Here is a 224,299-nt window from a genome sequence, read left to right as displayed (position 1 = left end):
GGCGCGCCTGATCGGTCGCGACGAAGGCACCGACCTGGCGGTCATCAAGGTCGACGGCGACGCCTTCCCGTTCGTCAGCTTCGAGGAATCGGCAGCGCCGCGGGTCGGCGACTGGGTCATCGCCGTGGGCAATCCCTTCGGCCTGGGCGGCACGGCCACGGCGGGCATCGTCTCGGCCATGTCGCGCGACATCGATCCGGCCGGCTACAACGAATACCTGCAGATCGACGCGGCCATCAACCGGGGCAACTCGGGCGGGCCGACCTTTGACATCTATGGCCGGGTGATCGGCGTCAACACGGCGATCTTCTCGCCGACGGGCGGCTCGGTCGGCATTGGCTTCGCCATTCCCGCCGCGACCGCCAAGAGCGTGACCGACAAGCTGATGCGCGGCGAGACGGTCGAGCGCGGCTATCTGGGCGTGCAGATCGTCACCCTGTCCAGCGAGGCGGCGGCGGCCCTGGGCCTGCCCGAGAACACCAAGGGCGCCTATGTCGGCGACGTCACGGCCGGCGGCCCCGCCGACAAGGCCGGGGTCAAGGTCGAGGACATCGTGGTCAGCGTCAACGGCGACGCCATCGACAGCTCGACCGAACTGACGCGCCGCGTGGCCCGCGCCAAGGTCGGCGACGCCCTTCGGCTGGAAGTCCTGCGCGACGGTCGTCGTCAGACCCTGGACGTCCGCGCCGGTCGTCGTCCGTCGGAAGCCGAACTGCGCGCCGGTCTGGGCGAGGACGAAGGCGCCCAGGCGACGCCCTCGGCGCCCGCCGGCCAGGCCGTCGAAGGCATGACCGTGACCGGCATAACCCCGGCCCTGCGTCAGCGCTACTCCATCCCGGACGGCGTCAACGGCGTGGTGGTGACGGCGGTCGAGCCGCGCTCCAAGGCTGGGCAGATGCAGATGCCGGCGGGCATGGTGATCATGCGGGCCAACAACCGCACGGTCGCCTCGGCGGCGGATCTGAAGGCGGCGGTCGACGCGGCCCGGTCGGCGGGACGGCCCGGGGTGTTGCTGCTGGTGCGCACGTCCAGCGGCAACCAGTCGGTCGTGCTGGAGCTGTCCAAGTCTGAATAAGGCGTAACTCACAGGATCGGCGGCGATGCGCTAACATCGCCGCCGAATCTTTTTCTGGAGGGGCCCATGCGTATTCTGGTGGTCGAGGACGACGCCGAGGCGGCGACGGCGATGGTGCGAGGTCTGTCCGAGGCCGGGCACGAGGTGACGCACGCCGTGGACGGCGCCTTCGGCCTGCTGGAATCGCAAAAGGGCGGCTACGACGTCTATGTCGTGGACCGCATGATGCCGCGTCTGGACGGCGTCGGCATGGTCGAGACGGTGCGCAAGGGCGGCGATCAGACGCCGGTCCTGTTCCTGTCGGCCCTGGGCGAGGTCGAGGACCGGGTAACGGGCCTGAAGGCCGGCGCCGACGACTATCTGGTCAAGCCCTACGCCTTCGCCGAGCTGATCGCGCGGGTCGAGGCCCTGGCCCGCCGTCGCGAGACGGGCGGGGTGCAGACCGTGCTCAAGGTCGGCGAACTGGAGATGAACCTGATCGGCCGCACCGTGCATCGCGGCACGACCGAGATCGACCTGCAGCCGCGCGAGTTCCAGCTGCTGGAGTTCCTGATGCGCCACGCAGGTCAGTCGGTGACGCGCACCATGCTGCTGGAGAAGGTCTGGGAATACCATTTCGACCCCCAGACCAATGTCATCGACGTCCACATCAGCCGCCTGCGCTCCAAGATCGACAAGGGCTTCGACAAGGCCATGCTGCAGACCGTGCGCGGCGCGGGGTACCGGCTGGAGGCTTAAGGCCCCCGCATGAAGCTGCCCTCGCTCTTCCGGCGGACGCCGTTTCGGCTGACGCTGCTGTTTCTGGCGCTGTTCGTGGCCACGGCCAGCGCGGTGCTGGCCTATGTCTATGTCGCTTCGGCATCGGAGGCGCGGGCGCGGGCCGAGGCGGGGGTCCGCAGCGAGGTCGAGGCCCTGACGGCGGTCTATCGCACGCGCGGCGTCGACGCCCTGAACCAGGCGCTGGTGGACCGGACGCTGCGGGGCGGATCCTATCTCTATCTGCTGATGGACAAGGACCGGAAGACGATCACCGGCAACATCTCGACCTCGCCGCTGGAGCCGGGCGCGGCGGTGCAAGGCGGGCGCTGGGACGATTTCCGCCTGACCGACACCGACGAGGAGGGCCGCGTCCGCAAGCGTCAGGCCATTGGCGTGGAGATGCCGCTGTCGGGCGGCGAGCAGTTGTTCGTCGGCGAGGACATTGGCGATATCGAAGCCTATCTGTCGCGGCTGACCCAGGCCCTGTGGGGGGCCATGATCATGGTCCTGATCCTCGGCATTGGCGGCGGTCTGGTGATCAGCCGCCGCGTCGAGAAGTCGATGAGCGGGCTGAACCGGGTGGTCATGGCGGTGCAGGAGGGCGACCTGAAGGTGCGCGCCCCCGTCACCCATTCCGGCGACGAACTGGACGAACTGGGCCAGGGGCTGAACACCATGCTGGACCGGCTTGAGGCCTCGATGGCCTCGATCCGCCACGCGGGGGACGCCATCGCCCACGACCTGCGCTCGCCGCTGACGCGGATGCGGGCCAAGCTGGAGGTGGCGCTGATGGACGCCGACGCCGGCAAGGTGTCGGGCGTGGATGCTCTGGGCGTGGCGCTGGACGAGGCGGACCTGCTGTTGAAGACCTTCAACACGGTTCTGGCCATCGCCCGTCTGCAGGCGGGCGGGGCGCCCGATCCCAAGGTGTTCGACGCCGCTGAACTGGCCACCGACATGGCCGAGCTCTACGAGCCGTCGGGCGAGGACAAGGGGCTGGAGTTCTCGGCCGAGATCGAGAAGGGACTGATGATCGAGGGCAACCAGCCCTTCCTGGCCCAGGCCCTGGCCAACATCATCGACAACGCCATCAAGTACACCCCCGAAGGCGGGGCGGTGAAGTTCCGGGCGAGGCGGCGGTCGTCGGGCGAGATCGAGTTCTCGGTCACCGACACCGGGCCGGGGGTGCCGGACGAGGATCGCGAGCGCGTGCTGCAACGCTTCGTCCGGCTGGACAACAGCCGCACCGAGCCGGGATCGGGTCTGGGCCTGTCGCTGGTGACGGCGGTGGCCGAGGCCCACGGCGGACGGGTGCAACTGGACGAGGGACCGGGGGCCTATGGTGGGCAGGGGCCGGGCCTGCGCGTGGCCCTGGTCCTGCCGCCAGCGAGCGGGACAGCGGACGGATGAGCGAGCATCTGGGGGGGCTGCTGACACCGTGCGGGCCGGTGCGCCATGCCGACGCGGCGGCGCGCATCCACGAGCAACTGACCGTGGCGGCGGACGAAGGCGGCTGGCGCGCGAGCCTGGACGAGGCCTGGGCGGCGCTGGAGCCGGTGTTTGCGGCCTCGCCCTATCTGGCCGGGCTGGCGCGGCGCTGGCCCGAGCGGTTGCGGCAGATTCTGGAGACGGCGCCCGAGACGCGGTTGGCCGAGATTCTGGCGACGACCGACGCCATCGACGGTCTGGCGGACGAGGCCAGGGCGCCGCTGCGCTGGCTGAAGGCGGAACTGCATCTGCTGACGGCCTTGTCGGACCTCGGCGGGGTCTGGAATCTGGAGGCGGTGACGAGCGCCCTGTCGCGGTTCGCCGACGCCGCGGCCCAGGCGGCGCTGCGCTGCGTGGCGCATGACCAGAGGCGGCGCGGCAAGCTGACTTCGGCGGCGGACGACCCGCGCGGGCCGGTTCCCGGCCTGTTCGTCCTGGCCATGGGCAAGGGCGGTGCGTTCGAGCTCAACTATTCCTCGGACATTGACCTGTCGCTCTTTTTTGAGCCGGAGGCGCTGGAGAGCGCCCTCGGCGAGGGCGTGGAGGCGCAGAGCTTTGTGAACCGGCTGGCTCAGGGTCTGGCCAGTCTGCTGAGCGAGCGGACGGCGGACGGCTATGTCTTCCGCGTGGACCTGCGGCTGCGACCCGACCCGTCCTCGACCCCGCCGGTGGTCGCGGCGCCCATGGCCCTGGCCTACTACGAATCCGTCGGCCAAAATTGGGAGCGGGCTGCCTTCATCAAGGCGCGGGTCTGCGCCGGGGACGCCGCCGAGGGCGCGGACTTCCTCAGGGCCTTGGTCCCCTACATCTGGCGACGCAGTCTGGACTACCAGGCCGTGCTCGACATCCAGTCGATCAAGAAACAAATCCACGTCCACAAGACCGGCGAGGGGCTGGAGGCGGCGGGCGCCAATTTGAAGCTGGGCCGCGGCGGCATCCGCGAGATCGAATTCTACGTCCAGACCCAGCAGCTGATCCTCGGCGGGCGCGACAAGGGCCTGAGGTCATCGCGCACGCTGGAGGCGTTGGACGCCCTGACCGAGCGCGGTCATGTGACGCGCGAGGCGCGCGATGAACTGACGGCGGCCTATTATGAGCTGCGGGCGCTGGAGCACCGGGTGCAGATGCTGGCCGACGAGCAGAGCCACGTCCTGCCGGCCGATCCAGAGCGCCGCGCCGACGTGGCGGCGCTGGCGGGGCATGGCGATCTGGCGGCGTTCGACGCCGGGGTCGAGGCCGTGCTGGTCGGGGTCAACCAACGCTATGGCGAGCTGTTCGAGGACGGCGAGGAGCTGTCTTCTCCTTACGGGAGTCTGGTCTTCACCGGGGTCGAGAACGATCCGGGGACGCTGGAGACGCTGAAGCGGATGGGCTTTTCCGAGCCGGCGACCGTGTCCGACACCATCCGCAGCTGGCACCATGGGCGCATTCCGGCGACGCGGACGGCGCGGGGGCGGGAGCTGTTCACGCGGCTGGCTCCGCAACTGCTGACGGCGGTGGCGAAGACGGGGGCGCCGGACGCGGCCTTCCGCAGGTTCGCGGTCTTCTTCTCGGGCCTGAGCGCCGGGGTTCAGGTCCAGGCCCTGTTCCTGAACCAGCCGAAGCTGTTCGATCTGGTGGTCGGGGTCATGGCCTTTGCGCCGCGTCTGGCGCGGGCGCTGGGACGCCAGCCGCAGGCCCTGGACGGAGTGCTGGACGCGCGCTTCATGACGGCGCTGGGCACCGACACCGGCCTGGCCGATCAGGTGGTGCGCGAGGCCCATGAGGCCGGCGACTTTGAAAGCGCCATGAATGCGGTGCGCCGTCTGCACCGCGAGCAGACCTTCCGCATCGGCATGCATGTCGTCACTGGCCGGACCACGGCCGAGCAGGCCGGGCTGACCAATACCTCCCTGGCAGATGCCTGCATGAAGGGCCTGGCGCCGGCGGCCCTGACCGAGGCCGAGCGGATGGGCGGGGCGTTCGAGGGCGCGGTCGCCGTGGTGGCCCTGGGCAAGGCTGGATCGCGCGAGATGACGGCGGGGTCCGATCTGGACCTGATGACGGTCTATGCCGCGCCGCCCGAGGCGCTGTCGGCGGGCAAGGGGTGGAGCGCGGATCTCTTCTATGGGCGGTTCACCCAGAGGTTCATCGCCGCCCTGTCGGCCCACACCGCCGAGGGCGGGCTGTATGAGGTGGACATGCGGCTGCGGCCGACCGGGTCCAAGGGGCCCGTGTCGGTGCGGCTGGAGGCGCTGGAGGCCTATTACGCCGAGGAGGCCGAGACCTGGGAGTTCATGGCCCTGACGCGCGCGCGTCTGGTCTGGGCCAGCGACGCGGCATTCGGCGCGCGGGTCGAGGCGGCCCTGGAGGCGGCGCTGCGGCGGCCGCGACCGGGGATCGACGTGGCGCGTGACGTGCGGGCGATGCGAGACCTGATGGACCGCGAGCGGCGGCCCAAGGGCTTCTGGGACCTGAAGCTGTCGGCGGGGGCGCAGGTCGACGCCGAGTTCGTGGCCCAGTACCGCCAGCTGTGCGCGGCGGCGGCGGGCGAGCCGTTGACCGTCTCGACGCTGGAGGCGCTGAAAGGGGATCCCGTCCTGGCCGAGAGCTGGCGGACGCATCAGCAGCTGGGCCAACTGATGGCCTGCGCTTTCGAGGACAAGGGCGACCCCGACGCCGAACCGGCGGGCTTCCAGCAGCGGCTGGCGGAAACGGCGGGGGCGCCGGACTTCGAGGCGCTGAAGACGCAGTTGATCGATCTGCGGCTGAGAGCACGAGGGGCGTTCGAGGCGGCGCTGCCCGCCGTGACGGACGTCAGGCGCGACGGAAACTGATCCGGGCGGCGTTCTATTTCTCGACAGGGAGTTTTCGGGCCTCGGCCCGTGGAGACCATCGAGATGAACAAGACCCTTGGCGGCGTGGCCGCCATCGCCCTTCTGACGGCTTTCAGCGGCGTGGCCGTGGCGCAGACCGCCGCGCCGCAGCGCCCGGCGCGCGCGGCCATGATGCAGCCGGTCTCTCAGGCCGATTTCGTCCAGCGCCGGGTGGAGCGCCTGCGCGCGGCTGACGCTAATCACGACGGCACGGTCACGGCCGAGGAAATGCGCGCCGCCGGTCAGGCCAAGCGCGCCGAGCGCCGCGCCGCCATGTTCGAGCGTCTGGACGCCAACAAGGACGGTGCGATCAGTCGGGCCGAGTTTGATGCGCCACGCGCGGACGGCCAGCGGGCGGGACGTGGCGAGCGTGGCCATCGTGGACCGCGCGCCGAACACGCCGGTCGCGGCCATGGCGGCGGGATGCATCGCGGGGCGCAGCATATGGGGCGCAACGGCGAAGGTCGCTTCCCCGTCGTCATCGCCGAGGCCGAGCGCAAGGCGACTGAAACCTTCACGCGGCTGGATGCTGACCACAACGGAAGCCTGACCGGCGAGGAGCGTCGCGCTGGCATGCAGGCGCGTCGCGCCGAGATGCGTGAGAAGCGCCAGGAACGCCGTCAGGCGGCGCCGGCGGCGTCGCCTTCGACGCCCGCTTCGGAGTAGGGTGATGTCGGGGAAGGCGGTCCGACCGTCGGCCCGTTTCGTGAACGGCGAAAGAGGCTGGATTGGCGAAGACCGCCGACCCCGACGAGGAACTGGTGCGGCGCGTGGGTCAGGGCGACCCCGCGGCGATCCAGGCCATGGTCGCTCGCAAGCTGCCGCGCATGCTGACGCTGGCGCAGCGGATGCTGGGCGACGCGGCGGAGGCTGAGGACGTGGCGCAGGAGGCGATGCTGAGAGCCTGGCGACAGGCGCCCCGCTGGACGCCGGGTCAGGCGAAGTTCGACTCCTGGCTGCACCGGGTGGGGCTGAACCTCTGTTATGATCGGCTGCGGCGTCGGCGCGAGATCGCGACGGACGCGCCGCCGGATCGGCCCGACGACGGGCCGGCGCCCGATCGCGGCCTGCTGGCCATGGAGACGGGGGCGCGGGTTGAGGCGGCCCTGGCGAAACTGCCCGAGCGGCAGCGCGAGGCCATTGTCCTGTGTCACTACCAGGAACTGGGAAACATCGAGGCGGCGGGGCTGATGAACGTCAGCGTCGAGGCCCTGGAGAGCTTGCTGTCGCGCGGACGGCGGGCGTTGCGGACGGCGCTGGCCGATATGGCGCCGAATGCAGTGAGAGCGGCGAATGGGTAAGGCGGGGGCTGGAACCATGACGATGACGTACGAGCGTTTTGAATATCTGGCCGACGCCTATGGCGGCGACCTGCGGCGCTGGCCCGAAGGCGAGCGTGAGGCAGCGCGCGCCCTGCTGGCGAGCGATCCGCGCGCGGCGGTCCTGCTGCGCGAGGCGGACGGACTGGACGCGCTTCTGGACGCCGCGCCGCGTCCGGTCGCATCGCACGCCTTGCGCGAGGCGGCTATCGCCAGTGCGGCGGGGGCGGGCCTGAAGGCGCGCCGTCGCGGTCCTGGGCCTCTGGCCTGGCTGTCGGGCGCCGGATGGGCGGCGGCGGCCTGCGCCGGGGTGGTGTTCGGGGTCAACCTGACCAGCCACCTGACCGCCGACGTCCAGGCGGACGCGGTGCTCTATCAAGCCAGTCTGACCAGTGCGGACGACACGGAGGTTCTGGGCGGATGACGTCGCGCAGTTTGAAGATCGCCCTGGCCGTTTCGGTCGCCCTGAACGTCTTCGCCGTCGCGGCGGTCGGCGCCGTCTGGGTGTCGCGCGACAAGATCGAGCATCGGATCGCCGAGGCGCACAAGCCGGGGCCCCGGGAGCCGGTCTGGGATGTCATCGAACGGATGGACCCGGCCGTGCGCGATCAGGTCAAGGCGCAACTGCGCGCGGCGGCCATGCAGGCGCGGCCTGACTTCGAGGAGGCGCGGGCGGCGCGGCGCGAGGCCATTGCCCTGACCGGCGGCGAGACCTTTGATCCGGTGGCGGTGGCCGCCCTGCTGGAACGCTCGCGGGCGTCCGAGGCGCGCGGCCGCTCGCGGCTGGAGACGGGGGCGGTCGAGACCCTGAGCCACCTCAGCCCGGCCGACCGCAAGGCCCTGGCCCCCATCCTGTCGCGCCACAAGGCGAAACGGGAGGCGCGCAAGCCCGAGAAGGCCGAGAAGCCGGTCACGCCCGTGGCGGCGGCGCCTGCTACGGCGCCGGTCCGGCCGTAATCTTGTCCCTCATCCCGGACGGCCGTCAGGCCGATCCGGAACCGCGGCATCGGCAGTAGGGCTGACCGCCTAAACCGACTGTCTCAGCTGACCTGACGAACGTCAGCTGAGAATGGGAAGCGGACAAGCGATCAAGCTGTGAGGTCAGGGGCTGTCGTCAGTTTTCGACGGCGAGATCGGGGATGTATTGGGCGGCAATCTGGTCGACGAACTTCTGGGGCGAAGCGCCCATAAGGTTCGTCAGAACGATCACCGTCAGGTCGTCCTCGGGGTAGATGAAGATGGCCGCGCGGTCGCCGCCCGTGGGCGTGATCGCGGGATGTTGCGCGCGGCGGATGGACGGCCAGCCCAGTCCATAGCCGTTGATGGTCCGGTTGAACCCGCGATAGCTTCCGTCGGGCAGTTGCTGCGGCGTCCAGAGCTGTTCGAGCCCCTTTTCGCTGACCAGTTTCCGATCCTGCAGCGCGATGACCCATGCGGCCAGATCTCGAGCCGTGGTCTGAACGCCGCCGGTGGGATGCATGTAGGCCGGCCACGTCTCATGGCGCGCCATCGGGGTCTCGCTGCGCTCGACGCCGACAGCCCTCATGCCCTCCATCTTCAGCGTCAGATAGGTATAGAGCGAGGCCAGCTCGGGCACGGTGTCGGCAGTATTTCCAAAGCGGGCCTGCTCCATGCCCGCCGCGTTGAACTGTCTCTCGCGAACGAAATCGACGAAGGGCTTGCCCGAAATCTTCTCGATGATCTTGCCCATCAGGGCATAGCCGGTCTGATTGTAGGCGTACTGCGTCCCGGGCGTATATCGCAGGGGCAGTTCCTGCACCTTCGCCCAGGCGGCGTCGGGCGAGGCGCCGTCGATCAGTCGGGTGTTGTCGTCGATGATCTCGGGCAGGCCGGACGTGTGCGTGAGGACCTGGCGGACCGTGATCGCTTCCCACGACGCCGGAAGCCCTTCGAGATACTGCGTCACCGATGCGTCGAGATCGAGTTTTCCGGCCTCGACAAGCTGCATCGCCGCGACGCCGGTGAACGCCTTGCTGATCGAGTTGACGCCGAAGACCGTGCGTTCCGTTACCGGCTTCGCGGTCTCGAGGTCGGACTGGCCGTAGGCGCCGGTGAATATGATTTCGTCGTTTCTCACGATCGCCAGTTGAAGCCCCGGAATACGGCGAGAAGCCATCTCGTCTTGAACCAGGCGTTCAATCGCGGCGGTCTTGTTGTCCGCTTCTGCGGTCTGCGGCGCCTGGGCGTTAGCGTTGTCGGCAAGACCGCCCATGATCGCAATCAGGCCGATTGCGGCAGAAATTTTGTTCAGCATTTTTTGGCTATCCAGAGCTTGGGCGCAACGACGCGTTGACTGAGAGAGGGGCTGGTCTTGGTCGTCGATTGGCCCGTTCGCCGCACGCTCGTCCATCGCGGCTCGGTCAATGGTGCGCCTCGATCGGTGAATGGCCGGGCGTCCCGGTGAACGGTCGCCTCAGGGGCCGCCATGGTCGAAATACGACCTTGGAGTGAAGTTGCAGGACGGACGCCCGGCGCGGGTGATCCGCGCTTGTCACTGACGATGTTCGGGCAAGCGCCGTTGCCTAGATCCTAGATCTTCGGCTCGCGGGAAGAGCGGCTCAGGCCGCTTGAGACTGAACCCGCTGGACGGGGGCGCCGAGCGGGGCCATGGCGCCTTCGGGAGCGCGGATGGGCAGGTCGAACCAGACGGTGGTGCCGTGGCCGGGTTCGCTTTCGATAGTCATCTGGCCGCGATGCAGTTCGATCAGGGACTTGGTCAGGGCGAGGCCCAGGCCAGTGCCTTGCGTGGTCTTGGAGTGCTGGCCCTCGACCTGTTCGAAGGGCTGGGCCAGACGTTCCAGGTCGACGGCGGCGATGCCGATGCCGGTGTCGGTCACCGAGACGCGCACGTGATCGGCGTCGTGGAGCGCGACAGTGACGGTGACGGCGCCGCCCTCGGGCGTGAACTTCACCGCATTGGAGATCAGGTTCAGCATCACCTGTTTCAGGCCGCGATGATCGGCCTCGACCTCAAGCGTTTCGGGCGCGACCAGGCCGAGTGTCAGGCCGGCCTCCATCGCCTTGCCGCGCATCAGGCGGATGGCGTCGTTGCACAGGGCGTTCAGCGACACGGCCTCGTAGTGCAGGGTCAGCTTGCCGGCCTCGATCTTGGCCATGTCGAGAATGTCGTTGATGAGGCTGAGCAGGTGCTGGCCGGACTGGTGGATGTCGGCGGCATAGCCCTTGTAGCGGCGGTCGCCGAGCGGGCCGAACATCTCGCCGGCCATGATTTCCGAGAAGCCGTTGATGGCGTTCAGCGGGGTGCGCAGCTCGTGGCTCATGTTGGCCAGGAACTCGGACTTGGTCTGGTTGGCGGCCTCGGCGCGGGTCATGGCGACCTCGTACTTGCGGGCCAGCAGGGACAGCTTGGCCTCGCGGTCCTCCAGTTCGACCACCATGGCGCGCAGTTCGTCGGCGGCGCGGCGGCGCTCGGCCTCCTGACGGCGGATGACGGTGATGTCGGCGCAGATGACCACGGTGCCGCCGTCGCCGGTGAAGCGTTCGGCCATCTGCAGCCAGCGGCCGTCCCTCAGTTCGACCTCGCGCACCCCGGCGCGGCCGCTGGCCGAGGGGTGCTCGGCCTTGATGGCCTGGGCGGCGATCTGGTTGAGGGCGTCCTTCTGGGCGCCGCGCACGACGACGCCGGCCGGGAAGGCGAAGGCGTCCTGGAAGGCCTGGTTCCACAGAATCAGGCGGCCCTGACGGTCGAACAGGACGAAGGCGTCGGACACGCTTTCGATGCCGTCGCGCAGACGGTTCTCGGCGGCCTGGGCCTGGGCCTTGGAGCGGCGGGCCTCGGTGATGTCCAGCGCCACGCCCAGCAGGCTGGTGAAGCCCGCGTCGCGACGCGGCTGGCGCGACTGACCGCGGGCGTCGATCCAGCGGACGCCGCCGGACTTGAGCGGAATGGGGAAGGTGACGTCAAAGACGCCGGCGGCGGCGGCGCGGTCCAGGGCGTCGACCAGGGTCTCGCGATAGCGGGGGTGGACCTTCTCGATCAGGGCCTGGGTGGTCAGGACGGCGCCGGGCTCGACCTCGAGCAGGGCGGCCATGTAGTCGGACAGGACGACCTCGCCGCGGGCCAGATCCCATTCCCATACGCCACAGCGGGCGGCCTCGACGGCGACGCGGAAGCGGCGCTCGGTGTCGGCCCACTGACGGCCCGCACGGGACTGACGCCAGTTCTGGATCGCCAGCACCATCAGCATCAGCACGACCAGGATCAGCGGCGCGGCCAGCATCCAGGCGTCGTCCAGCCAGGCGGACAGGCCGCCGGTCGCGGGCATTGAGGCCACGACCGCCTGACCGGAAGCGCCCGCGAGGGCCGAGCCGATCAGGCGCAACTTGCCGTCGGCGTCCTTGACCGGACGAGTTGCGTCGGCGGGAACCTGACCGGCGAGGACAACGCTGAGGCTGGCGTCGCTCAGTTCGGCCTTGAGCGAGGGCAGGGGCGTGCGGGCGACGACGGCGCGTCCGTCCTTGAGCGGACGTCGGATCAGCAGGGCGTCGCCGTGCAGGGCGTAGGCGGCGGAGCGGGCCGCGGCGGGGTCGGTCTTGCCGCCCACGGCCGCGAGAACCTGTCCGTCGGCGTTGGTGACGACGAAGCCCGCCTCGGGGGCGACGACGCGGGCGCGGTCCAGGGCCTCGACGGCCTGGGCGGGATGCTCGGCCAGGTCGCGGGCGATCAGGTCGAGGGCGCGGTCGGTCAGGGTCAGGCGGGCGGCGATCTGGTCGGCGGCGCGTTGGGCGTCCAGCGCCAGGGCCTCGATCTTGAGCGCTTCGGCCTCGCGCCGCGGGCGGCCGTCGTCGCGGATGACCAGTAGGGCGTAGGCGGTGATGACCAGAGCGACGGCGAGCAGCAGGGCGCGCACCCACGGCAGGTGGCCGCGCGTGGTCTGGTCCGTGGCCCGACGGCCCGGCTGATAGCTGCGGCGCTCCTTGCCCTGCAAGCCGACCTCTCATCCTGAACAGCAGGCGGGAATCTAGGCTGCGTCGCGGATTCCTGTCGAGGCCCGCAGGGACGGGGTTTTCACCTTAGAGGCGAACCGGTGCAGGAAAGACTCAGGCGGCGTCCTCGGCGGCCGGCGCCGAGGCGCGCGGGGCGTCGCCGGGTGCGGCGAGGACATCGGTGATCTGGCGCAGGACGTCGCGGGCGCGACGGGCCATACGGAGGCTTTCCGGCGGGGCGTCGTCGGGGGCTTCGGAGACGGTCTCGATCAGTTCGCGGGCCAGTTCCATCAGGTCGGGCGCGGCGGCGATCAGGCGGGACTGGAACTCGATACGCTCGGGATCGCGGTCGTATTCGGCGCCGGGCACGCGCCAGCCGCCCCAGTCGGCCTTGTCGGTGACGACCACCGGATAGGAGCCGGGGAAGGGGTGGTGAGCGCAGTCGGCCGGTTCCTGCCACTTGTTGCGGGCGCGCAGAATGCGCCAGTCGCCCAGGGCGGTGGCGGCGACATTGTCCTCGGCCGGAAGTTGCAGCTCGGCGGCCTGGAACTCGCGCCCCAGGCCGACCTCGTAGGTGATGCGCACCGGTTCGTCGAAGCCCTTGGCCCAGACGGGCAGTACCTTTTCGACCTGGGCCCAGGCGCCGACGCTTTCGACCCAGACCTTCTGACCCTTCTGGAACTGCGCGCGCGCCATGGACGTCTCCCCGGATGTAGAGAGCCAGAATGGCGCAGCAGCGGTTATCGCCGGGTTCCGCGACGTGGTTAGCGCGCGGTAAGGACTGGGTCAGGAGGGGCGGGAAATCTCTTCCAGCGCCTCGCCGGCATACTTCTCCTTCACCCGTGTGGACAGGTCGCCGAGCGAAACGATCCCTACCAGACGGCCGTCCTTGTCCACGACCGGCAGGCGGCGCACCTGGCGCGAGCTCATCAGGTCCAGGGCGACCTTCAGCTCGTCGTCGGCGCGGACGACCAGGGCGTCGCGGCTGAGGAACTCGACCACGCGCGCGGTGGGCGCGGCGCCTGCCGCCACGGCGCGCACGGCGATGTCGCGGTCGGTGAGGGCGCCCACCAGATTCTCGCCGTCGGCCACGGGGATGAAGCCGAAATCGCCGGCCGCCATGCGGGCGGCCACTTCCTGAAGGGTGTCGTTGGGACGGGCCACCTGCACGTCCTTGCTCATCACGTCGCGGATCTTCATGGGTCTCTCCAAGAGGCTCTGGCTTGGGCTTGGGAACCCACGACGACCGGGGCGGTTCCGGCGCGAGCGGAACGAGGCTCGCAATCGCGACGCTTCGTCCCCACAATGGAGGCTTAATCCGAAGGGTGAGCGATGGCCGAGGCGGCGACGGGACTGGATCTGGGCCATGTGGCGGCTCTGCTGGCGGCGGGGGTCGTGGCGGTGCCGGTCTTCCGCAAGATCGGGCTGGGCTCGGTCCTGGGCTATCTGGCGGCAGGGGCGGCCATCGGGCCGTTCGGCCTGGCCCTGTTCCGCGAGCCGGAGACCATCCTGCACGTCGCCGAGTTCGGCGTGGTCATCTTCCTGTTCATCATCGGTCTGGAGATGCGGCCCAAGCGTCTTTGGGGGATGAGGAACGAGATCTTCGGTCTGGGCGCGGCCCAGGTCGGGCTGGCGGGGCTGGCCCTGACGCTTGTGGCCATGGCGGCGGGGGTGTCGGCGCCGGTGGCCTTTGTCGGCGCCATGGGCTTCGTCATGTCCTCGACCGCCGTTATCGTGCAGATGCTGGAGGAGCGGGGCGACCTGCCGACGCCGCAGGGGCAGAGGGCGGTCAGCATCCTGCTGTTCGAGGATTTGGCCATTGTGCCTCTGCTGGCCATCGTCGCCATTCTGGCCGCGTCGGTCGGGACGGCGAGCGAGAGCGCCACGCCCCTGTGGCAGACCATCGGCCTGGCGGTCGCGGCGGTGGCCGGGGTGCTGGTCGCCGGGCGTTACGCCATCAATCCGGCCTTCCGCTTCCTGGCGCGCAATGGCGGGCGCGAGGTGATGACGGCGGCGGCTCTGCTGGTGGTGGCGGGCACGGCCTGGATCATGAACGAGGTGGGCCTGTCGATGGCCATGGGGGCCTTCCTGGCCGGGGTGCTGCTGTCGGACTCGACCTTCCGGCACCAGCTGGAGGCCGACGTGGAGCCGTTCCGCGCCATCCTGCTGGGGCTCTTCTTCCTGTCGGTCGGCATGGCGCTGGACATCGGGGTGGTGACTTCCGACTGGCGCATCGTGGTCGCCGGCTTGCTGGCCTTCATGGTGGTCAAGGCCCTGGTCATCTATGTGGTCGCCCGGCTGTTCAAGGCGCGCCACCACGAGGCGATCGAGCGGGCGGCTCTGTTCGCGCAGGGCGGCGAGTTCGCCTTTGTCCTCTATGGCGCGGCGGCTGCGGGCGGGGTCATCGATGGTCAGGCTAGCGCGGCCCTGACGGCCATCGTCATCCTGTCCATGGCCCTGACGCCGCTGACCACCCTGGCGATGAAGCGCTGGCTGCCCAAGGAGGCGGGTCTGTCGCCTGAAGAGGCCGAGGGCGTGGACACGGCCGAGGGCCTGCGCGGTCAGGTGCTGATCATCGGCTTCGGTCGCTTCGCCCAGGTCGTGTCGCAGCCGCTTCTGGCGCGCGACGTGGACGTGTCCATCATCGAGAACGACGTGGAGATGATCCAGGCGGCGGGGAACTTCGGCTTCAAGGTCTATTACGGCGACGGCACCCGGCTGGACACGCTGCGGGCCTCGGGCGCGGGCAAGGCCGAGGCGGTGCTGGTCTGCGTCGACAAGCCCGAGGCCGCCGACCGCATCGTGCAACTGGTCAAGTCCGAGTTTCCGGGCGTGAAGCTGTTCGTGCGCGCCTTTGACCGGGGCCATTCGCTGCGCCTGATCGAGGCGGGCGTCGACTATCATATCCGCGAAACCTTTGAATCGGCGCTGAAGTTCGGCGAGGCGGTGCTAGTCGATCTGGGCGTGTCCGAGGACGAGGCGGCCGAGACCATCGCCGACGTGCGCCGCCGCGACGCGGCGCGGCTGGACCTGCAGGTGACGGGCGGACTGACCGCCGGGCGGTCGATGATGCGCGGCAACGCCGTGACGCCGGAGCCCGAACCCTACATCAAGCCCAGCCGTCCCGGGCGGCTGCTGAACGAGGATGAGGCCGGTCCCCCGGCGCCCTTGAACGAAGAACAGGCCGACTGAGCATGGCGAGCGTCGATCTTGCCAAGCGGGCCTATGACCACGGCTGGCGGCTGGACCCCATCGTCCGCAGCCTGCTGGACACCGACTTCTACAAGCTGCTGATGCTGCAGCTGATCTGGCGCAAGCATCGCGACGTGCCGGTGACGTTCAGCGTCATCAACCGCACGACGTCGGTGCGGCTGGCCGAGGAGGTGGACGAGGCGGAGCTGCGGGCGCAGCTGGATCATGCGCGGACGCTGCGGTTCTCGAACCGCGAGCTGATCTGGCTGGGCGGCAACACCTTCTATGGGGTGAAGTCGATCTTCAGCCCCGACTTCCTGGCCTGGCTGGCTGATTACCGCCTGCCCGAATACGACCTGTCGCGCGGGGCGGACGGGCAGTTCCGGCTGGAGTTCTCGGGCGGGTGGGCTGACGTCACCCTGTGGGAGATTCCGGCCCTGTCGATCCTGAACGAGCTGCGCAGTCGCAAGGCTCTGCGCCGTCTGGGCCGGTTCGAGCTGGATGTCCTCTATGCGCGGGCCAAGACGAAGCTATGGGGTAAGGTCGAGCGGTTGCGGAAGCTGGAGCCGCTGTCGATCTCGGACTTCGGCACGCGGCGGCGCCACGGTTTCCTGTGGCAGGGCTGGTGCGTCGAGGCGCTGAAGGAGGGGCTGGGGAGCGCCTTCATCGGCACGTCCAACGTCCTGCTGGCCATGAACAACGACCTGGAGGCGGTGGGCACCAACGGCCACGAACTGCCCATGGTTCTGGCGGCCCTGGCCGGGGACGACGACGCGGCCTTGCGGCGTGCGCCCTATCAGGTGCTGGAGGAGTGGCGGGCGACCTATGACGGCAATCTGCTGGTGGCCCTGCCGGACGCCTTTGGCACAAGGGCGTTTCTGGCCGATGCGCCGGATTGGCTGGCCGATTGGAAAGGGTTCCGGCCCGACTCGGCGCCGCCGATCGAGGGCGGCGAGGAGATCCTGGCCTGGTGGTCGGCTCAGGGGCGCGACCCGCGTGAGCGGCTGCTGGTCTTCGCCGACGGCATGGACGTGGATACGATCGAGGCGACTCACGCCCACTTCAAGGGGCAGGTGCGGACCAGCTTCGGCTGGGGCACCAATCTGACCAACGACTTCCGCGACTGCGCCCCGGCGCCCATGCCGGAGCTTACGCCCATCTCCCTGGTCTGCAAGGTGACGCGGGCGGGCGGGCGTTCGGCGGTCAAGCTGTCGGACAATGTCGAGAAGGCCACCGGCGACCGGGTCGAGATCGACCGCTATCTGCGGGTCTTTGGCGAGGCGGGACGGGGGCGTCAGGCGGTCACCGTCTGAGGGGGAACCGCCAGGTTTTCTGAGGCATTTGGCTGGAGGCGGCGGTCGGCGTCGTCTCACCCAGCGGGATGCGCGTCATGACCACCTATAACGTCGGCTATATCGTGGGGTCTCTGGCCAAGGGCTCGATCAACCGCAAGCTGGCCAAGGCCCTGATCCGGCTGGCGCCGGAGAAGCTGAAGCTGCACGAGATCTCTTACGCGGACCTGCCGCTCTATTCCTATGACCACGACGGCGACTATCCGGCCGCAGCGACGACGTTCAAGGCGGCGATCAAGGACTCGGACGCCATCCTGATCGTGACGCCGGAATACAACCGCTCCATCCCCGGCGGGCTGAAGAACGCCATCGACTGGGCCAGCCGGCCCTATGGCGCCAACAGCTTTGCGCGCAAGGCCACGGCGGTGATCGGAACCTCGCCGGGGGCCATCGGCACCGCCGTGGGGCAGCAACATCTGCGCAGCATCCTCAGCTTCCTGCAGGCGCCGCAGATGAATGCGCCCGAGGCCTATATCCAGTTCACGCCGGGTCTGATCGACGACGACGGCCATGTCTCGGTCCAGTCCACCGAGGACTTCCTGCGGGCCTATATGGAAGAGTTCCACCAGTTCATGGCGCGGGTGCTGACGGTCTTGCCGCGCGACGCCTGATCCATCAGGGAGGCGGGATCGTATTCGGACAGCCTCACATCAGGACCGTCGCTTGCCCGCCTCATCACCCGTCATCCTGTGGTTCCGCCGCGACCTGCGGCTGGCCGACAATCCGGCCCTGCACCACGCTCTGGCGACGGGGCGGCGCGTGCTGCCGGTCTATGTGCTGGATGCGCGGCTGGAAGGACGCCCCATCGGCGCGGCCTCGCGCTGGTGGCTGGACAAGAGCTTGCGGGAGCTGGACGCGGACCTGAGGGCGAGGGGCGGGCGGCTGATCCTGCGGCGCGGCGATGCGGAGGCCGAGCTGCGCCGCCTGATCGAGGAGACGGGCGCCGATCAGGTCTGCATGAACCGGCTGTTCGAGCCGGAGGCCTTCGCCCGCGACGCCGACATCGCCCATGGGTTGAAGGCGGAAGGCGTCGAGTGCCGGGGCTTCAACGCTGCGCTGATGTGCCGACCGGGGGCGGTGCTGAACGGATCGGGCCAGCCCTACAAGGTGTTTACGCCCTTCCTGAAGGCGCTGCTGAGCGTCGCTGAGGCTCCGGCTGGGTTGGACGCGCCCGAGGCGATGACGGTCCCGGATGACGTGGCGAGCGAGGCGGTTGACGACTGGGGTCTGCATCCGACGCGGCCCGACTGGTCGAGCGGCTTTGTCGGGACGCCGGGCGAGGCGGGGGCGAAGGCGGCGCTGGCGGCCTTTGTCGCGGGCGGTTTGAAGACCTACGCCACGGATCGCGACCGGCCGGATCGGGACGGGACCAGCGGGCTGGCGGCCCATCTGCATTGGGGCGAGATCGGTCCGTGGCGAGCCGTCCAGACGGCGCGGGCGGCGGCGGCCGAGGGTCGGGTTCCGGCGGGTGAGGCGGAGAAGTTTGTCGCCGAGATCGGCTGGCGCGAGTTCTCGGCCCACCTGCTGCACCACTTCCCCTGGCTGCCCGAGCGGGCGTTCAGACCCGAGTATGACGCCATGCCGTGGCGCGACGATCCGGCGGGGCTGGCGGCGTGGAAGGCGGGGCGGACGGGCTATCCTCTGGTCGACGCCGGGATGCGCCAGCTGTGGGCGACGGGGACCATGCACAACCGGGTGCGGATGGTGGTCGCTTCCTTCCTGATCAAGCACCTGCTGATCGACTGGCGCGAAGGCGAGGCCTGGTTCTGGGACTGCCTGACCGACGCCGATCTGGCCAGCAATGTGCAGAACTGGCAGTGGGTGGCGGGATCAGGCGCCGACGCCGCCCCCTATTTCCGTATCTTCAATCCGGTGGTTCAGGGCGAGAAGTTCGATCCTGAGGGGCGCTATGTGCGGCGTTGGGTTCCCGAGGTGTCACGCCTGCCGGATCGCTGGCTGCACGCGCCGTGGACGGCACCGCCGATGGTGCTGAGCGAGGCGGGGGTGCGGCTGGGGGCGACCTATCCTCGGCCCATCGTCGATCACGTCGAGGGGCGCGAGGGGGCCTTGGCGGCGCTGAAGACGGTCAGCGCCAGTCGGGACGAAAGCGATTAATCTAGCGACCAGACGCGCGAGCGTTTGACCTCCTGGTCCTCCAGCTCGCGAGTGGTGGGGACGGTGTATTCGGCCAGCAGGGTCAGGCCGGATTTCGGGAAGTAGGTGCGGCCCGGGTCGCCGACGATGACGCGCGTTCCGTTGGCTTGCGCCTGTTTCAGCCAGGCCAGAACCGCCTCGGCCATCGGCTTTTCATAGAAGACGTCGCCGGCGCAGATCAGGTCGACGGGCGGCGGCGGGGCGTCCAGCAGGTTGGCGTCGGTGAAGGCGATCTCGACGCCGTTGGATGTCGCGTTGGCGGCCACGGCGGCGGCGCAGAAGGGGTCGATGTCGGCGGCGAGAACCGAGGCCGCGCCCGCCTTCATCGCCGCGACGGCGACCAGACCTGAACCGGTGGCGAGGTCGATGACGCGCTTGCCCGCGACCTGATCCGGGTGGTCCAGCAGCCAGCGGGCGAGCGCCTGACCGCCCGCCCAGGCGAAGGCCCAGAAGGGCGGGGGCAGGCCCATGGCGCCCAGTTCTTCCTCGGTCAGTCTCCACAGGGGCGTGATCTCATCCGCCAGCCACAGCGAAATCTCCGGCGCGTGCGGCACGGATTGCAGCCGGGTGTTGGCAGCGATGAAGTCGGGCGCGTTGGCGGGGGTGAGGCGCATGGGCGGTGTCTAGGGCGCAGGCAATTGTTTGTCATCCCGGGAAGCCCTGAGGGCTATCTGGGGCCGCAGGAAGCGCAGGCGGCGGCGTTTTGGGCGGTCCCGGCTCTGCGCCTCGCGGGGCGAGGCTGGGCTGGGATGGCAAAAAATCATGCTGGCCTGACAAAAAGTCAGGTTGACATGACATGTCGTTGACGTAAGGTAGTCCTTACATTCAGTCAGGAGCGCCTTCCATGTTGACGATGACCAAACAGACCACCCCCGCCGGTCGCCGCTATGTGATCCGCACCATGGCCTTCATGGCCGGCTATGTCGCCGTCATGCTGGCGACCATCGGCGGGGCCTTTGATACGATTCAGGGCAAGCCCGCGGCCTGGGTTCTGGCCCTGGCGGTCGCCGCACCTATCGCCGGCCAGATCTGGGCGACGTTGAGCTTCATGCGTGACAGCGACGAGTTCGTTCGCGCGGTGACGGCCAAGCAGTTCATCGTTTCTGCGGGCGTGGCCATGGCGGCCTTCAGCGCCTGGGGCTTCGGCGAGAGCTTCGCCGGGGCGCCGCACGCTGAGGGCTGGATGATCTATCCGCTGTTCTGGGCCGTGTTCGGCTGCGTCTCGCCCTTCATCCGGTCGTCGAACTGATGAAGAACAAGCTGAAACTGCTGCGCGTCGAGCGCAACTGGACCCAGGAGCAGCTGGGTCAGGCGCTGGGGGTCTCGCGTCAGGCCGTCAACGCCCTGGAAACCGAGAAGCACGACCCCTCGCTGGACCTCGCCTTCCGCATTGCGGCCCTGTTCGCGCGCCCGGTGGAAGAGGTGTTCGAGAACCCGCACGCCTGACGTCTTTGTCAGTCTAACCTTACTTTTCCTGTCTCGCTTTTCCGCCGTCATTTCCGGGCCGCCTCGGAAAGCGATCTCGCGCGCCCGAACGCCGGGCGACGACGGCGGGTCCATCTCAAAACCGAAAGGAAACGCCATGTCCAAGATCTTCGCTCCCGCCAAGACCCTTCGCGCCTTCGCCCTGGCCGCCGCCGTCGGATGGGCCGCCGGCAACATCTTCTCGCCGGCGCAGGCTGCAGCGGTTCACGTCGAACCGGCCCGCGCCGAGGCGCCGGCCTTCGCTTCGGACCGTCTGTCGGTCGAAGTGTTGGGCCAGGGGCCTGACGTCATCCTGATCCCGGGCTTCGCCTCGTCTCGGGACGTGTGGCGACCGCTGGCCGAGCGTCTGTCGGCCACACACCGGGTGCATCTGGTGCAACTGTCGGGCTTCGCCGGCGAGGCCTGGAGCCACGGCGACGGCGCCTTCGTCCAGCCGGCGGTCGATGAGCTGGCCCGCTACGCCAGGACGCTGAACAGGCCTGCGATCATCGGTCATTCCATGGGCGCCCTGACCGGGCTGCTGGTGGCGCAGCAGCATCCCGAGGTCGTCGGCAAGCTGATGAGCGTCGACAGCTTGCCCTTCTTCAGCGCCCTCTACGGCCCGACCGCCACGGCCGAGAGCGCCAGGCCCTTCGCCGAGCAAGCCGTCGCGGGCATTCTGAACGCCGACGTCGCCGGTTTCCGCGTCCAGCAGGAGCGCACCGCCGGGACCATGATGCGCAACGAGGCCGGGCGCGCCGCCATGGTCGAGTGGTCGATGACCTCCGACCGCCACGCCATGGCCTCCGCCATCCGCGACGTGATGACGACCGACGCCCGCCCGGGCCTGGCGGCCATGACCGTTCCGGTCTGGGCCCTCTATGCCGCCGACGCGAACGGCGGCGTGTCGAGCACCATTGCCGACGCCATGTGGAGCCACGAATACGCCGCCTTGCCGAGCGCCAGACTGGTCCGTGTGGATGACAGCCGCCACTTCATCATGACGGATCAGCCGGAGCGGTTGGGCGCGCTGGTGGATGAGTTCCTGGCGGACTGAGGTGCAGTGATCCTCCCCTGCTTAGCGGGGAGGATCAGGGGTGGGCTCTGGCTCTTACTTCGGGCGCAGGTCGTTGGTGACGTCGCCGGTCTTCAGCGGCTTGCCGCCGAACTCGGCGGCGTAGGCCGGGGCGAGCAGGTTCTGGAAGGCCGAGGCGGGCAGGGTGAGGTAGTAGGCGCCTTCGACGTAGGGGCCGACCGCATAGGCGTCGAGCAGGAAGGTCAGGCCGCCGGCCTTGCCTGCCGCATCGCCCGGGGCGAGAATCACGGCCACGTCCTTCAGCCTGGGGCAGGACCAGGTGTCGCCGCCGACCTTGACCGGGGTCGCGCCGGGGCGGGCCTTCTTGGCGGTGTTGACGGCGTCGCACAGGGCGCGTTCCAGCGACGACAGGTCGGCGCCCTTGGCGAAGAGGTCGGCGGAGGTGATGCGGCGCTTCTCGGTCTTGTCCCACAGCAGGGCCGTGGCGACGGTGTTCGGGTGGGCGCCGCCCGAGTAGTCGAAGTCGGTGCGCATGGCGCTGAACAGGCGGCCGGTCTGGACCGGATCGCCATAGACGATGGTCTTCTCATAGGGGCCCATGGCGCTTTCGCCGCCGGCCTCGGTGCGGTCGGCCTGGGCGCCCTCGGCGTATTTGGCCAGGTCGGCGACTTCCTGACGATAGAGAGCGGCGTAGAGCTCGGGCTGGGTCTTGATGGCCTCGGGCAGGGTCAGGCTGGTCTTGGCGTAGGGCGTAGCGCTCTCGTATTTCAGCGGGCCGTCGGCGGCGGCCGCGGCGGCGGCCTTGGGCGCCTCGGCCTCCTTCTTCTCGGCGCGCTGGCAGGCGGCGAGCGAGGCCGCGACGGCGACGGTGACGAGAAGAATGCGAGCGGAACGCGAGGGGATCATGCCGGACTCCTAGGGCGAGATCAGAAAGCTAGGCCGTTGAACGCAATCGCGGCCAGAAGGATCAATCCGGCCTCACGATTTGATTTGAATAGGCGCAGGCAGAGGACGCCGTCCTCGGGTTTCAGCGCCTTGACCTGCCAGGCCAGATGCAGGGCGTAGGCGGCCAGACCCCCGTAAAAGATCGGGCCGAGACCGGCGGCGAAACCGGCGCCGCCGGCCAGCAGGACGGCCAGGGCGTAGAAGACGGCCACACCCGGCTTGACCTGAGCGCCCAGCCGCCGGGCCGAGGACTTGATGCCGGCCATGGCGTCGTCCTCGATGTCTTGCAGCGCGTAGATGGTGTCGTAGCCGAGGGTCCAGAACAGGCCGCCCGCATAGAGCAGCAGGGCCGACAGGGCGACGTGGCCCATCTGGTTCAGACCCTCGGCCATCCAGTAGGCGTCGCCACTGGCGCGGACCTGCAGCACATAGAGCCAGCCGAGCGAGAACAGGCCGCCGGTCGCCGCAGCGAAGCCCAGCAGGGCGCCCCAGTTGAAGGTCAGGCCCAGCCAAGCCTGGGGCCACCAGGTGATGCGCTTCATGAAGGGATAGGCCGCGACCAGACCCAGCGACAGGGCGCCGAGCAGGACCGAGGTCAGGTTCATGGTCAGCAGGATGCACAGGCTGACCAGGCAGAGGCCCGCAACGAAGGCCCAGGCCTGTTTGACGCTGATCTGACCCGCCGGGATGGGGCGCAGGGCGGTGCGGGCCACCTGGGCGTCGAAGTCGCGGTCGACGATGTCGTTCACCGCGCAGCCGGCGCCCCGCATCAGGCAGGCCCCGATGGCGAAGCCGACGATCAGCCACAGCTCATAGCCGCCGAAGGGCCGGTCGTACTGGTTCAGCGCCAGCATGATGCCCTGCCAGCCGGGCAGCAGCAGCAGCCAGGTGCCGATGGGGCGGTCGAACCGGCCCAGCTTCAGCCACGGCTTCAGCCCCTCGGGGGCGTAGCGGTCCACCCAGTTCTGGCGGGCGGCGTCGGGAAGCGGGGCTGTGCTCATGAAAGGGGTCTTAGACCCTGAGGCGGTCGCGGGTGAAGGGGGCGCGTCCGATCGGCGTCATGCGAGGGGCATTGCGGAGCGCCGCCGTCGCGCGTTTAGTGGCGCTTCAAACTGGAGGGAGCCGCCGATGACTGACGCGCCGATCAAGGGCCCTGCGTCCTATTTCCCCTCCATCGAGAAGAAGTACGGACGGCCCATCGCCGAGTGGAAGGCCGAGGTCCGCGCCCGCTATCCGGCCAAGCACATGGAGCTGGTGACCCTGCTCAAGGACGAGCACGACATGGGCCACGGCCACGCCAACGCCATCGTGGCGCACACCCTGGCGGAAGACGGGCTGAAGTAGGCGCTCAGGCGCGCTGATCCGGCCCCAGGGCCTCGATGATCAGACAGGTTGAGATCGTGCCCTTGCGGCATTGCGACAGCAGGGCCGACAGCTCGCGACGCAGGGCCTCCAGATCGGCGATCTTGCGTTCGACCTCGGCCAGATGGGCCCCGGCCAGGGCATCCACCTCGGCGCAGGACTGATCGCGGCGATCCGACAGGGCCAGCAGGTCGCGCACCTGCTCGATGGAGAAGCCCAGGTCGCGGGCGCGGCGGATGAAGGAGAGGCGGTTCAGCTCCGCCTCGCCATAGGCGCGGTAATTGCCCTCGGTGCGGGCGGGTGCGGCCAGCAGGCCGATGCGCTCGTAATAGCGGATGGTCTCGACCTTGGTGTCGGTCCGCCGTCCCAGTTCGCCGATGCTCAGCGTCACGCCCGCCTCCGGTGTTGTCAGTGTCCGCCGCCGAAGCGGATGCGCACTCCGCCGTTGACCGTGAAGCCGTCGGTCGGACCCCAGGCCTCGGTCGTCCAGCGGCCGTCGTTGGCGCGCTGCGGCAGCAGCAGGGGATGATGCTTGGTCACACGCTCATCCAACAGGTTCTCGGCGTTGAGGAACAGGCTGTAGCGGCCGAGGATGATCTCACCCAGCAGGCCGACCTCCAGGTAGGAGGGGCTCTCGCTGCGCCAGGGATTGTCCTCCAGCGCCTGCTTGCCGGTGTAGTAGATTTCCAGCCCCAGACGGCCCTTGTCGTGCTCCTCCCACATGGCGACGAAGCCGGCGGTGTGGCGCGGGGTGACGGGCGTGTCGCGGCGCGACAGGCCGTCATTCTCGGGCTCCGTGGCATCGACGAAGACATAGCTGCCGGTCAGGGTGAAGGGCGCGTGGCGATAGCGCAGCAGCGCCTCCAGCCCGCGCGTGCGGGTCACGCCGTCGACATTGATCAGGCGGATGCGGTCGGGCCCGTCGTCCACCGCGCGCACGGCGTCGTCCAGGTCGGAGCCGAACAGGGTCAGGTTGGCCTCGATCGGTCCCTGGCGATAGCCGACGTCCAGCGAGGCGGTGCGGGCGACCTCCTCCTTCAGGCCATCCAGCGGTTCCAGGCGCGACAGGCCTGTCGCCTCGGTCACGTCAACGAAGGGCGTCGGGGCGAAGAAGCCCTGACCGGCCGAGGCGCGCACGGTCCAGCGGCCGGGACGATAGAGGACGGACAGACGCGGGCTGAACTGGCCGCCGTATTCGCTGTGGTGGTCGAAGCGGGCGCTGCCCGCCAGGGTCAAGTCTGGGCTGAGCTCATGCTCGACCTGAGCGAAGACGCCAGGGACCGTGTGTGTGTAGTCGAAGTCGGAGAAGGTCTTGCTGTCGTAGCCATCGACCTGGACCGCCGCCCCGACCAGCCAAGTCGTGGTTCCGACCTCGGACCCATAGGCCGCTTCCAGGAAGCCGGTGTCGTGCCGGTCCTTCTCGAAGACGTCGCCGAACTGATGATCGTGCGCCTGGGTCATGGCCGAGGCGCGCAGGTGAAGCGTGCCGGGGCCGGCTGGCAGGCTGGCGACCAAGCCCGCGTCGAAGCGGTCGGTGTCCTGTGCCTGGACGAAGGGGCGGCCGTCGGGCGCGGTGCGGCCCGGCTCGGTCCCGCCGCTGCGGGTCTCGGTCATGGCGCCGAGGGTGACGAAGGCTTCACCGCCGTTCTCGCCCTGCCAGAACAGGCGCGGGCGCAGGGACCAACGCTCATAGGCGGCGATGTCGCTCCAGCCGTCGCCGTCCAGGTCCTGACGGCTCTGACGGTGATAGCCGCCGACCAACGACTGACCCCAGGCGCCCTTGAAGGGCGCCGAGGCATAGGCCGTCAGGTCCTGCCCGTCGCGGCTGGTGATGTTGGCCAGGATTTCCGTCTCGGCCTCGTCGCCCGGACGGCGCGAAACCAGGTTGATGACCCCGCCGAGCGCCGAGGGGCCATAAAGGGCCGAGGCCGCGCCCTTGATCACCTCGACCTGGCCGAGGTCGGTCGGCGGAATCTGAAGGACGCCGAGCGAGGACGCCTGACCGCCGTAGAGAGGCAGTCCGTCGGCCAGAAGCTGGGTGTAGCGCCCGCTCATCCCCTGCATGCGGATGTTGGCGGCGCCCAGGGCCGGCGAGGTCGTCTGCACCCGCACCCCGCCGGTCTCATTGACCAGCATGGCGATGTTGCCGGGCGTCATCAGCAGCTTTTCCTCGATCTCCTCTCGCCCGATGACCTCGACGCGGATCGGCTCGTCCTGAATGCGGCGGCCCGAGCGGGTGGCCTGGACGATCACGTCCTCGACCTCGGTCGCCTCGTCATGATGGTGGTCGTCGTGGGTCTCCTGCGCCGAGGCTGGAGCAGCGGCGGCTGACAGCAGAGCGGCGACCGCCGCAAGGATCAGATGGCGGCCACGAAGTGAAACGATGGAAGAGGACACGCTGGCTCCGAAGCGATCAGGAAGCAGGAAGGGAATTAGGATCAGGCGACTGGCTTGTGCCGGGATTCGACCTTCAACGGACGGGACGACGGCGTCGCACGTGCGCTCTTCAGTTCGGCGCGGGCGTGGCGGATCACCTGCCAGCCGCCTTGCAGGGCCAGTCCCGCCATGACGGCGGCGACCAGCAGATCCGGCCAGCGCGTGCCGGTGCCGAACACGCCCCACGCCGCGAGCGCCCCTCAGGAGGCCGGTCGGTTTCGCACAGGGTGTCGCCGCAGCAGTTCGCCATGAGGGCGTCATGCACCCTGTAGTGGCTACAGGGTCAAGCCGGGCAGCACAGCTTTCGGGCGCATGAACGCCCTTTCGGTGTTAGGACATTCGTCAGCGAAGGTTGTCGGCGACCTGGAGGCGCATTTCATGACCTCGATCCGATCCGCGGCGCGTCCGCCCGTCATCCTCTATCTGACCTGGGTCATCCTGATCGGGGCGGCGGTGGGCGGGTTCCTGACCGGGGCGTTCAGCATCACCTTTGTCGCGGCGGGGACGCTGTTGCTGTCGCTGGTGCCGATCTGGGTGGGTGAGAAGGTGGGGGTGACCCTGCCGACGGCCTTTGTCAGCGCCATCGCCGCCTTCCTGTGCGCCACTCTTCTGCTGGGCGAGGTCGGGGACTTCTATGAGCGGTACTGGTGGTGGGACGTGGTGCTGCACGGCGGCTCGGCGGTGGCCTTCGGTCTGGTCGGGTCGCTGCTGATGCTGATGCTGGTCAAGGGGAACCGGCTGACGGCGGCGCCCTTCACCGTGGCCTTCTTCGCCTTCTGCTTCGCGGTCATGATCGGCGCGGTGTGGGAGATCTGGGAGTTCACCCTCGATCAGCTGTTCGGCCTGAACACCCAGAAATCCGGTCTGGTCGACACCATGTGGGACCTGATCGTCGACACCGGCGGCGCCATCATCGGCGCGGGCGCGGGCTGGGCCTATCTGAAGGGGCGACAGAACGGGCCTCTGACCAAGGCCATCCGCGCCTTTGTCGACAAGAACCGCCGCCTGTTCGGCGACGACTGACCCTTCAGGCCGGGCCGGGGTGTCGCCCGGCGCGCTGCGGCAGGACGAGGATCAGGACGATGATCACCGCCGCCAGCACGGCGGAGGCCAGCGGGCGGCTGAAGGCGAGGCCGCCGTGGTCCAGCGGCTTGTCCAGAAAATCACCGACGGTGGCGCCTAACGGCCGGGTCAGGATGAAGGCGGCCCAGAACAGCAGGACCCGGTTCATCTTCGTCCAGAAGTACAAACCCGCGACCACGGCCAGCAAGGCGCCGAAGACCAGGGCCGCGCCGACATAGCCCAGACCGCCGGTGTCGGCGGTCCAGTCGCCGAGCGCCGTGCCCAGCGTCTGGGAGAAGGTGATGGTCAACCAGTAGAAGGCTTCGGCGCCCGGTGTGCTGATCGCATCGGACGAGATGGAGCCGGTGGTCCAGCGCCAGACCGCCAGCGAGGCGAGCACGCAGGCCAGCAGCAGCAGTGAGCCGCCGGTATAGCCTATGCCCAGCGAGCGGGTGGCGAAGTCGGCCAGGGCCGTGCCCGCCGTGGTCGAGGCCACGATGGTCGCCCAGTAGAGGAAGGGATGAAAGCGCCTGGCCGCGATCTGACGCCAGACCAGCAGGACCAGCACGGTCATGAAGATGCCGGTCCCCTTCAGATAGCCCAGGTTCATCGTCATGGTGACGGTGTCGCCGGCGGTCTCGCCCAGAGTGGTGGCCAGGATCTTGATGGTCCAGAAGCCGAGGGTGACGGCGGGGACCTTGCTCAGGGTATCGCGCTCTTGCTCGGTCATGACCGGCCCTTTCACGCGAGGAGGGGGCTACTTGGCCAGTCGCCCCTTGGCCTTGTCGGCGGGGAAGACGATGTCACGGTCGGGCTTGCCGGCCTCCAGGCCCGGGCAGTTCAACTGGTGCAGGACGTGGCGAATGATGTTCAGCCGCGCCTTCTTCTTGTTGTCGGTGGCCACGACGGTCCAGGGCGCATAGTCGAAATGGGTGCGTTCCAGCATCTGGTCGCGGGCGGTGGAATAGTCGCTCCAGCGTTTCTGGGCCTCGGCGTCCAGCGGTGAGACCTTGAAGCGCTTCAGCGGGTGGGTGGTGCGTTCCTCCAGCCGCCGGTCCTGCTCCTCGCGACTGATGTCCAGCCACAGCTTGATCAGGGTGGTGCCCGACTGGGTCAGCATCCGCTCGAAATGCGGGGCGTCGTGCAGGAAGCGTTCGTGCTGGGCCGGGGTGCAGAAGCCCATGACGGCCTCGACGCCCGCGCGATTGTACCAGGAGCGGTTGAAGAAGACGGTTTCACCGGCGGCGGGCAGGTGGCTGGCGTAGCGCTGGAAATACCACTGGGTCAGTTCGCGGTCGTTCGGCTTGGGCAGGGCAACGACGCGGGTCTGGCGAGGAGCCATGAACTCGGTCATGCGCTTGATCGCCCCGTCCTTGCCGGCGGCGTCGCGCCCCTCGAAGACGATCACCACCTTCAGCCCCTGTTCGATGGCCCAGGCCTGCGTCTCGACCAGTTGGATTTGAAGGGCGGTCAGGGTGTCTTCGTAGTCGTTCTTGGCCATCGGAGGGGTCCTTTGCCGTCATGAACGCGAGAAGCTTGCGGCCATTTCCCTCAGTGCGCCAGTCGGAAGCGTGAATTGGAACTGTGTTCGACGTTTACCAAGCGCTTGCGTGCAGCCGTTCGCTTTACAGTTGACGGACTGTGGATAGTCGGGTGACAAAGTCGGGCAGTCCGGATTTCACGTGGGGTCCAAACCCGCGTCTCGCTCCTTCGCCTGAACGAGCTTGTCCAGATGGACTGACGGATTCTCCTGCGTGGAGATCCGCCTGGCAAAGCGCGTTTACGGAGACGCTAAGATGGCGACCGGCACGGTTAAGTGGTTCAACCCCACCAAGGGCTATGGCTTCATTCAGCCCGACGGCGGCGGCTCGGACGTTTTCGTCCACGTCACGGCCGTTCAGAAGGCTGGCCTGCAGGGCCTCGATGAAAACGCCAAGGTCGAGTACTCGCTGGAAGATCAGCGCGGCAAGACCTCGGCTGTGGACCTCAAGGTTCTCTAAGGCCGACGAACCCGTTTCGGGTTGAAAGGCGCGGACCCCTCGGGTTCCGCGCCTTTCTTTTTGCCTGGAAGAGAAGGGCGCTATGGGCGGGTCGCGGGCCCCCGCGACTTGAGCGCATTTGGGCGCCTAACGGGCGGCCGCCCTGCTTGAGCGCCGCCTTCCTCGCTGTGCGGGGCGCTAGAACCCCAAGTCCGCTTTCAAGGCCTCGGGCGTCAGGCCGTCCGCACGCAGTTCGGCCAGGGTGACCGACTGGTCGCGCTTGGCGTAGCGGCGGCCATCGGGGCCGGTCAGCAGGCGGTGGTGACGGTAGGTCGGCGCGGGCCAGCCCATCAGGGTCTGGATCAGCCGCTGAATGTGGGTGGCCTCGAACAGGTCCAGGCCGCGGATGACGTGGGTGACGCCTTGCACGGCGTCGTCGTGGGTGACGGCCAGGTGATAGGCGGTCCCGGCGTCCTTGCGGGCCAGCACCACGTCGCCCGCGGTCTCTGGCCGGGCGCGGACCAGTCCGGTTTCGCCGTTGGGGCCTTCACCTTCCTCGACAAACGAAAGCGCGCTCCAGGCGTCTTCGCCCAAGGCTTCGCGCGCGCGGTCCAGCGACAGCCGCCAGGCATAGGGACGGCCCTCTGCCAGCAGGCGGGCTTCGTCCTCCGGCGTGTGCGGGCCGGGGCGGACAGCCTCGGCTGGCCCGTGCGGGGCGTCGCCGATGGCGTCGAGGATCTCCTTGCGGGTGCGGAAGCAGCGGTAGAGCAGGCCGCGCGCCTTCAGCGCCTCGATGACGGCGTCGTAGTCGGCCAGATGATCGGACTGGCGCCGCACTGGCGTCTCCCAGTCCAGCCCCAGCCAGGCCAGGTCCTCATAGATGGCCGCCTCGAACTCCGGCTTGCAGCGGGTCGGGTCGATGTCCTCGATGCGCAGGACGAAGCGTCCGCCCGCCTCGCGCGCGGCGGTCCAGGCGGTCAGGGCTGAGAAGGCGTGCCCCTTGTGCAGGCGGCCGGTGGGCGAGGGGGCGAAGCGGGTGGCGAACATCCGTACAGCCTAGCGGTTTCCGGCCGTGGTCAGAATGGGGGATGGGCGGCCTCTTTCCCGATGGCCGTGCCCCGGCCTAGCATGAGGCATGGCCAGTGCTCCCTCCGCATCCTCCATCGCCGCCGCCCGTGAGGCCCTGGCCGCCGCCGATCCGGCGCTGGCGCGGGCGCACGCCTCGACCCCCGTGTTCGAATGGCGGCTGCGGCCCGGCGGATACGAGGGCCTGTTCCGCATGATCGTCGAGCAGCAGGTCTCGGTCGCCGCCGCCGCCTCGATCTGGAAGCGGACGGTGGAGGGGCTGGGCGGAACGGTGACGCCGGACGCCGTGCTGGCGCTGGACGCCGAGACCCTGCGCAGCTTCGGCCTGTCGGGGCAGAAGGCGAAGTATGGTCATGAGATCGCCCGCGCCCAGACCGAGGGCCGCATCGACTTCGACCACCTGGAGCGGCTGGACGACGCTGAGGCCATCGCGGCCCTGGTGGCCATCAAGGGCGTTGGCAAGTGGACGGCCGAGACCTTCCTGATGTTCTGCGAGGGGCGGCTGGACGTCTTTCCCGGCGGCGATGTGGCGCTGCAGGAGGCGATGCGCTGGGCCGACGCCGCGGAGGACCGTCCCAATGAGAAGCAGGCCTATGTCCGCGCCGAAATCTGGCGGCCGCATCGCGGGGTGGCGGCGCATCTGCTCTGGGGATGGTATGGAGGGGTCAAGCGTGGCGATATCGCGCTGGAGGACCTGAAGACTTGAATCCGCTGACCAACGCCGATCTGACCCGGCCCGAGACCGTCCTGCCGCTGCTGGACTTTGCGGGGGTGGCTGTCTTTGCCGCGACGGGGGCCCTGGCCGCCGCGCGCGAGAAGCATGATCTGGTGACCTTCGCCTTCTTTGGCGCCATCACCGGGGTCGGGGGCGGGACGCTGCGCGATCTGCTGATTGGGGCGCCGGTCTTCTGGGTGCAGGACTGGCGCTACATTGCAGTCTGTCTGCTGACGGCGGCGGCCTTCTGGGTGCTGGGCGCGCGGACCTGGCGTTTCCGGGCCCTGCTGTGGCTGGATGCGGTCGGCCTGGCGGCCTACGGCGTCATGGGAGCGGCCAAGGCGGGCTCCTATGGCGTGGCGCCGCTGATCTGCATCGTCATGGGGGTGCTGACCGCCTGCTTCGGCGGGGTGGTGCGCGACGTCCTGGCGGGGCAGCCGTCGATCCTGCTGCGGCGCGAGCTGAACATCACGGCAGCCTTGCTGTCGGGCGGTCTGTTCGTGGTGCTGAAGGCCCTGTCCGCGCCGACCTGGCCGGCGGTGGCCGTGGCGGTGGCGGCGGGCTTCGCCCTGCGCGCCGGGGCCCTGCTGTGGGGATGGAGCCTGCCGGCCTTCCCCAGCGCACCGACCCGAAACTGAGGACTGACCCATGACCGACGTTCCCGCCGCCTATCGTGAGGCGCCGCGCTGGCCTTTTGGCGATAGCCCTGAGTTGGCCGACGAACTGCTGGCCCTGGTGCTGGCGGGCGGCAAGCGGGCGACCTGTTCGGCTCTGGCGGCGTGCGAGGCCGACATCATGCCGACGGTGGGCGAGATCAGCGTCATCCTGGACGGCGCCGGGACCCCGCGCTGCGCCATCCGTACGACGGAGGTCGAGATCATGCCTTTCGAGCAGGTCAGCGAAGACTTCGCCCGCGCCGAGGGGGAGGGCGACCTGACCTATGAATGGTGGCGCGACGCGCACGAGGCCTATTACCGCCGCGAAGGCACATGGGCGCCGGGCATGAAGGTGGTCTGCGAGCGGTTTGAACTGGTCGAGGTCTTCTGAGGCGGCGTCACGAAAACGCTGCATACCGGTCATGGCGATGAGGGAGAATCGGGCGTAGGCTGAAGTTGTCAGACTAGGCCAAGATTAGGGAAGGAGACGTGTCCTCACTCCTGTCGCCTCGGTATCCCCCCGTATGAGCGGGAGGGCCTGATGCAGGTCCTGACCCGCCCCCCGTCCGGCTTTCCGGCCCTGGTGCTGAACGCCGATTTCCGTCCTCTGTCCTATTACCCCCTGTCGATTTGGCCCTGGGAAGAAGTGGTCAAGGCCGTCTGGCAGGAGCGCGTCGACGTGGTCGCCACCTATGACAAGGTGGTGCGCAGCCCGTCGATAGAGATGCAACTGCCCAGCGTCATCTCGCTGAAGTCCTATGTCGATCAGGACCGCAAGCCGGCCTTCACCCGTTTCAACGTCTTCCTGCGCGACGGCTTCGCCTGCCAGTATTGCGGCGAGAGCGGCCTGGCCCAGGACCTGACCTTCGACCACGTCGTCCCCCGCTCGCGCGGCGGGCGCACCACCTGGCAGAACATCGTCGCCGCCTGCGGCCCCTGCAACCTGAGGAAGGGCGGGCGTACGCCCCAGCAGGCCGGAATGCCCCTGCTGCGCCGCACCGCCCATCAGCCCAACTCGTGGGAACTGCAGGAAGCAGGCCGCCGCTTCCCGCCCCACTATCTGCACCAGAGCTGGCTGGACTACCTCTACTGGGACATCGAGCTGGAACCCTGAGCCCGGTCTGGCGGGGCGCTTACGCGACGAAGGCGGCGTACCGACAAGATTTGGCCAAATTTGTTGCCGGTGTATTTACTGTAAACTAACGTAAAATCATACACTTAGTTACGTTCTTAGCGTGGCCATATCCGGTCGTGCGGGCTAGTTGCCCGATCTTCGACCCATCGGGGGGCGATGCTGCGTAGTTTGACGTCCGGGCTTTAATGAAGCGCCGGGGCTGATCTGCGTCGTCATCTTCGCCGTCTCCCGAGTCTTCGGTCGAACCGGAGGCTCGAGACGTGTTGAATCTGCTGAAATCCTTCAAGCGCCTGGCGCTGCGCGCGGTCCGCATGGCTGCGCCCCTGGCGATCGTCGGCGTGGCCGGCGCCGCCGCCGCGTCGGACCTGCAGGTCTCTTCCTACACCTGGTCGCCCAATCCGGTGGCCAACGGCGCGCGCGCGACCTTCACCGTGCGGGCCACCAACAACGGGCCGGATCCGGTCAACGACGCCGTCGTGACCATCGCCGTGCCGTCGCACTTCTCGGTCGCGGCGGGGACCTTCCCCGCCGACTGTAGCCTGAGCGGCGCGGTCGGCGCCCAGACCCTGACCTGCGCCATGCCGCCGATGGCGGGTGGGGACGCGTCCATTGTCTTTTCGGCCGATGCCATCTCCGCCGGGTCGCGGACGACGACGGCCAGCATCTCGAGCCCGACCAACGTCGACGCCAACCCCGCGAACAACAGCCTGCCGGTGTCTCCGGCCGTTCGCGAGGGCGCGGACATGTCGGTGGTCAAGGATGACGGCGAGCCGGACGACTCCATCCCCGCCGGCGGCATCCTGACCTATACCCTGCAGGCGAAGAACGCCGGACCGGATGCGACGGCGGCGATCCGCGTGACGGACAACCTGCCGGCCGCCAGCAATTTCGAGTTCATCTCGGCGGCGGGCAGCGATTGGACCTGCAACCGCAGCGGCGTGACCGTCGCATGCAATTATAATGGAGCGGCGCTGATCGGCGATCTGCCGCCGATCACCATCAAGGGGAAGGTGCTGGCCACTGGCGGCACCATCACCAACAACGCCTTCGTCGGACTGACCAGCCCGCTGGTGCTGGATCCGAACACAGCCAACGACGTCGCGACCCCGGTGGTCACCATGATCGAGCCGGGCGCCGACCTGTCGGCGCAAAAAGCCATGCCGGCGACCATCATCCTGGGCGACAGCGCCGATATCACGCTGACGATCCGCAACGCCGGGCCGTTGACGGTCGACGGGGCGGTCATCGTCGATGAGATCGCGCCCGAGTTCGAAATCCTGACGCCCTTGCCAGGCGGCTGCGCCGCGGTGGGGCAGACCGTGACCTGCACGGCCGGCAGCCTGTCGACCGGGCAGACCAAGCCCTTCGTCATTTCCGTGCGCTCGCTCGCCGTCACCAGCGGCAGCGTGGTCAATTCCGCGACCGTGACTTCGCCGGCGGGGATCACCGACCCGATTGCGGACAACAACACCGCCAACGCCAGCTACAGCATCGTCGAGCCCAACGCCGACCTGCGCGTGAGCAAGAGCAAGGGCCCCAATCCGGTCGAGGCCGGCGAGGTGATGACCAGCACGATCACGGTCCGCAACCTGGGACCGTCGGTGCTGACCTATGACGCGGCCAATCCGCTGCGCATCGTCGATACGGTCACCGATGACGAGAGCTTCGTCTCGGCTGACGCGCCCTGGACCTGTACTTGGAACAAGCCTGAGATCGCTTGCGAACTGGCCGGACCGGGCAGCCTGGCCGTCGGCGCTGACGCGGTGCTGACGCTGAAGACCCTGGCGGGCATGGGCGCGGACCTGAACCTGAGCAACACGGCCTGCACGGCCGCCGGCGCCCTGCCGGGCGACCTCGACGCGGTCAACAACTGCGCCTCGGCGACCTCGCGCTCGACCCCGAACGAGGCCGACCTGGCCATCGTCAAGGAGGTCAGCCTGGACCCGGCGGACCCGGACAGCTGGACCCAGGCTGGCCTGTCGGTGCCCCACGACACCCAGCAGTTCTACATCCGCTTCACGGTCAGCAACCTGAGCGGCCAGATCGCCCGTACCGTGGTGGTCACCGACGACCTGCCCAACTTCATCAACGACAACGGCTTCGTCACCGGCTTCAACCTGGAAAGCGCGAGCAAAGGCACGCCCTCGTACAGCGCGAGCAACGGCAAGATCAGCTGGACGCTGAGCGACCTCAACGTCGGCGACAGCGAGACGGCCGTCGTGCGCATTTCGCGTCCGGTCGAGAGCGGTCTGTTCGACAACGTCGCCGAGGTGAGCTCGCCGGACACGACCGAGAATCCGGCGGCCTTGGCGAACAATACATCGACGGCCAGCTACGACATCGCGCCGATCACCGACATCACCCTGAACGCCAAGACGATTTCGCCGGATCCGGCCAAGGTCGGCGTGCTGGCCACCTACAGCATCAGCGTGCGCGGCCTGGGGCCGAACCCGGCCGCGGGCGTCGTGGTCGAGGATACGATCGATCCGACGCGCTTCGAACTGGTCGGTCAGCCTTCGACGACCAAGAGCGGCGTGACCTGCGTCAAGAATGACGTGACCGGCAAGATCAGCTGCCCCATGGGCACGATCAACCGCGGCCAGACCTATCAGATCAGCCAGCAGGTTCGCGCCCGCTTCCCGTTCGGCGGGGCGATCTCGGGCTTCCCGATCAACCACGTCAACACCGCCACGGTGACCACCACGACCGATGAGACGGATGCGACCAACAACAGCGTCGATCTGACTCACGCCGTACTCGCCCCGACCATGGACCTGGCGATCACCAAGGAAGAGCCGAGCGCCGAGTTCGACCCGATGCCGTTCGGGTCCGAGCTAGTCTATGACCTGCGCGCCTCCAACTTCGGCCCGTCGCGCGCGGGCAATGTGGTGGTCACGGACATCCCGAACCCGCCAGCCGGCTATACGATGGCCATGTCGCGGTTCGAGGTGAACCCTGTCGGGGCCGATGGCGGCCTGACGCTCTACACGCCGCCTGCGCCGACCTGCGTCACGGTGGCCGGGGGCAAGATCGAATGTCGCCTGCACGCCAGCGACACGACCCGGAACTATCTGGACGAATCCAGCCAGGTCATCTTCCGCCTGCACATGGCCGTTACGGGCGCCGCGCCCACCGGTCCCATGACCTTCTCCAACGGCGCCGAGATCGTGTCGCTGGAACAGGACAACACTACCGTCAGCCAGGCGGACGCCCAGCTGGACAACAACACCGCTGTCCAGACCACGACGGTCCTGCCGTCGACGGACCTGGAAGTGGTCAGCAAGACCCGCGTCACGCCGTCGCCGGTGCAGATCAACCAGCCGGTCGAATACCGCATCGTGGTGCGCAACAACGGCGTGTCGCCGACGACTCAGGTGCGGGTGTCGGATCAACTGCCCGCAGGCTGGGCCCGGGTCTACGTGGCCGGTACGTATCAGGAGAGCGTCACCGTCGCCGGCGCGGCCTCGGTTTCGAACATGACCTGTTCGGGCGCGAACAAGATCACCTGCGTGCTGGACGGCGACTTCCCGGCCGGCGCGGGCAACACCGTGACCCTGACGATGTTCGCCAAGGCGGCGCATCCGTTTGCGGGCGCTCTGAACACGAACCTGACCAATACGGCCGAGATCAAGCCGGGCCTGGACGGCTCGGGCAAGGAAATCAGCCGAGACACGAACCCGGCCAACAACACCAAGACCGAAACCACCCAGGTCGCCCAGTCCTCGATCGCGGGCACGGTCTATCGCGATGACGACCGCGATGACGTGATCGACACGGGCGAAGGCATGGCCGACGTCAGGCTGACCCTGAGCGGAACGGATGCGTTCGGCAATGCCATCAGCCGCACGACGGACACGGTGGCGGGCGGGGTCTTCACCTTCGATCGCCTGCCGGCTGGCGCCTACCAGATCGTCGAGACCCAGCCTGCGGGCACGTTCGACCGCAATGAAACCGCAGGCTCGGCGGGCGGAACCGTCAACAACGCGGCCTATGGCAGCGGCGCGCCGACCAATACGATTGCCAACATCGCCCTGCCGGCGGCCACGGCCGCGACGGGCTATGTCTTCCAGGAAGTCAGCGCCGCCAAGGTGTCCGGCTACGTCTATCGCGACCTGAACAACAACGGCCTGCGCGAAGCCGGTGCAGGCGAGACGGGCTTTGCGGCCAGCGCCTTCGCCTCGACGCCGCACATTCGTCTGACGGGCACGGACTACGCCGGCGGCGCCGTCAACCTGACGGACAACGTCAACGGGTCGGGCTTCTACGAGTTCGCCTCGGTCCCGCCGTCGAACGGCACGGCCTATACGGTGACGCAACTGGTCCAGCCGATCGGCGCGTCGGACGGCAAGGACGCCAACGGCGCGGCGGTCATTCCCAACTCCAGCGGCCGCGCGGCGCCGGAAGGTTTCGACATCGGCGCGGTGGCGCCGGGGGCCGACCTGACCGAGCGCAACTTCGGCGAACTGCCGACCTCGACGCTCAGCGGCATGGTCTTCCTGGACCCGAACGCCGACGCCGTGCGCGGGGCGGGCGAAACCACGGGCCTGTCGGGCGCCGGGGTTCGCCTGACGGGTCTGAACGACCTGAACGAGACGATCGACTGCCTGATCACCACGACGGCGACCGGCCTCTACAGCTTCCCGATCGCGGGCTCGGCCACGCCGAGCTGTCAGGTGCTGCGTCCCGGCGTCTATGCGCTGGAGATCACGCCTGCGGCCGGTCTCACCCATACGGGCGCCTTCATCGGCAGCTCGGGCGGCGACTCCGGCAGCCAGAGCGGCGCCGATACGGCGGCGCCGGGCGCGGGCAACACGACCGTGACCGCCATCGCTGTCGTCGCGGGTTCGTCGTCGTCCAACTATGACTTCGGCGCCAGCGGCCAGGGCCTGAGCGGCTATGTCTATGTCGACAGCAACGACACGGGCGTTCGCGATGCGAGCGAGGCCGGCATTCCGGGCGTGAGCGTCACCCTGTCGGGCACGACGGCCAACGGCCAGGACGTCTGCACCCTGATCAACTGCACGGCTGTGACCGATGCAGCGGGCGCCTTCATGCTTCTGTCGGTCCCGGGATCGGACGCAACGGGCTACACCCTGACCCAACAGTCGCAGACCGCTGCGCCCCTGTCGAACTACAGCGACGGCAAGGATGCAGCCGGCCTGGTCGGCGGCGTCGTGCGCGGCACGGCGGCCAATGACGTCATCAGCGGCATCGTGCTGAACACCGGCGAGCTGGGCTCCAACTACGCCTTCGGCGAGTTGGCCGGTTCGCTGGCCGGTCTGGTCTATGTCGACGGCAATGACGACGGCGTGCGCCAGCCCACGGAACCGGGCCTGGACGGCATTGTGATCACCCTGTCGGGCACGACCGCCGACGGCCAGGACATCTGCGCCTGGCGCGCGGCCCTGGACCCGAGCCTGACCTGCACGGTCACGACCAAGGCGGACGGGACCTATGGCTTCGACAACCTGCCGAAGGGGACCTACGCCCTGACGGAGACCCAGCCCAGCGCCTATGCCGACGGTCGTGAAGCCGCCGGTTCGGCGGGCGGTTCGGTCAACAATGGCGTCTTCGACAGCACGGCTGCGGCCAACGCCATCACCGCCATCAATCTGGAGGCCGGCGAGAACGGGACCGACTATGTCTTCGGCGAGCGCGCCGTGGTCATCAGCGGCACGGTCTTCAAGGACCCGCAACGCGACGGCGTGAACGGGGGCGGCGAGCCGCCTCTGGCCGGCGTGACCATCGAACTGGTCCAGAACGGCGTGGTCATTGCGACCACGACGACCGGCCCGGACGGAAGCTACAGCTTCATCGACCTGCCCGCCGGCGACTATACGGTGCGCGAGGTCCAGCCTGACGGCTATGGTTCGTCGTCGCCGAACGAGGTCTCGGTCAACCTGACCCCGGGTCAGACCCAGACGGTCGACTTCGCCGACACGGTCAGCAGCATCGCCGGCCATGTCTTCGTCGACAGCAACAATGACGGCGTGCGCCAGCCGGGCGAGGCCCCCATCGCGGGCGTTCTCGTGACCCTGACGGGCACGGACGCGGCGGGCGGTGCGGTCACGCGCACGGCCACGACCAATGCCTCGGGCGAGTGGGTCATCGACGACCTGCTGGCCGGGACCTATGTGGTCGCGGAAACTCAGCCGGCCAACTATTCGGACGGCCTGGACAGCGCCGGTTCGGCGGGCGGCGACATGGCGACGCCGGGCGACCGGATCAGCAACATCGTTCTGCCGGTAGCGACCGACGCGATCGACTATGCCTTCGGCGAGCGCGGTCAGGGCGTCAGCGGAAACGTCTATGTTGACGTGGACCTGAACGGTCAGAACGACGGCGACGATCGGCCGCTGGCGAACGTGGTGGTGGAACTGCGCACCGCCTCGGGCGACCTGGTGGCCACGACGACGACGGGACCGGACGGTTCGTACAGCTTCGGCGACGTTCCGGCGGGCGACTATGTGGTCATCGAGACCCAGCCCGCGGGCTATGGCGAGGGGCCGGAGCATCCGACCAACCGCGTGCCTGTCACTGTCGTCACGGATGAGAAGACCGCGCCGATCAACTTCGGCGAGCGCACCGGCTCGCTGTCGGGCCTGGTCTACAACGACACCAACAACAACGGCGTTCGCGACGCCAACGAGCCGGTCATCGGCGGCGTCACCGTCGTCCTGACGGGAACGGACGCGCGCGGCGAGGCGGTCACCCGCACCGTCGTCACCGGACCGGACGGAAGCTACCGCTTCACCGACCTGCCGGGTGGGACCTATACGGTCACGGAAACCCAGCCGGACGGCTATGACGACGGCCTGGACACGCCCGGCACCTCGGGCGGCGTCTCGGACGGCGGCGACGCCATCACCGGCATCATTCTGGCCCCGGCCGCCGACGTGACCGGCTACCTGTTCGGCGAGCGCGGCGACGAGGCCCAGATCTCGGGCTCGGTGTGGATGGACTCTGACCACGACCGCGCACGCGGCGGCGGCGAGGCTCCGCAAGCGGGCTGGACCGTCGAGCTCTTCCTCGGCGACGTCCTGATCTCGACCACCCGCACCGGCGCCGACGGCGGCTACGCCTTCACCGGCGTGGCGCCTGGCTCGGGCTATGGCGTGCGCTTCCGTCACCCGGACAACAACGCCGTCTATGGCGGCGGGCGTCCGAACGAGACCGGCGCAAGCTTCGTCGACGGCGTGACCTCGGCCTCCAACGCGGGCGGCGCCACGCTGAAGGCGCGCGAGCTGACGGGCATCACCCTGACGCCCGGCGCCGGCGTGACCCAACAGTCACTGCCGCTGGATCCGTGGGGCGTGGTCTATGACTCGGTCCGTCGCACGGCCATTCCGGGCGCGACGGTCCAGATCACGGGCCCGGCCGGCTTCGATCCTGCCCTGCATCTGCTGGGTGGAACCGGCAACGTGCGTCAGATCACCGACGCCCTGGGCATGTACCAGTTCCAGCTGATGGCCTCGGCCCCGGCCGGCGCCTACAGCCTGTCGGTGACGCCGCCGAACGGGACCTACAACCCGAACCAGCCGTCGACGATCATTCCGCCCTGCGCGGGACCGCTGACGGTAAATGCGACGCCGGATCCCCTGCTGGTCTCGACCAGCAACGGCCCGCCGCCGCTGGGCACGGCCGAGGGCTGCCTGACCGGCGTGATGACGACCGGCTATGTCCTGAACTTCAACCTGACGCCGGGGGTCTCGGCCAACGTCGTCAACAACAACATCCCCCTGGATCCGATCCTGGAGGGCGCGATCGAGGTCACCAAGACGACCCCGATGGTCAATGTCGTGCGCGGCGGTCTGGTCCCCTATGTCATCACGGCCCGCAACACGCTGGCCGGGACGCTGACGGGCCTGACCCTGACGGACCGCGTGCCGGCCGGCTTCCGCTATCGCGAAAGCAGCGCCCGTATTGACGGCGTGGCGGTCGAGCCGATCCAGAACGGCCGTCTGCTGACCTGGAACGACCTGACCTTCGCGGCGGGCGAGACCAAGCGTCTGGAGCTGATCCTGGTGGTCGGTTCGGGCGTGGTCGAAGGCGAGCACACCAACGTCGCCTTTGCGGTGAACCCGATCGTCGATCAGGTCATCTCCAACCTGGCCGAGGCCACGGTGCGGATGATCCCCGACCCGGACTTCGATTGCACCGACATCCTGGGCAAGGTGTTCGACGACCGGAACGGCAATGGCGTTCAGGACGACGGCGAACCGGGTCTGCCGGGGGTGCGTCTGGCGACCGCGCGCGGTCTGCTGATCACCACGGACGCCGAGGGCCGGTATCACATCACCTGCCCGATGATCCCGAACGAGGACCGCGGTTCCAATTTCATCGTGAAGCTGGACGACCGGACCCTGCCGACGGGCTACCGCGTCACCTCGGGCAACCCGGAAACGGTGCGCCTGACGCGCGGCAAGTTCGCCCGCCTGAACTTCGGCGCCAGCCTGCACCGCGTGGTCCGTCTGGACCTGAACGGCGAGGCCTTTGACGGCGAGGTTCTGCGTGAGGAGTTCGAACAGCAGTTCGAGGGCCTGATCGCGACCCTGGCCGAGCGTCCCTCGGTCCTGCGTCTGGCCTATGCCTCGCAAGGCGAAAGCGCGGACCTGATCAAGGACCGCGTCGCCCAGGTCCGACGTCGCCTCCAGGACCGCTGGAACGACGAGCGCGGCCGCTACCGACTGGTCGTCGAAGAGGAGACCGTCGTCCTGTCCACCCCTCATGAGGGAGGCGTGCAATGATCCGCGCGTCGAACAAGCTGCTGACCGCCCTGCTGATGGGCGGATCAGCCATCGCCCTCGCCACCGGGGTTCAGGCCCAGGACGCCGCCGCTGACGACCGTTCGGTCTATTGCGGCCGCGACACGGAACGCCCCTGCGGTCCGGTGGCGGATGATGCGGCGGTCGAACGTCGCGGCGTCGGGAACAACCTGGAAGCCGCTGATCGCGGGGCGGCGCGTCCGTTCCGCGTCAGCGTGGACGGGGCAGGAGAGGGCGGCGATGATCTGCGCGCCGACCGCCAGCGTCGCCAGGACCTGGCCCTGGCCGGCGCCGACGTGCGGGTTCAGGTCACGGCCTATGTCGCGCGCGCCGAGGTCCGCATCTTCCGTGACGATCAGAGCATCGAGGAAGCGCCGCTGACCGTCATCCCGGCGCGTCTTGGCCAGCCCGTCCTGTGGACGACTGACCGGGATCAGCCGGGCGAGCATCGCTATCGCTATGTCCTGCGCGTCTATGACGCCGAGGGTCGCTACGACCAGACCTCGGCGACGATGCTGGCCGTGACCCATGCGGTCAACGTCACCAAGCCGGACATCCTGGCCGGGCCGTCGTTCGAGAACATGCGCGTCGTCGACGCCATCTCGGTCAAGGGCGCCGCCGTCACCCTCAGCGGCGAGGTCGAGGACCCCGCCACGCGCGTCACCGCCTTCGGGACTTTGGTTCCGGTCGACCGCACGGGCCGTTTCATGGTCCAGCAGATCGTCCCCGCCGACACCGCCGCCGTCGCCGTTCAGGTCGCCCGTCCCGGTCAGGCCCCGGTCGATCTGGTGCGCGAGATCGTCCTGCCTCGCAGCGACCGCTTCTTCGTCGGCATCGCCGACATCACGGCGGGCAGCCGCAGCTTCGACGCCGCCAAGCATGAACTGCTGGGCGACACGGGCGATCACCGCGACGATTTCGTGGACGGCCGTCTGGCCTTCTACTTCAAGGGCGTGGTGAAGAACGACTGGCGCCTGACGGCCTCGGCCGACACCGGCGAGCAGCCGTTGAAGAGCCTGTTCGACGGCTTCCTGGAAAAGGACCCACGCTCGCTGCTGCGTCGCATCGACCCGGAGATGCACTATCCGGTCTATGGCGACGACTCGGTCACGGTCGAGGACGCTCCGACCTATGGCCGCTTCTATGTGCGGGCCGAGAACGAGAACACCGACGCCATGTGGGGCGTGTTCCAGAGCCATCTGGGCGGCAATGAGCTGATCCGTCACCAGCGGACCCTCTATGGCGCCAATCTGGACTGGCGCAGCGACGCTGTGACCGCGACCGGCGAGCGCCGCACCGAGGTCAACGGTTTCGCCGCCGATCCCGGCACCATCGCCAGCCGCGAGGACTTCGCCTCGACCGGGGGTTCGGTCTACTTCTTCCGCAATCGCGACATCGCGCCGGGTTCGGAGCGGGTCTTCCTGGAAGTCCGCGACAAGGATTCCGGCCTGGTGCTGGAGCGTCAGGAACTGATCGCCGCCCGCGACTATGAGGTGAACTACCTTCAGGGCCGGGTCATCATGCGCAACCCGCCGCCGATGACGGCGGACGCCAACAGCTTCGTGTCCCAGTCGTCGCTGGCCGGGAACCCGGTCTGGGTCGTGGCCACCTATGAGTATGCGCCGGGCCTGACCCGCCCCGAGGCCTTCACCACGGGCGGTCGGGCGCAGCACTGGCTGACCGACCGTCTGCGCGTCGGCGGCAGCGCCTATCACCAGGGCGAGGAGCAGGCGTCGCAGGACCTGTTCGGCGCCGACCTGCTGTACCAGCACGCGGCCAACAGCTTCGTGAAGCTGGAGTTCGCCCAGGCCGATGGTCCCGGCGACGGCTCCTACCTGTCGTCCACGGGCGGCTATGACTTCACCAAGGTCGACACGGTCGCCGATCAGGCCAACGCCGTCAGCCTGACCTTCGCCGGTCAGTTGGACGAACTGGGTCTGGACCGCGACGGCCGCTTCGGCGGCTACTGGAAGACGCGTGAGGCCGGCTTCTCGGCCCCCGGCGAGCTGACCTTCGGCGAGACCCTGGATCAGTACGGCGGCGTCTTCGACATGGCCCTCAGCGACACGGTCCGCCTGCAAGCCAAGGGCGACGTCACCGACGGTCGCCTGACCGAGCGTCATGCGGTCGAGGTTGGTCTGCGTCGCGAGACGGCGGCGGGCTGGTTCGGCTCGGTCGGCGTTCGGTCGGACAAGCAGCAGGGCCAGCGTACGCCCTACAGCCCCCTCTATACGCCGCCGCCCAGCGAGGGCACGCGCACCGACGCAGCCGTCTCGGTCGGCTATCGCCACACGCCGAACCCTGAGACCCCCAACGTCGATCAGCGCGACGCCCCCTGGGCCGTCTGGACCTTCGCCCAGGCGACGCTGGACCACGACGGCGGCCGGGAATCGAACGACCGCTTCGGCCTCGGCGGCGAGTATCAGGTCCACGACCGGCTCAAGTTCAAGGGCGAGGTCTCGGACGGCGACATGGGCTTCGGCGCCGATGTGCGGGCCGACTTCGCCATGACGGATCGCGGCAGCCTCTATCTCGGCTACGCCCTGGCCGGCGAGAATCCCGACGCCATGACCGGCGGTCGCTTGGGCCGCCTGACCGGGGGGGCGCGTCAGCAGATGGGCGAGAAGACCAGCGTCTTCGCCGAGCAGCGCTATGACCATGGCGACGGCCCGACCGGCTGGACCCAGGCCTATGGCGTGGACTTCAGCCCCATCGAGGCCTGGACCTTCGGCGCGCGCTACGAGACCGGCTCTCTGTCCGACGCCCTGGGTCAGGCCATCGACCGCATGGCCATCGGCGCCACCGCCGACTACGGCAGCGACCGCCTGCGCTGGGCCTCGGCGCTGGAATACCGCAAGGACGAGGGCGACACGGTCGGCGAACGCACTACGGTCGCGACCCGCAACCAGGTCACCTACAAGGCCACGCCGTCGCTGCGCCTGTTCGCCAAGGCCAACATCTCGCTGTCCAACTCGGATCAGGCGATGGCGATGAACGCCGACTACTATGAGCTGGCGCTGGCGGGAGCCTATCGCCCGGTCGACAACGACCGACTGAACCTGCTGACCAAGTACACCTATCTGGCCGACCTGCCGTCGCCGGCCCAGGTGGACGCCCTGGGTCAGTCGCTGGACTACGCCCAGCGCAGCCACATCGCCGCCGTTGACGGGACCTATCAGGTCACGCCGCGTCTGGCGGTCGGGGCCAAGGTGGCCTGGCGTCTGGGCGAACTGCGCGCCTCTCGCGACGAGAGCGCGCCCTGGTTCGACAGTGAGGCGGTCTTCTGGGCCGTCCGCGCCGACTATCAGATCGTCCGCCGCTGGGATGTTCTGGTCGAGGTGCGCGAGCTGTCCATCAAGGAAGCCCACGACAGCCGTCTGGGCGCTCTGGTCGGCGTCTACCGCCACTTCGGCGACCACGTGAAGCTGGGCGTCGGCTACAACTTCACCGACTTCTCCGACGACCTCGGCGATCTCAGCTACGACGAGCGCGGCTGGTTCGTGAACCTGATCGGCAAGTTCTGATCCAGACCAGGTCCGGTTTGAGCAACCATGAACCCCGCAGCCTTGGCTGCGGGGTTTTTGTTTGGGGTCAGTGAGCGGCGGCGGGGGCGGCTTGCGAGGCCTTCCAGACTTCCAGGTATTCCAGCCGGCGCAGCAGCTTCGAGCCAGGGTCGAGCAGGACATGGGCGCCGGCGGGCACGGTGAAGGTCGCGCGGCCGTCGGTCATGGGCAGGGTTCGGGTCTGGCCGTCCACCTCGACCTCGACGGGCAGGGGGAAGGGGCGGCCGTTTCCGGTCTTCCATTCCAGGGTCACGTGGTCTTCGGCGCGGGTCATGACCAGATCGGGCAGGGCGGCCTGATAGAGGTAGGCGTCAAAGAACCAGCCCAGGTCTCGGCCCGTCACCTCATTGACGATGGCGATATACTCGGGCGTCGTGGCGTAGCGGGGCAGGAAGTTGCCGGGCCGGGGATCAGGACGGCCGTATACCAGCCGGCGCAGGCTCTCGAAGAAGGCCTCGTCACCGATGTAGAGGCGCAGGGTGTGGGCGATCAGGGCGCCCTTGTAATAGAGGTCCAGCCCCGGCCCGGTGGCGCCGTCATAAACGGTTCCGGCGTCCTGAGGCTTGCCCGACACCATGGGGAAGCGGTTGGCGAGCGTTAGCCGCATGGTCTGCAGTTCGGCCTGCATGGCGCGCTCCCCGTTCAGCCAGCGGGCGTAGAGTGGCTGCATATAGGTGCCAAAGCCCTCGTGCAGCCACATGTCGTCCCAGTCGGCGTTGGTCAGCTGATTGCCGAACCACTCGTGCGCCAGTTCGTGCTGCAACAGCCAGTCATAGCCCTTGCCGTCCAGCTTGTAGCCGTTGCCGTAGGCGTTGATCGTCTGGTGCTCCATGCCCAGATGCGGGGTCTCGACCACGCCCATCTTTTCGTCGCCGAAGGGGAAGGGGCCGATGGTGGCCTCATAGAAGTCGAGCTGTTTGGGGAACTCGGCGAACAGGGCGGCGGCCTTGGCCGGGTCGTCCGACGCCAGATGCCAGAATCGCAGGGGAATCACATTGCCGAATCGGCTGGGGTAGGCGGCGGCCATCTCCACGAAGGGGCCGACGTTCAGGCTGATGGCGTAGGTGTCGGGCTGGCGCGCGGTCCAGTTCCAGGTGGTGGTGCCGTCGCCGTTGTCGGTCTTGCCCAGGAAGCGGCCGTTGGCGGGGGCGGACAGGTTCGACGGGACGGTGATGTGCAGGTCTACGCGATCCGGCTCGCCCTGCGGATGGTCGATGCAGGGCCAGAACAGGTCGCAGCCCTCGCCCTGAACCGCGCTGGCGATCCACGGCTTGCCGTCGGGCGTGGTGGTCCAGACGAAGCCGCCATCCCATGGCGCGCGTTGGGCCTGATGCGGGCGGCCGGAATAGGCGATGCGCACAAACGCGGTCTGGCCGGCCTCCAGGGGGCGCGGCAGGGGGATGGCCAGGCGACCCGCAGGGTTGGACCAGCCGGTGACCGTCTGGCCGTCCACGGCGATGGAGGCGATAGCGAACAGCGCATCCAGTTCGACCACCACGGCCGACGCGGGGCTCGTTGCGGTGAAGTCGAGGACCGCGACGCCCTCGATCGACTGGGTCTCGGACAGCAGCTTGAACGACAGGTCCGCCTTGTCGAAGCGCAGGGCCAGCTGTTCCGGCGTGCGCGCCGTGCCGCTGGACAGGGTGAAGGGCGTCGAATCGCGGGCCGGCGCGGCCTCCTGCGCCAGAGCCGGGGCGCTGAGGAGGGCGGTGGTCAGGCAGAGGGCGGTGATCAGGCGCAAGGCGACGGCTCCGGCAGAACGAGCCTTGAGCCTAGCCGGGGTCGGAATGCGCGCAAAGAAAAAGGCCGGTGTTTCCACCGGCCTCTTCAAATCTTGTCAGACGACGCTGATTAAGCGGCGGTCTGCTCGGCCAGCTTGGCCTTGACCTGGCGCTTGATGCGCAGAGCAGCGACCGACAGCTTTTCGTCGCGAGCCTTGACGATGAAGGCGTCCAGGCCGCCCTTGTAGTCGAGCGTGCGCAGGGCAGCGTTCGAGATACGCAGCGAGAAGGTTTGGCCCAGCGATTCCGAGGCCACCTTGACCGTCTTCAGCGACGGCAGGAAGCGGCGCTTGGTCTTGATGTTCGAGTGGCTCACATTGTGGCCGACCATCGGGCCGATACCCGTGAGTTCGCAACGACGCGACATCTTAAGATCCTCAAGGTCACATCCGCGAGACGTGAGCGGACGCATGAAACAGGTGTACGCAGCGGGCAGACCCCTGCGAGAGAGGGGGCCGTATAGAGGAATGACTCGGAGGCCGTCAAGGCTGGAGTCGAGTCAGGCCGGGGATAGAACTGCATGACCGCATGGGATCGCCTTCGTTCAGCCGACGTTCAACGACCTGCTATATAGAGGATCGCATGAAGACCCATCGGAAGCTGCTTACCATGAAGACGCTGCCTGTTTCGTTTGCCCGTGCCCTGGCTGTGGCCGCCCCCGTCGTGGCGGGCGCCGTCATGCTGGCCGCGCCCGCCGCCGCGCCTCAGGCCCAGACGGCGGCCCCGGCCCAGCCGGTCCTGCCCGGCTATTGGGAATACACCACCAGCGCCCTGGGCAGCCGCGACACCGAAACCAAATGCGTCCGCCCCAGCGAGATCAACCGCTTCTTCGGCGGCCTGTCGACCAACCGCTGGAAGTGCACCTATCCGACGCGTCAGGTCGGCGACGGCCGCGCGCGCTTTGAGGGAACCTGCCAGGACAAGAAGGGCCGTCGGGTCAACGTGCGCCTGAACGGCACCTATCAGACCGAAAGCTTCCACTTTAACGGCGGCGCCCAGTTGATGCGCGGCACGCCCTACATCCCCGCCAGCATCACCGCCCGACGCATCAGCGCCCAGTGCCCGGCCAACGCCGAGTATTTCTGAGGCCGGGCCTGCGGGCGGCCCGATTTCTTCACCCTGAAACGGCAAAGCCGCCCGGTCATCGAACCGGGCGGCTTTTCTGTGGAACGGAAGCTGGCCTCTAGAGGCGTGAGTCCGCCTGCTCGCGCATACGTTGGGCCGAACGCACCATATCGTCGGCCTGGCCTGGCATACGTCGTGACAGGGCGATCAGCTCGGCGTGAGTGACGTCGTTGCCGCGAGCGCGGTTGTCGGCGATGACCTGCTCACGATAGGCCGGGTCGCGCAGGCGGAGGGCCTCGGCGCGCATTTCCTCCGCGCCTTCCTCCATGCTGTCAGCCCCGCGGCGCATCTCGACGCGCGCCTGGATCATGGCGGCGCGAGCCCCCTCCCGCGCCGAGTCGGCGGCGACCCTGGCCTGAACTGCGGCGTCGCGTGCGGCGGCAACGGCCTGTCGGGCGGCGTGTTGGGAGGTCGCCTGGCTATGGCGGGCGGCCTCGAGCGCGGCGCGACGTTCCACGTCGGCGGCTCTGCGGGCCTGATCGGCCTCGCGGCGCGCTTCGGCGGCGACACGCCGGTCTGCGTCGGCCGCGATGCGGGCCTGCTCGGCGTCACGACGCGCTTCGGCGGCGGCGGCTCGAATCTCGCGCCAGTCGTTGACGTCGCGCGATTCCAGATAGGTGTTGCGACCAGTCTGCAGGGAGGCAGGCGGGGCAGGGAGCGCAGGCGGAGCCGGAGGGGCAGCGAGAGCCAGCGGAGCCGACGGAGCCGGAGGCGCGGGCGGTGCAGGCGGAACGGGCGGCGCCGGGGGCGGGGGCAGGTCGAGCCATCCGGCTTCTTCGGCGCGCGGCATCAGTTCAAGGGCGGCCAGGGGCGTGGCGACGGCCAGCAGGACGCCTGCGGACAGAAGCAGGGCCAGCGGACGGGACGGGGTCTTTTGTCGAGTCTTCATGATGCGGCTTATCCTTTTGGCGAGAGAGGCATGGGATCCGGTCATGCCCAGGGCGGCCAGGTCTGGGGCGGCCGGGCGGACGAGGTCAGACGCGATATCGATCAGGATCCGGGCGTAGGTCCGGCGGTCCATGCGGTCGACGGCCAGGGCGTCGGCGGCTTCCTCGGTCCGGGCGGCCAGGCTGGCGTGCAGCAGCCAGACCAGGGGGTTGAACCAGAAGAGGGCCAGGGCGAGGCGCGACAGCAGGGTGAAAATCCAGTCCCCGCGCTGGATGTGGGCCAGTTCATGGGCCAGAATCGCTTCGGCTGTTTCGGCGCGGCGCAGATTGTCCTCGCCGATCAGAATCGTGCCGGGCGGCAGGCCCCAGCTGAGCGGCGCGCGGACACGAGGCGTGGCGATCAGGCGGGCGCCGTTCGAATCAAGGCGTCCAAGGGTTTCGGTCCAGACCCGGTGGGTGACGGGGCGACCGGCCTCGGTCCAGCGCCGCAGGGTCCAGACGCCCAGCGCGAAGCGGCCGGCGATCAGCATCAGGCCAGCAGCGTAGGCCAGAGCGGCCATTACGGTCCAGGGCAGGCTCGCCGGCGCTTCGCCGCTGACGGCGACCCCGGCGATGGGCTGGAGGTCCAGGCTCCAGGCGCGGGTCTCGGGCAGGGCGGGGGCGGCCGGGGCGGCCAGCCAGGCCAGTTCCAGCCTGGGGCCGAGCCACAGGTAGAGCGGCAGGATCAGCAGCAGGCCGACGGTCACGCGCAGGATCGCCGCGCGCTCTGCGGCAGGCCGTGAGGCAAAGAGAGCCGACAACCCCACGCCGGTTCCGGCGATGACGCCGGACTTGAGCAGGAGCTCGAGGATTAATGACCAGGTCACGAGGGATCCTCTTCGCTTGCGGCGTCGAGGGCCTGACGAAGCGCGGCCAGCTCCTCGGGTTTCAGCGTCTTGGTCAGGCCCAGCAGGGCCGTGGCGGCGGAGGCGGCGGACCCGGCGAAGAAGGTGTCGACCATACGCCGCAGGGCGTTGTCCGCCAGGGCGCGTCCTTGCGGCGCCGGACGCCAGGCGCCGCTGACGCCGCGCGCGACCAGGCCCTTGGCCTCAAGGCGTTTGAGCAAGGTGCGGACGGCGGAATCGCTGAGGGGATCGCGCAGGGCGTCGCGAACGGCGGCGGTGGCGCCTTCGCCCAGGCCGCACAGGGTTTCGAACACCTCTCGCTCTCTTCGGGGCAGGGTCTCGATCATGGCGCGCCTTCATGTCCGCTACATATGTAGCGCTACATTTGTAGCGAAATGTGTCTGGATTGCGGCGCTCTGCGTGAACTTTCGGACAGGCGACCGACAAAGAAAAAGGCCCGGCGTTTCCGCCGGGCCTTCGTCGTATCAGCTTGTCGCCGTGGATCAGGCGGCTTCGGCCTCGGCCTCGGCGGCGGCCAGTTCAGCGGCGGTCGGGACCGGCTTCTTGGCGCTCAGCGACTTGGCGAGAAGGGCGACGGCGGCGTCCTTGTCGATGCGGTTGGCGGCGGCGACTTCGCGGGCCATGCGGTCCAGAGCCGATTCGTAGAGCTGACGCTCCGAATAGGACTGTTCCGGCTGGGTGTCGGCGCGGTGCAGATCGCGGACCACTTCGGCGATCGAGATCAGGTCGCCCGAGTTGATCTTGGCTTCATATTCCTGAGCGCGGCGCGACCACATGGTGCGCTTGACGCGGGCGCGACCCTTGAGCGTGGTCAGGGCCTTGGTGACGGTGTCGTCGGCGGCCAGGGTGCGCAGACCAGCGGTCTTGGCCTTCTTGGTCGGGACGCGCAGGGTCATCTTTTCATGGTCGAAGGTCACGACATAGACCTCCAGCGACATGCCGGCGACTTCCTGAGTCTCGATGGCGGCCACCTTGCCGACGCCGTGCGCGGGATAGACCACCGCATCGCCAACCTTGAATTCCAGACCGGTCTTGCTCGTCATGTCATTCCTTTCCCGGAACAGGGGCCAAGCGAGGCGCTGAGCGCAGCCGATGGGCGAAAACAACCCCGCCGCCGGAAACTGGTCCCGTCGGTTGGGCGGTCAGGTCACACATCAGAAGCGAAAGCGGATCACCGAACCTCTGGCCGACCCCGTCTGTTCGGCGGGGGACTGTCGCAAACGCGGGCGGCGCGCATGACTGCGGAACCGCCCGTTTCGAATAGGGAGGAACCTATCATAAAATTAGGAAATCTCAAAACATCCACAGGACGACTGAGCGGTTCCGGCACTTTGTGACCGGATTGTGTCGAGGCCTTAGGAGCCCTTGCCCGGTTTGGTGCTGAAGTATTTCTCGAACTTACCGGTTTCGCGTTCATACTGTTCGCGGTCGACGGGGGGCGTGCCCTTGACGGTGATGTTGGGCCAGACCTTGGCGTATTCCGCGTTGACCTGCAGCCACTTGCCGTCGGGCTCGTCCTCGGTGTCCGGGACGATGGCGTCGACGGGGCATTCCGGCTCGCAGACGCCGCAGTCGATGCACTCGTCCGGGGCGATGACCAGGAAGTTCTCGCCCTCGTAGAAGCAGTCCACCGGGCAGACCTCGACACAGTCCATGAACTTACATTTCACGCAGGCGTCGGTGACGATGTAGGTCATGGCGGTCGGGCGGGCCTTTGGCGGCGATCAAGGTCGAGGGCGGGCAAATGGCCCCGTCGGAACCAACTGTCAACCGAGGCCGCTGTCGCAAGGGTGTGCGAAGCTTGACGGGACTAGGTCGCGTCTGCATCCCATACGATTACAGATCATCGCTCAGAAGGAGGTTCGCCCATGCGTTTCACCGCTCGTTCCACAGTCGTTCGTGTCGGCGCGGGGGCGATGGCCCTCAGCCTTCTGGCCGGCGGCGCCGTCGTCGCCCAGGCGGCCCTGACCCGCGTGCCCTCCGAGGTGCAGGCCGGCGACTACAAGCTGGATTCCGCTCACGGCAAGATCACCTGGTCGGTCGATCACCTGGGCTTCTCGAAATACTATGGCCAGTTCGTCAATGTGCAGGCCGAGCTGAAGCTGGACCCGGCCAATCCGTCGGCCAGCAGCCTGACGGCGACCATTCCGCTGACGGACGTGGATTCCAACTCGGACGGGCTGAACCGTCACCTGCAGACGGCGGACTTCTTCGACACCGCCAATCATCCGGTCGCCACCTTCCGCTCGACCCACATCATGCTGGACCCGTCCGAGCCCAACGAGGCCATGGTGCACGGCGAACTGACCCTGCGCGGCGTGACCAAGCCGGTGACCATGGAGGTCGAGTTCAACCAGGCCGGCCAGACCCGCAACGGCTACAAGGCCGGGTTTGACGGCGAGGCCAAGATCAAACGCTCGGACTTCGGCATCACCTTCGGCCTGCCGGCGCTGGGGGACGAGGTGGAGCTGCACATCGAAGGCGAGTTCGTGAAGCAATAAAACACGATCAGAATCCTGGCGCGTCGAGCGCCGCATAAAGGGCGCGGGCTTCCTCGGGAGGGCCGCGCCTTTCGCCCAATTGCAGCACGCGCACGGCGATCAGCCGCCCGCCCTGCGCGAACAGGATGTCGTCGCCGGGGTGGACGCTGCGGCTGGGCTTGTCGAGACGGGTCTGGACGCCATGATGCGTCAGGCGGATCGCGCCGCGCTCGACCATGTCGGCGGCCAGACTGCGGGTTTTGGCGAAGCGGGCGCGCCATAGCCACAGGTCGATGCGGCAGCTTTGCACGGCCTCATGCGCGGAGGTCACGCGGCGGCGGCCTTGCGCCTCGGACGGCGCTTGCGGCGCGGGGGCGCGGGCGGCTGGGTCAACTGGGCCAGGGCCGCGAAGGGCGAGTCCTTGGGCGGCGGCGTCGGCTTGCCCGCACGCGGGGCCTTGTCGGCGCGGGGGACGCGCAGGGCGGTCTGTATCTGTCTGGCCTGTTCGGCGGTCCAGCCCAGTTCGGCCAGGGCCTCCTCCGGCAGCGGCGCCTTGCCCGCCGCGCGCGACAGTTCGGCGAAGCGTTCCAGCGCCTCGACCGGGGCGCTCCATGCCCCGACGGCGCGACGACCGAAGGCGGCGAGCGCGCGGGCCGACGGTGCGGGCGAGGGCAGGGACAGGAGGGCCTCGCCGCCGGGGCGGAAGGGCTCGGTCACGAAGGCTTGCGCCAGCAGCCGGGCGCGGGGCTTCAATGCGCCGGGCAGCCAGACGGAATGGGCGCCGATGCGGATGGCGAAGGTCTTGACCGTGCGCCGCTCGTGCTGGCTCAGCGCCGCCAGATCGCGTTCGACCTCGGCGCGCGGGATGACGCCGCCCGACTCGATCAGGCGGAAGGCGAGGCCGCGCGGCAGGCCGGTCAGAGCGCCGCTGTCGACCGCCTGACGCAGGCGGCGCAGTTCGCGAAGGGCGCGGCCCGCTTCCGACGCCAGCCAGGCCTCGATGCGGCGCTGCGCCCGCTCGCGCGCCGGGGCCGGGCCGAGGTCGCCCAGCAGCCGAACACGCGGCGAAAAGGGATCGTCGTTGAGGATGCGGGCCGTCAAAGCGCCCTTCCACAGCACGTCGCCGCCGCCCGAGCGCGGATTGGGAATGACGCTGAAGGCCTCGTCGGCCTCCGACGCCAGCTTGCCGAGGCGCCGCGCGATCTCCGGCCCCACGGCGCGGGTCGCGGCCTGTCGCAGGGCGCGATCCGCCAGGGCCGAGCCGCCCGCGTCGGGGGTGAAGCGCACCCCCTCCAGATGCCCGACCACCTCGCCCTCGACCGTGACCTCGCCGTCGTCGGCGACGCCGGCCACGGTGTCAGAGCGCACGTTCAGCGCTCGCATCAGGGCCGTGGTGCGCCGGTCGACGAAGCGCGCCGTCAGCCGTTCGTGCAGGACGTCGGACAGGCGCTCCTCCAGCGCCTTGGTCCGGTCGCGCCAGCCCTGGGCCTGATCCATCCAGTCGGGACGGTTGGCGATATAGGCCAGGGTCCGCACGCCGGCGAGGCGGGCCGACAACTGGTCGATCTGGCCGTCGTCGCGGTCCAGATCGTTGAAGCGCGGGGCCACCCAGTCCTCGGTCAGGCGCCCGCGACGGCTGGTCAGGGCGGTGAAGATCTCCTTCGACAGGCGGGCATGTTCGTCCAGCGTGGTCTTCTGGAAGTCCGGCAGTTGGCAGGTCTCCCACAGCCGCATCAGGGCGCCGCGCGAGCGGGCCACCTTCTTGACGTCCTCATCGACCGCGAAGCGCCGCAGCAGGGTCTCGTCCAGGGCCTGGGCCGTCAGCCGCAGGCCGAAGCGTTCGGGCGTGACCGTCAGCGAGCGCAGCAGGTCGGGCAGGGTGTCGAAGTCCAGCCGCCCGTGGCGCCACTCGGCGGCCTCGACCGGATCGAAGCGGTGGCTGATGACCTGTTCGAGGATGTCCTCGTCCAGTTCCTCGGCCTCGCCGGTGACACCGAAGGTGCCGTTGCGCAGGTGGCGTCCGGCGCGCCCGGCGATCTGGCCGATCTCGGCGGCGTGCAGCCAGCGGGTGCGGCGGCCGTCGAACTTGCGCAGCCCGGCGAAGGCGACATGGTCCACGTCCATGTTCAGGCCCATGCCGATGGCGTCGGTGGCGACCAGGAAGTCCACCTCGCCCGACTGGAACAGCTCGACCTGGGCGTTGCGGGTGCGCGGCGACAGGCTGCCCATGACCACGGCGGCCCCGCCCCTCTGGCGGCGCAGCAGTTCGGCGATGGCGTAGACCTGCTCGGTCGAGAAGGCGACGACGGCGCTGCGGCGGGGCAGGCGGGTCAGCTTCTTGGACCCGGCGTAGGACAGGGTCGACAGGCGCTCGCGCGTGACGATCTCGGCCTCGGGGACCAGGGCGCGGATCAGCGGGGCCATGGTCCCGGCCCCCAGGAACATGGTCTCGAATCGGCCGCGGGCGTGCAGCAGGCGCTGGGTGAAGACGTGGCCGCGCTCGGGGTCGGCGACCAGCTGGATTTCATCGACGGCCAGGAACTCGACCTGACGTTCCAGCGGCATGGCCTCGACGGTGCAGACGAAATAGGCCGGGCGCGGCGGGACGATCTTTTCCTCGCCGGTGATCAGGGCGACCGACGACGCCCCGCGCTGTTTGACGATCCGCTCATAGATTTCGCGCGCCAGCAGGCGCAGCGGCAGGCCGATCATGCCCGAGGCGTGACCCAGCATCCGCTCGACCGCCAGATGGGTCTTGCCGGTGTTGGTGGGGCCGAGGATCGCCGTGACGCGCGATGGGGCCAGACCTGAGGAACGGTCGCTCATACTGTGACGAAGGTGGCGACTTCCGCGCTGGGGTCAAGCGCGACGATGGTTGGCCGGACAGGGCGAATTTTCGGCAAGCGGCTTGTCGACTGACGCATCGCGTCGCTATGAGGTCGGTTTGATCGCAAAAGCGGCCTATCTGCCCGTTTCATTGCGTCTTCCTCCCCGGAAAATAGCCAAGCTGGAAATAGATATGTCCAATCCGAACATTCTCGACGCCGCTCTGACCCGTCTCGACGAGGCGGCTAAACACGTTCAGATCGACGGGGATGTGCTGGAGAAGCTGAAATATCCGCGCGAGACCACCAAGGTCCGCCTGTTGATCCGCATGGATGACGGGTCGCGCAAATCCTTCCTCGCCTGGCGCTGCCGCTATGACGACACGCGCGGTCCGACCAAGGGCGGCATCCGTTTCCACCCCGACGCCACGGCGGAAGAGGTCGAGACCCTGGCCTTCTGGATGACGGTCAAATGCGCCGTGACCAACCTGCCTTACGGCGGCGGCAAGGGGGCGGTGCAGGTTGATCCCCGCACCCTGTCCAAGGCCGAGCTGGAGCGTCTGTCGCGCGCCTATGTCCAGGCCTTCGCCCGTATCATCGGCCCGGATCGCGATATCCCGGCGCCGGACGTCTACACCAACGCCATGGTCATGGGCTGGATGGCCGATGAGTACGCCTCGATCCAGGGCCAGTCGGTCCCGGCGGTCATCACCGGCAAGCCTATCGCCCTGGGCGGCTCGCTGGGCCGTGACGACGCCACGGCGCGCGGCGGCTTCTATCTGACCCGCCACCTGACCCAGCGCCTGGGCCTGCCCGAGGCGGCGCCCCGCGTGGTGGTGCAGGGCTTCGGCAACGCCGGCCAGCACATCGCCCGCCTGTTCCACGGCGCCGGGGCCAGGATCGTCGCCGTTTCGGACTCGCGCGGGGCGGTGCACGACCCGAACGGTCTGGATCTGGATGCTCTGCTGGCCGCCAAGGCCGAGGGCCGTTCGGTGCTGGAGGCCGCGCACGGCGCGACCGTCATCTCGGCCGAGGATCTGATCGGTGTGGAATGCGACATCCTCGCTCCCTCGGCCATGGAGGACATGATCCACGCGGGCAACGCCGCCTCGGTCTGCGCCAAGGTGGTTCTGGAGCTGGCCAACGGCCCGGTGACGCCCGAGGCCGACCGCATTCTGGCCGACAAGGGGGTGATCGTCCTGCCCGACATCCTGGCCAACGCAGGCGGCGTGACGGTGTCCTATTTCGAGTGGGTGCAGAACCGTCAGGGCTATTACTGGTCGCTGGACGAAGTGCACAGCCGTCTCCGGACCATCGTCGAGCGCGAGGGCGACGTGGTCTGGGGCATCGCCCAGGATAAGGGCGTGACCTTGCGCACCGCCGCCTACATCCACGCCCTGGGCCGGTTGGCCGGCGCCATCGAGGCCCACGGCACCCAGCAGTTCTTCACCAGCTGAGGCCGCTTACGGCCGGATCGGTTTGCGAGCTTGGCTATTCGTAAACGGGTTCGGCCGCAGCGCCGGAACAGGGGCGAAACGAATCAGGACCGAATCAGAGACTTGCTCCGATTCAGGCTTTGTTCCCTACAAGATATTGTAGCTTAACGCGTATTAACCGCTAGGATTTTTTTGCCGGGTGGAAAAGCCGGCCGGACCGTCTTTCCCTCGCCCCCGCGACCGGCTAGGGACGACGCATGTGGCCCCGTAGCTCAGCTGCATAGAGCAAGGCTTTCCTAAAGCCGAGGTCGGGGGTTGGAGTCCCTCCGGGGTCGCCATGTCTGTCGAGGCTGCTCAGCTTGTGATTTAATCGCAAGAAGCGAGCGGACATGAGCCCACGACGCGACGCCGCCTGCTATCGGACGCGACCGAGCTCTAGCGCCTTCACCAGGATCCTGCCGAGCGTCAGACCTTCGGAAGGCTTTTCGCTGCGGTTTGCAGCGGCGCGGCTTGGTCTGCGTCCCTCGTGTAGCGGGCTAGGGCGCGTCGATCCCCGCCAGGGTGGTGTGCACCGGCACGCCGTTCTTGATGGCCAGGGTCACCGGCGTCCGTTCGGCCACGTCGGCGAGGCGGGCGCGCTGGGCATCGTCCAGAAGGCCGACGGGGGCCAGCAGCCGCTCGATGCGCGGCGGGGTTTCACCGCCCAGGTATTCCAGTCGGACGTCCAGACCCTCCAGCGGCCAGCCCTTCTTTTCGGCGTACATGGTCAGGGTGATGGCGGTGCAGGCGCCGAGCGCCGAGATCAGCAGGTCGAACGGGGCGGGGCCGAGGTCGGCGCCGCCGAGGCGTTCGGGTTCGTCGGCGGTCAGTTCGTGCTTCAGGTCGCCGCCCGTCCGGATGGTGGTCCGGTAGCGGGCGGTTCCGATATGGGCGTGGGCGACGGCCATGCGGGTTCCAGTCAGGACATGGGAGGGGCGGAATCGATCGGATCGGGCGGCAGGGGAATGAACTCCTGATCGTCCATGTCGGGCAGCTTGACGCGACCTGCGCGCCAGTCGGCCTTGGCCTGTTCGATGCGGTCCTTCGACGAGGAGACGAAGTTCCATTCGATGAAGCGTTCGCCTACCGGTTCACCGCCCAGCACCATGATGGTCGAAGGCTCCAGCGCGCAGACGACCGAGGCGATCCCCTTCTCCAGAACCGCCATCTGGCCATGGCCGATGGGCCGTCCATCGTCGATCTCGACCAGGCCCTGGACGACATAGACGGCGCTTTCCGAATGATCGATCGGGGTCTGGAAGCGGGCGCCGGGCTCCAGCTCAAGGTGCAGGTAGTGCAGGGGCGAGAAGGTGCTGACGCCGGCCTTCATGCCCATGGTTTCGCCTGCGACCAGACGGCCTTTCACGCCGCCTTCAACCCAGGTCGGCAGGTCGCCGGGGACGACATGCTGGAAGGAGGGATCGATCTCTTCCTGGCCGTTCGGCAGGGCGACCCAGGCCTGGATGCCCTCCAGACGGGCGCCTTCGCGGCGGGCCCGTTCAAAGCGCTCGGAATGGGTCACGCCGCTGCCGGCGGTCATCCAGTTGACCTCGGCGGGGCGGATGTCCTGCTGGACGCCCAGGCTGTCGCGGTGGGTGATCTCGCCCTCGAACAGATAGGTCAGGGTCGAGATGCCGATGTGGGGGTGGGGGCGCACGTCGACGCTGCGGGGAAGGCCTGCGGGCATGTCGACCGGGCCCATATGATCGAAGAAGACGAAGGGGCCGACGGCGCGGCGTTTGGCGTAGGGCAGGACGCGCCCGACCTCGAAGCCGCCGAGATCCTTGCGGCGCTGGTCGATGATGAGTTCGATCATGGGGCTTTCCTGATCCGGTGAGCTTGAGGGCAGTCTGAACTTCAATTTTCTCTCTGGCCATCTCGCGGACAGAGGAAAGGGCGGGCGGCCCGTCTGGGAAACGGACCGCCCTTGAGCGCGGGGGTCAGGTCTTGTCGTAGGAAAACTGGATCCCGGCTGTGCCGCCGGTTTCGATGAACAGGTTCATGAAGGCGGGGACGGTTTCCGAGCGGTTCCAGTCGCGCTGCAATTCGCAGAACAGCTGGGGCACGGAGATCATCTTGCCGCCAGCCTGTTCGATGCGGCGCAGGGCCATGTCGTGGGCTGTGGTCGAGGTGCCGCCGACGGCGTCGGCCACGACATAGACCTCATAGCCTTCGCGCAGGGCGTCCAGCGCCGGGAAGGTCAGGCAGGCCTCGGTCCACAGGGCGGTCATGATCAGCTTCTTGCGGCCGGTGGCCTCGACCGCCTTGCGGAATTCCGCGTCTTCCCAGGAGTTGATCGTGGTGCGGTCATAGGTCGGATAGTCGGCCAGAACCTTGCGCAGCTGCGGGATCGGCGGCTTGTTCAGGCCGGTCTTCACATTGACCGTCGAATGGACGATGGGCAGGCCGTAGGCGACGGCGGCCTTGGCCGTGCCGACGATGTTGTTGACCAGAAGCTGGCGGTCCATCGAGGCGATCGAGTTCACCTGAACGGGCTGGTAGTCGATGATGACGAAGGCGGCGTTATCGGGGGTCAGAAGATCGTCGGCGACGGGATCGCGGATCGGTTCGCTGGTCATGGCGTCTTTCCTTTCAGGCAGGGGGCCGCGCTCGGACAAGCGTCCGTTCGGGGCGGGGGTTGCGGCCCGGTCCGAAGACCGGGCCTGACGTTGTTGTGAGTGGGCTTGTGAGGCGGATCAGGGGGCGGGGATGTCGCCGAAGCGGCCGCTGTTGAAGTCCGTGATCGCCTGACGGATCTCGTCCTCGCTGTTCATCACGAACGGGCCGTAGCCGACGATGGGCTCGTCGATCGGCTCGCCGGTCAGGACCAGCAGAACGGAATCCGCGTCGGCGCTCAGGGTGACGCTGTCGCCCTGACGGTCCAGCAGCAGGGCCTCGGCGGACCCGGCGGGCTGATCGCCGTTGACGGTGACGTGACCCGACAGCACGACCACGATGGCGGTGTGGCCTTCCGGCAGGTCCAGTGTCGTCTCGGCGTCCCGGTTCAGCCGCACGTCCCAGACATTGATGGGCGTGAAGGTGCTGGCCGGGCCTTTCGAGCCGTCCATGGCGCCGGCGATGATCCGGGCCGTGCCTGCGTTGTCGGGCAGGGAGACCGTCGGAATGTCGGCGTTCAGGATCGACTGGTAGCCAGGGCGGGTCATCTTGTCCCTGGAGGGGAGGTTGACCCACAGTTGCACCATGCGGAAGGGGCCGCCGGTCCGTGCAAAGGCGGGCGAGTGGAACTCTTCGTGCAGGATGCCGCCGCCCGCCGTCATCCACTGGACGTCGCCGGGGCCGATGACGCCGCCCTGACCGGTCGAGTCGCGGTGCTCGACCTCGCCGTCATAGACGATGGTCACGGTCTCGAAGCCGCGGTGCGGGTGCTGGCCCACGCCGCGCCGCTTTTCAGTCGGCTCGAAATTGTGCGGACCGGCGTAGTCGAGCAGCAGGAAGGGGCTGACGTGCTTGCCCACGGCGTCATAGGAAAACAGCGAGCGGACGGGAAAGCCGTCCCCGACCCAATGGCCGCGATCATTGCCGTAACGTCCCAGAACCTTCTTCATGGTGTGTCTCCTTCGGGGCGACCGGGCCTCGCCGATCGCGTTGAAGGCTTTATGACGATGGAACGCCGACTGCGGGAGATTGCGAAATCGCCTCGCTGCGTCCTATCAATAGAACGATGAGAGACCTTAACGACCTCTACTACTTCGTCCAGGTGGTGGACCACGGCGGCTTCGCCCCCGCCGCGCGGGCCCTGGGGATGCAGAAGTCCAAGCTGAGCCGACGCATCGCCTTTCTGGAAGACCAGCTGGGCACGCGCCTGATTCAGCGGTCGTCACGCAAGTTCTCGGTCACCGAGGTCGGTCACGAATATTACCGCCACTGCCTGGCCATGCTGGTCGAGGCCGAGGCGGCGCAAGCCGTGATCGACGGAGCCCGTTCCGAGCCGTGCGGCACGGTCCGCGTGGCCTGCGCGCCGGGCCTGCTGACCTATCAGATGGGCGGGCTGATCGCCCGCTTCATGGCCCGCTATCCCGAGGTCGAGGTGCATCTGGACAGCACCAGCCGCCGGGTGGACCTGATCGGCGAGGGCTTCGATCTGGCCATCCGCGTGCGCGAACCGCCGCTGGAACAGACCGATCTGGTCATGCGCAAACTGGACGAGAGCGTGCATCGTCTGGTCGCCGCGCCGGACCTGATCGCGCGGTTCGCGGCGCCGTCCGGTCCGGCGGATCTGGCCGACTGGCCCAGTCTGGACTTCGGCCCGGCGCATCGCGACCACGTCTGGGCCCTGCACCACAGGGACGGCATGACGGCCTCTGTGCGCCATGCGCCACGTCTGGTGACGGACGACCTGCATATGCTGCATGAGGGCGCGCTGCAGGGGCTGGGGGTGGCCCTGCTGCCGACCGTGGCGGTGGCGAACGATCTGGCGGCGGCGCGGCTGATTGACATCCTGCCGGACTGGCGGCCGAAGAAGTGGATCGTCCACGCGGTCTTCCCTTCGCGGCGCGGCCTGCTGCCCTCGGTGCGGCTGCTGCTCGACTTTCTTGCCGAGGGTTGCGCCGCCCAGCAGATTCACGGTGAAACCCCGGCGTCGCCGCGCGCGACTCCCTATGCCTTTGCGGAGACAAGAGACTGATGCGTCTGGTCGGAGTATCGGGCAGCCTGCGGGCCGCCTCCTACAACAGCGCCCTGCTGCGCGCGGCTCAGGCCATGACGCCCGAGGGCGTGGACCTGGTCGAGGGCTCGATCCGCGGCATCCCCCTCTATGACGGTGATGTGGAGCGGGATCAGGGCTTGCCCGAGGCGGTGGTGGCGCTGAAGGATCTGGTCGCCGACAGCGACGGCCTGCTGCTGTTCACGCCCGAGTACAACAACGGCATTCCCGGCGTATTCAAGAACGCCATCGACTGGCTGAGCCGCCCGGCCTCGGACATTGAACGGGTGTTCGGCGGACGGCCGGTGGCGGTGCTGGGCGCCTCGCCCGGCCCGTTCGGCACGGTGATGAGCCAGGCCGCCTGGCTGCCGGTCCTGCGCACCCTCGGGACCGCGCCCTGGTTCGGCGGGCGTATGCTGATCCCGCACGCGAACGCGGCCTTTGACGCGGACGGTCAACTGACCGACGAGGACGCGCGCCGCCGCCTGGCCCGGTTCATCAGCGGCTTCGCCGAGCATTGCCGAACACTGCCACGCGACGGGCGTTGAGGCTGGGCGTCGGCCGGGAGTGGTTGCGGGCGGTTCAGGCGGCTGCTAGCGGGCGCTGATCGGCGTCAGACCAAGGAGCGGCCATGAGCCAGAACGACGACCTGTTTGACGAAGACGGGGGCGGATACGACGTCGACGATTGGTCGCGGCTGAAGCCCTTCATCGGGGCGGTGGCGACGCTGGACGACGTTCAGGCGCGCCGGGCGGTCTTCGCGTTGGGCGATACCGAAGATCCGCGCGTCATCGATATGGAGTTGCCGCAGCCGGTCATCTGGTGGGAAGACGACGGCGAGCAGGCCGCCGTGATCGTCCAGGCTGAGGCCCATGTCGGCTCGGACGGCGAGGTCATGGAGGTGCTGGGCCTGATCCTGCCCGACGGCGGCGGAGCGGTGGCTCTGATGGACGATGTCGATCTGGTGGATGACACGGACCCGACATGGCGGGATCTGGTCGCCAACGCCATTGATGACGCCGCCGACGACTAGCTGTTTTCGGGCTGTCCGGCCTGTCGGGCGGCCTCAATCTCGGGACGACAAGCGCCATGGCGACCGAAACCGTTCACATTGTTCAGGCCTATGTTCAGGCCAAGAACGGCGCCGTGCGCGCCGAGCCGCAGATCGGATGCAAGGACGCCGAGGAGGCGCGGCGCAAGGCCGAGCGGTTGGCGCCTCTGCGGCACGGGGTGGTCGCCTTCACCGTCTCGGCTGATACCGATCTGGGCGACTATGACGAGGAGCCGACCGTCCTGTTCAAGGCCGGTCGGTTGCCGCCGCCGTTCGGCGAGGGCTGAGGCCAGCCCTCGCGCTCGGCGCCGATCAGGCGCGCAGGGCCTCGACGCCCGGCAGCACCTTGCCTTCCATCCATTCCAGGAAGGCGCCGCCCGCGGTGGAGACGAAGGTCATGTCGTCGGCGGTGCCCGCGTGGTTCAGGGCCGCGACGGTGTCGCCGCCGCCGGCTACGGCGACCAGCTTGCCGGCCTTGGCCAGCTCAGCAGCGTGTTTGGCGGCGGCCACGGTGGCCTTGTCGAAGGGCGGGACCTCGAACACGCCCAGCGGGCCGTTCCAGATCAGGGTCTTGGACAGGTCCATGGCGCGGGCCAGACGGGCGACGGTTTCCGGACCGGCGTCCAGGATCAGGTCGTCGGCGGCGATGCGGTCCAGGGCGCGGACGCCCGACTCGATGCCCGGCTTCACGCCCTTGGCGACCACGACGTCGACCGGCAGTAGCAGCTCGCAGCCCTTCTGGCGGGCTTCCTCGATGATCTCCAGCGCGGTGTCGGCCAGGTCCTTCTCGCACAGCGAGCCGCCGACATCGACGCCCTGGGCGTGCAGGAAGGTGTTGGCCATGCCGCCGCCGATGGCCAGGTAGTCCAGCTTGGCGACCAGGTTCTTCAGCAGGTCCAGCTTGGTCGAGACCTTGGCGCCGCCGACGATGCCGATGACAGGCTTTTGCGGGCTGCCGAGAGCGGCGTCGAGCGCCGAGAGTTCGCGGGCCATGGCGCAACCGGCATAGGCGGGCAGCAGGCGGGCCAGACCCTCGGTCGAGGCGTGGGCGCGGTGGGCGGCCGAGAAGGCGTCGTTGACGTAGAGGTCGCCCAGTTCCGCCAGCTGGGCGGCGAAGGCGGGGTCGTTCTTTTCCTCGCCCTTGTGGAAGCGGACGTTCTCCAGCAGCAGCACGCCGCCGGCGTCGAGGTCGGCCACGGCGGCCTTGGCTTCATCACCCACGCAGTCGTCGGCGAAACGGACGGGGCCATGCAGCAGCAGTTCCAGCGGCTCGACCACGGGGCGCAGGCTCATCGCGGCGACGCGCTCGCCCTTGGGCCGGTCGAAGTGGGCCAGCAGGACCACCTTGGCGCCCGCTTCGCGCAGACGGTGGATGGTCGGCAGGGCGGCCTTCAGGCGGGTGTCGTCCGTGACCTTGCCCCCCTCCATCGGCACGTTGAAGTCCACGCGGACCAGAGCGGTCTGGCCGGACAGGTCAGCGGCATCGTCGAGGGTGCGGAAGGTCATCGGGGGTCCGTATCTGGTTCGGGCCTCGGCCCATTCGTCTTGAAACAAGGGGCCCTCAGCCGATCGGCGAGAGCCCCTTGATAGGTCAGCAGTCTGTCAGGCGCGAGGCCGGATCAGAGGAATTTGGCCATCACCAGGGCGGTGTCGGCCATGCGGGTCGCGAAGCCCCACTCGTTGTCGTACCAGGTCAGGACGCGAGCCAGCTTGCCGTCGACGACCTGCGTCTGGGGCAGGGCGGCGGTCGAGGAGGCGGCGATGTGGTTCAGGTCGACCGAGACCAGCGGGTCGGTCGTGGTGAACAGGACGCCGTTCATCGGGCCGTCGGCGGCGGCTTGCAGGGCGGCGTTGATTTCCTCAGGCGTCACGTCGCGGGCGGCGACGACCTTCAGGTCCACGACCGAGACGTTCGGGGTCGGGACGCGGATCGACGAGCCGTCCAGCTTGCCCTTCAGTTCCGGCAGGACCAGACCCAGGGCCTTGGCGGCGCCGGTCGAGGTCGGGATCATGGACAGGGCGGCGGCGCGGCCGCGGTACAGGTCCTTGTGCATCGTATCCAGCGTCGGCTGGTCGCCGGTGTAGGCGTGGATGGTGGTCATATAGCCGCGCTCGATGCCGAACAGATCGTTCAGCACCTTGGCGACGGGCGCCAAGGCGTTGGTGGTGCACGAGCCGTTCGATACGACGATGTCGTCGGCGGTCAGGGTCTCATGGTTGACCTTGAAGACGATGGTCTTGTCGGCGTTGTCGGCGGGGGCCGAGACCAGGACGCGCTTGGCGCCGGCCTTCAGGTGGGCCGAGGCCTTGTCCTTGGAGGTGAAGATGCCGGTGCACTCGAAGGCGATGTCGACCTTCAGCTCGGCGTGCGGCAGGTTGGCCGGGTCGCGCTCGGCGGTGACCTTGATCTTGCCGGTGCCGACGTCGATCCAGTCCTCGCCCGAGGTCACGGTGCCGGGGAAGCGGCCGTGCACCGAGTCATAGCGCAGCAGGTGGGCGTTGGTCTCGACCGGACCCAGGTCGTTGATCGCCACGACCTCGATGTCCGTGCGGCCATGCTCGACGATCGAGCGAAGCACAAGGCGGCCGATGCGGCCGAAGCCGTTGATGGCGACGCGAACGGTCATACGGGAGGTCTCCTGAGCGAGGGCGGTTATGATTGGGAGCCTTCTCGGACTATCAGCGCCGTGATTCAACCCCGTGCCCGTAACAAGGTGTGTTCGGGTGTAACCGAACGCAAGCTAGGCGGAGCGGCGCAGCCGGCGGCTGACCCCCGTCTGGCTGTCGAGAACCTCCAGCGCGGTGACGCGGCCCGCTTCGTCGCGGACGAAGCGGATGCGGCGATAGGGCTCGTCCACGTCGAAGAAGAGATCAGGCGACAGGGGGCGCAGCCGCCAGGTCGGTCGGCGCTCGTTTTTCCAGGTCAGACCGTCCTCTGCCGCCTGCACCACGGATCCGCCATAGGCGCCGAGGTACGGCGCGGGGTCGAAGTGGACGCCAGGGGCGTCCAGTGCATCTTTCACCCAGGCGGCCTCCGTGGCGGCGGCGGGCGCGGCGTTCGACTGACCGGCGAGCGCGGCCTTCCAGGCGGTGTCCAGCGCATCCTCGGCGGGCACGGCCACGTCGGGGCGGACGCCGACCTTTTCCCAGTTGCCGCCGGTCAGGGGATTGGTCGGCGAGCCGGTGGAGATGAAGACGCGATAGCCCGACGGAGTGAAGACCGGGCCGCCCGGATTGGCCGCGCCGCCCGAGGTCTCGCCGACGATGACGGCGCGTTTCGCGGCTTGCATCGTGTAGGCGAAGGCTTCGGCCGCAGAGCCGGTGCGGCCGCTGATCAGGACATAGACCGGCACCTCCAGGCGCGGGGCGGCGTAGGGCTGGGCGGGGGCCTCGCGGCTTTCGCCCTCGCGGGAATGGAAGCGGTTGTAGACGTCGGCGTCCGGCCCGACGAAGGCGCTGACCAGATAGCCGACCATGGCGGGCGAACCGCCGCCGTTGTTGCGCAGGTCGAAGATGACCGCGTCGGTGTTGGAAATCAGTTGCAGGGCGGCGTCGACCTGTTTGCGGGCGGGATCATCGGCGCCCTCGAAGTGGGAGAACATCCTCATGTCGATCAGGCCGACGTTGCCGGGCAGGATCTGGACCGCGCGGAAGCCCTGGCCGCCACGGGCGGCGACGACGGGGAACGGCACCGGGGCGAGGCCAGATGAAGTCGCCGTCGGAGTGGTCTGGGCCATCACGGGCGATGCCGGTCGGCCGACGCTGAAGTGCTGGTCGTATGGTTCAAGCCGCGCGGTCAGCGCCGTCTCCAGATCGCGCGGATCGGTCAGGCTGTCGTAGCGACCTTGGGCGGCCTCGGCTTCCAGCGCCGCGGCGATGGTCTCGGCCTTGGCGGGGTCGAAATAGGCGTCGCGAATGGCGGCCGCGATCTGGCCCACGACGACGCGGGGCGCGGCGGGGGCCTCGGCGAGCGCGGGCGAGGCGGCGAGCAGCAGGGCGACGACGAGGGCGGGCGTTTTCATGCCCGTCACCTTATGCCGACGCCCGGCCTTGGCGAGTGAACTCGCGGTAAGGTCTCAGCAGCAGCGGAAGGCGCCGCCGGCGCCGAAGCGCCGCGCCTCGTGCAGGCGGAAGAAGGCGGTGCGGTCCAGCGGGGGTTGCTCTGGATGCGTCGCCTCGGCGTGGGCGACATAGACCTCATAGTCGGGCTGGCCGACCATGAGGCTGGCGGTGCGGCGGGCGTCCTTGCCCCACCGCACCAGGGTGTCGCGGCAGACGCAGAGCAGGTCCGCGCCGCCAGCCGGTTCAGAGGGCCTAGGCACGGGCCGCGTCCATGGCTTCGTCCTCCAGCGTCAGCTCGTGGGCGGCGGGCTGCTCGACCACGGTGGGCTGGCTGTTCTGACGGGCCTTGAGGCAGGCGCGCACGCCATAGACCACCATGGTCAGGACCACGAACAGGAAGCCCGCCGTCAGGGCCGAATTGACGTAGTCGTTGATGATGATCCGGTGCATGTCGCCCGCCGTCTTGGCCGGGGCCAGGATGTCGCCGGCGGTCAGGGCGTCCTGATACTTACGCGCGTGGGCCAGGAAGCCGATCTTGACGTCGGGGTGCAGCAGCTTCTGGAAGCCCGCCGTCAGGGTGCAGATCAGAAGCCAGACCGCCGGAACCGCCGTGGCCCAGGCGAAGCGTTCGCGCTTCATCTTGAACAGGACCACGGTGCCCAGGATCAGGGCGACGGCGGCCAGCATCTGGTTGGCGATGCCGAACAGCGGCCACAGGCTGTTGATGCCGCCCAGCGGATCGACCACGCCGGTGTAGAGGAAGTAGCCCCACAGGCTGACCGTCAGGGCCGTGGCCACGACGTTGGCGGTCCAGGACTTGGTCTCGCGCATCTTGGGCACGGCCACGCCCAGCAGGTCCTGGATCATGAAGCGGCAGACGCGGGTGCCGGCGTCGACCGTGGTCAGGATGAACAGGGCCTCGAACAGGATGGCGAAGTGGTACCAGAAGGCCATCATGGCCTTGCCGCCGATGATGCCCGACAGGATGTGGGCCATGCCGACGGCCAGGGTCGGGGCGCCGCCCGCGCGCGACAGGATGGAGTGCTCGCCCACGTCGCGAGCCAACTGCTCCAGCTCGCCGGGGGTGATGTGGAAGCCCCACTGGGCCACGGCGGCGGCGGCGGAGGCGGCGTTGTCGCCGATCACGCTGACCGGGCTGTTCATGGCGAAATAGACGGCCGGGTCCAGAACCGTGGCGGCGATCAGGGCCATGATGGCCACGAAGCTTTCGCACAGCATGGCGCCATAGCCGATCAGCGGGATCTGGTTCTCGTTCTCCAGCAGCTTGGGCGTGGTGCCCGAGGAGATCAGGGCGTGGAAGCCCGAGACCGCGCCGCAGGCGATGGTGATGAAGAGGAAGGGGAAGAGGGCACCGGAGAAGACCGGGCCGGTGCCGTCGATGAAGGGGGTGATGGCGGGCATCTGCACGTGCGGGCGCACGATCAGGATACCGACGGCCAGGGCCAGGATGGCGCCGATCTTCAGGAAGGTCGACAGGTAGTCGCGCGGGGCCAGCAGCAGCCAGACCGGAATGACCGAGGCGACGAAGCCATAGGCCATCATGGCCAGGGCCAGCGTCGTGCCCGACAGGGTGAAGGCCGGCCCCCAGAAGGGATCAGCCGCGATATGACCGCCGCCGATGATGGCCAGGATCAGCAGCACCACGCCGATCACCGAGACCTCGCCCACGCGGCCGGGCCGCAGATATCGGGTGTAGAGGCCCATGAAGACGGCGATGGGGATGGTGGCGGCCACCGTGAAGGTGCCCCACGGGCTTTCAGCCAGCGCCTTGACCACGACCAGGGCCAGAACCGCGAGGATGATGACCATGATCATCAGCACGCCGACCTGGGCGATAATGCCGGGGATGGGACCCATCTCGGTGCGGACCATGTCGCCCAGCGAACGGCCGTCGCGGCGGGTGGACATGAACAGGACCATCATGTCCTGCACCGCGCCGGCCAGAACGGCGCCGACCAGGATCCACAGGACGCCGGGCAGATAGCCCATCTGCGCCGCCAGCACCGGGCCGACCAGGGGTCCTGCGCCCGCGATGGCCGCGAAGTGGTGGCCGAACAGGACGTTGCGGGGCGTCGGCACATAGTCCAGCCCGTCGTTGTGGCGCACCGCCGGCGTGGGCCGTTTCGCGTTCAGCCCCATGACCTTTCCGGCCAGGTAGCGGGCGTAGAAGCGGTAGGCGATGGCGTAGACGCAGAGCGCCGCCACCACGATCCATACGGCGCTGATGCTCTCGCCCTGGTGCAGGGCGATGACGGCGAGGGCGATGGCCCCCAATATGGCTATGGCGCCAAAAATTAGCGCGGTCTTGAGCTTGCCCATGACGAACGGTCCTCCGGGTCGGCTTGGGTGCGACCTTTCGGCATTTCTGAACCCATTAGGGGTCCGGCGCCAACCGACTAAAGTCGAAGGTCGGCGCCTTTATTTTACAGTCAGGGCAAGCTTTGCCGCGTTTTTTCAGGGTTTGACGACGCGAACCTTGCTCGCCGCCTCGGTCGCCCGCTGGCGCGCCTGATCCGTGTCGGCGCCGCGCGCCAGGGCCACGCCCATGCGGCGACGCTCGAACGCCTCGGGCTTGCCGAACAGGCGCAGGTCGGCGGTCGGCACCGACAGGGCCTCGGCCACGCCCTCATAGACCACGCCCTCGGCCTCCAGACCGCCATAGATGACAGCGCTGGCGCCCGGCTCGCGCAGGGTGACATCCACGGGCAGGCCGAGGATGGCGCGGGCATGCAGGGCGAACTCGCTCATGGTCTGGGTGGCCAGGGTCACCAGTCCGGTGTCGTGCGGGCGCGGCGAGACCTCGGAGAACCAGACCTGATCGCCCGTCACGAACAACTCGACGCCGAAGACGCCGAGGCCGCCCAGGGCGTCGGTCACCTTGCCGGCGATGTCCTGCGCCGCCTTCAGCGCAGCCTCGCTCATGATCTGCGGCTGCCAGCTTTCGACATAGTCGCCCTTCTGCTGGCGATGGCCGATGGGGGCGCAGAAGTCCGTCCGCACGGCGCCGTCGCGCAACGACCGCACGGTTAGCAGGGTGATCTCATAGTCGAAGGCGATGCGGCCCTCGACGATGACCCGGCCGCCCGCGACCCGGCCCGAGGCCTCGGCGTAGGTCCAGGCCTCGGCGACCTGATCGGCGCGTTCGACGTAGGACTGGCCCTTGCCCGAGGAGGACATCACCGGCTTGACGAAGCAGGGGAAGCCGACGGCCTCGGCGCCCGCCGCCAGTTCCTCGGCCGAACCGGCGAAGGCGTAGTGGCTGGTCGGCAGACCCAGTTCCTCGGCGGCCAGACGGCGGATGCCCTCGCGGTTCATGGTCAGCTGGGTGGCGCGGGCCGTCGGGATGACCCGGGCCAGACCCGCCGCCTCGATGGCCGCCAGGGCGTCGGTGGCGATGGCCTCGATTTCCGGCACGATGATGTGCGGGGCCTCGGCCATGATGATCCCGTTCAGCACCTGGGGGTCGGTCATGGGGATGACGTGGCTGCGGTGCGCCACCTGCATGGCCGGGGCGTTGGCGTAGCGGTCCACCGCGATCACCTCGGCGCCCAGACGCTGCAGCTCGATGGCCACCTCCTTGCCCAGCTCGCCCGAGCCGAGCAGCATGACGCGCGTGGCGTGGTCGGTAAGCGGCGTGCCGATCTTCATGGCGTCAGGCTCCGGTAGCAGGTTCGATCAGGTCCCAGGCGTTGCCGTAGAGGTCTTCGAAGACCACCACCTTGCCATAGGCTTCGTGACGGGGTGTTTCGCGGAAGACGACGCCGGCCTTCAGCCAGGCGGCGTGGTCGCGCATCAGGTCGTCAGTATAGAGAAACAGCCAGACGCGGCCGCCCGCCTGGTCGCCGATCTGCGCGACCTGCTGGGGTGTCGCGGCGCGGGCCAGCAGCAGGGAGGTCTGACCGCCTTTGGGCGTGACCCGCACCCAGCGCTTGGCGCCGCCCATGTCGGTGTCTTCGCTGAGCTCGAAGCCCAGCTTGCCGACGAAGAAGGCGATGGCCTCGTCATAATCGCGGACCAGCAGGCTGACGGCGCCGAGATGGCTCATTGTGCAGGCGCCGCATAGAGCCGGCGGAAGGCGTCCAGCGCGGCGCCGTGATAAATGCTGGCGTGCCTCTCGGTCGGGCGCGGGGTGAAGTCCCATGTGACGCCGGGCAGGGCGTGATCGCGCAGATTGGCGATCAGGACATCCATCGGCGCCTGCATCTCCTCGCCCTCGTCGCCCAGCGTCAGGATCAGGGTGCGCAGGTTGTTGGAGTGGTCGCGCAGATGCGCCCCCGACTGCCGGGCCAGCCGCCCGCCGTCCCACCACAGGCTGGGGCTGACGGCGACATAGGCGTCGAACATCTGCGGTTCCTTCAGGAAGGTTTCGACCACGAAGAGCCCGGCCAGGGACTCGCCCATCAGGGCCGTCTCGCCGCTGGTGCGGAAGCGACCTGCGATGAAGGGCTGGACCTCTTGGCCGATGAAGCGGCGGAAGCGCTCTGACTGCCCTTGCGTCGGATAGCGGGCGATCAGTTCGGCGTTTTCGGTCGGCAGGGCCAGTTCGTTGCGGCGGTCGACCGAGGCGATGCCCACGACGATGACGTCGCGCGTCGTGCCGACGATGGTCCCCAGCTGGGCGATGCCCGAGATGTGGTGGAAGTCCTGATCCTGACCGCCGTCCAGCAGATAGAGTACCGGATAGGTCTGGCCGCTGCGCTCATAGCCGGGCGGCAGCCAGACGTTGATTTCGCGCGTCTGGCCCATGACGCTCGAGGACAGGGTGTAGGACTGGCCGATGACGATGGGCGTTTCGACGACGGGCGTTGCGTCGGCCGTCTCGGCGAGGGCGGTTGCGCCGCCCGCCATCGACAAGCCGAAGCTGAGGACGAGGGCGAGGCGGCGCATCATGCTTAGAGCCGGGCCTTGGCGGCTTCGACCACGGCCTCGGCGGTGATGCCGAACTCGCGGTAGAGGACTTCGGCCGGGGCCGAGGCGCCGAAGCCGGTCATGCCGACAAAGCCGCCGTCTTCGCCGATGAAGCGTTCCCAGCCCTGCTTGATGGCGGCTTCCACGGCGACGCGGACGGTGCCGCGGCCGATGACGGCGTCCTGATAGGCCTTGGGCTGCTGCTCGAACAGTTCGAAGCAGGGGACCGAGACGACGCGGGTCGGAACGCCTTCGGCCTCCAGCGTCTCGGCGGCCTTCAGCGCCAGGGCGACCTCGGTGCCGGTGCCGAACAGGGTGACTTTCGCTGCGCCGTTGGCGGCCTTCAGCTCATAGGCGCCCTTGCGCGACAGGTTCTCGCCGGCGTCGGTCAGACGCACAGCCGGGGTCTTCTGACGCGACAGGCACATGCCCGACGGCGTCTTCTTGTGCTGCAGGGCGACCTGCCAGCATTCCAGCGCCTCCACCGTATCGGCGGGACGGAAGACCATCAGGTTGGGGATGGCGCGCAGGGCGGCCAGATGCTCGACCGGCTGGTGGGTCGGGCCGTCTTCGCCCAGACCGATCGAGTCATGGGTCAGGACGTGAACCACGCGCACGCCCATCAGGGCGCCCAGGCGGATGGCCGGACGGCTGTAGTCCGCGAACGCCATGAAGGTGCCGGCGTAGGGGATGACGCCGCCGTGCAGGGCCAGGCCGTTCATCGCCGCGGCCATGCCGAACTCGCGGATGCCGTAGTTCAGGTAACGGCCGGCGTAGTCGGGCGCGTCGAGGATCTGGGTGTCCTTGACGAAGGTGTTGTTCGAGCCGGTCAGGTCGGCCGAGCCGCCGATCAGTTCGGGGATGGCGTTGAACACGGTCTCCAGCGCCTCGCCCGACGACTGGCGGGTGGCCATGGCGGGCTGGGTCGAGACCAGTTCCTTCAGCTTGGCTTCAAGCGTCTCGAAGGCGCCGGTGGGCAGGTCGCCGGCCATGGCGCGGGTGAAGTCGTCGCGCTGGGCGTGGTTCAGCAGGCGGGCTTCCCAGCCCTTGCGGGTCTTGGCGCCCTGCTTGCCGACCTTGGCCCAGGCCTTCTGGACGCCTTCCGGCAGTTCGAACGGAGCGAAGGGCCAGTGCAGGGCCTGACGCGTGGCGGCGATCTCGGTCGCGCCCAGGGCGGCGCCGTGGGTCTTGTGGCTGCCTTCCATGGTGGCGGCGCCCTTGCCGATCTTGGTCTTGCAGGCGATCAGCGTCGGCTTGTCCTGCTTGGTCGCCCAGGCCAGGGCCTTCTGGATCTGCTTGTAGTCGTGGCCGTCGATGGCCTTGACCGCCCAGCCCGAGGCCTTGAAGCGGGCCAGCTGGTCGGTGGCGTCCGACAGCGAGACCTTGCCGTCGATGGTGATCTCGTTGTCATCCCACAGGACGCAGAGCTTGTTCAGCTTCAGGCGACCGGCCAGGGCGATGGCCTCCTGCGACACGCCTTCCATGAGGCAGCCGTCGCCGGCGACGACCCAGGTGCGGTGGTCGACCAGGTCCGACCCGAAGCGGGCGGCCAGATGGCGCTCAGCGAGGGCGAAGCCGACCGAGGTGGCCAGACCCTGACCCAGCGGGCCGGTGGTCGTCTCGATCCCGGCCATGTGGCCGTACTCCGGGTGGCCGGCGGTCTTGAAGCCCCACTGGCGGAAGTTTTCCAGCTGTTCCCGGGTCGCGTCCTTGTAGCCCGTCAGGTGCAGCAGGCTGTAGATCAGCATGGAGCCGTGGCCCGCGGACAGGATGAAGCGGTCGCGGTCGGCCCAGTCGGGGCGGCTGGCGTCGAACTTCAGGAATTTCGAGTAGAGGACGGTGGCGACGTCGGCCATGCCCATGGGCATGCCGGGGTGGCCGCTCTTGGCCTTTTCAACGCTGTCCATGGACAGGACGCGGATGGCGTCCGCCATCTGCTTGGGCGAAGGCTTGGCGAATGCAGCTTGAGCGTCGGTCACGGCGAGACCTTTCGTCTGGAACAGGATAAAGCGGGGCGCGCCGCCTTTACCCCGACGCGCGCACAGGTTCTATACGGAATCTGGACGAAAGGACCCCAATGGACGCCGTTACGGCCGCAAAGACACGCATCGACAAGGCCCTGGCCCTGCTGGAACGCAGGGTGCTGGAGCTGAAGGCGCGTCCGGCCACCGCCCCCGCCATCACCGACGACGACCTGTTCGCGCCGCGACCGTCGAACGCCGCCGACCTGGTGCGGATCACCGAGCTTGAGGCCGCAGGCCGCGACGCCGCCGAGGCCTTGGGCCGCGCGGCCGAGGCCGTACGCGAGGTTCTGGCCGAGCAGGAGGCGCGCTGATGGCGACCGTCACGGTAGAGGTCAACGGCCGTTCCTATGCGGTGGGCTGCGCCGACGGCCAGGAAGAGCGCGTCCGCATCCTGGCCCGCCAGTTCGACACTCATGTGCGCCAGATCGCCGGTGATGTCGGCCATGTCGGCGACCTGCGCCTGTTCCTGATGGCCTCGCTGATGCTGGCCGACGAACTGCACGAGGCGCGTCAGCGACTGGAGAACGGACAGGGTCCGGCTGTCGAGACCGGCCCGAAGAAGGCCCCGCCGCCGCCGCCCGGCGACGGGGTGGCCGAGGCCTTGAACGCCGTGGCGGCGCGGATCGAGAAAATCTGCCAGACGATCTAGGGAATTCTTCCTCCCCAAAATGGGGAGGAAGAGGCCATTGTTGAAACGCCGCGGACCGCCTATCTTGCTCGGCGGCGGGTCCTGCTGCGGCTCACGTCGAAGACAACATATCCTTCTGACCTTAATTCACTCATAGGGATCTGTCCCTGTCCGGGCTCGAGGGCTTGGGCATACGGAGCCCACCTGGCTACCCAGGTCGAGAGGATTTAAACCGTCTTCACGGTTCACGCGGCGCCGCCACCCTCTCTCTTTTGTGCGCTATGCTCGCGACGCGGTCGCTCGCGGCTTGAGCGCGTTGACGTCCAAATGGGCTTTTGACGGCGCATGACCTCCAAACACGAACTCCGCGCCTCCATGCGCGCCCTGCGCAAGCGGCTGGCCGAGGTCGACAACGAGGCCGCCGAGCGCGCCGCCGGTCATGCCGAGGCCCTGCCGTCGGGCGAAACCGTCGCCCTCTATCGCGCCATGGGGTCGGAACTGGACACGGACGCCCTGGCCGTCGCCTTGCATCAGGCGGGCCGCCGTCTCTGCCTGCCGGTGGTGATCGAGCGCGACGCCGCCATGATCTTCCGCGCCTGGGCGCCGGGCGAGCCGCTGGAGCTGGACGCCGCCGGTTGTCCCGCGCCCCTGCCCCTGGCCGAGACCGTCACGCCAGACCTGATCCTGACGCCCCTGCTGGCCTTCGACGTCCACGGCGGGCGGCTGGGGCAGGGCGGGGGCTATTACGACCGGACCTTCGCCGCCCTGCCCGACGCCGTGCGCGTCGGCTTCGCCTACGCAGGTCAGGCGGTCGAGCGGCTGAAGCTGGAGCCGCACGACATGCGCCTGCATGGCGTTTTGACCGAGACCGGCTATAGAGCCGTCCGATGAGACTGGCATTTTTTGGTGACGTGGTCGGCAAGTCCGGGCGCGATGGTTTGACGGATCATCTTCCGGGGCTGAGGCGCGACCTCAAGCTCGACTTCGTGGTGGTCAACGCCGAGAACGCCGCTGGCGGCTTCGGCATCACCGAAAACACGGCGCGCGAGATCTTCGCCGCCGGCGCCGACGTGCTGACCCTGGGCAACCACAGCTGGGACCAGCGCGAGGCCCTGACCTATATCGTGCGCGAGCCGCGCCTGATCCGACCGGCCAACTATCCGCGCCTGATGGATGCGCCGGGCCGGGGCGCCGACGTCTTCGTCACCGCCGACGGCCGCCGGGTTCTGGTCATCAATGTCCTGGGCCGGGTGCACATGGACCCGATGGACGACCCCTTCAGCGCCGTGGAGCGCGAGTTGGAGGCGGCGCCGCTGGGCGTCGTCGCGGACGCCGTCATTGTCGACATGCACGCCGAGGCGACCAGCGAGAAGATGGGCATGGGCCACTTCTGCGACGGCCGCGCCAGCCTGGTGGTCGGCACCCATACCCACGTCCCGACCGCCGATGCGCAGATCCTGCCCCACGGCACGGCCTATCAGACCGACGCCGGCGGCTGCTGCGACTATGACTCGGTCATCGGCAACGACAAGGAAGAGCCGCTGCGCCGCTTCACCACCCGGCTTTCCGGCGGGCGCTACACCCCCGCCAGCGGCCCCGCCACCATCTGCGGCGTCTTCGTCGAGACCGACGACCGCACAGGTCTGGCCAAGCGGGTCGAGGCCATCCGGGTCGGCGGGCGGCTGAGTCAGGCGATCCCACAGGTCGACTGAATTCCTCCAGCTTGACGAGTTGGATTACGGTTGTAATCTCACGGGGCTACACACGTAGTCTTGGGAGGAAGTCATGTCTGCAGTGCGTTCCATCTCCACCTCGCTTGGTGTCGCCGTTCTGGCTTTGCCGGCGCTTGCTCACGCCGCGCCCCTGACGCCGGGGACGGTTTTCGCCGATGCCGCGCCGTCGATGAAGCTGCTCATGATCCTGCTGCTGGTCGCCATGGTGGCGGCAGTTGTCGTGACAGTGCGCAAGCTGATGTCCGGGCCTCACCTGTCGGGCGGTTCCGCCTTCCTGTCGGCGCTGCGGCTGGGCGGGCCGCTGATCGGCCTGCTGGGCGGCGCCTTCAACGGGCTGATGATCCTGATCGGCCTGGCTCAAGGCCCCCAGCCGTTCCATGTGATCGCGCCCGGTCTGGCCGAGGCGGCCTTCCTGATCGTCCTGGGTCTGTTCTCCGGCGTTGTGGCGGTCATCTGCCACTGGGCGGTCGAGGCGCGCATTGATCGCGCGGTGCTGCAATCCTGACGCCGTCCGCCGCAGGGGAACCTCGTATCTCCGTCACCGAAGCCGAAGCCGAGGTTCTGGCCGCGCTGTGGCGCAAGGGGCCGCTGTCCTTTGCGTCCCTGATCGACGAGGTGAAGTTGGCCCAGCCCTGGGCCGACGCCACCATCAAGACCCTGCTGAACCGCCTCATGCACAAGGGCGCGGTCAAGTCGGTCAAGGAGGACGGCCGCCAGCGCTACCATCCTCTGATCGACCGCTCGACCTATATCAGCGGCGAGGTCGATGCTCTTGCCCAGCGTCTGTTCAAGGGTGATCGCGCGGCCTTGGCGGCCTTTTTGACGACCGAAGACTGAACTGCCGATCAGGCGCGGACTTTGCGCGCCCTCAGCCGCAACCTCATGGTCCGGCTGCTGCGCAGGGTCACCTGATGGACGGGGCGAGGCTGGACCGGAGTGATGGCCTCGACCTCGGCGGCTTTCAGGATTTCGGCCAGGGCGATGATCGCCTCCTGCATGGCGAAGGCGGCGCCGATGCAGATGCGCGGGCCGCCGCTGAAGGGCAGCCAGGCGTAGCGGTCGATGGACTTGCGGTTCTCGGGCAGGAAGCGTTCGGGGCGGAAGGCGTCGGGTTCGTCCCACAGCTTCTCGTGGCGGTGAATGACCCAGGGCACGATCAGCACGGTCTGGCCCGCCTTGACCTCATGCCCGCCGATCAGGTCGTCGGCTACGGCCTGACGGATCATGGTCGGGGCGGGAGGGAACAGGCGCATGGCCTCCTCGATCACCGCCCGGTGCCAGTGCAGGTCGCGCAAGGCGCCGGGGCTGCGGTCCCAGCCGTCGGCTTCGGCCTTGAGGATACCGGCCACGCGCGGATCGCGGCTGATCAGGTGCAGGGTCCAGCCCAGGGTTCGCGCCGTGGTCTCGTGCCCGGCCAGGATGAAGGTCAGGATGTTGGAGGCCACCTCGTGGTCCGACAGGCCTGAACCGTCGCCGTCCTCGTCTCGGGCGCTGAGCAGGGCGGTCAGCAGGTCGTCGGGCGCATCCCCGTCCTGTTCGATCCGAGTCCGCCGACGCGCCACCAGGGCGTCGACTCTGTCCTTGAAGAAGCGGGCGTCGCCGCCGGACGCCACGCGGCTGAGCCGGGGAATCCAGTCGGGGGCCTTCAGGGCGTCCAGCGGGCTGATCCGCGCCCCGACCGACAGGAAATGGTTCAGCGCCTTCTCGAACCCCGCCGCGTCGCCGTCCAGATCGTCCGAGAACAGGGTCGCCGACAGGATGTCGAAGGTCAGCCCGCTCATCTCGCTGTCGATGTTCAGCACCCGCGCGCCGTGCTCCAGCCTCCAGCTCTCGACCCGGCGGCGGCAGACCCGGTCCATGGCCTCGGCGGTACGCGCCGTATGGGCGGGGGTGAACAGGGGGGCCATGATGCGTCGCGCGCGCCGCCACTGTTCGCCCTCGGTCAGCAGCAGGCCGTCGGCCAGCATGGGGCCCAGCACCCGCCTTTGCAGGTCGCCCTTCTCATAGTTGGCGGCGTTGTCAGTCAGGACATGGCGCACGCCCGCCGGATCGCTGACCACCAGGGTGCGCCCCAGCGGCGAGGCCCCGTCGATGTAGAGCTCCTTGAAGTGGAACTCGGCCCAGATCTGCAGCGGGTCGCGCCAGCTCTGCCAAAGGAACTGCGGCAGGCTCATCTTCCGGGTCCGGCGCGGCGGCGTCCAAGGGCGGAAGGTCGAGGCGGCGGCGTCGGTCATGGAACGCTCCTTCTCAGGTTCGCTCCATAGTTATTGACGATGGTGTCAAAATAAAGAGGGTTCGCGTCTAGCGCGCTTTTCGCCGCGCGCGCTTGGTCCGCACCAGCTGTTCGCGCAGGTCGCCCAACTGGGCCGCGCGGCGCGCGGGGGCGTGGGTTTCCATGACGTGGGCCTGGGCCGCGCGCGCCATCTCCAGACGCCCGGCCGGGTCCTCGATCAGGCCTTCGACGGCGGCGGCCAGGGTCGCGGGCGTCAGGTGGTCGACATAGAGGGCGTGCGGGCCGCTCGCTTCGCGCAGGCCCCCGCGACCGGACGAGATCAGGGCCGCGCCCGCCGCATGGGCCTCCAGCGCCGTCAGCCCCAGAGGCTCGGCCCAGACCGAAGGGGTCAGGGCGATGGCCGCTGTCTGCATCACGGCGCGCACCTCGGCCAAGGGAGCCGAGCGCAGGATCTGCACGCGGTCTCCGTATCTGGCCAGCGGCGCCACATGGGGGTCGGCCCAGGCCGCGTGCCTGTCCCAGTCATTCAGCATCAGCACGGCGCGCCAGCTCGGGTGGCGGTCCAGAACCCCGGGCAGGGCGGCGCAGATCAGGTCCACGCCCTTTTCCGGCATGGCGCGGCCCGCGAAGGCGATCAGCGGCTCGCGGTTCTCTACCGGCGCCCGCCACAGGTCGACGTCGATGGGGTTAGGCACGGCGAAGGCTTTGGCCTCCAGGCGCGGGAAGTCCTTGAGGAAGTCCTTGCGGGCCGCCTCGCTGACGAAGATCAGGCCGTCCATGCGGTCATAGCGCCGCTCATAGCGCCAACGGTCTATGAGATGGCGCGGGGGCTTCACCGCATTGTGGCGATACAGGGTGACGGCGGCGTCGGGGAAATGCCGGGCGAGGGCGACGGCCTGCTGGGTCTGCTGGTGGAACTCGATGACGTCAGGGCGATAGTCGCTCAGCGCCTGATGCAGGGCCTTGAGACGGTCAGCGGCGGGCAGGGCATGGACCGACAGATCATTCTGGCCCTTGGCGCCTTCGCAGCAGAAGACCCGGACCTCGCCCGTCTCAGCCTTGGCCAGGGTGCGCGCCACCGTCTCCATGGAGTTGGGCTGGTCGAGGCAGAAGCGCGCCCCGACAGGCATGACGACGGCGGTTTTCATGCTGTGTCCCCGATGCGGCTACTGCGCCGCGGCGCGAGCCTCGAGCGCGCGCAGCCGACCTTCCTCGGCCTTGAGGTCGCCGGTCAACTGGCCTTTCAGCGCCGGATCGGTCGTGGCGGCCAGCAGGGCGCGCGTGTCCTCGACGGCCTGACGGCGCGAGGCGATCAGGCGCGACAGCTCGTCGCCTTCGGCCGGAGCCGAGGCGGCGCGTTTAAGGGAGGACGCCTGTTCTTCCTCGGTCGTCTTCAGCGCGGCGGCCTGACGGGCGGCCGCAGCGTCGCGCAGGGCGTGCTGGACCGGGTCGCCGCCCTCGATGTCGCAGGCGGCCAGCAGGGCCGCGCCAGCGACGACAAAGGCGACGGCGCCAGCTTTCATCAGCCTTCGATCCAGTTCGGCATCCAGCCTTCGTGGATCTCGCGCAGGTGGGCGACGGGGATGCGATAGAGCTCGCCCTTCGGACCCGAGGAGGCGAAGTCCGCGCCCTTGGCCAAGCCGACGACCGAGGCGTGCAGACCGGCTTCCTGGGCCTTGGCGATCAGGGCCTCGGCGTCCGGGACGGCGACCAGATAGCGGGCCTGGTCCTCGCCGAACAGGAAGGCGTGGGCGTGGGCGGCGCTGGAGGCGTTCAGTTCGATGCCGACGTCAGACGCCAGGGCCAGGTCGGCGGCGGCGCCGACCAGACCGCCGTCCGACAGGTCGTGGACGACCGTCAGTTCGCCCGTTTCGATCAGGCCGCGCACGAAGTCGCCGGTCTTGCGTTCCAGTTTCAGGTCGACCGGCGGCGGGGCGCCGTCTTCACGGTTCAGAACCTCGCGCAGATAGATGGAGGAGCCCAGCTCGCCGTGCGTCTGGCCGATCAGGACGAGCGTGTCGCCCTCGACCACGCCGCCGAAGCCGGTGACCACGTCATAGTTGGTCAGCAGGCCGACCGCGCCAACCGTCGGGGTCGGCGGAATGGCGACGCCATTGGTCTCATTGTAGAGGCTGACGTTGCCCGAGACGACGGGGAAGTCCAACTCGCGGCAGGCCTCGGCCATGCCGTCGGTGGCGCGCACGATCTGGCCCATGATCTCGGGGCGCTGCGGGTTGCCGAAGTTCAGGTTGTCGGTGATGGCGATGGGACGCGAACCGACGGCGGTCAGGTTGCGCCAGGCCTCGGCCACGGCCTGCTTGCCGCCCTCATAGGGGTCGGCCTGGACATAGCGCGGGGTGCAGTCGCTGGTCACGGCCAAACCCTTGTCCGTGCCGTGGACGCGGACCACGCCGGCGTCGGCGCCGGTGGACGAGTCCTGCAGGGTGTCGGCCATGACGTGACGGTCGTACTGTTCCCAGATCCAGCGCTTGGACGCCATGTCGGGGCAGGCGATGACCTTGATGACCGCGTCGTTCCAGCTTTCCGGGGCGGGGACTTCCGCCGGGTCGAGGCGCGGCTGCAGTTCCGGCTGGACCCAGGGACGGTCATAGAGGGGAGCGTCGTCGAACAGCGGGGCCAGCGGCACGTCGCAGACCACCTCGCCGTGATGCTTCAGCACCAGATGGCCGGTGTTGGTGGTCTTGCCGATGATGGCGAAGTCCAGACCCCACTTCTGGAAGATGCGATAGCCGACGTCTTCGAAGCCGGGCTTCAGGACCGCCAGCATCCGCTCCTGGCTTTCCGACAGCATCATCTCATAGGCGGTCATGCCGGTTTCGCGCTGGGGCACCTTGTCGAGGTCCAGCTCGACGCCGACGCCGCCCTTGCCGGCCATTTCGACTGACGACGAGGTCAGGCCCGCCGCGCCCATGTCCTGAATGGCGGCGACCGCGCCCGAGGCCATCAGCTCCAGGGTGGCCTCGATCAGCAGTTTCTCGGCGAAGGGGTCGCCGACCTGAACGGTGGGGCGCTTGGCCTCCGATTCGTCGTCGAACTCGGTCGAGGACATGGTGGCGCCGTGGATGCCGTCGCGGCCCGTCTTGGAGCCGAAGTAGACCACGTCGTGGCCGGCTTCCGGCGCGGCCGAGTAGTAGATCTCATCAGCCCTTGCGAGGCCCACGCACATGGCGTTGACCAGGATGTTGCCGTTGTAGCCCTTGTGGAAGTTGGTTTCCCCGGCGACCGTCGGCACGCCGACGCAGTTGCCGTAGCCGCCGATGCCGGCGACCACGCCCTTGACCAGGCGCTTGGACTTCTCGTGCGAGGGATCGCCGAAGCGCAGGGCGTTCAGCAGGGCCACCGGGCGGGCGCCCATGGTGAAGACGTCGCGCATGATGCCGCCCACGCCCGTCGCCGCACCCTGATAGGGCTCGATGTAGGAGGGGTGGTTGTGGCTCTCCATCTTGAAGATGCAGGCATCGCCGTCGTCGATGTCGATGACCCCGGCGTTCTCGCCCGGGCCGCAGATGACGCGCGGTCCCGTGACCGGGAACTTCATCAGCTGCTTCTTGGAGGACTTGTAGGAGCAGTGCTCGGACCACATGACCGAGAAGACGCCCAGCTCGACCTGGTTGGGCTCACGGCCCAGCCGGTCCAGCAGGACCTGATACTCGTTCGGAGCCAGACCGTATTCAGCGGCCAATTCTGCGGTGGTCTTTTGCGGAGCGCTCATGGGCGGGGCTTCTAGCCGGGTCTGAGCCTCCTGTCAGCCCGTCCCTTCAGCGGGCGCGCTCGATCCCGCGTTTCAGGCCGAAGACCAGGATGACGGCGGCCACCACCAGCAGGAAGGCGGCGCCCAGGGCGATGAAGCCAAGCATCGGATTCCGTTCCTGTTCCGCCACGAAAGCCCCGACCAGACCCCAGGCGATCGGCAGGGAGTAGGCCATGGTGCGCAGGTAAAGCGTCACTTCAATCGCCACCAGCACCACGACCACGATCGCCGCGATGGCCCAGCCGGTGGGCGACAGGAAGGCGGGCAGGGCGTTGAACGCCGTCGCGGTGGTGATCAGGTTCAGCGGCGCCGCAATGGTCAGCCATCCCGCCAGCGCCGCCAGCGGCCAGATCAGGAACCAGCGGTCCCGGTCCATGACGCCTGTGGTGCGAATGGTCTTGGCCGTCGCCAACAGGGGAACCAGCAGGGCCAGCAGGGAGGCGAAGATGACGGCCACGCTGGCCGCCTTCAGGTTCAGGGCCGCGACCACGATCCAAAGACCTATGCCGAACATCGCCACCGCCGAGGGCCAGCCCATGCGGTTGATCAGCAGGCTCTCGCCCGTCTGCGGCAGGGCCTGTCGCCCTGCATAGGCCAGCAGACCCAGATAGAGCAGGCCCCAGATAGAGAAGGCGTAGCCCGCCACCTGCAGCGTCTGATTGCCGTCCGCCGCGAACTCGGCCTGCGACAGGCCGAACCCGCCCAGGTTCTGCACAATGGGAACCACCACGGCGAAGACGGCAGCGGCCAGCACCACCAGTCGGCGGGTCTGTTGGCGGGGCGTGGGGCGTTCGATGGCGGACATGGCGGCGTCTCCGGCTCAGCTTCGCCGTATCTACGCACCGGGCGTCGGTTTGGTTCACCGGAACCGTGACGGCGGAATGTCGCTTAGGTCAGGAAAGGCTCAAGGAGGAGACGCGGCCATGGCTGACCCTGACGACCTGCCGGAAGACCCGGCTCTCGACACCGACGAGGTCGAAACCAACCGCGCCCTGGAGCAGGGCCTGGGCGTCGGCGCCCGCGAACTGGCCGCGATCGGCGAGTCCGGTGCGGCGGGCACGCTGGAGCGCCCGCTGGACGAAGACGGCGAACCGGTCGAACCGGAAATCGAGGTCGACGAACTGGGCCGCAGCGCCAGCGTGCTGGACCGAAAGAAGCCGCCTCAGGTCGACGACAAGGAGCAGCTGGACAAGGAATCCGACGCCTGATCGATGGGTGCTTGACCCGCTTCGCGACGCATCGTTCCATCGCTCGATGAGCGATGTTCGGTTCGGCGATCCCCAGGCTCTTTTGGCGCAGGCGCGCGCGGCGCGTGACCGCGCCGATTTTGCGGGGGCGACGTCAGCCGCTGACGCCTTGTTGCACCTCAACCCTCGCGACCCGCGCGCCCTGGTGCTGAAGGCGGACGCCCTGGCAGGGCAGGGAGATCATCGTTCGGCCATGGCCTTCTATGGCGCCGCTCTGGCGCAGGGACGCGCCATCGCCATGCCGCCCCCTGATCTGCGCGCGGAACTGGAGCGTGCGGCGCGCGCCCAGGCGGATGGCGCGCGGCGATTCGAGCAGGGACTGCGCGACGGACTTGAAGAGCGGGGCTATCACCCGGCGTCCTCCAGCGCGCGTTTCGCCGCCTCACTGGACCTGATCACGGGACGTCGGCGGCTCTATTACCAGCAGCCCAAGTTCTACATGTTTCCGGGCCTGCCCCAGATCGAGTTCCAGCCGCGCGAGACGGTTGACTGGCTGGCCGGGGTTGAGGCGGCGGCGCCCGCGATCCGCGAGGAATTGGACGCGATCCTGGCGGAGCCCGCCCTGTTCGCCCCCTATATAGAGGATCGCGCCAATCGCCCCAGGAATGATCAGGCCGGCATGCTCGACAACGCCGCCTGGAGCGCGGTCTTTCTGTGGAAGGACGGGGCCGAGGTTCCTGAGGTAGCCGCCCGCTGTCCCGAGACCATGAGGGCGCTGGCGGAGGCGCCCCTGTGCCGCATTCCCGGCCGCTCGCCGTCGATCCTGTTTTCGAAACTTCAGGCCGGGGCGAAGATTCCGCCCCACCACGGCCTGATCAATCCGCGCCTGATCTGCCACCTGCCGCTGGTCGCGCCGCCGGGCTCGCATTTTCGCGTCGGCGGCGAGACGCGCGAATGGAAGGAGGGGCAGGCCTGGGCCTTTGACGACACCATCGAGCACGAGGCATGGAACGGCAGCGGCCGCGACCGCACCATCCTGATCTTCGACGTATGGAAGCCCGAGATCACCGCCGAGGAGCAGGACCTGATCCGCGCCCTGTTCGCCACCATCGACGCGACCGGAGGCGGCGCGCCGAAGCTGGGCGTTTAAGCCGCGGCGTAGATGCTCTGGAACAGGGTGGCGCCGTCGGCGCTGCCCAGTTCGGCTTCGAAGGCGCGGTCGGGGTGGGGCATCATGCCCAGGACATTGCCGCGCGCGTTCTGGATGCCGGCGATGTCGGCGACCGAGCCGTTGGGGTTGTCGACATAGCGGAACACCACCTGGCCCTCGCCTTCGAGACGGGCCAGGGTCTCGGCGTCGGCGAAGTAGTTACCGTCGCCGTTGCCCTGGGTCATGACGACCTCGCGCTGGCCCTGATAGCCTGAGGTGAAGCGGGTCTGGCCGTTGGCGACCGTCAGGCTGATCGGCTTGCAGACGTATTTCAGTCCGGCGTTGCGCAGCAGGGCGCCCGGCAGCATGCCGGCCTCGCACAGGACCTGGAAGCCGTTGCAGATGCCGACCACGGTGACGCCGTCGTCAGCGGCCTTCTTGACCGCCTGCATGATCGGGGCCTGGGCCGCCATCGCGCCGCAGCGCAGATAGTCGCCGTAGGAGAAGCCGCCCGGCAGGACAATCAGATCGAGGCCTTTCGGCAGCTCGGTCTCGGCGTGCCAGACCATTTCGACCTGCTCGCCAGTGGAGCGTTCGATGGCGACCTTGCAGTCGCGATCACAGTTGGACCCGGGGAAGACGATGACAGCTGCGCTCATGGGCGGGCCTCCTAGCATCAATTGTTTGGGATGTCAGGCGTGGCTTTGACCTGTCTTGCGTCCGGTCAGCCAGGCGACGACCCAGACCGCGAAACCACCCAGCGACAGGGCCACCCCGACCCAGCCGGTCGAGGTCCAGCCCCAGCCCGCGGCCACGGCCATGCCGCCCAGCAGGGGGCCGATGGCGTTGGCGGTGTTGAAGGCGGAATGGTTCAGGGCGGCTGCCAGGGTCTGCGCGTCGCCGGCCACGTCCATCAGCCGCGTTTGCAGGATGGAGCCCAGCCCGCCGCCGCCGCCGATCAGGAAGACCACGATCAGCATGGTCCAAAGATGCGGAGCCGCGAACGGATAAAGCGCCAGCGCCGCCGCGCTCCACAGGAGCAGTCCGCCGGCCGCCTTCATGCCGTAGCGGTCGGCGGCCCAGGCCCCCAGCAGGTTGCCGCTCAACATGCCCAGGCCGAACATGGCGAAGACCCAGGGCAGGACCTCAGGTCCGACCCCGGTCACGGCGGTCAGGGTCGAGGCCAGATAGGCGTAGACCGCGAACATCCCGCCGAAGCCGATGGCCCCGACGCCCAGGGTCAGCCAGACCTGACCGCGCTTCAGGGCGCCCAGCTCGCGCAGGGGGCTGGCGTCGGCGTGGGCCGGATCGCGCGGCGCGAACAGGGCGACCAGGGCCATGGTGACGATGGCCAGGACGCTGACGATGGCGAAGGTCCAGCGCCAGCCGAACTCATGGCTGATGGCCGTGGCGACCGGCACCCCGACCACGGTGGCCACCGTCAGGCCCAGCAGGATGGTGGAAACCGCGCGCGTCCTGAGCCTGAGCGGCACCAGCGACGCCGCCACCAGGGCCGCCACGCCGAAATAGGCCCCGTGCGGAATGCCGCTGAGGAAACGGAAGGCCAGCATCCACTCATAGGTCGGGGCGATGGCGCTGAGGGCGTTGCCGATGGCGAACAGGGCCATGAAGCCGATCAGCAGCAGCCAGCGCGGCAGCCGCGCCCCCAGCACCGCCAGAATCGGCGCCCCGACCACGACGCCGGCGGCATAGGCGCTGATGACATGGCCGGCGGTCGGCTCATCGACGCCCAGCCCCGCCGCGAAGTCGGGCAGGACGCTCATGGCTGCGAATTCCGTGACGCCGATGGCGAACCCGCCCATGGCCAGGGCCAGCAGCACCAGCGCCACCTTGCCGGGCTCGGCGACCGTCTCCACCGCGGGCGACGGCGCGCAGATGCGGTCGTCGATACAGGAGGCGGCGTCGGTGGGGGCCATGAACTATCGCGATGCAACAAAACTACAGTGCGTCGCAAAATAGGGGCCAGGCCCGAGCGCGCAACCTTGGCCAGGCGATCAGTTCATCACGCTTTGTTCGCGCTCCAGTTCAGGCAGCGGTCAGTTCGCCGCGAACCTTGGGGTGGGACACCGACAGGCCCAGGCTCTGGGCGGCATAGAGCTCCAGTAGCAACCGGTCGTGACCATCGGGCACGCTAAGCCAACGGGCTTGGATTGGTTTGCAGCGGCCCGGAGGCGGCGCCGGCTCGCTGACGCTGATCCGAGGGGCGCCGTGGCTTGGCTTTTGCACTCGGGCGGCCAGCGCCAGACGCAACGACGGGGCCAGCATCCGCTCCTCCAGGTGAGGAGGGCTGCCGACGTGGATCGGCTCATCCTCCTGATAGAAGACATAGATCGCCCCAGACGCGGGCAACCGCGCCCGGGTCAGGGCCTTGAGCGGCTGCGCCATCAGGCGGCGGTACAGGTCGGGAACCGCCGCCAGCCTTTGGTCGTGATCCAGCGTCGCCGTCGTCACCCGCCGAGGTTCTCGTAGGTCGCGGTGATCGAGGCCTTGGCCAGGGTGTGGAAATGCAGGTTGAAGCCGAAGATCGCGCCGGAATTGTCGGGCGTCACGTCCAGCCTGTCCGTGTCCACGGCGAAGACGGTGAAGATGTAGCGATGCGGGCCGTGGCCGGCGGGCGGGGCGGCGCCGCCGAAGCCGGGCGCGCCAAAGTCGGTGCGGCCCTCGATCGCGCCGGGGGGCAGGGCAGCCCCGGCGGCCAGTTCGGTCACCTCGGCGGGGATATTGGCCACGGTCCAGTGCCAGAAGCCCGAGCCGGTCGGGGCGTCGGGGTCGAAACAGGTGATGGCGAAGCTCTTCGTGCCCTCGGGCGCGCCCGACCAGGACAACTGAGGCGCGGTGTTGCCCTTCGCATAGACCTGGGCGTCGGGCAGGACGCCGCCATCACGAAAATCGGCGGAGGTGAGGGTGAAGGTCATGCGGCGCTCCCTTGATCTGGCTGTCGGACGGAACGGTCTGGCTTCGATACCGTTGCGCAGCGACAGTCTGTTCCTAGCCAAGCTTGATCCTGGTTCAAAGCGCGGAGCGCCGGATGCTGCAAGCCCTTCTCGACCAGACCTTCCTGACGCGCGCCGTGCGGGTGCGTCTGCCGGACGGGCGCGAGCTGACGGCGGGGCCGGGAACCCCCGAACTGACGGCCGAGATCACGGACATGAAGGCGGCCCTGGCCATCGCCGCCAACCCCGATCTGGCCTTGGGCGAGGCCTTCATGGACGGGACCTTCCGGGTCGAGGGCGGCGACATCTACGACTTCTTGCAACTGACCACGTCGCAACTGGCGATCCGTCCACGCGCGGGGAAGCTGACCCTGCTGCAGCGCGTTCGGCGCGGCGCCGAGCAGGCCAATGACCGGCTGCACGCCCGCAGCAACGTCCACCACCACTATGACCTGACCGTCGACTTCTACCGCCTCTTCCTCGACGAGGACCTGCAATACTCCTGCGCCTTCTTCGAGACGCCGGACGCCAGCCTGGATCAGGCCCAGGCAGCCAAGAAGCGACGGCTGATCGACAAGCTGCTGCTGACGCCGGGCCAGAGCGCGCTGGACATCGGCTGCGGCTGGGGCGGTCTGGGCCTGTCGATGGCCGAGCGCGGGGCGCGCGTCACCGGCGTCACCCTGTCGACCGAACAGCACCGCACCGCCAACGAGCGCGCGGCGGCGCGCGGCCTGTCCGACCGGGCCGAGTTCCGGCTGCAGGACTATCGCGACCTCAACCAGACCTTCGACCGCATCATCTCGGTCGGCATGTTCGAACACGTCGGAGCGCCGAATTATCAGGAGTATTTCGACGGGGTGGCGCGCCTGCTGGCGGATGACGGGGTGGCGGTGATCCATTCCATCGGCCGCAAGACCCCGCCCAGCCGCACCCAGCCGTTCATCCGCAAATACATCTTCCCCGGCGGCTATATCCCCGCCCTGTCCGAGGTCCTGCCTGCCATCGAACGCGCGGGCCTGTGGGTCACGGACATGGAGGTGCTGCGGCTGCACTACGCCGAGACGCTGAAGGTCTGGCGGGAACGCTTCCTGGCCCGGCGCGACGAGGCCCTGACCCTCTATGACGAGCGCTTCTGCCGGATGTGGGAGTTCTATCTGGCCGCCAGCGAGGTCGCCTTCCGCGAACTGGGCCACATGGTCTTCCAGTTGCAGCTGACCAAGCAGCAGACCGCCGTGCCGCTGAGCCGGGACTATCTGTGCGAGTAGAGGTTCAGCCGAAGGCCGGGTGGTAGCGCACGTCGCCTGATCCTTCGACGAGACCAAAGGCCAGGGCCATGAAGTATTCGGGCGGCGGGCCGGGATAGGTCAGGCGTGGATCCTGAACGAAGCCGAAGCGACCGTAGTAGGAAGGCTCGCCCATGACGACGCAGCCGCGCGCGCCACCTCGGCGCAGTTCGTCCAGTCCCGCTTCGATCAGTCGGCGGCCTATGCCCTGGTTCTGACGATCGGGCGCGACGGACACGGGGCCGAGGCCGAACCAGTCGCCCTGACCGGGCCATTCAACGGGGGAAAAGGCGGCGTGGCCGACCAGCTGTCCATCGACCTCGGCCACCAGCGACAAGGTCAGGGCGCCGGTGTCGCGCAGGGCGTCGATGATGCGCGGCTCGGAGCCGTCGCTGTGCGGATGGCCGTCAAAGGCCGCCGCCGTTAGCGCCCGGATCGCGGCCCGATCCGTTTCCGTTTCGGGCCGCAGGATCATGTCAGGCGACTTCGATCCGGTAGCTTTCGATGACCGTGTTGGCCAGCAGGGTGTCGCACATGCGCTTCACCTCGGCTTCCTTGTCGGACACGCTGTCGTCGAGGTCGAACTCGATCATCTTGCCGACGCGGGCGTTGGCGACGCCGGCCCAACCCAGACCCTGCAGGGCGCCTTCAACAGCCTTGCCCTGAACGTCCAGGACGCCGGGCTTCAGGAAGACGTGAACTTTAACCTTGGCCATTAATGCAGCCCTCCCTGAATCACGGTCGGCATATCCTTCATGATGCCGAGGCGGCGGGCCACCTCGGTGTAGCTTTCGATGACGTCGCCCATGTCGCGACGGAAGCGGTCCTTGTCCAGCTTCTCGCCGGTAGCGCTGTCCCACAGGCGGCAGGAGTCCGGGCTGATCTCGTCGGCCAGGATGACGCGGGCGAAGTCGTTCTCCCACACGCGGCCGAACTCGATCTTGAAGTCCACCAGGGTGATGCCGACGGCGCCGAACATGCCGCACAGGTAGTCGTTGACGCGCACGGTCATGGCCAGGATGTCGTCCAACTCCTGGGTCGTGGCCCAGTTGAACGCCGTGATGTGTTCTTCCGTCACCATAGGGTCGTTCAGCTCATCCTTCTTGTAATAGAATTCGATGATCGAACGGGGCAGGGCGGTGCCCTCTTCCTGGCCCAGGCGTTGGGCCAGCGAGCCGGCGACGACGTTGCGGCAGACGACTTCCAGCGGAATGATCTCGACTTCGCGGATCAGCTGCTCGCGCAGGTTCAGGCGCTTGATGAAGTGGTTGGTCACGCCGATGCCGTTCAGGCGCGACATGATGAACTCGCTGATGCGATTGTTGATCACGCCCTTGCCTTCCAGCGTCGCCTTTTTCTGGGCGTTGAAGGCGGTCGCGTCGTCCTTGAAATACTGGATCAGCGTGCCCGGCTCGGGACCCTCGTAGAGGATCTTGGCCTTGCCCTCGTAGAGCTTCTTGCGCTTGGTGTTCATCACTCGGGTCCCGGAAGGGAAGGAAACGGACGGCTTCAAAACGAAAAACGCGCGGCCCGGCGATCAAGGACGGCGCGGCTTTGAATCGATGGCGGCTATATAAGGCCGCACGCCCTTTAGCCGAAGGGCGTCTGTGACACAAATATCCTCCTGTAACCTGGCGTCAGGGCCGCGACCGCGAGTCCGGTTGCGTTCGTGTGCGAGGGGGCTATAGACGGCGATGCGGACCCCAATTTCGTCCGCCACTGGAGTGACGACGCGCATGACGACCTTTGACGATCGGGAAAAGGGCTACGAGACCAAGTACGCTCTCGATCAGGAACAAGAGTTCAAGGCCATCGCGCGTCGTAACAAGATGCTGGGCCTGTGGGCGGCCGAGAAGATGGGCCTGTCGGCCGACAGCGCGGAGCAGTACGCCGCCGCCGTGGTCCGTGCCGACTTCGAGCAGCCGGGCGAGGAAGACGTCTTCCGCAAGGTCGCTGGCGACTTCAAGGCTTCGGGCATGACCGTGTCCGAGGGCGAACTGCGCTCCAAGATGGACGAACTGGCCTCGATCGCTCGCGAACAGATCCGCGCCGGCGAGTAGGCCTCGGGTCCATCCGACCGAATTCAGAAGGGCCGCTGCCGGCGACGGCAGCGGCCCTTCTTTCATTTTCCGGCCGGGTTACTTTGGCATCAGCACCGTGTCGATGACGTGGACCACGCCATTCGACTGCCCGACGTCGGCCTGGACGATCGTCGAGGTCCCACCCTTGGCGTCGGTGATGGTCCACTTGCCGCCGCCGGCGTCCTTGATCATCAGCTTCTCGCCCTGAACCGTGGTCAGGGTGGCGGTGCCGCCGCCCTTCTGGGCCTCGGCGGCGATGTCGGCGGCGGTCAGGCGACCGGGCACGACGTGATAGGTCAGGATCTTGGTCAGGGCTGCCTTTTCAGCCGGCTTCATCAGGCCTTCGCGCGTGGCCGCCGGGATTTTTTCAAAGGCGGCGTTGTCCGGGGCGAAGACGGTGAAGGGGCCGGGGCCTTCAAGGGTGGAGGCCAGGCCGGCGGCCTGGACGGCGCTGACCAGGGTGGTCAGGTTCGGGGCCTTGGAGGCGTTGACGACGATATTGTCGGCCGGGTTCATAGCCACGCCGCCGACCATGGGTTCGGTCGTGACGGGGGCCATGGCGGCGGGTTCGGCGGGCATGGCGTCGGCCGGCGCCTTCTCGACCTTGCGTTCGTTGTTGCCGCAGGCGGCCAGCGCCAGCAGGGCGGCGATCGATACGGTGGCGAGGGTGGCGGTTCGGGTGATCTTCATGGCGTCTCTCCATCGACGTCCGCTCGGTTGGGGGCGCGGCGTCGGGGAGAACTACGGTCGAGGACCGCAAAAGGATGCGGCCTACTTCAAATTTTCCGGCGCGGTCCGTGATCGCCGCCCGCTCTCAGTCGGCGAAAACAATCGTCTTTCCGTCGTGCATCAGGATGCGGTCGTGAAGATGGTGAGAGACCGCGCGGGCCAGAACCCGGCGTTCGATATCGCGGCCCTTGCGGATCAGGTCGGCGGGGGCGTCGCGGTGGCTGATGCGCTCCACGTCCTGTTCGATGATGGGGCCCTCGTCCAGGTCGGCGGTGACGTAGTGGGCCGTGGCGCCGATTACCTTCACCCCGCGCGCATGAGCCTGATGATAGGGCTTGGCGCCCTTGAAGCCCGGCAGGAAGGAGTGGTGGATGTTGATGCAGCGCCCCGCCAGCCGTCCGGCGAGATCATCCGACAGAATCTGCATGTAGCGCGCCAGCACCACCAGCTCCGTACCCGTCTCTTTGATCAGGGCTATCAGTTGGGCCTCCTGCGCCGCCTTGTCGCCACTCATCGGCAGGTGGTGGAAGGGCAGGTCGCCCAGATCGACGTGGCCGATCAGGTCGCGCGGGTGGTTGGACACGATGGCGGTCACCTGCATCGGCAGTTCGTCGATGCGCCAGCGATACAGCAGGTCAGCCAGGCAGTGGTCGAAGCGCGAGGTCAGGATCATCACCTTGCGCGGCTCTGGCCCCCGCAGGGTCCAGTCCATGTCGAACCGCTGTGCCAGCGGCGTGAAGGCGTCGCGGATGGCGGCCTCGGCGTCCCCCTCGACCGGCTCGAACACCACCCGCATGAAGAAGTAGCCGCTCAGGGCGTCACCGAACTGCTGGGCGTCGGAAATATTGGCGTCGCGTTCCAGCAGGAAGGCGGAGACGGCCGCCACGATGCCGTGGCGGTCGGGACAGGACAGGGTAAGAATCATCGAGTGGCCGACTTATTCGGGAAGGAAGTCGCTCAATATGGCCCAGCTTTCGGCCTTTGCCGACAATGATATTGCGTGCGCCGGGCTGGACGACGGCAGGTCGATCAGAGCGACACGCTCCAGATTGGCCATATCCGCCAGAATGCGCCGCCCCAGCTTCGCGGCCAGCCCGCCGTTGAAGGCCACAGCGCGCAGTTGCGGCAGACCCCCCGCCAGACCGCGCAGGTTGGCGGCCTCGGGCGAGCGGATGGCGGCGTCCAGACTACCTGACCTTTCCGCCGAGGCGATCACATCCCACAGGCCGACGCCGCGCGCCTTCAGACGATCCAGACGATCCTCATAGGGCAGGGCGGGCAGGTCCTCGCCCAGCAGCCCGCCGATCAGCGGCCAGAAGCCGTTGCGCGGATGAGCATAATACTGGGCCGCCTTCAGCGAGGCGTCGCCGGGCAGGCTGCCCAGGATCAGGACGCGGGTGCGGGCGTCGACGACAGGATCGAAGCCGACCGAACGCCCGATCGCGGACAAGGGCTTAGCCCTCGCCGAAGACCCGCTTGAACACCACGTCCACGTTCTTGGTGTGGTAGCCGAGGTCGAACAGGGCCTCGAGCTGGTCGTGGGGCAGGGTGACGCGGGCGTCGGCCTTGAGGAAGTCGAGGAAGGCGCCTTCGCCGCGCCAGACCTTCATGGCGTTCTCCTGAACCGCGGCATAGGCGTCTTCACGCGAGACGCCGGCCTGGGTCAGGGCCAGCATGACCCGTTGCGAGTGCACCAGACCGCCCAGGCGGTCGATGTTCTTCTGCATGTTCTCGGGATAGACGTTCAGGCGCTCGACCACGCCCGCCAGACGGTGCAGGGCGAAGTCCAGGTGGACCGTGGCGTCCGGGCCGATGCCGCGCTCGACCGAGGAGTGGCTGATGTCGCGCTCGTGCCACAGGGCGACGTTCTCCATCGCCGGGGTCACGGCAGAGCGGACCAGACGGGCCAGGCCGGTCAGGTTTTCGGTCAGGATCGGGTTGCGCTTGTGCGGCATGGCCGACGAGCCCTTCTGGCCCTTGTCGAAGAACTCCTCGGCTTCGAGGACTTCCGTGCGCTGCAGGTGGCGGATTTCCACGGCCAGACGCTCGATCGACGAAGCGACGACGCCAAGGGCGGCGAAGTAGGCGGCGTGGCGGTCACGCGGGATGACCTGGGTTGAGACGGGCTCGACCGCCAGACCCATCTGGTCGGCGACGTATTGCTCAACGGCCGGATCGACGTTGGCGAAGGTGCCGACGGCGCCCGAGATGGCGCAGGTGGCGATTTCCTCGCGCGCCGTGATCAGGCGGCGCTTGGCGCGCTGGAACTCGGCGTGATAGCCGGCCAGCTTCAGGCCGAAGGTCACCGGCTCGGCGTGGATGCCGTGCGAGCGACCGACGGTCGGGGTGTATTTGTGTTCCTTGGCGCGGACTTCCAGCGCGGCCAGAACCCGGTCGACGCCGCCCAGCAGCAGGTCGGTCGAGCGCGCCAGCTGCACCGCGAAACAGGTGTCCAGTACGTCCGAGGAGGTCATGCCCTGGTGCAGGAAGCGGGCTTCCTCGCCGACGATTTCCGATACATGGGTCAGGAAGGCGATGACGTCGTGCTTGGTGGTGCGTTCGATCTCGTCGATGCGGTCGGCATCGAAGGTCACGTCCTTGCCCTTGGCCCAGATGGCCTCGGCCGATTCCATGGGAATCACGCCCAGCTCGGCCATTTTCGTGGCGGCGTGGGCCTCGATCTCGAACCAGATCTTGTACTTGGTCTCTTGCGACCAGATGGCGACGGCTTCGGGGCGGGTATAGCGCGTGATCATGGACCGGTCGTGTCGTTCGCGACGGCCCGCGAGTCAAGGTTCGCCATTGACTTCGCGCCCGCTTGTCCCAGATAGGGGCCTCAGAGGACGACCTCTCCCTTCTTTGGGCATGACCGCCGGGACGACCCGGTTCGCCATGCAAGGGAGTAGCGTCATGGCCTGGATTTTCCTTCTTCTCGCCGGCGTCCTTGAGGTCGTCTGGGCCTTCCTGATGAAGGCGTCCGACGGGTTCAGCAAACCCTGGCCGACCATCGGCACCATCGCCTTCATGATCGTCAGCTTCGGCCTGTTGTCGATGGCGATGAAGACCCTGCCCCTGGGCACAGCCTACGCCATCTGGACCGGCATCGGCGCAGTCGGCGCCTTCATTGTCGGCGTCATGGTGCTGGGCGAGGCCCTGACCCCCATGCGGATCGGAGGGGTGGTGCTGATCGTCTCGGGCCTGGTTGTGCTGAAGCTTTCGTCCAGTCATTGATGGCGCATAGCCTCGAGGGAGCAACGACCATGGAACTGGTGATCGGCGACAAGCTCTATTCCACCTGGTCGTTGCGGCCCTGGCTGGTGCTGAAGCGTTGCGGCGCGGACTTCACCGAAACGGTCATTCGTCTGAACCGGCCCGACACTGCCGAGCAGATCGCCCTTCATTCATCGGCCGGGCGGGTGCCGGTGCTGAAGGTCGACGGCGAGACCATCTGGGACAGCCTGTCAATCTCGGTCTGGTGCGCCGAACGCTATCCCGAGGCCCGGCTGTGGCCCGCCGACGCCCATGCGCGCTGGCAGGCCCGGTCGGTGGTCTGCGAGATGCATTCCGGCTTCATGGCCCTGCGCACCGAATGCGGCATGGCCCCGGACCATTCCATGGTCGGTCCGGACCGCAGCCCGCCGCCGAAGGGCGACGACACGGCCGCCGACATCCGCCGTCTGGTGCAGATCTTCCGCGAAGCGCGCGTCCGCTTCGGCGCGGGCGGTCCGTATCTGTACGGCGAATGGTCGATCGCCGACGCCTTCTTCACCCCGGTCGCGGCGAGGGTGCGTCATTTCCAGATCGACCTGGCGGCCCACGGCGACGTGGACGGCGTGGCTCGGGTCTATGTCGACGCCCTTTTGGCCCAGCCCGACTTCATCGCCTGGGGCGAGGACGCTCTGGCTAACGCTGCTTAAGCTTGGTCGAAAACCGGCGATTAACGACTGATGTTACAATCTGTCCTCACGGCGTCAGGCCGTGGGGGACAGGCGATGCGGACGATCAGTCGCAACACCAACTGGGGCAAGACGGCGCGGGGCTATTTCCTCGCTGGTCTGGCCTTCGCCTTTGTCTGGGCCATGCTGCTGTCGAGCGTGGTCTGAAGGGGCTCTAGCGGGTTCCCGCGACCGGGGCGGCCTCGGCCACCTGCATCGGCGCGACCGGCGGCGGGGCCACATAGTCCAGACGGATCGGCACGGCCCTGGCGCCCGAGGCCACGGCGTCCAGCGTGTTCAGCGGCGCGCCCAGCATCCGCTGATAGATCCAGTAGGCCGCCACGACCTTTTCCACGTACTCGCGGGCCTGGGGCACGTCGATGGTTTCGATCAGCAGCAGGGGGTCGGCGTCCGGCCCCAGCTTGCGCACCGCGGCCAGCATTGGTCCCGGCCCGGCGTTGTAGGAGGCCACGGCCTTCAGCAGATCGCCCTGGAAGGATTCGATCTGGAACAGGCGGTTCACATAGTCCTGACCCAGCTTCAGGTTGGTGGCCGGGACGAACAAGCGTTCGGGGCTGCGCACATAGCCCTGATCCCCGGTCATGTAGGCGGCGGTCGCGGGCATGACCTGCATCATGCCATAGGCCCCGGCGCCCGAGCGGGCGGTGGCGTTGAAGTCGGTTTCCTTGCGGGCGATGGCGTAAACCAACGCCTTTTCGATGGTGAAGCCGCCCTCGGGCTGAAGGTCGGGCATGGGATAGCGGGTGGCGTCGATGCGGGCGGCGTCGGACTGGGCCGCCCGGTTCGGGGCCACGGTGCGGTAAAGGCCCGCCCACAGGCGCCGCGCGCCGTCGTCGTCGGCCGCGCGCATGCCGGTGCGGGCGGCTTCCTCGGCCTCGTTGCGGCGACCGACCTCGTAAAGGGCGACCGTGCGGCGGGCGGTCTCGTCGGAGCGGATGAAGGCGTTCAGTTCGCGGGCGTCGACGCCGGTCGGCTCGGGCGTGAAGCCGGCGCGCTGCATTGTCGCCGCGCCATAGGCACGCGGGCCTATGTTCTCGATGACCGGCTCTTCGCCGAGCTGGCGCAGGGCGATCTGACCATAGAAGGTGGCGGGCCAGCGCGCGGCCTTGCGCAGGTGCTCGGCCACCTTGTCCTGGCGGCCCGACTGGGCGGCGGCGCGGGCGGTCCAGAAGGCGGCGCCGGCGCGAACCCAGGGATCTTCAGTCGGGTCCTCGGCCACGCGCTCGAAGGCGCGATAGGCGTCGGAGAATTCGTTCAGCCGCCATGCGGCGAGCCCGGCGCTCCACCAGTCGCCCATTTCGGCGCCGGTGCGATAGGCGCCGGCCAGATCGTCATTGTTCAGGGCGACGCGGGCCGCCTTGGCTGGATCGGTGACGCCGCCGGTCCCGGCGCCCGTCACGCTGGCCCAGGTGCGCTCCAGCAGGTTGCCGGGGCGTTTCGGCTCGGCCGCGCCGTCGGGCAGGCGGCGCATGGCCAGGGTATAGACCCGCTGGGCCATCGGCAGGTCGGCATAGGTCTCCAGCCAGGCCGCCAGTTCATCATAGGTGGCGACATGGGTTGGGTGGAACAGCCGCTCGAACTCGACCTGGCCCAGCAGGATGCGGTCCTGGGCCTGACGAGCCGAGGCGCGGGCCAGCTCCAGATCGCCGCGCCTCAGGGCGTCGAAGGCGGTGGTGTAGCTGAGCCGATCGGAACTGCTCAGGGCCGTCGGGGTTCTATCGGAGTCATTCGCGGCATAGGCGCTTCCGCCGTTATCTGCCCCGCTTTCAGCAGCCAGGGCGGCGGGCGCAACCGTGGCGCAGAGCGCAGCAGCGAGCAGGGGCGCGAGGACCGCGCGGCGGAAAAGGTACATACGCGGCGGCCCCCTTCGTCGGCGCTTCTCCCTCCTCGACGTCGGGACTGTCAGCGCTCTGTGGACTGGTCGTCAGCCGCCTAACATGCCCCAGTCAGGCTTTCGGCTCAACCTGGGCCGTATCCAGACGCGCCGCCAGCGACAGCATGTCGGTCCAGGCGACCCGCTTGGCCTGGGGCTGGCGCAGCAGGAAGGCGGGGTGCAGGGTGGTCATGACAGGCGCCGAAACCGCGCCTTCGTTCGGTCGCCATTCGCGCCACTGGCCGCGAATTTTCATCAGGCCTTCCTCGGTGTTCAGCACCGATTTCGCGGCCGCCGCCCCGACCAACAGCACGGCCTTGGGCTGCATCAGAGCAAAGGCGCGTTCCAGGAAGGGGGCGCAGGCCGCTTGTTCCTGCGGCGTGGGCAGGCGGTCGCCCGGCGGCTTCCAGAAGACGGTGTTGGTCATGAAGACCTGATCGGCCAGACCGGCCGCCGCCAGCATCCGGTCCAGCAACTGGCCCGGTTGCCCGACGAAGGGCTCGCCGCGCAGGTCCTCGGTCTCGCCCGGCGATTCGCCGATCAGCAGGACCGACCCCTTGGGATTGCCGCGCGCGAACACCGCCTGCCGCGCCCCCATGGCCCGCAGAGGGCAGCCCTGGAAGGCCGCGACCGCCTCGGCCAATTCGCCCATGGTCGTGGCGGCGGCGGCCAGACGGCGCGCCTCGGCCACGGCGTCGGCCCCTGACATTCCAGCGTATTGGCCTCCGTGCAGGGCCGTGACGGTGGCGGAGGCCTTCAGCATCACCTGCGGGGCCGGCGGGGCCACAAAGACGGTGCGGTCGACCGGCGCGTCCAGATAGCAGGCGTCCACGCCCGCATCGCGCCAGAAGGCGAGCAGGGCTTCGGTTGCGGCGGTGTCGAGGGGCTGGGGCGTCATTCCGTGACAGGGATAAGCCTTGACCGCCGCTGCGTCACCTCACGATAAGACGGATAACCACGACGATAACGAGGATTCAGGGGATCATGGGCGAGCAAGCGATCGAAGGCGGCGCAATCAATGCGTGGCAGGAAGCCGTCATCGACAAGCTGCCGCCGGCGGAAGCGCTGGAAGGCGTCGAACGCGAGGTCATGGAATACGACGTTGTCATCGTCGGCGGCGGCCCCGCCGGCCTGTCCGCCGCCATCCGCCTGAAGCAGCGCGCCGAAAAGGACGGGAAAGAGATTTCCGTCGCCGTTCTGGAGAAGTCGGCCGAGATCGGCGGCCACATCCTGTCGGGCGCCGTGATCGATCCCAAGGCCCTGAACGAGCTCTTCCCCGATTGGAAGGAGCGCGGCGCGCCGCTGGAGACCCCGGTCAAGACGGACAAGTTCCTGGTGCTGGGTCCGCAGGGGCAGGCCTCGCTGCCGATGTTCGCCATGCCGCCCTTCATGCACAACCACGGCTGCTACATCGCCTCCCTGGGCAATGTGGCGCGCTGGCTGGGCGAACAGGCCGAGGCCCTGGGCGTCGAGGTCTATCCCGGCATGGCCGCCAGCCATGTCGTCTGGGACGAACCGTCGGGCCGGGTGAAGGGCGTCGTCGCCGGCGTCTTCGGCATCGATCGCGAAGGCAAGCCGACCGGCGACTTCCAGCCTGGTCTGGAACTGCACGGCAAGTATGTCTTCATCGCCGAGGGCGTGCGCGGCTCGCTGGCCAAGACCATCATGGCCCGCCACGATCTGACGGCGAACTCGGACCCGCAGAAGTTCGGCATCGGCCTGAAGGAGCTGTGGCAGATTCCGGCCGAGAAACATCAGCCCGGCCTGGTCCAGCACACGACCGGCTGGCCGCTGGACGACAAGACGGGCGGCGGGTCCTTCCTCTACCACTTCGGCGACCGCTACGTGTCGGTCGGCTTCGTGGTGCACCTGAACTACCAGAATCCCTATCTGTCGCCCTTCGACGAGTTCCAGCAGTTCAAGCATCACCCGGCCATCGCCGAGCATCTGGAGGGCGGCACGCGCATCTCCTACGGCGCTCGCGCCATCACTGAGGGCGGCTTCCAGTCGGTGCCCAAGCTGGCATTCCCTGGCGGCGCCCTGATCGGCTGCTCGGCGGGCTTCGTGAACGTGCCGCGCATCAAGGGCAGCCACAACGCCATGAAGACCGGCATGCTGGCCGCTGACGCCGCCTATGACGCCGTCATCGCGGGCCGCGAGGGCGACGTGCTGGACGCCTATGAAGAGGCCTACAAGACCTCCTGGGTCTACAAGGAGCTGAAGATCGTCCGTAACGCCAAGCCCATGCTGTCCAAGCTGGGCACCATGATGGGCGGCGCGGTCAGCATGTTCGACATGTGGGTCAACCATCTGACCGGCGGCTTCTCCTTCTTCGGCACCATGAAGCACACCAAGACGGACGCGGCCTCGACCGGTCTGGCCAAGGACTTCAAGCCGATCACCTATCCCAAGCCGGACGGCAAGCTGTCGTTCGACAAGCTGTCGTCGGTCTTCATCTCGAACACCAACCACGCCGAGGACCAGCCGGCTCACCTGAAGCTGCTGAACGCTTCGGTGCCGATCGAGGTGAACCTGCCGAAGTATGGCGAACCGGCGCGGCTCTATTGCCCGGCGGGCGTCTATGAGGTGCTGACCGACGAGCAGGGCCAGAACCCGCGCTTCCAGATCAACGCCCAGAACTGCGTCCACTGCAAAACATGCGACATCAAGGACCCGTCGCAGAACATCGTCTGGACCACGCCCGAAGGCGGCGGCGGCCCCAACTACCCGAACATGTAAGGCCGAGGGGTTTCAGCCCCTTGCGGGCGGAAGGGAAAGCGTGAAGGGTCCGCCCATGCGCTTCGCCTTCCGCCGCTCCGCCCTGTTCGCCGCCGCCTCGCTGATCGCGTTGGGCCTGGCCGCGCCGTCTTTGGCGCAGGAGGCGCCGCAGACGCCGCCCGTTCAGGACGTGCCGGTTCAGGCCGAGCCGGAGGCTGAGCCATCGTCGGAGCCGGACGCGGCGACCCCGGACGACGCCCAGGAACCCGAGGCCGTCGAAGCCGACGTTCCCGCCACGCCCGAGACCCCGCCCATTCCCGCCGTCTGGGCCCCGATCCCGACCGACGCGGAAGGGCGCAGCGCCTACGGCTACTACCTGGCGGGCCGAAACGCCCTGACCAGCGGCGAGAGCGAGGCGGGCGCCGACTATCTGGCGCGCGTCGAGGCTCTGACCCCGGAACAACCGCGCGTGCGCGAGCAGGCCTTCACCGCCTCGCTGCTGGCGGGCGATCTCGACATCGCCGCCCGCATCGCCCCGGAAGGCGAGGGCGTTTCGCCCGTCATCGTCCAGGCCGGTCGTCTGGTTGCGGCGGTGCAGACCTTTGTCCACGGCGATGCGCGCAAGGCCGACGCCATGCTCAAGGCCGCCCCGATCGGCGAGCCGCACGCCCGCGCCGGCCTCTATGTTCAGCCGTGGATCGCGGCCGCCGCCGGCGACTGGGACCGCGCCCTGGCCCTGCCGCCGACCGATCTGGATCCGATCAGCACCCTGGTGGCGCGCGCCAACCGCGCCCGCCTGCTGGAACTGCGCCGCCGCTATGACGAGGCCGACGCCGAGTGGCGCGACCTGACCAGCCACGCCCTGGCTTCGCGTCTGTTCCGTCTGCCCTACGGTGAGTTCCTGGAACGGCGCGGCAAGCGCGACGCGGCTTTGGTCCAGTATGACGCCGCCGTCACCGCTGGATCGACCGACCGCGCCACCATGGAGGCCCGCGCCCGCGTGCTGGCCAAGGGCCGTCCGCCGAAGGCCCCCGATTATCGTCGGGGCGCGGCCCTGGCGCTGAAGACCGCCGCCGATCAGATCATCGCCCAACGCGCGCTGGAGTTCGGCGTCGTCTATCTGCGTCTGGCGCTGAACCTGGAACCGACCGACGAGAACCGCTTCCTGATCGGCCAGACCCTGCAACAGGCGGAGCTCGAGGCGGCCGCCCGAGCCGCCCTGGCCCAGGTCGGGCGGCAGGACATAGAACTCTACGCCGCCGCCCGGGTGCAGAGCGCGCTCAGTTACGAAAAGGACGGTCAGGCCGAGCCCGCCCTGACCGAACTGCGGCGCGCCGCCGAGGCCCGCCCGAACGAGGCCAGCATCGCCTATCTGCTGGCCGGGCAACTGGTGCAGATGAAGCGGTTCGACGAGGCGCTGACCGTGCTGAACGGGCCCTTGTTGACCACGGCGGATCAAGGGTTCGAGGTGCATTTCCTGCGCGGCGCCGCCTATGAGGCGGTGGGCCGCAAGCCAGAGGCCGAGGCCGAACTGTGGGCCGCCCTGCAACTGCAGCCGAACAATCCGACCGTGCTGAACTACCTCGGCTATCTGTGGGTCGACACCGGCGCGCGCGTCGAGCAGGGAGCCGAAATGATCGCCCGCGCCTTCGCCGCCGATCCGTCGGACGGCAATATCCAGGACTCGCTCGGCTGGGCCCAGTATCGGCAGGGGCAGTACGAACAGGCGGTCGAAAACCTGGAACAGGCCGTGGCCAAGGAGCCCGCCAACGCCGAGATCAACGACCACCTGGGTGACGCCTACTGGGCCGTGGGGCGTCAGCGCGAGGCGGGCTTCCAGTGGAACCGCGTCCTGAGCCTGGAGGTCGAGCCGGAACGCAAGGCCGAGGTCGAGGCCAAGCTGCGCGACCGATTGGCCCAGGAGCCGACCGGGGACAAGGGTGCGGGCCTCGGCGCCGAGAGTTGATCCGGTGACGCTCAGCGGCCTGGCTCCGGCCAAGATCAACCTCTTCCTGCATGTCGGGCGCGTAGCCGATGACGGCTATCACCCGCTCGCCAGTCTGGTCGCCTTCGCCGACGTGGGCGACGGCGTGAGCGTGACCCGCGCCGACGCCCTGTCCCTGACCGTGACAGGCCCTTTCGGCGGCGCTCTGGCGGGCGAGGGCGATAACCTGATCCTGCGCGGCCTGCGGGCGCTGGGCGAGGCCGCCGGGATCGGCGCCCCGCCGGTGGCGGTGACGCTGGACAAGCAGTTGCCTATCGCGGCGGGCCTAGGCGGCGGATCGGCTGACGCCGGCACGGCCATCCGGCTGGCGGCGCAACTGCTGGGCCTCGATCTGGACGAAGCGGCGCTGGAGGCGGTCGCCGGCGTGGTCGGCGCCGACGGCCCCATGTGCCTGCGCGCCCGCCCCGCCTGGGCCACGGGCAGGGGCGACGACCTGCGCGACGAGCCGCGCCTGCCGCCGCTGCATGCCGTCCTGCTCAACCCCGGCCTGCCGTCGCCGACGGGAGCCGTCTATCGCGCCTTTGACGATGCGCCCGCAGGCGACGCCGACTGCCCGGACGAGCCGCGCGACTGGTCGCCCGCCGCCGTGATCGACTGGCTGGCGGTTCAGCGCAACGATCTGGAAGCGCCTGCCCTGCGCGTCACGCCCGGCATAGGCGAGGCGCTCGCCGCCATGAAGGCCGCGCCCGGCTGTCGCCTTACGCGGATGTCGGGCTCGGGTGCGACGGTCTTCGGCCTGTTCGACGACGCGGCTGCGGCCCTAGGCACGGCGCTGGCGTTGCAACGTCCAGGCTGGTGGGCGCGACCCGTGGTGCTCGGCGCGCCCCGGATCTAGGCGTGATCAAGCCGGCTCCAGGCTTCGCCGACCGGCAGAATGTCCAGCCCGGCCTGTCTGGCCAGACGGATCAGGCGATCCAGATCCTCGGGCGTGCAGCCATAGGGGGTGGGAGTGCTTTCCACATCATGGCCGTAGGCGATCAGCCAGCCAGAGGTGTCCGCCGCCCTCGCGACCAGAGCTTCCAGATCGTAGTGGGGCAGGCGGCGTGATTCCAGGCCGATGGCCTGCAGGTTCACCCGGTCTGCACGCCCCGCGTTGACCCCGTCGCGCACGCCGCGTCCCAGCAGGAAGCGCTGGTCCACGACCGGCTTGGCCCCGAGGGCCACATCGCCGAAGGGCCAGGCGAAGCTGGTCATGACATGGCCGTCCAGCCGCTCGGCGACCCAGGCGGCGTTCTGCGCCAACTGGTCCGTCAGGCCATCCGGGCTCAGCCGCAGCGCGCTGACGTGGTCGAAGGTGTGGCAGCCGACCTCGTGCCCGGCGGCGTGCGCGGCCTGCAGGTGTTCGACCTCGAACTGGGGCTTGTCGATGTTCGTGCCGCCGCACAGGCCGCCCGCGACATAGTAGGTCGCCTTGATCCCGTGCTCGGCCAGGATCGGCCCGGCCTCGGTCCAGGCGCTGGCCGGAAAGTCGTCGAAGCTCAGGCTGAGAACGCCGCGCGCAGGCGCGACCATCACCGGCCGCACACCCAGGTAGCGCGCCGCGCGGCGGCGCATCTTGTCGATCTGTTCCTTCATGATGATCTTCTAGCGGCGTCCCGCTTGCGGAAGATTTAAGCTTTGCGCCGCCTCGCCTTGCTGGGAAAGCGTGGCGGCCCTATGGTCCGCGCCTCCCGAAATCGGACCGAAATCGACCGTGGCCGCTGCTGAACCTCTCTCGTTTCAGGACCTGATCCTGACCCTGCACCATTACTGGAGCGATCAGGGCTGCGCCATTCTGCAGCCCTATGACATCGAGGTCGGCGCCGGCACCCTGCACCCGGCCACGGTGCTGCGCGCGCTCGGTCCCAAGCCGTGGAAGGCCGCCTACGTCCAGCCGTCGCGCCGTCCCGGCGATGGCCGCTATGGCGAGAACCCCAACCGGCTGCAGCACTATTACCAGTATCAGGTCATCCTGAAGCCGAACCCGGACAACCTGCAGGAGCTCTATCTCGGCTCGCTGGCCGCCATCGGCATCGACCCGAAGCTGCACGACATCCGCTTCGTCGAGGACGACTGGGAAAACCCCACCGTCGGCGCCTGGGGCCTGGGCTGGGAGGTCTGGTGCGACGGCATGGAGGTGACGCAGTTCACCTATTTCCAGGGCGTCGGCGGCATCGAGGTCGACGTGGTCTCGGGCGAGCTGACCTACGGGCTGGAGCGTCTGGCCATGTATGTTCAGGGCGTCGACAACGTCTATGACCTGAAGTTCAACAAGGAAGGCCTGACCTACGGCGAGGTCTTCCTCGAGAACGAGCGCCAGCAGTCGGAAGCCAACTTCCATGGCTATGACGTCGCCGCGCTGAAGCGCCGTTTCGAGGACATGGAGCGCGAAGCCGCCCACTTCCTGACGCTGAAGGGGCCGCAGGGCCAACCTCTGGTCCTGCCCGCCTATGACCAGGTGCTGAAGGCCTCGCACCTGTTCAACCTGATGGACGCCCGCGGCGCCATCGCCGTCGCCGAACGCCAGAGCTACATCGGCCGCATTCGCGACCTCTGCAAAGCCTGCGCCCTCGCTCAAGTCGAACACGAACGGGCGACCGCCTGATGCCTCAGCTTCTCCTCGAAATCTTCTCCGAAGAAATCCCCGCCCGTATGCAGCAGGGCGCCGCGCGCGATCTGGAACGCATGGTCTCCGACCGTCTGAAGGCCGCCGGCCTGACCTGGGAGGCGCTGACCACCTATGCCGGTCCGCGTCGTCTGACGCTGGTGATCGACGGCCTGCCGACCGCTGCCGCGGACCGCAACGAAGAGGTCAAGGGACCCAAGACCTCGGCCCCGGCTCAGGCGCTGGAAGGCTTCCTGCGCAAGACCGCCCTGACGCAGGACCAACTGGTCGAGCGCGACGGGATCTGGTTCGCCGAGATCAGCAACAAGGGCCGTCAGACGACCGAGGTCTTCGCCGAAGCCGTCGATCAGATCGTCCGCAGCTTCCCCTGGCCCAAGTCGATGCGCTGGGGCACCGGAACCCTGCGCTGGGTGCGTCCGATCAAGCGCATCATCGCCCTGTTCGACGGGGCGGTGGTGCCGTTCGAGATCGACGGCATCCAGTCCGGCGACGTGACCGAGGGCCATCGTTTCATGGGCTCGGGCAAGCCGTTCGCAGTCAAGGACTTCGCCGACTACCGCGCCAGGCTGGAACGCGACTTCGTCCTGATCGACGTGGCCGACCGCAAGCTACGCATTCTGGACGGGGCCAAGGTCGCCTGCGCCGCGCGCGGTCTGGTTCTGGTCGATGACGACGGCCTGCTGGACGAGGTCGCCGGTCTGGCCGAATGGCCGACGCCGATCCTGGGCGACATGGACCCGCAGTTCCTGTCCCTGCCGCCCGAAGTGGTCCGCCTGTCGATGAAGGTGCACCAGAAGTATTTCGCCGTGCGCGATCCGTCGAAAGACGGCCTAGCGCCCAACTTCCTCGTCGTCGCCAACGTCGAGGCGACCGACGGCGGTCAGGCTCTGGCCGCCGGCAACAGCCGCGTCCTGTCGGCCCGTCTGAACGACGCCCGCTTCTTCTGGGACGAGGATCAGAAGGTCGGCTTCGACGCCTGGAACAAGAAGCTGAGGGGCGTCACCTTCCACGCCAAGTTGGGTACCCTGGATGACCGCGTAGATCGTATCGCGGCGCTGGCCCGTCAGATTGCTCCCATGGTTGGAGCCAACCAAGCCGAGGCTGAGCAAGCAGCTAGGTTGTCCAAGGCCGACCTAGCTAGCGGCATGGTCAGCGAGTTCCCTGAGTTGCAGGGCATCATGGGCGGCTACTACGCCCGTCTGGCCGGCTACCCCGACGCCGTCGCCGACGCCGTGCGCGACCACTACAAGCCGCAAGGTCCGGGCGACAGCGTCCCGACCGCCCCGGTCACAGTCGCCGTCGCCATCGCCGAGAAGCTGGACACCCTGGTCGGCTTCTTCGCCATCGATGAAAAGCCCACCGGTTCCCGCGATCCCTATGCGCTGCGCCGCGCGGCGCTGGGCGTGATCCGGCTGATGTTGGAGAACGGCGTAGATCAGCACTTGCAGCCGCTCACCTTCGCTCATTCAGAGCGTCTCGCTGACCAATTGGTTCGGGTCATTTCCTTCGGGGAAATGCAAGTTTCTATGACGCCTGAGCTTCAAGTTTCATCGGTTCACGAGTCGGATAGCAAAGTCTTTGTTGAACAGGCAGGAAAGGTCCTCCGGCAGTGGCCGCGGTCGGAAACTGCACACGCCGAGGCTACCGCCTTTGCAAACGAGGTGCGTGCAGAACTTAGGGTTGCCTCAGATCTTGGACTTATTCCGTTCATTATCGATCGACTTCGGGTGAGCTTGAGAGACGAAGGCGCTCGATTTGACCTGCTGAATGCCTGCATCGACGGGAAAGCAGATAACTTGGTGCGGATCGTGCGTCGGGTGGAGGCGCTGGCCGCCTTCCTCGCTACGGACGACGGGGCCAACCTGCTGGCCGGCTACAAGCGGGCGTCCAACATCCTCAAGGCCGAGGAAAAGAAAGGCCCGCTGCCCGAGGGCGCCGTCGCCACCGGCCTGGCCAACCAGCCGGCGGAAGAAACCGCCCTGGCCTTCGCCGCCGCCGCCGCCGCAACGGCGGTGGACGCCGCCCTGGAAACCGAAGACTTCGCCGCCGCCATGACGGCGCTCGCCGCCCTGCGCGGCCCGGTGGACGCCTTCTTCACCGGCGTCATGGTCAACTCCGACGTGGCCGAGGAGCGTGAAAACCGCCTGAAGCTGCTGGGTCAGGTGCGCGGCGTCATGGGCCGGGTCGCCGACTTCGGCCAGATCGCGGGCTGATACCTAAAGACCGCTCATCCCGGCGGACGCCGGGATCCAGTGCTTTGGCTTCAAGCGCGCTGCGTGAGGCTCTTACTGGACCCCGGCGTCCGCCGGGGTGAGCGGAGTTTTGGGTGAACTGACACATCCTCACACGGATTGTTACACCCGCGGCCTCGCCTTCGCGCTTGCAGCACGCTAGTCAGGGCCACCGTGCGCGGGACTCAATCCCTCGGCGGCTAGACCACGGCTCAGGGACGGCAAGATGACCAAGTGGGTGTACGGCTTCGGCGGCGGCTCGGCTGACGGCGATGCGTCGATGAAGAACCTTCTCGGCGGCAAGGGCGCGAACCTGGCCGAGATGTCCTCGCTCGGCCTTCCGGTGCCGCCCGGCTTTACGATCACGACGGAAGCCTGCGTCCACTACTACTCCAACGGCGAGACCTATCCGGCCGAGCTGGCCGCGCAGGCCGCCGCCGGTCTGAAGACTGTCGAGGGCATCGTCGGCAAGACTTTCGGCGACGCGTCCAACCCCCTGCTGGTCTCGGTGCGCTCGGGCGCGCGGGCCTCTATGCCGGGCATGATGGACACGGTGCTGAACCTGGGCCTGAACGACCAGACGGTCGAGGGTCTGGCCAAGCTGTCGGGCGACCGTCGTTTCGCCTTCGACAGCTATCGTCGTTTCATCACCATGTATTCCAATGTGGTGCTGGGCATCGGCCACGATCAGTTCGAAGAGGTGCTGGACGACCACAAGGATCGTCTGGGCGTCTCGGTCGACACCGAGCTGACCGCCGAGAACTGGGAAAAGGTGGTCGCCGACTACAAGGTCCTGGTCGAGCGCGAACTGGGTCAGCCCTTCCCGCAGGACCCGCATGACCAGCTGTGGGGCGCCGTCTCGGCCGTCTTCGCCAGCTGGATGAACGACCGCGCGAAATTCTATCGCCGCATGCACGACATCCCCGAAAGCTGGGGCACCGCCGTCAACATCCAGTCCATGGTGTTCGGCAACATGGGCGAAACCAGCGCCACGGGCGTGGCCTTCACCCGCAATCCCTCGACCGGCGAAGCGCGCCTGTACGGCGAGTTCCTGATCAACGCCCAGGGCGAGGACGTGGTCGCGGGCATCCGCACGCCGCAGTCCCTGACCAAGGCCGGCCGTGAGGAAATGGGCGAGACCGCGCCCTCGATGGAAGAGGCCATGCCGGTCGTCTTCGGTCAGTTCGTCGAGGTCGTGAACCGGCTGGAAAGCCACTATCGCGACATGCAGGACATCGAGTTCACGGTCGAGCAGGGCCGTCTTTGGATGCTGCAGACCCGCAACGGCAAGCGCACCGCCAAGTCGGCGCTGAAGATCGCTGTCGATCTGGCCTCCGAAGGCGTGATCTCGCAGGAAGAGGCCGTGTCGCGGGTCGAGCCGGCCGCCCTGGACCAACTGCTGCACCCGACGCTGGACCCCAACGCCGCCCGCACCGTCGTCGCGGCGGGCCTGCCGGCCTCGCCCGGCGCGGCCACCGGCAAGATCGTCTTCGACGCCGACGAGGCCGAGCGCCTGTCGCAGGTCGGCGACGCCGTCATCCTGGTGCGCGAGGAGACCTCGCCCGAAGACATCCACGGCATGCACGCGGCGCGCGGCATCGTCACGGCGCGCGGCGGCATGACCAGTCACGCGGCGGTGGTGGCGCGCGGCATGGGGCGCCCTTGCGTCTCCGGCGCCGGTGAAATCTCGATCAACGAGAAGGCCGGGACCTTCACCGCACGCGGCCGCACCTTCAAGGCGGGCGAAGTCATCACCATCGACGGCGGCAAGGGCGAGGTGCTGGACGGCGCCGTGCCGATGATCGAGCCGGAGCTGACGGGCGACTTCCAGACCCTGATGGCCTGGGCCGACGGCGTGCGTCGCCTGAAGGTCCGCGCCAACGCCGAGACGCCGCTGGACGCCAAGACCGCGCGCGGCTTTGGCGCCGAGGGGATCGGCCTGTCGCGCACCGAGCATATGTTCTTCGACGAGGCCCGCATCGCCGCCGTGCGCGAGATGATCCTGGCCGACGACGAGCAGGGCCGCCGCATCGCCCTGGCCAAGATCGCACCCTTCCAGAAGGCCGACTTCGCCGACCTGTTCACCATCATGGCCGGTCTGCCGGTGACGATCCGCCTGCTGGACCCGCCGCTGCACGAGTTCATCCCGCACACCGACGCCGACATCGACGCCCTGGCCGCCGGGTCGGGTCTGGACGCCGCCAAGCTGAAGCGTCGCGCGCGTGAACTGCACGAGACCAACCCCATGCTGGGCCACCGCGGCTGCCGCCTGGGCGTCGCCTATCCCGAAATTTACGAGATGCAGGTCCGCGCCATCCTCGAGGCGGCGCTGGAGGTGAAGAAGGCGTCGGGCGTCGCCCCGATCCCGGAGATCATGCACCCCCTGGTCGCCCTGGGTCTGGAGATGAAATACCTGCGCGAACTGACCGACCGCACGGCGCGGGCTGTCTTCGCGGACGCGGGCGACAGCGTGGACTATCTGGTCGGCACCATGATCGAACTGCCGCGCGCGGCCCTGCGCGCCGCCGATCTGGCCGAGCACGCCGAGTTCTTCAGCTTCGGCACCAACGACCTGACCCAGACCACCTTCGGCATCAGCCGCGACGACTCGGGTCACTTCCTGCAGGCCTATCTGGACAAGGGCATCTTCGAGACTGATCCCTTCGTGCGTCTGGATCAGGACGGCGTGGGCGACCTGATCCGCATCGCCGCCGAGCGCGGTCGCGGCGTCAGGCCGGACATGAAGATGGGCATCTGCGGCGAACACGGCGGCGACCCGTCCTCTATCGCCTTCTGCGAGGGCGTGGGCCTCGACTACGTCTCCTGCTCGCCCTACCGCGTGCCGATCGCCCGTCTGGCGGCGGCCCAGGCCGCCCTGGCCGCTCGCTCGGGCGAGGAGCGCGAAAAGGACCGCTAAAGCCTGTTTCAGGCTTGAGCGTGCAAAGGCGGTCCTTCGGGGCCGCCTTTTTCGTGACGAATTAAGGTCATGATCAGCGTAACGCTGTATGTGTTCAGCAGTCCACAGTTGTTCCTTTGTATTTATCCGTCTCTGGAACGGCTTTGTGGGATGCCCATTTAACTCCTCGCTGGATGGGGCCGGTGGCCGAAGAAGTCACCGCATCTAGGATTACTAGGAGTTATAGAAACAATGCGTAACATTCTTCTCGCCGCTGCCGCCATTTCTGCAATTGCCGCTCCCGCCTTTGCGCAGTCGGGTCCGGAGGCTCGTGGATACGGTTCGCTGGGTTACACCCATGTTGAAGGCGACTCCGCCACGACCGGCGCCGTGACCGGCCGCCTGGGCGTCAACCTGAACCGCTATCTGGCCGTCGAGACCGAGGCTTCGGTCGGCGTCAAGGACGACGACTTCACCGTCGCCGGCGTGGACGGCTCGATCAAGCACGAGTGGGACGCCGCCGGCTATGTGGTCGGCAAGTATCCGGTGAACGACAAGCTGGAGCTGTTCGCCCGCGGCGGTTACGGCCACACCGAACTGAAGCAGGAAATCGCCGGCGCCAACACCGACATCGGCGGCGACAGCTGGAACTACGGCGTCGGCGCCAACTACTACCTCGACGGCAAGAACGGTGTCCGCGCAGACTGGACCCGTCGTGACTTCCGCGACAACGGCGGCGAGGCCGACGCCTATTCGGTCAGCTACGTCCGTCGCTTCTAAGGCCTGACGTTCTCAGTCTGGCGCTGAATACGACGAAGGCCCGCTCCGGAAGGAGCGGGCCTTTTCGTTGGTCTGGAAGGGGGGTCAGGCCAGGCCGGGAGCGAGGGCCCAGCGTAGCGAGTTTTCGCCGAAGGGCTTGATGAAGAAGTCGCGGTAGCGCTCGAAGACCTCGATGATCTTCATCTTCAGATCCTGCGTCACTGACTCGCCGCGCTGGCGCTTCAGCGCCGCTACGCAGTTGACCACGATGTCCTGATGGGCCGATCCGCCCATATGTTTCAGCACCGTAGCCACATCATGAGCCAACGGGTCGCTGAGCTTTTCGGCCCACGGTGAATCTGTCTGAGTCATTCGGGCGTCGTCCCCCACGTTCTCGACACCTGTAACGGTTTGCAAAATTTTCCGAACAGTGCAAGCGCGGCCGGAAATAATGATTCCCGTTATGCGGCTTCAGGGGCGCTTTTGCACAAAAACCGTGCCCGCCGAGTAGCCGGCGCCGAAGCTGCAGATCAGGCCCGTGTCGCCCGGCGCAAAGCCGTCGTTCTTCAGGTGGAAGGCGATGATCGACCCGGCTGACGAGGTGTTGGCGTACTCATCCAGGATGATGACGTTCTCTTCCGGCTCGGGTTCGCGGCCCAGCACCTTCTTGCCGATCAGGGTGTTCATGTTGATGTTGGCCTGGTGCAGCCACATGCGCTTCAGGCCGTGCGGGTCCAGGTCCAGTTCGGCGGCGTGGTCCAGGATCATGTCCGAGACCATCGGCACTACCTCCTTGAAGACCTTGCGGCCCTGCTGGACGAACATCTTGTCGGTCAGGCCGTCCGACGACACAGGCTCGTTGGCCCCCGTTGGCAGGGCGGCGCGGTTCAGGAAGCCGAAGTTGTTGCGGATATTGTTTGAGAAGCTGGTCTTCAGTCGCGTGCCGACGATGTCCCAGCCGCCCGGTCCGGCCTGATCCTCGGCCTCGACGATGACGGCGGTGGCCACGTCGCCGAAGATGAAGTGGCTGTCGCGGTCCTTGAAGTTCAGGTGGGCCGAGCAGATCTCGGGATTGACCATCAGCACGGCCTTGACCGAGCCCGAGGCCACGAAGTCCGCCGCCGTCTTGATGCCGAAGGTGGCCGAGGAGCAGGCCACGTTCATGTCGAAGGCGAAGCCCTCGATCCCCAAGGCCTGCTGCACCTCGATGGCCATGGCGGGGTAGGGGCGCTGCATGTTGGACGCGGCGCAGATGACGGCGCCGATCTCGCTGACCGGCTTGCCCCAGGCCTTGATGGCGTCCTGCGCAGCCTTCACGGCCATTTCGGCCAGGATGGACAGTTCGTCGTCGCCGCGCGCGGCCAGGTGCGGCAGCATCCGCTCGGGGTCGATGATGCCCGACTTGTCCATGACGAAGCGCGACTTGATGCCCGAGGCCTTCTCGATGAAGGCCTCCGACGACGGGGTCTTCATCTCCAGCTCGCCGGCGGCGATGGCCTCGGCGTTCTCGGCGTTCCAGGCCTCGGCCCAGGCGTTGTAGGCGGCGACCAGTTCGGCGTTCGAGATCGCCTGCTCCGGCGTGAACAGACCGGTGGCGGAGATGACGGCTTTTTGCACGCTTCTTGGATCCTATCGCTCGGCGCGCGGCGCCTCGCTGCTTGAGGAGTGTTTACTAAGGCTCGGCGCGCGTCGCCTCGCTGCATGAGGGAACATCAGGTTCCCGGCGCTCGACAAGTCTTATGTCGGCGCCTCGCGGCGAAGTTCGGGCGCCTCGCGGGCCGGAGTTGGTCCGTTGCGATGACGAACCTTCTCAATAGGCCGGTGGAAGGCTCCGGTCGAGACTGGCTTTTATGCCGCGCCACCAGCGATTGATCCGCCCGCGCGGCGGTGAGGGCAGGGGATGATCCCGCGCTGCGATCAGGGCCTCGACCAGGTCCTCGGCCTCGCAGGGCCAGCCGCTCGGCGTGACATAGACCGGGTAGCCGATCAGGGCGGCGTGGATCAGGCTCTGCAGGCTGACGCGACGCGTGCGGCGCTCGAAGTTCAGCCGGTCGTCGGTCAGGCCCCAGCCCGCATAGAAGGGGCGGCCATAGACGCTGACTGGCTTGCCGCGCATCAGGGCCTCGAACCCGGTCAGGGAGGTCAGCGTCGCCAGCCGGTCGCAGGCGTTCAGGCAATCGATGATGTCGAGGTCGTCGGCCGAGGCGTCGACCTCCTCCATCGCCGCATGGTCCAGCAGGCCGGGCCGGTTGCCCGCCGTCACGTCCGGGTGGTTGCGATAGATCAGGAAGGCGTCGGGATGATCGGCCCGCGCGGCCTTCACCAGCCCCGAGTTGGTGCGCAGGTCCGGTCCGCAGCCCATCATGATCGAGCGGTCGTTCTCGACCTGACCCACGACCAGCAGGATGGGCTTGTCCTTGGGCCAGTGGGCCGGGACGCCTGCGCCCTTCAGATTGTATTTCGACAGACCCGCCTCGACCACGCGGGCGCGCAGGGCTTCGGCCCGCGCCGCCTGATCCGGCGACGGTTCGCCCGCCTCGATCAGGCTTTCCAGGCGGCTGGGCCGGGTCGGATCGTAATAGACGCCCTGATCATCCAGGGCGACCGACAGGGCGCCGAAGAAGTCGGACCCCAGACCACGCGAACGGATGAAGCCGTCCTCCATCCGCACGACCGGCCCTTCAAAGGCGTCGGCGGCGGCGCGGATCTGCGGCGTCTCCTTGCCGGCCCACCAGATCAGCTTGCCGCCCGTGGCCCGCGCATGGGCGACGGCGGCGGATGAGCGCCAGAAATAGCGGACGCGGCCCTTGGGCGAGTTCAGCAGGCGGCGCACCGGCGGCCGCTTGGCCGGGGCGAAGCCGACGGCGGCCCAGTCGCCCGCCAGCCGGTCGGCCCGGTCGCGCAAGGCGATCAGCCGTTCCAGCGCCGCCTCCGCCTCGCACCTCTGGCCGGTTACGGGGTCGACATAGCGGGTGTAGGCGATCAGCGCCGCCGCCGCGACCTGCTCCAGATCGCGCGTGACCCCGCGCCGCCCGGTCTGTACCGCATCGGTCGTCAGCCCCCAGCCCGAATAGAAGGGGGCGCCGAAGCAGCGCACCGGCAGACCGCGCAACAGGGCCTCAAACCCCAGGGCCGAGGTCACGACATAGACCGCATCCACCGCCGCCAGCAGGTCAGCGGGCCGCACGTCGGTATCGATCAGGGTGACGCCGTCCAACTGATCCGCCGGGATGCAGCCTTGCTTGCGCCCCGCCGCCACCGCCGGGTGGCGCTTGACGATCAACTGGGCGCCCGGCTCATCCTGCCGCGCCGTCGCCAGCATGTCGGAGAAGCTGGCTTCGCTCGCCAGCCCATAGCCGATCGAGGCGTCGCCGAAGGTCTGATCCACGATCAGCACCCGCCGGCCGGGTTTCAGCAGGGCGGAGTCCAGCGGCCCGCCCATATTGGTCTTGGACACGCCCGAGGCCACGATCCTGTCGATCAGACCGCGCGCCCGGCTCCTCATCGTGTCGTCGCACCAGGCGGGCGCCGTCTGAATAAGATGCTCCAGCCGGCTGGGCCGCGTCGCGTCGTAATAGACGCCCACGTCGTCGACGATCAGGCTGAGGCTGGCCGCCCCGCTCTCGCCGATGCCGACCGAGCGCAGGAATCCGTCCTCCAGCGCCACATAGGGTTTGTTGTGCTTCGTCGCCCAGCGCCGCCCCGCCGCCGCCGTCGGCTTCATGCCCCAACCCAGCACGGCCTCGGTCTGCGACCCCGGCAGGGCCGACAGGTCGTAGTCCGGCAGGAAGGCCGACAGGAAGGGAACCTTCAGCACCCCCGGCGCACAGACCCAGGCGCGGATTTTGGAGGGGAGCGGAAGCGTTGCGGTCATGCAGTTTGTCTACGGTTTGTAGAGTCGACGCGCCAGCCCACGCTTTCCTTCTTCCCTTGCGGGAGAAGGGATCTAAAGCCCTGCCAGCAATACCTCGGCGGCGTGAAGATGCAGCCGCTCCACCATCTCGCCCTCGATGCGGATCACCCCCAGCCCCTCAGCCTCTGGCGCGGCGAAGGCGGCGACCACCTTGCGCGCCCATTCGATCTCTTCGACCGACGCGCCGAACGCCGCATTGGCCCCCTCGATCTGCGACGGATGGATCAGGCTCTTGCCGTCGAAGCCGTAGAGCCGCCCTTGCGCGCACTCGGCGGCGAACCCCGCCTCGTCCTTGATCCGGTTGAACACCCCGTCGATGACGGTCAGGCCGTTGGCGCGGGCGTGGGCCACGACCGCCGCCAGCCAGGGTTTCAGCGGCTCGCGATCCGCCGAAGCGCCCGTCTTCAAATCCTTGGCCAGATCGTTGACGCCCAGCATCAGGCCGCTGAGCGCCCCGTCCGCTTCGGCGATCTCATCCAGGTCAACCAGGGCGCGTGGCGTCTCGATCATGGCCCACAAATCGACGCCGGGGCGAAGGTCGCGCGACAGGGCGCGCACCATGGCCGCGCTCTCGACCTTGGGCGCGACGATCAGATCGACCGGCGCATCCCGCAGCGCCGCGAGGTCGTCGGCGCCCCAGGGCGTGTCCAGCGCATTGATCCGCACGCCCAGTCGCGGCCCGAAGCCGCCCTCGCGCGCTGCCGCGGTCGCCGCCGCTCGCGCCTCAAGCTTCATCTCGGGCGCGACCGCATCTTCGAGGTCCAGCACCGCCACGTCGCAGGCCAGGCTCCGCGCCTTTTCCACCGCGCGGGCGTTGGAGGCGGGCAGGTAGAGCACGCTGCGGGCGCGGGTCGGACGGGAGGTCATGCTCGGCTTCCAGAAGGTTTCGGCGGACCATAGCGGGGGCGGCCCTGTGTTCAATCGTGGGGATCAATCGGGCCAGAGGCGCGCGGCGCCGCGCACGCCCGAGGAATCGCCCCATCGGGCCGGAACGATTCGCCCCTCCCAGTGATCGGCGAAGACGTAGCGTCGCACCACCTTGGGCAGGCGCTCATACAATTCGCCGACGTTCGACATGCCGCCGCCCAGCACCATGACCTCGGGATCGACCAGATTGACCACCATGGCCAGCATCCGGCCCAGCCGGTCGATGTAGCGGTCCAGCGCTTCTGTCGCGCCTGCGTCGCCGACCCGGGCGGCCGCGATCACGGCCTGCGCCGTCCAGCCTCGGCCCGTGGTCGCCGCGTGATCGTGCTGGAAGCCGGTGCCGGACACCCAGGTCTCCAGGCAGCCGTTCAGCCCGCACCAACAGGCGGGACCGGGCGCTTCGGCGGCCGAGGGCCAGGGCAGGGAGATGTGGCCGATCTCGGCGGCTACGCCGTGCGCGCCCTCGATTAGCCGACGATTGATCACCAGCCCGCCGCCGCACCCGGTGCCCAGAATGACGCCGAAGACGCTGGTCGCGCCCTTGCCCGCGCCGTCCACGGCTTCCGACAGGGCCAGGCAGTTGGCGTCGTTGGCCAGCCGCACTGGACGGCCCAGGGCTGCCGCCAGATCTTCGTCGAAACGACGCCCGTTCAGATAGGTTGAGTTGGCGTTGCGGATCAGGCCTGTGCGCGGCGACGGCGAGCCGGGAATGGCCAGGCCGACCGAGCGCGCCTGTCCCACCTCGGCCTCGACCCGCGAGATCAGATCAGTGACCAGCCTCAGCGCCGCGTCATAGTCTCCCGGATTGGGCTCACGAATCTGCGCGGCGAAGGTGCCGTCGTCGGCGATGGCGGCCGCCTCGACCTTGGTGCCGCCGAAATCGACCCCGATCCGCATCAGGCGGAAAAGACCCTGGCCATCAGCCGCTCCAGCGCCGCGGCGTCCACGGCGTCGAAGGCGGCGATCTCCGTCGCGTCCACATCCAGCACGGCGATCAACTCGCCCGCCGTATCCAGCACTGGAACGACGATCTCGCTGGCCGAGCGGCTGTCGCAGGCGATGTGGCCGGGAAAGGCGTGGACGTCCTCGACCACCTGGGTCGTTCTGGTCTTCGCAGCCGCGCCGCAGACGCCGCGTCCGAACGGTATGCGCAGGCAGCCCAGCGTGCCCTGATAGGGCCCGACCACCAACTCGCCCGGCTTTGTCTCGTCCACGACGTAGAAGCCGGTCCAGAAGAAGGCGGGAAAGGCGTCGGCGAGCATCGAGGCCACCGTCGCCATCCGCGCCGTCCGGTTCGGCTCGCCGTCCAGCACGGCCAGAATCTCGGCCTCGACCTCGGCGTAGCGTTCGGCCTTGTCGGCGGGGCGGTCGTCGCGGGCGACATAGGACATGGCGGCTCTCCTTCAGAAGATCGCCATATAGGCTCCGTCGTCGCGGCACAAAGGGCGTGCGATACGTGCGCAAGAAAACAGAACAAAAAGCGAACAATTGGCTTGAGAGTCTCGCAGACTGCGCGTTAGCTTCCTCCGTGCCCGTCTTGGGGTGGTCGGTTTGGGAGCGTGGGGATGAGCGATGCATCGCGGGCGGACGAGAATTTCGCGCGGCAGCTGGCGTGGTTGGATCGTGAACTGGCCTTGCGGGTCGAAGAGGCGCGCGCCGGGGATCCCGGCAACCGGGCCCTGGCCGTAGGCCTGTTGATCGGCCTGGTCGCAGGCATGACGCCGGGCGGATCGACTGCGTCATGAGCGGGGTGCATCCGGTGCCACGGGAACTGGCGCGTCTGCTGGACGACGTCGACTGGTCGCGCTGCTCGGGCCGGGATCTGCATCGGTTGGCCGAAGGCGCGGCCCAGGCGGCGATGCGAGGCGAGAGGACGAGGGCGCCAGGGGGCGAAGGCCAGACAAGCATGAGCGGTTTGCTCTAGTCCTGTTCCCGAAACAGGGAGGACGCGCCTGGCAGGTCGGGTGTCAGCGTTGGCACGCCCAGGCTCGCGCTATAAAAGGCTAAGCTTGAGGCGGTCGGCAGGGAACTGCGGCAGGACAGGCCCAGGAACAAAGGCCGTCCTGATGTCGCCGACAGAGAGATGAAATTATGAAACGCACGATCATTGTCGCGGGCGCCGCGCTTACCCTGTCCGCCTGCACCGCGCCGGCCCAGTCCCGCGAAGTGCTGCTGGACGCCGGCTACAGCAACATCGAAACTGGCGGTTACGACTGGTTCGGCTGCAGCGAGGACGACGCCTTGAGAACCAAGTTCAAGGCGACCGGCCCGACGGGTCGAAAGGTCGAGGGGGTCGTCTGCGCCGGCATGTTCTTCAAGGGCGCGACCATCCGCAACACCCGGCGAGGATGATGGCGATCCACGGTCGATGCGCGGCGGCGCCGCAGATGGCGGGAGATGGTAGGCCCGGAGAAAACTTTATATCGTTGAAAAACAAGAAGAAATAATAAGTCATGCCCCCAGCGATGCCCCCAAAATCTGGGATGTATTGGGACGTATAAGGGGCTGTTGGGTATGCGCCCGCACATGGGTCGATCGCATCACGACGCTGGGTGACTGTGAGATCGCTTACGGTGGCGGGGGGAGGTTCACTGTGCGTCGAGTTCGGTAGTCCGCTTTCCACCCCTAGCTGACGTTGGGGCGTCCGCTTTCGGCGCCGAAGCACATGTCTGCAATCGACTCATTGCGGACTCTCGCATGCGCTGCAAATATCGCTCATGCTGGAAATCCATCCGAACGTTGGACTCGCCGGGATCGCCTTTGGTGCATCCCTCGATGAGGTTCAGCAGCGATGGGGAAAGCCTATCTCGATTGCGAAAAACCGTAAGGGTGAAACAGTTGTCACCTATCCAGATGTCCGCCTGACGTTTGATGACGTGGGGCTGGCAGAGATCGGAGTCGCGCCCGAAGCCAATCCCATCGTGGTCGGGGCACGGCCCCTATTTTCTAAGGCCGACTTCGAACGTTTGGTCAGGGAAGACGGGCAAGCGCAACAGGTGCTTGGCTTCGTCATCCTCGAGAACTTGGGGCTGACGATCTCAGGGGTTCACGACGGCGATACGGAGCAACTGGCGCTGACGGCCTTCCGGGCAGGTCGTTGGGAACCGCTGCGGGATCAAATGAAGCCCTTCCGGACAGCGCAAAGCTAACGTCCGCTTTCCACCCTTAGCGATCGTTCAATCTGACCGCTTCTAGGCACTCAGGTCCATATCCGCTGAAGGGCAGGGAGCGGCGGTTGTGTGTGTCTGCGATGGTAGCGCTGTGGGGACTCGAACCCGCAACCATCGAGACTCGAACTGCTTCGTTGAAGTGCTTTCGAATCAAGCTGTTGAAATAGAATCGAAATTTAGATTTTGGGGGCATCACGTTATTCATGCCCCCAAATATGCCCCCAGAATGGTTTTCTTCCCTTAGGTCAACTTCCTCTAAGGGCTTGGTTATGTGGCTGAATTTGCTTGAAAATGCCTATCGCGCAATTCGCATAACTTATTGAATTATAAGTATTTTTTACCGCTAGTAGGCCCGGAGGGAGAGCCTCTAGGGACCCCTCAGGTGCCGGATTTACTAGGCTTTCAGCGGCCTTCGAAGCCTCGTGTGTCACACCTTTGGTGTCACACGCAAGCGGGTTGTCTGACAGCCATTGTAGCCCATGGCTCAGCGCCGCTTGCGGTTGTCGCGGGATGCTCTAGTGGCTAGCCGTTAGCTATCCTTAACGCGACTTCAACGCTTGGTGGATGATTGATTGGCGGTGACGCAGAGCGAGCTAAAAGGCGAGGTGCGACTTAAGGCGGCGATCATCGACCGCCTTTTTGATCGTGCGCACATCGACGACGACGCCGTTCTGATTTCGGAGATGACGGTCGCCAACTGGAGCCGCAGGGCAGACGTAGTGCTAGCCAACGGGTCTCTTTGGGCCTTCGAGGTAAAGTCGGAGCTGGACTCGCTTTCTCGATTGCCAGGACAACTCGATACGTTCACCGCCAACTTTGAAAAGGTGTGTGTCGTGTGCGCTCCTCGCTTCGAGACGGGGGCGCGGGCGCTGCTGCCCGAGGGGGTGGGCCTTTGGGTGGCCGACGAGGATGGAAGCCTGCGGGAGCGGGTGCGGCCTCGCTATACGCGGTTGACCAAGACGGCTGCGGTGGGCCTGATGAAGGCGAATGAGCTGCGAGCACTACTGAGCTGTAACGGGTTCACGGGGGTCGCCGACTTGCCCCGTTCGGGCCTCGTTGAGCTGGCTATGCAGCTACCTGCGAGCGACCTTGCGAGCGCCGCAAGGGACGCAGTGAAGCGTCGTCATCGGTCTCGCCACGACGCGTTCGTGAAGCATCGCGAAGACCAGGGCACAGTGGGCTCGATGTGGATGCTGCGCCGTGAGGAGCGGTCGCGAGGCACTTATCTCCCCCCAGCCACACTCACTGCCCCCGCTGCGGCCAATGTTGCTATCCCAAAGGGTCATCCGCTACTTGTTCAAGCGCCGGGGGGGCCGGTGCTCAGGCGGCTGGTGAGCGCCTAACCTAGAAGGTCATCGAGGTCGTCGTCGCCGTCGCCCCCTCCGATGCCGTCATAGGCGCGCATGGCGACCTCTGTTTGCCGCTCGATATGCATATTCACGCGAGCGGCGATCCAGTTTGCCGGTGCTCCAAACCCTGGCTGGGGTCCGTTGTCCGCCGTAAGGCGGATGATGTTTGCCCCCCAAGAGCGGGCGGTGAATGCAGGTTCCCAATCTTCCGATTGTGTGACTCGCGTGGCCGCATCGACATAGCCGCCGTCATCTTCCCGCCTCCGACGATATAGCCAAGTGTTCTCGGTGCAGTAGTCCACGCGGGGCACGAAGCGACTGACGGTGGGCTCGAACGGCTCCGGGTAGATGGAGGCATGATCGCCGTAGATAGCGACCTCGTCGCCACCGATCTGAGCATGAAGGTCCCGCTCTAGGATTTCGAGAGTCCCCGCATTCTCGCCGTAAGCAGCAACCGACTTGGGGAAGCTGGAGCCCATCACCACGACGCGGGCAGCCGGATCGGTAAGCCGCAGTGCTGAGATGACACGCCGGGCATCGGCTTCTTTCGGCTCAAGAGCCTGCCGGACGTAGCCGTAGTCGAGGACGATGAGCACGTTGTTCACGTCATCCACAGCAGCCAGGGCGGCTTGCAGGGCCGGAAGGTCAGTGCTTGGCCTTCTAGAGCGGATGACCGCCACGCCCCATTCTTCTTCAATCTTGAGAACCTGACGGATGAAGGGGCGGTCATTGGCTCCGTCGCGGAGAAGGGCCACGGGAGTCACCGCTCCTTGCCGCCGGACGAAGGACCGCCATGCCGAGTAGGCATCATCCGGGTTGCAGAGTGCCTCCCAATCCCCGCAGGTCTGATAGGCGGTGGTGTTAAGGTCGAGGAAGCAGGTGCCCACCTTCTCCACCACCGCATCGAGAATGCGCTCGCTCTGGTCGATCCTGCCGAGCTTGCCGAGGGACACAAGCGGATGAAGCGCCGCCTTCGTTTCGGGGCGGAGCTGCGCGTAGCCCTTAAGCTCTGCCTGTCGGGACCGGATCGTAGGCAGGTAGCGGATCGCGTCTAGGAGGGCTTGGCCTCGCAGGTTCATTGTTGACCTCCCAGGTTCTCATCTTGCTCCGCCTCGGGCTCCTTACGGGCCACGGCGCGTGGCGGCGGGTTCTGTTGCGCCAGCGGTAGGGCGTTCATCAGGGTGACGACGGCTTCGGAGACGTTCTTTGATGTGGCGCTAAACTCGCCTGTCTTCCGCCGCTCCTCCAGCAGGTCCCCCTCAAGTTTCCGTCGCTCCTCCACCAGGGTGGCCTCAAGGCGGCGGATGCGAGCGCGCTGAGCCCCGCCGGAAAAAAGCAGCCCCACAGAAAGGGCCCAGCCTGCACCCGCGACAATACCAACGGCGAGAGTCGGCTCCTTCCAGACGAGCACGACCACGGAAACCACGGTCCCCAATAGGCCGCTCACGGCGAACGCTGCATCCTGCCAGCCACGTTCGGGGACTTCCGAGGGCGAACTCAATAGGCGACTCCGGTTTCGTTCAGCGCCACCATAAGCGTGCCGCATACCAAGAGTCACCGATCATTCACTGTCATGCTGTGGATTGAAGATGGTTGGCAGGGTGGTCGCGCACGGGGTGGACGCTCGGGGCAGCCTGGAACAGGTGCGCGCCCGCGCTTCCATCAGCCGAACGGTGCCGCGCACTTCATCTGGGGAGCCCTCCAACTCCACAAAGAGATGGCCCGCCCACCGCTTGACTAGTTCCGCCATGGCCCCTTCCCAAATCGGACTTCTATTCTGGTATAAGAGGCCCTCCGGCCCCGTCGTGTAGCCCTGCGCTGAGGCCGATGGCCGCTCCGATGCCTGCCCCCAGGGTGCCCAGGGCGATCATCAGGAAGGCCAAAAGGCCCTGGTCAAACATATTCTCACTGGAGAGCCACGAAACCGTCCCGAGGAGGACCAGAGCGGCCATCGTAACAGCGTAGCCCTTTATGCTCACGCCTGGGACGATCCGGGCGGCGAGGTAAGCCGCGAGATAGCCGCTGTAGGCCACCACAGCGGCGGCCATGACAACAGCGATGATCGGGCCGCCGAGGCCTGAGCCGGTCATGAAGGCGTGGATGGGCGTAAGCAGGAAGCTGACGGCGGCGTGGGCGACGAGGTTGAATATGAAGCCCAGCAGGAGAGCACCAAAAGTCTTCACGAACGAGGCCCTCCCTTCCACGTCAAGGCGAGGGCCAGCAACATCTGAGCCCCCAGGGCTAATCCCATGGTCCCCAGAGAAAGCCAGAGATAGGACCACTGGCCGTCCACGAAGCCCGCAGCAAGAGGGGTGGCGATCAGCATAACCGGCAGGAGAATAACCGCCGCGCTAGCCCAGAAAGCCCCTATCTTGTCGGCGAGCCATCCCCATTCCGCCATGAGCGCCCAAAGACCGCCGGTCCAATAGATAAGCGGCAATAGGCCCATTAAGGCCCGCGCCATGAAGTCCCTAAACATCAGATCGCCCCCAAACTAGCGCGACGGTTGTATGGCCCGTCTAGCGCGGAGGCAATCAGCAGACCTCGAAACAAAGCAGGGGAGGGCAGGAGCTCGGCGTCAGCCTGATGCGCCCTTGAGGGCTTCATAGACGGTGGAGCGGGCTACCCCCAGGCTCTTGGCGATCTGCGTGGGCTTCACCCCCTCGGCATGGAGGCGACGGATTGCGGCCTTATCCACGGTCCCGGGACGCCCCTTGTATCGCCCCTGGGCCTTCGCTTTGGCGATCCCCTCCATCTGCCGCTCACGTCGCAGGCTGGTCTCGAACTCAGCGAAGGCCCCCAGCATCGTCAGAAACAGACGACCCGTGGCGGCGGTGGTGTCGAACTCCCCCTGCTGTAGGGCGCGGAAGCTGACGCCCTTGGCGGTCAGGGCGGCGACGACCTCGCCCAAGTCCGTAACCGAACGCGCCAATCGGTCGATGCGGGTGACGACAAAGGTGTCGCCCTCTCGGACATACTCCAGCGCCCGCCGCAGTTCCTCCCGGCCCTCTTGGGTCGTCCCTGTGCGCTTCTCCGCGAAAACCTTGTCGCATCCCGCAGCGCGCAGGGCTTCCTCTTGGACCTCCAGGGATTGCCCGACGGACGACACGCGGGCGTAGCCGACGACGGCCATCAGACGCCTCCCGTCATCGCACGGCCTTCCCCGGCGGCGCGCAGGCGAGCGGCAAAGCGCAGGGTCTCGGCCAAGGCGGCCTCTACTTCCGGCGAGCGCGGAATGGTGTGGCCCAAGTCGAGGGGGTCGGCCGCTTGGCGGAGACGCTTGGAGGCGCGGCGGGCCTCCACGAGAGCCTGAGTGGCCGATACAGGCTGATCTGCTTGGTCTCGGAGAAGCGACGAGGCCCGCAGGGCTTCCGTCAGGGCGGCGGCGGGGGACGTAAAGGGAGTCGAGGTCGGCATGATGTGTGTCCGAAAAGGTCTGAGACGATCTCGGACTTATCGTCCGTTAAATTCCTAGTCAACCCATGTCGGACACTTTCTGCGTGTCCGCTGTGGGTATACCCGTTTCGGACGCTACGCCACGGCCCGCCCAGTCTGAGGTTCGGGAGCTTTCGCTCCCGTCAGGATGCCAGAGCTTGGTGGCCGGTGGTGCATCTGCCAGCCGACAAGCACGCCAGCCGACAGCCCGGCCTCGCGCTCGGTGGCAGGCACGCTCTTGGTCGGGCGTCTGGGGCGGTGGCTCAGCGAGGCCCTTAGTGTGCCAAGACCATGCCATGCCATGGTTGAAGAGGCCCCCCCTCAAGAGACCCAGAGGGACCCCCCACGGGGGGTAGCTCCACCGTCACCACGTATATATGCCACTTCGGATTAGTGACCCAAAAAGCGATCCCCCTACCCGAGGGCGTTAAATGCCGCCTCCCGCCTGGGCTGAACGCCCCAACGCTTCCGCTCCTCTGTGAGGCGCGCTTCCACAGCCTCCTCAAGGGTGGCGAAGTGGCCGAGTATTTCGCGCTCGATGTAGGCGGCGAACAATCCGAAGCGGTGGTCGTAGGCCACCCCCAGGTGTCCCAGGCGATTGGTCTTGGATGGCCCCCGGTTTCGGCTGTTCTCCCGCTGCGTGACGACCCGAAGGTTGTCCTTACGGTTGTCGAGGGGGTTACCGTTCTTGTGGTCCACAACGAGGCCCTGGGCGGGGTGCATGAGCTGGCGATGCATAGCTATGCTCGCCCCCATCACGGACCGGCGGGCGTAGCCCGTGGAGGCAGACCATGAGTGCTGAGACAGCAGGTCATAGTCTTCATCATCGACGAGAACATCTTTCCCGTCGGTGGTCTTGATTATCAGATTGGTTTCTTCCGATGGGTCGGCAGCAGAATGAACCTTGAAAGGGTCTTCTGCTGCCGATGGCGTTTGGCCGCGCTGCTGGCTGCGGTAGCGGTTACAGCTTGGCGAAGAAGCCACGCACCTCCTCAAGATCATCCTCTTGGAGGCCGTAGCGGTGACCACGAGCCCAGAAGGCTTGGTCGGCGTCCCAGCCCTTCTCCTTCGCCACCTTCTTGAGGCGGGCGGGGCCGATCCGCTTGGCGGTGTCGGCCATGAAGAGGGGACTGTCGGGGTTGAACGCGGCCTTCTTGCCGCCCTCCCGGTAGTCCGAGACCACGCCCTTGAAGAGGGTGATCCGGCGGTCGGGGGAGGCGGCGAGGTATTCAGGGGAGGCGATCAGCTCCCGCAGCGCGCCTTCCATGTTCAGGCCGTTCCGGGTCCAGAGCTGGCCCTGGATTTCGATGAGCCGGTTATGCTCATCCGCCGTGAGGCGCTGGCCGTCGAGATTGGCAGGCGAGGGGTTGATGGTCATGCCCCCCGTCGGCTGGTTCGTGAGGAAGTGCAGCTCGACCTCCAGCGGGTCCGTCTTAGGACGGCTGGTCTTCGCGGCCTGGAACACCCCGGTCTCCCCCGGTTGGCGGAGAACAGGACGGCCCATGAAGTCCCGCTTGGCCGCCAGCGTTTCGCTGAGGTTCGGCAGGTAGGCCTTGATCTGCTCCATGAAGGTCCGCGCGTCGCGGACGACCGGGTCCCCCTCCTGGGCCAAGCGGCGCAGGAACGAGGAGGCCGGAATAGCCCGGCCCAGGAAAATCCCCGCAGCCGCCTTGGCGGTGTCACGGGCCGTCTGGTTTGGGTCGTCCGAGGCGAAAGAGCCGCCCTCAACCATCTTCATGAAGTCGGACAGGCCGGTCATGAAGGACTTGTTGAGGATGTTGTTTCGGACCACGACAGCCAGCGCCCCCATGATGGAGAACTCCTGGTCGTCGGTGAGGTCCTTGACGCGCAGCAGGTGACCGTAGTCGGCCACGACGCCCAGCAGCTCAGCGACCGGCGAGAAGCCGGTGTATTGAACCCAGACCCCGCCTGGGAGTCTGATGGAGTAGGGCAGGACGCCCGCATACTCGGGACCTTCGGGGACCTCTTGGCCCACCAGCCCCCCAGAGGACCACCAGTTCCACATCACGGCCATAGCCCCCGCACCGACGACCTGCCGGGCGATGACCATTTCGGCCGCCGCGCCGCCACCCTTGAGGGCTTCCTCCTCGCCCCTGAGGGCGTCGAAGAAGGCCTTGTGGCGGGCACGGCCCACCGGGGATAGGGCCTCAAGCCCCACAATGACCCCGCCAGTCACCGGGTTGTAGTCCCGGAAGGCCGCCACGAGGAGCTGGGTGGGCGTGCGGACGAAGTTGGCCGCGAAGTGCTTTACGAGGGGCAGCTTTCGCAGGACCCCCTCCAAGCTCTCGATCAACTCGCCCGACTGCTGGAACGCCACGAGCTGGGCGTGTTCCACCGCGAGCTGCCGGGTGTCGAGCGCGGCCAGAACCTGCTGGTGCCCGAACTCGTCGGACCCCGGCGCATACTGGCCGTCCATACCCACCTCGCCGCGCCCGTAGGCGGAGCGGGCCATGGCGATGGCCTCGGCGGTCGGCTCCTCAATGATCCCCCTGCGGGTCTCCTCGAAGACCTTGCGGGCTCCCTTGCCGCCACCGGCCTTGGCCGATTGCTCGGAGGCGCGGCGTAGGGCCAGGGCGTGCAGCTCACCACGACGCGCGAGCGCCTTGTTGAACTCGTCCGCTGCGACCGAGGGCCGAAAGCCCAGGGTGCGGATGGTCTCGAAGTAGAGGACCCCGGCCATGTCGCCCAGGTCCTTGAGGCCGACCCCGTTGCGGAGCCAGCCCTGGAGCCTCTCTCGCGAGAAGGCGAACGGCACTTGACCGCCCTGGTCGTCGATGAAGGTGCCTCGGCCGTCCACGACGGGAGCGCCCTTGATGAACCCCTTGAGGCCCAGGCGGAACGCTTCGCCGAGCGCGTTGAAGTTGCCCTCCATGTAGGCGAGCGTCTCACGCACATCGACCGAGGAGCCGCGCTTCTCGCCCAGCATGGCCCGGCGGATCGGCCCCACGAGACCTCCAGCGACCAAGCGGGAGCTGAGGTCGAACATGGCGTGGGTCGGGGAGCCCACCATGTTCTTGACGTGGGTGGGGATGCCGGACAGCAGATTGCCGACGGCGGCGTAACCGACGTAGTCCCAGAAGCCCATCTTCCGCATCTTGCGGAGGGTGGAGTTGAACTTCGCCGGGCCGCCCTTGGCGTGGGCGTCCAGAAGATCGTCCACCACCTTGGCGATGCCAGCGGCGTCACCCAGGCCGTCGGTGCCCTTGGTCCCCATAGCGGCGTTCAGCTCGTCGAAGGCGGCCTGGAGGTCGTTCACGATGGTGCCGGGCTTGGTCCGCATCTGGCGGGCCTGTAGGGCGCGGCCGATCTCGTTGGAGATCGAGGCGTCCATGGCCCCCAGCACGGCGGTGCGCTGCACCAGCTCGGCCAGCTCGCGCACGTCGCCAGCGTTGACGCCGCTGTTCAGCTTGGCGCGGATGTCCTTCATCTTGCCGACCGCGTCGTCCACCGAGGCGGCGAAGAGGTCCTGCGAGACGTGGACCTTCCAGGCCAGCCCGCCCTCGCCAGTGATGTCGGCGTGGGTCTTGATGATGTCCGAGTAGGCCGCTCCCATCTGCTTCGCCTTGGCCCGCGTCTGAGCGTGGGTCTGGACCTTCACCCCGGCCCCCTTGTGGAGGTCGGCGAAGATCGTGGCGAAGGCGTTGGTCAGGCCCAGCAGCTCCTCGGGCTTCGAGTTGAAGCTGTCCCAGTCCACCCAGTCCTTGTTGATGAACCGGGCGTCGTCCGCCGGGTCCACGCCCTCGTCGATCAGACGGACGAAGGACTCGACGTGTTCGGGCTTGATGAACCGCTTGAGCTTGTCGAGATGCTCGACGGCCCGCTGGGCTCGCTCAGGGGACCGGCGCTTGCCCCAGTCCACGTCGTCCCAGCCGCCCGTGCCGTCACCCGGAGGGGGTCCTGCGGGCTCTGTGGGGTTGGCGGGGAGGTTGTCGCGGGGCGGAGGCGCAACGCCCTCACCGCCGCCCTCCTGGGGCTTCCTGGGGGCCTCGCCGGCGATCCGCTCAGGAACCGCCGGGGGTGCCTGGTTTGCACGCCAGATGCGGTTACCTTCGACATAGTCGCCGGGACGAACGCCGCCCTCGACTTGGTCGATGGGGGAACCGCCGCCACGCAGAGTAATCTGCTCGCCGGTCTCCGGGTGGGTGACCACGCGGACGTTGTCATTGGATGGGCGGAGGTCCGGGATCGCCGCGACCTCACGCTCGCTCAGGGCGGGCAGGGCGAGGTCGTCGTAGGCGTCCAGCTCGGCGGCCATGTCGGCCTCCCGGCTGCGGAACAGCCGGTCCGAGACGCGCTTCGCCCCCGCGCCCAGCAGGTCCCCCACGAGGGAGAACCCGCCACCGGCAGCGGCCGACATGAACAGGCGGCTCTCGGAGAAGTCCTCCTGGGTCCCCACGTCCGTCGCGGCGTCCTGGGCGACCCAGTCGGCCGCCCCGGCCAGGGCCGATTGCGACAGCGTGCGGGCCAGGATGGTCCGACCGCCGGAGATGTAGGAGACGGGGTCCATGGCGGAGCCCACCAGGGTCCCGGCGAGGGCCGACAGGCCGTGCGCGGCGAAGCCGAGGTAGTCGCCCTCGCGGGCGTAGGAGACGAAGCTGTCGCCGTTGGCGTTGACCCGCTCGAAGTCCTCCCGGCGCTGGCGCTCGTTAGCCTCGTCGGCCTTGGCGTCAGCCAGGGTGGCCTCGGGCTGGAGGGCGACGCCCAGGGAACCCACGGCACGCCCGTAGGAGCGCACGGGGTTCCCGAAGTTGAACACGTCGCGCAGATCGCCGTGCTTGCCGTCGCGGCGGTCGATCTCCTCCATCGTCAGCTCACCGGCCGCGAGCTGGGCACCCTCCAGGCGACCCGCGCGGTAGCTCTCGGCGATGGCCGAGGTGCGGAACACGTCCTCCGCGTCCTGCGTGAAGCGGGACCATAGGGACCTGCGGGGAGCCGCAGAGGCGGCCACGGCGCTGTTCGCGATGGCCTTCTGTTCGGGCGACTTACCGTAGTGCCGGTCGAGGGTGGTCTTGATGACAGAGGTCTGTGTCTCTGCCGGGAAGACGTGTTCGACCCCGTCGGGGCCGGTCACGATGATGTCGGTCATGATGTCGCTCGAAAGGTTGGAGGAAGCCTCCACGGCCGTGCTTGGGCTGGGGACTGGAGACCCGCTGCGGGGAGAGGGCGAGGACAGCGCCGTGGCGACTGACCAAGGGTGGTCCCTATTGCGGGCGACAGGGGCGGCGGTGACCTATGTCTCGGCCAGCGGGCAGGCCTAGATGACCTCGTGTCACTTTGGTCGTCTCGCCGGGCTCCAGGGGCGTCTCGCCGGGCGTTCCCGGCGGCGTCGGCTTAGAGGAACGTCAGGGCCGCACCGATGGCGGCGGAGGTGGCGGGCAGGGCGTAGAGGCGCTTGACCGCATAGGCCCGGAAGAACCGCTCGGGCTCCGGTAGGGACCTCGCCAGGATCGCGGCCAGGGCCTGGGTGATGGGCGACAGGGCGTCCCGCAGGGCCTCAGCGGTCGCCAGGGCGACGGCCTCAGCGATGTCCATGGGCAGCGGCATGGACTCCCGGCCGTGGTCGGCCAGGGCATACTTGCCGGTCTTGCGGATGGACGGCAGGACCTCCTGGGTCACCCAGTTCTGGAAGACGACGGCCTCGGCTTTGTCCGACCGCAGGATGAGCTTGTAGAGGCCGGACTCTGCCACCACGGCCAGCGGCGTGTTCGCGCGGAGGCCTCCCCGGCCTCTTGTGCCCAAATCAGGCCCAAAGGTCCCGGCGGGAAGTGTGCTGCGCTCCGTGTGGTTCAGCTTCACAAGATGCTGCGTAGCCCCTTGGGTCAGATTCAGGCCCAAAGCCGCACACACGTCTTTGGCGACGAACCAGGGCTCGCCGTCGATCAGGGTGGTTCGGATGTTCACGGGGTCCGCGTCGGGGCGGGAGAAGGCGAAGATGGTGGTGTCGTCGCCACGGGCGGTGAACTTCTCGGGCTTACCCCCGATCCGATTGGGGGTAGCTACCGTCCGTCGCTGCTTCTCCTCGGCCCTCAGTCTGGAGAGGTGTCGATTGACGCCGCGTCAGGTCCAATGCCCGGGCCACTCCGGCAAACAGAGCGCGGTAGTCGTCGTCAGAGACGACCTTTACGACTTTGACGTTAGGCGGGAACCCGCCAATCCGATTGGTGGATAGGGGGCGAGCGAAGGCGAAGATGGTGGTGTCGGTGAGTTAGACCAGCCATCCACCAACGGTTAGGAGGACCCAGAGCCACAAGGCGCAGAACGCCAGCGCAGGGATCGCCCGGATAGCCCAATGGACCGCCCGATGGACCACCTTGGCGACACGGTCGGCCAGCCACAGTCCGGCCTTGTCGGCGACGGCGTAGGGCAGGTCTATGTAGTCCATGAATGAGCGTTTGGCGGGAGGTGGCGGAGTCATCGTTCTCGATATGCCCGCGCTCTTCGGGACGCGCAACGGGGCCAGGGATGAGATGGCGGGGTCTTGCGTGTCGATGGGGAGAGGGCTCGCCCACCTCACGCACAGGCTCCATGAGGACACCCTGAGGGTTCCCTGAGGGTATCCTAAGGAGGCGTCGTTCCTCCGCCCCAAGGGTGGTCCTTTATTTTAAGTTGTATTTACCGACCGCTTTTCTCTTGGGTTGAGGCGGTGGTGTGCGCGACCGTTCGGAGGTTCAATAGCCGCGCTGTTCAATCTCAGCGGCGGCGTTCTGCACCGCCTCTGCATAGGCCTCGCAGCCCTCGACAAACGATGCGCTCCGCCCGCCGCAATCGCTGGGATCGTGGATTTCATTCTCCTGCGCCCATTCGACCCCGGCTTCGTGGCCGGAGCAATCATCGGTGCATCCGTATGGGCTCCCGAGGTCGTCGTAGGTCATCCCCGCGTGCTCCGCCACGGCGCGTTCCAGAGCCTCGTCGGTTGAGATCGCCGAACCCTCTGTCTCCTGTTCATCATCGCGACCTGCCCAGGCCCCCACGGTGTCGGCGTCATCCTGCCAAGCCGCATCAGAGCGATCTGACGGTCTGTCGCCACATCCACACAGGATCATCAACAGTCCTAGGGCTAGCCCCAGTCGATGGGGCGCTACGGCGCTGGCCCGTGGTCGGGGATGCTCAACAAGCAGCGCCATCAGTTTCCCCTCTCAGGGCCGGTGATTTGAGGCAGGACAAACGGCGCGTAGGAGACCTTGACCAGTTCGCGCCGAAGGAGCGACACGCGGCTCTTGTCGCCGTATCGGGTGGCAACCCCCTGAGTGGTCCAGCCGCCCAGCATATCGGCGACCTCGCCTGGGATCGCTGCGTCCCGGCAGGCGTCGCGGAAGCCGTGCCGGAAGCTGTGAAATGGCGTGGCGGGATCGCCGACGCCCACGTCTTGGCGGAACTCCCCGAACCACTTGGAAAGATAGTGCGAGGCTTTGCCGTCAGGTCCCGGCGGCAGCGACGGGAAGGCGAGGACAGCGTCGTCGGGGAGTGACGCGACATAGGCCATCATGCCCGCCTCCAAGACGGCAGAATGGATCGGCACGGTGCGTTCGCTCGCTGCGGTCTTCAACTTACGGCCCTCGACGCGACGCCCGGTCTCGTCGAACTCGGTGAAGCGCATACATTGGACCCCGTCGATCATAACGAGGTCTGCCCTCCGCAGGGCGGCCAGTTCACCAGCGCGAGCACCGCTGTAGAGGGCCAGGGCCGGTATCCAGAAGCGCCAGGGCTGGTCGCCGAGCGCCAGAGGCGCGAGGGCCTGGAATAGGCGCTGTAGCTCCTCGGTGGTGAAGCCGCGCCGCTTGACGTTTGGGCTCGCCGACAGCGCCATGCCCTGCGCCGGGTTACGATCTAGAAGGTCCTCGCCCACCGCCCAGTTGAAAACAGCCGCAAGGTTTTGGAGGTAGGTGTTGACGGTGGTCGGGGCGATCCGCTCGCCGCCGTCTTCGTCGGCCCTGTCGGCCGCTTCGGCGAGGGTCAGGCCGGGGTAGCGGCGGGTGGCGAACTTTGGGACGCGCTGGAGTAGGTTGCGGACCTCGCGGATGTCGGCTCGCGTGACGGCGCGGATGGATGTTTCGGGCCGCAGGACCTCCTCAAGGGCGGAGAAGATGTGGGAATACTTCCGCTCAGTGGACTCCTCCCCATGCCGCGCCACACGCTCAGCTTTGAAGGCGGCGATCAGTTCCGCCACTTTCATGCCGTCCGGCTGGGGCGGAGCGTGGGCCGCCATGACAGGGGCGGCGACCTCGACCACCTCGCCGCCCAGTCGCCGCTCCATCAGTTCGACGAGGCGGACGCGAGCTTTCAGTAGCGCCAGGGCAAGCTGGTTTCGGCTGGGGTCGCCTACAGGATACCAGAGGCCCGCTTTCGCAAGCGTCTCGGCGCTCTCTGGGACCACGGCGGCGGTGTCGAGGGTCGCCAAGGCCCTGCGGAAGTCAGTTGCTTGCTCCTCCAGCCAGAGGGCGGCGTTGTGGGCTCCCTCGGGATGGCCGATGCGGAAAGCCTCGTCCCACTCCAGCACGTCGGTGAGCCAGCCTTGGGCGAGCCTTTCAGCCTCCGGTTTAGACAGGGGAGGTGAGACCCTGCCCGCGTTGCGGGCGCGCACGGCAGCGACCTGCTGGTCTGTGGAGACGCTCCGAAGGCGGGCTCGGCGCTTGGCCTCGTCAAAATCCTTGGTGCCGAGGCTGATCCGCCACTGGGTCTCCCCCAGGGCCTGGGCGACATCCTTGGGGACCCGGCGGCGGAACCAATAGACGGCCCCGCGTCGGTAGAGGTGGTTGCATCCAGGCACGGCTTCCATTCCCGTCTGGTGACACAGTCTTGTGTCACAGTCCATGGTCGTGAAAGGCCGAAAAGACTGGGAAATCCCGCTATCACTGGCTCCCGAGGGGGTGTGGTAGGCCCGGAGGGACTCGAACCCCCAACCAGACCGTTATGAGCGGTCGGCTCTAACCATTGAGCTACAGGCCCCCGAAGCAGGGACGACGTGCCTAGCAGGGGATGCGCCCGCTGCAAAGCCGCCTCGGACCTGTCGTGCTTTTCATGCCGATGAACGGAACCTGCATGGGGGTCTTTTGCGTTCGTTCAGCTTGAAACGGCCAAGGTAGGGTCGTGGCTGGCGAACGCGCCTGGCCGATGGATTTCGACGGAGACGATGATGACCCGCACCGCACGCGCCCTGATGCTGGGCACGGCCCTGATGACCCTGGCGGTTCCCGCCGTCGCCTCCGCCCAGGCTACGGGCGCTTCCCCGATGCAGATGCACGCCATGGCGCAACAACCCGCCCTCAACCTGTCCGCCTATGGCGAGGTCAAGGTCGCCCCGGATCAGGCGACGATCAACTTCGGCGTCGTCACCGAGGCCGCCACGGCCCAGGAGGCCATGACCCAGAACGTCCAGCAGATGACCCGCGTCGTCGCCGCCCTGCGTCGCGCCGGGATCGCTGAACGCGACATCCAGACCTCGGGGCTGAACCTGTCGGCGCAGTACGACTATCAGCAGAACCAGCCGCCCAAGCTGCGCGGCTATCAGGCGACGAACCGCGTCACCGTCGTCATCAACGATCTGACCAAGGTCGGCACGACCGCCGACGCCGTGGTCGCGGCGGGCGTCAACCAGATCGACGGCATCGCCTTCGGCTTGAAGGACGCCAAGGCCGCCGAGGATCAGGCGCGCCAGTTGGCCGTGCGCGCCCTGCAGGACAAGGCGCGGCTCTACGCCCAGGCCCTGGGCGTGCAACTGGGCGGGGTTCGCACCCTGACCGAGGGCGGCGGCTATATGCCCGAACCGCCGCGTCCGATGTACGCCCGCGCCATGGCCATGGACGCCGGTAACGCCTCGACCCCGGTGTCGGCGGGTGAACTGACCGTCCGCATCGACATCAGCGGGACCTACGACATCGGCCGCTGATCGGCCGGTTCGAAGTTGAGGGGAGGGCCTGCCGGCGACGGCGGGCCCTTTTCGCGTTTCATTGCCGCGCCTTCATTTGACGCTTGCCGCTCGGGCTTTATGCTCGCGGCAGGCCGCGCGTGGCCACTGACGGGACGGCCGCCTTTTTCATGAAACAGTTCTTCCTGACCATGCTCGGCGTTTTTGCCGGGCTCGTGGCCTTCTTCATCGTCCTGCCGATCGCGGCCCTGCTGTTCTTCGCCGCGGCGGCCGGCGCCTCCAAACCTTCGACGCCCGCCCATACGGTGCTGGAGCTGGACCTGCGTGAGGGTCTGACCGACCAGCAGCCGACCAATCCGTTTGCGGCTTTTGGCGGTTCGGGGCTGTCGGTGGTCCACATCGTCGACACACTGGCCCAAGCCGAGAAGGACGACAGCGTCAAGGTTCTGCTGGTGCGTGCGCCAGAGGCGGGCATGAACCCCGCCGCCGCCGATGAGGTGCGTCAGGCGATCCACCGCTTCCGCGCCTCGGGCAAGACGGTCATCGCTCACAGCCAGGGCTTCATGCCCGTCGGCGCGGTGGTGTCCAGCTATATGGTTGCGTCCAGCGCCGATCAGCTATGGATGCAGAACACCGCAAACTTCCAGGCGACGGGTCTGGCCAGCGATAGCCTGTTCCTGGGTCGCGCCTTCCAGAAGTACGGCGTGCAGCCCGAGTTCGAGCAGCGCTACGAGTACAAGAACGCCGTCAACGAATACACGCAGAGCGACTATACCGGTCCGCACCGCGAGGCGATGGTCGCCTGGATGACCTCCATCTACGACAGCGCCCTGGCCAACGTGGCGCGCGACCGCAAGACCACGTTCGAGGCGCTGAAGGCGACCATCGAGGCCGGTCCCTATTCGGCCGAACAGGCCCTGTCGCTGAAGCTGGTCGACAAGATCGGTCAGGTCGAGGACGCCGAAGCCGCCGCCAAGGCCAAGGCCGGCAAGGACGCCAGGATCATCAAGTTCGGCGACTACGCCTCGATGCAGGGCGCGCGCACCGGCTCGGGCAAGTCGGCCATCGCCATCGTCGGCGGCGAGGGCGCCATCATGACCGGGCGCGGCCAGAGCGCCTCGCCCTTTGGTTCGGGCTCGGACATTCGTTCGGACGATACCGCCAAGGCCATCTATGAGGCGATCGAGGACAAGGCCGTGAAGGCCATCGTCTTCCGCGTCTCCTCGCCGGGCGGCTCGCCCGAAGCCTCGGAGCAGATCCTGGCCGCCGTGCGCGCGGCCAAGGCGGCGGGCAAGCCGGTGGTCGTGTCCATGGGCGCCTATGCGGCCTCGGGCGGCTACTGGATCAGTTCGGAAGCCGACTGGATCGTGGCCCAGCCCTCGACCCTGACCGGCTCCATCGGCGTCTTCGGCGGCAAGTTCGTGCTGGCCGACGCCCTGGGCCGCTTCGGCCTGGACATGCGCGGCCTGTCGGTCGGCGGCGACTACGCCGACGCCTTCTCTCCGGTGCAGGGCTTCGATCAGGGCCAGCGCGCCGCCTTCGCCGCCTCGATGGATCGGGTCTATGAAGAGTTCGTGGCCCGCGTCTCGACGGGCCGCAAGCTGCCGGTCGAGCGGGTGCGCGAGATCGCCAAGGGCCGGGTCTGGACCGGAGCTCAAGCCAAGGAACTGGGCCTGGTCGATGAACTGGGCGGCCTGAACGAAGCCATCATCAAGGCCCGCAAGCTGGCCAACATCCCCACCAGCGAGTCGGTGCGCTTCAAGCGCTTCCCGACTCCGCAGTCGCCGTGGGAGGCCTTGGCCTCGGCCTTCGGCGCCTCCGGTCAGGCCGCCAAGGCCCTGGTCTCGGTGGGCCAGGTCATGGGCGATCCAGCGGCCCAGGCCATGTTGAACCGGGTCGAGGCCGAGCGCCTGCGCAGCCGCGGGGCGGTGGTGCTGGCTGACCAGCCGGCATTTTGATGGCCTCAATCGCAAAAAGACCCTGACTGATGCGTGATGTCGCAGTCCATTGACCGTTCAGGTCGATGGACCGACATTGGGTTTCAGGCGTTCCTTCATCGGCGCGCCGCGAAAGGCAGTTCCATGATCCAGTCCGACCCCTTTGTTCAGATCGGCTTCAACGCCCGGCGCCGCACCGGCGGCGGTCTGCTGGCGCCCTTCGTCTGGCTCGGCGGACTGGTGGCGACGGCCCTGGCCCTGACGGTGGGCGCGGTTCTGGCCGTGCTGACCGCTGCGGCTGTCGCGGTGATCGCCCTGATCGCCGGGGTGGTGGTCTTCTTCGCCGGCTTCGCCTTCCGCGCCCGTCGCGCCCGCGCCGCTCGCGCCCGTCAGGACGAGGGCGTGATCGACGCCCAGAAGGTCGGCGACACCTGGGTCGCCTACGGCTGGGAACGCGAAGGGCGCTGATCGGGCGTCATGCCGAGCTTCATCGACGCCCCGTCTCCCAATTTCAACGCCCGGCGGGGCCCGCCGGACATGCTGGTGCTGCACTATACCGGCATGAGGACGGCTGACGAAGCCGTCGCCCGTCTGCGCGATCCGACCGCCGAGGTCTCGGCCCACTATGTGGTGAATGAGAACGGCGTGATCCTGCGGCTGGTGCCGGAAGAGCGCCGCGCCTGGCATGCCGGTCGCGGCGCCTGGCAGGGCGAGACTGACGTCAACGCCGCCTCCATCGGCGTCGAGATCGTCAATCCGGGTCACGAGTTCGGCTATCGGGCCTTTCCCGAGGCGCAGATCGCTGCGGTGATCGACCTGGTCGCCGACATCCGCTCGCGCTGGACCATCCCCGACGCCCGCATCATCGGCCATTCCGACACCGCCCCTGAGCGCAAGCAGGATCCGGGCGAGCTCTTCCCTTGGCGGCGTCTGGCCGAGGCCGGGCATGGCCTGTGGTTCGATCCCGCCCCCGAACGCGTCGCGGCCCTGGGCGCCGACCTGTCGCCGGGCGACGAGGGGCTGGGCGTCATCGTCCTGCGCTCGGGCCTGCACCGGCTGGGCTATGGGTTGAAGCCGGGCGGCGACTACGACGACGAAACCCGCCTGACCGTCGAGGCCTTCCAGCGCCACTGGCGGCCCGACCGTATCGACGGCGTCGCCGACGGCGAGACCCGCGCCCGCCTGGTCGGCCTGCTTCAGTTGGCCTCGGCCGGCAGCGTCACCGGCGTTCTGGATTGACGCGCGGCGCGTTCGCGCGCACTTAGCCCTCGCCAGACGGCCGGGCGGTCGCGGCGAGAGCTTGCTCTTGTCGAGGAAAGTCCGGGCTCCACGGTGAAGAGGCGGCGGGTAACTCCCGCCCGGGGTGACCCGAGGGATAGCGCCACAGAAAGCAAACCGCCTGGGCTCCGGCCCGGGGAAGGGTGAAAGGGTGGGGTAAGAGCCCACCGCGTCGGCGGCAACGTCGGCGGCATGGCAAGCCCCGCCTGGAGCAAGACCGAATAGGGACGTCGCGCGGTTTCGGCCGCAGGGTTCACCGCCCGAGGCGTCCGGGTAGGTCGCGAGAACCGCTCAGCAATGGGCGGTCCAGAGGAATGATCGTCGCCGCCTTCGGGCGGAACAGAACCCGGCTTACAGGCCGTCTGGCGTTTTTACTGAGGCCTACCGGCCTTCGGCCTACTTGAGGCCGTTTTCAGCACCTTTCTGACGCCGTCATCCTCGGGCTTGCCTCGGGGATCGATCGTGGATGCGTGCTTGTCGCTGGCAATGTCTCGCAGGATTGACGGTCGAGGGCAGGGCGCGGCCTCGCATTAACCCCTGCGTTGAAAACGTGGCGGAAAAAGCGGTCCACAGGCTGTGAATACTCTTGTTGTTGCTTGTATGTTCTCGTTCTCGACTGTGTGAACCGTTCGGCGAACGGTAAATTTGGTTAAAGGGTGTCAACTAATCCCATTGAGGCCCATCTGATCCCATGCTATCCCACAACCTCATGAGTAGGGGCTGTCGCCCGACGCGTGGTGTCATCAACGGATTTCAGGGACGGGCCGAGGGGCTCGATTGGGGCAGGGCGTGTTTCTCTCGACCTACGAGAAGCAGCTGGACGGCAAGCGCCGTCTCTTGATCCCCCAGGAATTCCGCACGGCTGAAAACGGCGCCGAGCACGGCGTCTTCTGCTTCCCCTCCATCGAGGCCGACTGCCTGGAAGCGGGCGGCGACAAGCTGTTCGCCGAATACCGCGCCGTCATCGAAAGCCTGCCCTTCGGCGATCCCTACCGCTCGGCGCTGGAGGCCTCGATCTTCGGCGAGCAGAAGCCGCTGTCCTATGACTCGGCCGGCCGCATCACCCTGCCGGAGCACCTGTGCGCCGAGGTCGACCTGTCGGACACGGTCGTCATCTACGGTGTCGGCGAGCGCTTCCAGATCTGGAACAAGGACAAGTGGGCCGCGCACCGCGCCGAGCAGCGCCGCATGGCGCGCGAAGGCCTGAAGCAGTTCGGCGAGATGCGTCGCCAGGCTGCCGTCGCCAAGACCGGAGGCGCGGCATGACGTCTCCGCACGCCCCCGTTCTTCTGGCTGAAGTCCTTGAGGCCCTGAACCCGCAGCCCGGCGACGTCATCATCGACGCCACCTTCGGCGCCGGCGGCTATACCCGCGCCATCCTCGAGCGCGGCGCCCAGGTCATCGGTCTGGACCGCGACCCGACCGTCCAGCCGCACGCCGATGCGGTCGCCGCCGCCTGGCCGGGTCAGTTCCAACTGATCCGCACGCCCTTCTCGGGTCTGGTCGAAGCCTTCGCCGAGAGCGGCAAGGCCCAACTGAACGGTGCCGTCTTCGATATCGGCGTTTCGTCGATGCAGTTGGATCAGGCCGAGCGCGGCTTCTCCTTCATGCGCGACGGCCCGCTGGACATGCGCATGGGTGATACGGGGCCGACCGCCGCCGACATCGTCAACACCTGGGATCACGGGCCTCTGGCCCACATCTTCAAGCAGTACGGCGATGAGCGTCAGTCGGGCCGCGTCGCCACCGCCATCCTGCGCCGCCGCATCGAGCAGCCCTTCAGCCGCACCCTGGATCTCGCCGAGGTGGTCGAAAAGGCTCTGGGCGGTCGTCGCGGTGCGGCCATCCATCCGGCGACCCGCGTCTTCCAGGCTCTCCGCATCGCCGTCAACGACGAGCTGGGCCAACTGGAGCGTGGTCTGGAAGCAGCCGAAGCCACGCTGGCGCCGGGCGGCCGTCTGGTCGTCGTCACCTTCCACTCGCTGGAAGACCGCATCGTCAAAGCCTTCCTGACCGAGCGCACCGGCAATGCTCCGGGCGGTTCGCGCCATGCCCCGGTCGCGGTGGAGCTGCGCAAGCCCAGCTTCGACCTGATGTTCAAGGGCGCCAAGGAGGCGGGCGAGGCCGAACTGGCCGCCAACCCGCGCGCCCGGTCCGCCCGCCTGCGCGCCGCGATCCGCACCGAGGCTCCGGCCTGGGGCGCGATCGGAGGGAAGCGCGTATGATCGCCGTTCCCGTTCCGGTGAAGCGCCTGTTCGACTGGAAGGTCCGTGGCGTGCGCTGCGTCGAGATCATCGGCGTGGTCTGCGTCGCCGCCCTGGTCTTCTCGGTCTATATCGCCAAGGCCGCTGCTGCCCGCGAGAGCGCCGAAATCAGCCGTATCGAGAGCGAAATCCGCGAGAACCGCCAGCGGGTCCGCCTGCTGCGCGCCGAGGCGACCCGGCTGGAGCAGCCCGCGCGGCTGGAGGCCCTGTCGCGCGAGATCGGCCTCGGCCCCGTTGATGTCCGTCGTCAGGCGGTCGAGGCGGGTCTGCCTGCCATCGCCCCGCCGCCGGCCGTCGTCGCGGCGCCCGCGCCCGTGGCCGCCGCGCCTGTCGCTCAGGCCGCTGAACCCGTCGCCGGGGAGAGCCTGCATTGAGCGTGCATGATCACCACGGCATGGACTATCGTCGCCCCGCGCCGGGCCGCCCGCAGCCGCGCCCGCAAGGTCCGTCGGTGGGGCCTTCGGTCGGGGGGCTGTTCGCCGCCTGGGGCCGCTGGGTCGCCAACTGCGTCTGGTGGATGGAGCACTCGTTCGAGCGCGCCCGCGCCGACGGCCGTCCCGAAGAAGACACACGCGTCCGCATCTTCCTGATCCTGGCGGTCTTCTCGGTCGTCTTCGCCTGTCTGGCGCTGGGCGCGGCCCACGCCGCCCTGTTCGCGCCGCGCGGCGCGGCGGGCGCCGGTTTCAACGCTAACGCCCTGACGCGCGCCGATCTGGTGGATCGCAACGGCCAGCTTCTGGCCACCAACATCACCCACTACGGCCTCTATATCGACCCGCGCGAGATCTGGGATCCGGCCAGCGCCAAGGTCCAGCTGCGTCGCGCCCTGCCGCGCGTCTCGGCCCAGCGTCTGGATCGCGTGCTCAGCGGCGACCGCCGACTGCTGGTTCTGAACGGCCTGACCCCGTCCGAGCGCGGCGCCGTCCACGCCCTGGCCCTGGGCGGCGTCTCGTTCGAGCCCGAGGACCGCCGCGTCTATCCGCTGGGCACCTCGGCGGCGCACTTGATCGGCCGCGCCGACACGGGCGGCGAGGGCGTGTCGGGTTCGGAACTGGCCTTCAACCAGGAAATCCGCGCGGCGGGCGCCGCCGGCGAGGACTTCCAGCTGTCGATCGACCTGCGCGTTCAGGGTGTGGTCGAGAACGAACTGGCCGCCGCAGCTGAAGCCGCCGGGGCCAAGGGCGCCGTCGCCGTGGTCACCGATGTCCAGACCGGAGAGGTCCTGGCCATGGCCAGCTGGCCGACCTACGACGCCAACCGCCGCAACAGCGCCCCGGAAGAGGCCCTGCTGAACCGCGTCACCTCGGGCCACTATGAAATGGGCTCGGTGTTCAAGAGCTTCACCGTCGCCGCCGGCATCGACACCGGCCGGGCCGACATGAACACCCTGTTCGACGCCTCGCAGGCCCTGCAGATTGGCAAGCGCCGCATCAAGGACTTCCACGCCACCAACAAGGTGCTGACGTTGGAAGAAGTCTATCTGCACTCGTCCAACATCGGCACCTCGCGACTGGCCGTCGAAATGGGCGGCGACGTGATGCGGGACTACTTCCAGCGGCTGGGCCTGCTGGACGCGGCCCCGATCGAGCTGAAGGAATCGGCCCGCCCGTCGCGGGTGCGCAAGTGGGACGACAGCACCCTGGCCTCGCTATCCTTCGGCTATGGCATCATGGTCACGCCGATCCAGTATGTGGCCGCCTACGCCTCTCTGGCCAACGGCGGGCGCTATGTGCCCCTGACCCTGCGCAAGGGCGGCCTGCCAAACGCGCGCACCCGTCAGGTCGTCTCGCCCGAGACCTCGGCCACCATGCTGGACCTGATGCGCCGCAACGTGACGCGCGGCTCGGGCCGGTTCGCTGATGCGGCGGGCCTGCGGGTGGGCGGCAAGACCGGTTCGGCCAACAAGCTGGTCAACGGCCGCTATGACCCGACCCACGCCGTCGGCTCCTTCGCCGCCGTCTTCCCCGCCGACGGCCCGGTGACGGCCAAGCGCTATACGATCTTCGTTCTGGTCGACGAGCCGTCCTCCTATCCGCGCACCGGCGGCTATGTCGCCGCGCCCGCCGTCGGCAAGATCGCCGACCGCATCGCCCCCTTCCTGGGCGTCGAGCGCAAGGCCGACCGCTGGTCCACCGCGCTGGGCGAAAAAATCCCCGAGTTCCAGGACGTCGAGGGCGACGGTCGATGAGCGCCCTTCGCCTGTCCGAAATCCTGCGCCGCGACGTGAGCTCGGACCCCGAGATCACTGCCGTGACCGCCGACAGCCGCAAGGTCGTCCCTGGCGCCCTGTTCGTCGCCCTGCCGGGCGCGTCCGCCGATGGCCGCGCCTTCATTCCGCAAGCGCTGGCGAAAGGCGCCGCCGCCATCCTGGCCCCGGCCGACACCCCGGCGGGCGCCGCGCCCCTGCTGGTCGCCTCGGGCGACGTGCACCGCGCCTATGCGCTTGCCGCGCGCAGCTTCTACGGCGCCCAGCCCAAGACCTGCGTCGCCATCACCGGCACCAACGGCAAGACCTCGGTGGCCAACTTCTGCCGCCAGATCTGGGCCGGTCTGGGCCTGAAGTCGGCCAGCATGGGCACCCTCGGCGTCGTCGGTCAGAAGGGCGACAAGACCTACGCCCTGACCGGCCCCGGCCTGACCAGCCCCGACGCTGCCGACGCCGCCCGCCTGCTGGCTGAACTGGCCGCCAAGGAGGTGACCCACCTGGCGCTCGAAGCCTCGTCGCACGGCATCGAGCAGCGCCGTCTGGACGGCGTGGCCATTCGCGCCGCCGGCTTCACCAACCTGACCCAGGACCACCTCGACTATCACGGCACGATGGAGAGCTATCGCGCCGCCAAGCTGCGCCTGTTCGAGGCCCTGCTGCCGCGTGGCCGCACCGCCGTCCTGAACGCCGATTCCGACGCCTATTCGGCCTTCGCCTCGGCCTCGATCATGGCGGGTCTGGGCGTCATGGGCGTGGGCGAGCGCGGACGCGACCTGTCGCTGATCGCGCGCCGTGCGACGCCTGAAGGCCAGCGCCTGACCATCGACGCGCGCGGCCGCATCCACGACATCCTGCTGCCTCTGGCCGGCGCCTTCCAGGCCTCGAACGCCCTGGTCGCGGCGGGCCTGTGCATCGCGGGCGGCGAAGACCCTGACCGGGTCATCCCGGCGATGGAGTTCATCCGTGGCGCCCAAGGCCGTCTACAGCGCATCCCGGGCGAAGGCTCGCGCGGCGGCGAGGTCTATGTCGACTACGCGCACACCCCCGACGGTCTGGAAACGGTGCTCAATGCCCTGCGTCCCCATGCGACGGGCAAGCTGATCGTCGTCTTCGGCGCGGGCGGCGATCGCGACCGCGCCAAGCGGCCGATGATGGGCGAGATCGCCGGTCGTCTGGCCGACGTGGCCATCGTCACCGACGACAATCCGCGCTCGGAAGATCCCGCCGCCATCCGCGCCCAGGTCCGCGCCGGCTGCCCCGAAGCGCTGGAAATCGGCGACCGTCGCGAGGCCATCCGCCACGCCGTATCGCTGATGCGCGAAGGAGATGTGGTGGTGATCGCCGGAAAAGGGCATGAACAGGGACAGATCGTCGCCGGGGTCGTACATCCCTTCGACGACGCCACCGAAGCGACCGAAGCCCTGCGCGATCATGCCTGACACCCAAACGCCGCTCTGGACCGCCGAAGCCATCGCCTCGGCGACCGGCGGCCAGCTCCACGGACCCGACGCCGATGTCTCGGGCCTGACCTACAACAGCCGCGAAATCCAGCCCGGCGACCTTTTCCTGGCCCTGCACGGCGCCCGCGACGGGCATGAGTTCGCCGCCGCCGCCTTCGCCGCCGGGGCCACGGTGGCCTTGGTCGATCGCCCGGTCGAGGGCGGGCCCTACGTCCTGGTTCCCGACACCCTGAAGGGGTTGGAGGCCATGGGCGTCGCCGCCCGTGATCGCGCGCGCCTGCGCGGCGCCGTCACCGGCAGCGTCGGCAAGACCAGCGTGACCCAGGCGATCAAGGCCGGGCTCGATTTGGCTGGGTCCGCCCATGCCTCGATCAAGAGCTACAACAACCACATCGGTGTGCCGCTGACCCTGGCGCGAATGCCGCACGGCACCGACCGCGCCGTGTTCGAGATCGGCATGAACCACCCGGGCGAGATCGGGCCGCTGTCGGCCTTCGTCCGCCCGCACGCCGCCTGCGTCACCACGGTCGGCCCGGTCCACATCGAAGCCTTCGCCGATGGCGAGGCGGGCGTGGCGCGTGAAAAGGCCGCCATCTTCCAGGGTCTGGTCCCCGGCGGGATCGCCGTGGTCAACGCCGCCGACGCCCATGCCGACATCGTGCGTCAGGGCGCGCTGGGCACCGGGGCTGTCGTCCGCACCTTCGGCCATGACGCCGGCTGCGACGCGCGCCTTCTGGGCTTCACGCCCGACAGCGAGGGCGCGACGGTCGTCGCCGAACTGGACGGCCAGCGCATCGAATACCGCCTGGCCCAGTCGGGCGTGCACTGGGGCCTGAACAGCCTCTGCGTCATCCTGATGCTGCAGGCGCTGGACGTGTCGCTGGACACGGCGCTGCAGGCCCTGGCCGGGTTCCAGCCGCTGGCGGGACGCGGGCAGATGAAGACGGTCGCCATTCCCGGCGGCGATTTCACCCTGATCGACGAGAGCTACAACGCCAATCCGCTGTCGATGAAGGCGGGCTTCGTCAGCCTGGCCGCCAAGCCCGTGGGGCAGGGCGGTCGCCGCGTCGTCGTCCTGACCGACATGCTGGAACTGGGCCAGCACAGCCGCGCCCTGCACGAGGGCCTGGTCCCGGCCATCGAGGCGGCAGGTCTGGACGTGGTCCACGCCGCCGGACCGCAGATGCGCCAGCTTTACGACATCCTTCCGCCGTCGCTGCGGGGCCAATGGCGCGAAACCGCCGCCGAACTGGCCGCCGAGGCCGCCGCCCTGGTCCAGCCCGGCGACGTGGTCATGGTCAAGGGATCGAACGGGTCGCGCGCCTCGCTGGTCGCGGCGGCCTTGGGCAAGCTCACTTCTGAAGACGACAACCCCTCAAGCAGCGGCGCGCCGCGCGCGACGCGATAGGGTCACTTAATATGTTCTACCTGCTCTACCTCTACTACGCGGACATCGCTCAGGAATATCCGCTGCTGCACCTGATCCAGTATCAGACGGTGCGCGTCGCCCTGGCCATGGCCACGGCCATGATCGTCGCCGTCGCCATGGGCAGCCGCTTCATCAACTGGATCCGCGCCAAGCAGGGCCGCGGCCAGCCGATCCGCGAGGACGGCCCGGTGTCGCACCTGTCCAAGGTCGGCACCCCGACCATGGGCGGCCTGATGATCCTGGCGGGCATCGGCGTGGCTGTCCTGCTGTGGGGCGACCTGACCAACCCCTATATCTGGATCGTCTCGGGCGTGACGGCGGCCTTCGGCGTGCTGGGTTTCATCGACGACTACGCCAAGGTGACCAAGCAGACCTCGGCGGGGCTGACCTCGAAGCAGAAGCTGGCGGCCCAGGCCGTGGTGGCCGTGATCGCGGGCGTACTGACCGTCGTCTGGATGACCTATTCGCCGACCTCGCCGGGGCTTGAAACCTCGATCGCCTTCCCCTTCCTGAAGGCCATCCTGCTCAACATCGGCTGGTTCTATGTGGCCTTCGCCGCCTTCACCATCATCGGCTTCTCCAATGCGGTGAACCTGACCGACGGTCTGGACGGCCTGGCCATCGTGCCGGTCATGATGGCGGCGGGCGCCTTCGGCATCATCTCCTATCTGGTCGGCAACTTCCTGTTCGCGGACTACCTGCAGGTCCACCACGTGCCGGGCGCGGGTGAACTGGCCATCTTCTGTGCTGCCATGATCGGTGGCGGCATGGGCTTCCTCTGGTACAACGCCCCGCCCGCCAAGATCTTCATGGGCGACACCGGTTCGCTGGCCCTCGGCGGCGCGCTGGGCTCCATCGCGGTGGCCACCAAGCACGAGCTGGTGCTGGGCATCGTCGGCGGCCTGTTCGTGGTCGAAGCCGCCTCGGTCATGATCCAGGTCGGCTACTTCAAGCTGACCGGCAAGCGCATCTTCCTGATGGCCCCGATCCACCACCATTTCGAGAAGATGGGCTGGCCGGAATCGACTGTCGTCATCCGCTTCTGGATCGTCGCCGCCATGCTGGCGCTGGCCGGTCTGGCCACGCTGAAGCTGCGCTGATCCCATGATCCCGGTTCCCGGCTTCGAGGGGCGTCGTGTCGCGGTCTTCGGCCTGGGCCGGTCCGGGATCACGGCGGCGCGCGCGCTTCAGGCCGGCGGCGCCGTTCCCGTCCTGTGGGACGACGGCGTCTCGGGCCGGATGCAGGCCGAGGCCGAGGGCTTCATCGTCGAGGACCTGACCCGCGCCGACTGGTCGGGCTTCGCTGCCCTGATCCTGTCGCCCGGCGCGCCCCTGACCCATCCCAGGCCGCACTGGACCGTCGAGCGCGCCCATGCGGCGGGCGTGCCCGTCATCGGCGACATCGAGCTGTTCGCCCGCGCCCTGGACGCCCTGCCGCAAGGCCAGCGTCCCCGCGTCGTCGCCATCACCGGCACCAACGGCAAGTCCACCACCACGGCCCTGATCGGCTGGGTGCTGAAGTCGGCGGGCCTGACGGTCCACATCGGCGGCAATATCGGCATCGGCGTCCTGGCCCTGCCGGCCCCGACGCCCGACGCCGTCTATGTCATCGAGGTCTCGTCCTATCAGCTGGACCTGACCACCAGTTTCGCGCCCGACGTGGCCATCCTGACCAACATCAGCCCCGACCATCTGGACCGCCACGGCGGCATGGAGGGCTATGTCGCGGCCAAGCAACGCATCTTCCAGGCGCAGGGATCTGAGGCGCTAGCACTGGTCGGCGTGGACGAAGGGTGGGGGCAGGGGATAGCAAACGACCTGCGCGGGCAGGGCCAGCACGTTGAAACCGTCTCCACCAGCGCAGCCGCCGAGGGCTATCTGGCCATGCCCGGTCAGTTGTCGCTGAAAGGCCAGCCTGTCGCCGACCTCTCCGCCGCCCGCTCTCTGCCCGGCCGACACAACGCCCAGAACGCCGCTTTCGCCTATGCCGCCGCCCGCGCGCTGGGCGTGTCGCACGAGGCGGCGGTCGAGGGGCTGCTGACCTTCCCCGGTCTGGCGCATCGGATGGAGGCCGTGGGCCGCCTCGGGTCCATCCGCTTCATCAACGACTCCAAGGGCACCAACGCCGACGCCGCGCGTCAGGCCCTGGCCTCCTACCCCAGCGTCTTCTGGATCGCGGGCGGCAAGGCCAAGGAGGGCGGCATCGACAGCTTGCGCGACCTCTTCCCCCACGTGGCCAAGGCCTATCTGATCGGCGAGGCCGCCGACGCCTTCTCCGTCACCTTGGCCGATACCCCCCACATCGTCGCCCACACCATGGAGCGCGCCGTCGAGCTGGCCGCCGCCGACGCGGCCAAGGCCGGGGGCGAGCAGGTGGTCCTGCTGTCCCCCGCCTGCGCCAGCTTCGACCAGTTCCCCGACTTCGAGGTGCGGGGCGAAGCCTTCCGCGCCGCCGTCCTGGCGCTGGGCGCCAAGCCTGAGCCCGCCGCATGAGCCAGAGCTACAGCCATCCCTTTTCGCGCAATGATCAGAGCCTGATCGCGCGCTGGTTCTGGACCGTGGATCGCGGCCTGCTGGGCGCGGCCCTGACGCTGGTGGCGTTGGGCGTATCGCTCAGCTTCGCCTCCAGCCCGGCGGCCATTCTCGCCGACGAGTCAATCACCGATCCCTTCCACTATTCGTGGCGGATGATCGTCTGGGCCAGCATGGGCACGGGCCTGATGCTGACCACCTCCCTGCTGTCGCCGCGTGGGGTGCGGCGGATCGCGGTTCTGGCCCTGTTCGGGGCCATCGTCGTCATGGCGGCCCTGCCCTTCATCGGCGACACGGTGAAGGGCGCCGCGCGCTGGGTGAACCTCGGCCCGTTCAGCCTGCAGCCGTCGGAGTTCGCCAAGCCCGGCCTGATCGTCTTCGCCGCCTGGATGTTCGCCGAGGCGCAGAAGGGGCAGGGGGTTCCCGGCGTCAGCATCGCCTTCGGCCTCTGGGCCCTGACGGTCGGTCTGCTGCTGATCCAGCCTGACATCGGCCAGACCCTGCTGATCACCACCACCTTCATGGCCGTCTTCTTCATGGCCGGGGTACCGCTGAAATGGGTGGCCGTGATCGCCGCCATGGGCGCGGGCGGGGTGGTTTCGCTCTACTTCACCTTCAGCCACATGCGCGACCGTCTCAGCCGCTTCCTGTCACCCGAGACGACCGACACCCACCAGATCGACCGCGCCTCCGAGGCCATCCGCGCCGGCGGCCTGATCGGGCGCGGCATCGGCGAGGGGGTGATGAAGCGCCGGGTGCCCGACCTGCACACCGACTTCATCTATTCGGTCGGCGCCGAGGAGTTCGGCCTGATCCTGTCGCTGTTCATGATCGGCCTCTACGCCTTCATCGTCATCCGCGGGATGAAGAAGGCGATGAAGCTGAACGACCCGTTCGAGCAGACGGCGGCGGCGGGCCTCTTCATGCTGATCGGGCTTCAGGCCTGCATCAATGTGGCGGTGAACCTGAACCTGATCCCGACCAAGGGCATGACCCTGCCCTTCATCAGCTATGGCGGCTCGTCGATGATGGCCATGGGTCTGACCATGGGTTTTGCGCTGGCCCTGACGCGCCGTCGACCGGGCGCCTATGAGCCGGGCTCCAACATCTCCCCGCCGCGTCGTCGCCTGCTGCCGTAAGAAAGTACCCGCCATGAACAAGGTCTGCGTCGTCGCCGCCGGGGGCACCGGCGGCCACATGTTCCCCGCCGAGGCTCTGGCCCGCGAACTGGCGTCGCGCGGCTGGCGCGTGGTGCTGGCGACTGATGCGCGCGGCGAACAATACGCCCACGCCTTCCCTGCCGAGGAGCGTCTGGCGCTGGACGCCGCGACGGGCAGCGGCCCCGTTGGAATGCTGAAGGCGGGCCTCGCCATCATGCGCGGCGTGGGACAGGCCAAGTCGGCCTTTGACCGCACGGGCGCGGACGTGGTCGTCGGCTTCGGCGGCTACCCCTCGGCCCCGGCACTGGTCGCCGCCATCCTGCAAAAGCGCCCGACCCTGATCCACGAACAGAACGCCGTCCTGGGCCGCACCAACCGCATGTTGGCTCCGCGCGTCGGCGGCGTGGCCTCGGCCTTCCCGACCCTGGGCCGTGCGCCCGAGGCGGTGAAAGCCCGCGCTCAGGTGGTCGGCAACCCGGTCCGCCCCGACATCCGCGCCCTGTTCGACCGCGCCTATGGCCCCCCCGAAGGCGACGGCCCCATCCATATCCTGGTGACCGGCGGTAGCCAGGGCGCCCGCATCCTGTCCGAGACCGCGCCCCGCGCCCTGGCGGCCCTGCCCGAGGCCATCCGCAACCGCCTGAAGGTGCAGCAGCAGTCCCGACCCGAGACACTGGAAAGCGCGCGCCAGATCTATCTGGAGGCCGGCATCGCCGCCGAGGTGGCCCCCTTCTTCCGCGACATGGCCGACCGCCTGTCGAAGGCGCATCTGGTCATCGGCCGCGCCGGCGCCTCGACCTGTTCGGAGCTGGCGGTCGCCGCGCTTCCGTCCGTCCTGATCCCGCTGAAGATCGCCATGGACGACCACCAGACCCTGAACGCCCGCGCCCTGTCCGACGCCGGCGCCGCTTGCGTCATCGCCGAGGACGACGTGACGGTGGACAGCCTGACCTCCGCCTTGAGCGAGGTCCTCTCGGACCCGGCCAGGCTGGCCTCTATGTCAGCCGCCGCCCGCTCGGTCGCCATCCCGGACGCCGCCGCCCGTCTGGCCGATCTGGTGGAAGCCGCCGCCCGCTAGTCTTGGGAATGGCGGCGAAGCTGGCTAGGCTGCGGCCATGCCCCAGTTTGTCGTCGATCTGACCAACAACGTCTTCGCCCTGTGGAACCAGTTCTACTGGCTGCCGGAGTGGGCGGTGATCACGATCATCACCGCTGTCTTCGTCTTCATCGGCTGGGCGGCGAACCAGATCGTCTTCGCCCTGCTGACCCTGGCCGTGCGCAATCGCGACGAGTTCTGGAAGGGGATGCTGAAGCGCGCCCGGCTCAAGGTCCGGATCGCCGTGATGATCATCGCCCTGGCCCTGGCGGTCACGGTGTCGCCGCTGGACCCCGAGCCTTCGCTGTTCATCCGACGGACGCTTCTGTTCGGGTTCATCCTGGTCTGCGGCTGGATGCTGGCGGGGGCGGTGGACATGGGAGCCATCGTCCATCTGAAGAAGTTCAACATGGACACGGAGGACAACCTCCTGGCCCGCAAGCACGTCACCCAGACGCGCATCCTGCAGCGGGTGGCGGCCATCCTGATCGGTCTGATCACCCTGGGGCTGGCCCTGTTGACCATTCCGGGCGTGCGCCAGTGGGGCCTGTCGCTGCTGGCCTCGGCGGGCGTGGTGGGCATCGTCGCCGGTCTGGCCCTGCAGCCCTTCCTGACCAACCTGCTGGCCGGTATCCAGATCGCCACGGCCCAGCCGATCCGCCTGGACGACGCCGTCATCGTCGAGGGCGAGTGGGGCCGGGTGGAAGAGATCACCTCGACCTATGTGGTGGTGAAGCTGTGGGACTGGCGGCGGATGATCCTGCCGCTGACCTATTTCATCCAGAAGCCGTTCCAGAACTGGACGCGCGACGACAGCCGCCTGATCGGCGTCGCCTTCCTCTATGTGGACTATGAGGCGCCGATCGACCGGCTGCGGGTCAAGCTGGAGTCCATCGCCCACGCCTCGCCCCTGTGGGACGGCGAGGTGGTGTCCTTGCAGGTCACCGACATCACCGCCCGCGTCGCCCAGGTCCGCTGCCTGACCAGCGCTCGCAACGCCTCTCTGGCCTTCGATCTGCGCTGTGAGGTGCGCGAAAAGATGCTGGCCTTCATGCGCGACGAGTGCCCCCAGGCCCTGCCGCGGGACCGTTTCGACATGAACCGCGTCGACGATCAGCGCGGGTCTATCTCGCCTCTCAGCAGGGCCTGACCCAGCTTTACGGCGTCGCCGGCGGTCGCTGCATCCGCCGCAGGGCTCACGGGCGCACAGGCCACGGCGGCCAGCTCCGCCGCATCGCCGCCGGGCACGATGGCGTAAGGTGCGGACTTCGTCGGCGTGATGGGGCCCTCGACGCCGTCAGTGCGCAGCGATGCGAAGTCCAGCCGGTCCGCCGTCTGGGCGGTGCAGTCGAACCGCCACCAGGACCAGCCGCCGGAATAGGCGACGTCGCCGATGACCATGTCCTCCTCGCTGACCTGCAAGGATCGCATCCGCACGCTCGAGTTCGTGGGGGCGCTGTCCGGCGTGATCGAGGCGGCGTCGGCGAAGACCGCGAAGCGTCCTACGCCGGTCAGGACCAGCGCATGGTCCTGCGCCCCGGCGCCTGTCGCCAGCAGGGAGAAGGCCGCAGTTGCCAGGAAGGCGCGTTGCATTTGATGGTCCCGTCGTTAACCGCATCCGCAAACCACGTATTGAGACGCGGCGTCTAGAAGCAAGTCATGTATCAGGAACCGCACGGAGCCGACGCCGCTATCGCCCCGCCTGACCGGCGGGCGCGTGAGCGTCGTCCGTTCCGGCAGAAACGCCGCCCCGAAGAGCGCGTGCGCATCCTGGGCGAGACCGTCGACTTGATGCGGCCCGAGGAAGTCCTGCTGCACGTCGAACGCTGCATCGAGGCGGGCCAGCGCAGCATCATCGCCAATCACAACCTGCACAGCCTTTACCTGTTGCCGCGCACGCCGGGGATGCGGCGGCTCTATGATCTGGCCGATGTCGTCGAGCTGGATTCCACGCCCCTGATCCATTTCACCCGGCTGCTGGGCCTGCACAGCCGACCCTTCCATCGCTGCACCTATCTGGACTGGCGCGATCAGTTCTGGAGCATGGCCAATCGCAAGGGCTGGCGCGTCCTTTATGTCGGCGGCGCCGACGGCGTGGCGACGACGGCGGCGGAACGGCTGACTGCGCGCTATCCGGGGGCGGCGATCAAGGGCCTGTCCGGCTATTTCGACGCCACGCGGGGATCGCTGGGGAACACCGCCGTCCTGGCCGCTGTGCGCGAATTCCAGCCGAATGTCCTGTTCGTCGGCATGGGCATGCCGCGTCAGGAGCTGTGGATCGCCGACAACATCGACGCCTTGCCCGAGGCCGTCATCCTGCCGGTCGGCGCAGCCTTCGACTATGAGGCCGGCGTTCAGAGGGCGGCGCCCCGCTGGATGGGGCGGTTCGGCGTCGAATGGCTGTTCCGCCTGTTCGCCGATCCGAAGCGCCTGTTCGCCCGCTACTGCGTCGAGCCCTGGTTCCTGATCGGACCGGCTCTGGGCGACGTGCGCGAGGCGAGGCGGCGGCGCAGGGCCAAGCCCTAGGCCGCCACGATCTGCTCGGCCTGCTTCAGGTTGACGCTGACCAGCTGGCTCATGCCGCGCTCGGGCATGGTGACGCCATACAGGCGGTCCATCCGGCTCATGGTCACAGGGTTGTGGGTGATGACGATGAAGCGGGTGTCGGTGCGGCTGCGCATTTCGTGCAGCATCCGGCAGAAGCGGTCGACGTTGGCGTCGTCCAGCGGCGCGTCCACCTCGTCCAGCACGCAGACGGGCGCCGGATTGGCCAGGAAGACGCCGAAGATCAGCGCTGCCGCCGTCAGGGCCTGCTCGCCGCCGCTCATTAGCGACATCACCGACAGGCGCTTGCCGGGCGGACAGGCGTAGATTTCCAGACCGGCTTCCAGCGGGTCGTCGCTCTCGACCAGCTTCAGTTCGGCCTGACCGCCGCCGAACAGGGCCTCGAACAGGGCCTTGAAGTTGGCGTTGATGACGTCGAACGCCGCCACCAGCCGCTCGCGGCCCTCGGCGTTCAGTTCGTCGATGCCGTCACGCAGCTTGGCGATCGCCTGGGTCAGGTCGATGCGCTCCGACTTCATGGCGCCCAGACGCTCGCCGTATTCGGCGGCCTCTTCCTCGGCGCGCAGGTTGACCGCGCCCAAGGCCTCGCGCTCGCGCTCCAGCCCGGTCAGCAGGCTCTCGGCGCCGGCGGTGTCCGGCGGGCGGGCGATGGCGTCGTCGATCAGCTTCTGGCCCAGGTCGTCCGGCGACATCTGCGCCGTCTCGCGGACGTTGGCGTCCGCCTCGGACAGACGCTCGCTCGCGGCCTCGGCGCGGGCGGCCAGGCCGGCGCGGGCCTCGCGCGCGGCGCCGGCCGCGGCCTCGGCGGCGCGGCTGGCGCGGTCGCTCTCGCCCGCCGTGCTTTCGGCCAGGGACAAGGCCTCGGCGGCGGCGCTCTTGCGCGTCTCGGCGGCGATCAGGGCGTCCATCAGGGTTTCGCGCTGCTCGGCGAAGCCCTGCGGCGCGATCTCGGCCTGTTTGAGCAGGGCGGCGGTCTTGTCGGCGTCCTTGCCCAGGGCGGCGACGCGGGCGGCGCTTTCCTTCGAACGCCCGGCCCAGCCCTCGTGAGCGCGGGTCAGGCTGCCCAGCCGCTGTTCGCGCCCGGCGCGGTCGCGCGCTTCCTCGTCGCGGGTCGAGCGGGCGCTCTGGGCCGCCTGGCGCGCGGCGTCGGCGGCGACGCGGGCGGCGGTCAGTTCGTCGCGCAGCCCGGCGATGGTCTCGGACGGCGCCTTGACCGACTGCGCGGCCTCCAGCGCAGCCTTGGCCTCGGCGACTTCGCCGTCCAGCCGGGCGACGGTTTCGTCCAGCGCCTGGGCGCGGGCCTCGCGCCGGGTCTGGTCGCGCATCAGGCTTTCGATCCGGTCGCGACCGGCGGTCACGGCCTTGTCGGCGGCGAAGGGCTTGAGGCGGGCGGTCTTCACCGTTTCTTCCGCCGCGCGGAAGGCCTCGGTCGCCGCCTTCTGAGCCGTCTGCGCGGCCTCCAGAGCGGGCTTGCCCGTATCGATCTCGGCTTCCAGCTCGGCCAGCCGCGTGCGCTGGGCCAGCCGCACGGCGGCGGGGCGCGGCGCCTCGGCGCGGCTGACGAAGCCGTCCCAGCGATAGAGGTCGCCTTCCACCGTCACCAGGCGGGCGCCGGTCGGCAGGGTCTTGGCCAGACGCGGGGCCTCGGCCTGGCTGGCGACGACGCACAGGGCCAGGCGCGCGGCCAGTTCGGCGGGCGCGCTCACATGGGCGGCCAGCGGGGCGACGCCTTGGGGCCAGACGGGGGAAGGTGCATCGGCTCCGGCCCAGTGGGCCGCGGCGCGGGCGTCCAGCGCGGCGTCCAGATCGTCGCCGAGAGCCGCGGCCAGCGCGGCCTCATAACCCTTGGCCGCCGACACCTTGTCCAGAGCAGGCGGGTGGTCGCGCTTGCCCATGACCAGCAGTTGCGCCAGACCCCGCGCCTCGGTCTGTAGACGGCCCAGACGGTCCTCGGCGGCGCGGGCGGCCGTGCGGGCCTCGGCCTCGACGCGGGCCAGATCACCGCGCGCGGCCTCGGCGGCCTCGACCGCTTCGCGCGCCGCCGTCAGCTCAGCCTGCGCCGTTTCCAGCGCCGTGCGGGCGACGGCCAGTTCCGGCGTCTCGATGGGGCCCAGCGCTTCGCGTTCGCGTTTGGCCTGATCGTGCTGGCCAACGACGCGGGCCAATCGGGCCTCGGCGTCGCGCTTGCGGGCGGTTTCGGCGTTGGCGCGGGCCTCGACGGCGGCCAGGGTTCCGGCCAGGCGTTCGACCTCGCCGTCGGCGGCCTTGCGGGCGTCCTCGGTCGCCAGCACGGCCTTTTCCAGCTCTGGTCCGCGCTCCGGGGCGGCGGCGATCTCGGCCTTCAGCTTCGTCAGTTCGTGGTCCAGCCGGTCCAGTTCGCGCTGGGCGTCGGCGGCCATGCGCTCTTCGCGTTCGACGTCGGCGTTGATGCGGGCCGCCTCGGCCTTCAGGCGGTCGACCTCGGCGCGGGCGGCCTGTTCGGCCATGTCGAGGCGGTCGCGTTCCAGTGTGGCCCGGTGCAGCAGTGCGCCGGCCACGGCGTCTTCTTCGCGCGCCGGCTTCATGGCGTCTTGCGCCTTCAGGGCCTCGGCCTCGGCCTTGGTCGCGGCGGCGCCAGCCTCGGCCACGGCGCGGTCGGCGTCGCGCAGTTCCTGAGCCGCGGCTTCAGCCGCCGCCTTGGCGTCGTTCCAGCGCACGTAGAGCAGGGCGGCCTGCAGGGCGCGAATCTCGGCCGAAATCTTCTTGTACTTCTCGGCCTGACGCGCCTCGCGCTTCAGCCGGTTCAGCGCCGTCTCCAACTCGCGCCCGATGTCGTCCAGTCGGTCGAGGTTGGTCTCGGCGGCCTTGAGACGCAGTTCGGCCTCGTGACGGCGGGTGTGGAGACCGGCCACGCCGCCGGCCTCTTCCAGAATCCGGCGTCGGTTCTGCGGCTTGGCGGCGATCAGTTCGGAAATCTGGCCCTGACGCACCAGGGCCGGGCTGTTGGCCCCGGTCGAGGCGTCGGCGAACAACAGCTGGACGTCGCGGGCGCGGACCTCCTTGCCGTTGATGCGATAGGTCGAGCCCTGGCCCCGGTCGATGCGGCGCGAGACCTCCAGCACCGGGCTGTCGGTGAAGGGCTGGGGCGCGCGCTTCTGGGCGTTGTCGATGGTCAGGACGACTTCGGCGTGGCTGCGCGGCGGACGGCCCTGGGCCCCGGCGAAGATGACGTCGTCCATGCCCTGGCCGCGCATGGCCTTGGCCGAGTTGGCGCCCATGACCCAGCGCAGGCTTTCCAGTACGTTGGACTTGCCGCAACCGTTCGGCCCGACCACCCCGGTCAGGCCGGACTCGATTTGAACTTCCGCCGCGTCGACGAAGGATTTGAAGCCGACGAGCTTCAGTCTCTGGAACTGCATCGGCGGGGGCTTAGCGCCCCTTGAGCAGCGGGTCTATGGCTGCCGACAGGGTTTCGATTGAATGGTCGGCGACGCGCTGGCCGTTGACGAAGAAGGACGGCGTGCCTTCGACGCCAGCCGCGATGGCGCCATCGACGTCGCGCTGAAGGGATTGCTGTGTGGCGGGGTCCGCCAGACAGGCCTCGATCTGCGGCTGGGTGCGGCCGCTGGCGGCGATCGCCCCCATGTACCAGTCGCGGGCGTTGCCGCTGGCGAAGGCGGCGGCCTGGCCGGCCATGAAGTGGTGGGCCACGTCGAAGAACTTGCCCGGCGCGGCGCAGCGGCCGATGCCGGCGGCGGTGGCCGCGATCTGGGCCGGCTGTGTCGGCAGGTCACGGAACACCAGCTTGACCTTTCCGGTGTCGATATAGCGGGCCTTGAACGTCGGCAGGACGTCATTGGTCCAGTCGGCGCAATGGCTGCAGGTGAAGGAGGCGTACTCGATCACCGTCACTGGCGCGTCGGCGCGACCCAACACGCGGTCAGCGGCGGTCACCGCCGGCACGGGGGCCGAGGCGGCGGGTTCAGAGGCCAGGGCGGGCGCGGCGGTCATCAGGGCCGCCGTCAAAGGCAGGGCGCGCCACAGGGTCTTCATGTTCATTTCGTTTCCAGAAGAGAATCGATGCGTTGCGACAGACTGTCCAGCGAGCGGTCCACGGTCTCGCCGTTGACCATGAAGGTCGGGGTGCCGGTCACGCCTGCGTTTTGGGCCGCCTTGATGCGTGCTTCCATGGCGGCGACGGCTTCGGGGTCCGCCACGCAGGTCTGGAACTGGGCCTCACTCAGTCCGGCTTCGCGCGCGGTGCGCAACAGGATGTCGCGCGGCGGCGTGCCGGAGTGCATTTCGGGCAGGGACCGCATGATCTGGTCGATCACGTGGAAGTATTTGTCCTCGCCGGCGCAGCGCGCGACCAGGAAGCCGGCCACCGCGACGTCGGCGGGCGGGGTCGGGAACTCGCGGAAGACGTAACGCACCTTGCCGGTGTCCACATATTTGGCCTTGAACTGAGGCCAGACCTGCTCGTTCCAGGCGGCGCAGCCGGAGCAGGTGACGGAGGCGTATTCGACCACCGTCACCTTGGCACCCTCGGGCGCGCCCAGAGCCATGTCGCCCTCGGCGGGGGCCGCGTCATTGCCGCTGCAGGCCGCCAGCGCCATGACGACGCTCAGGGCCGCAGCCCCAGCCAGCTTTCTCAACATGTCCACGCCCCCGCCTGGTTGAAGTTATTTCTTGGCCAGTTCCGCGTCGATGGCTTCCGACAGGCCCGACAGGCTGCTGTCGAGCACCTTGGTGCCGTTGACGATGAAGGTCGGCGTCCCGGTCACGCCGGCGTCGATGCCGGCCTTGATGCGGTTGCTCATTTCCTCGATCGCGGCCTTGTCGCGGATGCAGGCCTCGGTCTGCTCCTGGCTCAGGCCGGCGGCGGCGGCGACGCGGAACAGGGTGGTGCGCGGCGGAACGCCCGCCTGCCATTCCTTCTGGCTGGCCATGATATCGTGCATGACGTCGAAGTACTTGTCCTCACCGGCGCAGCGCGCGATCAGGAAGCCGGCGACGGCGATGTCCTGCGGCGGGGTCGGGAACTCGCGGAAGACGTAGCGGACCTTCTTGGTGTCCACATACTTGGTCTTGAACTCGGGCCAGACCTCCTCGTTCCAGACGGCGCAGTGACCGCAGGTGACCGAGGCGTATTCCACGACCGTGACCTTGGCGTCCGTCCCGGCGCCCAGGGCCATGTCGCCCTTGGCTTCGCCGCCGCTCTTGGCGGTGCAGCCGGCGACGGTGGCCATGGCGGCCAGGGCGGCGGCGGTCAGGGCCGCGCGGCGGCTCATCGAAGCGTAACGGAACGTAGCCATGGATCGTCCTTGGTCGAGATACTGTGACTCAGAAGAATGACGCGATCCGTCGGACGCGCGCAATCCGGTTATTTATCGAAAACAGATACGGCCATATTGCGCCGCGAATGTCGCCGATATCCTATCGGAGGCCCCAAAGCCAAGCGATCAACGCGGTGCGGGACCTGTGGCCGCAGAAAGCGGCCATCATGAATGTCCGCAATGGGTGGGAAGCTGCCGTCGGACTGATAGGGTTCAAGCCATGAGAAGATCATATGCCTTGCTCGCTCTCGTCGGCACCCTGACGGCCTCGTGCGATCATTTTGGCGGCATCGACGCATACGCATCGTTGGCTGGGCTTCCAGACACGTCCTGTATTCCTCGAGTGCTAGGGATGGCTGAAGGAGTCAGCGCGATCAAATATCGGCGGACGGAGTGGCCTACATCGCAGTTTGAAATCGCGGGCGGTGCATCCCCGACAACTGTCGCTGAGACGTGGACCTACCATGCAGGTCGCCTTAGGCCTCGAGTCCAAATCTCTAACGCAGGAAACCGGTTCGGCTTTAACAACGGCATCGGCCTGACCGCAGGGGCTGTATCCGACGCACAGATCGCGGCCTACCGCCCGTTGATCGAACGCACGAATGACCTTCTGGCGCGAGAATGTGACCTGGACCTCAGAGGCATCAACATCACCGAGTATCACCAGAAGCCGTAGGCTCCGCGCTCGCTTTGCAATGTCCGAGTTGGGTCGTGAATCGAAGTTCGCTTATGGGGGGGAAGTGGACCTTGCGGGGTTGCCTTGACCATCACGATGAGCCGAATGGCCCAGACGCTTAAATCTTGAGGCTTGGATGAGTGAAGGCAGTCTAAAATGGGCCGCCCTTGGAGGGGGCCTCGCCATTCTTCTGGTAACGACGGCGCTATGTTTACAGGTAGCGCCACTTCATATGCGGCTAGGCCGCCACTGGGCCGGGTTTATGCTACAGCCAGCCCTGTTCGTGGCTGCTTTCTCGATAGGGCTGAAAACAGATTTCGCCGGCCTTCTTTCCTGGATCAAGCGTCGGAGATCAACAGCGTCAGAACGCCAGCGAACCAAGCTCAAAGCGCTCTATGGAAAGCGCTACGGAAAGATGTTCGCCATCTTCGCGCTACTGCTTGCAAGCTGCATTCTTATCTTCATAAGCCCCCTGTTTAGCGGAACCACGAGAGACGGATTATTCGCTACCGGATATGCACTTCTTGCGGTTTCGGTCTTGGTGGGCACGCTAGCTCGATTGCGAGAGATAACGATCCTGGCGGAGCCACGTGCCGAAGTCAGCTAAGGGTCTCGCTTAAGGGGGGAAAGCCGCACTTGGCAGGTTTCAACGCCGCTTGTGACTCAGCCAAACGACTTGGCGCGCGATCATCCTGATACCGAACCACAGCACTTGTGCACTTACTCCGGTGAGGACGATGCCTTGCATCGCCTCCATCGAGGTCATTTCGTGGCTCCCTGACGCGCCGCCGGAAACGCCGCACCAAGTAAGGTGATCATTGTGCCGTTCAGCAGTCCGGCCCAAGCGCTTTCGATATTGTCAGGGTCTTCCATGCCGCGATGATATCGGCGTTCTCAATGTCCGCAACTTCAAGCTCAGCGGGCGGCGCTTACAACGACAGTTTGTCAGCGCCGCTCGTCTTCGGGGGGCTGTGACAGGACGGCCCGACCGAGTTTCCGCAAGGCCGCTTTCAAGCTGTCCGGGGCGTCCTCGACGGCGGCGGCCAGTTCGGCTTCGACCGAGGCGGGCAGGGGCGGTAGCACCATCTTGCCGCGCGCGCGGGGCTTGGCGCCAGCGACGGGCAGGGGTTTGACCGGCCCCTGGGCGATGCGCAGTCGCTCGACCGATCCGGCGCCGAGAAACAGGTTCACCCGCTGGATGATGTCCTCGGACTGATGCTGCACCAGCAGGGCGGCGGGGCCGGCCACGCGCAGTTCCAGCGTACCGCCAGCGGTTCCGCGACCCTTGGTCAGCTTCTGCGGGCGGGTGACGCGGGCCAGACGCTCGCCGACGATCTCGACCCAGCGCGGCTCCAGGGCGCCTGCGCCGCGCCCGAACTGGGCGTCCAGCTTCTTGATCAGCGGGGCCAGCGACCGACCCGCCGGGGGCGGCGGGCGCAGTTGCGGCCGCGTCCGGCGCCTCGCCAGGATTTCGCGGGCTTCGCTTTCGGTGGGCAGAGGACGACGCATTCGTCCTATATACCGCGACCCATGCCCGACGTCTCTTCCCTCCGCGCCGCCCTGCTTGATTGGTACGACGTCCATGCGCGGACCCTGCCGTGGCGCGCGCCGCCGGGGGCGCAGATGCGCACGGACCCCTACCGGGTATGGCTGTCCGAGGTCATGCTGCAGCAGACGACGGTGCCGCACGCCGCGCCCTATTTCGAGCGCTTCACCACGCGCTGGCCGACGGTCAGTGATCTGGCGGCGGTCGAGGATTCTGACCTGATGGCCGCCTGGGCGGGGCTGGGCTACTACGCCCGCGCCCGCAACCTGCTGGCCTGCGCCCGCGCCGTGGTCTGCGATAACAACGGCGTCTTCCCCGATCAGGAGGCAGCGCTGCTGGCCTTGCCCGGGGTGGGCGCCTATACCGCCGCCGCCGTCGCCGCCATCGCCTTCGACCGCCCCGCCAATGTCGTGGACGGCAATGTCGAGCGGGTCATGAGCCGCCTGTTCGCGCTCGAAGCGCCTCTGCCCGCCGCCCGACCCGAGCTGAAGCGGTTGGCGGCCCTGTTCGTCAGCGACGACCGCCCCGGCGACTGGCCTCAGGCCCTGATGGACCTCGGCTCCGGCGTCTGTCGGCCCAAGTCGCCGTCGTGCGATCTTTGCCCCCTGGCCTTTGGCTGCGAGGGGCTGAAGACCGGCGAACCGGCCCGCTATCCGCTGAAGATCAAGAAGGCCGAGCGCCCGCACCGTCTGGGCCACGCCTTCGTCCTGCGCGACGCGGCGGGGCGGATCGGGTTGGTCCGGCGGCCTGACAAGGGCCTGCTCGGCGGCATGATGGGCCTGCCGACCTCCGACTGGAGCGCCGCGCCCGCCTTTGATCCGCCCGCCGCCGCCGACTGGGCCCAGGCAGGGGCCGTCGAGCACGTCTTCACCCACTTCAGCCTGACCCTGACCGTTCACGTCGCCGCAGGCGAGGGGGACTTCGTCTGGGCCCCTGCGGACGACGCCCTGGCGGCCCTGCCGACCGTGTTCCGCAAGGCGCTGGAGCGCGGCCTGGCGGCCTAGCCGGTCACCCGCAGATTGACGATGCCGCTGCGTTCGCGCGGCATGACCACCACCTGTCCGTCCAGCCGCTGGAAATGCAGGTCGATGACCCCGTCGCCGACCCTGAGCCGCGTCACCGACAGCCGGTCCACCCCCGGCGGCAGGGTCGGGTCGGCGATCTCGACCAGTTGCTCGCTGGCGTCGATCGACAGGCCCAGCGCCGCCTGCAGCATCAGGAAGACCGAACCCGCCGCCCAGGCCTGCGGCAGGCAGGCGACCGGATAGGCGATGGGCGGTTCGCCCGTCTCGCGAATGAAGCCGCAGAAAAGCTCGGGCAGGCGCAGCTGGAAATGGGCCGCCGCGCCATAGATCTCGCCCAGCAGCATGGCCACGGCCCGTCGCTCGCCGTAACGGGCCATGCCCGCCGCCGCCATGGCGGTGTCGTGCGGCCAGACCGAGCCGTTGTGATAGCTCATGGGATTGAAGCGAGCCTGCCCCTTGGCCAGGGTCCGCAGGCCCCAGCCGGAGCGGAACTCCGCCGTCAGCATCCGCCGCGTCACCAGTCGGGCCCGCTCGGGCGAGGGCAGGCCGCTGAACAGCAGGTGCCCGGCGTTGGAGCCGACGGCCTGCATCTGCTTGCCGTCGCCGTCGAGAGCCACAGCGTAGAACTGCTGATCCTCCATCCAGAACCTGTCCTCGACCAGGGACCGCACCGCCCCAGCCCGCGCCTGCCACTGGCTGGCCCGTTCGTCGCCCATCTGCGCGCCCATCTCGGCCATGGCGGTCCAGGCGGCGAAGGCGTAGCCCTGCACCTCCAGCAGGGCGACCGGGCCCTTGGGAAAGCGACCGTCGCTGTCGAAGATGGAGTCCTCGCTGTCCTTCCAGCCCTGATTGGACAGGCCGGTCTCGGCGGCGCGGGCGTAGTCGATCAGGCCGTCGCCGTTGCTGTCGCCGTAGTCGCTCATCCAGCCCGCCGCTGCGATCAGGTTCGGCCAGAGGTTGCCGATTGTCTCCGCGTCGCCGGTGCGTTTGGCGTAGGCCCCGGCCAGGGCGATGAACAGGCAGGTGGTGTCGACCCCGCCGTAATAGAGGCCGAAGGGAACCTCGCCGAGGACGCTCATCTCGCCGCCGCGCGTCTCGTGCATGATCTTGCCGGGCGCCGAGTCCTTGAAGGCGTCGACCTCCGTCGCCTGACGCGAGGCCAGATAGGTCAGCACCCCGCGCGCCAGACTGGGGTCCACCCACAGCATCTGCCAGGCGGTGATGATGCCGTCGCGTCCGAACGGGGTAGAGAACCACGGCACCCCGGCATAGGGATAGGGGCCGGTCGGCAGGTCGGTGGTCAGCAGCGCAACATCTGTTCGTGACTGGGTCAGCCAGTCGTTGATGCGCGGATCGCGCGGCGCGGCCACCCCGGCGCCGCGTCGCATCCGTCGACGCATGGCCAGGCGGGCCTGAATGGAATTCCAGCGCCAGCGCTCCTGATCCGGGGCGTCGCAGACGTCGATGCCGCATTCGATATAGAGGTCCAGCCGCTTGCCCTTGGGCAGGCTGAACATGAACTCCGCCCGGTTGGCGCTGAGGCGCGCGGGCGGCTCGGAAAAGGCCAGGCAACTGGTCCGCACCACCCCGTCCAGCCCGGTGTAGCCGAAGCTGACCCGGCGCCCGTCCATGATCGGGGCGTGAATCTCTCCGCGCGCCGCTCGCATCGTGCCGCGCACCTGAAAGATGTCGGCGAAGTCGGCCCCGAACTCGAACGACAGCGGCAGCAGGATGTCCTCGATGCCGTGGTTGACCATCCGCACCCGCTCGAACAGACGCTTGTCCCAGAGGAAGCGCCGCCGCTCCAGATGCAGCACGCCTGCCGGGGCCGAGCGTCCCCCCATCGGCGGCAGGGGGCGGTTGGTCGAATGGCAGGTGAAGAAGACGTTGTCCTCGGTCACGCCGGAACTCAGCCGCGACGGCCGCGCCCGTCCCACCGTCAGGACGAAATGCGACAGCAGGCGCGTGTCCCGGTCGAACAGGCCGTCGGCGCCGCTTTTGACGTCGCCCCAGTGGTCCGCCACCAGAAAGGTGTCGGCGTCCTTCAGCGCCATCAGGGTCTCGAGACCGTCCTGATCGCTGTTGTCGGCGGCCGTGGTCTGGACCGAATAGGCGTCGTCCATCGTCTGCCTCGCTGCTGCGCGAAAGTCGCTCAGGCGCCCCCTCAGGGAAATGGCCGAAGCGGCGAAGGGTTCAGCCGGGACTCAGCCTATGGCGGCGAAGCTGCGATCTTCGTTGGCGACCCGCGCCGCCCGGCCGCCGTCCAGAACGTGCGCCGCGAACGGGCGGCGGGCCAGCAGGTCGCCGTAGACGTCGAGATAGCGCCGGGCCATGGCGGTGGCCGAGAAGCGCAGGTCGAACCGCGCCCGGATCGCCTCGCGGTCCAGTTCGTGCGCTCGCCCGGCGGCGGCGACCGCCTGGTCCATCGTCTCGACCAGAAAGCCCGTGGCCCCGTCCTCGATGATCTCGGGCGTCGAGCCGCAGCGGAAGGCCACGACCGGCGTGCCGCAGGCCATGGCCTCGATCATCACCAGACCAAAGGGCTCGGGCCAGTCGATGGGAAACAGCAGGGCCTCGGCCCCGCCGAGGAAGGCCGACTTCTGATCGTCGCCGATCTCGCCGACGAACTCGATCAGCGGATTGCCCTCGACCAGAGGCCGGATGACCGTCTCCCAATAGGCCCTGTCCGCCGCGTCCACCTTGGCCGCCATCTTCAGCGGCTTGCCCAGACGTGTGGCGATCTCGATGGCCCGGTCCGGGCGTTTCTCGGGCGAGATGCGGCCGAGGAAGCCGAGGTATCCCTGCGACTTCGGCGAAAAGCGATAGAGGTCGCCCGGCATCCCATGATGCACGGTCGCCTTCCAGTTGGCGGCGGGCAGGGGGCGGCGCTGATCGTCGGAGATGGAGACCAGGCCGAACTGCGGCCAGCGCTCATAGACCTCCGGCAGGTCCTTCAGGTCCAGCCGTCCGTGCAGGGTGGTCACCGTCTTGTCGGCCAATCCCTGAAAGAAGGGGAAGTGCGCCATGTCGGTATGAAAATGGATGATGTCGAAGTCGTCGGCGCGATCCAGCACCTCGGCCAGCATGGTCATATGGGCGGCCAGATCGGACTTCAGCGGCTCCGGGTCCAGCCGGATGGCCTGATCGCGCACCGGCACCAGCCGCGCTCGCGTTTCGGCCTCGGCGCTGGCGAACAGGGTGACCTCGTGGCCCAGTTCCACCAAGGCGTCGGTCAGGTGGGCGACGACCCGCTCGGTGCCGCCATAAAGGCGCGGCGGCACCGCCTCATAGAGGGGCGTGACCTGAGCAATCTTCATCATCCGACTCCCGCGCCCCCGATGGCGCACTGGAATCGTCAACACGGGTCATGGAACCCGGTTCCAGCGTGGCTGGAACGATAGTCGCAAGCCTTACAGCGGCTTGCGGCTACTGCATCCCGGCGCGGATCTCGGCGCGCAGGGCGTCGATGGGGCGCAGGCCCGTGTCGGTCTTGAAGCGCCAGTAGGTCCAGCCGTTGCAGGCCGGGGCGTTTTCCAGCAGGGCGCCCAGCTTGTGGATCGAGCCGGTCATGGAGCCGGACACCAGCGAACCGTCGGCGCGCACGCGGGCCTCATGGTCGCCCTTGGGGCAGTAGAGCTTGTCGCCGGGGGCCAGCAGACCGGCCTCCACCAGGGCGCCGAACGGCACCTTGGGCTCGGCCTTCTTGGAGCCGGTGACGACCAGATCCTCGGGCGCGGCGGGAATGACCGCCTTGATGCGCTTCTCGGCCAGTTTGGCGTAGGTCTCGTCGCGCTCGATGCCGATGAAGTGGCGACCCAGGCGCTTGGCCGCGGCGCCCGTGGTGCCGGTGCCGAAGAAGGGGTCCAGGATAACGTCGCCGACGCGGCTGGCAGACAGCAGCACGCGGTGCAGCAGGGCCTCGGGCTTCTGGGTCGGGTGGGCCTTGTCGCCGTTGTCGTCCTTCAGGCGCTCGTTGCCGGTGCACAGGGCGAGCGTCCAGTCCGAGCGCATCTGGGTGTCTTCGTTGAAGGCCTTCAGCGCGTCGTAGTTGAAGGTGTAGCGCTTCTGCTCGCGCGACTTGGCGGCCCAGATCAGGGTCTCGTGCGCATTGGTGAAGCGCGTGCCCTTGAAGTTCGGCATCGGGTTGGACTTGCGCCAGATGATGTCGTTCAGCACCCAGAAGCCCAGGTCCTGCATCGCCGCGCCGAGGCGGAAGATGTTGTGATAGCTGCCGATGACCCAGAGCGAGCCCTCGTCCTTCAGCACGCGGCGGCACTCGGTCAGCCAGGCGCGGGTGAAGGCGTCATAGGCGGCGAAGCTGTCGAACTTGTCCCAGTCGTCATCGACCGCGTCGACCTTGGAATTGTCGGGACGCAGCAGGTCGCCGCCCAGCTGCAGGTTATAGGGCGGGTCGGCGAAGACCATGTCCACCGACTTGTCCGGCAGGCCCTTCAGCACCTCGATGCAGTCGCCACGCAGGATGACGTCGGTCTTCAACTCGGACATGGAAAAGCGGCCCCGGACAGATGAGACGCTTATGGTGAATCCTTACGGTTAAGGCGGAGTAACCAAACTTAAGATCCCGACAGATCGAGAGAATCCTTTGGCTGGCAAAGATGGTGCAAATCGCATCCCGTCTGAGCTATGACGCGCATATGATCGCACGCCTTCGCCCCGTTCCGTTCGCCCTCGGGCCTGTCCACTTCGTCGGCATCGGCGGCATCGGCATGAGCGGCATCGCCGAGATCATGCTGAAGATCGGCTATCAAGTGTCCGGTTCGGACGCCAAGGCCAGCGCCAACACGGAGCGGCTCGAGAAGCTGGGCGCCCGCATCTATATCGGCCACGACGCCGCCCATGTGACCGAGGGTGTCTCGGCGGTGGTCTATTCCACGGCGGTCAAGGCGACGAACCCGGAACTGGTCGTGGCGCGTGAGCGCCGCATTCCCCTGGTCCGCCGCGCCGAGATGCTGGCCGAGCTGATGCGCCTGCAGTTCTCGGTCGGCGTCGGCGGCACCCACGGCAAGACGACGACGACCTCGATGGTCGCGGCCCTGCTGGACGCCGGCTCGCTGGACCCGACGGTGGTCAACGGCGGCATCATCAACGCCTACGGCACCAACGCCAAGGTGGGCGAGGGCGACTGGATCGTGGTCGAGGCCGACGAGAGCGACGGCTCCTTCCTGCGCCTGAAGTGCACGGTCGCGGTCATCACCAACATCGACCCGGAACACCTGGACCACTACGGCGACTTCGACGCCGTCAAGAAGGCCTTCTGCGACTTCATCGAAGACATTCCCTTCTACGGCTTCGGCGTGGTCTGCCTGGACCACCCCGAGGTGCAGAAGCTGGCGGCCAAAATCGATAACCGTCGTCTGGTCACCTACGGCCTGAACCCCCAGGCCATGGTCCGCGCCGAGAACGTGCAGATGTCGCCCGACGGCTCGCGCTTCGACGTGGTGGTGCAGGGCCAGGGTCTGGCCGCGCTGGACGAACCGACCCGCATCGAGGGCCTCTATCTGCCCATGGCCGGCTGGCACAATGTGTCGAACTCGCTGGCCGCCATCGCCGTGGCGCGCGAGCTGGGCGTGGACGACGACTCCATCCGTCAGGGCCTGGCCGGCTTCGGCGGGGTCAAGCGTCGCTTCACCACCACGGGCGTGGTCGGCGGCGTGCGCGTCATTGACGACTACGGCCACCACCCGGTCGAGATCGCCGCCGTGCTGAAAGCCGCCCGTCAGGTGGTCCAGTCCGCCGACAACCCCGGCCGCGTCATCGCCGTGGTCCAGCCGCATCGCTACACCCGCCTGCGCGACCTGATGCAGGACTTCTCGACCTGCTTCGCCGACGCCGACAGCGTTCTGGTCGCCGACGTCTATTCGGCGGGCGAGCAGCCGATCGAGGGCGTCGACAAGCACGCCTTGGCCGAGGGCATCCGCCGCTACGGCCACCGCAATGTCGCCGCTCTGGAAAACGCCGCCGTTCTGCCGCGCGTCATCAAGGACGAGGCCAGGCCGGGCGATCTGGTCGTCCTGCTGGGCGCCGGCGACATCACCAGCTGGGCCTACGCCCTGCCGGCGCAACTTGAGGCCCTGGGTTGATCGACGCACCGTCGCTGCCTGATTTCTGCGCCGAGATGCAGCGGCTGGCCGGGGTTATTGGGGCCAGGCCGGAATTGCTTCCCGATTACGGCGCTCATGATCGAGGAGGGCTTCGGGTCGAACTGGAAGGCGGGGCCTTTTTGCTCACCTATAGCGAGAAGGGCGTGACGGATGTCCTTGCTCGGAGCGCTGACGCGGACGCCGTTATGGAGCAGGTGTTTGTGCAAATCACAGAGCGCATGGCGGTTGAGGACCGATCGTCCGAAGCGCCAGTCATGGAGCCCCAGAACTTCAGCACGCCTTCGATTGGCGAGGTGCGAGCAACTGCCATGCAACTCCAGAACGACAGCGGACTGATCCAGCTTCGATTGATGGCCCAGCTCAATGCTGAATGGGGCTGTCGGCAAGCCGAGCGGAATGCTGCGCGCGCGCTGGAAATCCAACACTTCTTCAACGAGAGCTGCCCTTGACCATCACTCTCCCGACCGTGCGCGGCAAGCTGCTGCTGAACGAGCCGCTGGGGCCTTACACCTGGTTCCGCGTCGGCGGGGCGGCGGACGCCCTGTTCATTCCGGCGGACGCTGACGACCTGGCCGACTTCCTGAAGGCCTTGCCGGAAAGCGTGCCGGTCACGATCATCGGCGTCGGCTCCAACCTGATCGTCCGCGACGGCGGGGTTGAGGGCGTGGTGATCCGTCTGGCCGGACGGGCCTTCGCCGCCATCACGACCGACGGCGACACCATCACGGCGGGCGCGGGCGCGCTGGACTCGATGGTGGCCAAGGCCTCGGCCAAGGCGGGCATCGCCGGACTGGAGTTCTACGCCGGAATCCCCGGCACCATCGGCGGCGCCCTGACCATGAACGCGGGCTGCTATGGTTCGGAGACGAAGGACGTTCTGGTTTCCGCCTGGGGCCTGACGCGTCAGGGCCAGCGGATCGAGCTGGCGTTGGCCGACTTCGGCTACACCTACCGCCATTCCAACGCCCCGGCGGGCGTCATCTGGATGGAAGCGACCTATCGCGGCACGCCCGACGCGCCCGAGGCCGTCGCCGCCCGCATCAACGAGATCACCAGCCGCCGCGAAACGACCCAGCCGATCCGCGAAAAGACCGGCGGCTCGACCTTCAAGAACCCCGAAGGCCATTCCTCGTGGAAGCTGGTCGACGAGGCCGGCTGGCGCGGCAAGCTGCGCGCCGAGACCGGGGGAGGGGCCAAGTTCAGCGAACTGCACTCCAACTTCATGATCAACCCGGGCGAAGCCACCGCCGCCGACATCGAAGCCCTGGGCGAAGCCGTTCGCGCCGACGTCCTGGCCAAGACCGGCGTACAGCTGGACTGGGAAATCAAGCGCATCGGCAGGAAGTAAAACGCGCGCCTCTCCCTCCCCTTCATGGGGAGGGTGGCTGACGCGAAGCGGCAGACGGGTGGGGCGCTTGGGCAAATCAAGCGCCGCGCTCCGTTTCACCTCGTCCTCCCCACCCGATCGCTGCGCGACCACCCTCCCCATGAAGGGGAGGGAGAAAGGGCGCTAAATTCCCCTCCCGTCCCGCTATCGTTTCCAACCGGTTAACCGTATTCAGGGCATAGGGGCGGGCTAGTAGTCGGATCGTCCCATGCGCGCGCCCCTGAACACCCTTCATGTCGCTGTCCTGATGGGCGGCCTGTCGTCGGAACGCGAGGTCTCGCTGTCCTCCGGCCGCGGCTGCGCCGACGCCCTGGAAGGGCAGGTGGCCAAGGTCACGCGCGTCGACGCCGGACGCGATCTGGCCCAGGTGCTGACGGCGCTGAAGCCCGACGTCGTCTTCAACGCCCTGCACGGCGAATGGGGCGAGGACGGCTGCGTCCAGGGCGTGCTGGAAACGCTGAAAATCCCCTACACCCACTCCGGCGTCCTGGGCTCGGCCCTGGCCATGGACAAGGACAAGTCCAAGGCCGTGCTGCGCGCGGCGGGCGTCGTCGTCCCCGGCGGGGGCCTGTTCGACCGCAAGGCGGTGGCGGCGGACCATGTCATCCCGCCCCCCTATGTCATCAAGCCCAACGCCGAGGGCTCCTCGGTCGGCGTCTATGTCATCCAGCCCGGCGACGCGCCCTGCGCCATCGTCGGCGACGACAGCTGGACCTATGGCGACCTGGTCATGGTCGAGCCCTTCATCGCGGGCAAGGAACTGGCCGTCACTGTCCTGGGCGAGGCCGGCGGCCCGCGCGCCCTGACTGTCACCGACATCACCCCGACCAAGGGCTTCTACGACTATGAGGCCAAGTATGCGCCGGGCGGCTCCAAGCACGTCCTGCCTGCCGAACTGCCCGCCCATGTCTTCGAGAAGGCCCTGCGTCAGTCTGAACTGGCCCACACGGCCATGGGCTGCCGCGGCGTGTCGCGATCCGACTTCCGTTATGACGATGTTAACGACGTTCTCGTTCTTCTGGAGGTCAACACCCAGCCCGGCATGACGCCGACCTCGCTCAGTCCCGAGCAGGCGGCCTATGTCGGGATGGCGTATCGTGATCTGGTTCGGTGGATGGTGGAGGACGCCTCATGCCCGCGGTAGTGCGCGGCGGTCGGCGACAGGGCGCGACGAAGGGCAGGGGGCAGGGCTCCCGCAACGCTCCGGCCACGCCGGGCAAGGTCGCCGCCATCGGTCGGCTGGACCTGTCGCCGCGCGCCGTCCTGATCTCTATCGTGGCGGGCGTCGTGGTTCTGGGCGGGGTTCTGGCCACCGGGGCGCGCGCCGAGCGCATCTCCAACTCGGTTTCGACCAAGTTCGACAGCGTCACCTCAGGCATGGGCCTGAAGGTCAAGCAGGTCCACGTCACCGGCGCCTCGCCTGAGGCCAAGGCCGCGATCCAGCAGGCCGTCGGCGTCAGCGCCGACCAGCCCATCGTCAGTCTCGACCTGAGCGCCGTGCGCGACCGGGTGCAGGCCGTGGGCTGGGTCAAGGAGGCGCGCGTGGTGCGTCTGCTGCCCGACACCCTGATCGTCGACGTCAAGGAACACGACCGTCTGGCCGTCTGGCAGACCGGCGGCCACGCCTATGTCATCGACAGCGGCGGCAAGGTCATTCCGGGCGCCGACGCGGGCCGCTATCCCAAGTTGCCGCTGGTGGTGGGCAAGGGCGCCGATCAGACCGCGTCTGAAATCCTGCCGCTTCTGGCCCAGCGTCCGCGCCTGATGGTCCGCATCGAGGCTCTGGTCCGGGTGGACGAGCGCCGCTGGGACCTGCGCCTCAAGGACGGCAGCCTGATCCAACTGCCCGCCGTCGATCAGGACAGCGCCCTGATCCGCCTCGACGCGCTGGACCAGCGCGAACGCCTTCTCGACCTGGGCTTTGCCCGGGTCGATCTCCGCACGCCCGAGGAGGTCGCCGTCCGGCCCTCCGAAGGCGCCGTCTGACACGAATACCCAGGACACGATCATCATGGCCGGACGCAGCCGAGATACGAACACGGATCAAGCCAAGGGCGCGCCGCGCGCTCCGGCCGTGGCCGCGCTCGACCTGGGCCAGTCCAAGGTCGCCTGCTTCATCATGAAGCCCGAGGGCGTGCGCCACGCCGACCGCACCATCCGCGTCGCGGGCGCTAGCCACGTCCAGTCGCGTGGCGTGCGCGGCGGGGCCATCGTCAACATGGACGAGGCGGCCCAGGCCATCGGTCACGCGGTTGAGCGTGCCGAGCGCGCCGCCGGCTCGCCGGTTTCCGGCGTCATCGTCACCACGGCCATCGGCCAGATGGCCAGCCACCGGGTCCAGGCCCGCGTCTCGCTGGGCGCCCATCCGATCAGCGACGGCGACCTGGCCCGCGCCATCGGCATGGCCCTGGCCCAGATCCGCCTGCCCAACCGCCGTCCGATCCACGTCCTGCCCATCGCCTGGTCGGTGGACGGGGCGCGCGGCGTTCATGATCCGCGCTCAATGCGCGGCGGTTCGCTGGGGCTGGATCTGCTGGTCGTCTCCATGTCCGAAGGCTCTTTCGGCGCCCTCAGCCACTGCCTCGAACTGGCGCACCTCGACCTGCAAGGCGTCGCCGCCGCCCCCGTCGTCTCCTCGCTCGCCGCGCTGGAGGAGGACGAGATGGAGCTGGGCAGCGTCTGCATCGACATGGGCGGCGGCTCGACCTCGGCGGCGGTCTGGGGCGGCCGCAGCCTGCTGCACATCGAAAGTCTGAACGTCGGCGGCGATCACGTCACCGCCGACATTGCGCGCGGCCTGTCGACCTCCAAGGTCGGCGCTGAACGCCTGAAGACCCTGCACGGCTCCGCCATGGCTTCGGCCAACGAGGACCGCGAGATGCTGGAGGCCCCGCCGCGCGGCGAGGACCCGTCCGCCGGGCCCGTCATCGTCCCGCGCGCCATGCTGAAGACCGTCATCGCCCCGCGCGTCGAGGAAACCCTCGAACTATTGCGCGACCGGCTGAAGCACGCCGGTGTCGGCATGGACCCGGGCGCGGGCATCGTCCTGACCGGCGGCGCCAGCCAACTGAACGGCGTGCGCGAACTGGCCGTGCGCGTCTTCGACCGCCCGGTTCGCCTGGGCAAGCCGCAACGCGCGCCCCACCTGGCCGACGCCGCTTCGGGCCCGGCCTTCTGCTCGGCCTCGGGCGTCCTGCTGCGCGCCGCGTACGGCCCGCGCGAGGCGGTCTCCGCCCGCAAGCTGATGTCCCGTCAGATCACCGCCGCCGACGCTCCCAAGGTGCACCGCGGCGGCATGGTGGCCCGCGCCGCCGGCTGGTTGCGCGACAACCTCTAGGCCAAGAGCCGCAGTCCTCCCGCCCATCTTTGCGCGCCCGTCCGCGAGGACGGGCTGACTTTCGCGCGCCCGCAGCGCGGCTTTGGCCGCATCCGGCTGTGCAGACTGCGAGGGATCGGCCAGCCCTGCGTGCGAAAACATGCCCGTTCTGCGTCAAAGTTCGGGCGTATTTAACCGCACATGGATCGCGCCCGATCCGGCATGAATTTCTAATTTTGTGCCAATGCAAGCAATAAATTTCGAGTTTAAGTCAAATGCGGGTAATATTTGGGTTGCCCGAACGGCCGTTGGCCATGTGTGTTCTGACTGTGTCTTCATTGTTACATGTTTGACGCCCAATGGCCTGATTTGGGTCACAAAGCTTGTCCGCTCGGTAATTTCGATTAGACGGGACGGTCTGACATGCGGGCGTCCTGTGCGATTCCGCTGTGCTGCAGTTCAATCAAGGTTGGGGCCAAAATCCAAATGCACCTGAAACGAAACTATCTGTTCGGGACGACCATCCTCGCGGGCATTATCGCCGTGTCGGCTCCGGCCGCTGCTCAATCGACGCCGTCGGGCCAAGAGCAGGCCACGGACGTGGGTGAAGTCGTCGTCACCGGTTCGCGCATCCGTCGCGATCCGACGAACGCCCCGACCCCGCTGATCCAGGTGGCTCGCGAAGAGCTGCTGAACACCGGTCAGACCACGGTCATCGACTACCTCGCCACGATCCCCGCGCTGGGTAACTCGGTCGTTCCGTCGGATACGACGGGTTCGAACCTGAACGACGGCGGTCTGTCGCTGCCGAACCTGCGCAGCCTGGGTTCGGGCCGCACCCTGACCCTGATCAACGGCCGTCGTCAGGTCGGCTCGAGCGGCGGTTCGCTGGCTGTCGACGTCGACACCATTCCGCGTCTGCTGATCGAGAACATTGAAATCGTCACCGGCGGCGCGTCGTCGGTTTACGGCGCTGACGCCGTGTCGGGCGTGCTGAACTTCAAGCTGCGCGACGACTTCGAAGGCGCTGAGATCGACGCCAACCTGGGTCAGATCAACTCGAACGGCGAGCTCAACAAGCGCATTTCGGCCGTCATCGGCGGCAACTTCTTCGATGACCGTCTGAACGTCTGGGCGCACGCCGAGTACGAAGACATCGACGAAGTCACGTCGAACGACATCAAGTGGATGGATCAGGCGCCGACGATCATCGGCATTGACGCCGATCCGACCACTGCCGGCCTGACCTACGACGGTTGGACCGACAACCGGATCTTCAAGGGCATGAACCGTATTGACCGCCCGAAGTGGGGTCAAACGACGCTGGCAAACGCCCAGCAGCCCAGCCCGACGACCGATCCGGACGTCCCGCACGCCTCGGGTTCGGGCACGTGTAACTTCACGAACATCTTCGCCTTCTCGTACAGCTCGAACTGCTACGGCGTGACGCCCGGCAAGACCTTCTGGTACGATCCGGCAGGCGCCCGTCTGGCCAACTTCGGCGAGCGTATCGGCAACACCGGCATCAACCGTCCGTACAACTACGGCGGCGACGGCGTGAACCCGGCCTCGTTCAGCTCCGGCTCGCGCGTTCCGCGCTCGGAATCGCAACGCTACGCCGTTGGCGGTTCGTTCAAGCTGACGGACAGCGTCAAGGTCTACGGCGACGCCAAGTACATCAAGGAAAACACCTTCGATACCGGCCAGCCGACCTTCTTCGATATCGATCTGGTCAACTCGTACGAAGCCGACGAAGTTAACCCGATCTACGCAGTGAACAGCTTCGACCTGCGCTGGTCGGACAACGCCTTCCTGCCGCAGATCGTCAAGGACGCGATCTCGACCAACCAACTGGTCACCTACAACGCGCCCACCGCGAACGCTCCGGGCACCGCACGTCCGGCCGTTCTGGCCCAGCTGGCCCGTCACTCGATGTTCGGTCCCGACCGGAACCAGGACAACGATCGTGAGCTGTTCCGCGTTGTCGGCGGCATCCGTGGCGACATGGATCAGATCGCTTTCGTCAAGGATGTCTCCTGGGATATCGGCTACACCTACGGTCAGGTCGAAGTCAGCAACCGTGAGCGTGGCGTTGACAGCCAGCGTTTCGCCTGGGCTGCTGACGCGATCGTCGACACCGCCGGCGTCGTTGGCGCCGCTGGTCAAGTCGTCTGCCGCATCAAGGTTCTGGACAAGCAAGGCCTGACGGACGTCGGCAGCACCGCCTACGGCCGCAAGTCGATCGACGAGTGCACGCCGCTGAACGTTTTCGGCGCGGGCAACCAGTCGGCCGCCGCTCTGGAGTATGTTGACGCGGCCATCACCGTGACCGAGCGCAACGAACAGCACCAGGGCATGGCCACGATCTCGGGCAACCTGTGGGACCTGTGGGGCGCCGGCAACATCGGCGTGGCTCTGGGCGCTGAATACCGCAAGGAGTTCACGGAAGCCGTCGGTCGTAGCCGCGATACCGCTGGCCGCGAGTGGCTGTTCCTGAACTCGGGCGCCGACTTCCCCGGCACCAGCTACGAGAGCAAGGAACTCTTCGGCGAACTCTCGCTGCCGCTGTTCCGTGACAGCTTCCTGGGCGAATACGCCGAGCTGAGCGGTTCCTACCGCTACGCCGACTATTCGACGGTCGGCAGCGTCGACGTCTACGGCGTGAACCTGGTCTACCGTCCGATCTCGGACATCACCTTCAAGGCCAGCTACAACTCCTCGGTTCGCGTTCCGGACCTGGGCGAGCAGTTCTCGCCCTACAACGAAACGTTCGGCAACGGCTTCGGCGTTGCGGGCTCGGGCGGCGACGCCTGCCGCACCTCGGCCATCAACGCCGCTGGCCTGGATCCGCAAATCCGCCTGAACCGCATCAAGAACTGCACCGAGCTGGCGGCTCGCCAGAACCTGACGTTCGACTTCGCCGGCGCCACGCTGACGCAAGACGATGACTATGCTCCGGTCTACTCCTCGGGCATCGCCGGCGTCAGCGGCGGCAACCGCAACCTGCGTCCGGAAGAGTCGACTTCGTTCACCTTCTCGGCCGTCCTGAAGCCGCGCTTCATGCCGAACTTCACCCTCGCGCTCGACTACTTCAACATCGAGATCGAGAACGTGATCAACACGGTTTCCGCCGCCACGGCGTCGGCGAACTGCGTCAACGGCACGGTGCTGAACGATGAGGCCTGCGCCTCGATCTTCCGCAACAACCCGAAGATCCCGTTCGGCATCGGCGCTCCGGCTGGCGATCCGATCGGCGGCTTCATCGAGCAGGCGTTCAACTACGCCAAGCTGAAGACGAGCGGCATCGACTTCACGGCTCGTTACCGTCTGGATCTGGAAGAGTCCTTCGGCCTGAACCTGGGCCGCCTGGACTACTCGCTGGCCGGTACCTACCTGATCGAGCAGAAGCAGTTCCTGAACTCGCTGGATCCGTCGTTCTACGTGGATCTGACCAGCGACGTTGGCTACCCGCACGTCCGCTTCACCTCGGGCCTGACCTGGACGCCCAACGCGATCTGGAGCATCAACTGGACCGCCGACTGGCAGAGCTCGCAGGACCTGATCACTGCTCGTTCGTTCGTCTCTAACGCTGACACGCGCGAAGCTCAGTACACCAAGACCGGCAACTTCGTTCGCAACGACGTCACGGTTCGCTGGAACGTCAACGACGACGTCACCCTGCGCGCCGGTGTGGTCAACCTGTTCGACGAAGAGCAGTCGCCTTGGCTGGGCACCACCGTTTACTCGAACTACGATGCCTACGGCCGTCGTTACTTCGCCGGTGTGAACTACCGCTTCTAATCCTCGCGGTTAGCGGCAAAGGGAAAGGGCGGCTCGCAGAGCCGCCCTTTTTCGTTTCCGGCCTGGATCTCGGAAAAATGAAGATATTCCGCAGCCAAGCTAGCCTTTCAGGCTCCTAAATCAGCCGACTCATAGTACCGGGGTAACACTCCGTTAACGCAAAAGGGGTTTTCCTTAACGCGCTCATAACCAATGCGATTCGGCGGGGATTTCGCACTGGGGTTAACGGGCAGGGTCGGAAAGTTCGGAACAAGCATCATGTCTCTCTCGCTGGTGAAGCCTCAAAACGCGGAACTGAAGCCCCGGATCGTCGTCTTCGGCGTCGGCGGCGCGGGCGGAAACGCCGTGAACAACATGATCGACGCCGGCCTTGAAGGGGTCGAGTTCGTCGTCGCCAACACCGACGCCCAGCACCTGAGCTTCGCCAAAACCGACCGCCGCATCCAGCTGGGCGAGACCATCACCCAGGGGCTCGGCGCGGGCGCCCACCCCGAAGTCGGCATGAACGCCGCCGAGGAGAGCGCTGACGAGATCCACGCGCACCTGGACGGCGCGCACATGGTCTTCATCACCTGCGGCATGGGCGGCGGCACCGGCACCGGCGCGGCCCCCGTCATCGCCAAGTGCGCGCGTGATCGCGGCATCCTGACCGTCGGCGTCGTGACCAAGCCCTTCACCTTTGAAGGCCGCCACCGCATGCGTCTGGCGGACTCCGGCGTCGCTGAGCTGCAACGCTACGTCGACACCCTGATCGTCATTCCGAACCAGAACCTGTTCCGCGTCGCCAACGAGCGCACGACCTTCGCCGACGCCTTCGGCATGGCCGACCAGGTGCTGCACTCGGGCGTCCGTTCGATCACCGACCTGATGATCCTGCCGGGCCTGATCAACCTCGACTTCGCGGACGTTCGCGCCGTCATGTCCGAAATGGGCAAGGCGATGATGGGCACGGGCGAGGCCACGGGCGACGATCGCGCGCTGCTGGCCGCCCAGAACGCCATCGCCAACCCCCTGCTGGACGAGACCAGCCTCAAGGGCGCCAAGGCCGTGCTGGTGAACATCACCGGCGGTCTGGACATGACCCTGCTGGAAGTCGACGAGGCCGCCAACGCCATCGCCGCCGAAGTGGACGGCGACGCCAATATCATCTTCGGCGCCGCCTTCGACCCGGCCCTGGACGGCAAGATCCGCGTCTCGGTCGTCGCCACCGGCATGGACGAGGCCGTCATCCAGAAGATTGAGCCGCAAGGCTCGGCCTTCTCGGACCGTCGCCCGACCGCCGCCGCGCCGCGTCAGCCGGAAGTCCGCATCGAGCCGGTGCGCGAACCGGTCCGCGCGCCCGAGCCCGCCCCCGTCTATGACGCCCCGGCCGCCCGCGCCGCACCCGAGCCGCGCCCCGAACCCGTCATCCACGATGCGCCACGCAATCTGGAGCCGATCGTCGATCCGTGGGTCGAGGAATACGAATCCGGCGCCGTTCGCGCTGAACCCGTCGCCGCCTCGCAGGGCGATCTCTACTTCGACCGCGGCCAGCAGCAACAGCCGCAAGCTCGTCCGGCCCCGCGCCGCGAAGAGCCGGTCGCTGAAGAAGAATACTACGATCGCGATCACCGCCGCAGCGGCTGGAGCCTGTTCGGCAAGAAGCGCCAGCAGCCGCAGCAGCAACAGCAGCAGCCGTCCTATGCACCGCCGCCGTCGTCGAACCGCACGACCCAGCAACTGCGGCAGTCCCAGTCGGCCCAGCCGACCCTGGACTACCAGGCCGGTCACGCTGAAGACGACGATCTGGAAATCCCGTCCTTCCTTCGCCGCCTCGCGAACTGATCGGACGAAAGCCTGATTGAAACGCCCCGGAGCTTGGCTCCGGGGCGTTTTGCTTTGTTACGGACTGTCGTCAGACCGAAACATTTCGAAACCCATCTTTCATTTCGCGCTTGAGCGGTCGTGGTTAAACGACAGGCGAGGCGAACTCCGCACGATTGTCGCGGAGCCGCGCAACACAGAGAGCTCCCCCTTGTCGGTCCGTAACGACCATCACGAACAGACCATCGTCGCTCCGGCCATCACGGCTGGCGTCGGCGTTCACACCGGCCAGCGCGTCAAGTTGGTCGTGCGGCCGGCTGCGCCGGGCGCGGGCATCGTCTTCGTGCGCACCGACATCACGGACCGCGACAACCGCATCCCCGTCTCGGGCGAGGCCGTCATCGACGCTCGCCTGAACACCATGATCGAGAACGCGGCCGGCGTGCGCCTGTCGACCATCGAGCACCTGATGGCCGCCCTGTGCGCGCTCGGCGTCTCCAACGCCGTGATCGAGGTCGATGGCCCCGAGCTGCCGATCCTGGACGGCTCGGCCCTGCAGTTCGTGCAACTGCTGGACCGCGCCGGTTTCCGCCGTCAGGAAGCTCCGATCCGCTACATCGAAATCCTCAAGCCGATCCGGGTGGAGGAGGGCGACAAGTCCGCCGTTCTGCTGCCCTGCGACCGCTACGAGATGCGCTTCGAGATCGACTTCCCCACGCCGGTCATCGGCAATCAGGTGGTGGACTTCGTCGTGGACGAGGCGACCTTCCGCGCTGACATCATGGCCGCACGCACATTTGGCTTCGCCCATGAGGTCGAGGCCCTGCGTCAGGCCGGTCTGGCCCGCGGCGGTTCGCTGGAAAACGCCGTGGTCATCGACGGCGACGAGATCCTGAACCCCGGCGGCCTGCGCATGGAACGCGAGTTCGTGCGCCACAAGGCCCTGGACGCGATCGGCGACCTCTATGTCCTCGGCGCGCCCCTGCTGGGCCGCTACGAAGGCGTCAAGGCCGGCCACGCCCTGAACAACAAGCTGGTCCGCGCCCTGCTGGCCCAGCCAGAGGCCTGGCGCGAAACCACCCGCGTTCCTGACATGGCGATGGCGGGCTAGTTCAGCCCAGGCTGATCGTGCTGATCAGCCGCCCGAAATCCGACTCTCCCGCCAGGAACGCCCGACGGTTCGAGTAGAACCGCGCCGCATCCGCGCGGGTGTCGTCGCCGGTCCAGGCGGCGTCGCCGACGCCGGATTGCTCCAGTCGCCACAGGACGAAGCGCGGCAGGTCGAACAGGCGTTTGTCCTCAGTCGCGCCCGGGGCGAAGAAGCGTTCGCTGCCGGGGTCGTGGTGCGCGAAGCGTTCCTGATAGTCGGCGCCGACCTCATAGGACGCTTGGGCGATGCAGGGGCCGACCACGGCGACCATGCGCTCGGGCCTGGCGCCCAGGGCCTCCATGGCCGCCACTGTCGAGTGAACGATGCCGCCCAGCGCCCCCTTCCAGCCCGCATGGGCCGCGCCGACCACGCCCGCTTCAGCGTCGGCGAACAGGACGGGTGCGCAGTCTGCGGTCAGGACGGTGAGGAGCGGACCCTTCACGCCCGCGACCACGGCGTCACCCTCGGGCCGCTCGCCCGCCCATCCGGCCTCGGCCACGCGGACCACGGCGGAATGGATCTGATAGCAGCCGCACAGGTCGTCATTCACCCCGCCCATCCACTCGGCCACGCGGCGGCGGTTCTCGGCCACGGCTGCGGGATCGTCCTTGGAGCCGACGCCCGCGTTCAGCCCGGCGTAGATGTCCTCCGACACGCCGCCCTGGCGGGTGAAGAAGCCGTGGCGCACCCCTGCCTTGTCGAGCAGGGGGTGGGTGATGGGGTTCAGACTCATGCGGCCTCCAGTGCGGTGCGGGCAGCGGCGACAGCGTCTTCGATGGCCTTTCGGGCCTGAGGGCTGTTCTTCCAGCAGGTCGAGCCGAGGCTGGCGGCGGCTCCGGCGCAGACGTCGGCCGGATCGGCCAACGCCAGTCGCTCAAAGGCGCCAAGACCCTGCTCCTCCAGCCGTTCGACCACTTTGGGGCCGACGCCCTTCACGGCCAGAAGCATGGCCCGTTCCCGGTCGGAAAAACGCATCGTCACACTCCCTGCGGAGACAGCCCGCAGTCCTCAGAAGCCCGGCAGGGCCAGCGAGCGGGGCGAGAAGATCGCCGCCGCCTTGAACAGTTCGCCCATCTGGTCGGGCGCGGTCAGGCGATCCAGCTGGCGCTGGATGACCGGGGCGGCGTCGGGACGGGCCTGCATCAACTTCTGGGCGCGGGCTTCGATCCCCAGGGCCTTGAGGAAGGCGCCCTGGCTGACGCAGCCGGTGACATCCGCCCCCGTCCGCACCGCAGCCTCCAGCACCAGAGAATAGTCGGCCCACTGCGTCAGGTCGGCCTCGCCCGGCGTCGCCAGGGGATCGACCTTCTGGTGCCGCCTCAGGCCCTGCAGGGTGTCGCCTGGACCCGGCTGGCTGCGGCCATAGTCGATCAGCAGGGCGGCGCCCGTGGCCGCCTTGACCAGGGTCGCCAGATCACGCGCGAAGGCCGCCTGCTGTTCCGAAATCTCGACCACCTGGCCCGGCTCGACATCGTACTCGGGCCGGTCGAAGCTGCCGGAGATGGCCACCAGGCCGAAGGTCAGGTCGTTATCGTCGGTCACGCCGACCCGACGCTCGGCCCAGCCGCCTTCGGTCTTCATGAACTGGCGCGCGGGCATGCAGTCCAGCACCTCGTTGCCGATCAGGATGATCGGCGCGTCGGTTTCGATCTGATGCAGGGCGCTGAGCCAGCGGGGGTGGACGTCGGCGTCGGCCAGCCGTCGCGCCTGTTCGGCCCGTAAGGGCGGGCTGGGCTCGATCAGGATCAGGTCCACGGCCTGCAGGAAGCCGGGGACCAGCCGCGCCGCTCGCAGCACGTCGGACATGAGCGTCCCGTCGCCCGGGCCGACCTCGACCAGCCGCACCCGCTCGGGCGCGCCGAGACGGCTCCAGGTCTCGACGGCCCACAGGCCGATCAGTTCGCCGAACATCTGGCTGACCAGAGGCGCGGTGATGAAGTCGCCGCCTTCGCCCAGCGCTGGGCGGGTGGCGTAGTAGCCGCCCTTGGGATCATGCAGGCAGCGGGTGACATAGTCCGCCACCGTCATCGGCCCGGTCAGTACGATCTCGCGGACCAGCCGGTCCTTGAGGGTCTCAGCCATGACTTCTTACGCCTCTGCGACGACCGGCTTGTTCAGCGCGCGCCAGATCAGCCAGGCGCCGGCCAGCATCATCGGGATCGACAGGATCATGCCCATGGTCAGGCCCAGCGGCAGGTTGTCCAGACCCACGTCAGGCTGACGCACGTTCTCCAGTGCGGCGCGGCAAACGCCGTAGCCCAGCAGGAACAGGCCGGTGACGAAGCCCGGACGCTTCAGCATCCGCCATTTCCAGATCGCCAGCGACAGCAGGCCGAACAGCAGCAGACCCTCCAGACCCGCCTCATAGAGCTGGCTGGGGTGGCGCGGTTCGTTGCCGGCGGGGCAGAAGCCGTACATCTGCTCGATGCGGGCGTTGCAGAAGCGGATGGCCCAGGGAACCGTCGTCTCGCGGCCCCACAGCTCACCGTTGATGAAGTTGGCGATGCGGCCGAAGAAGAGGCCCAGCGGCGCGACCGGGGCGATCAGGTCGCCCAGGCTCAGCGGATTGATCTTCTGACGGTTGGCGTAGAGCACCAAGGCGATGACCACGCCCAGGAAGCCGCCGTGGAAGCTCATGCCGCCGGTCCACAGTTGCAGCAGTTCCAGCCGCTCGCCCCAGCTGTCGCCCGTGAACAACTGCGCGAACATCGACGGCTTGTAGAAGAGAGCGTAGCCGAAACGGCCGCCCAGGATGACGCCCAGCGTGATCCACAGCACCAGGTCGTCCAGTTGCGGTCCCGTCACCGGCGGCTTGCCGGGCGACCACAGCCGTTCCGTCTTGGCCAGACGCGAGGCGTACCACCAGCCCAGCACGATCCCGGCGACATAGGCCAGGGCGTACCAGCGGATGGGCAGGGGGCCGAGATGGATCAGGACAGGGTCGAATTCGGGGAAGGGCACAGAGCCTCCGTCAGCGCCGTTTGGGACCCCCAAACATCTAGCAAGAGAGACTGCATTCGTCGCGCGCTTTTCCAGCGAAGCAGTTTATAGCCGGTTCGGACGGAAAGGTTTCGTTCACCCAATTTAAGTCGCCATTAACCATATACTGGCGTGGCAGAGACGCGAGATTTCATCATGCAGACGCGCAATCCGATCCTCGACGAGTTCGCCAAGCTGACGACCGGCGCCATGGGTCTGGCTCAGGCTGCGGGCGACGAGGCCAAGGCCGCATGGCGGGCGCAGACCGATCGCTTCGTCGCCGAGATGGATCTGGTCCGTCGCGACGAGTTCGACGTGCTGAAAGACGAGATCGCCGCCCTGCGTGCGGAAATCGCCGAGCTTAAGGCTCAGAAATCGCCCAGTAAAAAGGCTGCTGGTGGAACGTCCACAGCCGCGAAGCCCGACGCCGATACAGCCGGTTGAGCCGAATCTCCGAACACGTTTACCGTTCGTTTGCAGGTCGTGAGTCGCGACCCCTGAGTAAGAATGTGAATCCCTGATGGATGCAGCCCGACCCGAAGAGGTCGACGTCCCCTACGACCCCCTGGATGTCGTGGAGCACGTCCTCAACGCGGAGAACCTGCCGTTCGACCGCACGGACGACGGCGACCTCGCCTTCGCCCTGGCCGGCGACTGGAAGGACTATGAGCTGTGGTTCGCCTGGCGGCCCGAAGGCGACTGCCTTCAGCTGTGCTGCGCCCTGGACCTGCGCGTCATCAAGACGCGGCGCGCCGCCGCCTATGAACTGGTGTCGATGATCAACCAGCGCACCTGGCTGGGCCATTTCGAGGTCTGGCCGGACGAGGGCGAGATCGTCTTCCGTCACTCGCTGGCCCTGCCGCACAGCGAGCGCCCGACCCTGGCCCAGGCCGCATCCATGATCGACGCCGCCATCGAGGCCGCCGATCGCTACTACCCTGCCTTCGACTTCATGGTGCGCGGCTCCAAGAAGGCGCAGGAAGCCATTGACGCCTGCCTGTTCGAAACCGTGGGCACCGCCTGACATGGCCAAAGGCGGGAAGATGGGGCCGGTTGTCCTTCAAGGCGTGGGGCGGCTGGGCTCGGCCATCCTGGAAGGCTGGCTGAAGACCGGCGCGGTCGATGCCGCCGACCTGATCATCCTGACCCCGTCCGAGAAGCCCGCCGCCGAGGCGGCGCGGGCTCTGGGCGCGCGGATCAACCCGCCGCTGGAAGCGCTGAAGGACGCCCGCGCCTTCGTCATCGGCGTGAAGCCCGCCAAGTGGTTCGAGGCCTCGCGTCCGGTTCTGCCGCATCTGGCCTCCGACGCCGTCATCGTCTCGGTCATGGCCGGGGTGAGGGGCGAAACCATTTCCGAGGGCTTTGACGGCCGTTCGGTCGTGCGCATCATGCCGACGACCGGCGTGGCCCAGGCCCAGGGGGTGGCCACCATCTGGGCCGCGGACGCCGCCGCACGCGCCGCGGGCGAGGCCCTGTTCGCCCCTATCGCCGAGACCGTCCATCTGGATGAGGAAGCCGCCATGCACGCCGCGACCGCCGTGTCCGGCTGCGGCCCCGCCTATTATTTCGCCTTCACCCGCGCCCTGGCCCAGGCCGGGGTCGAGGAAGGCTTGGCGCCAGATGCCGCCGTGAGGCTGGCGCGCGCCACCCTGCGCTCCGCGGCGGCGGGCGTGGAAGGAACCGAGGCGCTGGACGCCCTGATCGACCGCGTGGCCTCGCCCGGCGGCGTGACCCAGGCTGGTCTGGTGGCCCTGAACGCAGACGGCGCCCTCGACCGGGCGGTCGAGAGCGCCGTTCAGGCGGCTGTGGCCAAGTCGACCGAACTCAGCGGCTGACCCTTATCGGACGATGTAGCGGCCTTCGGCCAGGTTTCGCGCCAGCCGGTCGAAAGCGGTGCTCGCGTCCTGCCAGGTGCTGTAGCCGCGTACGTCGGCCAGATTGGTCGAGTAGTAGTCGTACTTGACTGGATGGACCTCGCCCGAGGCGGTCGTCACCGTGCCTTCGATGGCCGCGCCGCCGATCGATAGGCTGCGCATCATGTCGAGACCGGGCTTGTCGACGGTCTGCTGTATGGTCGGACGGTTGGGCTTCAGGTCGGTGATGACCAGTTCCACCCGCGCGCCGTCCAGGGCGTTGCGCTGGGTCAGCACGCGTTCGACGGTGCGGCCCAGGTCGTCGGCCTGTTGCTGGACCTCGCGCTCGCCCAGTTCCTTGGCGGTCTTGGCGAAGTCGGGGCTGATACTGACGACGACGGCGGAGGGTTGGGCGGCGACGGCGCCGGCCAGGGCCGTTGCGGCGGCAAGCGGCGCCAGAAAAGCAAAGTGACGCATGATGGTACTCCTGATCCAGGCCCCCCTGGAACGGGTGCAACATGGCCCCGTTCCCACGGCGACGCTAGGGGGTGCGACCGATCACCCCGGCAGGCGGATCGAGGCCTTCAGTCCGCCCAGGTCGCTGCGGCTCAGGGTGATGTCGCCGCCATGGCCGCGCGCCACGTCGCGGGCGATGGCCAGGCCCAGGCCGACGCCCTTGCTGTTCTGGTTGCGCGAGGCGTCCAGCCTGGAGAAGGGTCGGAACGCTTCTTCGTGCATATCCTCCGGGATGCCCGGCCCGTCGTCCTCGACGGCGATCTCCAGACCGCCCGAGGGCAGGGGGCGCGCCGACAGTCGCACGTGCTCGCCGTGGACGGCGGCGTTGCCGGCCAGGTTGTTCAGTGCGCGACGGAAGGCGAGGGGGCGCAACTGGGCGTCCAGTTCGTCGGGCGTCTCCACCGTGACCTCGGCGCCGGCGCGACGGGCGTCCTCGGCGGCGCGGCGCAGCATTTCAGGGACCGACACCGCCTGGATCGCCTCACCCGCCTCGCCGCGAGCGAAGGCCAGGTACTCGTCGATCATGTGCTCCATCTCGTCCAGATCGCCCTTCATCGCCTCGGCGCGCTTGAACGGCGGGGCCAAGGCCAGTTCCAGCCGCAGTCGGGTCAGGGGGGTGCGCAGGTCGTGGCTGACCGAGGCCAGCAGGGCCGTACGCTGCTCGATATGGCGCTGGATGCGGGCGCGCATGTCGAGGAAGGCGCTGGCGGCGGCCCGCACCTCGCGTGCGCCGTGCGGCTTGAAGCGCGGCACGGTCTCGCCTCGGCCGAAGGCCTCGGCGGCGTCGGCCAGACGTTCGATGGCCCGCACTTGATTGCGGATGAACAGCACCGCCACCCCCAACAGCAGGATGGTCGCCACCATCAGCCACAGAACGAAGATATGGGCCTGGGTCGCCACGGCCCGTTCGCGCGGGGCGATGACGCGCAGCACGCCGCCGGGCTCCTGCACCCGGATGTCGACATAGGCCGGATAGCGGGTGGTGTCGTACCAGAAGGGCTGATCCAGCCGCGAGGCCAGAGCTTTTTCCAGCGTGCGGTCGACCACGCCGATGGCGCCGCGCCGCTGTTCCTTGGGCAGGACCGCGCCCTCCTGGAAGGCGATGGAAAGCTGCATCGACCGCTCGGCCCGGTCGGCGATGACGGTCAGGTTCTGCGGCGTCGGCTGGTCGCGATAGCTCTCGGCGGCCCAGGCCACGTCTCCGGCCAGACCCTCGGACAGGCGCGCGGTCACGGCCTGCCAGTGGGCGTCGAAGAAGGCCCAGGTCACGGCCCCCTGCATGATCAGAACGGGCAGGACGATGATCAGCAGCGACCGGCCCCATAGCGAGGTCGGCAGGCGGCGCTTGATCATCCGCGCCCAGACGTTGAAGGGCAGAACCCGCATCGGCGGATCAGTCCGGGGCCAGCATGTAGCCAACGCCGCGCACGGTCTGGAGGTAGCGCGGGTTCTTGGGGTCGGCCTCCAGCTTGCGGCGCAGGCGCGTCACCTGCACGTCCACGGCGCGGCCGGTGATGTCGGCGGTGTCGGGCGACAGGTTCATGCGCTCGACCGGCGAGTGGGCGTGAATGGCCAGGGTTTTCAGCAGTTGCGCCTCGGCCTCGGTCAGGCGCTGCAGTTCGCCGTCGCGGGTCAGCTCAAGCCGCTCCATGTCGAACACCGCCGGTCCCATGTGGATCTCGCGGGGCGTCATCGGCTTGCCGCCGGTGCGGCGCAGGATGGCCTCGATCCGCAGCGCCAGTTCGCGGGGGTCGAAGGGCTTGGACATATAGTCGTCCGCACCGCGCGACAGGCCCTCGATGCGATCGTTCGGGTCGCCCTTGGCGGTCAGCAGCAACACCGGGGTCTTGGACAGAGAGGCCTGGCTGCGGATCCAGCTGGTCAGGTCGAAGCCGCTCTCGCCCGGCATCATGACGTCCAGCACGATCAGGTCGAATTCGATCAGTTCGACCAGTCTCCGCGCCGCGCCCGCGTGGGCGGCGCCGGTGACGCGATAGCCCTCGCGCGTCAGGAACTCTTTGAGCAGTTCGCGGATTCTGTCGTCGTCGTCGACGACCAGCAGATGGCGGCCGGCGCCGGGAGCAGCGATGGGGCCGGAGCGGCCGTTCGAGCGCGTATCAGTCATGTCTTAGGCGATCCTGCCGAACGCAAAGGCGTTGACGGCGGCGGGAGAGAAGAGTGTAACCGGACCACATCCCCGGGAGACGTTATTCAATGGCCTTCGTTCCTTTCGACGATCGTGACGGCTGGATCTGGTTTGACGGCGCATTCGTGCCCTGGCGGGACGCAAAAACGCACGTTCTGACCCATGGCCTCCACTACGGCTCGTCGGTCTTCGAGGGTGAGCGTATGTACGGCGGCGAAATCTTCAAGCTGACGGCGCACAGCCAACGGCTGAAGCGCTCGGCCGAGCTGCTGGACTTCGACATTCCCTACAGCGTGGCCGAGATCGACGCCGCCTGCAAGGAAACCTGTGAAAAGAACGGCATGACGGACTGCTACATCCGTCCTGTGGCCTATCTGGGCGCCGAACAGCTCAGCGTCTCCTCGCTGAACAGCAAGGTCCACCTGGCCATCGCCGCCTGGGAATGGCCCAGCTATTTCGACCCCGAGGTCAAGAAGAAGGGCATCCGTCTGGAGTGGGCCAAGTGGCGCCGCCCCGACCCCGCCACCGCCCCCTCGACGGCCAAGGCCGGCGGCCTCTACATGATCTGCACCATGTCCAAGACGGCGGCCGAGAAGCGCGGCTTCGCCGACGCCATGATGCTGGACTGGCGCGGCTATGTCGCCGAAGCCACCGGCGCCAACGTCTTCTTCGTCCAGAACGGCGCCCTGCACACCCCGCGCGTCGACCACATCCTGGACGGCATCACCCGTCAGACCGTGATCGAGATGGCCCAGGCCAAGGGCATCGAGGTCGTGATACGCGACATCCTGCCGGAAGAACTGTCGAACTTCTCGGAGTGCTTCCTCACCGGCTCGGCCGCCGAGGTCACCCCGGTCAGCGAGATCGGCGACTACCGCTTCACGCCGGGCGAACTGTCGCTGACCCTGATGGACGACTACGGCAAGCTGGTCCGCGGCCAGCTCTGATCCACCTCCCCATCTTATGGGGCGGAAAAGACAAGCGCGATCAGGCGGAGGGGGCACCCTCCGCCTTTTTCTTGCGCGCCGCCTCGGCGGCCCGGCGCTGGGCCGCGCGTTTCTGACGCCAGCGCCACCCCAGCCACGCCAGCGGTGCGATCACCAGCAGCAGGGGCAGGGCCCCGGCCAGCAGCATGATCAGCGCGCCCAGCGTCGACATGAACAGATAGGCCGCTTGACTCAGGGCATCGGTCACGGGGCGCAGGGCGCTGTCGGGCGCCAACTGCCCCGCCGCGCTATAGCTTACGTCCAGCCTCGAGGTCTGCACCCGCGTCCGCATGACCGCCAAGGTCGAGCGCGTCGCGTCCAGTTCGCCCTGCACCCGCGCCAGTTCACGTTCGACCTGCAGCAGTTGTTCCAGCGTGCCGCTGCGGGTGGCCAGAAGCTGCTGCAGCCGGTCGCGCAGGGTCTCCGACGCCCGCATCCGCGCCTCGGTGTCGACCAGTTGCCGTGTCAGGTCCTCGCTCTCGACGGCCTGCTGGGCCACGCGCCCGCCCGCACCTCTGGCCTCGCCGTCCAGCGCCGCCCGGAAACGGGCGACGTAGGCGGGCGTGGCCCGCATCTCCAGGCTGGCCTCGACGGAATCACGACCCACGCGGCTGGAGTTGGAGCCGATCACCTGACAGGCCGACGGCCCGGCGGCGATGCAGGCCTGTTCGTGCCGTCCCATCACGGTCGGCACGGCGTCGGCCGGAAGCTCCAGCCCGAAACGGTAGGCATAGGCGATGCTGGGCGCGACGACCGGGGTTGCGACGCTGCCTGGCGCGGACGCGGCGTTGGCGGGCGGCGCCGGTTCCATCATGGCCATGTCCACAGACTCTTCGAGGTGCTGACGCGATGCGTCCTGGCATCCCGCGAGCAGGGCGCTCGCCGCCGCCGCCCAGATCAGTTCCTTGCGCATACGACCTCTCCCCGTTGATGACGTAACGGTGATTGACAGCTCGTATAACGGCGAAGTTTGGGCTGCGGCGAGGCTTTGGCGCGGCAGGACGCCGCATGCGCTCTTGACCAGCAGGCGCGCGGTAGCGTTCAAGCAGATTTTAAAGGCGGCCGCTGGCCGTCGGCCGGTCGCGGAGCCGCCTTTTCCATGTTCAGCCTTCTGAACCTGCAGAGCCTGTTTGGCTTGGTCGTCATTATCGCCGTCTGCTGGGCGATGTCCGAGAACCGCAAGCTCTTCCCCTGGCGTCTGGCCATCGGGGCGGTGCTGGTGCAGGCGGCCCTGATCCTGGCGACCTTCGCCATTCCCGGCTCGCAGGTGGTGCTGGACGGCATCAACAATGCGGTGAAGGGGCTGGAACTGGCCACCGAGGAGGGGACCAAGTTCGTCTTCGGCTATCTGGCGGGCGGGGATCAGCCCTATGCCGTGGCCAACGAGGGAGCCCTCTTCACCTTCGCCTTCAAGGTGCTGCCGCTGATCCTGGTGATCTCGGCCCTGTCGGCTCTGCTGTGGCACTGGAAGATCCTGAAGTGGATCACCCTGGGCTTCGGCTTCCTGTTCCAGCGGACCATGGGGCTGGGCGGCGCTTCGGCGCTGGCGGTGGCGGCCAACGTCTTCCTCGGCATGATCGAGAGCCCCATCGTCATCCGCGCCTATCTGGACAAGCTGACCCGGTCGGAACTGTATCTGATGATGGTGGTCGGTCTGGCCACCGTCGCCGGTTCGACCATGGTGGCCTACGCCACCATCCTGGCGCCGGTCCTGACCAATGCGGCGGGCCACGTCCTGGTCGCCTCCATCGTCTCGGCCCCGGCGGGCGTCCTGCTGGCCCGTGTCATCATCCCCGAGAAGCCGGGCGAGGGCGGGGCGGTCGCCGACTACAACTCGGCGCTGAAATACGACAGCGCTATCGACGCCATCGTCAAGGGCACGTCGGACGGCCTGATGGTGGTGCTGAACATCTCGGCCGTGCTGATCGTCTTCGTGGCCCTGGTGGCCCTGGCCAACGTCATGCTGGGCGCCTTCTGGATCGGTGGCGAGGCCTTGAGCGTCGAGCGCATCCTGGGCGTGCTCTTCTCGCCTGTTGCCTGGCTGATCGGGGTGGAATGGGCCGATGCGCAGAAGGCCGGCTGGCTGCTGGGCGTCAAGCTGACCCTGACCGAGTTCGTCGCCTTCATCAAACTGGGCGGGGTGCCCGACGGCGAGATGAGCGAGCGCACCCGGATGCTGATGACCTACGCCCTGTGCGGCTTCGCCAACATCGGCTCGGTGGGCATCACCGTCACCGGCCTGTCGGTGCTGATGCCCGAGCGCCGCGAAGAGGTTCTGGGTCTGGTGTGGAAGGCCCTGTTTGCGGGCTTCCTGGCCACCCTGATGACGGCCTGCATCGTCGGGGCCATGCCGGCCTCGGTGTTCGGCCAGTAGCGCGTCCACTACAGACTGAGGGGGATATTCCGATGAAGCTCTACACCTCCTATCGCGCGCCCAATCCGCGCCGGGTCCGCTGGGTCATGGCCGAGAAGGGCGTCGAGAACGTCGACTTCGTCGAGATCGACCTGCTGTCGGGCCAGCACCGCACGGCGGACTACCGGGCCAGGGTGGGCGTGCCGCACGTCCCGGCGCTGGAGCTGGACGACGGGACCTGCATCTCTGAATCCATCGCCATCTGCCGCTACCTGGAGGCGCTGTATCCCGAGCCGAACCTGTTCGGTCATGACGCCAAGGAGCAGGCGCTGATCGAGATGTGGACCCGCCGCTGCGAGATTTATCTGGCCAATCCGATGATGCTGAACGTGCGCTTCAGCCACCCGGTCCTGGCCGCGCTGGAAGCCCCTCAGCCGCAGGTGGCGGAATACAGCCGCGTCGGCGCCGAGAAGTTCATGAAGATGCTGGACCGCCATCTGGCCGAGCACGCGTTCATCGCCGCCGACCGCTTCACCATCGCCGACATCGTCGCGGCGGTCGGTCTCGACTTCGCCCGTCTGGTCAAATACCGCCCGCCAGAAGAGTTCACCCATCTGGCCCGCTGGCTCGAGGCCTGCCGCGCCCGTCCGGCGGCGAAAGCCGGGGTCTAGCCTCCGTGCGGACCCTGGCCCCGTCCGAGCGGGGCATGGCGGTGCTGCTGGCGGCCCTGGCCGGCTATGTCGACAGCGTCGGCTTTCTGCAACTGGGCGGCCTGTTCGTCTCCTTCATGAGCGGCAACTCGACCCGGATGGCGGTCGGGGTGTCGATGGGCGACTGGCGCACCGTGGGCGTGGCCGCGGCCATCCTGATCCTGTTCGTCCTGGGCGCGGCTCTGGGGGCGCTGGTCGCGGGCGGCGAGGGGATGCGGTCGCGCAGCCGCGTTCTGGCGCTGGAGGCGGTGCTGCTGACGGGGGCGGCGCTGGCCGCCCTGGCGGGGCAGGCACCCCTGACCGTGGCCCTGATGGTGCTGGCCATGGCGGTCGAGAACGCCGTCTTCCTGCGTGACGGCGAGGTCGGGGTCGGCCTGACCTATATGACCGGGGCCCTGGTCAAGCTGGGCCAGGCCCTGGCCGGCGCCGTGCGCGGCGGACGCCGCACGGCCTTCGCCCCCTATCTGCTGTTGTGGGCCGGCCTGTTCGGCGGGGCGGTGGTCGGCGCCTTCAGCTATGGCGCGCTGGGGCTGAACGCCCTGTGGCCGGCGGCGGCGCTGGCGGCCGCCCTGGCCGTCTTCGCTCGCGTCAGTCCCGAGGCGTGAACTTCCGGATCACGCCCGAGAAGGTCATCAGCAGCCGGTCGCCGGTATTGATCTGACCGCGCACGAAGATCAGGCTCTTGCCTGCCTTGGTCACCTGTCCGGTCGCCTCGATCAGTTCGCCCACATAGGCGCCGTCGATGAAGGTGGAATCCAGCTGCACCGTCACGCCCGAGGCCCCCTCCATCTCCTGATAGGCGATCTGGAACATGGCGATGTCGGCGAAGGTCATCAGGCAGCCGCCGTGCATCCGGCCGCCGAAATTCATGTGCTTCTGCTCGGCCCGGAAGGCGCAGCGCATCGACCCGTCGGGGTCGGGCTTGCGGTAGAAGGGGCCGACGGTGGAGTCGAAGGTGGTGTTGGAGATTTCATAGGTCGTCCAGCCGGCGAACTCGCCTTCGGTGACTGTGATTTTCTCAACCATGTCGGTTTCGCCTTCTTTCCGGTCCTGCAGTGCAGCATATAGGCGCAATGAGCGATCCTATCGAAGCGGCCATTTTCGAAAAACTGGCCAAGGCTGACCCCAAGAATGTCGGCGGCAAGAGCATAGAACCCTCGGACGTGGCCAAAGAGCTGCAGCCCGAGCAGTGGCAGCGCATGCTGCCCAAGGTCCGCGCCACGGCCCTGGGCCTGATGCGTCAGGGCAAACTGACCATCACCAAGAAGGGCAAGGCGGTCGATCCGAACGCCTTCAAGGGCGTGATCCGTCTGCGCCTGCCGACCGAGGCCGAGACGGCTGCGGCCCTGGCGGCCCTGCCGCCGGTCGAAGCTTCGGATGACGATTTCGACTGAACCGGATACCGGCCTGGACGCAGTCCTGGCCGACATCCGCGCCTGCCGGGCGTGCCTGGGGCAGTTGCCCCACACGCCGCGCCCGGTGGTCATGGTCGCGCCCGAAACCCGCCTGCTGATTTGCGGGCAGGCGCCGGGGCGGCGGGTGCATGAGAGCGGTCTGCCCTTCACCGACCCCTCAGGCGACCGTCTGCGCGACTGGCTGGGCGTGGACGAGGCGACCTTCTACGGCGACCCGCGCCTCGGCGTCGCTGCCCAGGCCTTCTGTTTTCCCGGCACCGATCCGAAAGGCGGGGACTATCCGCCGCCGCGCCGCTGCGCCGAGCTGTGGCGGCCACGCCTTCTGGCCGAACTGCCCAAGGTCGAGCTGACCCTGCTGGTCGGCGGCTACGCCCAGGAATGGGCGCTGGGCGATCGGGCCAAGTCCAAGATGACCGAGACGGTCCGCGCCTGGCGCGACTACGCCCCCGCCATCCTGCCCCTGCCGCACCCGTCCTGGCGCAATACGGCCTGGCTGAAGAAAAATCCGTGGTTCGAAGCCGAGGTTCTGCCCTACCTTCGCCAGAGAACGGCGGAGATCTTGGCGTGACCCTTTGGCGTAGCGGACTGACAGCAGGCCTTCTGGCCCTTTCCCTCGCCCTGTCCGCCTGCGCCACGCCGCATCTTCAAGGACCGCAGGCCCCTCCCAGTGGCTTCACCGGCCCGCGTATCGAGGCCGGCGCGCTGGATCGCGGCGCCTTCGTGGTGCAGGACGGCGCACGGCTGCCCTATCTGCGCTGGAGCCCCGAAAACGGCGAGCAGCCCTGGGCCGTCATCGTCGCCCTGCATGGGTTCAACGACCACTACGCCTCCTTCCGCCTGGCCGGACCGTGGTGGGCCACGCGCGGGATCGAGACCTGGGCCTATGACCAGCGCGGCTTCGGTCTGTCGCCCCATCGCGGCGAGTTCGCGCCCGAAAGCCTGACCAGCGCCGACCTGCGCACCATTGTCGCCCTCGTCCGGGCCGAGCGTCCCAATGCGATGATTGTGGTGGCGGGCGAAAGCATGGGCGGCTCATCGACCATCGCCGCCTTCGGAGGCGAGGCGCCGCCCGACGCGGATCGCGTGGTCCTGCTGGCCCCAGGAGTCTGGGGCTGGTCCAGCCAGAGCCCGTTCAATCGCGCAGGCCTCTGGGCCGCCGCCCGCCTGATGGGCAACAAGACGGTGGAGCCGCCCGCCTTCGCCGTTCGCAACATTCGCGCCTCGGACAATACGCTGGAACTGATCCGCAACGGCCGCGATCCGCTCAGCATCCTCTCCACCCGGTTCGATTCCATGCATGGCCTCGTCGATCTGATGGAGGCGGCGTCCCTGCGTCTCGGCGCGGTCGAGAAGCCGACCCTGCTGCTCTACGGCGCCCACGATCAGATCGTGCGCAAGGGGCCGATGCGGCTGGCGCTGGAGCGCGCGGGTGAGCGACCCAACCTGCGCACAGCCTATTACCCGGACGGCTGGCACATCCTGAACCGCGACCTGCAGGGCGAGGTCATCTATCGCGACGTCGAGGCCTGGCTGCGCGACGCCACCGCGCCCCTGCCGTCGGGGGCTGTTCCGGTGCTGCCCGCGCTCAGGGCCGATCCGAAAGCCCGCTGAACTTTCCTGACGCGAAACCGTCATGCTTGCCGTTTAGGCGGGCGCGGCGTATCTCCTCGCGCAATAAAAAATACCCCAGGAAAGGCCTGTCATGGGCAAGACGCTGTTTGATTCCCCTTCTTTCGCGAACCATGAAGGCGTCCACGCCTTCCATGACGAGAAAACCGGCCTGAAGGCCATCGTCGCCGTTCACTCCACCGCACGCGGCCCCGCCGTCGGCGGCACCCGCATGTGGAACTACGCCACCGCTGCCGAGGCGCTGGAAGACGTGCTGCGTCTGTCCAAGGGCATGAGCTACAAGAACGCGGTCGCCGACCTGGAAATGGGCGGCGGCAAGTCGGTCATCATCGGCGACAGCCGCACCCAGAAGTCGCCGGAGCTGTTCCGCGCCTTCGGTCGCTTCCTGAACTGCCTGGGCGGCAACTACTACGCCGCCGAAGACGTCGGCACCTCGGTCGAGGACATCGCCGAAGCCCGCAAGGTCACCGAATACGTCCTGGGCCTGAAGGACGGTCCGGAAGCCTCGGGCGACCCGAGCCCCGTCACCGCCGAGGGCGTGTTCCGCTCGAACCTGGTCGTGGCCCGTCGCCTGTTCAACCAGAACGACATGACCGGCCTGACCGTCGCCATCCAGGGCGTGGGCCACGTCGGCGCCTATCTGGCCGAGAAGCTGCACAAGGCCGGCGCCAAGCTGATCATCACCGACGTCAACCAGGCCAACCTGGACGCCGTCGCCGCCAAGACCGGCGCCGAGATCGTCGCCCCCGACGCCATCTATGACGTCGCCGCCGACATCTACGCTCCCTGCGCCCTGGGCGCGACGCTGAACCTGCAGACCCTGGACCGCCTCAAGGTCAAGGCCGTCTGCGGCGCCGCCAACAACCAGTTGGCCACCGCCGACATCGGCGACGAGTTGTTCCGTCGCGGCGTGCTGTATGCGCCCGACTACGTCGTCAACGGCGGCGGCATTATCAACGTCGCCTCGGAAATGAACGCTCGCCAGTCGGGCGGCGCCTATGACGCCTCGTGGGTCGAAGGCAAGCTGTCGCGCCTGATGGAGACCTTCGAGGAAATCCTCGAGCGCTCGGTGGTCGAAAACAAGCCGACCCACCTGATCGCCGACGCCATCGCCGAAGCCCGCATCAAGGCGGCGGCGGACCAGAAGGCCGAGCTGCTGAAGGCGGCTTAAGTTTTCATCGGTTGAAACTCAGGGAAGGCGGCGCGTCGAAAGGCGCGCCGCCTTCTGCTTGTCCGGGGAGGGGCGGCGGGATTCCCTCAATCTTTAACGCATCTTAACGCGGCGTTTACCATCCAGGCGGCAGTTTCTGCCTAGCGGGGCCAGTTCGTCCCGCCAGTGGATGGGCGGGGACGCGTGGGCGGCTTCACGGCGGCGTTGCAGAAGTTCGGTATCGGCCGTTTGGCCGCGGTGCTCGGCGTCGCCGCCGGCGTGGCCGCGGTGCTGGTCGCCGTCATGCTGCGTGTGGGCCAGGCGCCCGACGCGCTGCTCTATTCCAACCTCGACCTGCGCGAAGCCTCCGAGATCAGCGCCGCCCTGGATCAAGCGGGCATCAAGTACAGCTCCAAGGGCGACGGCTCGACCATCTTCGTCAGCCGCGACGAGGTCGGCACGGCGCGCCTGATGCTGGCGGGCAAGGGGCTCGTGACCTCGGGCAGCGTCGGCTACGAAATCTTCGACAACCAGTCGGTGCTGGGCCAGACCGAGTTCCAGCAGAACCTGAACGAGCAGCGCGCCCTGCAGGGCGAACTGTCGCGCACCATCATGTCGATGCGCGGCATCACCTCGGCCCGTGTCCACATCACCATGCCGCGCCGCGAGATGTTCCAGGCCGCCGCCACCGACCCGACCGCCGCCGTGGTCGTGGGCGTCGGCGGTCGCGACCTCAGCGCCGATCAGGTGCGCGCCATCCGCAACGTGGTCGCCTCCTCGGTGCCGAACCTGAAGCCGGACAAGGTGACGGTGACCGACCAGTCCAACCGCACCCTGGCGGCGGGCTCGGAAGACACCGGCTTCACCTCGGCCAACGCCGAGGCCGCCAAGGCCACGACCGAGTCCCAGCTGCAGACCCGCATCAAGGACATCGTCGAGGGTGTCGTCGGCGCCGGCGCGGCCCGCGTCCAGGTCACGGCCGATATCGACCACAGCCGCTCGACCACCCAGGAACAGAAGTTCGATCCCGACGGCCAGGTCGTGCGCTCGACCTCGACCAATGGCTCGCAGTCGCAGGACACGACGGGCCAGGCCGACGGCGGCGTCACCGCCACCAACAACATCCCCGGCGGCCAGGCCCCGAACACCACGCCGATCGGCTCGACCAATTCGGAAAACACCGAGACGACCAACTACGAGATCTCCAACACCACCACGACGACGGTCAAGGAGCCGGGCGAGGTCAAGAAGCTGTCGGTCTCGGTCGCCGTGGACGGCAAGTACACCCCCGCCGCCGACGGCAAGGGCCAGCCGACCTACGCTCCGCGCACCGCCGAGGAAGTGCAGCAGATCAAGACCCTGGTCGCCGCCGCCGTCGGCATCGACGAGACGCGCGGCGACAAGATCGAGGTGGTCAACGTCCGCTTCAACCGCGAGCCCTCGGCGGCGCCGGGTGCGGACGAAGGCTCGTCGATGTTCAACTTCGACAAGAACGACATCATGCGCGGCGTCGAACTGCTGGTCCTGCTGATCACCGGCCTGCTGCTGATCTTCTTCGTCGTGCGGCCGCTGCTCAAGACGGCCTCGGGCGGCGCCGGCGCGCCGGCCCTGGTCGGCTCCAACGGCATCCCGGTGACGCCGCTGGACGCCCAGATCGTCGGCGGAACCCTGCCGGGTCAGCCGCAGATGCTGGCCGGTCCCTCGGACATGGATCAGCGTCTCGACATCGCCCGCATCGAGGGCCAGGTGAAGGCCTCCTCGATCAAGAAGGTCGCCGACTTCGTCGATTCCCACCCCGAGGAATCCACCGCCATCCTCCGCTCCTGGGTGCATGAAAGCTAATGACCCGTCTCGTGAGCAAGAAGGGGCCGGTCGACGACATCCGCAAGCTGACGGGGCCTGAGAAGGCGGCCGTCGTCCTGCTGTCGCTGGGCGAAGAGCACACCATCCTGTGGCAGCAACTCGACGAGGAAGAGATCAAGGAGGTCTCCCAGGCCATGGCCAGCCTCGGCACCGTGGCGGCCTCCGTGGTCGAGGAAGTCCTGGTCGAGTTCGTCTCGGGCATCGGCGGCGCCGGCGCCCTGATGGGCAGCTACGAGCAGACCCAGCGGCTTCTGGCCTCCTTCATGCCGGGCGACCGCGTCGACGCCCTGATGGAGGAAATCCGCGGTCCCGCCGGGCGCACCATGTGGGACAAGCTCGGCAATGTGAACGAAGCCGTCCTCGCCAACTATCTGAAGAACGAGTACCCGCAGACGGTGGCCGTGGTCCTGTCCAAGGTGCGCCCTGACCACGCGTCGCGCGTGCTGACGGCCCTGCCGGAGGACTTCGCCCTGGAGTGTGTCCAGCGGATGCTGCGCATGGAGCCGGTGCAGCGCGACATCCTCGACAAGATCGAGCAGACCCTGCGCACCGAGTTCATGTCCAACCTGGCCCGCACCTCCAAGCGCGACAGCCATGAACTGATGGCCGACATCTTCAACAGCTTCGACCGCCAGACCGAGGCCCGCTTTATCGGCGCCCTGGAGGAACGCAGCCGCGACTCCGCCGAGCGCATCCGCTCGCTGATGTTCGTCTTCGAGGACCTGTCCAAGCTGGACCCCGGCGGCGTGCAGACCCTGCTGCGCGCGGTCGAGAAGGACCAACTCGGTCTGGCGCTGAAGGGCGCCTCGGATTCCCTGCGCGAAATGTTCTTCTCCAACATGTCCGAGCGCGCCTCGAAGATCATGCGCGAGGACATGGAGTCGATGGGGCCGGTGCGCCTCAAGGACGTCGACGCCGCCCAGATGACCATGGTCCAGGTGGCCAAGGACCTGGCCGCGCGCGGCGACATCATGCTGGCCGGCCAGGGCAGCGACGATGAGTTGATCTACTGACATGACCGCCATGCCCTCCACCGCCCGTCCCTTCATCTTCGACACCGAGTTCGACGCGGCCGGCGACGTCGTCCGCCCCTCGGCCTGGCAGCCGGTGAAGCGGTCCTTCGCCCCGGCCGAGGTCGACGCCCTGGTCGCCCAGGCCCGTCTGGAAGCGCGCCAGCAGGCCCTGGCCGAGGTCGAGGCCCTGCGCGCCGACGCCCTGTCGACCCTGGCCCAGCACGCGGCCCATGCGGCGGGCGCCCTCAGCACCATCGCCGAAGCCCACCGCCGCCAGTCGGCCGAGCTGTCGCTCGCCGCCGCCCGCGTCCTGGCCTCCGCCGCCTTCGACCGCTTCCCGCGCCGCCCGCTGGAAGCCGCCATCGAGCAGTTGGGTCAGGAAATCGACGCCTCGCCGCGCCTGCTGGTCCGGGCCTCGGGTCTGGACGAGACGACACGCGCCCATATCGAGGCCCTGTGCGCCGACGCGGGCTTCACCGGTCTGATCGCCTTCCGCGAGGACGTCGGCGCGCCGGTCGCCGCCTTCGCCCTGGAATGGGCCGACGGCCGGGCCGAGTTCGATCCCGAGGGCGTCGCCGCCCGCGTCTCCGCCGCGCTGGAGGCCGCGCTTGCGGCCGAGGCCGGACATGCTGAATCCCTCGACAGGAGCGCCTTCTGATGGCCACCGACGATCTCTCGCTGGAAGAGTTCGGCGACTCCACCGCCCTGACCCTCGCCGACGAGGGCGGCGACAAGTCCGCCGCCGACCTGGCCACCGTCTTCGACGTCCCGGTCAATATCTCGGCCGTCCTGGGCAAGGCTCACATGTCGGTCGCCCAACTGCTGAAGCTGAATCGCGGCAGTGTACTGGAGCTGGACCGCAAGGTCGGCGAGGCCATCGACATCTTCGTCAACAACCGCCTGGTGGCGCGCGGCGAGGTCGTCGTCGTCGAGGACCGTCTGGGCGTGACCATGACGGAAATCATCAAGACCGAGGACAAGGGCGCCTGAGCGGCCGCCCTGTTTTCGGAATAGAGTTCTAAGGGAGAAGACCCATGCGGCTTCTGGTGGTTGGCAGGCTCAGCGGACAGCTGGCGACGGCGGTGAAGATGGCCATGGCGCACGGCGCCAAGGTCCAGCACGTTGAACGCGCCGATCAGGCGACCGAGCAACTGCGTCGCGGGCAGGGGGCCGACCTGATGATGGTCGACTACCGCATCGACATCGCCGCCCTGATCGCCGCCAACGACGCCGAGCGCATCCATGTCCCGGTCGTGGCCTGCGGCGTGGACGCCGACGCGCGTGAAGCCGCCGACGCCATCCGCGCCGGGGCCAAGGAGTTCATCCCCCTGCCGCCCGAGGCGGACCTGATCGCCGCCGTCCTCTCGGCCGTGGCCGACGACGAGCGCCCGATGATCTCGGCCGACCCGGCGATGAAGGCCGTCATCGGCCTGGCCGATCAGGTGGCGCGCTCCGAAGCCTCGATCCTGATCACCGGCGAAAGCGGCGTCGGCAAGGAGGTGATGGCTCGTCACCTGCACACCGGGTCCAAGCGCGCCGACAAGCCCTTCATCAGCGTCAACTGCGCCGCCATCCCCGACAACCTGCTGGAATCCGAGCTGTTCGGCCACGAGAAGGGCGCCTTCACCGGCGCCGTGGCCCGCCGCATCGGCAAGTTCGAAGAGGCCGACGGCGGCACCCTGCTGCTGGACGAAATCAGCGAGATGGACGCCCGCCTGCAGGCCAAGCTGCTGCGCGCCATTCAGGAGCGGGTCATCGACCGCGTCGGCGGCTCCAAGCCCGTGCCGGTCAACATCCGCATCATCGCCACCTCGAACCGCGACCTGGCAAAGGCCGTGGCCGAGGGGACCTTCCGCGAAGACCTGCTGTACCGCCTGAACGTGGTGAACCTGCGCCTGCCGTCCTTGCGCGAACGCCCGGGCGACATCGCCGTCCTGTGCGACCACTTCATCCGCAAATACGCCGCCGCCAACGGCGTGCCGCCGCGCCCGATTTCGATCGACGCCCGCCGCGCCCTCGTCGGCCACCGCTGGCCCGGCAACGTGCGCGAGCTGGAAAACGCCATGCACCGCGCCGTCCTGCTGGCGACAGGGCCTGAAATCGACGTCGACGCCATCCGTCTGCCGGACGGCCGTCCCCTGCTGGAAGGCGGCTCGGCCGCGCCGTCGCCGGCCGCCTCGACCTACGACGCCGGCGTCGCCGGTCACGCGGCCCAGATGGCCGACGCCATGACCCGTAGCTTCGTCGGTCAGACCGTGGCCGAGATGGAAAAGACCCTGATCCTCGACACCCTGAACCACTGCCTGGGCAACCGCACCCATGCGGCGACCATCCTGGGCATCTCGATCCGCACCCTGCGCAACAAGCTGAACGAGTACGCCGACGAGGGCACGCCCATCCCGGCGCCCCAGTCGGGCGTCGCCGCCGCCTACGGCGCGGCGGGCTAGGCTCATGCGCGCCGACCGCCGGACGGTTCTGCTGGGTGCGGGCGCGCTGATGCTCGCCGCCTGCTCGCGTGAGGTGAAGTCCGCCGAGACCGATCTGGACGCCGATATCGAGGCCGATGTCGGGACGCTGGATCTGGACCTGTCGGATCTGGAAGCCCGCCACGGCGGGCGACTGGGCCTGGCCGTCGCCTCGGGAGCGACCAACGCCGCCTGGCGCGGCGACGAGCGCTTCGTCTATTGCTCGACCTTCAAGATGTATCTGGCCGCCGCCACCCTGCTGCGGGTGCAGGCAGGGCAGGAGCAACTGGATCGCGCCATCCCGATCACCGCCGCCGACATGATCAACCACGCCCCGACCACGGAAAAGGCGGTGGGTTCGACCCTGACGGTCGAGCAGTTGATGCAGGCCACGGTCGAGCTGAGCGACAATCCCGCCGCCAACATCCTGATCCGCGAGATGGGCGGGCTGGAGTCCTTGCGCGCCTTCTATCGCGGCATCGGCGACGACAGCACCCGCGTCGACCGTCTCGAGCCCGAGATGAACCGTTTCGACGGCGACAAGGACACCATCACCCCGATCCAGTCAGTGGAGAACATCAGCCGTCTGCTGGTCTCGCCCGACACCCCACTGAATGCGGCCTCCAAGATCCTGCTGATGCGCTGGATGACCGACACCCCGACGGGGCAGGGCCGCATCAAGGCCGGTGTGCCTGCAGGCTGGACCGTGGCGCACAAGACCGGCTCGGGCGGCTATGGCCCGACCAACGACATCGGCCTGATCCAGCGTCCGGACGGCGCCCCCATCGTCATCGCCGTCTATTTCCACGCCACGCGGGATTCGACCGACGCCCAGCGCGAAGCGGTCATCGCCGACGCCACCCGTCTGGCGCTCAAGGCGCTGGGGCATGGCTGAGACCACGCGAATCCTGTCATCAGGCGGGATGATCTTCGCCATTCGCCATGGTTGATGCGCCGATCCTGATGAAGGACGGCTACGCGCGCCCCACCGGGCGCGACGCGCTTGGCTGGCTGCTGCGCGGCGACGTGGGGCTGGCGGTCGGCGTGATCGCGGTCATCATGCTGCTGATCCTGCCGATCCCGAAGATGCTTCTGGATCTGCTGCTGGCCATCTCGCTGGTCTCCAGCGTGTTGATCCTGATGACGGCCGTGATGATGAAGCGGCCGCTGGACTTCGCCATCTTTCCGACGGTCCTGCTGGTCTCGACCCTGTACCGTCTGGGCCTCAACCTGGCCTCGACGCGCCTGATCCTGACTCACGGCCAGGAAGGCCACGACAGCGCGGGTCAGGTCATCAACGCCTTCGGCGAGCTGATGATGGGCGGCAACTTCATCATCGGGGTGATCATCTTCGCCATCATCCTGGTGGTGAACTTCGTCGTCATCACCAAGGGCTCGACCCGTATCGCCGAGGTCTCGGCCCGCTTCACCCTGGACTCCATGCCGGGCAAGCAGATGGCCATCGACGCCGACCTGTCGTCGGGCCTGATCACCGAGGACCAGGCCAAGCTGCGCCGCAAGGAGCTGGAACAGGAATCCACCTTCTTCGGGGCCATGGACGGCGCCTCCAAATTCGTGCGCGGCGACGCCGTGGCCGGTCTGATCATCACCTTCATCAACGCCATCGGCGGCCTGCTGATCGGGGTGCTGCAACACGGCATGCCGGTGGGCGAGGCGGCCAACACCTATGTCCAGCTAACGGTCGGCGACGGTCTGGTGACCCAAATTCCGGCCATCATCGTCTCGGTCGCCGCCGGCTTCCTGGTGTCGAAGGCGGGCGTCGAGGGCTCGGCGGACAAGGCCCTGGTCAGCCAGTTGGCCAGCAACCCGGTGTCGTTGGGCGTCGTCTCCGGCGCAGCGGGCCTGATCGGCCTGATCCCCGGCATGCCCCTGATCCCCTTCGCCGCCTTGGCCCTGGGCTCGGGCTTCATGGCCTGGAAGCTGGGACGTGACCGCCTGAAGCCGGCGCCGGTCGAGGCCGTGGACCTGGGCAAGCCCAAGGAAGACGTCGAGGAGCCGATCTCGACCGCCCTGACCATCGACGAGGTCAAGATCGAGCTGGGCTACGCCCTGCTGTCCCTGATCAACGACCTGGAAGGCCGCCGCCTGACCGATCAGATCCGCGCCCTGCGCCGCTCGCTGGCCCAGGAGTACGGCTTCGTCATGCCCAGCGTCCGCATCCTCGACAATATGCGCCTGCCCAATCAGGGCTACGCCATCCGCATCAAGGAGATGGAGGCCGGGGCCGGCGAGGTGCGTCTGTCATCCCTGATGGCCATGGACCCCGCGGGCCGTCAGGTCGAGCTGCCCGGCGAGCACACGCGCGAACCTGCGTTTGGCCTGCCCGCCACCTGGATTGACGAATCCTTGCGCGAAGAGGCCACGTTCCGCGGCTACACCCTGGTGGACCCCTCGACGGTGCTGACCACGCACCTGACCGAGATCCTCAAGGAGAACATGGCCGAACTGCTCTCCTACGCCGAGGTGCAGAAGCTGCTGAGCGAACTGAAGGGCGAAGAGACCAAGCTGATCGAGGAACTGATCCCCACGGTCGTCACCGTCACCACCCTGCAGCGCGTGCTGCAGAGCCTGCTGCGCGAGAAGGTCTCGATCCGCGATCTGCCCGCCATCCTCGAAGGCCTGGCCGAGGCAGCGCCGCACACCACCAGCGTCACTACCCTGGTCGAGCACGTTCGCACTCGTCTGGCGCGCCAACTGTGCTGGGCCAATCGCGGCGACGACGGCGCCTTGCCGATCATCACCCTGTCGCCCGACTGGGAGCAGGCCTTCGCCGAGAGCCTGATCGGCCCGGGCGAGGACAAGCAACTGGCCATGGCACCCAGCCGCCTGCAGGACTTCATCCGCAACGTCCGCGACGTCTTCGAGCGCGCCGCCATGGCGGGCGAGAACCCGGTCCTGCTGACCGGACCCCAGGTCCGTCCCTATGTCCGTTCGATCATCGAGCGCTTCCGCGGTCAGACCGTGGTGATGAGCCAGAACGAGGTCCACCCCAAGGCCCGCCTGCGGACCGTCGGCACCGTCTGACCGGGATCGAGGTTAACGACTGGACTCAAGGGGTTCGGTCGCGGATGCTCGAAATATGAATCGCATCCGGCCGGCCCTTCGGACCTTTGGCGCCTTCCTGCGCACGCCGACGCTCAGTCGTTCGATCATCGCCCTTCTGGCCTTGGCCATCCTGCTGCTGCTGGCGGTGAACACGGCCACCTTCGTCATGATCCAGCGGACGTCGACCTATAACGACACCGTCGACCACAGCCAGCAGGTGCGCCTGGCGTCCAAGGACGTGCTCAGCCTTCTGGCCGACGCCGAGACGGGGCAGCGCGGCTTCATGCTGACGGCGCGGGCTGAATACCTGGGCGTCCATAACCGCGCCGTGGCCGAGCTTCCGACCGTGCTGGCGCGGCTGGAGGACCTGATTGGCGACGACAAGGAGTTGAAGCCCCGCATCGCGCGGGTCGAGACCCTCTATCACCAACGTATGGCCCTGATGGACAAGACCATCGCCCTGACCCGCACGGGCCGGATCGGCGAGGCCGTGTCCCTGATCCGCAGCGGCCAGGGCAAGGCCCTGATGGATCAGATGCGGATTGAGTTGACCGCCATCGACGCCGTCGAGGCCCAGCGTCTGGTCGAGCGCACCCGCCAGTCCGAGCGCGCTTCGGCCGTGACCGTCTCGGTCAACGCCCTGGCGGGGGTGCTGATCCTGATCCTGGCCGGCATCAGCGTCTGGCTGGTGCGCCGTTATGTCGAGGAGATCGAGGCCGCGCATCTGGAGCTGGACCGCGTCAACGCCGGACTGGAGAATCAGGTCCGCGACCGCACCGCCGACCTGACCCGCGCCAATGAGGAAATCCAGCGCTTCGCCTATATCGTCAGCCACGACCTGCGCGCGCCCCTGGTCAACGTCATGGGCTACACCTCCGAACTGGAGCAGGTCGGCAAGGTCTTCGACCACCAGCTGACCACCCTGGCCCAGCGCCACCCCGAGGACATCGAGCCTGAAGCCCTGCGCGCCGTGCGCGAGGACGTGCCCGAGGCGGTCGGCTTCATCCGCGCCTCGACAGCGAAGATGGACGGGCTGATCAACGCCATTCTCAAGCTGTCGCGCGAGGGGCGGCGGACCCTGGTGCCCGAGGTCCTGCCGATGACGACCGTGGTCCAGTCCATCGCCGACAGCCTGCATCATCAGGTTGCAGAGAGCGGCGGCGAGATCATCGTGCGCGACCTGCCGAGGCTGGAAAGCGACCGCCTGTCGATCGAGCAGATCTTCGGCAACCTGCTGGACAATGCGGTCAAGTATCAGCAGCCCGGCCGTCCCGTCCGCATCGTGGTCGACGGGGAACTGACCGGCGACGGACGCGTCCACTACCGCATCACCGACAACGGGCGCGGCGTCTCGTCGCGCGACCATGAACGCATCTTCGAATTGTTCCGCCGGGCCGGAAAGCAGGATCAGCCGGGGGAGGGCCTGGGTCTGGCCTTCGTGCGCAACAATGTGCGCCGTCTGGGCGGAGTGATGGAGCTGGAATCCGAGCTGGGACAAGGCTCGACATTCCATCTGAAATTCCCCACACGATTGATCGTGTCGGGGGACGCAGGAGATAATCTATGAGCCACTCCGTGAAGATCGTCATGGTCGAAGACGACCACGGCCACGCCAAGCTCATCGAAAAGAACATTCGCCGCGCCAACATCGCCAACGACATTGTTCATTTCGATCATGGCGACGCGGCCCTGAACTATCTGTTCAGCGACGAGGTTCTGGCCCACGGCCCACTGCTGATCCTGCTGGACCTTAACCTGCCGGACATGTCGGGCACCGATATTCTGGAGAAGGTGAAGTCGGACGAGCGCCTGCGCCGCGCCCCCGTCGTCATCCTGACCACGACCGACGACAAGATCGAAATCCAGCGCTGCTACGACCTGGGCTGCAACGTCTACATCACCAAGCCGGTCGACTACGAAGCCTTCGCCGGCGCCATCCAGCAACTGGGCCTCTTCCTCTCCGTCATGCAGGCACCCGAGATTTGAGCCCCCCCATCCGCCTGCTCTACATCGACGACGACCGCGGCCTGTCGCGCCTGGTCCAGAAAGAGCTGGGCCGCCACGGCTATGAGGTGACCTGCGCCCCCGACGCCGACGCGGGCTACGCCGCCCTGCAGGCGGGCGAGTTCGACGTCTGCGCCCTGGACCACTACATGCCCGGTCGCGAGGGGCTGGACGTCCTGCCCGACATCCTGGCCCTGCCGAGCCCGCCGCCGGTGGTCTATGTCACCGGGGCCCAGGACGGACGCATCGCCGTGGCCGCCCTGCGCGCCGGCGCCGCCGACTATGTCATCAAGGACGTGTCCGAGGACTTCACCGCCCTGCTGCGCTCGGCCATCGAGGACGCCCTGCTGCGCCGTCGTCTGGAGCGCGAGAACGAGCTGGCCCAGGAAGAGGTCCGTCTGGCGCGCGACCGCGCCGAGGCCATGCTGCGCGAGGTCAATCACCGCGTCGGCAACTCCCTGCAACTGGTGTCCAGCTTCATCTCCCTGCAACTGCGCCAACTGGCCGACGAGGGCGCGCGCTCGGCCCTGCGCGAGGCCCAGGTGCGGATCGAGGCCGTGGCCCACGTCCACCGCCGCCTCTACACCTCGTCCGACCTCGCCACCGTGGCTATGGATGAATACCTGATCGGCCTGGTCGATGAACTGGGCAAGTCGGTCGGGCCGGGCGACGGTTCGCCCCGTCTGACCCTGCGCGCCGAGCCCATGCGGGTCACCACGGATCAGGCGGTATCGCTGGGCGTCATCGTCACCGAACTGGTCACCAACGCCGTCAAATACGCCTATGAGCCGGGCGAGGGCGGCGAGATCCGCGTCGTCCTGGAAGCCGCGACCGAGGGCCGGGCCATCCTGACCGTCGAGGACGACGGCCCTGGCCTCGGCGACGGCGCGCCCAAGGGCACCGGCCTGGGCGCCAAGATCGTGTCCGCCATGGCCGGGGGCCTGCGTTCGGCGGTCGAGTTCGACGTCGATCACCCCGGCGTGCGGGCGCAACTGGTCTTCGATCTTTAGGCCTTTCGCTTCGGCTTCGGCGCGCGTTAGTCTGCCTCAATGAAACTTCAGTTTGGAACGGCCCGACCCGGCCTCGACTACATCCACCGCGCCGCGACCTTCGGTCTGGTCGAACAGGACGGCAAGCTGGCCTGCGTGCGCGTTGACCGGGGGGAGGGCAGCTATTTCGATCTGCCCGGCGGCGCCGTCGACGGCGAGGAAAGCGAACAACAGGCCCTGGTCCGCGAGTTCGCCGAGGAGACCGGCCTGATCGTCGAGCCGGAAGATCGCCTGACCGAAGCCGCCCAGTATTTCCGCCGCACTGACGGCTCGCCGGTCAACAACGCCGGCGGCTTCTGGACCGTACGCGTCACTGGTTTCGACGCCTCGACCCAGTGCGAGGCCGACCACGAACTGGTCTGGCTGGATCCGCTGGACGCCGTCTCCCGCCTGCGCCACGAAGCCCACGCCTGGGCCGTGGCCAAGTGGCTGCGTTCGAAAATCCAGGGAACCTGACCGACCGCGAATGGTTGTTTCTGTCCAAGCGCCGCCAGTCCGACGGCGTCAGTACAGAGGGTTCTCATGCCTGATCATGACCGTGTCGAAGGCGCCGCCAAGAACATCGGCGGCAAGATCAAGGAAGCCGCCGGCAAGCTGACCGGCGACGAAAAGCTGAAAGCCGAAGGCCGCGCCGATCAGGTCGCCGGCAAGGTCCAGAACGCCGTCGGCGGCCTCAAGGACACCCTGCGCGGCGATCGCCACTAAGACCCCCGTTTGCGCCGATCAGGCCGTCGCCCTCACAGGGCGGCGGCCTTTTCACGTCCGTTTTAGCCTGGCCGTGTCAGTCACTGACTGTGAAGGGGGCGATAGCGAATGTCCGCAATGGCTAAGATTGTTGGCGTTATATTTAAGCGCTACCGTGGGGCCTTGAGGCTGGGAGTTAACGGTGGCTGGCGGGACCGCAGATAAATTGAGTAGCGCCGAAAGGCGTATGCGTCGCGAACTCGCGAAGTCGTTCGATGCGGCATGGAAGCCGAGAGCCAAAGCAGCAGGCTGGGGTTACATCAGGCCTACATCGTTCAAGCAAATTGGCGAATGGTTTGTCTATGTTGATCCTCAAATATCGACCGAACGAAATCGCTCTGAAATCACAGCAACATTTAAGCCATTCTATATTGATGACCTTATCAGTCGAATTATGGGCTTTAATGGGTTGGATGAAGCGCCATTGTCGCTGCGCGCTCGGGGCCCTCACTGCTTAGTCATTCCCATGTATACCTCTTCTATTGAGCGTGACGGTAATCTTGGAGAAATGATTGAAGCAGCAGAGATTTTTTTGACATCGCTGCGCACTCGTGTTGAGGCGCTAACATTAGACGATTTCATCGCCTTCACGGCTCCGGCCGCTGGGCAGGTATCGGCCAACCAAGTAGCCGCACTAATTATGGCGGGGCGTGATGAGGAGGCAGATGCGCTCTGCAAGCTCGCGATTGCCATCAAAACTTGGGGCGGCCCCGCCCGCGTCGCTTCGGACGGAAGAATGGTGAGCTTCTTCGAGCTCGCGGCGCGGTGGATTGAGTGCAAAAAGGTCTAGCGCCGCAACGGGGCCGACGGTAGCCCTACCTCGTCAGCGCCCGCATGGCCTTGTCCAGCCCGTCCAGCGTCAGGGGGAACATCCTCTGATCCATGACCTCGCGGATCAGGCCGACCGACTGGGTGTAGCTCCAGTAGCGCTCGGTGACGGGGTTCAGCCAGACAGACTTGTCCCACTGCTGACGCGCGCGTTTCAGCCAGACGGCCCCGGCCTCCTCGTTCCAGTGCTCGACCGAGCCGCCCGGCATGGTGATCTCATACGGGCTCATGGTGGCGTCGCCGACGAAGATGGCCCGCCAGTCGCCGGGGTATTTGTTCAGCACGTCCCAGGTCGGGATCTTCTCGTTGTGCCGCCGCCGGTTGTCCTTCCACACTCCTTCATAGAGGCAGTTGTGGAAGTAGAAGAACTCCAGGTTCTTGAACTCGGTCCTGGCCGCCGAGAACAGCTCCTCGCACAGCTTGATATGGCCATCCATCGATCCGCCGATGTCGAGGAACAGCAGGACCTTGATGGTGTTGCGCCGCTCGGGCCGCATCTGGATGTCCAGCCAGCCCTGACGCGCCGTGCCGTCGATGGTGCCGTCCAGATCCAGTTCCTCGGCCGCGCCTTCGCGGGCGAAGCGGCGCAGGCGGCGCAGGGCGACCTTGATGTTGCGGGTGCCCAGCTCGACCGTGTCGTCCAGGTTCCTGTACTCGCGCTTTTCCCAGACCTTGACCGCGCGGCCCTGTTTGCCCGGCCCGCCGATGCGGACGCCCTCGGGATTATGGCCGCCGTGGCCGAAGGGGCTGGTGCCGCCGGTGCCGATCCAGCGGTTGCCGCCCTCGTGCCGGCCCTTCTGTTCTTCCAGACGCTGCTTCAGCGTCTCCATCAGCTTGTCGAAGCCGCCGAGAGCCTCGATCTGAGCCTTCTCCTCGTCGGTCAGGAACTTCTCGGTCAGCAGCCGCAGCCAGTCCTCGGGAATGTCGGTGGTCAGGTCCTCGCCCGCCCCGACCGTCTCCAGCCCCTTGAACACCTTGCCGAACACCTGATCGAACCGGTCATAGTGCTTCTCGTCCTTGACCAGCACCGCCCGCGACAGGTGATAAAAGGCCTCGACGTCCCGCCCGGCCACGTCCTTGTCCATGGCCTCCATCAGATGGAGCCATTCCTTCAGCGAAACCGGAACACGGGCTTCGCGCAGGGCGGTGAAGAAGGGCAGGAGCATGGGAGCAGACTGGGCCGCGATCAGCCGCGCCGCAAGATGAACTCGTGGTCGTTCCAGGCGCCGACCGGGTAGTCGTACTCGCCGGCCTTCTCGAAGCCGTAGGCGGCATACAGCTTCTGCGCCTTTTCGTTGCCGCTCCAGACGCCGATCCATAGGGGGCCGTCGGTGTGGGTCTCCATCCATTCCAGCGCCAGTTTGAGCAGCTTGGTGCCCAGGCCCAGACCCTGCGCGTCGCGGCCGATGTAGAGGCGGCGCAGTTCGGCATGGCTGGGGCGGGCGTCGGGATGGGGCAGGGTGTTGGGCCCTGTGTTGGCGAAGCCCAGGATCTCGCCGTCGCGATCAGCCACCCACCAGGCGGCGCCGGGCTCGGCCAGCTTGGTCTGGAGGGTCTCGACGCTGAAGCTCTTGTCGAGGAAGCCGGCCAGGTCGGCGGCGGGGTAGGGGATGCCGAAGCCCTCGACGAAGGTGTCCACAAACGTCTGTCGCCCCAGCACGGCCAGGGCGGCGGCGTCTTCAGGGCGGGCGGGGCGGATCAGGGCTTCGGTCATGGCCTCGGCCATAGCGCCCGGAGCCGCGCCGGTCGAGGCCGCAGAGCCCGCTCGCGAGGGTGTCATCGCTTGGTGGTTGCAGGGGCGCGCGGCGAGAGCTACCACCATCATCCAAGGGGCGGACGAAACGCTGGCCCCGTCAACCGCAATCGGGGGGATTGAGGGACGCCAAAGCCTTGATTTCACAGGCCGCTCCCCGTGCTATGACGTCTCCCGCACTCATGACTCACACCGAATCCGCCGCATCGACGCCTTCAGAGGCGCCCCGCGCCGTCCAGGCGACGCCGGCTGTCGGCGCGATCATTCTCGCCCGCCATGGCGAGCCGGCCCTGTCGCGCAAATGTCTGATCACCTCGGATGAATATCGTGACTGGTGGGGCCGCTACGAGGTCGGCGGCCTGCGCGCCGGCCAGACCCCGCCCCAGACCCTGCTGGCCGCCGCCGAGGGCGCGGGCGCCATCTACGCCTCGTCGCGTCTGCGCGCCCAGGAAACGGCCCGCGCCGTGGCCCGCGACCGCGAGGTCCTTGTCGACGCCCTGTTCATCGAAGCGCCCCTGCCGCCGCCGCACTTCCCGTCGTGGATCAAGCTGTCGCCGCGCTACTGGGGCGTGATCTCGCGCTTCTGGTGGCATGTCTTCAACCACCACGAGGGCCAGGAAACCCGCGCCGAGGCCGAGGTCCGCGCCGATCAGGCCGCCCGCATCCTGATCGCCCGCGCCGGCGAAGGTCAGGACGTTCTGGTCCTGGCCCACGGCTACTTCAACCATATGGTCGGCCAGCGCCTGAAGGCCCACGGCTGGCGTCTGGCCCACAACCAGGGCTTCAAATACTGGTCACAACGTCGCTACGAGAAGCGCTGACGCCTTTCGTCGTTGATGCGCCGCGCGGGCGTCTCTAGGTTGCCCGCATCATGACCGACGCCCCCGCTTCCCCCGCCGTTTCCGCCGATCTCAGCTTCGAGGACGCCCTGTCGCGTCTGGAGGGCATCGTCTCGCGACTGGAGTCGGGCCAGGCCCCGCTGGAAGAATCCATCGCCCTGTACGAAGAGGGCGCGCGCCTGAAGGCTCACTGCGAGGCCCGCCTGAAAGCCGCCCAGCTGCGCGTCGAGAAGATCGTCGTCGGCGCCGATGGTCAGGCCAGGGGCGTCGAACCCGCCGAGTTCGGCTGATGTCGGACACCGACCTCGCGCCGTTGATCGGCTTCGACGACTTCGTGAAGGTCGACGTTCGCGTCGGCCAGATCATCAAGGCCGAGCCCTTCCCCGAAGCGCGCAAGCCCGCCTACAGGCTGACCATCGACTTCGGCCCCGCCATCGGCGTCAAGAAGTCCTCGGCCCAGATCACCCATCACTACACCCTGGACGACCTGCAGGACCGCAAGGTCGCCGCGGTGGTCAACTTCCCGCCGCGCCAGATCGGGCCGGTGAAGTCCGAGGTCCTGACACTCGGCTTCCCCGATGCAAACGGCGAGGTCGTCCTGGTCGGCGTCGATCGCGACCTGCCGCTGGGCGGGAGACTGTTTTGACCATGCTCGCCGCCAATTCCCCGGAACAGGCCGTCATCGACCGGGTGGCCGAGATCGCCGATCTGGTCACCGTCGCGCTCGACGAGCTGCTGCCGCGCGCCGACGGCCCCGAGTCGCGCCTGACCGAAGCCATGCGCTATGCCGCGTTGGGCCCCGGCAAGCGCCTGCGCCCCTTCTTCGCCATCGAGGCGGGCCGGATGCTGGAGGTCGACGAGCGCGCCGTACTGCGCGCCGCCTGCGCTCTGGAATGCGTCCACGCCTATTCGCTGGTGCATGACGACCTGCCGGCGATGGACGACGACGACGTGCGCCGCGGACGTCCGACCCTGCACATCGCCTATGACGAGGCCACCGCCATCCTGGCCGGCGACGCGCTGCAGACCGCCGCCTTCGACATCATCCTGGACGAGGACACCCACGACGACGCGGCCGTGCGCTGCGAGCTGGCCCGGCGCCTGTCCTTCGCCTCCGGCGCGCGCGGCATGGCCGGCGGTCAGATGATCGACCTGCTGGGCGTCCGCGACGACCTCGGCGGCGTCGCCCGCATGCAGCGCCTGAAGACCGGCGCCCTGTTCGCCTACGCCTTCGAGATTCCGCTGATCATCTCTCGCGCCGACGACGCGGCCTGGCACGCCCTGACCAGCTTCGCCCACGACGTCGGCCTGGCCTATCAGATCATCGACGATGTTCTGGACGCCGAAGGTTCGGCCGAGGAGATGGGCAAGGCCGCCGGCGGCAAGGACGCCGCCCTCGGCAAGACCAATTTCGTCACCCTGCTGGGCGTCGAGGCGGCGCGACAGAGGGTCGCGCACCTGGCTGATCAGGCCCGGTCTCACCTCGATCCGTTCGGCCACGAAGGAGAAATCCTCAAGGCCAGCGTGGACTTTGTGCTCAAGCGCAGGTCCTGATAGGAAACGCGCCCGCCTCCCGCGGGTTACTGAATGACGTCCTGCGTCAAAGGCCCCCGATCTCCATGCCCGACACCCCCGTTCTCGACACTGTCACCGTTCCCGCCGACATGCGCGGGTTCGACATCGCGCGGCTGAAGCAGTTGGCCGACGACGTGCGGACCGAGACCATCGACGCCGTCTCCGTCACCGGCGGCCATCTGGGCTCGGCGCTGGGCGTGGTGGAGCTGACTGTGGCCCTGCACCATGTGTTCGAGACGCCCAAGGACATCCTGATCTGGGACGTCGGCCATCAGTGCTATCCGCACAAGATCCTGACCGGGCGCCGCGACCGCATCCGCACCCTGCGCCAGGGCGGCGGCCTGTCGGGCTTCACCAAGCGCGCCGAGAGCGAATACGATCCCTTCGGCGCGGCCCACGCCTCGACCTCGATCTCGGCCGCGCTGGGCTTCGCCGCCGCCCGCGACGCCAAGGGCGAGAAGAACCGCGTCGTGGCCGTCATCGGCGACGGCTCCATGTCGGCGGGCATGGCCTATGAGGCGATGAACAACGCCGCCGAGGCCACCAACGGCCAGTTGATGGTGGTGCTGAACGACAACGATATGTCGATCGCCCCGCCCGTCGGCGGCATGAGCGCCTATCTCGCCAAGCAGGTCTCGGGCGGCGCCTATCAGAACATCCGCAAGGTCGGAAAGAAGTTCGTCGACCATATGCCGCGCCCCTTCCGCGACGCGGCGCGCAAGGCCGAGGAATATGCTCGCGGCATGATCGTCGGCGGTACCTTCTTCGAGGAGCTGGGCTTCTACTACATCGGGCCGATCGACGGTCACGACATGGAGAACCTGGTCCCGATTCTGAAGAACGCCGCCGCCATCACCGACCGTCCGGTGCTGGTCCATGTCGTCACGCAAAAGGGCAAGGGCTACGCCCCGGCCGAGAACAGCGCCGACAAGTATCACGGCGTGGTCAAGTTCGACGTCGTCTCGGGCAAGCAGGCCAAGGCCGTCTCCAACGCCCCCAGCTACACCAAGGTCTTCGGCACCGAGCTGATCAAGCACGCTCACAACGACCCCAGCATCGTGGCTATCACAGCCGCCATGCCGACGGGCACCGGGCTGGACCTGTTCGGTCAGGCCTTCCCCGATCGCACCTTCGACGTCGGCATCGCCGAGCAGCACGCCGTCACCTTCGCCGCCGGTCTGGCCGCGGACGGGATGAAGCCAGTCTGCGCCATCTATTCGACCTTCCTTCAGCGCGGCTATGACCAGGTCGTCCACGACGTGGCCATCCAGTCCTTGCCGGTGCGCTTCGCCATGGACCGCGCCGGTCTGGTCGGCGCCGACGGCGCGACCCACGCAGGCAGCTTCGACATCGGCTTCATGGGGGCGCTGCCCGGCATGGTGCTGATGGCCGCCGCCGACGAGGCGGAGCTGGCCGCCATGATCTCCACCTCCCTGGCCATCGACGATCGCCCCAGCGCCTTCCGCTATCCGCGCGGCGACGGCGTCGGCGTGGAAATTCCCGAACTGGCCGCCCCGCTGGAGATCGGCAAGGGCCGTATCGTCCGCGAAGGCACGTCCGTCGCCATCCTGTCGCTGGGCACCCGCCTGCAGGAATCGCTGAAAGCCGCCGACCTGCTGGCCGCGCGCGGCGTCTCGGCCACGGTCGCCGACGCCCGCTTCGCCAAGCCGCTGGACGCCGACCTGATCCTGCGCCTGGCGCGCGAGCATGAATGCCTGATCACGGTGGAAGAGGGCGCCATGGGCGGCTTCGGCGCCTTCGTCCTGCAACTGCTGGCCGAGAAGGGCGCGCTGGACGGAGGGCTGAAGATCCGCACGCTGACCCTGCCCGACGTTTTCCAGGACCAGGACAAGCCCGAGGTCATGTACGCCCAGGCCGGCCTCGACGCCGACCACATCGCGGCGACGGCGCTGACCGCCCTCGGCGTCGACGCCAGCCGCGCCGTCCGGGCCTAACGCTTTAAAAATCCTTCTCCCCTTGCGGGAGAAGGTGGCCCGTCAGGGCCGGATGAGGGGGCCGCTCCCCTCCTAAAACCCGCTCATCCCGACAAAGGCCGGGATGAGCGAGGTTTGGGGCCGGCCTTCACAACCCGCCCCGCCAATCCCTGAAAATCAGCGGGATCGCCGGTGGCCATCGCTCCATCGCCCCACCCGCAACCTGCCCCATCCTTCCCCCGTCCCGTCGCAAGGGAGGGCTCGCTCGGCCGGCGAACCGAAGCGGCGGCGGGAGCGGAGAGAGCGGGGGTCTTGTCGGACTGTTCGCCCTCCATCGCGCGCGCCGGGCAAGGGAGCACCCAGCGGAAGGCGGCGACGGATCGGGCGGAGGGTTCAGGAGTGAAGGGGGCAGCGCGCGAACGCGGGCTAATCTCGGGGTCTCAAGTAGCCCGAAGGCGGTAGACCCCACTTCAGTCAAGACATCGATGGGGCCTAGCGACGGGGCGTTCGACCTGTCCGCAAGAGAGGTCCCGGTCAGGGTCGCGGGGGTTACGCGGACCGTTCCAGGACAGCACGCCGGTGCGGCCTGCCCGTCATCGGCGCCGGGGGTAGCCGATAAGACCGGCGCCTGCCCCGAGCTTATGAACAACTCTTCGCGCGGGGCGCTGCGTCTTCGTCGAAACGGCAAACTCCATCCTCTCCGGGCGAAGGCCCGGCGTCCCGCCCAGCCCTCTCACCGCCCGCGATTTCGCGGGGCGGGCGCCGCTGTTCTCCCTCTCCTTCGTGGGGAGGGGGGCGCGTCAGCGACCGGCTGGGGCGGGCATGGCGACACGAGCGATGAGCCAAGTTGTCGAAGCGCTCCCACCCGTCTGCCGCTTCGCGTCAGCCACCCTCCCCATGAAGGCGCGGGAGAGAGCAACGCCTTTCCTTCGCCGCGACCCGTCGTCGCGCACGCAACTTTGACTGTTTCCAATCGGTTTCATCCCGGTAAAATGGAGATGAAAGCCTTGCCGTGGCGGCCTCGCGCCCCCAGATTAAGGCTTCCAGCCCCAAGGAAACCCTTCACCGACGCAGGAGCGCCGATGCCGCATGCCGACAGCCTGATTATCACCCTGGTCGGAGGCTTTGTCCTCGCCTTCGTGTTCGGCATGTTGGCCAATCGGCTGAAGCTGTCGCCTCTGGTCGGTTATCTGGTGGCGGGTGTCGTCGTCGGCCCCTACACGGGCGGCTTCGTCGCCGACACGGAACTGGCGCCCCAGTTGGCCGAGATCGGCGTCATCCTGCTGATGTTCGGGGTCGGGCTGCACTTCTCGGCGGCGGACCTGATGAAGGTGCGCAAGGTCGCCATCCCCGGCGCTCTGGTTCAGATCGGCGCCGCCACCGTGCTCGGCTGGATCCTGGGCCGTTTCCTGCTGGGGCTCGGCGACGTCGAGGCCCTGCTGCTGGGCTTCTCACTGTCGGTCGCCTCGACCGTGGTGCTGCTGCGGGCTCTGGAAGAGCGCAAGCAGCTCAAGAGCAACGCCGGCCGCATCGCCATGGGCTGGCTGATCGTCGAGGATCTGGTGATCGTCGTGGCCCTGGTCATGATGCCCCTGTTGATCATCGCGCCGGGCGAGACGTTGAGCGGCGTCGAGCTGGCCAAGTCCATCGGCTGGACCCTGGTCAAGGTCGCCGGCTTCGTCAGCGTCATGCTGGTGATCGGGGCCAAGGTCCTGCCCTGGGTGCTGGTGCGTATCGCCCACACCAAGTCGCGCGAACTCTTCACCCTGGGCGTGCTGGCCATCGCCCTGGGCATCGCCTGGGTCGCCTACTACCTGTTCCACTCCTTCGCCCTGGGCGCCTTCCTGGCCGGGCTGGTGCTGAACAGCTCGCCGCTGGGGCACAATGCGGCCGAGCGGTCGCTGCCCCTGCGCGACGCCTTCGCCGTTCTGTTCTTCGTCTCGGTCGGCATGCTGTTCGATCCAACCATCCTGGTTCGCGAGCCCCTGGCCGTCCTGGGCGTGCTGGGCATCGTCATCGTCGGCAAGTCGCTGGCGGCCCTGGCCATCACCACGGCCTTCAAGCTGGATCGGGCGACCAGCCTGACCGTCGCCGCCGCCCTGGCCCAGATCGGCGAGTTCTCCTTCATCCTGGCCGCGATCTCGGTGTCTCTGGGCGCCATGAGCCGCGAGACCCACGACCTGATCCTGGCGGCGGCCCTGCTGTCGATCTCGCTCAATCCCTTCGTCTTCGCCCTGATCGACCGGATGGGCGGGCGGGTGGTCACGCCGCCGAAGAAGGAAGAGCCCAAGGCCGCCCTGGCCGACGTCATGTAGCGAAAAAGAGGCCCGAAGATCGCTCTTCGGGCCTCTTCCGCATCCGCGTCCTGACAGGGGGGCTTACAGGACGCCGATCATGCTCGCGACCAGAGGATGGCGCACGATATCGCGTTCAGCCAGACGGACCACGGCGATCTCGGGCACGGCCTCCAGCCGCTCGGCGATGTCCGACAGGCCCGACACGCCGGGCAGCAGGTCCGACTGCTGCGGGTCGCCTGTCACCACCATGGTCGAGTGCCAGCCCAGCCGGGTCAGCAGCATCTTCAACTGGACATAGGTGCAGTTCTGCGCCTCATCCACGACGATGAAGGCGTTGTTCAGCGTGCGGCCGCGCATGTAGCCGATGGGGGCGATCTCGATCAGCCCCTCGGCCATCAGGGCCTTGACCCGCTTCATGCTGAGCCGGTCCGACAGGGCATCGTACAGGGGGCGCAGATAGGGGGCCAGCTTGTCCTCCATGTCGCCGGGCAGGAAACCGATGGACTCCCCGGCCTCCACGGCGGGTCGGCTCAGGACGATGCGGCCGACCTTTCCAGCCTCCAGCGCCTCGACCGCCTTGGCCACGGCCAGATAGGTCTTGCCGGTGCCGGCCGGGCCCAGGGCCAGAACCAGATTGGCGTGGTCCACGGCGGCCATCAGTTCGGCCTGACCGTCCGACTTGGGCTTCAGCGTCTTGAGGTAGGCCTGGTCGCGTTCGTCGTTGGAGGAGTAGGGCGACCAGCCGTTGCGGGGCGGCAATCGCCGCACCTTGGCGTCCTGCAGGAACTCCCGCGAATCCAGCACGCCTTCGCGGACCTGATGCTTGATGGCCGAACGCTTCGTCATGAACGCCTCCAGGGCATGAAAAAAGGCGCGCCCGGCAGGGACACGCCTTGGTCGTCGGTGGGGGAGGAGAAGGCCGGAGCCATGCAGCGGCCGCCCGGATCGGCTGCAGGGTCGTCGCCGCAGCAGAGGCGTCGTCCCGGAACCGGTCGCGAACACGCCATGCGCATTCTCCAGTATCTGACCGGACCGGGCTTGATCCGGCTTCGGATCCGGGGCCGAAATGGCGACCTCGAATCGCATCAACAGAATGATGCTAACGTAGTTTATGAGGGCTTAAAGCCATCATTTTCTGAAACATAGGGCGTGTTCGGATGAGTGTTTATAGTCTAGGCGACAGCAAGCCGCAGCTTCCGCCGGGGGGCGAATACTGGATCGCGCCGAATGCAACGGTTCTAGGGAATGTGATTCTGCATCCCGGCGCCAGCATCTGGTTCAACACGGTTTTGCGAGGCGACAATGATCCCATCGTGATCGGCCGCGACAGCAATATTCAGGACGGCAGCATCCTGCATACGGACGTCGGTTCGCCCCTGACGATCGGCGAGGGCGTGACGGTGGGGCACAAGGCCATGCTGCATGGCTGCACCATCGGCGACAACAGCCTGGTCGGCATCGGGGCCGTGGTCCTGAACGGGGCGAAGATCGGGAAGAACTGCCTGATCGGCGCCAACGCCCTGATCACCGAGGGCAAGGTCATTCCCGACAACTCCCTGGTCATGGGCCAGCCGGGCAAGGTGGTGCGGGAACTGGAGGAGGGGCAGATCGAGGCCCTTAGGATCTCGGCCCAGCACTATGTGCAGAACTGGAAACGCTATCTGGCGGATCTGAAGCTGCTCGGCTGACCGGTGATGCGCCAGGATGGCACAGCGTGCAGCGACCTTTCCCGTCAGCCGTCCTGAAAATGTAAGTTTTCAGCGCTTTTTCAGGTCCCCGAACCGGCCCGTGACTTGCAGCGAGGCTTTCAGATCAATGCAGGAGTCCGGGCCCATGCGGGTGGGGATCAAGAAAATTCTGGCGGGCACGGCCGGCTTTGTCGGCGTGATGGCGCTCGCAGATGCGGCCGCCGCGGGCTGCAATACGGGCTGTCAGCCGCCGCCGACACCGCCGCCTCCGGTCACGCCGTGCTGCGTACTGCCTCCACCGCCGGTGACGCCGCCCGTCATCCCGCCGGTCACCCCAGTCACACCGCGTGACGGCATTCATGGCTGGGGCGGCGGCGGAAACGTCAACGTCAACGTGAACGTCAACGTGGCCGGCGCTCGCGCCTTTGGCGGCTCGCGAGCCGGCGGGACCGTCATCGTCGGCGGGGGCGGCGGCGCCTATTTCAACGTCGATCAGCCCTATCCCACGACGATCCAGGGCCTGTCGGTCGAGGGCAAGAGCATGGAGATGGTCCGCGTCCCCTATACGGCCTCGCGCCGGATGGAGAAGCGGGTGGTCATCCAGGCCGTCTGCATCGACGACCGCGCCGTGCCGCACCCGGCCTCGCAAGTCCGTCCCGGCAAGGACGTGGCGACGGACTATGAGGGCGAGCTGTATCGCTGCATCGCCGGCACCAAGCTGCAGTGGACTATCGCCGACGAAGCTGGCGGTCCGGGCGAAACCATCAACTGCAACAAGCGTGAGGCCCTATGGTACGGCCGCGGCGGTCAGCTGGAATGCCGGCCCGAGAAGCAGGAGCGCGACTGCAACGAGCGTTCGCTGCTGCGCCGCTATGGCGCGGGCGTGAAGGTGCTGACCATGATCCGCGAGGAATCCTATACCGAATACCGTGAGGAGATGGTCGAGAGCGCCGGGGCCGTGGCTTCGGGCGCGGTCATCATGCTGGACGGCGGCGTCGGCGGACGCGTCTTCTGAATAGGGCGTTCAGCCTGGCGTCAGGCGGGCTGAACTAGATTGCGGTGATCGACTCTCCGTCGATTAGGCCAAAAGACTTGGGGCCCCGATCTGCTGGATCGGGGCCCCTTTTTCGTCTGCCGTGATGTTCGGCTACTGGGCCGGCGCCTTGTCCGAGACGACCTCGGCCTTCCACGCCGTGTCGGGCTTCAGGTACTGGCGAGCAGCGGCCTGAATGTCGGCGGGAGTGAAGGATTCCAGGTCGCTGATATGCGTCTGGATCTGTTCAACGCTCGCTGGCTTGGCTGCGACATCCGCCAACTGGCCCAACCAGTATTCATTGCCGGCCTGGCTGCGACGCAGGGACTCGATCGTCGGCAGGCGGGCGCGGTTCAGTTCGTCCTCGGTGACGGGCGCATCACGCAAGGAGGCGATGATGGCGTCCACGGCGGCGTAGAAGGCCGGGATCTTGTCGGCCGCCGTTTCGGCCATGACCGAGATGGAGCCGTAGCCCTTGAATACGTCGGACGCCGAGGACGAGACGCGCGGTGAATAGGCCAGGGCCTGCTTCTCGCGGATTTCTTCCAGCACCCGCAGCTTGAAGACCTCGCCGAGGATGGCGACCTTGCGGGCTTCGGTACGGTCATCCACCGCGTCAGTGGTGGGCCAGGCGACATAGGCCAGGGCCTGTTCGGCCGGACCCGTGTGGGTCAGGCGCACCGGCTGGGCCGTTGGCGCCGGGAAGCGACGCTGGTCTGAACCGGGGAGGGGCTGAGCGGCGGGCGCGCGTTGCGGCAGGGCGGCGAAGGTGGAGGCGACGGCGGCGATGGCGTCATCGACCGACACGTCGCCGACCATGACGATGTCGATGGGCCCGGACGCCATGCCTTGCGTTACGCCCTGCTTCAACTCGTCGAGCGTGAAGGCGGCGATGTCCGAAGCCGCCGGCACCGTTTCGCGCTTGTCGCCGCTGGCCAGCAGGCCGGCCGCCTGTATGCCGAAGGCGCCGCCGGGGGTGGCAAGCTGCTGGGCCAGGATCTGGGGGAAGAAGGCCTTGATCTGCTCGAACGGCGCCGCGCGCAGGCCCGGATCGGTCAGATAGGCGGCCAGCACCTGCATCTGCAGTTGCAGATCGGCAGGGCGGGTGGCGCCCGACAGCTGATAGGCGTCGCCGTCGATGGCGAACCCTGCGCTGTAGATCTTGCCGGTCAGGACGCGGCTCAGTTCATCGGCCGTCAGCTTGCCGAGGCCGCCCTGGGTGAAGACCATCGGGGCCAGCATCTGCGAGGTGAAGCGATCGGTCGGCAGGCCTTCTTCACCGATGCCCGTGCGCACCGAGATCAGGATCTGCTCGTCCTTGAAGTCGGTTGGCTTGACCATCAGGCGCACGCCGTTGGGGAAGGCGACAACCGTAGCGCCGACGGCGGCGATTTCGGTGCGACTGCTCGGCGCGGCGGCGGCGCCGAAGTTCGCGTAGGGCCACTGCAACTCGGCCTGTTCGGCGCGGGCCGTGACCGGAACGGTGCGGCTGGCTTCCAGAGCGGCGGTGACGCCGGCCTCGCCGCCTTCGATCGCCTCAGGCGTGATGACGAGGGCCAGCGGACCGTAGCCCTCGAACACCGTCTTGACCGCGGTGTTCACCTGCTCGGCCTTCAGGTCCTTCACGCCCGCTTCGAACAGGACGAGGTTTTCGGCAGGCGAGGAGAAGACCTTGTCGTCGTTCGCAGCGCCCAGCAGGGCGTTGGCCAAGGCGGGAGTGCTGCGGGTGGCGGCGGCCTGGACGGCGTTTTCCAGCGCCGTGCGGGTGTTGGCGATCTCGCGGTCCAGCTCGGTCTGGGTCACGCCGAATTGGACCAGGCGGCGCTGTTCCTGCTCGATGGTTTCCAGCGCGCGCTTCAGTCCTCCAGGGTTGAAGTTGGCCGAGACGCTGCCGAGGTCGACGGTGTCGAACAGGCTGCCCTGGCTGGCGCTGGCGGTGATGAAGGGCGGATTGTCGGCACGGGCGATCTCGCCCAGACGGCGGTTCAGGACGGCCAGGCCCAGGTTCTGGACCAGGGCTTCGCGACGCTCGGCGATGGTGTCCGGGTCCAGATCGGGATTGCGAATCCAGTTCAGCTGGATCGAGGACTGGATGCCGGGCTCGACCAGGATGCGGGTCTCGGCCGAACGCGGGGCGACGGTTCCCAGATCGGGATTCGGGCCGTCGGCAGCCTTGGGGGCCCAGTCCGAGAAGGTGGCCTTGATCTTGGCTTCCATCTGGTCGACGTCGAAGTCGCCGACCGCGATCATGGTGGCGCGTTCCGGCCGGTAATAGGCGTTGTAGAACTCGACGAAGCGTTCACGCGGGGCCGAGCGGATGATGCTGAGGTCGCCGATCGGCAGGCGGTTCGACAGGCGCTGGCCGGAAGCCAGCAAGGCGAGCTGGGCCTTGATCGAGCGGAGGGCCGGAGTGTTGCGCAGACGTTCCTCGCCCTCGATGACTCCACGCTCGGCGTCGATGTCTTCGGCCTTCATCAGGGCCTCGGAGACCTGCTCGCGCATGATCCGCAGCGAGGTGTCGACGGTCTCGTCGTTGGTGCGCGGCAGCTCCAGCGTATAGGCGGTCTGGTCGAAGCTGGTGAAGGCGTTGGTGTCGGCGCCGAAGGCCAGGCCAAGGCGCTCCAGAATACGCAGCAGCTCGTTTTCGGGCACGTTGGTCGTGCCGTTGAAGGCCATGTGCTCCATGAAGTGGGCCAGACCCAGCTGGTCGTCGTTCTCCATCAGCGAGCCGGCCGCGATCCGCAGCCGCAATGAGGCCTGCCCGGGCGGCGTGGCGTTCTTCATGATAGCGTAGCGCATCCCGTTCGGCAGGACGCCGAAACGGACATTGGCGTCGGCGGGAATGTCGCTGGCGGCCTGGGCCCAGGTGCTGGAAGGTTGAGCGTCCTGCGCCACGGCGGGCAGGGCGGCTCCGCCCAGTAGGGCGAGGCTGGAGGCGGCGAGAAGCAGCAGGCGGCGAGGGGATCGCATTCAGTAGTCTCCGGCGCGTGCGATCAGGCGGCCCCCGGGACTGACTGCGGCCCTGCACGTTGTTCGCGTGCAGAAGAGGTCCGCACGTTTGTCAGGGTGACAAACGTGCTTGACTATCTCAAGTTACCTAATGGTAATCTCAGCGGCCGCCGTTGCCCGAGACGTAGAAGGTCGCCGCATTGCCCACGGCGTTGGAGCCGCTGATCACCGTGCGATTGCTGGTGGTGATCGCAGTGTTGGCGCTGGCGCTGATGTTCCCGCTGTTGGTTTGGACGTTGTTGGCGGCGCCCCGGCATTGAACGCAGTTGATGACATTGCCGATGGCGTCGGCGCCGACATAGACATCATAGCCCTTGGCTCCCTGGAAGGTCGCGGTGCTGTCAACCTGGCCGGTGTTGCGCTGGGCGTTGTCGATGCCGACGGCGAAGTCGTCGCCCACCAGCGAGACCTCGTTGGCGGCGGCCCGGGAAGAGACATAGGCCTTGCCATAGTCGTAGGCGAAGACACGGGCCGCGCCGCGGATGCGGGCGCTGTTTTCCTGATCGACAGCCGCGGACACCCCGCCGCCTTCGTTTCCGAGCCCGACCAGGTTGCCGGTGGCGGTGGCGCGCCCGGCCAGATCCCAGGCGTTGCCGGCGTTGGGGTTCACGGCGGCCTCGACCATCGCGCCGTTGGAGCGCTGGCGGACCGTCATGTTCTGATTTGACACGCCGTTGGTGGCGACCTGCACTGCATTGGCCGTGGCCTCGCCGGTGAAGAGGGCGGCCGCTGGGATGTACTGGGTGGTCGCCATGTTGTGCGCGCGGACTTCGCCCGACGCCGTTTGATCGATCACGCCGGTGGTGGAGGCATTGGTCCCGCTCAGGCCGACATTGTTGCCGACGGCCCCGACAGCGACATAGGCCCCGCCCACCAGCCGGGCGTCGGCGTTGGTGATGTTGCTGCGGGCAAAGGTGTCGCCGCTGACCTCCTGGGTGGCGGTCACGGAGGTGCTGGCGTCGTTCGTCGTGGCCGTAAGATTGTTGCCGCGCGCCTGAATGATGCCGATCACGGGACCATTGGTGGTTCCGCGCAGGGTCATGGCCGTCGTGGCGGTGGTGTCGCCGCGCGCGATCTGGTTCGAGCGGACGTTCATCGCCTCGCCTTCGGTCCCGCCGACCGCCGAGTTGCCGAGGGCGGCGTTGGAGGTGAAGACATAGCCGGTGGCGCTGACGTCGACGACGTTCAGCGTCTGGCCGGCCACGACGTCGCCCAGTTGCAACTGATTGTTCAGGACGATCGGGCCGTCCTGGGCGACAGCCGCATTAGCGGCTGCCGCGCACAGCGCTGTCACGGCGATCGTGCCAGCGAGCCGGATCTGCGCGAGTTTGGCCATTGTTCGTGTCCGTATTGGCATAGGCGGGATAATAGCCGCCGGTCGGGCCGACAGGGCTGTCGGCCAGGGGGTCATTGGCAGGGTTCAGGCAAACTTCCGGGCCGGGGGCGCCGTACAGGTTGGCCATGAATTCGACGGTGGCGCGTTCCACCAGGGCGCGCACGGCCAGTTGGACCGGCTCCATGCCGCTGGTTCCGGCTGAGATGTCGAAGACGTTGCCGTTCAGGAAGTCGAACACGCCCGCGGAGATTTCACGCCCGACGATCTGCTTCTGATAGGAGACGACGTCGACGACCTCGAGCGTGGTGGTCTGGACCAGGCGCAGGTCGATCGCGACATTCATCACGAAGACCTTGCCGGTCAGCATACCCGAGCCGCCGTTCTGCTGGACTTCGCCGCCGGCGATGTCGAAGCCGCCCGAGCGGATGTTGTAGTTCACCTCGGTGATGCCGCCGACGACGTAGAAGTCCGAGCCCGGCACCTGACCGGCCAGGATGCGGCGGTAGGCGGCGTCCTGGGGCGCGCCGTTGGGCTGGTCGTCGCCGATCAGCTTGTTGTTGGCGTAGCGCAACTCCAACTCGGACACCGAGGTGTCGTAGCGTTCGACGATCCGCGCGCCGGCCTTGGCCAGGGCCGTGTTGGCCATCAGCGAGGCGCCTTGGGTGATCTGGCGGCCGCCGTCAGCCGAGACCGTGCCCGTGTAGTCGCTGATTCGGCCCACGGCCATGCGCGGCGAGGGCAGGTTGTAGCGACGCGCATAGTCGGCCAGGCAATAGAGCGCGGTCGAATAGGGCGTCGGGTTCGACGTCACCGGGGCGTTGCCGATCGGCTTGGCGTACTGGCCCGAAGGACCGGCGCTGGTGCTGGCGCAACCGGCCAGCAGGGCGGCGACTGCGGCGATGGCGACGCCCGTGCGGATGCGGATGGAGGGGTTCATGCTCATGGGAAGACCAGCGATCCGTTCAGCGCCGAGCCGGCCTTGATGTCGCCGGTGTTGGTCTGGTTGGAGTTGACGATCACGGTGTTGCGGTTGCCCTGCACCACCACGTTGAGATTGTTGCCGATGGCCGTGGCGCCGCTGATGGCGGTCCCGCCGTTGCCGCCCGCGCCGGCATAGCCGGATGAAGCGCCGCCGCTGCTGTTCGAATAGCTGCTGGCCCCGGCCTGGATGATGCCGTTGACGATGAGGCGGTTGCCGTTCTCGTCGCGGGTTGATCCCGTGGCGTTCTGGGCGGTGGTGTAGCGCGAGCCGCCGTAGCCGGCCTGGAACTGGGCGGCACCGGCCGAACCCGACGATTGGGCCGCAGCCGCGCCCGCACCGACGATCAGGCTGATCGTCAGGCTTGCTACCGGCAGTGTCAGTCTTTGGGACGGCATTAGTGGCTCCGCAGTGTCTCTGAAGGTCACTCAGCAACGGTCGTGCCAGATCGAAATGCCGGTTTTCGGGACGGGTTGAGGTTAACGTCTCGATTGTCCATCTAAGGGGTCATGCAGCATCCAGTGAATGAACCGACCGGCGCGCCGCGCGAGAAGATCCTGAACGCGCCCTTCCTGCCGGTTCTGATTGCGGCCTCTATGCCGGTGCTGTTCTTCTTTCAGGAACGGCTGCCGGATCAGGGGCTTTCGATGGCGTTCAGGGCCGGTGATCTGGCGCACGGCCAGTGGGGCGGTCTGTTCACCTCCATGCTGCTGCATGGCGGCTGGGCTCATGTGACGATGAACGCGGTCGCCGCCCTGGCCTTTGGCGCGCCGGTGGCGCGGCTGCTGTCGCGTGGCTTCGCGCCCCTGGCCTTCATCGCTCTCTATATCGTCAGCGGCGTGGTCGCCGCCCTGGGCTACGCCCTGTGCCATCCCGGGAGCATGGCTCCCCTGGTCGGCGCCTCGGGGGCCGTGTTCGGCCTGATCGGGGCGGCGACCCGGCTTCTGGGCGGTCATGGGCGAGTGTTGCCTCTGTTCCATCCTGCCGTGCTGAAGGCGTCGGCGGTCTGGATGCTGGTCAATCTGCTGATCGGCCTGGTGGGTTTCGCGCCGGGCGCCGAGGGCGCACGCATAGCCTGGGAGGCCCACGCTTTCGGCTTCCTGTTCGGCATTCTGGCGATCGGGCCCTTGGGCCGTTGGTTTGGGTCGGGATCGGATTTGCGTCGCGCGCGCGTCTGAGCGATCCTCACCGGCGTAGCGGCCGGTCCGCGGTCGTCTCCCATTTTGAAACGGGAAGGAGCCGCCATGCTGGTCGCTGAAATTCTCAAGGGCAAGGGAGAGGCGGTCTTCACCCTGTCGCCCGACTCCTCACTGAGCGAAGCCTGTGCCGAACTGGACCGCAAGCGGGTCGGCGCCCTGATCGTCTGCCGGGGCGACGACGTGGTCGGGGTTCTGTCCGAGCGGGACATCGTCCAGGCGATTTCTCGCGATGGGGCAGGGGCGCTGTCGCGACCGGCGTCCGATTACATGACGGCGGATGTGATCTTCGCCGAACCCCAAGAGACTGTGGCGGTGTTGATGGGGCGCATGACCGATCGCCGGGTGCGCCATCTGCCGGTGCTAAGCGACCGCCGGCTGGCCGGGGTCGTCTCGATCGGAGACGTCGTCAAATGTCAAATCGCCGAGGCCACTCGGGAAGCCGAGAGCCTGCGCACCTATATAGCGGCCGGATAGCCTGCTCGGCCGAGACGCTGAACGATTCGTGTTCGTTGAGATAGTTCGTGAAAGTGTCATTCATGGCTTGTGGAGTCGGGGTTGGGTCCGTATATCCGCCGCTCGCTCGGAAACGGGCGGGCCGCGGGGTTCGGAAACGGGCCGGGCGGGGTCTGCAGACTGAGGGCTTCGGTTTTCAGCTTTGCAGAAAAGGTTGAAAAGCCTTGTTGACTTGGAGATCGGCTTTCCTTAGATAGCCGCCTCCGCCGGGGCCTTCGGGTTTCGGGAGTGTTCGAAAAGTTCTTTAAAAAGAACTGCTTG

At 67.7% G+C, this 224,299-nt stretch carries 208 protein-coding genes, 2 tRNA genes, 2 other RNA genes and 1 pseudogene (1 of these 213 cut by a window edge); 117 read left to right on the top strand and 96 right to left on the bottom strand.

Annotated elements, in window-relative coordinates; all coding sequences use genetic code 11:
• The 8 genes from ACIQTU_RS12880 to ACIQTU_RS12845 form a co-directional block, all read left to right on the top strand.
• On the top strand, positions 1–1,075 hold the 3' portion of the coding sequence (locus ACIQTU_RS12880; protein ID WP_400547682.1) for a Do family serine endopeptidase. The gene continues 485 nt to the left of window position 1, outside the view; only the last 1,075 of its 1,560 coding nucleotides appear in the window; the start codon falls outside the window, past its left edge; the stop codon is at positions 1,073–1,075.
• 66 nt (positions 1,076–1,141) lie between these two features.
• Positions 1,142–1,813 (top strand): response regulator transcription factor, encoded by a 672-nt coding sequence (locus ACIQTU_RS12875; protein ID WP_400547679.1) that lies wholly within the window; start codon positions 1,142–1,144, stop codon positions 1,811–1,813.
• Between the two features lie 9 nt (positions 1,814–1,822).
• Entirely contained in the window at positions 1,823–3,244 is a 1,422-nt protein-coding gene (locus ACIQTU_RS12870) for an ATP-binding protein (protein WP_400547677.1), read from the top strand.
• A complete protein-coding gene (locus tag ACIQTU_RS12865; RefSeq protein ID WP_400547674.1) occupies positions 3,241–6,138 on the top strand; it encodes a bifunctional [glutamine synthetase] adenylyltransferase/[glutamine synthetase]-adenylyl-L-tyrosine phosphorylase in 2,898 nt (965 codons plus the stop codon). The genes ACIQTU_RS12870 and ACIQTU_RS12865 overlap by 4 nt, the downstream gene beginning before the upstream one ends.
• A 63-nt stretch (positions 6,139–6,201) precedes the next feature.
• A complete protein-coding gene (locus ACIQTU_RS12860; protein WP_400547671.1) occupies positions 6,202–6,843 on the top strand; it encodes an EF-hand domain-containing protein in 642 nt (213 codons plus the stop codon).
• Positions 6,844–6,905: 62 nt separating this feature from the next.
• Positions 6,906–7,478, top strand: a complete 573-nt coding sequence (locus tag ACIQTU_RS12855) for an RNA polymerase sigma factor (protein ID WP_400547669.1) — start codon at positions 6,906–6,908, stop codon at positions 7,476–7,478.
• A 16-nt stretch (positions 7,479–7,494) separates the two neighbouring features.
• Entirely contained in the window at positions 7,495–7,920 is a 426-nt protein-coding gene (locus ACIQTU_RS12850; protein ID WP_400547666.1) for a hypothetical protein, read from the top strand.
• Positions 7,917–8,453: a periplasmic heavy metal sensor gene (locus ACIQTU_RS12845; protein WP_400547663.1), complete on the top strand. Its 537-nt coding sequence runs from the start codon at positions 7,917–7,919 to the stop codon at positions 8,451–8,453. The genes ACIQTU_RS12850 and ACIQTU_RS12845 overlap by 4 nt, the downstream gene beginning before the upstream one ends.
• Positions 8,454–8,610: 157 nt before the next feature.
• Here ACIQTU_RS12845 and ACIQTU_RS12840 read toward each other — a convergent pair whose 3' ends face one another.
• The 4 genes from ACIQTU_RS12840 to ACIQTU_RS12825 form a co-directional block, all read right to left on the bottom strand.
• The gene (locus ACIQTU_RS12840; protein ID WP_400547660.1) at positions 8,611–9,771 is read right to left on the bottom strand and encodes a serine hydrolase domain-containing protein; all 1,161 of its coding nucleotides are present in this window, start codon (positions 9,769–9,771) and stop codon (positions 8,611–8,613) included.
• 304 nt (positions 9,772–10,075) lie between these two features.
• Positions 10,076–12,466, bottom strand: a complete 2,391-nt coding sequence (locus tag ACIQTU_RS12835; protein ID WP_400547657.1) for an ATP-binding protein — start codon at positions 12,464–12,466, stop codon at positions 10,076–10,078.
• Positions 12,467–12,578: 112 nt separating this feature from the next.
• Complete coding sequence (locus ACIQTU_RS12830; RefSeq protein ID WP_400547654.1) at positions 12,579–13,160, bottom strand: hypothetical protein; 582 nt, start codon at positions 13,158–13,160, stop codon at positions 12,579–12,581.
• A 90-nt stretch (positions 13,161–13,250) separates the two neighbouring features.
• Positions 13,251–13,664 carry a CBS domain-containing protein gene (locus ACIQTU_RS12825; RefSeq protein WP_400547651.1) on the bottom strand — a complete coding sequence of 138 codons (414 nt, stop codon included), beginning with the start codon at positions 13,662–13,664 and terminating at the stop codon, positions 13,251–13,253.
• Positions 13,665–13,796: 132 nt separating this feature from the next.
• Here ACIQTU_RS12825 and ACIQTU_RS12820 point away from each other — a divergent pair, with 132 nt between their 5' ends.
• The 4 genes from ACIQTU_RS12820 to ACIQTU_RS12805 all read left to right on the top strand — a co-directional run bounded on the left by ACIQTU_RS12820 (position 13,797) and on the right by ACIQTU_RS12805 (position 19,123).
• Positions 13,797–15,656 (top strand): monovalent cation:proton antiporter-2 (CPA2) family protein, encoded by a 1,860-nt coding sequence (locus tag ACIQTU_RS12820; protein WP_400547648.1) that lies wholly within the window; start codon positions 13,797–13,799, stop codon positions 15,654–15,656.
• 2 nt (positions 15,657–15,658) lie between these two features.
• Positions 15,659–16,969 (top strand): nicotinate phosphoribosyltransferase, encoded by a 1,311-nt coding sequence (locus tag ACIQTU_RS12815; protein ID WP_400547645.1) that lies wholly within the window; start codon positions 15,659–15,661, stop codon positions 16,967–16,969.
• Positions 16,970–17,046: 77 nt separating this feature from the next.
• Positions 17,047–17,619: an NADPH-dependent FMN reductase gene (locus ACIQTU_RS12810; protein ID WP_400547642.1), complete on the top strand. Its 573-nt coding sequence runs from the start codon at positions 17,047–17,049 to the stop codon at positions 17,617–17,619.
• A gap of 52 nt (positions 17,620–17,671) precedes the next feature.
• A complete protein-coding gene (locus ACIQTU_RS12805; RefSeq protein ID WP_400547639.1) occupies positions 17,672–19,123 on the top strand; it encodes a cryptochrome/photolyase family protein in 1,452 nt (483 codons plus the stop codon).
• On the opposite strand, the gene ACIQTU_RS12800 is transcribed toward ACIQTU_RS12805, so the two are convergent.
• Positions 19,120–19,776: a class I SAM-dependent methyltransferase gene (locus tag ACIQTU_RS12800; protein WP_400547636.1), complete on the bottom strand. Its 657-nt coding sequence runs from the start codon at positions 19,774–19,776 to the stop codon at positions 19,120–19,122. The genes ACIQTU_RS12805 and ACIQTU_RS12800 overlap by 4 nt on opposite strands.
• Positions 19,777–20,006: 230 nt before the next feature.
• On the opposite strand from ACIQTU_RS12800, the gene ACIQTU_RS12795 reads away from it, so the two are divergent.
• From ACIQTU_RS12795 to ACIQTU_RS12785, 3 genes are all read left to right on the top strand, one after another.
• A complete protein-coding gene (locus ACIQTU_RS12795) occupies positions 20,007–20,411 on the top strand; it encodes a hypothetical protein (RefSeq protein ID WP_400547633.1) in 405 nt (134 codons plus the stop codon).
• Positions 20,411–20,608: a helix-turn-helix transcriptional regulator gene (locus ACIQTU_RS12790; protein ID WP_400547630.1), complete on the top strand. Its 198-nt coding sequence runs from the start codon at positions 20,411–20,413 to the stop codon at positions 20,606–20,608. Before ACIQTU_RS12795 ends, ACIQTU_RS12790 begins: the two co-directional genes overlap by 1 nt.
• 136 nt (positions 20,609–20,744) lie before the next feature.
• Positions 20,745–21,683 (top strand): alpha/beta fold hydrolase, encoded by a 939-nt coding sequence (locus ACIQTU_RS12785; RefSeq protein WP_400547627.1) that lies wholly within the window; start codon positions 20,745–20,747, stop codon positions 21,681–21,683.
• A gap of 54 nt (positions 21,684–21,737) precedes the next feature.
• Here ACIQTU_RS12785 and ACIQTU_RS12780 read toward each other — a convergent pair whose 3' ends face one another.
• On the bottom strand, positions 21,738–22,568 hold the full coding sequence (locus ACIQTU_RS12780) for a DUF3298 domain-containing protein (protein WP_400547624.1): 831 nt from the start codon (positions 22,566–22,568) through the stop codon (positions 21,738–21,740).
• Positions 22,569–22,588: 20 nt separating this feature from the next.
• A complete protein-coding gene (locus ACIQTU_RS12775; RefSeq protein ID WP_400547621.1) occupies positions 22,589–23,608 on the bottom strand; it encodes a UbiA family prenyltransferase in 1,020 nt (339 codons plus the stop codon).
• 127 nt (positions 23,609–23,735) lie between these two features.
• On the opposite strand from ACIQTU_RS12775, the gene ACIQTU_RS12770 reads away from it, so the two are divergent.
• On the top strand, positions 23,736–23,951 hold the full coding sequence (locus ACIQTU_RS12770) for a DUF4287 domain-containing protein (RefSeq protein ID WP_400547618.1): 216 nt from the start codon (positions 23,736–23,738) through the stop codon (positions 23,949–23,951).
• Positions 23,952–23,955: 4 nt separating this feature from the next.
• Here ACIQTU_RS12770 and ACIQTU_RS12765 read toward each other — a convergent pair whose 3' ends face one another.
• Genes ACIQTU_RS12765 through ACIQTU_RS12755 form a run of 3 tightly spaced genes read right to left on the bottom strand, consistent with a single transcriptional unit; the run spans position 23,956 to position 26,584 of the window.
• Positions 23,956–24,360, bottom strand: a complete 405-nt coding sequence (locus tag ACIQTU_RS12765) for a helix-turn-helix domain-containing protein (RefSeq protein WP_400547615.1) — start codon at positions 24,358–24,360, stop codon at positions 23,956–23,958.
• A 17-nt stretch (positions 24,361–24,377) separates the two neighbouring features.
• Positions 24,378–26,366 carry a TonB-dependent receptor plug domain-containing protein gene (locus tag ACIQTU_RS12760; RefSeq protein WP_400547612.1) on the bottom strand — a complete coding sequence of 663 codons (1,989 nt, stop codon included), beginning with the start codon at positions 26,364–26,366 and terminating at the stop codon, positions 24,378–24,380.
• A gap of 41 nt (positions 26,367–26,407) precedes the next feature.
• Positions 26,408–26,584, bottom strand: coding sequence for a hypothetical protein (locus ACIQTU_RS12755; protein WP_400547609.1), 177 nt, complete (start codon positions 26,582–26,584; stop codon positions 26,408–26,410).
• A 199-nt stretch (positions 26,585–26,783) separates the two neighbouring features.
• Between ACIQTU_RS12755 and ACIQTU_RS12750 the strand changes: the two genes are divergently transcribed.
• Complete coding sequence (locus ACIQTU_RS12750; protein WP_400547606.1) at positions 26,784–27,428, top strand: hypothetical protein; 645 nt, start codon at positions 26,784–26,786, stop codon at positions 27,426–27,428.
• 4 nt (positions 27,429–27,432) lie between these two features.
• Here ACIQTU_RS12750 and ACIQTU_RS12745 read toward each other — a convergent pair whose 3' ends face one another.
• Together ACIQTU_RS12745 and ppk2 are read right to left on the bottom strand one after the other, a co-directional pair.
• Positions 27,433–28,197 (bottom strand): hypothetical protein, encoded by a 765-nt coding sequence (locus ACIQTU_RS12745; RefSeq protein ID WP_400547603.1) that lies wholly within the window; start codon positions 28,195–28,197, stop codon positions 27,433–27,435.
• Positions 28,198–28,224: 27 nt separating this feature from the next.
• Entirely contained in the window at positions 28,225–28,968 is a 744-nt protein-coding gene (gene ppk2 / locus ACIQTU_RS12740; RefSeq protein WP_400547600.1) for a polyphosphate kinase 2, read from the bottom strand.
• Between the two features lie 295 nt (positions 28,969–29,263).
• On the opposite strand from ppk2, the gene ACIQTU_RS12735 reads away from it, so the two are divergent.
• On the top strand, positions 29,264–29,467 hold the full coding sequence (locus ACIQTU_RS12735; protein WP_114817908.1) for a cold-shock protein: 204 nt from the start codon (positions 29,264–29,266) through the stop codon (positions 29,465–29,467).
• 177 nt (positions 29,468–29,644) lie between these two features.
• On the opposite strand, the gene gluQRS is transcribed toward ACIQTU_RS12735, so the two are convergent.
• Positions 29,645–30,493 carry a tRNA glutamyl-Q(34) synthetase GluQRS gene (gene gluQRS, locus ACIQTU_RS12730; RefSeq protein ID WP_400547597.1) on the bottom strand — a complete coding sequence of 283 codons (849 nt, stop codon included), beginning with the start codon at positions 30,491–30,493 and terminating at the stop codon, positions 29,645–29,647.
• 88 nt (positions 30,494–30,581) lie between these two features.
• Between gluQRS and ACIQTU_RS12725 the strand changes: the two genes are divergently transcribed.
• From ACIQTU_RS12725 to ACIQTU_RS12700, 6 genes are all read left to right on the top strand, one after another.
• Positions 30,582–31,238, top strand: coding sequence for a DNA-3-methyladenine glycosylase family protein (locus tag ACIQTU_RS12725; protein ID WP_400547595.1), 657 nt, complete (start codon positions 30,582–30,584; stop codon positions 31,236–31,238).
• Complete coding sequence (locus tag ACIQTU_RS12720; RefSeq protein ID WP_400547592.1) at positions 31,235–31,885, top strand: trimeric intracellular cation channel family protein; 651 nt, start codon at positions 31,235–31,237, stop codon at positions 31,883–31,885. The genes ACIQTU_RS12725 and ACIQTU_RS12720 overlap by 4 nt, the downstream gene beginning before the upstream one ends.
• 10 nt (positions 31,886–31,895) lie before the next feature.
• Positions 31,896–32,294, top strand: coding sequence for an ASCH domain-containing protein (locus tag ACIQTU_RS12715; protein WP_400547589.1), 399 nt, complete (start codon positions 31,896–31,898; stop codon positions 32,292–32,294).
• A gap of 147 nt (positions 32,295–32,441) precedes the next feature.
• Complete coding sequence (locus tag ACIQTU_RS12710) at positions 32,442–33,017, top strand: HNH endonuclease (RefSeq protein WP_400548985.1); 576 nt, start codon at positions 32,442–32,444, stop codon at positions 33,015–33,017.
• Positions 33,018–33,298: 281 nt separating this feature from the next.
• Entirely contained in the window at positions 33,299–41,785 is an 8,487-nt protein-coding gene (locus tag ACIQTU_RS12705) for an SdrD B-like domain-containing protein (protein ID WP_400547586.1), read from the top strand.
• On the top strand, positions 41,782–45,327 hold the full coding sequence (locus tag ACIQTU_RS12700) for a hypothetical protein (RefSeq protein ID WP_400547582.1): 3,546 nt from the start codon (positions 41,782–41,784) through the stop codon (positions 45,325–45,327). Before ACIQTU_RS12705 ends, ACIQTU_RS12700 begins: the two co-directional genes overlap by 4 nt.
• Positions 45,328–45,394: 67 nt before the next feature.
• Here the strand turns inward: ACIQTU_RS12700 and ACIQTU_RS12695 are convergent, their stop codons facing one another.
• Together ACIQTU_RS12695 and rpmB are read right to left on the bottom strand one after the other, a co-directional pair.
• The gene (locus ACIQTU_RS12695; protein ID WP_400547580.1) at positions 45,395–47,107 is read right to left on the bottom strand and encodes a M1 family metallopeptidase; all 1,713 of its coding nucleotides are present in this window, start codon (positions 47,105–47,107) and stop codon (positions 45,395–45,397) included.
• 110 nt (positions 47,108–47,217) lie between these two features.
• Positions 47,218–47,514, bottom strand: coding sequence for a 50S ribosomal protein L28 (gene rpmB / locus ACIQTU_RS12690; RefSeq protein WP_105564371.1), 297 nt, complete (start codon positions 47,512–47,514; stop codon positions 47,218–47,220).
• A 215-nt stretch (positions 47,515–47,729) separates the two neighbouring features.
• Here rpmB and ACIQTU_RS12685 point away from each other — a divergent pair, with 215 nt between their 5' ends.
• Entirely contained in the window at positions 47,730–48,233 is a 504-nt protein-coding gene (locus tag ACIQTU_RS12685) for a DUF3617 domain-containing protein (protein ID WP_400547576.1), read from the top strand.
• Between the two features lie 97 nt (positions 48,234–48,330).
• Here the strand turns inward: ACIQTU_RS12685 and ACIQTU_RS12680 are convergent, their stop codons facing one another.
• From ACIQTU_RS12680 to fdxA, 4 genes are all read right to left on the bottom strand, one after another.
• Positions 48,331–50,025 carry a M56 family metallopeptidase gene (locus ACIQTU_RS12680; protein ID WP_400547573.1) on the bottom strand — a complete coding sequence of 565 codons (1,695 nt, stop codon included), beginning with the start codon at positions 50,023–50,025 and terminating at the stop codon, positions 48,331–48,333.
• Complete coding sequence (locus tag ACIQTU_RS12675) at positions 50,022–50,390, bottom strand: BlaI/MecI/CopY family transcriptional regulator (protein WP_400547570.1); 369 nt, start codon at positions 50,388–50,390, stop codon at positions 50,022–50,024. Before ACIQTU_RS12675 ends, ACIQTU_RS12680 begins: the two co-directional genes overlap by 4 nt.
• Positions 50,391–50,546: 156 nt before the next feature.
• Entirely contained in the window at positions 50,547–51,107 is a 561-nt protein-coding gene (locus ACIQTU_RS12670) for a CarD family transcriptional regulator (protein ID WP_105564399.1), read from the bottom strand.
• Between the two features lie 312 nt (positions 51,108–51,419).
• Positions 51,420–51,761 (bottom strand): ferredoxin FdxA, encoded by a 342-nt coding sequence (gene fdxA / locus ACIQTU_RS12665; RefSeq protein WP_400547567.1) that lies wholly within the window; start codon positions 51,759–51,761, stop codon positions 51,420–51,422.
• Positions 51,762–51,932: 171 nt separating this feature from the next.
• On the opposite strand from fdxA, the gene ACIQTU_RS12660 reads away from it, so the two are divergent.
• Positions 51,933–52,565 (top strand): YceI family protein, encoded by a 633-nt coding sequence (locus ACIQTU_RS12660; RefSeq protein ID WP_400547564.1) that lies wholly within the window; start codon positions 51,933–51,935, stop codon positions 52,563–52,565.
• A 7-nt stretch (positions 52,566–52,572) separates the two neighbouring features.
• On the opposite strand, the gene ACIQTU_RS12655 is transcribed toward ACIQTU_RS12660, so the two are convergent.
• Positions 52,573–52,875, bottom strand: a complete 303-nt coding sequence (locus ACIQTU_RS12655) for an RNA-binding S4 domain-containing protein (RefSeq protein WP_400547561.1) — start codon at positions 52,873–52,875, stop codon at positions 52,573–52,575.
• Positions 52,872–55,370: a helicase-related protein gene (locus tag ACIQTU_RS12650; protein ID WP_400547558.1), complete on the bottom strand. Its 2,499-nt coding sequence runs from the start codon at positions 55,368–55,370 to the stop codon at positions 52,872–52,874. Before ACIQTU_RS12650 ends, ACIQTU_RS12655 begins: the two co-directional genes overlap by 4 nt.
• Before the next feature lie 193 nt (positions 55,371–55,563).
• Between ACIQTU_RS12650 and ACIQTU_RS12645 the strand changes: the two genes are divergently transcribed.
• Complete coding sequence (locus ACIQTU_RS12645) at positions 55,564–56,826, top strand: Glu/Leu/Phe/Val dehydrogenase (protein WP_400547555.1); 1,263 nt, start codon at positions 55,564–55,566, stop codon at positions 56,824–56,826.
• Positions 56,827–57,066: 240 nt separating this feature from the next.
• Positions 57,067–57,143 (top strand) — tRNA-Arg (locus ACIQTU_RS12640).
• Between the two features lie 198 nt (positions 57,144–57,341).
• On the opposite strand, the gene ACIQTU_RS12635 is transcribed toward ACIQTU_RS12640, so the two are convergent.
• The 4 genes from ACIQTU_RS12635 to ACIQTU_RS12620 form a co-directional block, all read right to left on the bottom strand.
• Complete coding sequence (locus tag ACIQTU_RS12635; protein ID WP_400547552.1) at positions 57,342–57,752, bottom strand: OsmC family protein; 411 nt, start codon at positions 57,750–57,752, stop codon at positions 57,342–57,344.
• Between the two features lie 11 nt (positions 57,753–57,763).
• Positions 57,764–58,660 carry a pirin family protein gene (locus tag ACIQTU_RS12630; RefSeq protein ID WP_400547549.1) on the bottom strand — a complete coding sequence of 299 codons (897 nt, stop codon included), beginning with the start codon at positions 58,658–58,660 and terminating at the stop codon, positions 57,764–57,766.
• Positions 58,661–58,784: 124 nt separating this feature from the next.
• On the bottom strand, positions 58,785–59,423 hold the full coding sequence (locus ACIQTU_RS12625) for a hydrolase (RefSeq protein WP_400547546.1): 639 nt from the start codon (positions 59,421–59,423) through the stop codon (positions 58,785–58,787).
• A gap of 117 nt (positions 59,424–59,540) precedes the next feature.
• Positions 59,541–60,410, bottom strand: a complete 870-nt coding sequence (locus tag ACIQTU_RS12620) for a pirin family protein (RefSeq protein WP_400547543.1) — start codon at positions 60,408–60,410, stop codon at positions 59,541–59,543.
• Between the two features lie 116 nt (positions 60,411–60,526).
• On the opposite strand from ACIQTU_RS12620, the gene ACIQTU_RS12615 reads away from it, so the two are divergent.
• The 4 genes from ACIQTU_RS12615 (at position 60,527) to ACIQTU_RS12600 (ending at position 62,845) form a co-directional block, all read left to right on the top strand.
• Positions 60,527–61,489 (top strand): LysR substrate-binding domain-containing protein, encoded by a 963-nt coding sequence (locus ACIQTU_RS12615; protein ID WP_400547540.1) that lies wholly within the window; start codon positions 60,527–60,529, stop codon positions 61,487–61,489.
• Positions 61,489–62,055 (top strand): NADPH-dependent FMN reductase, encoded by a 567-nt coding sequence (locus tag ACIQTU_RS12610; protein WP_400547537.1) that lies wholly within the window; start codon positions 61,489–61,491, stop codon positions 62,053–62,055. The genes ACIQTU_RS12615 and ACIQTU_RS12610 overlap by 1 nt, the downstream gene beginning before the upstream one ends.
• Before the next feature lie 83 nt (positions 62,056–62,138).
• The gene (locus ACIQTU_RS12605; protein ID WP_400547534.1) at positions 62,139–62,540 is read left to right on the top strand and encodes a hypothetical protein; all 402 of its coding nucleotides are present in this window, start codon (positions 62,139–62,141) and stop codon (positions 62,538–62,540) included.
• Between the two features lie 56 nt (positions 62,541–62,596).
• Positions 62,597–62,845: a hypothetical protein gene (locus ACIQTU_RS12600; protein WP_333611863.1), complete on the top strand. Its 249-nt coding sequence runs from the start codon at positions 62,597–62,599 to the stop codon at positions 62,843–62,845.
• A 25-nt stretch (positions 62,846–62,870) separates the two neighbouring features.
• Here the strand turns inward: ACIQTU_RS12600 and ACIQTU_RS12595 are convergent, their stop codons facing one another.
• The 9 genes from ACIQTU_RS12595 to tkt form a co-directional block, all read right to left on the bottom strand.
• Positions 62,871–64,064 carry a phosphoglycerate kinase gene (locus ACIQTU_RS12595; RefSeq protein WP_400547530.1) on the bottom strand — a complete coding sequence of 398 codons (1,194 nt, stop codon included), beginning with the start codon at positions 64,062–64,064 and terminating at the stop codon, positions 62,871–62,873.
• A gap of 113 nt (positions 64,065–64,177) precedes the next feature.
• Complete coding sequence (gap, locus tag ACIQTU_RS12590) at positions 64,178–65,185, bottom strand: type I glyceraldehyde-3-phosphate dehydrogenase (protein ID WP_400547527.1); 1,008 nt, start codon at positions 65,183–65,185, stop codon at positions 64,178–64,180.
• 114 nt (positions 65,186–65,299) lie between these two features.
• Entirely contained in the window at positions 65,300–66,580 is a 1,281-nt protein-coding gene (locus ACIQTU_RS12585; RefSeq protein ID WP_400547524.1) for a S41 family peptidase, read from the bottom strand.
• Positions 66,581–66,634: 54 nt separating this feature from the next.
• Positions 66,635–66,880 carry a YbdD/YjiX family protein gene (locus ACIQTU_RS12580; RefSeq protein ID WP_313472200.1) on the bottom strand — a complete coding sequence of 82 codons (246 nt, stop codon included), beginning with the start codon at positions 66,878–66,880 and terminating at the stop codon, positions 66,635–66,637.
• A complete protein-coding gene (locus ACIQTU_RS12575; RefSeq protein ID WP_292084117.1) occupies positions 66,873–68,960 on the bottom strand; it encodes a carbon starvation CstA family protein in 2,088 nt (695 codons plus the stop codon). Before ACIQTU_RS12575 ends, ACIQTU_RS12580 begins: the two co-directional genes overlap by 8 nt.
• 135 nt (positions 68,961–69,095) lie before the next feature.
• Positions 69,096–70,289: a formate-dependent phosphoribosylglycinamide formyltransferase gene (purT, locus tag ACIQTU_RS12570; protein ID WP_400547520.1), complete on the bottom strand. Its 1,194-nt coding sequence runs from the start codon at positions 70,287–70,289 to the stop codon at positions 69,096–69,098.
• Between the two features lie 4 nt (positions 70,290–70,293).
• Positions 70,294–70,686, bottom strand: coding sequence for a VOC family protein (locus tag ACIQTU_RS12565; protein WP_400547517.1), 393 nt, complete (start codon positions 70,684–70,686; stop codon positions 70,294–70,296).
• Positions 70,683–71,531 carry an alpha/beta hydrolase gene (locus tag ACIQTU_RS12560; protein ID WP_400547514.1) on the bottom strand — a complete coding sequence of 283 codons (849 nt, stop codon included), beginning with the start codon at positions 71,529–71,531 and terminating at the stop codon, positions 70,683–70,685. The genes ACIQTU_RS12565 and ACIQTU_RS12560 overlap by 4 nt, the downstream gene beginning before the upstream one ends.
• 2 nt (positions 71,532–71,533) lie before the next feature.
• Positions 71,534–73,483 carry a transketolase gene (gene tkt / locus ACIQTU_RS12555; protein ID WP_400548982.1) on the bottom strand — a complete coding sequence of 650 codons (1,950 nt, stop codon included), beginning with the start codon at positions 73,481–73,483 and terminating at the stop codon, positions 71,534–71,536.
• A 143-nt stretch (positions 73,484–73,626) separates the two neighbouring features.
• On the opposite strand from tkt, the gene ACIQTU_RS12550 reads away from it, so the two are divergent.
• The 7 genes from ACIQTU_RS12550 to ACIQTU_RS12520 all read left to right on the top strand — a co-directional run bounded on the left by ACIQTU_RS12550 (position 73,627) and on the right by ACIQTU_RS12520 (position 76,771).
• Complete coding sequence (locus ACIQTU_RS12550; RefSeq protein ID WP_105563939.1) at positions 73,627–73,884, top strand: hypothetical protein; 258 nt, start codon at positions 73,627–73,629, stop codon at positions 73,882–73,884.
• Complete coding sequence (locus ACIQTU_RS12545) at positions 73,884–74,222, top strand: cell division protein ZapA (RefSeq protein WP_400547511.1); 339 nt, start codon at positions 73,884–73,886, stop codon at positions 74,220–74,222. The genes ACIQTU_RS12550 and ACIQTU_RS12545 overlap by 1 nt, the downstream gene beginning before the upstream one ends.
• A 78-nt stretch (positions 74,223–74,300) precedes the next feature.
• Positions 74,301–74,461, top strand: a non-coding RNA gene (gene ssrS, locus ACIQTU_RS12540) — 6S RNA.
• 85 nt (positions 74,462–74,546) lie between these two features.
• A complete protein-coding gene (locus ACIQTU_RS12535) occupies positions 74,547–75,092 on the top strand; it encodes a 5-formyltetrahydrofolate cyclo-ligase (protein WP_400547508.1) in 546 nt (181 codons plus the stop codon).
• The gene (locus ACIQTU_RS12530; protein ID WP_400547505.1) at positions 75,089–75,913 is read left to right on the top strand and encodes a YmdB family metallophosphoesterase; all 825 of its coding nucleotides are present in this window, start codon (positions 75,089–75,091) and stop codon (positions 75,911–75,913) included. The genes ACIQTU_RS12535 and ACIQTU_RS12530 overlap by 4 nt, the downstream gene beginning before the upstream one ends.
• Before the next feature lie 73 nt (positions 75,914–75,986).
• On the top strand, positions 75,987–76,439 hold the full coding sequence (locus tag ACIQTU_RS12525) for a MotA/TolQ/ExbB proton channel family protein (protein ID WP_400547502.1): 453 nt from the start codon (positions 75,987–75,989) through the stop codon (positions 76,437–76,439).
• A complete protein-coding gene (locus tag ACIQTU_RS12520) occupies positions 76,433–76,771 on the top strand; it encodes a BlaI/MecI/CopY family transcriptional regulator (RefSeq protein WP_400548979.1) in 339 nt (112 codons plus the stop codon). The genes ACIQTU_RS12525 and ACIQTU_RS12520 overlap by 7 nt, the downstream gene beginning before the upstream one ends.
• Positions 76,772–76,779: 8 nt before the next feature.
• Here the strand turns inward: ACIQTU_RS12520 and ACIQTU_RS12515 are convergent, their stop codons facing one another.
• From ACIQTU_RS12515 to ACIQTU_RS12495, 5 genes are all read right to left on the bottom strand, one after another.
• A complete protein-coding gene (locus ACIQTU_RS12515; protein ID WP_400547499.1) occupies positions 76,780–78,168 on the bottom strand; it encodes a cytochrome P450 in 1,389 nt (462 codons plus the stop codon).
• A 67-nt stretch (positions 78,169–78,235) separates the two neighbouring features.
• Positions 78,236–79,315 (bottom strand): glycosyltransferase family 4 protein, encoded by a 1,080-nt coding sequence (locus ACIQTU_RS12510; RefSeq protein WP_400547496.1) that lies wholly within the window; start codon positions 79,313–79,315, stop codon positions 78,236–78,238.
• Positions 79,316–79,333: 18 nt separating this feature from the next.
• Positions 79,334–79,690 carry an indole-3-glycerol-phosphate synthase gene (locus ACIQTU_RS12505; RefSeq protein ID WP_400547493.1) on the bottom strand — a complete coding sequence of 119 codons (357 nt, stop codon included), beginning with the start codon at positions 79,688–79,690 and terminating at the stop codon, positions 79,334–79,336.
• Positions 79,690–81,900 (bottom strand): phosphoribosylformylglycinamidine synthase subunit PurL, encoded by a 2,211-nt coding sequence (gene purL / locus ACIQTU_RS12500; protein WP_400547490.1) that lies wholly within the window; start codon positions 81,898–81,900, stop codon positions 79,690–79,692. The genes ACIQTU_RS12505 and purL overlap by 1 nt, the downstream gene beginning before the upstream one ends.
• A 46-nt stretch (positions 81,901–81,946) precedes the next feature.
• Positions 81,947–82,744, bottom strand: coding sequence for a hypothetical protein (locus tag ACIQTU_RS12495; protein ID WP_400547487.1), 798 nt, complete (start codon positions 82,742–82,744; stop codon positions 81,947–81,949).
• Between the two features lie 118 nt (positions 82,745–82,862).
• Between ACIQTU_RS12495 and ACIQTU_RS12490 the strand changes: the two genes are divergently transcribed.
• Both ACIQTU_RS12490 and ACIQTU_RS12485 read left to right on the top strand, forming a co-directional pair.
• Positions 82,863–83,147 (top strand): hypothetical protein, encoded by a 285-nt coding sequence (locus tag ACIQTU_RS12490; RefSeq protein ID WP_400547484.1) that lies wholly within the window; start codon positions 82,863–82,865, stop codon positions 83,145–83,147.
• A 46-nt stretch (positions 83,148–83,193) separates the two neighbouring features.
• A complete protein-coding gene (locus ACIQTU_RS12485; RefSeq protein WP_400547481.1) occupies positions 83,194–84,276 on the top strand; it encodes an aspartyl/asparaginyl beta-hydroxylase domain-containing protein in 1,083 nt (360 codons plus the stop codon).
• Here the strand turns inward: ACIQTU_RS12485 and purQ are convergent.
• The 4 genes from purQ to ACIQTU_RS12465 all read right to left on the bottom strand — a co-directional run bounded on the left by purQ (position 84,273) and on the right by ACIQTU_RS12465 (position 87,212).
• Positions 84,273–84,935: a phosphoribosylformylglycinamidine synthase subunit PurQ gene (gene purQ / locus ACIQTU_RS12480; protein ID WP_400547478.1), complete on the bottom strand. Its 663-nt coding sequence runs from the start codon at positions 84,933–84,935 to the stop codon at positions 84,273–84,275. The genes ACIQTU_RS12485 and purQ overlap by 4 nt on opposite strands.
• Positions 84,936–84,968: 33 nt before the next feature.
• A complete protein-coding gene (locus ACIQTU_RS12475) occupies positions 84,969–86,213 on the bottom strand; it encodes an MFS transporter (protein WP_400547475.1) in 1,245 nt (414 codons plus the stop codon).
• 109 nt (positions 86,214–86,322) lie between these two features.
• Positions 86,323–86,748 carry a hypothetical protein gene (locus tag ACIQTU_RS12470; protein WP_400547471.1) on the bottom strand — a complete coding sequence of 142 codons (426 nt, stop codon included), beginning with the start codon at positions 86,746–86,748 and terminating at the stop codon, positions 86,323–86,325.
• Positions 86,745–87,212 (bottom strand): YbhB/YbcL family Raf kinase inhibitor-like protein, encoded by a 468-nt coding sequence (locus ACIQTU_RS12465; protein WP_400547468.1) that lies wholly within the window; start codon positions 87,210–87,212, stop codon positions 86,745–86,747. The genes ACIQTU_RS12470 and ACIQTU_RS12465 overlap by 4 nt, the downstream gene beginning before the upstream one ends.
• A gap of 113 nt (positions 87,213–87,325) precedes the next feature.
• Between ACIQTU_RS12465 and ACIQTU_RS12460 the strand changes: the two genes are divergently transcribed.
• On the top strand, positions 87,326–88,495 hold the full coding sequence (locus tag ACIQTU_RS12460) for a class I SAM-dependent methyltransferase (RefSeq protein ID WP_400547465.1): 1,170 nt from the start codon (positions 87,326–87,328) through the stop codon (positions 88,493–88,495).
• A 4-nt stretch (positions 88,496–88,499) separates the two neighbouring features.
• On the opposite strand, the gene ACIQTU_RS12455 is transcribed toward ACIQTU_RS12460, so the two are convergent.
• Genes ACIQTU_RS12455 through purC form a run of 3 tightly spaced genes read right to left on the bottom strand, consistent with a single transcriptional unit; the run spans position 88,500 to position 89,987 of the window.
• Positions 88,500–88,988 (bottom strand): GNAT family N-acetyltransferase, encoded by a 489-nt coding sequence (locus ACIQTU_RS12455; RefSeq protein WP_400547462.1) that lies wholly within the window; start codon positions 88,986–88,988, stop codon positions 88,500–88,502.
• 1 nt (position 88,989) lies between these two features.
• Positions 88,990–89,229, bottom strand: a complete 240-nt coding sequence (gene purS, locus ACIQTU_RS12450; protein WP_105563084.1) for a phosphoribosylformylglycinamidine synthase subunit PurS — start codon at positions 89,227–89,229, stop codon at positions 88,990–88,992.
• Positions 89,229–89,987, bottom strand: a complete 759-nt coding sequence (purC, locus tag ACIQTU_RS12445; protein ID WP_400547458.1) for a phosphoribosylaminoimidazolesuccinocarboxamide synthase — start codon at positions 89,985–89,987, stop codon at positions 89,229–89,231. The genes purS and purC overlap by 1 nt, the downstream gene beginning before the upstream one ends.
• 262 nt (positions 89,988–90,249) lie before the next feature.
• Here purC and ACIQTU_RS12440 point away from each other — a divergent pair, with 262 nt between their 5' ends.
• Complete coding sequence (locus tag ACIQTU_RS12440; RefSeq protein ID WP_400547455.1) at positions 90,250–90,573, top strand: DUF1476 domain-containing protein; 324 nt, start codon at positions 90,250–90,252, stop codon at positions 90,571–90,573.
• 78 nt (positions 90,574–90,651) lie between these two features.
• Here the strand turns inward: ACIQTU_RS12440 and ACIQTU_RS12435 are convergent, their stop codons facing one another.
• From ACIQTU_RS12435 to purB, 4 genes are all read right to left on the bottom strand, one after another.
• Entirely contained in the window at positions 90,652–91,284 is a 633-nt protein-coding gene (locus ACIQTU_RS12435; RefSeq protein ID WP_400547452.1) for a fasciclin domain-containing protein, read from the bottom strand.
• A 124-nt stretch (positions 91,285–91,408) separates the two neighbouring features.
• Positions 91,409–92,248: a formyltetrahydrofolate deformylase gene (gene purU / locus ACIQTU_RS12430; protein WP_400547449.1), complete on the bottom strand. Its 840-nt coding sequence runs from the start codon at positions 92,246–92,248 to the stop codon at positions 91,409–91,411.
• A 12-nt stretch (positions 92,249–92,260) separates the two neighbouring features.
• Positions 92,261–92,764 (bottom strand): DNA-deoxyinosine glycosylase, encoded by a 504-nt coding sequence (locus tag ACIQTU_RS12425; RefSeq protein WP_400548976.1) that lies wholly within the window; start codon positions 92,762–92,764, stop codon positions 92,261–92,263.
• A gap of 13 nt (positions 92,765–92,777) precedes the next feature.
• Positions 92,778–94,079, bottom strand: a complete 1,302-nt coding sequence (gene purB, locus ACIQTU_RS12420) for an adenylosuccinate lyase (RefSeq protein ID WP_400547446.1) — start codon at positions 94,077–94,079, stop codon at positions 92,778–92,780.
• A 154-nt stretch (positions 94,080–94,233) separates the two neighbouring features.
• On the opposite strand from purB, the gene ACIQTU_RS12415 reads away from it, so the two are divergent.
• Both ACIQTU_RS12415 and ACIQTU_RS12410 read left to right on the top strand, forming a co-directional pair.
• On the top strand, positions 94,234–94,554 hold the full coding sequence (locus ACIQTU_RS12415; RefSeq protein ID WP_312065575.1) for a multidrug efflux SMR transporter: 321 nt from the start codon (positions 94,234–94,236) through the stop codon (positions 94,552–94,554).
• A 29-nt stretch (positions 94,555–94,583) separates the two neighbouring features.
• Complete coding sequence (locus ACIQTU_RS12410; RefSeq protein WP_400547443.1) at positions 94,584–95,240, top strand: glutathione S-transferase family protein; 657 nt, start codon at positions 94,584–94,586, stop codon at positions 95,238–95,240.
• A gap of 193 nt (positions 95,241–95,433) precedes the next feature.
• On the opposite strand, the gene ACIQTU_RS12405 is transcribed toward ACIQTU_RS12410, so the two are convergent.
• Both ACIQTU_RS12405 and ACIQTU_RS12400 read right to left on the bottom strand, forming a co-directional pair.
• On the bottom strand, positions 95,434–97,131 hold the full coding sequence (locus ACIQTU_RS12405; RefSeq protein ID WP_400547440.1) for a lytic transglycosylase domain-containing protein: 1,698 nt from the start codon (positions 97,129–97,131) through the stop codon (positions 95,434–95,436).
• Positions 97,132–97,225: 94 nt separating this feature from the next.
• Complete coding sequence (locus ACIQTU_RS12400; protein ID WP_400547437.1) at positions 97,226–98,050, bottom strand: uracil-DNA glycosylase family protein; 825 nt, start codon at positions 98,048–98,050, stop codon at positions 97,226–97,228.
• A gap of 191 nt (positions 98,051–98,241) precedes the next feature.
• Here ACIQTU_RS12400 and ACIQTU_RS12395 point away from each other — a divergent pair, with 191 nt between their 5' ends.
• From ACIQTU_RS12395 to ACIQTU_RS12385, 3 genes are read left to right on the top strand one after another with little or no spacing between them, the layout of a single operon-like run.
• Entirely contained in the window at positions 98,242–99,891 is a 1,650-nt protein-coding gene (locus ACIQTU_RS12395; RefSeq protein ID WP_400548973.1) for an electron transfer flavoprotein-ubiquinone oxidoreductase, read from the top strand.
• 55 nt (positions 99,892–99,946) lie between these two features.
• Positions 99,947–101,836 carry a tetratricopeptide repeat protein gene (locus ACIQTU_RS12390; protein WP_400547434.1) on the top strand — a complete coding sequence of 630 codons (1,890 nt, stop codon included), beginning with the start codon at positions 99,947–99,949 and terminating at the stop codon, positions 101,834–101,836.
• 4 nt (positions 101,837–101,840) lie between these two features.
• Positions 101,841–102,710: a 4-(cytidine 5'-diphospho)-2-C-methyl-D-erythritol kinase gene (locus ACIQTU_RS12385; RefSeq protein WP_400547431.1), complete on the top strand. Its 870-nt coding sequence runs from the start codon at positions 101,841–101,843 to the stop codon at positions 102,708–102,710.
• Here ACIQTU_RS12385 and ACIQTU_RS12380 read toward each other — a convergent pair.
• A complete protein-coding gene (locus tag ACIQTU_RS12380; RefSeq protein WP_400547428.1) occupies positions 102,707–103,450 on the bottom strand; it encodes a polysaccharide deacetylase family protein in 744 nt (247 codons plus the stop codon). The genes ACIQTU_RS12385 and ACIQTU_RS12380 overlap by 4 nt on opposite strands.
• Positions 103,451–103,568: 118 nt before the next feature.
• Between ACIQTU_RS12380 and ACIQTU_RS12375 the strand changes: the two genes are divergently transcribed.
• The 4 genes from ACIQTU_RS12375 to ACIQTU_RS12360 all read left to right on the top strand — a co-directional run bounded on the left by ACIQTU_RS12375 (position 103,569) and on the right by ACIQTU_RS12360 (position 110,387).
• Positions 103,569–104,459: a glycine--tRNA ligase subunit alpha gene (locus ACIQTU_RS12375; RefSeq protein ID WP_400547425.1), complete on the top strand. Its 891-nt coding sequence runs from the start codon at positions 103,569–103,571 to the stop codon at positions 104,457–104,459.
• Complete coding sequence (glyS, locus tag ACIQTU_RS12370; protein ID WP_400547422.1) at positions 104,459–106,693, top strand: glycine--tRNA ligase subunit beta; 2,235 nt, start codon at positions 104,459–104,461, stop codon at positions 106,691–106,693. The genes ACIQTU_RS12375 and glyS overlap by 1 nt, the downstream gene beginning before the upstream one ends.
• Positions 106,694–106,937: 244 nt before the next feature.
• Positions 106,938–109,628 carry a pyruvate, phosphate dikinase gene (gene ppdK, locus ACIQTU_RS12365; RefSeq protein WP_400547419.1) on the top strand — a complete coding sequence of 897 codons (2,691 nt, stop codon included), beginning with the start codon at positions 106,938–106,940 and terminating at the stop codon, positions 109,626–109,628.
• 231 nt (positions 109,629–109,859) lie between these two features.
• Positions 109,860–110,387: a porin family protein gene (locus tag ACIQTU_RS12360; RefSeq protein WP_400547416.1), complete on the top strand. Its 528-nt coding sequence runs from the start codon at positions 109,860–109,862 to the stop codon at positions 110,385–110,387.
• 84 nt (positions 110,388–110,471) lie between these two features.
• On the opposite strand, the gene ACIQTU_RS12355 is transcribed toward ACIQTU_RS12360, so the two are convergent.
• The 6 genes from ACIQTU_RS12355 to ACIQTU_RS12330 all read right to left on the bottom strand — a co-directional run bounded on the left by ACIQTU_RS12355 (position 110,472) and on the right by ACIQTU_RS12330 (position 116,597).
• The gene (locus ACIQTU_RS12355) at positions 110,472–110,738 is read right to left on the bottom strand and encodes a hypothetical protein (protein ID WP_400547413.1); all 267 of its coding nucleotides are present in this window, start codon (positions 110,736–110,738) and stop codon (positions 110,472–110,474) included.
• 99 nt (positions 110,739–110,837) lie between these two features.
• Positions 110,838–111,983, bottom strand: a complete 1,146-nt coding sequence (locus ACIQTU_RS12350; protein WP_400547410.1) for a beta-ketoacyl-ACP synthase III — start codon at positions 111,981–111,983, stop codon at positions 110,838–110,840.
• 193 nt (positions 111,984–112,176) lie between these two features.
• A complete protein-coding gene (locus tag ACIQTU_RS12345) occupies positions 112,177–114,240 on the bottom strand; it encodes a capsular polysaccharide biosynthesis protein (protein ID WP_400547407.1) in 2,064 nt (687 codons plus the stop codon).
• Positions 114,241–114,312: 72 nt separating this feature from the next.
• Complete coding sequence (locus ACIQTU_RS12340) at positions 114,313–115,146, bottom strand: HpcH/HpaI aldolase/citrate lyase family protein (protein WP_400547404.1); 834 nt, start codon at positions 115,144–115,146, stop codon at positions 114,313–114,315.
• A 63-nt stretch (positions 115,147–115,209) separates the two neighbouring features.
• Positions 115,210–116,106, bottom strand: a complete 897-nt coding sequence (locus ACIQTU_RS12335) for an ROK family protein (protein WP_400548970.1) — start codon at positions 116,104–116,106, stop codon at positions 115,210–115,212.
• Entirely contained in the window at positions 116,103–116,597 is a 495-nt protein-coding gene (locus ACIQTU_RS12330) for a GAF domain-containing protein (protein WP_400547401.1), read from the bottom strand. The genes ACIQTU_RS12335 and ACIQTU_RS12330 overlap by 4 nt, the downstream gene beginning before the upstream one ends.
• 174 nt (positions 116,598–116,771) lie before the next feature.
• Here ACIQTU_RS12330 and ACIQTU_RS12325 point away from each other — a divergent pair, with 174 nt between their 5' ends.
• The 4 genes from ACIQTU_RS12325 to ACIQTU_RS12310 all read left to right on the top strand — a co-directional run bounded on the left by ACIQTU_RS12325 (position 116,772) and on the right by ACIQTU_RS12310 (position 119,719).
• Positions 116,772–116,951 carry a hypothetical protein gene (locus tag ACIQTU_RS12325; RefSeq protein WP_400547398.1) on the top strand — a complete coding sequence of 60 codons (180 nt, stop codon included), beginning with the start codon at positions 116,772–116,774 and terminating at the stop codon, positions 116,949–116,951.
• Positions 116,952–117,297: 346 nt separating this feature from the next.
• Complete coding sequence (locus ACIQTU_RS12320) at positions 117,298–117,558, top strand: lipoprotein (protein WP_400547395.1); 261 nt, start codon at positions 117,298–117,300, stop codon at positions 117,556–117,558.
• A gap of 365 nt (positions 117,559–117,923) precedes the next feature.
• Positions 117,924–118,355: a hypothetical protein gene (locus tag ACIQTU_RS12315; RefSeq protein ID WP_400547392.1), complete on the top strand. Its 432-nt coding sequence runs from the start codon at positions 117,924–117,926 to the stop codon at positions 118,353–118,355.
• Between the two features lie 599 nt (positions 118,356–118,954).
• The gene (locus tag ACIQTU_RS12310; RefSeq protein ID WP_400548967.1) at positions 118,955–119,719 is read left to right on the top strand and encodes a sce7726 family protein; all 765 of its coding nucleotides are present in this window, start codon (positions 118,955–118,957) and stop codon (positions 119,717–119,719) included.
• Here the strand turns inward: ACIQTU_RS12310 and ACIQTU_RS12305 are convergent.
• From ACIQTU_RS12305 to ACIQTU_RS12250, 12 genes are all read right to left on the bottom strand, one after another.
• Complete coding sequence (locus ACIQTU_RS12305; protein WP_400547389.1) at positions 119,716–120,804, bottom strand: hypothetical protein; 1,089 nt, start codon at positions 120,802–120,804, stop codon at positions 119,716–119,718. The genes ACIQTU_RS12310 and ACIQTU_RS12305 overlap by 4 nt on opposite strands.
• Positions 120,801–121,226, bottom strand: coding sequence for a hypothetical protein (locus tag ACIQTU_RS12300; protein ID WP_400547386.1), 426 nt, complete (start codon positions 121,224–121,226; stop codon positions 120,801–120,803). Before ACIQTU_RS12300 ends, ACIQTU_RS12305 begins: the two co-directional genes overlap by 4 nt.
• A gap of 271 nt (positions 121,227–121,497) precedes the next feature.
• On the bottom strand, positions 121,498–121,908 hold the full coding sequence (locus ACIQTU_RS12295) for a hypothetical protein (RefSeq protein WP_400547383.1): 411 nt from the start codon (positions 121,906–121,908) through the stop codon (positions 121,498–121,500).
• A gap of 395 nt (positions 121,909–122,303) precedes the next feature.
• Positions 122,304–122,858: a recombinase family protein gene (locus ACIQTU_RS12290; RefSeq protein WP_400547380.1), complete on the bottom strand. Its 555-nt coding sequence runs from the start codon at positions 122,856–122,858 to the stop codon at positions 122,304–122,306.
• Positions 122,858–123,142: a hypothetical protein gene (locus tag ACIQTU_RS12285; RefSeq protein ID WP_400547377.1), complete on the bottom strand. Its 285-nt coding sequence runs from the start codon at positions 123,140–123,142 to the stop codon at positions 122,858–122,860. Before ACIQTU_RS12285 ends, ACIQTU_RS12290 begins: the two co-directional genes overlap by 1 nt.
• Positions 123,143–123,574: 432 nt before the next feature.
• Positions 123,575–124,144 (bottom strand): HNH endonuclease signature motif containing protein, encoded by a 570-nt coding sequence (locus ACIQTU_RS12280; protein WP_400547374.1) that lies wholly within the window; start codon positions 124,142–124,144, stop codon positions 123,575–123,577.
• A complete protein-coding gene (locus ACIQTU_RS12275; RefSeq protein ID WP_400547372.1) occupies positions 124,122–128,267 on the bottom strand; it encodes a hypothetical protein in 4,146 nt (1,381 codons plus the stop codon). The genes ACIQTU_RS12280 and ACIQTU_RS12275 overlap by 23 nt, the downstream gene beginning before the upstream one ends.
• A gap of 245 nt (positions 128,268–128,512) precedes the next feature.
• Positions 128,513–129,082, bottom strand: coding sequence for a Bro-N domain-containing protein (locus ACIQTU_RS12270; protein WP_400547369.1), 570 nt, complete (start codon positions 129,080–129,082; stop codon positions 128,513–128,515).
• A gap of 304 nt (positions 129,083–129,386) precedes the next feature.
• Positions 129,387–129,563, bottom strand: a complete 177-nt coding sequence (locus tag ACIQTU_RS12265) for a hypothetical protein (RefSeq protein ID WP_400547366.1) — start codon at positions 129,561–129,563, stop codon at positions 129,387–129,389.
• A 286-nt stretch (positions 129,564–129,849) separates the two neighbouring features.
• Positions 129,850–130,053 (bottom strand): hypothetical protein, encoded by a 204-nt coding sequence (locus tag ACIQTU_RS12260; RefSeq protein WP_400547363.1) that lies wholly within the window; start codon positions 130,051–130,053, stop codon positions 129,850–129,852.
• A 251-nt stretch (positions 130,054–130,304) separates the two neighbouring features.
• Complete coding sequence (locus ACIQTU_RS12255; protein WP_400547360.1) at positions 130,305–131,957, bottom strand: DUF6538 domain-containing protein; 1,653 nt, start codon at positions 131,955–131,957, stop codon at positions 130,305–130,307.
• A gap of 94 nt (positions 131,958–132,051) precedes the next feature.
• Positions 132,052–132,127, bottom strand: a tRNA-Ile gene (locus ACIQTU_RS12250).
• Between the two features lie 187 nt (positions 132,128–132,314).
• Between ACIQTU_RS12250 and ACIQTU_RS12245 the strand changes: the two genes are divergently transcribed.
• The 16 genes from ACIQTU_RS12245 (at position 132,315) to ACIQTU_RS12170 (ending at position 149,558) form a co-directional block, all read left to right on the top strand.
• A complete protein-coding gene (locus ACIQTU_RS12245; RefSeq protein ID WP_400547357.1) occupies positions 132,315–133,067 on the top strand; it encodes an SIMPL domain-containing protein in 753 nt (250 codons plus the stop codon).
• A 149-nt stretch (positions 133,068–133,216) separates the two neighbouring features.
• Positions 133,217–135,004 carry a signal peptide peptidase SppA gene (gene sppA, locus ACIQTU_RS12240; protein ID WP_400547354.1) on the top strand — a complete coding sequence of 596 codons (1,788 nt, stop codon included), beginning with the start codon at positions 133,217–133,219 and terminating at the stop codon, positions 135,002–135,004.
• Positions 135,005–135,127: 123 nt separating this feature from the next.
• Positions 135,128–135,451, top strand: a complete 324-nt coding sequence (locus tag ACIQTU_RS12235; protein WP_400547351.1) for a hypothetical protein — start codon at positions 135,128–135,130, stop codon at positions 135,449–135,451.
• Positions 135,452–135,460: 9 nt separating this feature from the next.
• Entirely contained in the window at positions 135,461–136,222 is a 762-nt protein-coding gene (locus ACIQTU_RS12230) for an N-acetylmuramoyl-L-alanine amidase (protein WP_400547348.1), read from the top strand.
• A gap of 32 nt (positions 136,223–136,254) precedes the next feature.
• An RNA gene (rnpB, locus tag ACIQTU_RS12225) (RNase P RNA component class A) lies at positions 136,255–136,631 on the top strand.
• 419 nt (positions 136,632–137,050) lie between these two features.
• Positions 137,051–137,527: a division/cell wall cluster transcriptional repressor MraZ gene (locus ACIQTU_RS12220; protein WP_296176072.1), complete on the top strand. Its 477-nt coding sequence runs from the start codon at positions 137,051–137,053 to the stop codon at positions 137,525–137,527.
• On the top strand, positions 137,524–138,486 hold the full coding sequence (rsmH, locus tag ACIQTU_RS12215; RefSeq protein ID WP_400547344.1) for a 16S rRNA (cytosine(1402)-N(4))-methyltransferase RsmH: 963 nt from the start codon (positions 137,524–137,526) through the stop codon (positions 138,484–138,486). The genes ACIQTU_RS12220 and rsmH overlap by 4 nt, the downstream gene beginning before the upstream one ends.
• Entirely contained in the window at positions 138,483–138,899 is a 417-nt protein-coding gene (locus tag ACIQTU_RS12210; RefSeq protein ID WP_400547341.1) for a cell division protein, read from the top strand. Before rsmH ends, ACIQTU_RS12210 begins: the two co-directional genes overlap by 4 nt.
• Before the next feature lie 20 nt (positions 138,900–138,919).
• Positions 138,920–140,713, top strand: a complete 1,794-nt coding sequence (locus ACIQTU_RS12205) for a peptidoglycan D,D-transpeptidase FtsI family protein (RefSeq protein ID WP_400548964.1) — start codon at positions 138,920–138,922, stop codon at positions 140,711–140,713.
• Positions 140,710–142,170 (top strand): UDP-N-acetylmuramoyl-L-alanyl-D-glutamate--2,6-diaminopimelate ligase, encoded by a 1,461-nt coding sequence (locus ACIQTU_RS12200; RefSeq protein ID WP_400547338.1) that lies wholly within the window; start codon positions 140,710–140,712, stop codon positions 142,168–142,170. Before ACIQTU_RS12205 ends, ACIQTU_RS12200 begins: the two co-directional genes overlap by 4 nt.
• Entirely contained in the window at positions 142,163–143,599 is a 1,437-nt protein-coding gene (gene murF, locus ACIQTU_RS12195) for a UDP-N-acetylmuramoyl-tripeptide--D-alanyl-D-alanine ligase (RefSeq protein ID WP_400547335.1), read from the top strand. Before ACIQTU_RS12200 ends, murF begins: the two co-directional genes overlap by 8 nt.
• Before the next feature lie 11 nt (positions 143,600–143,610).
• Positions 143,611–144,720, top strand: coding sequence for a phospho-N-acetylmuramoyl-pentapeptide-transferase (gene mraY / locus ACIQTU_RS12190; protein ID WP_312065654.1), 1,110 nt, complete (start codon positions 143,611–143,613; stop codon positions 144,718–144,720).
• A gap of 4 nt (positions 144,721–144,724) precedes the next feature.
• Complete coding sequence (gene murD, locus ACIQTU_RS12185) at positions 144,725–146,113, top strand: UDP-N-acetylmuramoyl-L-alanine--D-glutamate ligase (RefSeq protein WP_400547331.1); 1,389 nt, start codon at positions 144,725–144,727, stop codon at positions 146,111–146,113.
• Complete coding sequence (locus tag ACIQTU_RS12180; protein ID WP_184270273.1) at positions 146,110–147,291, top strand: FtsW/RodA/SpoVE family cell cycle protein; 1,182 nt, start codon at positions 146,110–146,112, stop codon at positions 147,289–147,291. The genes murD and ACIQTU_RS12180 overlap by 4 nt, the downstream gene beginning before the upstream one ends.
• Positions 147,292–147,304: 13 nt before the next feature.
• Complete coding sequence (gene murG / locus ACIQTU_RS12175) at positions 147,305–148,390, top strand: undecaprenyldiphospho-muramoylpentapeptide beta-N-acetylglucosaminyltransferase (protein ID WP_400547327.1); 1,086 nt, start codon at positions 147,305–147,307, stop codon at positions 148,388–148,390.
• A 37-nt stretch (positions 148,391–148,427) separates the two neighbouring features.
• On the top strand, positions 148,428–149,558 hold the full coding sequence (locus ACIQTU_RS12170) for a mechanosensitive ion channel family protein (protein ID WP_400547324.1): 1,131 nt from the start codon (positions 148,428–148,430) through the stop codon (positions 149,556–149,558).
• Here ACIQTU_RS12170 and ACIQTU_RS12165 read toward each other — a convergent pair.
• Positions 149,522–150,001: a hypothetical protein gene (locus ACIQTU_RS12165; protein ID WP_400547321.1), complete on the bottom strand. Its 480-nt coding sequence runs from the start codon at positions 149,999–150,001 to the stop codon at positions 149,522–149,524. The two genes, ACIQTU_RS12170 and ACIQTU_RS12165, sit on opposite strands and share 37 nt — an antisense overlap.
• A gap of 66 nt (positions 150,002–150,067) precedes the next feature.
• Between ACIQTU_RS12165 and ACIQTU_RS12160 the strand changes: the two genes are divergently transcribed.
• Positions 150,068–150,934: a WecB/TagA/CpsF family glycosyltransferase gene (locus ACIQTU_RS12160; RefSeq protein WP_400547318.1), complete on the top strand. Its 867-nt coding sequence runs from the start codon at positions 150,068–150,070 to the stop codon at positions 150,932–150,934.
• On the opposite strand, the gene smc is transcribed toward ACIQTU_RS12160, so the two are convergent.
• The 5 genes from smc to ACIQTU_RS12135 form a co-directional block, all read right to left on the bottom strand.
• The gene (gene smc / locus ACIQTU_RS12155; protein ID WP_400547314.1) at positions 150,931–154,371 is read right to left on the bottom strand and encodes a chromosome segregation protein SMC; all 3,441 of its coding nucleotides are present in this window, start codon (positions 154,369–154,371) and stop codon (positions 150,931–150,933) included. The two genes, ACIQTU_RS12160 and smc, sit on opposite strands and share 4 nt — an antisense overlap.
• 10 nt (positions 154,372–154,381) lie before the next feature.
• The gene (locus ACIQTU_RS12150; protein ID WP_400547311.1) at positions 154,382–155,011 is read right to left on the bottom strand and encodes a thioredoxin domain-containing protein; all 630 of its coding nucleotides are present in this window, start codon (positions 155,009–155,011) and stop codon (positions 154,382–154,384) included.
• Entirely contained in the window at positions 155,008–155,610 is a 603-nt protein-coding gene (locus ACIQTU_RS12145) for a thioredoxin domain-containing protein (RefSeq protein ID WP_400547308.1), read from the bottom strand. Before ACIQTU_RS12145 ends, ACIQTU_RS12150 begins: the two co-directional genes overlap by 4 nt.
• A gap of 24 nt (positions 155,611–155,634) precedes the next feature.
• Positions 155,635–156,267 carry a DsbA family protein gene (locus tag ACIQTU_RS12140; protein ID WP_400547305.1) on the bottom strand — a complete coding sequence of 211 codons (633 nt, stop codon included), beginning with the start codon at positions 156,265–156,267 and terminating at the stop codon, positions 155,635–155,637.
• A gap of 1,642 nt (positions 156,268–157,909) precedes the next feature.
• The gene (locus ACIQTU_RS12135) at positions 157,910–158,473 is read right to left on the bottom strand and encodes a DUF721 domain-containing protein (RefSeq protein WP_400547302.1); all 564 of its coding nucleotides are present in this window, start codon (positions 158,471–158,473) and stop codon (positions 157,910–157,912) included.
• A gap of 21 nt (positions 158,474–158,494) precedes the next feature.
• Here ACIQTU_RS12135 and ACIQTU_RS12130 point away from each other — a divergent pair, with 21 nt between their 5' ends.
• On the top strand, positions 158,495–159,514 hold the full coding sequence (locus ACIQTU_RS12130) for an A/G-specific adenine glycosylase (RefSeq protein ID WP_400547299.1): 1,020 nt from the start codon (positions 158,495–158,497) through the stop codon (positions 159,512–159,514).
• On the opposite strand, the gene ACIQTU_RS12125 is transcribed toward ACIQTU_RS12130, so the two are convergent.
• The 3 genes from ACIQTU_RS12125 to ACIQTU_RS12115 form a co-directional block, all read right to left on the bottom strand.
• Positions 159,511–161,658, bottom strand: coding sequence for a glycogen debranching N-terminal domain-containing protein (locus ACIQTU_RS12125; RefSeq protein ID WP_400547296.1), 2,148 nt, complete (start codon positions 161,656–161,658; stop codon positions 159,511–159,513). The genes ACIQTU_RS12130 and ACIQTU_RS12125 overlap by 4 nt on opposite strands.
• An 81-nt stretch (positions 161,659–161,739) precedes the next feature.
• Positions 161,740–162,852, bottom strand: coding sequence for a glycosyltransferase family 4 protein (locus ACIQTU_RS12120; RefSeq protein WP_400548961.1), 1,113 nt, complete (start codon positions 162,850–162,852; stop codon positions 161,740–161,742).
• A 109-nt stretch (positions 162,853–162,961) separates the two neighbouring features.
• Positions 162,962–164,041: a site-specific DNA-methyltransferase gene (locus ACIQTU_RS12115; RefSeq protein WP_400547294.1), complete on the bottom strand. Its 1,080-nt coding sequence runs from the start codon at positions 164,039–164,041 to the stop codon at positions 162,962–162,964.
• Between the two features lie 149 nt (positions 164,042–164,190).
• Here ACIQTU_RS12115 and murC point away from each other — a divergent pair, with 149 nt between their 5' ends.
• The 9 genes from murC (at position 164,191) to lpxC (ending at position 177,075) form a co-directional block, all read left to right on the top strand.
• Positions 164,191–165,636: a UDP-N-acetylmuramate--L-alanine ligase gene (gene murC / locus ACIQTU_RS12110; protein WP_400547291.1), complete on the top strand. Its 1,446-nt coding sequence runs from the start codon at positions 164,191–164,193 to the stop codon at positions 165,634–165,636.
• On the top strand, positions 165,633–166,106 hold the full coding sequence (locus ACIQTU_RS12105) for a hypothetical protein (protein ID WP_400547289.1): 474 nt from the start codon (positions 165,633–165,635) through the stop codon (positions 166,104–166,106). Before murC ends, ACIQTU_RS12105 begins: the two co-directional genes overlap by 4 nt.
• The gene (gene murB, locus ACIQTU_RS12100) at positions 166,103–167,005 is read left to right on the top strand and encodes a UDP-N-acetylmuramate dehydrogenase (protein WP_400547286.1); all 903 of its coding nucleotides are present in this window, start codon (positions 166,103–166,105) and stop codon (positions 167,003–167,005) included. Before ACIQTU_RS12105 ends, murB begins: the two co-directional genes overlap by 4 nt.
• Before the next feature lie 247 nt (positions 167,006–167,252).
• A complete protein-coding gene (locus ACIQTU_RS12095) occupies positions 167,253–168,188 on the top strand; it encodes a D-alanine--D-alanine ligase (protein ID WP_400547283.1) in 936 nt (311 codons plus the stop codon).
• Entirely contained in the window at positions 168,176–169,030 is an 855-nt protein-coding gene (locus ACIQTU_RS12090) for a cell division protein FtsQ/DivIB (RefSeq protein ID WP_400547280.1), read from the top strand. The genes ACIQTU_RS12095 and ACIQTU_RS12090 overlap by 13 nt, the downstream gene beginning before the upstream one ends.
• Positions 169,031–169,055: 25 nt before the next feature.
• Positions 169,056–170,381: a cell division protein FtsA gene (ftsA, locus tag ACIQTU_RS12085; protein ID WP_105563928.1), complete on the top strand. Its 1,326-nt coding sequence runs from the start codon at positions 169,056–169,058 to the stop codon at positions 170,379–170,381.
• 465 nt (positions 170,382–170,846) lie between these two features.
• Positions 170,847–174,161, top strand: a complete 3,315-nt coding sequence (locus ACIQTU_RS12080) for a TonB-dependent receptor domain-containing protein (protein WP_400547275.1) — start codon at positions 170,847–170,849, stop codon at positions 174,159–174,161.
• Between the two features lie 258 nt (positions 174,162–174,419).
• Positions 174,420–175,985: a cell division protein FtsZ gene (ftsZ, locus tag ACIQTU_RS12075; RefSeq protein WP_400547272.1), complete on the top strand. Its 1,566-nt coding sequence runs from the start codon at positions 174,420–174,422 to the stop codon at positions 175,983–175,985.
• 190 nt (positions 175,986–176,175) lie between these two features.
• Positions 176,176–177,075 carry a UDP-3-O-acyl-N-acetylglucosamine deacetylase gene (gene lpxC, locus ACIQTU_RS12070; RefSeq protein ID WP_400547269.1) on the top strand — a complete coding sequence of 300 codons (900 nt, stop codon included), beginning with the start codon at positions 176,176–176,178 and terminating at the stop codon, positions 177,073–177,075.
• 1 nt (position 177,076) lies between these two features.
• Here the strand turns inward: lpxC and pgeF are convergent, their stop codons facing one another.
• Genes pgeF through lgt form a run of 4 tightly spaced genes read right to left on the bottom strand, consistent with a single transcriptional unit; the run spans position 177,077 to position 180,075 of the window.
• Complete coding sequence (gene pgeF / locus ACIQTU_RS12065; protein ID WP_400547266.1) at positions 177,077–177,847, bottom strand: peptidoglycan editing factor PgeF; 771 nt, start codon at positions 177,845–177,847, stop codon at positions 177,077–177,079.
• Complete coding sequence (locus ACIQTU_RS12060) at positions 177,844–178,089, bottom strand: helix-hairpin-helix domain-containing protein (RefSeq protein ID WP_400547263.1); 246 nt, start codon at positions 178,087–178,089, stop codon at positions 177,844–177,846. Before ACIQTU_RS12060 ends, pgeF begins: the two co-directional genes overlap by 4 nt.
• 33 nt (positions 178,090–178,122) lie before the next feature.
• Positions 178,123–179,196, bottom strand: coding sequence for a class I SAM-dependent methyltransferase (locus ACIQTU_RS12055; protein WP_400547260.1), 1,074 nt, complete (start codon positions 179,194–179,196; stop codon positions 178,123–178,125).
• A gap of 6 nt (positions 179,197–179,202) precedes the next feature.
• Entirely contained in the window at positions 179,203–180,075 is an 873-nt protein-coding gene (lgt, locus tag ACIQTU_RS12050; RefSeq protein WP_400547257.1) for a prolipoprotein diacylglyceryl transferase, read from the bottom strand.
• Positions 180,076–180,249: 174 nt separating this feature from the next.
• Here lgt and ACIQTU_RS12045 point away from each other — a divergent pair, with 174 nt between their 5' ends.
• The 3 genes from ACIQTU_RS12045 (at position 180,250) to ACIQTU_RS12035 (ending at position 181,928) form a co-directional block, all read left to right on the top strand.
• Positions 180,250–180,537 (top strand): accessory factor UbiK family protein, encoded by a 288-nt coding sequence (locus ACIQTU_RS12045; RefSeq protein ID WP_400547254.1) that lies wholly within the window; start codon positions 180,250–180,252, stop codon positions 180,535–180,537.
• A gap of 76 nt (positions 180,538–180,613) precedes the next feature.
• Positions 180,614–181,117 (top strand): YbjN domain-containing protein, encoded by a 504-nt coding sequence (locus tag ACIQTU_RS12040; RefSeq protein WP_400547251.1) that lies wholly within the window; start codon positions 180,614–180,616, stop codon positions 181,115–181,117.
• Between the two features lie 19 nt (positions 181,118–181,136).
• Entirely contained in the window at positions 181,137–181,928 is a 792-nt protein-coding gene (locus tag ACIQTU_RS12035) for a pyrroline-5-carboxylate reductase family protein (protein ID WP_400547248.1), read from the top strand.
• A gap of 3 nt (positions 181,929–181,931) precedes the next feature.
• On the opposite strand, the gene ACIQTU_RS12030 is transcribed toward ACIQTU_RS12035, so the two are convergent.
• The 3 genes from ACIQTU_RS12030 to ACIQTU_RS12020 form a co-directional block, all read right to left on the bottom strand.
• Complete coding sequence (locus tag ACIQTU_RS12030; RefSeq protein WP_400547245.1) at positions 181,932–182,423, bottom strand: hypothetical protein; 492 nt, start codon at positions 182,421–182,423, stop codon at positions 181,932–181,934.
• A gap of 81 nt (positions 182,424–182,504) precedes the next feature.
• Positions 182,505–183,848 (bottom strand): ATP-binding protein, encoded by a 1,344-nt coding sequence (locus ACIQTU_RS12025; protein WP_400547243.1) that lies wholly within the window; start codon positions 183,846–183,848, stop codon positions 182,505–182,507.
• Positions 183,849–183,855: 7 nt separating this feature from the next.
• Positions 183,856–184,587, bottom strand: coding sequence for a response regulator (locus ACIQTU_RS12020; protein WP_400547240.1), 732 nt, complete (start codon positions 184,585–184,587; stop codon positions 183,856–183,858).
• 89 nt (positions 184,588–184,676) lie between these two features.
• On the opposite strand from ACIQTU_RS12020, the gene ACIQTU_RS12015 reads away from it, so the two are divergent.
• Positions 184,677–185,555, top strand: a complete 879-nt coding sequence (locus ACIQTU_RS12015) for a branched-chain amino acid aminotransferase (RefSeq protein WP_400547237.1) — start codon at positions 184,677–184,679, stop codon at positions 185,553–185,555.
• 40 nt (positions 185,556–185,595) lie between these two features.
• On the opposite strand, the gene ACIQTU_RS12010 is transcribed toward ACIQTU_RS12015, so the two are convergent.
• Complete coding sequence (locus tag ACIQTU_RS12010) at positions 185,596–186,507, bottom strand: DUF4349 domain-containing protein (RefSeq protein ID WP_400547234.1); 912 nt, start codon at positions 186,505–186,507, stop codon at positions 185,596–185,598.
• 186 nt (positions 186,508–186,693) lie between these two features.
• Between ACIQTU_RS12010 and ACIQTU_RS12005 the strand changes: the two genes are divergently transcribed.
• The 3 genes from ACIQTU_RS12005 to ACIQTU_RS11995 are packed head-to-tail and all read left to right on the top strand — an operon-like array spanning position 186,694 to position 189,262.
• Positions 186,694–187,968 carry a NupC/NupG family nucleoside CNT transporter gene (locus ACIQTU_RS12005; RefSeq protein ID WP_400547231.1) on the top strand — a complete coding sequence of 425 codons (1,275 nt, stop codon included), beginning with the start codon at positions 186,694–186,696 and terminating at the stop codon, positions 187,966–187,968.
• Positions 187,969–188,000: 32 nt separating this feature from the next.
• Complete coding sequence (locus tag ACIQTU_RS12000) at positions 188,001–188,618, top strand: glutathione S-transferase family protein (RefSeq protein ID WP_400547228.1); 618 nt, start codon at positions 188,001–188,003, stop codon at positions 188,616–188,618.
• 5 nt (positions 188,619–188,623) lie between these two features.
• Complete coding sequence (locus tag ACIQTU_RS11995; RefSeq protein WP_400547225.1) at positions 188,624–189,262, top strand: YoaK family protein; 639 nt, start codon at positions 188,624–188,626, stop codon at positions 189,260–189,262.
• Here ACIQTU_RS11995 and ACIQTU_RS11990 read toward each other — a convergent pair.
• Entirely contained in the window at positions 189,246–189,683 is a 438-nt protein-coding gene (locus ACIQTU_RS11990; protein WP_300195825.1) for a PaaI family thioesterase, read from the bottom strand. The genes ACIQTU_RS11995 and ACIQTU_RS11990 overlap by 17 nt on opposite strands.
• Before the next feature lie 47 nt (positions 189,684–189,730).
• On the opposite strand from ACIQTU_RS11990, the gene ACIQTU_RS11985 reads away from it, so the two are divergent.
• From ACIQTU_RS11985 to ACIQTU_RS11905, 17 genes are all read left to right on the top strand, one after another.
• Entirely contained in the window at positions 189,731–190,051 is a 321-nt protein-coding gene (locus tag ACIQTU_RS11985; protein ID WP_292083903.1) for a DUF3253 domain-containing protein, read from the top strand.
• Positions 190,035–190,640 carry a uracil-DNA glycosylase family protein gene (locus ACIQTU_RS11980; protein WP_400547220.1) on the top strand — a complete coding sequence of 202 codons (606 nt, stop codon included), beginning with the start codon at positions 190,035–190,037 and terminating at the stop codon, positions 190,638–190,640. Before ACIQTU_RS11985 ends, ACIQTU_RS11980 begins: the two co-directional genes overlap by 17 nt.
• Positions 190,637–191,683: an alpha/beta fold hydrolase gene (locus ACIQTU_RS11975; protein WP_400547217.1), complete on the top strand. Its 1,047-nt coding sequence runs from the start codon at positions 190,637–190,639 to the stop codon at positions 191,681–191,683. The genes ACIQTU_RS11980 and ACIQTU_RS11975 overlap by 4 nt, the downstream gene beginning before the upstream one ends.
• 91 nt (positions 191,684–191,774) lie before the next feature.
• Positions 191,775–192,872 (top strand): Glu/Leu/Phe/Val dehydrogenase, encoded by a 1,098-nt coding sequence (locus tag ACIQTU_RS11970; RefSeq protein ID WP_400547214.1) that lies wholly within the window; start codon positions 191,775–191,777, stop codon positions 192,870–192,872.
• 183 nt (positions 192,873–193,055) lie between these two features.
• Positions 193,056–194,693 (top strand): flagellar basal-body MS-ring/collar protein FliF, encoded by a 1,638-nt coding sequence (fliF, locus tag ACIQTU_RS11965; RefSeq protein ID WP_400547211.1) that lies wholly within the window; start codon positions 193,056–193,058, stop codon positions 194,691–194,693.
• Positions 194,693–195,727: a flagellar motor switch protein FliG gene (gene fliG, locus ACIQTU_RS11960; RefSeq protein WP_400547209.1), complete on the top strand. Its 1,035-nt coding sequence runs from the start codon at positions 194,693–194,695 to the stop codon at positions 195,725–195,727. Before fliF ends, fliG begins: the two co-directional genes overlap by 1 nt.
• Before the next feature lies 1 nt (position 195,728).
• On the top strand, positions 195,729–196,385 hold the full coding sequence (locus tag ACIQTU_RS11955) for a flagellar assembly protein FlbE (protein WP_400547206.1): 657 nt from the start codon (positions 195,729–195,731) through the stop codon (positions 196,383–196,385).
• Entirely contained in the window at positions 196,385–196,717 is a 333-nt protein-coding gene (fliN, locus tag ACIQTU_RS11950) for a flagellar motor switch protein FliN (RefSeq protein ID WP_400547203.1), read from the top strand. The genes ACIQTU_RS11955 and fliN overlap by 1 nt, the downstream gene beginning before the upstream one ends.
• A gap of 44 nt (positions 196,718–196,761) precedes the next feature.
• Positions 196,762–198,174 (top strand): sigma-54 interaction domain-containing protein, encoded by a 1,413-nt coding sequence (locus ACIQTU_RS11945; RefSeq protein ID WP_400547201.1) that lies wholly within the window; start codon positions 196,762–196,764, stop codon positions 198,172–198,174.
• A gap of 4 nt (positions 198,175–198,178) precedes the next feature.
• The gene (gene bla, locus ACIQTU_RS11940; protein ID WP_400547198.1) at positions 198,179–199,087 is read left to right on the top strand and encodes a class A beta-lactamase; all 909 of its coding nucleotides are present in this window, start codon (positions 198,179–198,181) and stop codon (positions 199,085–199,087) included.
• A 68-nt stretch (positions 199,088–199,155) separates the two neighbouring features.
• Complete coding sequence (gene flhA, locus ACIQTU_RS11935; protein ID WP_400548958.1) at positions 199,156–201,237, top strand: flagellar biosynthesis protein FlhA; 2,082 nt, start codon at positions 199,156–199,158, stop codon at positions 201,235–201,237.
• A gap of 55 nt (positions 201,238–201,292) precedes the next feature.
• Positions 201,293–202,825 (top strand): CHASE3 domain-containing protein, encoded by a 1,533-nt coding sequence (locus ACIQTU_RS11930; RefSeq protein WP_400547195.1) that lies wholly within the window; start codon positions 201,293–201,295, stop codon positions 202,823–202,825.
• Positions 202,822–203,244, top strand: a complete 423-nt coding sequence (locus tag ACIQTU_RS11925; RefSeq protein ID WP_400547192.1) for a response regulator — start codon at positions 202,822–202,824, stop codon at positions 203,242–203,244. The genes ACIQTU_RS11930 and ACIQTU_RS11925 overlap by 4 nt, the downstream gene beginning before the upstream one ends.
• Entirely contained in the window at positions 203,241–204,272 is a 1,032-nt protein-coding gene (locus ACIQTU_RS11920; RefSeq protein WP_400547189.1) for a sensor histidine kinase, read from the top strand. Before ACIQTU_RS11925 ends, ACIQTU_RS11920 begins: the two co-directional genes overlap by 4 nt.
• A gap of 39 nt (positions 204,273–204,311) precedes the next feature.
• The gene (locus ACIQTU_RS11915) at positions 204,312–204,767 is read left to right on the top strand and encodes an NUDIX domain-containing protein (RefSeq protein ID WP_400547186.1); all 456 of its coding nucleotides are present in this window, start codon (positions 204,312–204,314) and stop codon (positions 204,765–204,767) included.
• A 66-nt stretch (positions 204,768–204,833) separates the two neighbouring features.
• Positions 204,834–205,016, top strand: a complete 183-nt coding sequence (locus tag ACIQTU_RS11910) for a CsbD family protein (RefSeq protein WP_400547183.1) — start codon at positions 204,834–204,836, stop codon at positions 205,014–205,016.
• A 181-nt stretch (positions 205,017–205,197) separates the two neighbouring features.
• Complete coding sequence (locus ACIQTU_RS11905; RefSeq protein ID WP_400547180.1) at positions 205,198–205,845, top strand: hypothetical protein; 648 nt, start codon at positions 205,198–205,200, stop codon at positions 205,843–205,845.
• A gap of 25 nt (positions 205,846–205,870) precedes the next feature.
• Here the strand turns inward: ACIQTU_RS11905 and ACIQTU_RS11900 are convergent, their stop codons facing one another.
• Together ACIQTU_RS11900 and ACIQTU_RS11895 are read right to left on the bottom strand one after the other, a co-directional pair.
• A complete protein-coding gene (locus ACIQTU_RS11900) occupies positions 205,871–207,049 on the bottom strand; it encodes a VWA domain-containing protein (RefSeq protein ID WP_400547177.1) in 1,179 nt (392 codons plus the stop codon).
• A 20-nt stretch (positions 207,050–207,069) separates the two neighbouring features.
• On the bottom strand, positions 207,070–207,663 hold the full coding sequence (locus tag ACIQTU_RS11895; protein WP_400547174.1) for a GNAT family N-acetyltransferase: 594 nt from the start codon (positions 207,661–207,663) through the stop codon (positions 207,070–207,072).
• Positions 207,664–207,818: 155 nt separating this feature from the next.
• Here ACIQTU_RS11895 and ACIQTU_RS11890 point away from each other — a divergent pair, with 155 nt between their 5' ends.
• The 6 genes from ACIQTU_RS11890 (at position 207,819) to ACIQTU_RS11865 (ending at position 214,299) form a co-directional block, all read left to right on the top strand.
• On the top strand, positions 207,819–208,457 hold the full coding sequence (locus ACIQTU_RS11890) for a histidine phosphatase family protein (protein WP_400547171.1): 639 nt from the start codon (positions 207,819–207,821) through the stop codon (positions 208,455–208,457).
• A gap of 50 nt (positions 208,458–208,507) precedes the next feature.
• The gene (locus ACIQTU_RS11885) at positions 208,508–208,765 is read left to right on the top strand and encodes an exodeoxyribonuclease VII small subunit (RefSeq protein WP_400547168.1); all 258 of its coding nucleotides are present in this window, start codon (positions 208,508–208,510) and stop codon (positions 208,763–208,765) included.
• Entirely contained in the window at positions 208,765–209,121 is a 357-nt protein-coding gene (locus ACIQTU_RS11880; RefSeq protein ID WP_400547165.1) for a tRNA-binding protein, read from the top strand. The genes ACIQTU_RS11885 and ACIQTU_RS11880 overlap by 1 nt, the downstream gene beginning before the upstream one ends.
• A 2-nt stretch (positions 209,122–209,123) precedes the next feature.
• Positions 209,124–210,029, top strand: a complete 906-nt coding sequence (locus ACIQTU_RS11875; RefSeq protein WP_400548955.1) for a polyprenyl synthetase family protein — start codon at positions 209,124–209,126, stop codon at positions 210,027–210,029.
• Between the two features lie 65 nt (positions 210,030–210,094).
• Complete coding sequence (gene dxs / locus ACIQTU_RS11870) at positions 210,095–212,005, top strand: 1-deoxy-D-xylulose-5-phosphate synthase (RefSeq protein ID WP_400547162.1); 1,911 nt, start codon at positions 210,095–210,097, stop codon at positions 212,003–212,005.
• A 1,061-nt stretch (positions 212,006–213,066) separates the two neighbouring features.
• Complete coding sequence (locus ACIQTU_RS11865) at positions 213,067–214,299, top strand: cation:proton antiporter (RefSeq protein ID WP_400547159.1); 1,233 nt, start codon at positions 213,067–213,069, stop codon at positions 214,297–214,299.
• Between the two features lie 63 nt (positions 214,300–214,362).
• On the opposite strand, the gene ACIQTU_RS11860 is transcribed toward ACIQTU_RS11865, so the two are convergent.
• Positions 214,363–215,139 (bottom strand): PhoH family protein, encoded by a 777-nt coding sequence (locus ACIQTU_RS11860; protein WP_400548953.1) that lies wholly within the window; start codon positions 215,137–215,139, stop codon positions 214,363–214,365.
• A gap of 299 nt (positions 215,140–215,438) precedes the next feature.
• Here ACIQTU_RS11860 and ACIQTU_RS11855 point away from each other — a divergent pair.
• A pseudogene (locus ACIQTU_RS11855) lies at positions 215,439–215,834 on the top strand (gamma carbonic anhydrase family protein); the annotation flags it as partial.
• A 280-nt stretch (positions 215,835–216,114) separates the two neighbouring features.
• The gene (locus tag ACIQTU_RS11850) at positions 216,115–216,984 is read left to right on the top strand and encodes a hypothetical protein (RefSeq protein ID WP_400547156.1); all 870 of its coding nucleotides are present in this window, start codon (positions 216,115–216,117) and stop codon (positions 216,982–216,984) included.
• 132 nt (positions 216,985–217,116) lie between these two features.
• Here ACIQTU_RS11850 and ACIQTU_RS11845 read toward each other — a convergent pair whose 3' ends face one another.
• The 4 genes from ACIQTU_RS11845 to hfaA all read right to left on the bottom strand — a co-directional run bounded on the left by ACIQTU_RS11845 (position 217,117) and on the right by hfaA (position 222,724).
• Complete coding sequence (locus ACIQTU_RS11845) at positions 217,117–219,972, bottom strand: M16 family metallopeptidase (RefSeq protein ID WP_400547153.1); 2,856 nt, start codon at positions 219,970–219,972, stop codon at positions 217,117–217,119.
• A 139-nt stretch (positions 219,973–220,111) separates the two neighbouring features.
• A complete protein-coding gene (gene hfaD / locus ACIQTU_RS11840) occupies positions 220,112–221,347 on the bottom strand; it encodes a holdfast anchor protein HfaD (protein ID WP_400547150.1) in 1,236 nt (411 codons plus the stop codon).
• Positions 221,277–222,290 (bottom strand): holdfast anchoring protein HfaB, encoded by a 1,014-nt coding sequence (gene hfaB / locus ACIQTU_RS11835; RefSeq protein ID WP_400547147.1) that lies wholly within the window; start codon positions 222,288–222,290, stop codon positions 221,277–221,279. The genes hfaD and hfaB overlap by 71 nt, the downstream gene beginning before the upstream one ends.
• Entirely contained in the window at positions 222,287–222,724 is a 438-nt protein-coding gene (gene hfaA, locus ACIQTU_RS11830; protein ID WP_400547144.1) for a holdfast anchoring protein HfaA, read from the bottom strand. Before hfaA ends, hfaB begins: the two co-directional genes overlap by 4 nt.
• 111 nt (positions 222,725–222,835) lie before the next feature.
• Here hfaA and ACIQTU_RS11825 point away from each other — a divergent pair, with 111 nt between their 5' ends.
• Together ACIQTU_RS11825 and ACIQTU_RS11820 are read left to right on the top strand one after the other, a co-directional pair.
• Entirely contained in the window at positions 222,836–223,504 is a 669-nt protein-coding gene (locus ACIQTU_RS11825; protein ID WP_400547141.1) for a rhomboid family intramembrane serine protease, read from the top strand.
• A gap of 66 nt (positions 223,505–223,570) precedes the next feature.
• Positions 223,571–223,999 carry a CBS domain-containing protein gene (locus ACIQTU_RS11820; protein WP_400547139.1) on the top strand — a complete coding sequence of 143 codons (429 nt, stop codon included), beginning with the start codon at positions 223,571–223,573 and terminating at the stop codon, positions 223,997–223,999.
• Positions 224,000–224,299: the final 300 nt, after the last annotated feature.

It is taken from the genome of Brevundimonas sp. NPDC090276 (genome assembly GCF_044772165.1).
GTDB lineage: Bacteria > Pseudomonadota > Alphaproteobacteria > Caulobacterales > Caulobacteraceae > Brevundimonas.
The sequence above is the reverse complement of the archived record's forward strand: the minus strand, read 5'-3'. Positions and strand labels throughout refer to the sequence as shown.

Excerpts from the sequence above, each read along its gene's own strand:
- ACIQTU_RS12865 (WP_400547674.1), top strand. The coding sequence starts at position 3,241 with ATGAGCGAGCATCTGGGGGGGCTGCTGACACCGTGCGGGCCGGTGCGC.
- sppA (WP_400547354.1), top strand. The coding sequence starts at position 133,217 with ATGAAACAGTTCTTCCTGACCATGCTCGGCGTTTTTGCCGGGCTCGTG.
- hfaB (WP_400547147.1), bottom strand. The coding sequence starts at position 222,290 with ATGAGCATGAACCCCTCCATCCGCATCCGCACGGGCGTCGCCATCGCC.
- murD (WP_400547331.1), top strand. The coding sequence starts at position 144,725 with ATGATCCCGGTTCCCGGCTTCGAGGGGCGTCGTGTCGCGGTCTTCGGC.
- ACIQTU_RS12200 (WP_400547338.1), top strand. The coding sequence starts at position 140,710 with ATGAGCGCCCTTCGCCTGTCCGAAATCCTGCGCCGCGACGTGAGCTCG.
- ACIQTU_RS12845 (WP_400547663.1), top strand. The coding sequence starts at position 7,917 with ATGACGTCGCGCAGTTTGAAGATCGCCCTGGCCGTTTCGGTCGCCCTG.
- ACIQTU_RS12475 (WP_400547475.1), bottom strand. The coding sequence starts at position 86,213 with ATGGCCCCCACCGACGCCGCCTCCTGTATCGACGACCGCATCTGCGCG.
- ACIQTU_RS12410 (WP_400547443.1), top strand. The coding sequence starts at position 94,584 with ATGGAACTGGTGATCGGCGACAAGCTCTATTCCACCTGGTCGTTGCGG.
- purQ (WP_400547478.1), bottom strand. The coding sequence starts at position 84,935 with ATGAGCGCAGCTGTCATCGTCTTCCCCGGGTCCAACTGTGATCGCGAC.
- ACIQTU_RS12170 (WP_400547324.1), top strand. The coding sequence starts at position 148,428 with ATGCCCCAGTTTGTCGTCGATCTGACCAACAACGTCTTCGCCCTGTGG.
- ACIQTU_RS12465 (WP_400547468.1), bottom strand. The coding sequence starts at position 87,212 with ATGACCTTCACCCTCACCTCCGCCGATTTTCGTGATGGCGGCGTCCTG.
- ACIQTU_RS12875 (WP_400547679.1), top strand. The coding sequence starts at position 1,142 with ATGCGTATTCTGGTGGTCGAGGACGACGCCGAGGCGGCGACGGCGATG.
- fliG (WP_400547209.1), top strand. The coding sequence starts at position 194,693 with ATGACCCGTCTCGTGAGCAAGAAGGGGCCGGTCGACGACATCCGCAAG.
- ACIQTU_RS12715 (WP_400547589.1), top strand. The coding sequence starts at position 31,896 with ATGACCGACGTTCCCGCCGCCTATCGTGAGGCGCCGCGCTGGCCTTTT.
- ACIQTU_RS12355 (WP_400547413.1), bottom strand. The coding sequence starts at position 110,738 with ATGACTCAGACAGATTCACCGTGGGCCGAAAAGCTCAGCGACCCGTTG.
- ACIQTU_RS12525 (WP_400547502.1), top strand. The coding sequence starts at position 75,987 with ATGTCTGCAGTGCGTTCCATCTCCACCTCGCTTGGTGTCGCCGTTCTG.
- ACIQTU_RS12320 (WP_400547395.1), top strand. The coding sequence starts at position 117,298 with ATGAAACGCACGATCATTGTCGCGGGCGCCGCGCTTACCCTGTCCGCC.
- ACIQTU_RS12150 (WP_400547311.1), bottom strand. The coding sequence starts at position 155,011 with ATGAACATGAAGACCCTGTGGCGCGCCCTGCCTTTGACGGCGGCCCTG.
- ACIQTU_RS12400 (WP_400547437.1), bottom strand. The coding sequence starts at position 98,050 with ATGACGCCCCAGCCCCTCGACACCGCCGCAACCGAAGCCCTGCTCGCC.
- fliN (WP_400547203.1), top strand. The coding sequence starts at position 196,385 with ATGGCCACCGACGATCTCTCGCTGGAAGAGTTCGGCGACTCCACCGCC.
- ACIQTU_RS12325 (WP_400547398.1), top strand. The coding sequence starts at position 116,772 with ATGAGCGATGCATCGCGGGCGGACGAGAATTTCGCGCGGCAGCTGGCG.
- ACIQTU_RS12505 (WP_400547493.1), bottom strand. The coding sequence starts at position 79,690 with ATGAAAGCTGGCGCCGTCGCCTTTGTCGTCGCTGGCGCGGCCCTGCTG.
- ACIQTU_RS12440 (WP_400547455.1), top strand. The coding sequence starts at position 90,250 with ATGACGACCTTTGACGATCGGGAAAAGGGCTACGAGACCAAGTACGCT.
- ACIQTU_RS12600 (WP_333611863.1), top strand. The coding sequence starts at position 62,597 with ATGGCGACCGAAACCGTTCACATTGTTCAGGCCTATGTTCAGGCCAAG.
- gap (WP_400547527.1), bottom strand. The coding sequence starts at position 65,185 with ATGACCGTTCGCGTCGCCATCAACGGCTTCGGCCGCATCGGCCGCCTT.
- ACIQTU_RS12625 (WP_400547546.1), bottom strand. The coding sequence starts at position 59,423 with ATGACCAGCGAACCGATCCGCGATCCCGTCGCCGACGATCTTCTGACC.
- purL (WP_400547490.1), bottom strand. The coding sequence starts at position 81,900 with ATGAGCGCTCCGCAAAAGACCACCGCAGAATTGGCCGCTGAATACGGT.
- ACIQTU_RS12495 (WP_400547487.1), bottom strand. The coding sequence starts at position 82,744 with ATGTCCGCCATCGAACGCCCCACGCCCCGCCAACAGACCCGCCGACTG.
- rpmB (WP_105564371.1), bottom strand. The coding sequence starts at position 47,514 with ATGTCGCGTCGTTGCGAACTCACGGGTATCGGCCCGATGGTCGGCCAC.
- ACIQTU_RS11955 (WP_400547206.1), top strand. The coding sequence starts at position 195,729 with ATGACCGCCATGCCCTCCACCGCCCGTCCCTTCATCTTCGACACCGAG.
- ACIQTU_RS11970 (WP_400547214.1), top strand. The coding sequence starts at position 191,775 with ATGGGCAAGACGCTGTTTGATTCCCCTTCTTTCGCGAACCATGAAGGC.
- ACIQTU_RS11845 (WP_400547153.1), bottom strand. The coding sequence starts at position 219,972 with ATGCGATCCCCTCGCCGCCTGCTGCTTCTCGCCGCCTCCAGCCTCGCC.
- ACIQTU_RS12235 (WP_400547351.1), top strand. The coding sequence starts at position 135,128 with ATGATCCAGTCCGACCCCTTTGTTCAGATCGGCTTCAACGCCCGGCGC.
- ACIQTU_RS11820 (WP_400547139.1), top strand. The coding sequence starts at position 223,571 with ATGCTGGTCGCTGAAATTCTCAAGGGCAAGGGAGAGGCGGTCTTCACC.
- ACIQTU_RS12115 (WP_400547294.1), bottom strand. The coding sequence starts at position 164,041 with ATGTCCGAGTTGAAGACCGACGTCATCCTGCGTGGCGACTGCATCGAG.
- ACIQTU_RS12560 (WP_400547514.1), bottom strand. The coding sequence starts at position 71,531 with ATGATGCGCCGCCTCGCCCTCGTCCTCAGCTTCGGCTTGTCGATGGCG.
- ACIQTU_RS12290 (WP_400547380.1), bottom strand. The coding sequence starts at position 122,858 with ATGGCCGTCGTCGGCTACGCCCGCGTGTCGTCCGTCGGGCAATCCCTG.
- dxs (WP_400547162.1), top strand. The coding sequence starts at position 210,095 with ATGCCCGACACCCCCGTTCTCGACACTGTCACCGTTCCCGCCGACATG.
- ACIQTU_RS11895 (WP_400547174.1), bottom strand. The coding sequence starts at position 207,663 with ATGACACCCTCGCGAGCGGGCTCTGCGGCCTCGACCGGCGCGGCTCCG.
- ACIQTU_RS12550 (WP_105563939.1), top strand. The coding sequence starts at position 73,627 with ATGGACGCCGTTACGGCCGCAAAGACACGCATCGACAAGGCCCTGGCC.
- purC (WP_400547458.1), bottom strand. The coding sequence starts at position 89,987 with ATGAACACCAAGCGCAAGAAGCTCTACGAGGGCAAGGCCAAGATCCTC.
- ACIQTU_RS12460 (WP_400547465.1), top strand. The coding sequence starts at position 87,326 with ATGCTGCAAGCCCTTCTCGACCAGACCTTCCTGACGCGCGCCGTGCGG.
- ACIQTU_RS11930 (WP_400547195.1), top strand. The coding sequence starts at position 201,293 with ATGAATCGCATCCGGCCGGCCCTTCGGACCTTTGGCGCCTTCCTGCGC.
- purT (WP_400547520.1), bottom strand. The coding sequence starts at position 70,289 with ATGAAGATCGGCACGCCGCTTACCGACCACGCCACGCGCGTCATGCTG.
- ACIQTU_RS12785 (WP_400547627.1), top strand. The coding sequence starts at position 20,745 with ATGTCCAAGATCTTCGCTCCCGCCAAGACCCTTCGCGCCTTCGCCCTG.
- ACIQTU_RS12770 (WP_400547618.1), top strand. The coding sequence starts at position 23,736 with ATGACTGACGCGCCGATCAAGGGCCCTGCGTCCTATTTCCCCTCCATC.
- ACIQTU_RS11850 (WP_400547156.1), top strand. The coding sequence starts at position 216,115 with ATGCGGGTGGGGATCAAGAAAATTCTGGCGGGCACGGCCGGCTTTGTC.
- ACIQTU_RS12700 (WP_400547582.1), top strand. The coding sequence starts at position 41,782 with ATGATCCGCGCGTCGAACAAGCTGCTGACCGCCCTGCTGATGGGCGGA.
- ACIQTU_RS12595 (WP_400547530.1), bottom strand. The coding sequence starts at position 64,064 with ATGACCTTCCGCACCCTCGACGATGCCGCTGACCTGTCCGGCCAGACC.
- hfaD (WP_400547150.1), bottom strand. The coding sequence starts at position 221,347 with ATGGCCAAACTCGCGCAGATCCGGCTCGCTGGCACGATCGCCGTGACA.
- ACIQTU_RS12405 (WP_400547440.1), bottom strand. The coding sequence starts at position 97,131 with ATGTACCTTTTCCGCCGCGCGGTCCTCGCGCCCCTGCTCGCTGCTGCG.
- ACIQTU_RS12010 (WP_400547234.1), bottom strand. The coding sequence starts at position 186,507 with ATGCGCAAGGAACTGATCTGGGCGGCGGCGGCGAGCGCCCTGCTCGCG.
- ACIQTU_RS12145 (WP_400547308.1), bottom strand. The coding sequence starts at position 155,610 with ATGTTGAGAAAGCTGGCTGGGGCTGCGGCCCTGAGCGTCGTCATGGCG.
- murF (WP_400547335.1), top strand. The coding sequence starts at position 142,163 with ATGCCTGACACCCAAACGCCGCTCTGGACCGCCGAAGCCATCGCCTCG.
- ACIQTU_RS12660 (WP_400547564.1), top strand. The coding sequence starts at position 51,933 with ATGCGTTTCACCGCTCGTTCCACAGTCGTTCGTGTCGGCGCGGGGGCG.
- ACIQTU_RS12530 (WP_400547505.1), top strand. The coding sequence starts at position 75,089 with ATGAGACTGGCATTTTTTGGTGACGTGGTCGGCAAGTCCGGGCGCGAT.
- ACIQTU_RS11885 (WP_400547168.1), top strand. The coding sequence starts at position 208,508 with ATGACCGACGCCCCCGCTTCCCCCGCCGTTTCCGCCGATCTCAGCTTC.
- rsmH (WP_400547344.1), top strand. The coding sequence starts at position 137,524 with ATGACGTCTCCGCACGCCCCCGTTCTTCTGGCTGAAGTCCTTGAGGCC.
- ACIQTU_RS12285 (WP_400547377.1), bottom strand. The coding sequence starts at position 123,142 with ATGCCGACCTCGACTCCCTTTACGTCCCCCGCCGCCGCCCTGACGGAA.
- ACIQTU_RS12830 (WP_400547654.1), bottom strand. The coding sequence starts at position 13,160 with ATGGCGCGCGCGCAGTTCCAGAAGGGTCAGAAGGTCTGGGTCGAAAGC.
- fdxA (WP_400547567.1), bottom strand. The coding sequence starts at position 51,761 with ATGACCTACATCGTCACCGACGCCTGCGTGAAATGTAAGTTCATGGAC.
- ACIQTU_RS12340 (WP_400547404.1), bottom strand. The coding sequence starts at position 115,146 with ATGACCTCCCGTCCGACCCGCGCCCGCAGCGTGCTCTACCTGCCCGCC.
- ACIQTU_RS12565 (WP_400547517.1), bottom strand. The coding sequence starts at position 70,686 with ATGAGCCATCTCGGCGCCGTCAGCCTGCTGGTCCGCGATTATGACGAG.
- mraY (WP_312065654.1), top strand. The coding sequence starts at position 143,611 with ATGTTCTACCTGCTCTACCTCTACTACGCGGACATCGCTCAGGAATAT.
- ppk2 (WP_400547600.1), bottom strand. The coding sequence starts at position 28,968 with ATGGCCAAGAACGACTACGAAGACACCCTGACCGCCCTTCAAATCCAA.
- ACIQTU_RS12725 (WP_400547595.1), top strand. The coding sequence starts at position 30,582 with ATGGCCAGTGCTCCCTCCGCATCCTCCATCGCCGCCGCCCGTGAGGCC.
- ACIQTU_RS12575 (WP_292084117.1), bottom strand. The coding sequence starts at position 68,960 with ATGGGCAAGCTCAAGACCGCGCTAATTTTTGGCGCCATAGCCATATTG.
- ACIQTU_RS12035 (WP_400547248.1), top strand. The coding sequence starts at position 181,137 with ATGGGGCCGGTTGTCCTTCAAGGCGTGGGGCGGCTGGGCTCGGCCATC.
- ACIQTU_RS12265 (WP_400547366.1), bottom strand. The coding sequence starts at position 129,563 with ATGGACTACATAGACCTGCCCTACGCCGTCGCCGACAAGGCCGGACTG.
- ACIQTU_RS12535 (WP_400547508.1), top strand. The coding sequence starts at position 74,547 with ATGACCTCCAAACACGAACTCCGCGCCTCCATGCGCGCCCTGCGCAAG.
- ACIQTU_RS12125 (WP_400547296.1), bottom strand. The coding sequence starts at position 161,658 with ATGGACGACGCCTATTCGGTCCAGACCACGGCCGCCGACAACAGCGAT.
- ftsA (WP_105563928.1), top strand. The coding sequence starts at position 169,056 with ATGGCCGGACGCAGCCGAGATACGAACACGGATCAAGCCAAGGGCGCG.
- murC (WP_400547291.1), top strand. The coding sequence starts at position 164,191 with ATGATCGCACGCCTTCGCCCCGTTCCGTTCGCCCTCGGGCCTGTCCAC.
- ACIQTU_RS11910 (WP_400547183.1), top strand. The coding sequence starts at position 204,834 with ATGCCTGATCATGACCGTGTCGAAGGCGCCGCCAAGAACATCGGCGGC.
- ACIQTU_RS12080 (WP_400547275.1), top strand. The coding sequence starts at position 170,847 with ATGCACCTGAAACGAAACTATCTGTTCGGGACGACCATCCTCGCGGGC.
- ACIQTU_RS12135 (WP_400547302.1), bottom strand. The coding sequence starts at position 158,473 with ATGCGTCGTCCTCTGCCCACCGAAAGCGAAGCCCGCGAAATCCTGGCG.
- pgeF (WP_400547266.1), bottom strand. The coding sequence starts at position 177,847 with ATGAGTCTGAACCCCATCACCCACCCCCTGCTCGACAAGGCAGGGGTG.
- ACIQTU_RS11980 (WP_400547220.1), top strand. The coding sequence starts at position 190,035 with ATGACGATTTCGACTGAACCGGATACCGGCCTGGACGCAGTCCTGGCC.
- ACIQTU_RS12305 (WP_400547389.1), bottom strand. The coding sequence starts at position 120,804 with ATGAACCTGCGAGGCCAAGCCCTCCTAGACGCGATCCGCTACCTGCCT.
- ACIQTU_RS12015 (WP_400547237.1), top strand. The coding sequence starts at position 184,677 with ATGGCCTTCGTTCCTTTCGACGATCGTGACGGCTGGATCTGGTTTGAC.
- ACIQTU_RS12205 (WP_400548964.1), top strand. The coding sequence starts at position 138,920 with ATGGACTATCGTCGCCCCGCGCCGGGCCGCCCGCAGCCGCGCCCGCAA.
- ACIQTU_RS12790 (WP_400547630.1), top strand. The coding sequence starts at position 20,411 with ATGAAGAACAAGCTGAAACTGCTGCGCGTCGAGCGCAACTGGACCCAG.
- ACIQTU_RS12750 (WP_400547606.1), top strand. The coding sequence starts at position 26,784 with ATGACCTCGATCCGATCCGCGGCGCGTCCGCCCGTCATCCTCTATCTG.
- ACIQTU_RS12840 (WP_400547660.1), bottom strand. The coding sequence starts at position 9,771 with ATGCTGAACAAAATTTCTGCCGCAATCGGCCTGATTGCGATCATGGGC.
- ACIQTU_RS12415 (WP_312065575.1), top strand. The coding sequence starts at position 94,234 with ATGGCCTGGATTTTCCTTCTTCTCGCCGGCGTCCTTGAGGTCGTCTGG.
- ACIQTU_RS12650 (WP_400547558.1), bottom strand. The coding sequence starts at position 55,370 with ATGAGCGACCGTTCCTCAGGTCTGGCCCCATCGCGCGTCACGGCGATC.
- smc (WP_400547314.1), bottom strand. The coding sequence starts at position 154,371 with ATGCAGTTCCAGAGACTGAAGCTCGTCGGCTTCAAATCCTTCGTCGAC.
- ACIQTU_RS12620 (WP_400547543.1), bottom strand. The coding sequence starts at position 60,410 with ATGAAGAAGGTTCTGGGACGTTACGGCAATGATCGCGGCCATTGGGTC.
- ACIQTU_RS12255 (WP_400547360.1), bottom strand. The coding sequence starts at position 131,957 with ATGGAAGCCGTGCCTGGATGCAACCACCTCTACCGACGCGGGGCCGTC.
- ACIQTU_RS12210 (WP_400547341.1), top strand. The coding sequence starts at position 138,483 with ATGATCGCCGTTCCCGTTCCGGTGAAGCGCCTGTTCGACTGGAAGGTC.
- ACIQTU_RS12095 (WP_400547283.1), top strand. The coding sequence starts at position 167,253 with ATGCGCGCGCCCCTGAACACCCTTCATGTCGCTGTCCTGATGGGCGGC.
- ftsZ (WP_400547272.1), top strand. The coding sequence starts at position 174,420 with ATGTCTCTCTCGCTGGTGAAGCCTCAAAACGCGGAACTGAAGCCCCGG.
- murG (WP_400547327.1), top strand. The coding sequence starts at position 147,305 with ATGAACAAGGTCTGCGTCGTCGCCGCCGGGGGCACCGGCGGCCACATG.
- ACIQTU_RS12860 (WP_400547671.1), top strand. The coding sequence starts at position 6,202 with ATGAACAAGACCCTTGGCGGCGTGGCCGCCATCGCCCTTCTGACGGCT.
- tkt (WP_400548982.1), bottom strand. The coding sequence starts at position 73,483 with ATGGCGGACGCCATCCGCGTCCTGTCCATGGACAGCGTTGAAAAGGCC.
- flhA (WP_400548958.1), top strand. The coding sequence starts at position 199,156 with ATGAAGGACGGCTACGCGCGCCCCACCGGGCGCGACGCGCTTGGCTGG.
- ACIQTU_RS12230 (WP_400547348.1), top strand. The coding sequence starts at position 135,461 with ATGCCGAGCTTCATCGACGCCCCGTCTCCCAATTTCAACGCCCGGCGG.
- ACIQTU_RS12610 (WP_400547537.1), top strand. The coding sequence starts at position 61,489 with ATGCGTCTGGTCGGAGTATCGGGCAGCCTGCGGGCCGCCTCCTACAAC.
- ACIQTU_RS11915 (WP_400547186.1), top strand. The coding sequence starts at position 204,312 with ATGAAACTTCAGTTTGGAACGGCCCGACCCGGCCTCGACTACATCCAC.
- ACIQTU_RS12345 (WP_400547407.1), bottom strand. The coding sequence starts at position 114,240 with ATGACCGCAACGCTTCCGCTCCCCTCCAAAATCCGCGCCTGGGTCTGT.
- ACIQTU_RS12275 (WP_400547372.1), bottom strand. The coding sequence starts at position 128,267 with ATGACCGACATCATCGTGACCGGCCCCGACGGGGTCGAACACGTCTTC.
- ACIQTU_RS12775 (WP_400547621.1), bottom strand. The coding sequence starts at position 23,608 with ATGAGCACAGCCCCGCTTCCCGACGCCGCCCGCCAGAACTGGGTGGAC.
- ACIQTU_RS12630 (WP_400547549.1), bottom strand. The coding sequence starts at position 58,660 with ATGATCGAACTCATCATCGACCAGCGCCGCAAGGATCTCGGCGGCTTC.
- ACIQTU_RS12455 (WP_400547462.1), bottom strand. The coding sequence starts at position 88,988 with ATGATCCTGCGGCCCGAAACGGAAACGGATCGGGCCGCGATCCGGGCG.
- ACIQTU_RS12850 (WP_400547666.1), top strand. The coding sequence starts at position 7,495 with ATGACGATGACGTACGAGCGTTTTGAATATCTGGCCGACGCCTATGGC.
- ACIQTU_RS12245 (WP_400547357.1), top strand. The coding sequence starts at position 132,315 with ATGACCCGCACCGCACGCGCCCTGATGCTGGGCACGGCCCTGATGACC.
- ACIQTU_RS12140 (WP_400547305.1), bottom strand. The coding sequence starts at position 156,267 with ATGGCTACGTTCCGTTACGCTTCGATGAGCCGCCGCGCGGCCCTGACC.
- ACIQTU_RS12130 (WP_400547299.1), top strand. The coding sequence starts at position 158,495 with ATGCCCGACGTCTCTTCCCTCCGCGCCGCCCTGCTTGATTGGTACGAC.
- ACIQTU_RS12605 (WP_400547534.1), top strand. The coding sequence starts at position 62,139 with ATGAGCCAGAACGACGACCTGTTTGACGAAGACGGGGGCGGATACGAC.
- ACIQTU_RS12090 (WP_400547280.1), top strand. The coding sequence starts at position 168,176 with ATGCCCGCGGTAGTGCGCGGCGGTCGGCGACAGGGCGCGACGAAGGGC.
- ACIQTU_RS12395 (WP_400548973.1), top strand. The coding sequence starts at position 98,242 with ATGGAATACGACGTTGTCATCGTCGGCGGCGGCCCCGCCGGCCTGTCC.
- gluQRS (WP_400547597.1), bottom strand. The coding sequence starts at position 30,493 with ATGTTCGCCACCCGCTTCGCCCCCTCGCCCACCGGCCGCCTGCACAAG.
- ACIQTU_RS12120 (WP_400548961.1), bottom strand. The coding sequence starts at position 162,852 with ATGAAGATTGCTCAGGTCACGCCCCTCTATGAGGCGGTGCCGCCGCGC.
- ACIQTU_RS12820 (WP_400547648.1), top strand. The coding sequence starts at position 13,797 with ATGGCCGAGGCGGCGACGGGACTGGATCTGGGCCATGTGGCGGCTCTG.
- ACIQTU_RS12870 (WP_400547677.1), top strand. The coding sequence starts at position 1,823 with ATGAAGCTGCCCTCGCTCTTCCGGCGGACGCCGTTTCGGCTGACGCTG.
- ACIQTU_RS12815 (WP_400547645.1), top strand. The coding sequence starts at position 15,659 with ATGGCGAGCGTCGATCTTGCCAAGCGGGCCTATGACCACGGCTGGCGG.
- ACIQTU_RS12045 (WP_400547254.1), top strand. The coding sequence starts at position 180,250 with ATGCAGACGCGCAATCCGATCCTCGACGAGTTCGCCAAGCTGACGACC.
- ACIQTU_RS12380 (WP_400547428.1), bottom strand. The coding sequence starts at position 103,450 with ATGAAGGAACAGATCGACAAGATGCGCCGCCGCGCGGCGCGCTACCTG.
- ACIQTU_RS12745 (WP_400547603.1), bottom strand. The coding sequence starts at position 28,197 with ATGACCGAGCAAGAGCGCGATACCCTGAGCAAGGTCCCCGCCGTCACC.
- ppdK (WP_400547419.1), top strand. The coding sequence starts at position 106,938 with ATGACCAAGTGGGTGTACGGCTTCGGCGGCGGCTCGGCTGACGGCGAT.
- ACIQTU_RS12025 (WP_400547243.1), bottom strand. The coding sequence starts at position 183,848 with ATGCGGGTTCTGCCCTTCAACGTCTGGGCGCGGATGATCAAGCGCCGC.
- ACIQTU_RS12330 (WP_400547401.1), bottom strand. The coding sequence starts at position 116,597 with ATGTCCTATGTCGCCCGCGACGACCGCCCCGCCGACAAGGCCGAACGC.
- ACIQTU_RS12020 (WP_400547240.1), bottom strand. The coding sequence starts at position 184,587 with ATGACTGATACGCGCTCGAACGGCCGCTCCGGCCCCATCGCTGCTCCC.
- ACIQTU_RS12510 (WP_400547496.1), bottom strand. The coding sequence starts at position 79,315 with ATGAAAACCGCCGTCGTCATGCCTGTCGGGGCGCGCTTCTGCCTCGAC.
- ACIQTU_RS11985 (WP_292083903.1), top strand. The coding sequence starts at position 189,731 with ATGAGCGATCCTATCGAAGCGGCCATTTTCGAAAAACTGGCCAAGGCT.
- ACIQTU_RS11875 (WP_400548955.1), top strand. The coding sequence starts at position 209,124 with ATGCTCGCCGCCAATTCCCCGGAACAGGCCGTCATCGACCGGGTGGCC.
- ACIQTU_RS12825 (WP_400547651.1), bottom strand. The coding sequence starts at position 13,664 with ATGAAGATCCGCGACGTGATGAGCAAGGACGTGCAGGTGGCCCGTCCC.
- ACIQTU_RS12160 (WP_400547318.1), top strand. The coding sequence starts at position 150,068 with ATGTATCAGGAACCGCACGGAGCCGACGCCGCTATCGCCCCGCCTGAC.
- ACIQTU_RS11865 (WP_400547159.1), top strand. The coding sequence starts at position 213,067 with ATGCCGCATGCCGACAGCCTGATTATCACCCTGGTCGGAGGCTTTGTC.
- ACIQTU_RS12030 (WP_400547245.1), bottom strand. The coding sequence starts at position 182,423 with ATGCGTCACTTTGCTTTTCTGGCGCCGCTTGCCGCCGCAACGGCCCTG.
- purS (WP_105563084.1), bottom strand. The coding sequence starts at position 89,229 with ATGGCCAAGGTTAAAGTTCACGTCTTCCTGAAGCCCGGCGTCCTGGAC.
- ACIQTU_RS12670 (WP_105564399.1), bottom strand. The coding sequence starts at position 51,107 with ATGACGAGCAAGACCGGTCTGGAATTCAAGGTTGGCGATGCGGTGGTC.
- ACIQTU_RS12260 (WP_400547363.1), bottom strand. The coding sequence starts at position 130,053 with ATGACCTACGACGACCTCGGGAGCCCATACGGATGCACCGATGATTGC.
- ACIQTU_RS12040 (WP_400547251.1), top strand. The coding sequence starts at position 180,614 with ATGGATGCAGCCCGACCCGAAGAGGTCGACGTCCCCTACGACCCCCTG.
- ACIQTU_RS11890 (WP_400547171.1), top strand. The coding sequence starts at position 207,819 with ATGACTCACACCGAATCCGCCGCATCGACGCCTTCAGAGGCGCCCCGC.
- ACIQTU_RS12055 (WP_400547260.1), bottom strand. The coding sequence starts at position 179,196 with ATGGCTGAGACCCTCAAGGACCGGCTGGTCCGCGAGATCGTACTGACC.
- ACIQTU_RS12435 (WP_400547452.1), bottom strand. The coding sequence starts at position 91,284 with ATGAAGATCACCCGAACCGCCACCCTCGCCACCGTATCGATCGCCGCC.
- glyS (WP_400547422.1), top strand. The coding sequence starts at position 104,459 with ATGCCTCAGCTTCTCCTCGAAATCTTCTCCGAAGAAATCCCCGCCCGT.
- purU (WP_400547449.1), bottom strand. The coding sequence starts at position 92,248 with ATGATTCTTACCCTGTCCTGTCCCGACCGCCACGGCATCGTGGCGGCC.
- ACIQTU_RS12180 (WP_184270273.1), top strand. The coding sequence starts at position 146,110 with ATGAGCCAGAGCTACAGCCATCCCTTTTCGCGCAATGATCAGAGCCTG.
- ACIQTU_RS12005 (WP_400547231.1), top strand. The coding sequence starts at position 186,694 with ATGTTCAGCCTTCTGAACCTGCAGAGCCTGTTTGGCTTGGTCGTCATT.
- ACIQTU_RS12735 (WP_114817908.1), top strand. The coding sequence starts at position 29,264 with ATGGCGACCGGCACGGTTAAGTGGTTCAACCCCACCAAGGGCTATGGC.
- ACIQTU_RS12645 (WP_400547555.1), top strand. The coding sequence starts at position 55,564 with ATGTCCAATCCGAACATTCTCGACGCCGCTCTGACCCGTCTCGACGAG.
- ACIQTU_RS12490 (WP_400547484.1), top strand. The coding sequence starts at position 82,863 with ATGGCTGACCCTGACGACCTGCCGGAAGACCCGGCTCTCGACACCGAC.
- ACIQTU_RS12615 (WP_400547540.1), top strand. The coding sequence starts at position 60,527 with ATGAGAGACCTTAACGACCTCTACTACTTCGTCCAGGTGGTGGACCAC.
- ACIQTU_RS11880 (WP_400547165.1), top strand. The coding sequence starts at position 208,765 with ATGTCGGACACCGACCTCGCGCCGTTGATCGGCTTCGACGACTTCGTG.
- ACIQTU_RS12685 (WP_400547576.1), top strand. The coding sequence starts at position 47,730 with ATGAAGACCCATCGGAAGCTGCTTACCATGAAGACGCTGCCTGTTTCG.
- ACIQTU_RS11990 (WP_300195825.1), bottom strand. The coding sequence starts at position 189,683 with ATGGTTGAGAAAATCACAGTCACCGAAGGCGAGTTCGCCGGCTGGACG.
- ACIQTU_RS12485 (WP_400547481.1), top strand. The coding sequence starts at position 83,194 with ATGAGCGATGTTCGGTTCGGCGATCCCCAGGCTCTTTTGGCGCAGGCG.
- ACIQTU_RS12390 (WP_400547434.1), top strand. The coding sequence starts at position 99,947 with ATGCGCTTCGCCTTCCGCCGCTCCGCCCTGTTCGCCGCCGCCTCGCTG.
- ACIQTU_RS12810 (WP_400547642.1), top strand. The coding sequence starts at position 17,047 with ATGACCACCTATAACGTCGGCTATATCGTGGGGTCTCTGGCCAAGGGC.
- ACIQTU_RS12315 (WP_400547392.1), top strand. The coding sequence starts at position 117,924 with ATGCTGGAAATCCATCCGAACGTTGGACTCGCCGGGATCGCCTTTGGT.
- ACIQTU_RS12165 (WP_400547321.1), bottom strand. The coding sequence starts at position 150,001 with ATGCAACGCGCCTTCCTGGCAACTGCGGCCTTCTCCCTGCTGGCGACA.
- ACIQTU_RS12545 (WP_400547511.1), top strand. The coding sequence starts at position 73,884 with ATGGCGACCGTCACGGTAGAGGTCAACGGCCGTTCCTATGCGGTGGGC.
- hfaA (WP_400547144.1), bottom strand. The coding sequence starts at position 222,724 with ATGCCGTCCCAAAGACTGACACTGCCGGTAGCAAGCCTGACGATCAGC.
- ACIQTU_RS11900 (WP_400547177.1), bottom strand. The coding sequence starts at position 207,049 with ATGCTCCTGCCCTTCTTCACCGCCCTGCGCGAAGCCCGTGTTCCGGTT.
- ACIQTU_RS12360 (WP_400547416.1), top strand. The coding sequence starts at position 109,860 with ATGCGTAACATTCTTCTCGCCGCTGCCGCCATTTCTGCAATTGCCGCT.
- ACIQTU_RS11945 (WP_400547201.1), top strand. The coding sequence starts at position 196,762 with ATGCGGCTTCTGGTGGTTGGCAGGCTCAGCGGACAGCTGGCGACGGCG.
- ACIQTU_RS12675 (WP_400547570.1), bottom strand. The coding sequence starts at position 50,390 with ATGATCGAGACCCTGCCCCGAAGAGAGCGAGAGGTGTTCGAAACCCTG.
- ACIQTU_RS11925 (WP_400547192.1), top strand. The coding sequence starts at position 202,822 with ATGAGCCACTCCGTGAAGATCGTCATGGTCGAAGACGACCACGGCCAC.
- purB (WP_400547446.1), bottom strand. The coding sequence starts at position 94,079 with ATGATCACGCGCTATACCCGCCCCGAAGCCGTCGCCATCTGGTCGCAA.
- ACIQTU_RS12780 (WP_400547624.1), bottom strand. The coding sequence starts at position 22,568 with ATGATCCCCTCGCGTTCCGCTCGCATTCTTCTCGTCACCGTCGCCGTC.
- ACIQTU_RS12800 (WP_400547636.1), bottom strand. The coding sequence starts at position 19,776 with ATGCGCCTCACCCCCGCCAACGCGCCCGACTTCATCGCTGCCAACACC.
- bla (WP_400547198.1), top strand. The coding sequence starts at position 198,179 with ATGCGCGCCGACCGCCGGACGGTTCTGCTGGGTGCGGGCGCGCTGATG.
- ACIQTU_RS11825 (WP_400547141.1), top strand. The coding sequence starts at position 222,836 with ATGCAGCATCCAGTGAATGAACCGACCGGCGCGCCGCGCGAGAAGATC.
- ACIQTU_RS12585 (WP_400547524.1), bottom strand. The coding sequence starts at position 66,580 with ATGAAAACGCCCGCCCTCGTCGTCGCCCTGCTGCTCGCCGCCTCGCCC.
- ACIQTU_RS12060 (WP_400547263.1), bottom strand. The coding sequence starts at position 178,089 with ATGCGTTTTTCCGACCGGGAACGGGCCATGCTTCTGGCCGTGAAGGGC.
- ACIQTU_RS12635 (WP_400547552.1), bottom strand. The coding sequence starts at position 57,752 with ATGGCCGTCGCCCACGCCCATATCGGAACCGCCCGCTACCGGACCACC.
- ACIQTU_RS12000 (WP_400547228.1), top strand. The coding sequence starts at position 188,001 with ATGAAGCTCTACACCTCCTATCGCGCGCCCAATCCGCGCCGGGTCCGC.
- ACIQTU_RS12515 (WP_400547499.1), bottom strand. The coding sequence starts at position 78,168 with ATGACCGACGCCGCCGCCTCGACCTTCCGCCCTTGGACGCCGCCGCGC.
- ACIQTU_RS12795 (WP_400547633.1), top strand. The coding sequence starts at position 20,007 with ATGTTGACGATGACCAAACAGACCACCCCCGCCGGTCGCCGCTATGTG.